Source organism: Rheinheimera sp. D18, from assembly GCF_004345025.1.
Taxonomy (GTDB): domain Bacteria; phylum Pseudomonadota; class Gammaproteobacteria; order Enterobacterales; family Alteromonadaceae; genus Alishewanella; species Alishewanella metallidurans.
In genome coordinates, this window is record NZ_CP037745.1 from 2650140 (window position 1) to 2880825 (window position 230686).

At 45.1% G+C, this 230686-nt stretch carries 196 protein-coding genes and 1 riboswitch (2 of these 197 only partly in view); of the genes, 68 read left to right on the forward strand and 128 right to left on the reverse strand.

Going from position 1 to position 230686, the window contains the following annotated elements:
* The 11 genes from E0Z06_RS12555 to guaB all read right to left on the reverse strand — a co-directional run.
* Window positions 1-156: the 5' portion of a hypothetical protein gene (locus E0Z06_RS12555; protein ID WP_000213809.1), read on the reverse strand. 93 nt of this gene lie to the left of the window's left edge; only the first 156 of its 249 coding nucleotides appear in the window; it begins with the start codon at window positions 154-156; its stop codon lies off the left edge, out of view.
* 4 nt (window positions 157-160) lie between these two features.
* The gene (gene trbL, locus E0Z06_RS12560) at window positions 161-1588 is read right to left on the reverse strand and encodes a P-type conjugative transfer protein TrbL (RefSeq protein ID WP_001405816.1); all 1428 of its coding nucleotides are present in this window, start codon (window positions 1586-1588) and stop codon (window positions 161-163) included.
* Between the two features lie 10 nt (window positions 1589-1598).
* Window positions 1599-1835 (reverse strand): entry exclusion lipoprotein TrbK, encoded by a 237-nt coding sequence (gene trbK, locus E0Z06_RS12565; RefSeq protein ID WP_000718002.1) that lies wholly within the window; start codon window positions 1833-1835, stop codon window positions 1599-1601.
* A 12-nt stretch (window positions 1836-1847) separates the two neighbouring features.
* Window positions 1848-2627: a P-type conjugative transfer protein TrbJ gene (gene trbJ / locus E0Z06_RS12570; protein WP_000836966.1), complete on the reverse strand. Its 780-nt coding sequence runs from the start codon at window positions 2625-2627 to the stop codon at window positions 1848-1850.
* A gap of 140 nt (window positions 2628-2767) precedes the next feature.
* On the reverse strand, window positions 2768-2956 hold the full coding sequence (locus E0Z06_RS12575) for a stabilization protein (RefSeq protein WP_000024442.1): 189 nt from the start codon (window positions 2954-2956) through the stop codon (window positions 2768-2770).
* A 1032-nt stretch (window positions 2957-3988) separates the two neighbouring features.
* Window positions 3989-4870, reverse strand: coding sequence for a replication protein C, IncQ-type (gene repC / locus E0Z06_RS12580; RefSeq protein WP_000743064.1), 882 nt, complete (start codon window positions 4868-4870; stop codon window positions 3989-3991).
* Entirely contained in the window at window positions 4857-5684 is an 828-nt protein-coding gene (locus E0Z06_RS12585) for a helicase RepA family protein (RefSeq protein WP_001162384.1), read from the reverse strand. Before E0Z06_RS12585 ends, repC begins: the two co-directional genes overlap by 14 nt.
* A 4-nt stretch (window positions 5685-5688) precedes the next feature.
* Window positions 5689-5910 (reverse strand): AlpA family phage regulatory protein, encoded by a 222-nt coding sequence (locus E0Z06_RS12590; protein WP_001179606.1) that lies wholly within the window; start codon window positions 5908-5910, stop codon window positions 5689-5691.
* 147 nt (window positions 5911-6057) lie between these two features.
* Complete coding sequence (locus E0Z06_RS12595) at window positions 6058-7260, reverse strand: site-specific integrase (RefSeq protein WP_000954590.1); 1203 nt, start codon at window positions 7258-7260, stop codon at window positions 6058-6060.
* A gap of 304 nt (window positions 7261-7564) precedes the next feature.
* Window positions 7565-9142 (reverse strand): glutamine-hydrolyzing GMP synthase, encoded by a 1578-nt coding sequence (gene guaA / locus E0Z06_RS12600; RefSeq protein WP_132585199.1) that lies wholly within the window; start codon window positions 9140-9142, stop codon window positions 7565-7567.
* A 58-nt stretch (window positions 9143-9200) separates the two neighbouring features.
* Complete coding sequence (gene guaB / locus E0Z06_RS12605; RefSeq protein WP_132585202.1) at window positions 9201-10670, reverse strand: IMP dehydrogenase; 1470 nt, start codon at window positions 10668-10670, stop codon at window positions 9201-9203.
* Between the two features lie 139 nt (window positions 10671-10809).
* Here guaB and xseA point away from each other — a divergent pair, with 139 nt between their 5' ends.
* Together xseA and E0Z06_RS12615 are read left to right on the forward strand one after the other, a co-directional pair.
* Window positions 10810-12147 carry an exodeoxyribonuclease VII large subunit gene (gene xseA / locus E0Z06_RS12610; RefSeq protein ID WP_132585205.1) on the forward strand — a complete coding sequence of 446 codons (1338 nt, stop codon included), beginning with the start codon at window positions 10810-10812 and terminating at the stop codon, window positions 12145-12147.
* A 13-nt stretch (window positions 12148-12160) separates the two neighbouring features.
* A complete protein-coding gene (locus tag E0Z06_RS12615) occupies window positions 12161-12724 on the forward strand; it encodes a gamma-glutamylcyclotransferase (protein ID WP_132585208.1) in 564 nt (187 codons plus the stop codon).
* 69 nt (window positions 12725-12793) lie between these two features.
* Here the strand turns inward: E0Z06_RS12615 and E0Z06_RS12620 are convergent, their stop codons facing one another.
* From E0Z06_RS12620 to trmJ, 22 genes are all read right to left on the reverse strand, one after another.
* Window positions 12794-13198 carry a hypothetical protein gene (locus E0Z06_RS12620; protein WP_132585211.1) on the reverse strand — a complete coding sequence of 135 codons (405 nt, stop codon included), beginning with the start codon at window positions 13196-13198 and terminating at the stop codon, window positions 12794-12796.
* 197 nt (window positions 13199-13395) lie between these two features.
* Window positions 13396-15654, reverse strand: a complete 2259-nt coding sequence (locus E0Z06_RS12625; RefSeq protein WP_132585214.1) for an arginine/lysine/ornithine decarboxylase — start codon at window positions 15652-15654, stop codon at window positions 13396-13398.
* 11 nt (window positions 15655-15665) lie between these two features.
* On the reverse strand, window positions 15666-17144 hold the full coding sequence (gene der, locus E0Z06_RS12630) for a ribosome biogenesis GTPase Der (protein ID WP_132585217.1): 1479 nt from the start codon (window positions 17142-17144) through the stop codon (window positions 15666-15668).
* A gap of 72 nt (window positions 17145-17216) precedes the next feature.
* Entirely contained in the window at window positions 17217-18398 is a 1182-nt protein-coding gene (gene bamB / locus E0Z06_RS12635) for an outer membrane protein assembly factor BamB (protein ID WP_132585220.1), read from the reverse strand.
* 10 nt (window positions 18399-18408) lie between these two features.
* The gene (locus E0Z06_RS12640) at window positions 18409-19044 is read right to left on the reverse strand and encodes a tetratricopeptide repeat protein (RefSeq protein WP_132585223.1); all 636 of its coding nucleotides are present in this window, start codon (window positions 19042-19044) and stop codon (window positions 18409-18411) included.
* 30 nt (window positions 19045-19074) lie between these two features.
* Window positions 19075-20349, reverse strand: a complete 1275-nt coding sequence (gene hisS / locus E0Z06_RS12645; protein WP_132585226.1) for a histidine--tRNA ligase — start codon at window positions 20347-20349, stop codon at window positions 19075-19077.
* A gap of 82 nt (window positions 20350-20431) precedes the next feature.
* Window positions 20432-21535 carry a flavodoxin-dependent (E)-4-hydroxy-3-methylbut-2-enyl-diphosphate synthase gene (ispG, locus tag E0Z06_RS12650; protein WP_132585229.1) on the reverse strand — a complete coding sequence of 368 codons (1104 nt, stop codon included), beginning with the start codon at window positions 21533-21535 and terminating at the stop codon, window positions 20432-20434.
* 2 nt (window positions 21536-21537) lie between these two features.
* Entirely contained in the window at window positions 21538-22374 is an 837-nt protein-coding gene (locus E0Z06_RS12655; RefSeq protein ID WP_132585232.1) for a RodZ domain-containing protein, read from the reverse strand.
* A complete protein-coding gene (gene pilW / locus E0Z06_RS12660) occupies window positions 22371-24143 on the reverse strand; it encodes a type IV pilus biogenesis/stability protein PilW (protein WP_132585235.1) in 1773 nt (590 codons plus the stop codon). Before pilW ends, E0Z06_RS12655 begins: the two co-directional genes overlap by 4 nt.
* A 24-nt stretch (window positions 24144-24167) precedes the next feature.
* Complete coding sequence (locus tag E0Z06_RS12665; protein WP_132585238.1) at window positions 24168-25292, reverse strand: bifunctional tRNA (adenosine(37)-C2)-methyltransferase TrmG/ribosomal RNA large subunit methyltransferase RlmN; 1125 nt, start codon at window positions 25290-25292, stop codon at window positions 24168-24170.
* Between the two features lie 104 nt (window positions 25293-25396).
* Window positions 25397-25828, reverse strand: coding sequence for a nucleoside-diphosphate kinase (gene ndk, locus E0Z06_RS12670; protein ID WP_132585241.1), 432 nt, complete (start codon window positions 25826-25828; stop codon window positions 25397-25399).
* Window positions 25829-25977: 149 nt separating this feature from the next.
* Window positions 25978-26391: a phosphate ABC transporter substrate-binding protein gene (locus E0Z06_RS12675; RefSeq protein ID WP_132585244.1), complete on the reverse strand. Its 414-nt coding sequence runs from the start codon at window positions 26389-26391 to the stop codon at window positions 25978-25980.
* 9 nt (window positions 26392-26400) lie between these two features.
* On the reverse strand, window positions 26401-27555 hold the full coding sequence (locus E0Z06_RS12680; protein WP_132585247.1) for a porin: 1155 nt from the start codon (window positions 27553-27555) through the stop codon (window positions 26401-26403).
* Window positions 27556-27706: 151 nt separating this feature from the next.
* Window positions 27707-28045 carry an ISC system 2Fe-2S type ferredoxin gene (gene fdx / locus E0Z06_RS12685; RefSeq protein ID WP_132585250.1) on the reverse strand — a complete coding sequence of 113 codons (339 nt, stop codon included), beginning with the start codon at window positions 28043-28045 and terminating at the stop codon, window positions 27707-27709.
* A 3-nt stretch (window positions 28046-28048) separates the two neighbouring features.
* Window positions 28049-29899 carry a Fe-S protein assembly chaperone HscA gene (gene hscA / locus E0Z06_RS12690; RefSeq protein WP_132585253.1) on the reverse strand — a complete coding sequence of 617 codons (1851 nt, stop codon included), beginning with the start codon at window positions 29897-29899 and terminating at the stop codon, window positions 28049-28051.
* 8 nt (window positions 29900-29907) lie between these two features.
* Complete coding sequence (gene hscB, locus E0Z06_RS12695; RefSeq protein ID WP_132585255.1) at window positions 29908-30432, reverse strand: co-chaperone HscB; 525 nt, start codon at window positions 30430-30432, stop codon at window positions 29908-29910.
* Window positions 30433-30447: 15 nt separating this feature from the next.
* Window positions 30448-30771, reverse strand: coding sequence for an iron-sulfur cluster assembly protein IscA (gene iscA, locus E0Z06_RS12700; protein ID WP_132585258.1), 324 nt, complete (start codon window positions 30769-30771; stop codon window positions 30448-30450).
* A gap of 5 nt (window positions 30772-30776) precedes the next feature.
* The gene (iscU, locus tag E0Z06_RS12705) at window positions 30777-31160 is read right to left on the reverse strand and encodes a Fe-S cluster assembly scaffold IscU (RefSeq protein ID WP_132585261.1); all 384 of its coding nucleotides are present in this window, start codon (window positions 31158-31160) and stop codon (window positions 30777-30779) included.
* Window positions 31161-31189: 29 nt separating this feature from the next.
* Window positions 31190-32404, reverse strand: coding sequence for an IscS subfamily cysteine desulfurase (locus E0Z06_RS12710; protein ID WP_132585264.1), 1215 nt, complete (start codon window positions 32402-32404; stop codon window positions 31190-31192).
* A 17-nt stretch (window positions 32405-32421) separates the two neighbouring features.
* Window positions 32422-32904 (reverse strand): Fe-S cluster assembly transcriptional regulator IscR, encoded by a 483-nt coding sequence (iscR, locus tag E0Z06_RS12715; protein ID WP_132585267.1) that lies wholly within the window; start codon window positions 32902-32904, stop codon window positions 32422-32424.
* 104 nt (window positions 32905-33008) lie between these two features.
* Window positions 33009-33818 (reverse strand): serine O-acetyltransferase, encoded by an 810-nt coding sequence (gene cysE, locus E0Z06_RS12720; protein WP_132585270.1) that lies wholly within the window; start codon window positions 33816-33818, stop codon window positions 33009-33011.
* Window positions 33819-33821: 3 nt separating this feature from the next.
* Window positions 33822-34562, reverse strand: coding sequence for a tRNA (cytosine(32)/uridine(32)-2'-O)-methyltransferase TrmJ (gene trmJ / locus E0Z06_RS12725; protein ID WP_132585273.1), 741 nt, complete (start codon window positions 34560-34562; stop codon window positions 33822-33824).
* 160 nt (window positions 34563-34722) lie between these two features.
* Between trmJ and E0Z06_RS12730 the strand changes: the two genes are divergently transcribed.
* From E0Z06_RS12730 to E0Z06_RS12765, 8 genes are all read left to right on the forward strand, one after another.
* Window positions 34723-35547, forward strand: coding sequence for a class I SAM-dependent methyltransferase (locus E0Z06_RS12730; RefSeq protein ID WP_132585276.1), 825 nt, complete (start codon window positions 34723-34725; stop codon window positions 35545-35547).
* Between the two features lie 26 nt (window positions 35548-35573).
* Entirely contained in the window at window positions 35574-36860 is a 1287-nt protein-coding gene (purD, locus tag E0Z06_RS12735; protein WP_132585279.1) for a phosphoribosylamine--glycine ligase, read from the forward strand.
* Window positions 36861-37010: 150 nt separating this feature from the next.
* Window positions 37011-38780, forward strand: coding sequence for an ExeM/NucH family extracellular endonuclease (locus tag E0Z06_RS12740; protein ID WP_132585282.1), 1770 nt, complete (start codon window positions 37011-37013; stop codon window positions 38778-38780).
* A gap of 131 nt (window positions 38781-38911) precedes the next feature.
* The gene (locus E0Z06_RS12745; protein ID WP_132585285.1) at window positions 38912-39808 is read left to right on the forward strand and encodes a phosphoribulokinase; all 897 of its coding nucleotides are present in this window, start codon (window positions 38912-38914) and stop codon (window positions 39806-39808) included.
* A gap of 276 nt (window positions 39809-40084) precedes the next feature.
* Window positions 40085-41056 (forward strand): tRNA dihydrouridine synthase DusB, encoded by a 972-nt coding sequence (gene dusB, locus E0Z06_RS12750; protein WP_132585288.1) that lies wholly within the window; start codon window positions 40085-40087, stop codon window positions 41054-41056.
* Between the two features lie 17 nt (window positions 41057-41073).
* A complete protein-coding gene (gene fis / locus E0Z06_RS12755) occupies window positions 41074-41364 on the forward strand; it encodes a DNA-binding transcriptional regulator Fis (protein WP_132585291.1) in 291 nt (96 codons plus the stop codon).
* A gap of 68 nt (window positions 41365-41432) precedes the next feature.
* Entirely contained in the window at window positions 41433-43016 is a 1584-nt protein-coding gene (gene purH, locus E0Z06_RS12760; protein WP_207903087.1) for a bifunctional phosphoribosylaminoimidazolecarboxamide formyltransferase/IMP cyclohydrolase, read from the forward strand.
* A gap of 201 nt (window positions 43017-43217) precedes the next feature.
* A complete protein-coding gene (locus E0Z06_RS12765) occupies window positions 43218-43961 on the forward strand; it encodes a ferredoxin--NADP reductase (RefSeq protein ID WP_132585297.1) in 744 nt (247 codons plus the stop codon).
* Between the two features lie 61 nt (window positions 43962-44022).
* Here the strand turns inward: E0Z06_RS12765 and E0Z06_RS12770 are convergent, their stop codons facing one another.
* The 3 genes from E0Z06_RS12770 to E0Z06_RS12780 form a co-directional block, all read right to left on the reverse strand.
* Window positions 44023-45762, reverse strand: a complete 1740-nt coding sequence (locus tag E0Z06_RS12770) for a potassium/proton antiporter (RefSeq protein WP_132585300.1) — start codon at window positions 45760-45762, stop codon at window positions 44023-44025.
* Window positions 45763-45881: 119 nt separating this feature from the next.
* Window positions 45882-46697, reverse strand: a complete 816-nt coding sequence (gene traT / locus E0Z06_RS12775; RefSeq protein ID WP_132585303.1) for a complement resistance protein TraT — start codon at window positions 46695-46697, stop codon at window positions 45882-45884.
* A 1-nt stretch (window position 46698) separates the two neighbouring features.
* Window positions 46699-47430 (reverse strand): complement resistance protein TraT, encoded by a 732-nt coding sequence (locus tag E0Z06_RS12780; RefSeq protein ID WP_132585306.1) that lies wholly within the window; start codon window positions 47428-47430, stop codon window positions 46699-46701.
* 266 nt (window positions 47431-47696) lie between these two features.
* Between E0Z06_RS12780 and suhB the strand changes: the two genes are divergently transcribed.
* Window positions 47697-48500: an inositol-1-monophosphatase gene (suhB, locus tag E0Z06_RS12785; RefSeq protein ID WP_132585309.1), complete on the forward strand. Its 804-nt coding sequence runs from the start codon at window positions 47697-47699 to the stop codon at window positions 48498-48500.
* Window positions 48501-48539: 39 nt separating this feature from the next.
* Here the strand turns inward: suhB and E0Z06_RS12790 are convergent, their stop codons facing one another.
* The 11 genes from E0Z06_RS12790 to phoU (E0Z06_RS12840) all read right to left on the reverse strand — a co-directional run bounded on the left by E0Z06_RS12790 (window position 48540) and on the right by phoU (E0Z06_RS12840) (window position 59352).
* On the reverse strand, window positions 48540-49409 hold the full coding sequence (locus E0Z06_RS12790; protein WP_132585312.1) for a TraB/GumN family protein: 870 nt from the start codon (window positions 49407-49409) through the stop codon (window positions 48540-48542).
* A 9-nt stretch (window positions 49410-49418) separates the two neighbouring features.
* Entirely contained in the window at window positions 49419-49799 is a 381-nt protein-coding gene (locus E0Z06_RS12795; RefSeq protein ID WP_132585315.1) for a rhodanese-like domain-containing protein, read from the reverse strand.
* Between the two features lie 80 nt (window positions 49800-49879).
* A complete protein-coding gene (gene secF, locus E0Z06_RS12800; RefSeq protein ID WP_132585318.1) occupies window positions 49880-50827 on the reverse strand; it encodes a protein translocase subunit SecF in 948 nt (315 codons plus the stop codon).
* A 10-nt stretch (window positions 50828-50837) separates the two neighbouring features.
* Entirely contained in the window at window positions 50838-52691 is a 1854-nt protein-coding gene (secD, locus tag E0Z06_RS12805) for a protein translocase subunit SecD (RefSeq protein WP_132585321.1), read from the reverse strand.
* Window positions 52692-52713: 22 nt separating this feature from the next.
* Window positions 52714-53055, reverse strand: a complete 342-nt coding sequence (gene yajC / locus E0Z06_RS12810; protein ID WP_132585324.1) for a preprotein translocase subunit YajC — start codon at window positions 53053-53055, stop codon at window positions 52714-52716.
* 10 nt (window positions 53056-53065) lie between these two features.
* Complete coding sequence (tgt, locus tag E0Z06_RS12815; protein ID WP_132585327.1) at window positions 53066-54217, reverse strand: tRNA guanosine(34) transglycosylase Tgt; 1152 nt, start codon at window positions 54215-54217, stop codon at window positions 53066-53068.
* A 145-nt stretch (window positions 54218-54362) separates the two neighbouring features.
* On the reverse strand, window positions 54363-55388 hold the full coding sequence (gene queA, locus E0Z06_RS12820) for a tRNA preQ1(34) S-adenosylmethionine ribosyltransferase-isomerase QueA (protein WP_132585330.1): 1026 nt from the start codon (window positions 55386-55388) through the stop codon (window positions 54363-54365).
* Window positions 55389-55455: 67 nt separating this feature from the next.
* Window positions 55456-56370, reverse strand: coding sequence for a hydrogen peroxide-inducible genes activator (locus E0Z06_RS12825; RefSeq protein ID WP_132585333.1), 915 nt, complete (start codon window positions 56368-56370; stop codon window positions 55456-55458).
* Window positions 56371-56524: 154 nt separating this feature from the next.
* On the reverse strand, window positions 56525-57793 hold the full coding sequence (locus E0Z06_RS12830) for an inorganic phosphate transporter (RefSeq protein ID WP_132585336.1): 1269 nt from the start codon (window positions 57791-57793) through the stop codon (window positions 56525-56527).
* An 18-nt stretch (window positions 57794-57811) separates the two neighbouring features.
* Complete coding sequence (locus E0Z06_RS12835; RefSeq protein ID WP_132585339.1) at window positions 57812-58489, reverse strand: TIGR00153 family protein; 678 nt, start codon at window positions 58487-58489, stop codon at window positions 57812-57814.
* A gap of 152 nt (window positions 58490-58641) precedes the next feature.
* Window positions 58642-59352, reverse strand: coding sequence for a phosphate signaling complex protein PhoU (phoU, locus tag E0Z06_RS12840; RefSeq protein WP_132585342.1), 711 nt, complete (start codon window positions 59350-59352; stop codon window positions 58642-58644).
* A gap of 306 nt (window positions 59353-59658) precedes the next feature.
* On the opposite strand from phoU (E0Z06_RS12840), the gene E0Z06_RS12845 reads away from it, so the two are divergent.
* From E0Z06_RS12845 to E0Z06_RS12865, 5 genes are all read left to right on the forward strand, one after another.
* Window positions 59659-60165 (forward strand): ACT domain-containing protein, encoded by a 507-nt coding sequence (locus tag E0Z06_RS12845; protein ID WP_132585345.1) that lies wholly within the window; start codon window positions 59659-59661, stop codon window positions 60163-60165.
* An 88-nt stretch (window positions 60166-60253) separates the two neighbouring features.
* Entirely contained in the window at window positions 60254-62377 is a 2124-nt protein-coding gene (gene ppk1, locus E0Z06_RS12850; RefSeq protein ID WP_132585348.1) for a polyphosphate kinase 1, read from the forward strand.
* Complete coding sequence (locus tag E0Z06_RS12855; protein WP_207903088.1) at window positions 62377-63915, forward strand: exopolyphosphatase; 1539 nt, start codon at window positions 62377-62379, stop codon at window positions 63913-63915. The genes ppk1 and E0Z06_RS12855 overlap by 1 nt, the downstream gene beginning before the upstream one ends.
* 77 nt (window positions 63916-63992) lie before the next feature.
* Window positions 63993-65315: an amidohydrolase gene (locus E0Z06_RS12860; RefSeq protein ID WP_132585351.1), complete on the forward strand. Its 1323-nt coding sequence runs from the start codon at window positions 63993-63995 to the stop codon at window positions 65313-65315.
* A 2-nt stretch (window positions 65316-65317) separates the two neighbouring features.
* Window positions 65318-65896 (forward strand): DNA-3-methyladenine glycosylase I, encoded by a 579-nt coding sequence (locus tag E0Z06_RS12865; RefSeq protein WP_132586825.1) that lies wholly within the window; start codon window positions 65318-65320, stop codon window positions 65894-65896.
* Window positions 65897-65902: 6 nt separating this feature from the next.
* Here the strand turns inward: E0Z06_RS12865 and phoR are convergent, their stop codons facing one another.
* Both phoR and phoB read right to left on the reverse strand, forming a co-directional pair.
* Window positions 65903-67198, reverse strand: a complete 1296-nt coding sequence (gene phoR / locus E0Z06_RS12870; RefSeq protein ID WP_132585354.1) for a phosphate regulon sensor histidine kinase PhoR — start codon at window positions 67196-67198, stop codon at window positions 65903-65905.
* Window positions 67199-67215: 17 nt separating this feature from the next.
* Complete coding sequence (phoB, locus tag E0Z06_RS12875) at window positions 67216-67902, reverse strand: phosphate regulon transcriptional regulator PhoB (RefSeq protein WP_132585357.1); 687 nt, start codon at window positions 67900-67902, stop codon at window positions 67216-67218.
* A 273-nt stretch (window positions 67903-68175) separates the two neighbouring features.
* On the opposite strand from phoB, the gene E0Z06_RS12880 reads away from it, so the two are divergent.
* Together E0Z06_RS12880 and E0Z06_RS12885 are read left to right on the forward strand one after the other, a co-directional pair.
* Window positions 68176-69588 (forward strand): hypothetical protein, encoded by a 1413-nt coding sequence (locus tag E0Z06_RS12880; protein ID WP_243695508.1) that lies wholly within the window; start codon window positions 68176-68178, stop codon window positions 69586-69588.
* A 99-nt stretch (window positions 69589-69687) separates the two neighbouring features.
* On the forward strand, window positions 69688-72348 hold the full coding sequence (locus tag E0Z06_RS12885) for a TonB-dependent receptor (protein ID WP_132585360.1): 2661 nt from the start codon (window positions 69688-69690) through the stop codon (window positions 72346-72348).
* A gap of 51 nt (window positions 72349-72399) precedes the next feature.
* Here E0Z06_RS12885 and E0Z06_RS12890 read toward each other — a convergent pair whose 3' ends face one another.
* The 11 genes from E0Z06_RS12890 to E0Z06_RS12940 form a co-directional block, all read right to left on the reverse strand.
* Window positions 72400-73338 carry a porin gene (locus E0Z06_RS12890; protein WP_243695509.1) on the reverse strand — a complete coding sequence of 313 codons (939 nt, stop codon included), beginning with the start codon at window positions 73336-73338 and terminating at the stop codon, window positions 72400-72402.
* Window positions 73339-73439: 101 nt separating this feature from the next.
* The gene (phoU, locus tag E0Z06_RS12895) at window positions 73440-74159 is read right to left on the reverse strand and encodes a phosphate signaling complex protein PhoU (protein ID WP_132585363.1); all 720 of its coding nucleotides are present in this window, start codon (window positions 74157-74159) and stop codon (window positions 73440-73442) included.
* A 42-nt stretch (window positions 74160-74201) separates the two neighbouring features.
* Window positions 74202-74972 carry a phosphate ABC transporter ATP-binding protein PstB gene (pstB, locus tag E0Z06_RS12900; RefSeq protein ID WP_132585366.1) on the reverse strand — a complete coding sequence of 257 codons (771 nt, stop codon included), beginning with the start codon at window positions 74970-74972 and terminating at the stop codon, window positions 74202-74204.
* Between the two features lie 59 nt (window positions 74973-75031).
* Window positions 75032-76402 (reverse strand): phosphate ABC transporter permease PstA, encoded by a 1371-nt coding sequence (gene pstA, locus E0Z06_RS12905; protein ID WP_132585369.1) that lies wholly within the window; start codon window positions 76400-76402, stop codon window positions 75032-75034.
* 3 nt (window positions 76403-76405) lie between these two features.
* Window positions 76406-77785: a phosphate ABC transporter permease subunit PstC gene (gene pstC / locus E0Z06_RS12910; protein WP_132585372.1), complete on the reverse strand. Its 1380-nt coding sequence runs from the start codon at window positions 77783-77785 to the stop codon at window positions 76406-76408.
* 141 nt (window positions 77786-77926) lie between these two features.
* The gene (locus E0Z06_RS12915; RefSeq protein WP_132585375.1) at window positions 77927-78958 is read right to left on the reverse strand and encodes a substrate-binding domain-containing protein; all 1032 of its coding nucleotides are present in this window, start codon (window positions 78956-78958) and stop codon (window positions 77927-77929) included.
* Window positions 78959-79131: 173 nt separating this feature from the next.
* Entirely contained in the window at window positions 79132-82233 is a 3102-nt protein-coding gene (locus E0Z06_RS15875) for a S8 family serine peptidase (RefSeq protein ID WP_132585378.1), read from the reverse strand.
* A 255-nt stretch (window positions 82234-82488) separates the two neighbouring features.
* Complete coding sequence (locus tag E0Z06_RS12925; RefSeq protein WP_132585381.1) at window positions 82489-82992, reverse strand: PEP-CTERM sorting domain-containing protein; 504 nt, start codon at window positions 82990-82992, stop codon at window positions 82489-82491.
* Between the two features lie 214 nt (window positions 82993-83206).
* Entirely contained in the window at window positions 83207-84232 is a 1026-nt protein-coding gene (gene tdh / locus E0Z06_RS12930; RefSeq protein ID WP_132585384.1) for an L-threonine 3-dehydrogenase, read from the reverse strand.
* Window positions 84233-84246: 14 nt separating this feature from the next.
* Window positions 84247-85443 (reverse strand): glycine C-acetyltransferase, encoded by a 1197-nt coding sequence (locus tag E0Z06_RS12935; protein ID WP_132585387.1) that lies wholly within the window; start codon window positions 85441-85443, stop codon window positions 84247-84249.
* 136 nt (window positions 85444-85579) lie between these two features.
* A complete protein-coding gene (locus E0Z06_RS12940) occupies window positions 85580-86227 on the reverse strand; it encodes a TetR/AcrR family transcriptional regulator (protein WP_132585390.1) in 648 nt (215 codons plus the stop codon).
* Window positions 86228-86344: 117 nt separating this feature from the next.
* Here E0Z06_RS12940 and coaD point away from each other — a divergent pair, with 117 nt between their 5' ends.
* Together coaD and E0Z06_RS12950 are read left to right on the forward strand one after the other, a co-directional pair.
* Window positions 86345-86827, forward strand: a complete 483-nt coding sequence (gene coaD, locus E0Z06_RS12945; protein WP_132585393.1) for a pantetheine-phosphate adenylyltransferase — start codon at window positions 86345-86347, stop codon at window positions 86825-86827.
* The gene (locus E0Z06_RS12950; protein WP_132585396.1) at window positions 86824-88221 is read left to right on the forward strand and encodes a capsule assembly Wzi family protein; all 1398 of its coding nucleotides are present in this window, start codon (window positions 86824-86826) and stop codon (window positions 88219-88221) included. The genes coaD and E0Z06_RS12950 overlap by 4 nt, the downstream gene beginning before the upstream one ends.
* 3 nt (window positions 88222-88224) lie before the next feature.
* Here E0Z06_RS12950 and E0Z06_RS12955 read toward each other — a convergent pair whose 3' ends face one another.
* From E0Z06_RS12955 to E0Z06_RS12970, 4 genes are read right to left on the reverse strand one after another with little or no spacing between them, the layout of a single operon-like run.
* Complete coding sequence (locus E0Z06_RS12955; RefSeq protein ID WP_207903089.1) at window positions 88225-89523, reverse strand: sugar MFS transporter; 1299 nt, start codon at window positions 89521-89523, stop codon at window positions 88225-88227.
* 26 nt (window positions 89524-89549) lie between these two features.
* Complete coding sequence (gene nagA / locus E0Z06_RS12960) at window positions 89550-90668, reverse strand: N-acetylglucosamine-6-phosphate deacetylase (protein WP_132585399.1); 1119 nt, start codon at window positions 90666-90668, stop codon at window positions 89550-89552.
* A gap of 23 nt (window positions 90669-90691) precedes the next feature.
* A complete protein-coding gene (locus tag E0Z06_RS12965; protein WP_132585402.1) occupies window positions 90692-91690 on the reverse strand; it encodes an SIS domain-containing protein in 999 nt (332 codons plus the stop codon).
* A gap of 54 nt (window positions 91691-91744) precedes the next feature.
* Entirely contained in the window at window positions 91745-92452 is a 708-nt protein-coding gene (locus E0Z06_RS12970; RefSeq protein WP_132585405.1) for a SapC family protein, read from the reverse strand.
* Window positions 92453-92686: 234 nt separating this feature from the next.
* Between E0Z06_RS12970 and E0Z06_RS12975 the strand changes: the two genes are divergently transcribed.
* The 12 genes from E0Z06_RS12975 (at window position 92687) to E0Z06_RS13020 (ending at window position 104784) form a co-directional block, all read left to right on the forward strand.
* Window positions 92687-93436 carry a 3-hydroxybutyrate dehydrogenase gene (locus E0Z06_RS12975; RefSeq protein ID WP_132585408.1) on the forward strand — a complete coding sequence of 250 codons (750 nt, stop codon included), beginning with the start codon at window positions 92687-92689 and terminating at the stop codon, window positions 93434-93436.
* A 41-nt stretch (window positions 93437-93477) separates the two neighbouring features.
* A complete protein-coding gene (locus tag E0Z06_RS12980) occupies window positions 93478-96936 on the forward strand; it encodes a PAS domain-containing hybrid sensor histidine kinase/response regulator (protein WP_243695510.1) in 3459 nt (1152 codons plus the stop codon).
* Window positions 96937-97186: 250 nt separating this feature from the next.
* Window positions 97187-98437: an HlyD family efflux transporter periplasmic adaptor subunit gene (locus E0Z06_RS12985; RefSeq protein ID WP_132585411.1), complete on the forward strand. Its 1251-nt coding sequence runs from the start codon at window positions 97187-97189 to the stop codon at window positions 98435-98437.
* 52 nt (window positions 98438-98489) lie between these two features.
* Window positions 98490-98753, forward strand: a complete 264-nt coding sequence (locus E0Z06_RS12990) for a hypothetical protein (protein ID WP_132585414.1) — start codon at window positions 98490-98492, stop codon at window positions 98751-98753.
* A 401-nt stretch (window positions 98754-99154) separates the two neighbouring features.
* Entirely contained in the window at window positions 99155-101245 is a 2091-nt protein-coding gene (locus E0Z06_RS12995; RefSeq protein ID WP_132585417.1) for a peptidase domain-containing ABC transporter, read from the forward strand.
* A gap of 17 nt (window positions 101246-101262) precedes the next feature.
* The gene (locus E0Z06_RS13000; RefSeq protein ID WP_243695511.1) at window positions 101263-101433 is read left to right on the forward strand and encodes a hypothetical protein; all 171 of its coding nucleotides are present in this window, start codon (window positions 101263-101265) and stop codon (window positions 101431-101433) included.
* 106 nt (window positions 101434-101539) lie between these two features.
* Entirely contained in the window at window positions 101540-101698 is a 159-nt protein-coding gene (locus E0Z06_RS15590; protein ID WP_165907401.1) for a hypothetical protein, read from the forward strand.
* Window positions 101699-101961: 263 nt separating this feature from the next.
* Window positions 101962-102522, forward strand: a complete 561-nt coding sequence (gene lepB / locus E0Z06_RS13005; RefSeq protein ID WP_165907402.1) for a signal peptidase I — start codon at window positions 101962-101964, stop codon at window positions 102520-102522.
* A 158-nt stretch (window positions 102523-102680) separates the two neighbouring features.
* Window positions 102681-102800, forward strand: coding sequence for a class IIb bacteriocin, lactobin A/cerein 7B family (locus E0Z06_RS13010; protein ID WP_132585423.1), 120 nt, complete (start codon window positions 102681-102683; stop codon window positions 102798-102800).
* Between the two features lie 69 nt (window positions 102801-102869).
* On the forward strand, window positions 102870-103037 hold the full coding sequence (locus tag E0Z06_RS15595; protein ID WP_165907403.1) for a hypothetical protein: 168 nt from the start codon (window positions 102870-102872) through the stop codon (window positions 103035-103037).
* 897 nt (window positions 103038-103934) lie between these two features.
* Window positions 103935-104132, forward strand: a complete 198-nt coding sequence (locus E0Z06_RS13015; protein ID WP_132585427.1) for a hypothetical protein — start codon at window positions 103935-103937, stop codon at window positions 104130-104132.
* A 67-nt stretch (window positions 104133-104199) separates the two neighbouring features.
* A complete protein-coding gene (locus E0Z06_RS13020; RefSeq protein ID WP_132585430.1) occupies window positions 104200-104784 on the forward strand; it encodes a CPBP family intramembrane glutamic endopeptidase in 585 nt (194 codons plus the stop codon).
* Between the two features lie 56 nt (window positions 104785-104840).
* Here E0Z06_RS13020 and E0Z06_RS13025 read toward each other — a convergent pair whose 3' ends face one another.
* Both E0Z06_RS13025 and E0Z06_RS13030 read right to left on the reverse strand, forming a co-directional pair.
* On the reverse strand, window positions 104841-105491 hold the full coding sequence (locus tag E0Z06_RS13025; protein ID WP_132585433.1) for a response regulator transcription factor: 651 nt from the start codon (window positions 105489-105491) through the stop codon (window positions 104841-104843).
* A gap of 67 nt (window positions 105492-105558) precedes the next feature.
* Window positions 105559-107805, reverse strand: coding sequence for a TonB-dependent receptor (locus E0Z06_RS13030; protein WP_132585436.1), 2247 nt, complete (start codon window positions 107803-107805; stop codon window positions 105559-105561).
* A gap of 156 nt (window positions 107806-107961) precedes the next feature.
* Here E0Z06_RS13030 and E0Z06_RS13035 point away from each other — a divergent pair, with 156 nt between their 5' ends.
* The 6 genes from E0Z06_RS13035 to E0Z06_RS15800 all read left to right on the forward strand — a co-directional run bounded on the left by E0Z06_RS13035 (window position 107962) and on the right by E0Z06_RS15800 (window position 113530).
* A complete protein-coding gene (locus E0Z06_RS13035) occupies window positions 107962-109263 on the forward strand; it encodes a GntP family permease (protein WP_132585439.1) in 1302 nt (433 codons plus the stop codon).
* A 9-nt stretch (window positions 109264-109272) separates the two neighbouring features.
* Entirely contained in the window at window positions 109273-110436 is a 1164-nt protein-coding gene (locus E0Z06_RS13040) for a homoserine O-acetyltransferase (protein ID WP_132585442.1), read from the forward strand.
* 179 nt (window positions 110437-110615) lie between these two features.
* Window positions 110616-112496, forward strand: coding sequence for a hypothetical protein (locus E0Z06_RS13045; protein WP_132585445.1), 1881 nt, complete (start codon window positions 110616-110618; stop codon window positions 112494-112496).
* A gap of 79 nt (window positions 112497-112575) precedes the next feature.
* Window positions 112576-112932, forward strand: coding sequence for a hypothetical protein (locus E0Z06_RS15790; protein WP_243695512.1), 357 nt, complete (start codon window positions 112576-112578; stop codon window positions 112930-112932).
* A gap of 12 nt (window positions 112933-112944) precedes the next feature.
* On the forward strand, window positions 112945-113118 hold the full coding sequence (locus E0Z06_RS15795; RefSeq protein ID WP_243695513.1) for a serine hydrolase: 174 nt from the start codon (window positions 112945-112947) through the stop codon (window positions 113116-113118).
* Entirely contained in the window at window positions 113108-113530 is a 423-nt protein-coding gene (locus E0Z06_RS15800; RefSeq protein WP_243695514.1) for a serine hydrolase, read from the forward strand. The genes E0Z06_RS15795 and E0Z06_RS15800 overlap by 11 nt, the downstream gene beginning before the upstream one ends.
* A gap of 9 nt (window positions 113531-113539) precedes the next feature.
* Here the strand turns inward: E0Z06_RS15800 and E0Z06_RS15805 are convergent, their stop codons facing one another.
* The 7 genes from E0Z06_RS15805 to bfr (E0Z06_RS13085) form a co-directional block, all read right to left on the reverse strand.
* The gene (locus E0Z06_RS15805) at window positions 113540-113857 is read right to left on the reverse strand and encodes a DUF6122 family protein (RefSeq protein ID WP_132585448.1); all 318 of its coding nucleotides are present in this window, start codon (window positions 113855-113857) and stop codon (window positions 113540-113542) included.
* Window positions 113858-113954: 97 nt separating this feature from the next.
* On the reverse strand, window positions 113955-114989 hold the full coding sequence (locus E0Z06_RS13060) for an ABC transporter ATP-binding protein (protein WP_132585451.1): 1035 nt from the start codon (window positions 114987-114989) through the stop codon (window positions 113955-113957).
* A complete protein-coding gene (locus E0Z06_RS13065; RefSeq protein WP_132585454.1) occupies window positions 114989-116617 on the reverse strand; it encodes an iron ABC transporter permease in 1629 nt (542 codons plus the stop codon). The genes E0Z06_RS13060 and E0Z06_RS13065 overlap by 1 nt, the downstream gene beginning before the upstream one ends.
* A gap of 41 nt (window positions 116618-116658) precedes the next feature.
* Window positions 116659-117621: a Fe(3+) ABC transporter substrate-binding protein gene (locus E0Z06_RS13070; RefSeq protein ID WP_243695608.1), complete on the reverse strand. Its 963-nt coding sequence runs from the start codon at window positions 117619-117621 to the stop codon at window positions 116659-116661.
* A gap of 230 nt (window positions 117622-117851) precedes the next feature.
* Complete coding sequence (locus E0Z06_RS13075) at window positions 117852-120731, reverse strand: insulinase family protein (RefSeq protein WP_132585460.1); 2880 nt, start codon at window positions 120729-120731, stop codon at window positions 117852-117854.
* A gap of 156 nt (window positions 120732-120887) precedes the next feature.
* Window positions 120888-121355 carry a bacterioferritin gene (gene bfr, locus E0Z06_RS13080; RefSeq protein WP_132585463.1) on the reverse strand — a complete coding sequence of 156 codons (468 nt, stop codon included), beginning with the start codon at window positions 121353-121355 and terminating at the stop codon, window positions 120888-120890.
* Entirely contained in the window at window positions 121356-121829 is a 474-nt protein-coding gene (gene bfr / locus E0Z06_RS13085) for a bacterioferritin (RefSeq protein WP_132585465.1), read from the reverse strand.
* Between the two features lie 259 nt (window positions 121830-122088).
* Between bfr (E0Z06_RS13085) and E0Z06_RS13090 the strand changes: the two genes are divergently transcribed.
* Both E0Z06_RS13090 and E0Z06_RS13095 read left to right on the forward strand, forming a co-directional pair.
* Window positions 122089-123591: a carboxypeptidase gene (locus E0Z06_RS13090; RefSeq protein WP_132585468.1), complete on the forward strand. Its 1503-nt coding sequence runs from the start codon at window positions 122089-122091 to the stop codon at window positions 123589-123591.
* 87 nt (window positions 123592-123678) lie between these two features.
* Window positions 123679-124341 carry a hypothetical protein gene (locus E0Z06_RS13095; protein WP_207903090.1) on the forward strand — a complete coding sequence of 221 codons (663 nt, stop codon included), beginning with the start codon at window positions 123679-123681 and terminating at the stop codon, window positions 124339-124341.
* 79 nt (window positions 124342-124420) lie between these two features.
* Here E0Z06_RS13095 and E0Z06_RS13100 read toward each other — a convergent pair whose 3' ends face one another.
* The gene (locus E0Z06_RS13100; protein ID WP_132585474.1) at window positions 124421-126541 is read right to left on the reverse strand and encodes a S9 family peptidase; all 2121 of its coding nucleotides are present in this window, start codon (window positions 126539-126541) and stop codon (window positions 124421-124423) included.
* 191 nt (window positions 126542-126732) lie between these two features.
* Between E0Z06_RS13100 and E0Z06_RS13105 the strand changes: the two genes are divergently transcribed.
* Window positions 126733-126915, forward strand: coding sequence for a helix-turn-helix domain-containing protein (locus E0Z06_RS13105; RefSeq protein WP_132585477.1), 183 nt, complete (start codon window positions 126733-126735; stop codon window positions 126913-126915).
* Between the two features lie 9 nt (window positions 126916-126924).
* Here E0Z06_RS13105 and E0Z06_RS13110 read toward each other — a convergent pair whose 3' ends face one another.
* From E0Z06_RS13110 to E0Z06_RS13125, 4 genes are read right to left on the reverse strand one after another with little or no spacing between them, the layout of a single operon-like run.
* Window positions 126925-127785: a phosphotransferase gene (locus E0Z06_RS13110; protein ID WP_132585480.1), complete on the reverse strand. Its 861-nt coding sequence runs from the start codon at window positions 127783-127785 to the stop codon at window positions 126925-126927.
* Window positions 127737-128366 (reverse strand): nicotinamide riboside transporter PnuC, encoded by a 630-nt coding sequence (gene pnuC, locus E0Z06_RS13115; RefSeq protein ID WP_132585483.1) that lies wholly within the window; start codon window positions 128364-128366, stop codon window positions 127737-127739. The genes E0Z06_RS13110 and pnuC overlap by 49 nt, the downstream gene beginning before the upstream one ends.
* A complete protein-coding gene (locus tag E0Z06_RS13120) occupies window positions 128363-128611 on the reverse strand; it encodes a YkoF family thiamine/hydroxymethylpyrimidine-binding protein (protein WP_132585486.1) in 249 nt (82 codons plus the stop codon). Before E0Z06_RS13120 ends, pnuC begins: the two co-directional genes overlap by 4 nt.
* 12 nt (window positions 128612-128623) lie before the next feature.
* On the reverse strand, window positions 128624-130708 hold the full coding sequence (locus E0Z06_RS13125; protein WP_132585489.1) for a TonB-dependent receptor: 2085 nt from the start codon (window positions 130706-130708) through the stop codon (window positions 128624-128626).
* 41 nt (window positions 130709-130749) lie between these two features.
* Window positions 130750-130846, reverse strand: a riboswitch (TPP riboswitch).
* Between the two features lie 172 nt (window positions 130847-131018).
* Between E0Z06_RS13125 and E0Z06_RS13130 the strand changes: the two genes are divergently transcribed.
* Together E0Z06_RS13130 and E0Z06_RS13135 are read left to right on the forward strand one after the other, a co-directional pair.
* A complete protein-coding gene (locus tag E0Z06_RS13130) occupies window positions 131019-131849 on the forward strand; it encodes a nidogen-like domain-containing protein (protein ID WP_132585492.1) in 831 nt (276 codons plus the stop codon).
* A 146-nt stretch (window positions 131850-131995) separates the two neighbouring features.
* Window positions 131996-132889 (forward strand): cation diffusion facilitator family transporter, encoded by an 894-nt coding sequence (locus tag E0Z06_RS13135; protein WP_132585495.1) that lies wholly within the window; start codon window positions 131996-131998, stop codon window positions 132887-132889.
* A 35-nt stretch (window positions 132890-132924) separates the two neighbouring features.
* Here the strand turns inward: E0Z06_RS13135 and mgtE are convergent, their stop codons facing one another.
* Window positions 132925-134268, reverse strand: a complete 1344-nt coding sequence (mgtE, locus tag E0Z06_RS13140; RefSeq protein ID WP_132585498.1) for a magnesium transporter — start codon at window positions 134266-134268, stop codon at window positions 132925-132927.
* Between the two features lie 160 nt (window positions 134269-134428).
* Between mgtE and E0Z06_RS13145 the strand changes: the two genes are divergently transcribed.
* From E0Z06_RS13145 to E0Z06_RS13155, 3 genes are all read left to right on the forward strand, one after another.
* Window positions 134429-135247, forward strand: coding sequence for a DUF432 domain-containing protein (locus tag E0Z06_RS13145; RefSeq protein WP_132585501.1), 819 nt, complete (start codon window positions 134429-134431; stop codon window positions 135245-135247).
* Entirely contained in the window at window positions 135240-136043 is an 804-nt protein-coding gene (locus E0Z06_RS13150) for a mechanosensitive ion channel family protein (RefSeq protein WP_132585504.1), read from the forward strand. Before E0Z06_RS13145 ends, E0Z06_RS13150 begins: the two co-directional genes overlap by 8 nt.
* A gap of 80 nt (window positions 136044-136123) precedes the next feature.
* Window positions 136124-137740 (forward strand): BamA/TamA family outer membrane protein, encoded by a 1617-nt coding sequence (locus tag E0Z06_RS13155; RefSeq protein ID WP_132585507.1) that lies wholly within the window; start codon window positions 136124-136126, stop codon window positions 137738-137740.
* A 1-nt stretch (window position 137741) separates the two neighbouring features.
* Here E0Z06_RS13155 and mutM read toward each other — a convergent pair whose 3' ends face one another.
* From mutM to radC, 5 genes are all read right to left on the reverse strand, one after another.
* Entirely contained in the window at window positions 137742-138551 is an 810-nt protein-coding gene (gene mutM, locus E0Z06_RS13160; protein ID WP_132585510.1) for a bifunctional DNA-formamidopyrimidine glycosylase/DNA-(apurinic or apyrimidinic site) lyase, read from the reverse strand.
* A 21-nt stretch (window positions 138552-138572) separates the two neighbouring features.
* Window positions 138573-139037 (reverse strand): hypothetical protein, encoded by a 465-nt coding sequence (locus tag E0Z06_RS13165; RefSeq protein WP_132585513.1) that lies wholly within the window; start codon window positions 139035-139037, stop codon window positions 138573-138575.
* A 95-nt stretch (window positions 139038-139132) separates the two neighbouring features.
* A complete protein-coding gene (gene rpmG / locus E0Z06_RS13170; RefSeq protein WP_008219722.1) occupies window positions 139133-139288 on the reverse strand; it encodes a 50S ribosomal protein L33 in 156 nt (51 codons plus the stop codon).
* 10 nt (window positions 139289-139298) lie between these two features.
* The gene (gene rpmB / locus E0Z06_RS13175) at window positions 139299-139535 is read right to left on the reverse strand and encodes a 50S ribosomal protein L28 (RefSeq protein ID WP_132585516.1); all 237 of its coding nucleotides are present in this window, start codon (window positions 139533-139535) and stop codon (window positions 139299-139301) included.
* Window positions 139536-139697: 162 nt separating this feature from the next.
* The gene (radC, locus tag E0Z06_RS13180; RefSeq protein ID WP_132585519.1) at window positions 139698-140372 is read right to left on the reverse strand and encodes a DNA repair protein RadC; all 675 of its coding nucleotides are present in this window, start codon (window positions 140370-140372) and stop codon (window positions 139698-139700) included.
* 83 nt (window positions 140373-140455) lie between these two features.
* Here radC and coaBC point away from each other — a divergent pair, with 83 nt between their 5' ends.
* The 3 genes from coaBC to slmA all read left to right on the forward strand — a co-directional run bounded on the left by coaBC (window position 140456) and on the right by slmA (window position 142921).
* Window positions 140456-141667, forward strand: coding sequence for a bifunctional phosphopantothenoylcysteine decarboxylase/phosphopantothenate--cysteine ligase CoaBC (gene coaBC, locus E0Z06_RS13185; RefSeq protein WP_132585522.1), 1212 nt, complete (start codon window positions 140456-140458; stop codon window positions 141665-141667).
* A 27-nt stretch (window positions 141668-141694) separates the two neighbouring features.
* Window positions 141695-142153 carry a dUTP diphosphatase gene (dut, locus tag E0Z06_RS13190; protein ID WP_132585525.1) on the forward strand — a complete coding sequence of 153 codons (459 nt, stop codon included), beginning with the start codon at window positions 141695-141697 and terminating at the stop codon, window positions 142151-142153.
* A 174-nt stretch (window positions 142154-142327) separates the two neighbouring features.
* The gene (gene slmA, locus E0Z06_RS13195; RefSeq protein ID WP_132585528.1) at window positions 142328-142921 is read left to right on the forward strand and encodes a nucleoid occlusion factor SlmA; all 594 of its coding nucleotides are present in this window, start codon (window positions 142328-142330) and stop codon (window positions 142919-142921) included.
* A gap of 7 nt (window positions 142922-142928) precedes the next feature.
* Here the strand turns inward: slmA and E0Z06_RS13200 are convergent, their stop codons facing one another.
* The 3 genes from E0Z06_RS13200 to rph all read right to left on the reverse strand — a co-directional run bounded on the left by E0Z06_RS13200 (window position 142929) and on the right by rph (window position 144896).
* Window positions 142929-143300, reverse strand: coding sequence for a diacylglycerol kinase (locus tag E0Z06_RS13200; protein WP_132585531.1), 372 nt, complete (start codon window positions 143298-143300; stop codon window positions 142929-142931).
* Window positions 143301-143499: 199 nt separating this feature from the next.
* Complete coding sequence (gene pyrE, locus E0Z06_RS13205) at window positions 143500-144147, reverse strand: orotate phosphoribosyltransferase (protein ID WP_132585534.1); 648 nt, start codon at window positions 144145-144147, stop codon at window positions 143500-143502.
* A gap of 35 nt (window positions 144148-144182) precedes the next feature.
* Window positions 144183-144896: a ribonuclease PH gene (gene rph / locus E0Z06_RS13210; RefSeq protein WP_132585537.1), complete on the reverse strand. Its 714-nt coding sequence runs from the start codon at window positions 144894-144896 to the stop codon at window positions 144183-144185.
* A 124-nt stretch (window positions 144897-145020) separates the two neighbouring features.
* Between rph and E0Z06_RS13215 the strand changes: the two genes are divergently transcribed.
* From E0Z06_RS13215 to E0Z06_RS13250, 8 genes are all read left to right on the forward strand, one after another.
* Window positions 145021-145881, forward strand: a complete 861-nt coding sequence (locus E0Z06_RS13215) for a YicC/YloC family endoribonuclease (RefSeq protein ID WP_132585540.1) — start codon at window positions 145021-145023, stop codon at window positions 145879-145881.
* A gap of 197 nt (window positions 145882-146078) precedes the next feature.
* Complete coding sequence (locus tag E0Z06_RS13220; protein ID WP_132585543.1) at window positions 146079-147314, forward strand: site-specific integrase; 1236 nt, start codon at window positions 146079-146081, stop codon at window positions 147312-147314.
* 97 nt (window positions 147315-147411) lie between these two features.
* Window positions 147412-151071, forward strand: a complete 3660-nt coding sequence (locus tag E0Z06_RS13225) for an AAA family ATPase (protein WP_132585546.1) — start codon at window positions 147412-147414, stop codon at window positions 151069-151071.
* Window positions 151072-151160: 89 nt separating this feature from the next.
* Window positions 151161-153314: a hypothetical protein gene (locus E0Z06_RS13230; RefSeq protein WP_132585549.1), complete on the forward strand. Its 2154-nt coding sequence runs from the start codon at window positions 151161-151163 to the stop codon at window positions 153312-153314.
* A gap of 269 nt (window positions 153315-153583) precedes the next feature.
* Window positions 153584-153925, forward strand: a complete 342-nt coding sequence (locus tag E0Z06_RS13235; RefSeq protein ID WP_132585552.1) for a hypothetical protein — start codon at window positions 153584-153586, stop codon at window positions 153923-153925.
* Between the two features lie 55 nt (window positions 153926-153980).
* Entirely contained in the window at window positions 153981-154715 is a 735-nt protein-coding gene (locus tag E0Z06_RS13240; RefSeq protein ID WP_132585555.1) for a hypothetical protein, read from the forward strand.
* A 120-nt stretch (window positions 154716-154835) separates the two neighbouring features.
* On the forward strand, window positions 154836-155690 hold the full coding sequence (locus E0Z06_RS13245) for a hypothetical protein (RefSeq protein WP_132585558.1): 855 nt from the start codon (window positions 154836-154838) through the stop codon (window positions 155688-155690).
* A gap of 17 nt (window positions 155691-155707) precedes the next feature.
* Window positions 155708-157117 carry a hypothetical protein gene (locus E0Z06_RS13250; protein ID WP_132585561.1) on the forward strand — a complete coding sequence of 470 codons (1410 nt, stop codon included), beginning with the start codon at window positions 155708-155710 and terminating at the stop codon, window positions 157115-157117.
* Window positions 157118-157205: 88 nt separating this feature from the next.
* On the opposite strand, the gene E0Z06_RS13255 is transcribed toward E0Z06_RS13250, so the two are convergent.
* The 5 genes from E0Z06_RS13255 to E0Z06_RS13275 all read right to left on the reverse strand — a co-directional run bounded on the left by E0Z06_RS13255 (window position 157206) and on the right by E0Z06_RS13275 (window position 165423).
* Entirely contained in the window at window positions 157206-158102 is an 897-nt protein-coding gene (locus tag E0Z06_RS13255) for a hypothetical protein (RefSeq protein WP_132585564.1), read from the reverse strand.
* Between the two features lie 104 nt (window positions 158103-158206).
* The gene (lepB, locus tag E0Z06_RS13260; protein WP_165907404.1) at window positions 158207-158935 is read right to left on the reverse strand and encodes a signal peptidase I; all 729 of its coding nucleotides are present in this window, start codon (window positions 158933-158935) and stop codon (window positions 158207-158209) included.
* Between the two features lie 165 nt (window positions 158936-159100).
* Window positions 159101-160837: a S8 family serine peptidase gene (locus E0Z06_RS13265; protein ID WP_132585570.1), complete on the reverse strand. Its 1737-nt coding sequence runs from the start codon at window positions 160835-160837 to the stop codon at window positions 159101-159103.
* 27 nt (window positions 160838-160864) lie between these two features.
* The gene (locus tag E0Z06_RS13270) at window positions 160865-161752 is read right to left on the reverse strand and encodes a hypothetical protein (protein WP_132585573.1); all 888 of its coding nucleotides are present in this window, start codon (window positions 161750-161752) and stop codon (window positions 160865-160867) included.
* Window positions 161753-162018: 266 nt separating this feature from the next.
* The gene (locus E0Z06_RS13275) at window positions 162019-165423 is read right to left on the reverse strand and encodes a TM0106 family RecB-like putative nuclease (protein WP_132585576.1); all 3405 of its coding nucleotides are present in this window, start codon (window positions 165421-165423) and stop codon (window positions 162019-162021) included.
* A gap of 375 nt (window positions 165424-165798) precedes the next feature.
* Between E0Z06_RS13275 and E0Z06_RS13280 the strand changes: the two genes are divergently transcribed.
* A complete protein-coding gene (locus E0Z06_RS13280; protein WP_132585579.1) occupies window positions 165799-166839 on the forward strand; it encodes an IS630 family transposase in 1041 nt (346 codons plus the stop codon).
* A 2-nt stretch (window positions 166840-166841) separates the two neighbouring features.
* Here the strand turns inward: E0Z06_RS13280 and E0Z06_RS13285 are convergent, their stop codons facing one another.
* The gene (locus E0Z06_RS13285) at window positions 166842-168905 is read right to left on the reverse strand and encodes a hypothetical protein (protein ID WP_132585582.1); all 2064 of its coding nucleotides are present in this window, start codon (window positions 168903-168905) and stop codon (window positions 166842-166844) included.
* Between the two features lies 1 nt (window position 168906).
* The gene (locus E0Z06_RS13290) at window positions 168907-172464 is read right to left on the reverse strand and encodes a hypothetical protein (RefSeq protein ID WP_132585585.1); all 3558 of its coding nucleotides are present in this window, start codon (window positions 172462-172464) and stop codon (window positions 168907-168909) included.
* Between the two features lie 201 nt (window positions 172465-172665).
* Between E0Z06_RS13290 and E0Z06_RS13295 the strand changes: the two genes are divergently transcribed.
* A complete protein-coding gene (locus E0Z06_RS13295; protein ID WP_207903091.1) occupies window positions 172666-173244 on the forward strand; it encodes a hypothetical protein in 579 nt (192 codons plus the stop codon).
* Window positions 173245-173565: 321 nt separating this feature from the next.
* On the opposite strand, the gene E0Z06_RS13300 is transcribed toward E0Z06_RS13295, so the two are convergent.
* The 6 genes from E0Z06_RS13300 to E0Z06_RS13325 form a co-directional block, all read right to left on the reverse strand.
* The gene (locus tag E0Z06_RS13300; protein WP_132585588.1) at window positions 173566-174459 is read right to left on the reverse strand and encodes a hypothetical protein; all 894 of its coding nucleotides are present in this window, start codon (window positions 174457-174459) and stop codon (window positions 173566-173568) included.
* Window positions 174460-174536: 77 nt separating this feature from the next.
* On the reverse strand, window positions 174537-175082 hold the full coding sequence (locus E0Z06_RS13305) for a YqiA/YcfP family alpha/beta fold hydrolase (RefSeq protein ID WP_132585591.1): 546 nt from the start codon (window positions 175080-175082) through the stop codon (window positions 174537-174539).
* 42 nt (window positions 175083-175124) lie between these two features.
* Window positions 175125-175433 carry a hypothetical protein gene (locus E0Z06_RS13310; protein ID WP_132585594.1) on the reverse strand — a complete coding sequence of 103 codons (309 nt, stop codon included), beginning with the start codon at window positions 175431-175433 and terminating at the stop codon, window positions 175125-175127.
* The gene (locus tag E0Z06_RS13315) at window positions 175423-175881 is read right to left on the reverse strand and encodes a hypothetical protein (protein WP_132585597.1); all 459 of its coding nucleotides are present in this window, start codon (window positions 175879-175881) and stop codon (window positions 175423-175425) included. The genes E0Z06_RS13310 and E0Z06_RS13315 overlap by 11 nt, the downstream gene beginning before the upstream one ends.
* A gap of 100 nt (window positions 175882-175981) precedes the next feature.
* Entirely contained in the window at window positions 175982-176977 is a 996-nt protein-coding gene (locus E0Z06_RS13320; RefSeq protein WP_132585600.1) for a WYL domain-containing protein, read from the reverse strand.
* 66 nt (window positions 176978-177043) lie between these two features.
* A complete protein-coding gene (locus E0Z06_RS13325; protein WP_132585603.1) occupies window positions 177044-179098 on the reverse strand; it encodes an ATP-binding protein in 2055 nt (684 codons plus the stop codon).
* Window positions 179099-179467: 369 nt separating this feature from the next.
* Here E0Z06_RS13325 and E0Z06_RS13330 point away from each other — a divergent pair, with 369 nt between their 5' ends.
* Entirely contained in the window at window positions 179468-183526 is a 4059-nt protein-coding gene (locus E0Z06_RS13330) for an AAA family ATPase (RefSeq protein WP_132585606.1), read from the forward strand.
* A gap of 54 nt (window positions 183527-183580) precedes the next feature.
* On the opposite strand, the gene E0Z06_RS13335 is transcribed toward E0Z06_RS13330, so the two are convergent.
* The 9 genes from E0Z06_RS13335 to E0Z06_RS13375 all read right to left on the reverse strand — a co-directional run bounded on the left by E0Z06_RS13335 (window position 183581) and on the right by E0Z06_RS13375 (window position 192927).
* Entirely contained in the window at window positions 183581-186286 is a 2706-nt protein-coding gene (locus E0Z06_RS13335; protein ID WP_165907405.1) for an AAA family ATPase, read from the reverse strand.
* Window positions 186287-186522: 236 nt separating this feature from the next.
* Window positions 186523-187728 (reverse strand): hypothetical protein, encoded by a 1206-nt coding sequence (locus tag E0Z06_RS13340; RefSeq protein WP_132585611.1) that lies wholly within the window; start codon window positions 187726-187728, stop codon window positions 186523-186525.
* Window positions 187729-187737: 9 nt separating this feature from the next.
* Entirely contained in the window at window positions 187738-188412 is a 675-nt protein-coding gene (locus tag E0Z06_RS13345) for a hypothetical protein (RefSeq protein WP_132585614.1), read from the reverse strand.
* Between the two features lie 13 nt (window positions 188413-188425).
* Window positions 188426-189055 carry a YbjN domain-containing protein gene (locus E0Z06_RS13350; RefSeq protein ID WP_165907406.1) on the reverse strand — a complete coding sequence of 210 codons (630 nt, stop codon included), beginning with the start codon at window positions 189053-189055 and terminating at the stop codon, window positions 188426-188428.
* Window positions 189056-189229: 174 nt separating this feature from the next.
* On the reverse strand, window positions 189230-189796 hold the full coding sequence (locus tag E0Z06_RS13355) for a hypothetical protein (RefSeq protein ID WP_132585618.1): 567 nt from the start codon (window positions 189794-189796) through the stop codon (window positions 189230-189232).
* Between the two features lie 42 nt (window positions 189797-189838).
* Complete coding sequence (locus E0Z06_RS13360) at window positions 189839-190075, reverse strand: hypothetical protein (RefSeq protein ID WP_132585621.1); 237 nt, start codon at window positions 190073-190075, stop codon at window positions 189839-189841.
* A gap of 204 nt (window positions 190076-190279) precedes the next feature.
* The gene (locus E0Z06_RS15660) at window positions 190280-190612 is read right to left on the reverse strand and encodes a hypothetical protein (RefSeq protein WP_207903092.1); all 333 of its coding nucleotides are present in this window, start codon (window positions 190610-190612) and stop codon (window positions 190280-190282) included.
* On the reverse strand, window positions 190613-191665 hold the full coding sequence (locus E0Z06_RS13370; RefSeq protein ID WP_132585624.1) for an XRE family transcriptional regulator: 1053 nt from the start codon (window positions 191663-191665) through the stop codon (window positions 190613-190615). It abuts the gene before it with no gap.
* Between the two features lie 143 nt (window positions 191666-191808).
* Window positions 191809-192927: a Fic family protein gene (locus tag E0Z06_RS13375; protein ID WP_132585627.1), complete on the reverse strand. Its 1119-nt coding sequence runs from the start codon at window positions 192925-192927 to the stop codon at window positions 191809-191811.
* A gap of 479 nt (window positions 192928-193406) precedes the next feature.
* Here E0Z06_RS13375 and E0Z06_RS15665 point away from each other — a divergent pair, with 479 nt between their 5' ends.
* The gene (locus tag E0Z06_RS15665) at window positions 193407-193634 is read left to right on the forward strand and encodes an Arm DNA-binding domain-containing protein (protein ID WP_207903093.1); all 228 of its coding nucleotides are present in this window, start codon (window positions 193407-193409) and stop codon (window positions 193632-193634) included.
* 367 nt (window positions 193635-194001) lie between these two features.
* Here E0Z06_RS15665 and E0Z06_RS13385 read toward each other — a convergent pair whose 3' ends face one another.
* The 3 genes from E0Z06_RS13385 to E0Z06_RS13395 form a co-directional block, all read right to left on the reverse strand.
* Window positions 194002-195153 carry a nuclease-related domain-containing protein gene (locus E0Z06_RS13385; RefSeq protein ID WP_132585630.1) on the reverse strand — a complete coding sequence of 384 codons (1152 nt, stop codon included), beginning with the start codon at window positions 195151-195153 and terminating at the stop codon, window positions 194002-194004.
* A 196-nt stretch (window positions 195154-195349) separates the two neighbouring features.
* A complete protein-coding gene (locus tag E0Z06_RS13390) occupies window positions 195350-195979 on the reverse strand; it encodes an amidohydrolase family protein (RefSeq protein WP_132585633.1) in 630 nt (209 codons plus the stop codon).
* Window positions 195980-196032: 53 nt separating this feature from the next.
* Window positions 196033-196827, reverse strand: coding sequence for a hypothetical protein (locus E0Z06_RS13395; protein ID WP_207903094.1), 795 nt, complete (start codon window positions 196825-196827; stop codon window positions 196033-196035).
* A 149-nt stretch (window positions 196828-196976) separates the two neighbouring features.
* Here E0Z06_RS13395 and dcm point away from each other — a divergent pair, with 149 nt between their 5' ends.
* Window positions 196977-198296, forward strand: a complete 1320-nt coding sequence (gene dcm / locus E0Z06_RS13400; RefSeq protein ID WP_132585636.1) for a DNA (cytosine-5-)-methyltransferase — start codon at window positions 196977-196979, stop codon at window positions 198294-198296.
* 4 nt (window positions 198297-198300) lie between these two features.
* On the opposite strand, the gene E0Z06_RS13405 is transcribed toward dcm, so the two are convergent.
* From E0Z06_RS13405 to recC, 7 genes are all read right to left on the reverse strand, one after another.
* Window positions 198301-198954 carry an NgoBV family restriction endonuclease gene (locus tag E0Z06_RS13405; RefSeq protein WP_132585639.1) on the reverse strand — a complete coding sequence of 218 codons (654 nt, stop codon included), beginning with the start codon at window positions 198952-198954 and terminating at the stop codon, window positions 198301-198303.
* 800 nt (window positions 198955-199754) lie between these two features.
* Window positions 199755-201005 (reverse strand): type II toxin-antitoxin system HipA family toxin, encoded by a 1251-nt coding sequence (locus E0Z06_RS13415; RefSeq protein WP_132585642.1) that lies wholly within the window; start codon window positions 201003-201005, stop codon window positions 199755-199757.
* Window positions 201002-201319 (reverse strand): helix-turn-helix domain-containing protein, encoded by a 318-nt coding sequence (locus tag E0Z06_RS13420; RefSeq protein WP_086904815.1) that lies wholly within the window; start codon window positions 201317-201319, stop codon window positions 201002-201004. The genes E0Z06_RS13415 and E0Z06_RS13420 overlap by 4 nt, the downstream gene beginning before the upstream one ends.
* 389 nt (window positions 201320-201708) lie before the next feature.
* Window positions 201709-203163 (reverse strand): NAD-dependent succinate-semialdehyde dehydrogenase, encoded by a 1455-nt coding sequence (locus tag E0Z06_RS13425; RefSeq protein WP_132585645.1) that lies wholly within the window; start codon window positions 203161-203163, stop codon window positions 201709-201711.
* 35 nt (window positions 203164-203198) lie between these two features.
* Window positions 203199-205139 (reverse strand): exodeoxyribonuclease V subunit alpha, encoded by a 1941-nt coding sequence (gene recD / locus E0Z06_RS13430; RefSeq protein WP_207903095.1) that lies wholly within the window; start codon window positions 205137-205139, stop codon window positions 203199-203201.
* Window positions 205129-208827, reverse strand: coding sequence for an exodeoxyribonuclease V subunit beta (gene recB, locus E0Z06_RS13435; protein WP_132585651.1), 3699 nt, complete (start codon window positions 208825-208827; stop codon window positions 205129-205131). Before recB ends, recD begins: the two co-directional genes overlap by 11 nt.
* Window positions 208824-212249: an exodeoxyribonuclease V subunit gamma gene (gene recC / locus E0Z06_RS13440; RefSeq protein ID WP_132585654.1), complete on the reverse strand. Its 3426-nt coding sequence runs from the start codon at window positions 212247-212249 to the stop codon at window positions 208824-208826. The genes recB and recC overlap by 4 nt, the downstream gene beginning before the upstream one ends.
* Window positions 212250-212575: 326 nt before the next feature.
* On the opposite strand from recC, the gene E0Z06_RS13445 reads away from it, so the two are divergent.
* A complete protein-coding gene (locus tag E0Z06_RS13445) occupies window positions 212576-214075 on the forward strand; it encodes an oligopeptide:H+ symporter (RefSeq protein ID WP_132585657.1) in 1500 nt (499 codons plus the stop codon).
* 95 nt (window positions 214076-214170) lie between these two features.
* On the opposite strand, the gene E0Z06_RS13450 is transcribed toward E0Z06_RS13445, so the two are convergent.
* The 3 genes from E0Z06_RS13450 to E0Z06_RS13460 are packed head-to-tail and all read right to left on the reverse strand — an operon-like array spanning window position 214171 to window position 219255.
* A complete protein-coding gene (locus tag E0Z06_RS13450; protein WP_132585660.1) occupies window positions 214171-215568 on the reverse strand; it encodes a YfcC family protein in 1398 nt (465 codons plus the stop codon).
* Entirely contained in the window at window positions 215568-216470 is a 903-nt protein-coding gene (locus tag E0Z06_RS13455; protein ID WP_132585663.1) for an N-formylglutamate amidohydrolase, read from the reverse strand. Before E0Z06_RS13455 ends, E0Z06_RS13450 begins: the two co-directional genes overlap by 1 nt.
* A gap of 49 nt (window positions 216471-216519) precedes the next feature.
* Window positions 216520-219255, reverse strand: coding sequence for a TonB-dependent receptor (locus E0Z06_RS13460; RefSeq protein WP_132585666.1), 2736 nt, complete (start codon window positions 219253-219255; stop codon window positions 216520-216522).
* Window positions 219256-219387: 132 nt separating this feature from the next.
* On the opposite strand from E0Z06_RS13460, the gene E0Z06_RS13465 reads away from it, so the two are divergent.
* Complete coding sequence (locus E0Z06_RS13465; RefSeq protein ID WP_132585669.1) at window positions 219388-220293, forward strand: LysR substrate-binding domain-containing protein; 906 nt, start codon at window positions 219388-219390, stop codon at window positions 220291-220293.
* An 86-nt stretch (window positions 220294-220379) separates the two neighbouring features.
* Window positions 220380-221303, forward strand: a complete 924-nt coding sequence (locus E0Z06_RS13470) for a M14 family metallocarboxypeptidase (RefSeq protein WP_132585672.1) — start codon at window positions 220380-220382, stop codon at window positions 221301-221303.
* 72 nt (window positions 221304-221375) lie between these two features.
* On the opposite strand, the gene E0Z06_RS13475 is transcribed toward E0Z06_RS13470, so the two are convergent.
* From E0Z06_RS13475 to E0Z06_RS13495, 5 genes are all read right to left on the reverse strand, one after another.
* The gene (locus tag E0Z06_RS13475; RefSeq protein ID WP_132585675.1) at window positions 221376-222095 is read right to left on the reverse strand and encodes a transglutaminase family protein; all 720 of its coding nucleotides are present in this window, start codon (window positions 222093-222095) and stop codon (window positions 221376-221378) included.
* A 63-nt stretch (window positions 222096-222158) separates the two neighbouring features.
* Window positions 222159-222875 carry a helix-turn-helix transcriptional regulator gene (locus E0Z06_RS13480; RefSeq protein ID WP_207903096.1) on the reverse strand — a complete coding sequence of 239 codons (717 nt, stop codon included), beginning with the start codon at window positions 222873-222875 and terminating at the stop codon, window positions 222159-222161.
* Window positions 222876-222961: 86 nt separating this feature from the next.
* Window positions 222962-224548 carry a serine hydrolase gene (locus tag E0Z06_RS13485; RefSeq protein ID WP_207903097.1) on the reverse strand — a complete coding sequence of 529 codons (1587 nt, stop codon included), beginning with the start codon at window positions 224546-224548 and terminating at the stop codon, window positions 222962-222964.
* A gap of 182 nt (window positions 224549-224730) precedes the next feature.
* On the reverse strand, window positions 224731-226053 hold the full coding sequence (locus E0Z06_RS13490; RefSeq protein WP_132585678.1) for a HAMP domain-containing sensor histidine kinase: 1323 nt from the start codon (window positions 226051-226053) through the stop codon (window positions 224731-224733).
* The gene (locus tag E0Z06_RS13495; RefSeq protein WP_132585681.1) at window positions 226050-226709 is read right to left on the reverse strand and encodes a response regulator transcription factor; all 660 of its coding nucleotides are present in this window, start codon (window positions 226707-226709) and stop codon (window positions 226050-226052) included. Before E0Z06_RS13495 ends, E0Z06_RS13490 begins: the two co-directional genes overlap by 4 nt.
* A gap of 119 nt (window positions 226710-226828) precedes the next feature.
* Between E0Z06_RS13495 and E0Z06_RS13500 the strand changes: the two genes are divergently transcribed.
* The 3 genes from E0Z06_RS13500 to E0Z06_RS13510 are packed head-to-tail and all read left to right on the forward strand — an operon-like array spanning window position 226829 to window position 229899.
* A complete protein-coding gene (locus E0Z06_RS13500) occupies window positions 226829-227179 on the forward strand; it encodes a PepSY domain-containing protein (RefSeq protein WP_132585684.1) in 351 nt (116 codons plus the stop codon).
* Window positions 227176-227652: a DUF2271 domain-containing protein gene (locus E0Z06_RS13505; RefSeq protein ID WP_132585687.1), complete on the forward strand. Its 477-nt coding sequence runs from the start codon at window positions 227176-227178 to the stop codon at window positions 227650-227652. Before E0Z06_RS13500 ends, E0Z06_RS13505 begins: the two co-directional genes overlap by 4 nt.
* 21 nt (window positions 227653-227673) lie before the next feature.
* Window positions 227674-229899, forward strand: a complete 2226-nt coding sequence (locus E0Z06_RS13510; protein ID WP_132585690.1) for a PepSY domain-containing protein — start codon at window positions 227674-227676, stop codon at window positions 229897-229899.
* 124 nt (window positions 229900-230023) lie between these two features.
* Here E0Z06_RS13510 and E0Z06_RS13515 read toward each other — a convergent pair whose 3' ends face one another.
* Window positions 230024-230686 carry the end of an aminoacyl-histidine dipeptidase gene (locus E0Z06_RS13515; RefSeq protein ID WP_132585692.1) on the reverse strand. Its footprint extends 798 nt past the window's final position, so the window shows 663 of its 1461 coding nt (coding positions 799-1461); the start codon falls outside the window, past its right edge — the gene reads right to left on this strand; it ends in the stop codon at window positions 230024-230026.

The window sequence follows — 230686 nt, forward strand, 5'->3', positions numbered from 1 at the left end:
CATAGGGTCTGGCCGTGATACAAAAGCGGCTGTTTCTGTCTCTGCATCGACCTCGGTCGATTGATCACCCAGCGGCGAAATAAATACCTGGCTGACTTCTTCCCTTGGCGCTTCATCCAGGGCCGCCAATGCGGCCATGTATGTTGATGTCGTCATCGTGCTAACTCCTGACTTCGTTACTATCTGGGCCAGAATCGGCGCCCAAGCTATTGCCCTCGAACTGGCCAGATTGGCTTGCTTCTTTCGGCTCCATGCTTTCGCGTATCGAAGCAGCCAGTTTTCCGCCTGTGGTTTCGCTCACTCGCTCCTGGAATCCCTGCTTCACTTGAGAGCCGACACCCTTGGCTAACTCGGAGGCCGTGCCTGTGGCCAGCTTCGCGGCCTTGGCAAAGCCGCCACCGCTTGAGCTACTGCCGCTGTCACCAAAGCCAGCCGCTTGGGCGAATGGGCTACTGCCAGCAGTACCCGCTTCACCACCACCGTTTCCGCCACTGCTGACAACTGACCCCATGCTGGACATGTCACCGCCGGTTTCCATACTCGCTGATGCTTTCTGAAAAGCCGCTTGGAGTGCACTTGCACCTCCGGCTGCACCGGCTGCGGCACCCATAACCGCTTTACCTGCCAGGGCAGCGCCGCCAGTTGCCATACTGGCCGCCGTCACCGCCGCCCCAACTGCCGCACCCGCACCGAAGTTTCCAATTCCACCGGCTGCGCCAATACCACCACCAGACACAAGACCAGAAATCATCGGCGGAACTTTGTTGACCAAGAAAAGCAAGATGACCGATATAACCAACATCACGGCCAGTTCCTGGGATGCCATGTTCTCGCTGATTTGCGTGTAGTAGTGATTGATGAACTCTTTGCCAATCGCAACCAGAAGCACCATTGCCATAAGCTGTGCGGCCAGGCCCAGCACGGTCTTGTAGTAATTGATCGCCATGTCGGAAGTCCAACGACTTCCACCAAAGCCAAGGAAGAACACACCGGCATACAACAGAATCCAGGCTGATGCGAGCAACAGCAACAGGTTGACCGCAATCAACGCCAGGACAAACAAAACAGCCAGGGCCATTAGCTCCATGACCAGAGCAGTTGCCATCTGCCGCCATCCCAGCTCCGAGGTGGCCTGTACTGTGCGGTTGTATAACTCGAAACCAAGATCAAGGATGCTGGAGGGCCCAAGATTGCTATTGGAAAGTCCCCCCGCCTGCGCGCCCAGAGTTTGCAATGACTGAACAATCGTACCGGCGATATTCATGCCCTGGTTCGCATTCGTCAGCAACCACCAGAAAAAGCCGGTGAAGATCGTGAAGCGAACGAACTCCGCGAAGAACTCGCCAATGTCGGCCTTGCGCAAAGCCATCATGCCGAATGTCCAGACCATCGAAATCACAACCAGCGTCCAGAACAAACGCGATGCAGCGGACTCAATAGCTGGCCCCCATGTTGCGGCAGCATCATGAAAACGCTTGAGCACATCATTCATAACACCGCTGCTACTTAGCTCCTGCGCCATTGCAGGTTCAGCCAGCACCATTGTGGCGACCATCATCAAGCCACCTAGAGCAATTTTCTTTCTCATGGCGACCACCTCAATAATCATCTTTAGGGCTGGGCTTGAACTCCCACTGACGCATCTGCTTGGCCTTCTGGAATGCTCTGCATTCCTCGGTAAAGGCCTCTCGGTTCGCTTCGCTGCGCATTTCATTCAGTGCTGCCTGGAACGCATCGGGGGCACACGTCGCCGCATTTGGTTCGGGCATCCTTTCCTGTTCACATCCAGCCAACAACAGCAACGTAGCCGCGGTAGTAAAAAAGATTTTTTTCATCTCACCGCCTCCCTAGTAGTTGTCTGCCGGACTCGGGCGAAACGTCCAGGTACGCATTTGCTCGGCCCTGGCATCACCTCGCGCCTCGGCATCGAGTTCTGCTGCAATCCGGGCTGCCTCCGCGTTGTGTTGGGCGGTCAACATGGTGCGAATCTGCAAGAGCTGATTGGCCTGCTGGCTGGCGAGCTGGTTGGCGTAGCCGATGGCCTGTAGCTGGCCAGTTGCACCCTGGGCCGCGCCTTGCAGCCGCTCCAGGGTACGGGCGTCATCCTTCAAAGCCTTTTGCTGGTCGGCAACGGTCTGGAACAGGGCATCGTTGGCCTTCTTTTGCGACTCTGACGCCAGGCGGCGGTTCTCTTCCATCGCTGCCTTTTCGGCCGGCGTGCATCCGCCGCTGCCGTTGAAGCATGGCGAGCTGCGGTAATAGGCCACGTCCTGAAACTTGGCCAGGTAACGATCCAGGCTGCCTAGCTGGTTCTCGTAATAGGCCAGCGTGTTTTGCGCGGCAATCAGCCGGTTGATCGTAGTCTGCGCCTGATCCCAGATATACGCGGCTGGGGCCATCGTGTTCTGGAGCTGATTTTCGTACTGCTGCAACTGGGTCTGGTACTGCTCAATCTGCTTGAGCGTCTGCGCCACCGACTCGATGGCCGTCATGATGTTCTGGGCCAGGTTGCCGCCGTCGATGACGGGGATACCAGCTTGCACAGGGGCGGTGGTAGTGGTGATAAAGCCGGTTGCGAGTGCAACGGCTAGAGCGGTTTTTTTAGCCGCTAAAATTTTGGACTTCATGGTCGTACTCCGTCGATGAAAAGAAGGCATTGCCTTGACCAAGCGTTGTGCTTGTTCTCGGCAACGTTTCATCGAAGAGCTACGCCACTAGCTGATCGGTATTGCCCTTGGCGCTGAGGCCCGGACTTACAAACGTAAAACTACTCTGTTTTTTTATCGCTTTCGGACAAGCCAACTTCCCGGCCAATCTCTTCAAGCTCTAGCGGCTGTACTGCCGCCGTCAGTATTTCGCGTATTTCCGCGTCGGTGCTCCTATCGTTGAGCGCTGCTCGAACTTTCAACGCACGGTGCACCTCGGCGGGTAAATTCCTGATAAGCACATTTGCCATATCAATACCCTTTTGGTGTACCCGACAACCATGCTATCAAAGATATTAAAAATAGCAAGACCTATACTCTTGCAACCGGCGGTAGCCGATCAGCCCCGCAGGGCAGGATTCCCGTTGAGTGCCCCCGGCGCGAATAAGGGACAGTGAAGATAGATAACCGGCTTGCCGGTTAGCTAACTTCACCCATCCTGCCCGCATTTCACCCACTATTGAAAATCTAGCGCATATCGAACGTAAAGCGTTTTATCGTCAAACAAACACCGATTCTTGGCAACATAACCGTAATCGTCACCAAATCGGCCTGCAATCGACATAGTCGCTTCAAAATCGCTGCTCAATCGGCTTTAAATCGGAACCTAAAATGCCAACAATCGACACAAACCATTCGCCCCGATGGGGCGAGTTGGACGCCAAAAAAGAAGGGCATAACCCGCCCCTCAAGTGTCAATGAACACAAGAAATTTGCCTCCCCTCCCGTCATACCACTAAGGCGACGTATTGATACTTGAGGGGCAACCTTTCCTGATGTTGACACCTTCACGCAGGTTACTGGTTATGGGCGTCCAACACACACGGCTCATTCCTGCTTGGTAATAATAAGAATAATAATCTTCTTATTATTCTTACCGAACGAATGGGCACTGCTTAGCCATTTCACGTTTCGAGCCAAGGTTTCAGTACAGATAACTACAAGTGCACACAGCGGCCCTCCAGCACCGTTAGACGCAGATTCTGCTTCAGCTCATGGAATAAGGGACTCCGGGTTGTTTTCCCCTCTCACAAGGCGTTTCAGCGGCCACTGAAGCCGCCTTCTCTTCTTGGCGTTAAACCATCGGCCTATGGCCGATTGATAAAGCCCGCCAGGGCTTTATTGGCAAGGTCAGAACGCGCCCTCAAGGCGCGAGCTGCACCGCGCATGATGGATTATCTTTAGATAATCTTGGATGGATTTCCCAAACTGCCCGCAAAGCAGCGCACCGTCTGGGTTTTCCAAATTGGGACGGGGAACGTTACGACGGCAGAAGGGGAGCGTTACGACGGTAACAAGGGAACGTTACGACGGTAAACGGGTGCAGTTGCCGTGGGGCCAGGCCTCTTGATCTCCCATTTTCCCTTGGCGTATTCGTTCACTACCCAACCCACGGCGGCAAGTTCGGCCAGTGCCTTCCGGGCAGTCTGACGGCGTTTTTTCATAGCTTCGGCATTGGCTTCATCTGGCCAGACATAGCCGCAAAGCGTGTCCAGTTCCACGCGCCCGGATTTGCCGGGGTCGATCCAGCCGCATAGCCGTTGGTGCATCAGCCGTGCCGGATCAGTCTGTAGCACCCGCACTTCCGCCATGTCGATACGGGCATATGGACGATGCCCCAGGATCGCTTCGGCAATACGCGGATTCAGGGCAACCCATAGCCTGCCGTCCGTCTCGTCAAAAGCATGACTCATCAGGTGGAACGCGGCTTGCCGCCGTCCCTTCGTCACAAGGATGGTGACGTTCGACATGCGCAGCAGGCTGGCTTTGAGCGCCTTGATGTTGTCGCCGCTATCCGTCATGCCCGTTTCTGAGAGCAGTTTGGTCAGGCTCTCACGAACCACCAAGCCGTCTTGCTCAATGGCTTCGAAACGGGGTTCAAGGAATAGCCGTAGCTGTCGCCCCGTCTCACTGGTCGGTTCCGGGGTTAGCAAGATGCCGTTCGGGCCGCCAAGGGCCACGATGCCTTGCAAAAGACGCATATCATCGGCCCCGAGAGGTTCGAATCCGACGAAACGCATGGATTCGTCCTCGCCAAAGGTGTAGGTCACGTCCAGCTTGCAGCGTTTGCGATCGCCACGCTTGAGGCTGCGGAACAGGCCAGGTGCCAAACAGTGCGCGGGATCATGTCGGACGTGGGTCAGGTCATGCTTAGGCTTCTTCACGCTGTCTCCTTTTCACCTTGCACTGCCGCTCCAGTACAGCAGGCTTCAACACGCCGCCGTCGTGCCGTCTAAACCAGAGTTCTTGAAAAGGTGCGCCATAGTTGGCCTTGCTGACGCCAAAGCGGACAAAATACCCACGCTGACAATCATCGACCCCCAGTATCTCGGCCTCGCCTTGCGTCATGCCGGATAGGTACGATTGCCAACGGATGTTATCAACCAGTACGGACGATCCACGACTGGCCTGCTGTTGATCGCCCGACCCCATCATGGCTGCGCTTTTACTCGCGTGGTGCAGAAACACAATGGAGCAGCCTGTATCAGCGGCTATGGCCTCCATGTGCCCAACAACCTGCGCCATCGGCCCGCTAGCGTTCTCCTCCTCAATGTGGAAGCGCCGCAAAGTGTCCAAGATCATCAAGCGACGACCTTCAGCGGCTCGTTTGAGAGCATCGAACCAGCTAGCAGCCATGATGTTTGGGCATTTACCGATCAAGGGTTCAATGAGCAAACCATCAGCCACGGCTTGCCGTTCCGCTGCGCTGAGGTGTGCCCCAAGGGCGTGCAGACGATGGTGAATAGCGGCCGGTGGATCTTCAGCAGGCAGATAGACCACTTGCCCGGTGGGAAACTCGCCTATTTCAAGTAAATCAGGCCCGCCTGCAATCTGTGCAGCCAATTGAAGGGCCAACATGGATTTACCAGCCCCACCAGGCGACACAAGAGCACCAACAGTGCCAGCAACCATATTAGGCAGAACATAATCAATGGGTGGCGGCAATTCCGTGAAAGCCGCCATAAGATCAAGAGCCATATAACTAGCCCTCTATAGGGCCAGGTCGCGCAGCTTGATCACCCGATGATTTACGTGCCTCAATCCACTCTTCGACCTCTGACAAATCCCAGGCGACATTTCTACTGGTTAACGCGATACGGCGTGGAAAATCCCCTCGCTGCTCCAGGTTATAAATTGTTCGTGTCGAAAGCGGGATCATCTCCAGGAGCTTCTTCCTGTTGATGAGGGTCTTTATATTTTGCATGGGTCAATACCTCTCAAATGAATAGTTGCTATTCATCGAGTAGCTGCGCGAAGCAGCTAATCGGTAATTGACCTGCCCGATGCCAATGGCGGCCTTATTTATAAATTCACGGCATCAACTTCAATGCTATCAAAGATAGCAAAAACATCAACCCTTACTGCCTCCCGAAGTCCACTCATCAATCATATCGGCCCAATCCTGCAACATCGCCGCCCGCTGCTCGCGGTACTCAGCCTTGTTGTAGACAGCCCTCACGCCCTTCTGCTCGTGCGCCAGGCACTTCTCGATCCAGTCGGTGTTGTAGCCGGCCTCATGCAACAGCGTGCTGGCTGTGCGCCGCAAATCATGCGGTCCGAACTTGGTAAGTGACTTCCCATCTTTCTGCGCCGCCTTGTAAGTCAGCGTCAGCACCTGGTTAAGTGTGGCAGCGCTCATCGGCGCATCCGAGTCGTACCGTGATGGCAAAACGAAGTCGGAACCACCGGCAAAGGTTTTCATGGCAATGAAAATATCCAGAGCCTGCTGGGACAGAAATACCAGGTGCGGGTTACGGCGTTTCATCCGCTCCTTTGGAATCGTCCACAACGCTTCGCTGAAATTGATCTCGCTCCAGGTCGCATTGGTCAGCTCGCTCTTGCGCACCATCGTCAGCAATAACAGCTTGGCCGCCGCACGGTTTGTTGGGCTTGTGCCCACTCGCTCCATGTACTGGTACATCAGCCCAATTTCTTCTGGCGTCAACGCTCGGTCACGTGGCTCGAATCGAGCGATGCTTGTTGGGCGCACCAGTTCTGCCGGGTTTTCGACCTTCTGCCCACGCTCGATGGCCCAGCGAAATACCTGCAACACGATTTCACGCACATGAACGGCGGTGGCCGGTGCGCCTCGCTCAACAATGGCATCAGCCAGCGCCCGCAAGTCTTCGTGGGTGATCTCCACCAGCTTCTGATTGCTGAATTTCGGCTTCAGCTCACGCTCATAAACCGAGCGGCGCATATCGCGGGTGGAGTCGGCCATCTGGTAGCCACGCAGCCACTTCTCCGCCCAGGCACCGAACGTCTCTGCATCTTTCACCCGCGCCTTGTCTCGGGCTTTCTCCTTGGCCGGCGACTTGCCCGCCGCAACCATCTTCTTGGCGTCACCCAACAGCTCGCGGGCTTCGGCCAGGGTGATGCCACCGACACCATAACGCCCAAAGGTGATGGTCTCCTGCCGACCGTTGATTGAGTAGTTGTAACGGAACGAGATGGAGCCGGCTGGAGTCACTGCCACATAGAGACCTTCCCGGTCATTCACTTTGTAGAGTTTGTCCCTGGGCTTGAGATTGCGCAGCTTGGTATCGGTCAGCATGTACCTTGTCCTTCTTCGTCTCCGATACCATGCTGAAAAAATCTCGAATTTATCGTATTTTTTCTTACGAAACAGTAACTTATAGAATATTAATACCATGAACACACAAAAGAACGCAGCATGGTATCGGCATCAATCATGGCATCGCCAAACCATAATACCAGCTTTAATGCCATGCTCAAACGGTGCTTGGCGCTTCCTCCCGTTGCCAGATCGTGCCAAACACAAACAAAAAAAAGCCCGCAATTACGCGGGCTTAGCGGCATTTCATGCCATCAGGTGCCTGGCTGTGCCAGACGCGGAATCATTCCCACTCAATTGTTGCTGGTGGTTTACCTGATATGTCGTACACCACACGCGAAATGCCGTTAATTTCGTTGATAATACGATTAGATACTTTGCCGAGTAAATCATACGGCAAGTGCGCCCAATGAGCGGTCATAAAATCGATAGTTTCTACCGCACGTAACGAGACTACCCAGTCGTATTTACGGGCATCGCCCATAACACCGACTGACTTCACCGGTAAAAACACCACAAAGGCTTGGCTCACTTTGTTATATAAATCGGCTTTATGCAGTTCTTCTATAAAAATGGCATCGGCACGACGCAATATATCGCAGTACTCTTTCTTAATTTCGCCAAGCACGCGCACACCAAGGCCTGGGCCTGGGAACGGATGACGGTATAGCATGTTATACGGTAGGCCAAGCTCTAGGCCTATTTTACGTACTTCGTCTTTAAACAATTCGCGCAGTGGTTCAACTAAACCTAACTTCATATGCTCTGGCAAGCCACCCACGTTGTGGTGCGACTTAATCACATGCGCTTTACCAGTAGCGGAGCCAGCCGATTCAATAACGTCAGGGTAAATAGTGCCTTGGGCTAACCACTTCGCATTTTCTAGCTTTTGTGATTGCTCATCAAAAACCTCAACAAATACCCGTCCTATGGTTTTACGTTTTACTTCAGGGTCGCTTTGCCCAGCCAGCGCTTCTAAAAAACGCTGTTCAGCTTCAACTTTGATAATGTTGAGACCAAAGTGGTCGCCAAACATATCCATAACCTGCTTGCCTTCGTTTAAACGCAGTAAACCGTTATCAACAAATACGCAGGTTAGGTTTTTACCAATAGCACGGTGTAGCAACATGGCAACTACTGAGCTATCTACACCACCTGATAAGCCTAGAATAACTTGATCATCACCAATTTGTTGCTTTAAGCGAATAACAGCATCTTCAATAATGCTGGCTGGGGTCCATAATTTGTCACAACCACAAATATCGCCCACGAAATGCTCTAGCATGCGCAAACCTTGACGAGTATGCGTTACTTCTGGGTGAAACTGCACGCCATAAAACTGGCGAGCTTCATCAACTATACCGGCATGTGGACAGGTTGTTGTAGTAGCACAAGTGATAAAACCTTCAGGAATATCAACAACTTTATCACCGTGACTCATCCACACGTCTAACAGCGCATTGCCATTAGCACTGATATGATCTTCAATTTTGGCAAATAAGGCGTTTGCTTTAACGACTTCAATCTGAGCGTAGCCAAACTCGCGCATATCTGAGCCTTGCACCTTGCCACCCAGTTGTTCAGCCATAGTTTGCATGCCGTAGCAAATGCCCAGCACTGGCACACCAGCTTCAAACACGTATTGTGGTGCCCTTGGTGAATTAGCCTCGTGCACGCTTTCTGGGCCACCAGATAAAATAATACCCGTTGGGTTAAACTCACGAATTTGTGCTTCAGTTACATCCCAAGCCCACAGTTCGCAATAGACGCCTATTTCACGCACGCGACGGGCGATAAGCTGAGTATATTGCGAGCCAAAATCGAGAATTAAAATGCGGTGGTGATGAATGTTTTTGTTCATAGCGACCTTTTAAAAGTAAAGCGGCTGGTATAAACCAGCCGATAACACCAAAATCAGTTTAGCTTACACGGTAATTAGGGGCTTCTTTGGTAATTTGCACATCGTGTACGTGCGACTCACCCATACCTGCAGAAGTAACACGCACAAACTCTGGTTTAGTGCGCAATTCGTCAATCGTTGCGCAACCGGTTAACCCCATAGCGCTGCGCAGGCCACCCATTTGCTGGTGAATAATGTTTTCCATTGGGCCTTTGTATGCGACGCGGCCCTCAATACCTTCTGGTACTAATTTTTCCGCGTTGTTACTACCTTGAAAATAACGGTCTGACGAACCATTACGCTGTGCCATCGCGCCTAATGAACCCATACCACGGTATGACTTATAGTAACGGCCTTGATATAACTCAACATCACCTGGTGCTTCTTCCGTACCAGCAAACATTGAACCGACCATCACACAATTTGCGCCAGCTACTAAGGCTTTGGCCACGTCACCAGAAAAGCGAATGCCGCCATCAGCAATAATAGTTACATCGGTACCCACTACACCCATAGCCGCTTCAGAAATTGCGGTAATTTGTGGTACGCCACAACCGGTAACAATACGCGTAGTACAAATAGAGCCTGGGCCAATGCCCACCTTTACGGCATTCGCGCCCGCTTCAGCTAAGGCTTTGGCACCGTCCGCAGTCGCAACGTTACCAGCGACAATTTGTAAATCTGGATACTGAGCGCGAGTTTGTTTTACCCGGTCAATTACACCTTGTGAATGGCCATGCGACGTATCAATAAGCAAAATATCAACGCCCGCGTCAACTAACGCCGCAATACGTTCGTCAGTACCAGGGCCAACACCCACGGCGGCGCCAACACGTAAACGACCTAGTTCATCTTTACAAGCATTAGGTTTACTAGCGGCTTTATAGTAATCGCGTACGGTAATTAAGCCTTTTAGCTTAAATTCGCTATCTACTACTAACACCTTTTCAATGCGGTGTTGGTGCATTTTTTTAAAGGCTTCTTCACGCGGCGCACTTTCAAGCACGGTAACTAAGCGCTCACGTGGCGTCATTAAACCGCTAACTATTTCGTTATTGTTCGCTTGAAAGCTCATATCACGGCTGGTTAACATACCAACTAAATTGTTGCTGGCATCGACCACCGGAAAACCAGAAAAACCGCACTGCTGTGCTAACTCAAGCACATCACGAATGCTCATATCTGGCCTAACGGTTACGGGATCTGACACTACACCACTTTCGAATTTTTTTACCCGGCGCACGTTAGCGGCCTGGTCTTCAATAGTCATGTTTTTATGAATAAAACCTAAACCGCCCTCTTGCGCTAAAGCAATAGCTAAACGCGCTTCAGTTACCGTGTCCATAGACGCAGAAACCATAGGAATATTCAGCGTGATGCTTTTAGTCAGTCGGGTACGTAGGTCGGCTGTATGAGGTAAAACATTTGAATGTGCCGGTACCAATAACACGTCGTCAAAGGTAAGAGCTTCTTGTTTGATCCTGAGCATTGCAACAATCTCGCTGTGGCTGAAAAGATAGGGAATGTTGCGGTACAATTTTAGCGGTTTTATCGTCGTATCACAAACGGTTTTTTGTTTTATGTTATTCTAACGCCAGTTTACCTATTAGTGTTGATACGAGCGTTGCATGCAAAACCCCGATATTTATACCGTTTCTCGCTTAAATAGCGAAGTGCGCTTAACTCTTGAGCTACAGTTTCAAACCCTGTGGTTGCAAGGTGAAATATCTAATTTTGTTGCTGCAGCTAGCGGCCATTGGTATTTTTCTTTAAAAGACAGCGCCGCACAAGTTAAATGCGCGATGTTTAAACAGGCTAACCGCAATAGCAGCTTTCGGCCGCAAAATGGCCAACAGGTATTAATTCGCGCCCGCATTAGTGTGTACGAGCCGCGTGGTGAATATCAGTTACTGGCTGAATTTATTGAAAGCGCCGGTGCCGGTTTACTAAAACAGCAGTTCGAGCAACTAAAAGCTAAGCTGCTTAGCGAAGGTTTGTTCGATCTGTCTGGCAAAAAAGCGCTTCCCGCCCACGTGCAGCGCGTGGGTGTTATTACCTCGCCGACGGGTGCCGCCATACGCGATATTGTTACGGTATTGCAGCGCCGCGCGCCGGGCATCGAAGTTATTATTTATCCATCTCAAGTACAAGGCGAAACCGCTGCAGCGCAGCTTAGGCAGATGCTAAGCACCGCCATACGGCGCAATGAAGTCGATGTACTTATTATTGGCCGCGGTGGTGGCTCGCTAGAAGACTTATGGTGCTTTAATGATGAAACGCTGTGCCGGGCTATCGCCGACTGCGCTATGCCAATAGTAAGCGCCGTAGGCCATGAAATAGATTTTGCCCTAACCGATTTTGTTGCCGACATGCGCGCAGCTACACCATCGGCAGCGGCGGAGTTAGTATCGCCAGATCAAAGCCATTTGTTAGAACGCGTACAGCGCTTACGTAATGCGCTTATTCAAGCCCAGCGCGCGCGTATGCAGCAGCTAACCCCCAAGTTAGTGAATTTAAGCGAGCGCTTATTAGCGCTGCATCCAAAACGCAGGCTACAACAACAACAGCAACGCTTAGATGAATTACAGCTACGGCTAACCAGCAATGTAAAACGCGTGCTGCAAAGCCAGTTACAACAACAGCAGTATCTTGATAAAAGCCTACGCCAACTATCACCATTAAAAGCCATAACAGCACAACAACAAAGCATTGCCGATTTAGCTCGGCGGCTCACTAGCGCGCAACAGTTACAACTAAAACAGCATAAACAGCAACTAGCCCAGCTAAGCCTACAACTAAATACCGTAAGTCCGCTAGCTACACTCGCGCGTGGTTACAGCATCACGTTTGACAACACCAAACAGGTACTTACCTCAACCGACAGCTTAACAATAGGCGACAGCGTGTCGGTGCGGCTGGCCAAGGGTGAATTTGCCGCTAAAGTAACCAAGCTTACAACGGGTTAAAATCTGAGGGCCTATGTCACACAATACCATTGCTATTAACCAGCAGCGACAACCGCTGAATCATTTAAAATCAGTGTGGTTATTTGGTTATGGCTCATTAATATATAAAGCTGACTTTGCTTACCTTAACCGCAGGCCGGCCTGCATTTACGGCTGGCAACGCCGGTTTTGGCAAGGCTCACATGATCATCGCGGCACACCTGAAGCCCCTGGGCGAGTATTAACGCTGGTTGAAACTGCTACTGCTCGCTGCGCTGGTATGGCTTATGAAGTTACGCCAGATACCTTTGAGTATTTAGACCACCGTGAGAAAAACGGCTACCTGCGCGTGTTTACTACCTTACACTGGCTTGATACACCGGGCCAAACCGAAGGCGTGTTGTACTTAGCTAGCGCAGATAATGCCGCTTATTTGGGGCCAGAATCAGACACCGCCATAGCTGCACATATTGCCCGCAGCCAAGGCCCAAGTGGCGAAAACAGTGAGTATTTACTGAAACTAGCCGCAGCACTGCGAGAAATGAACGAGCACGACGAGCATGTGTTTGCGATTGAACAAGCGCTGTTAAAATTGTAGGGAACGAACTATAGAACTATATAGAACTATAGGGGGTCAGATCCAATTGTTAATTTTGGATCTGACCCTCTAAATGTGGATCGGACCCTCTAAATGTTCTGCAGCACCAATTAACACTACCCAACCTGCTGGCGAAAGCACTAATGTTCCTATACCAGCACTAGTAACAAACCCAGAGTATTGCACAACACCTTCACGCCAAGAGTTTTGTGCGTGGTAGACCTTTTCTGTACGCATGGCAAAATCTAACACTAATACGCCACGACCCACCATGTTAGTACCACTAACAAAACGCTGCACTGTTGCCACTTGTTGGCTATTGGCAAAGCGCAATGTTTGACCGGTACGTTGGTTATTACGGCCACTGCGGGCGACATTAACACCTCGCTCGGCTGATAATAACGCAGAGCGATTAGCACTCGTTCCAAGGTTAGCGCGATAACGGTGCAACTGCTGCTGAAAACGTTGTTCCATTACCGCATGCATTTGTCTGGCATGGCCTTCTTTAGCGGCAATAATGCCGTTGTGATTGGTTAATGCTAATAGCTAAGCTAATTTAGCGAGAAAGGGATCATTGAATACAATATTTAAATAATGTAACGACTAATAAAAAAGGCCAACATATATGTCAGCCTTCCTAAACAGCGAATTTATTCTTAAACAGCTTAGCGTTAAGCTTCTTTGACTACGTCAATAAAGTACTTCAGCTCGCCATCAACAACTTCACGCACTAAACCGTGCACATCGGTTTCGAAGCCGGGAAAGGCACCATTAAAAGCGCGGGTAAATTGCAGGTAGCTAATAATAATTTTATTAAAGCGCTCGCCTGGCACCATTAACGGAATACCTGGTGGGTAAGGCGTAACTAGCATAGCGGTAACTCGGCCTTCGATATCATCAATAGCCACCCGCTCTATATCGCGATGGGCCATTTTTGCCCAGGCATCTGCTGGTGTCATGGCGGTTTCAATATGCGACAGATACATTTCTGTGGTGACTTTAGCCACATTATACTGGCGATATATATTATGAATTTGCTGACATAGGTCGCGCAGGCCTACTTTTTCATAGCGTGGATGCTTTTTGGCAAATTCAGGCATAATGCGCCACATCGGCAGATTTTGATCGTAGTCATCTTTAAACTGCTGTAACTCGGTTACCATTGAGTTCCAGCGACCTTTGGTAATACCAATGGTAAACATGATAAAGAATGAGTACAAACCGGTTTTTTCAATAATAATACCGTGCTCGGCTAAGTACTTACTGACAATTGCCGCGGGTATACCTTGCTCATCAAACTGGCCGTGCAGGTTTAAACCTGGAGTAATAATGGTCGCTTTTATTGGGTCAAGAATATTAAACCCTGATTCTATTGCACCAAAACCATGCCAGCTATCTTTTGCGTGCAGCGTCCAGTTATCGCGAGTGCCTAAGCCTTCTTCTGGCAGCTCATCTGGGCCCCATACTTTAAACCACCATTCGTCATCACCAAATTCAGCGTCAACTTTGCGCATGGCGCGGCGAAAATCTATCGCTTCAAATAATGACTCTTCTACCAAAGCGGTGCCGCCAGGTGCTTCCATCATGGCAGCGGCAACGTCACAACTAGCAATAATAGCGTACTGAGGGCTGGTAGAGCTGTGCATTAAATAAGATTCATTAAACCGATGGGTATCTAAACTGCGATTTTCGGCGTTTTGCACTAAAATTTGCGATGCTTGCGATAACCCAGCTAACAACTTATGCGTTGACTGAGTAGCAAACACTAAGGTGTCTTTCGAGCGCGGCCGGTCTTTACCTATAGCATGCATATTTTCATAAAAACTATGGAAACTGGCATGCGGCAACCAAGCCTCATCAAAGTGTAAGGTATCTATTGTTGAACCTAACTCTTGTTTGATTTCTTCTACGTTATACAAGATACCGTCGTAGGTGCTTTGCGTAATAGTTAAAATGCGTGGCTTTTTGTTTTTTGCATTACGGGCAAATGGGTTGGCTTCAATTTTTTTCGCGATGGCTTCAGCGGAAAACTCACTTTTCGGGATCGGACCAATAATGCCGTAATGGTTACGTGTTGGCATTAAAAATACGGGAATGGCGCCAGTCATAATAATGGAGTGCAAAATAGACTTGTGGCAATTGCGGTCGACGACCACGATATCACCTGGTGCCACCACGGAGTGCCAGACCATTTTATTCGAAGTCGAAGTGCCGTTGGTAACAAAAAACAAATGGTCACTACCGAAAATACGCGCAGCATTTTGCTCGCTTTGCGCCACTGGGCCGGTGTGATCAAGCAGCTGGCCTAATTCGTCTACCGCGTTACACACATCGGCGCGCAGCATATTTTCGCCAAAAAATTGGTGAAACATTTGCCCTACTGGGCTTTTTAAGAACGCGACACCACCAGAGTGACCTGGACAATGCCATGAGTATGAGCCGTCTGAGGCGTAATCCATTAGTGCATTGAAAAACGGTGGCGCTAAGGCATCAAGGTATTTTTTTGCTTCGCGGATAATATGTTTGGCCACAAATTCTGGGGTGTCTTCAAACATATGAATAAAACCATGTAGTTCACGTAGTACGTCGTTAGGTACATGGCGTGTGGTACGGGTTTCACCATAAAGAAAAATAGGAATATCGGCATTACGCTTGCGTACTTCTTTAATAAAAGTTCGTAGTTCACGTAATGCTTTGGCCACTTCTTCTGCACTACCGGTGCCAAACTCTTCATCGTCGATAGATAAAATAAAACATGACGCTCGGCTGGCTTGCTGGGCAAATGCGCTTAAGTCGACATAACTGGTGTAGCCAACCACTTCAAAACCATGACTGCTGATAGCTTGCGCTAGATCACGGATACCAGAGCCAGAGATATTCTCTGAGCGAAAATCTTCATCTATAACAATTACCGGGAAGCGAAATTTCATTGCAGCTGTCCTTATTGGTCCAGTTTTTTACGTGCTTTCATTAAACGTTCACGCTTATATTTTTGCAGTGGCGTTTCGGTATTCTTTTTCGTTGGCGCAAATGGGTTTTCACCTTCACGGAACTCAACACGTATTGGCGTGCCCATCATTTTCAGGGTTTTACGGTAGTAGTTCATTAGGTAACGCTTATACGAGTCAGGTAAGTCTTTCACTTGGTTGCCGTGAATAACAATAAGCGGTGGGTTATAACCACCAGCGTGGGCATATTTTAATTTCACCCGACGACCATGCACCAAAGGTGGCTCGTGATCTTCTTGCGCCATTTTCATGATGCGAGTTAATAACGCGGTACTGTGGCGTTTAGTTGCCGAATCAAAGGCTTCTTCTACCGACTCGAACAAGTTACCTACGCCAGAACCGTGCAGTGCAGAGATAAAATGCAAACGGGAAAAATCAAGAAAGCCTAAACGACGGTCTAGCTCGCGTTTAACTTCATCTTTTATGCTATCGTTTAAGCCATCCCATTTATTCACAGCGATAACTAATGAGCGGCCAGCGTTTAACACAAAACCCAAAATGCTTAAGTCTTGATCAGAAATACCTAAACGCGCATCTAATACCAAAATAACGACGTTGGCGTCTTCAATAGCCTGCAAGGTTTTAATAACGGAGAACTTTTCTACTACGTCATCAATTTTGCCGCGACGACGCACGCCAGCGGTATCAATTAAAGTGTAGTCGCGCTCGTTACGCTGCATAGGAATATAAATTGAGTCTCGCGTGGTGCCCGGCATATCAAATACCACTACCCGCTCTTCGCCTAAAATGCGGTTGGTTAACGTAGATTTACCCACGTTCGGCCGGCCAACGATGGCTAACTTAATGTGCTCGTTACGTAAGCGCGTAGCTTCGGCTTCTGCCTCTTCATCGGTTAACGTTTCAAGCGCTGGGCCTTCTTCTAACTCGGCATCACCAGCTAACGCTTGCTGTTGTTCGGCACTTAATAACGGTATTAGCGCATGGTTTAATAATGCAGATACACCTCGACCATGTGCAGCCGCAATAGCATAAACTTCACCTAAGCCTAAACCATAAAAGTCAGCAATGGCGGTGTCGGCGTCTAAGCCGTCAGTTTTGTTAGCGACCACAAATACTTTCTTTTGTACTTTACGAATATGCGCAGCTATGGCTTCATCACCTACGGTGGCGCCGACTCGGGCGTCAACCATAAATAGCACCACATCGGCTTCGTCAATCGCCTTTAGCGACTGCTCAGCCATTTCTACTTCTATGCCCTGCTCGTTGCCATCGATACCGCCGGTATCTACCACAATAAACTCTAGCCCCTCAACATTGGCAGAGCCATATTTGCGATCTCGGGTTAAACCAGGGAAGTCCGCAACCAGCGCGTCGCGGGTGCGGGTTAAACGGTTGAACAACGTCGATTTACCGACATTAGCTCGGCCTACTAAGGCAACGACAGGCAACATTATGTGAACCTCAAAAATGACAAAACAGGCCTAGTTTAGGCCTGTCTAAAAACTTTAACCGCTAAGCTCGGTTTAAGGTGTTTGTAATAAGACTAGCTCACCGTTACGGCTTTGCACTAACAGATAAGTACCGTTAGTTACCGCTTCGGTATAAAACCCCGAGCTATCCATGCTTTGGCGGGCGACAAAATCGCCAGTTTCACGATTTAACCAATGTAAATTGCCTTTGCTATCGCCAATTACTAAGTAATCTTTATATACAGTAGCGCCGGTTACATTATGCTTATTCAAGCCAAACTGGGCCCACTGTTCAGTGCCGCTACGGCTATCTATTGCGTAAATTCGGCCAACGGAATCAACCAGGTAGATAGTGTCACCTGACATGGCCATATTCCGGAAACTTGAATAGTCGCGTTTCCACAGTTGACGGCCAGTGCGCAATTCAAGGGCAACTAAAGAACCGTTATAAGCAGTGCTAAATACCGTACCGCCGCGCACTAAAGGTTTGGCATCAACGTCAGCTAATCGCGATAAATCGGTAGTACCCGATGGCACGCCAACCGCTTCTTCCCATGCCTGATAACCACGCTCAGAAATTAATACACCAACTTGCCCGCTACCAGAGCCGTATATTATACCACCGGCTTCAACTACTGGCTCACTAATACCGCGCAACGTTAACGACGGCTGCTCGTTCTCGAACTGCCAACGTTGCTCGCCGGTATCAGGGTGTAACGCAATAATTTTACCTGCACCGGTTGCTACCACAACTAAGCCTTCGCCTATGGCTGGCTTGACTAATACTTCACCGCTAACTTCAGTGCGCCAAACCAACTCACCGTCGGCTGATAGTGCAACAACGTCGCCATTTTCAGTACCAAAATAGAGTTTGTCATAACCAAAGCTTAGACCGCCCGATATGCGCGCATTGTCACCAGACCAAACATCGCCAATACCCTGCCAAAATGAACTGCCAGCAGGTTTACGTAAATCAAACTGCCACTTACGCTTACCGGTTTCTAAATCAAATGCGGTCACTAAGCCCGCACGGCTTGCTGCATATACGGTGTCTTTAACAATAATAGGCGTTAAGTTAGATTCAAAGTGCCCAACACCTGAGCCAATGCTTGTTTCCCACACTACACTAGGGTAGATGCTGGTATTAACCTGAGGTAGCACCAGTTTTTCTTTACTGGAACAGCCTGCCAACACTAAGGTAGCCAGCAATAATGCCTGTTTAACCTGTAATTTCACGCTTACCTCTTTACACTGCAGTGACGTGTGCTAATTCATCCAGCTTAACTTGTATCAGCTGACTATTTTGACCTGCGTTAGTTAATGCTTGCTGGTAAGCAGCTTTAGCTTCAACTAACTTGTCCGCTTGCACTAAAATGTCACCTTTAAGTTCGGCTTGCATCGCAGCAAAGCTTTCTGGCATGGTTTTATTTAATGTTACCAAGGCCTCATCTAACTTGCCTTGCTCGCGCTGTAAGCGGGCTAAACGCAATTGGGCAATAGCGACGACACCTGGCTCTTTAGCATGAGCTAACGCCCAGTTAAGTTGCTCCGCTGCTTTATCATATTGCTGCAGTGCTACCGCGTCTTTAGCGGCAAGCAAGGCCGCTAGTACTGCGTAGTTATCTACTTTAGACGCCGCAATAAAGCCTTGCGCTTGCACTAGCCAATCTTCACTGGCATTAGCGGTATCGCGCTGTTCAACTAACTGACTGTACTTAGTTGATGCTTCTTCAGCTGTTGAGCGCTGATCAGCCTGATAAAAACGAAAACCATATAATACGGCCAAGCCTAATACCACACCACCGACAATAGCTTTGCCGTACTGTTGCCAAAACCGTTTAATCGCTTCTACTTGTTGTTCTTCGCTGCTGTAAATTTCCACTGCGTTACTCCGTTATACGTCAAAGGCCTGTTATGCACTAAAGGCCAGTGTTTTCGCCAGTTCAGTTAATAAAATAGTTTGCTGTGGTTTATCTTCACGTAACCACTTAACCGTAATCTCACCGCGTGCTAATTCGTCTTCACCAACAATTAAACCTATTGCTGCACCAGATTTATCAGCCCGCTTAATTTGTTTTTTTAAATTGCCGCCACCACAATGCACCATGATACGCGCGCTAGGCAAGTCGGCTCGCAGCCTTTCGGCAACAGAAAGCGCCGCAAGTTCAGCCTGCTCGCCAAGCGCCATTAGATAGATGTCTGCGATGGCTGGTAGCTCTGGTAACAACTGCAAACTTTGTAATAATAAGACTAAGCGCTCAAGACCTAAGGCAAAGCCTACTGCTGGTGTTGCTTTGCCACCTAATTGCTCCACCAAGCCATCATAACGACCACCAGCACAGACTGTGCCTTGTGAACCTAATTCAGTAGTTACCCACTCAAACACGGTTTTATTGTAATAATCTAAACCACGCACTAAACGTGGGTTTACGCTAAATTCAATACCGGCCAAGGTGAGTAATTGCTGCAAGCGCGCAAAATGTGTAGCAGAGTCTTCATCTAGGTAATCGGCTAACTTAGGTGCGTTAGCTAAAATCTCAGTCAATGCCGGATTCTTGCTATCTAATACGCGCAGCGGATTACTGTGCATACGTCTTAAGCTGTCTTCATCAAGCATGCCTTTATGCTGTTCTAAATAGCTAACTAAGGCATCGCGGTAGGCCGCACGCGCCTCGGTAGAACCCAGCGAGTTTAGCTCTAGTTTGACATAAGGTGTTAAACCCAGCTGTTGCCATAAACGCGCAGTTAACATAATAACTTCGGCATCAATATCCGGCGTGCCTATACCAAAAGCTTCTAAGCCAAACTGATGAAACTGGCGATAACGCCCTTTTTGTGGCCGCTCATGGCGAAACATCGGCCCGGTATACCATAAGCGTTGCTCTTGGTTATACAGTAAGCCATGTTCGTTACCGGCTCGCACGCAGCAGGCTGTACCTTCCGGACGCAAGGTTAAGCTATCACCGTTACGATCAGTAAAGGTGTACATTTCTTTTTCGACAATATCGGTAACTTCACCAATAGAGCGTTTAAACAGCTCGGTCATCTCAACAATAGGAAAGCGTATTTCGCTATATCCATAACTCGCCGCGGTTTGACGCAATATCTGTTCTACATGTTGCCATGCTGGCGTATCTGTTGGCAGACAATCGTTCATGCCTCGAATGGCCTGAATTTGTTTCGACAAAATTAAACTTCCATCAGTGTGAGTTAAAAAACTGCGGCGATTATAGGCGCAACAGCGCTAAACACCAAGTAGCTTACTTAGGTTAGTCTTGTTGTCGTATCGCTATTTTCTGCTGCAAATAGTCGCGAATTTGCTGTTCTAGCTGATCCGCAACATTATCATTATCTAGCCGTAACTTTTGTCGTTGGCCATTGATGTAAAAACCGCTTTTCTTACTGGCGCCTGCGACGCCTAAATCAGAGACTAATGCTTCACCTGGGCCATTTACCACGCAACCAATTACAGATACGGTCAGTGGATCAATAATATCCTCTAAACGCTGCTCTAGCTGATTCATGGTTTTAATTACGTCAAATTCTTGCCGAGAACAACTGGGGCAAGCAATAAAGTTGATACCGCGAGAACGAATACGTAACGATTTTAAAATATCGAAAGCTACCTTAACTTCTTCTACCGGATCGGCAGCTAAAGAAATACGTAAGGTATCGCCTATTCCTTCAGCCAATAACATGCCTAAGCCGATAGCCGACTTTACCGCACCTGCTCGTGCACCACCGGCCTCAGTAATACCTAAGTGCAATGGCTGCTTAATTTGTTTGGCCAGTAAACGATATGCCCCTACCGCTAAAAATACGTCAGATGCTTTAACGCTGACTTTAAATTGGTCAAAATTAAGTCGGTTTAAAATTTCAACGTGGCGCATTGCTGATTCTACTAAAGCCTCAGGCGTTGGCTCGGTATATTTCTCTTGAATGTCAGCTTCAAGCGAGCCTCCATTTACGCCAATGCGAATAGGGATATTGTGATCACGAGCGCAATCTACCACAGCGCGAATACGGTCTTCGCGACCAATATTACCGGGATTAATACGTAAACAGTCAACGCCGTATTCTGCTACTTTTAGCGCGATACGATAATCAAAGTGAATATCTGCCACTAGCGGGATCGGGGATTGTTGCTTTATAAGCTTAAAGGCTTCAGCTGCGTCCATGGTTGGCACTGACACTCGCACCAGATCCGCACCAGCTTTAGCAATAGCTTGAATTTGCGCCACAGTAGCAGCAACATCTAACGTGTTAGTGTTGGTCATTGATTGCACGGCTATGGGGGCATCGCCGCCAATTAATACATTGCCAACTCGAATTTGTGTGCTTTGACGACGTTTAATTAAATTTTGTGCAAACATGTTTAGTCTGACTCAGGGATAGTAAGTTTAGCCACTCGGCCAGCGGCAAGCGCCGACAGATCAATAGCTTGTTTATTAAAGTTTACTTTTACCACGCTAGGGTTACCTAACGTAACGACAAAAGGTGATTTACCCGTTAATTGCATTATATAGCCAGCTTGCTTGGTGCCAAAGGCTAAGCGGTTACCCTCAGCATCGACTACATCTACCCAGCAGTTTTCACTGAAGCGTAGCTCTAGCTGATCTCTTTCAGGTACCAGCGTAGTCACCTCTGGCTGCTCAATACTTGCCTCAGGCTCTAATTGCTCCAATAGCACACTTAATTGCTCAGGCGTTGGTTCTAATGGCTCAGGCTCGGGTTCAGTTATGGCTTTAGCAACTATTGGTGCTATTTGTTGGCTTTCGCTCACTGTCTCATTTTGTTCTGCGGCTGGGCTTAGCTTATCGGTTTGCCACCACCAGATAAACAACAGTATCACTAACAAAATAATGATACCGTAGGTTAACCACATAAAACGGCTTTCAGTTGCCTGCTTTGCTGTGCGATTAGAGAAGGTGCGCATAGGCTGCTTGGCAGTAGTTGGTACATTGCCAGTATTAACAGCTAACGCTGCGGCTAACTCCGCTGCAGATATTTTTAGTAACCGGCCATAGGCCCGGACATAACCGCGAGAATAGGTTTCAAACGCGCCTACCGGTTGATCTTGTTCTAATTGCTCTACTTGTGCTGGCTTTAAGTTTAGCTGTAACGCGACCTGCTGTACGCTAAGGTTGCGCTGTTCTCGCTTTTGCCGTAGTAGTTGCCCGGCACTTATCGGCTTAGTTAGCTCGTCGGTCATTGCGTTGCACTAGCAGGGTCAATAATATATACCTGCTGCCCGACTGTTAATTTACTATTCTCAGTAAAATTATTCCAACTCATAAAACTACTTAAGCGCAAGTTGTAACGATAAGAAATGCCAAACATCGTTTCACCTTTACTTACGGTATGAAAGGGTTCAGTAGCTGTAACCTGCTCACGTTTCGTTTCCACTTGCTGTATGCGCTCAGCGTCAGAAACTGGGCCTAGCCAAATTTTTTCACCGGTTTTAATCACCGAATCTGGTGTTAACTGGTTCCAATCCATTAGGCGCTGCAAGCGAATATTGTGCTGCAGTGAAATAGAGTACAACGATTCAGACGCTTGTACGATATGAAACAGTTGCTCACTTGACTCGGACTCCACAGCAGGTGTAGCCACATTCTCGCTAATTACCGACTCTACTTCAGCTGCTTGTTCGGCTTCTACCGCAACTAACTCAGCTTTAGCTAATTCAGCCGCCTGCTCGGCCTCTACCGCAACTAACTCAGCTTTAGCTAATTCGGCCGCCCGTTTAGCTTCTAAGGCTACTTGCTGCGTCTTAGCAAGTTCCGCCGCTGCGGCCGCGTCTAAAGCAACTTGCTGAGTTTTAGCTTGCGCATCGGCTTGCTGTTGTGCTTCCAATTTAGCCCGTGCTGCATCTTGCTGCTTTTTATAGTCAATATCAGCCTTGATGGTTTCTGCTGGCAATTGTGCATTATTTGGCAGACTGGCAACGACGGCGCCTGTCGTCGCACCCACCAAACTATTAGCGATGCCTGTGCCGCTATTTTGTGTTGCTGCAACACCCGAGGTTACAACCGCAGGCACGGCTGAACTGTCGTCGTTTTTGCGTTTAACCACTTTTAATTTTGGGTTAGCTACGGGTGCCGAAGGTAGTTCTGCTTTAGGTGCATTCTCATCTGGCAACACGATATTAGCCATTAGGCTATCTTTATAACGTTCACGCAGCTGCTCAAATTCACTGTCTTGTAACTTACCTTGTAAAAACATTCGCGTTTCTGGCGTTTCTATATATAGGGTTATTAGCAATTGCTCAGCGCTACGCATAATTTCACGGTCGCCACTTTTTTCAGCTAATAGATAACTCAGCAACACGGTACGCGCTGATACTCGGCCCAAACGTTGTATCCGATCAAGCTGCGTTTTGGCTTGTTTATTATCGCCCATCGCATAGGCCAAACCTGCCGCCATCGTAAGTGCGGTAATGCGGGTAGTATTATGGCTGATTGATAGATCTAGATAGTGTTTTACTTTACTAAAATTGTTTTGCTGTAACTGGCATAACGCGAGATTTTCGTAACTTTCTGCTACCCGAATATAACCCGGTCGACTTATTGCTTTAAGCAGTAGCTGTTCGGCTTCGTCATAGCGATGCAATTGGCAGAGAAACGCACCATAGTTATTATAAGCATCAGCATAGTTATTGTCTTTTTGAATCGCTAAACGAAAATACTCTTCGGCCTGTTTATCTTCAGCCACGCTTTGATAATAATAAGCCAGCGCGCTATACACCTCGGCAGAATTAGGCGCAAAACTGCGTGCTCGCTCTAGGTTATATTTGGCCTGTGAGGTATCGCCTCGACGTAAATAGTTTAAACCAAGAGAAATACGAGTGCGGGCAGCTTCGATATTGTCGAAAGTACGTTCTGACACGGGCTTATCACTACCAACATAGCTTTGCTCCGACACACAGCCGGTTAATATCAGCAAACTACAGAGTGAAACACCAATCAGAACTTTTTGCATCACCACACCCACATCCTTGATTTATTACAAGATTTTAATTTCTATCGGTTGACCTTTTTGCTGCTTTTTGATCTGCCGCTTGGTTCTATCTATTACATCACCCACCAACTGACCACAGGCGGCATCAATATCATCACCTCGGGTTTTACGTACAATAACAGTAAAGCCATATTCTTGTAAGACTTTGTTAAATCTGTCAATCCGTGAATTGCTTGAGCGCTTATATGGCGAACCAGGATACGGATTAAACGGTATTAGATTAATTTTTGATGGTGTATCTTTTAGCGCATGCGCTAACTCATGGGCCTGTTCCATACTGTCATTAATGCCGTCCAGCATGACATACTCTACTGTGACCTTATCATTAGCCTTAGAGTTCTCAACGTAACGTCGCGAAGCCGCTAAAAACTCTTCCATCGGATATTTGCGGTTCACCGGCACTAGCTCGTTACGTAATTCATTATTAGGTGCATGTAACGAAATAGCTAAAGCAACATCAATTTTTTCGCGCAATAAATCTAAAGCAGGTACAACACCAGAGGTGCTTAGCGTAACGCGACGTTTTGACAAACCAAAGCCAAAATCTTCGAGCATCAGCTCCATCGCAGGCACGACATTATTTAAATTAAGCAAGGGCTCGCCCATACCCATCATCACGACGTTAGTTACAGGTTTGTCGCCAGTATCACCATAGCTGCCAATAATTTGTGCAACGCGCCATACCTGACCAATAATTTCAGATACGCTTAGATTACGGTTAAAACCTTGCTGTGCCGTAGAGCAAAATGAGCAATCTAAGGCACAACCAACTTGAGATGACACACATAGAGTACGACGTTCTTTCTCTGGGATCCAAACGGTCTCTACTTCTTGTCCACCGCTTAAACCCATCACAAACTTAATCGTGCCATCGCTACTATCTTGTCGCGTTACCACAACCGGGGCTTCAATAACGCAGCGAGCTTTTAGTTTTTCACGCAATACTTTATTGATATTGCTCATTTTATCGAAATCATCGATACAGAAGTGGTAAATCCATTTCATTACCTGATCAGCTCGAAATGGCTTTTCACCTAATTCGACAAAAAACGCCTGTATTTCAGCGCGGGTTAAATCAAGTAAATTAATTTTGTTATGTTGCTCAGTCATTTGCAGAGCACTCCTTACCACAATAAACAATAACCATAAAACACTGTACCAACATGCAATAAGGGGGCTGTTGCCCCCTTATCCGTTACCTTAGTAATTAAGGCTTAACGGGTGCGGGCGCATAACTCAGCGTCAGTGAAAAAATAGGCAATTTCACGTGCTGCAGATGCAGCAGCATCTGAACCATGTACTGCGTTTTCGTCAATGCTTGCGGCATAATCTGCACGTAACGTACCAGCAAACGCGTCTTTCGGGTTAGTGGCACCCATAATTTCACGGTTTTTACGCACAGCGTCTTCGCCTTCTAATACCTGAACCATTACTGGGCCAGACATCATAAATGACACTAATGCAGCAAAAAACGGGCGCTCTTTATGCTCAGCATAAAAGCCTTCAGCTTGCTCTTTGCTTAAGTGTAGCATTTTAGCGGCAACGATACGTAAACCAGCAGATTCAAAACGGTTGTAAATAGCACCAATAACGTTCTTTGCTACTGCATCCGGCTTGATAATTGAAAAAGTGCGTTCTAACGCCATAACAGGCTCCCTGACTAAGTGAGTAATTAAAAATATGATTAAAATTTAAGGCGGCAAATTATACGCTAGTTGTAAAAAAAAACCTATTTTTGCTGACAAAAAAGCCGCGGTACTAAGTTAGCAACGCGGCTTAATAAGTTTAGTTACAGCTAGAACGTAGCAACAACTTTAACGCTACCATCTACACTCGCGCTGCTAATATAGCCGATGGCTGAAGCATCGCTTGCTACAGCAGCTTTTACTGCAGCATCGTCAACCAGCTCTTTGGGTGGTGTGCCTTTACCGGTAAAAACCAACTTTGACCAATAAGCTTTAAGCTGCGACGCCGAACGACTTAATACTTTACTATCAAATTCATCTCGTGCTGGCAGACCTTCAGCTAGGTTAAGCGGTGTTGCTTTAGTGCCATCAGCAAAACTTGACGCACGGCCTAAAAATAAGCGGCTTAACTCATCAGCTGATACCGCATTAGCATTTGCCGGATTAACAACGACAGAAATATCTGCTATTGCCGCACCAGATAATAACGCGCTTAACAACAGTAATGTTTTTATGATGTTCATATCGGCCCCTTAAAATACTAAATCGACACCAAGTGCCAATACAGATTGGCGCACATCGGCAATGTTATTATCTTCAGAACTGTACTGTACTTTAAAGGCAGCAGAAGGATGGAAGTCATAGCGTAAACCAACGTTATAGGTATTAGCATCGCGATTTTGACTTTGTACTATGCCGACAACAGCGCCTAACGTTGGCTGAGGTAATGTTGTCGTATAAGGTGTATAGATCGCCGTTTTTACGTCGCGTTTTTCTTTTTCGTAAGATACATAAGGCGTTAGCTTATCAAAGCGATGTCCGACTGAACCGTAATAGCTTTCTTTATCGCCAACAAAGCTTTTTGATACTTTAACTGTGGTGTATTCCGCAACAACTAACCAATCATTTTTATCTAAGGTAAAACCTAAACCAAGGAAGGCACCATTTTCATCAGCCACGTCAATTTCGCTAACTAAGGCATCAAGACCTGCATTTGATAGCCCCGCTAAAACGCCACCAACAGTGGTAGTAGCATTAAGTTGAATGGAGTCAATACCAATAGTCACTTTCGCCGCGAGGTAGGCTGCGCGGACACTAAACCAGTCTTGACTTAGCTCCCAGGTTACGCCGACGATATCGTTAAACTTAACATTAAGGTCATTGCCGCTAATATAGCCTATGCCGTCATAGGTACCGGCCACGAACTGTAAGCTAGAGTCAAAACTACCCAGCTGCGTGGTATGATATAACGACACACCTTCAATATTGTCATAGCCTAAACCATACACACTTTGTGGCACCCTGAGCCAATCGTAGCTGTAACCAACATCACGAAAATCAGAGTATTTATAAAATGGCGTGCGTAATCGACCAGCATTAATGCGCCAGTCATCATTGATTTGATAGCTAATAAACGCCCATTCAAAACCGACATCAAAGTCATTTGAGCCCCGGCCCATCAATTGCGCGGTTACTGATAGCTTTTCGCCAAGGTCAGACATAATTTGTATCGCAAACAAACTCTCATTTTTAAAATCTAAGCTATCGTCATAACCGTACAAACTGTCATTTTTATCAAGTGCGATACCTGCATTAATTGATGCAAAACCATTAATAGTAACATCAGCATAAGCTGGTGCCGCGAGCAGACCAGCTAAGGACACTGCAAGCAGGGATTTTTTAAACATAATGACTCCGTTTATTGTCGTTGTTATTTACAGGTTAGACTAAACATCGCCAAGCGCTAGTCTTACGCTACTTTTTTATTGATTTGTATCAGTTAATTAGCATAAAAAAAGGCTTTTCAGCCTTTTATTAAACGATAACGCTGTAGTAAGCTTAATGCCCTTCACTCACCATATTAATAGTATATTTTGGGATCTCTACAACTAGGTCTTCGTCTGCGACCTTAGCCTGGCAACCTAAGCGTGATTCAGGCTCTAAGCCCCACGCTTTATCTAACATATCGTCTTCTAGCTCGTCGCTTTCATTTAACGAATAAAAACCTTCGCGCACAATAATGTGGCAGGTAGTGCAAGCACAAGACTTTTCACAAGCATGCTCAATGGCAATACCATTACGCAATGCCACATCTAATACCGTTTCACCGGCCTTTGCTTCTAATGCTGCTCCATCTGGGCATAGCTCTGCATGGGGTAAAAATACAATTTGTGGCATGTGTTATACCTCGTCCACGTTATGGCCGGTCAGCGCAGTACGGATCGATTGATCCATACGCCGTGCAGCAAAGTCATCAGTTAATGTGTTGGTGTGCTCAATAGCAGCCTTGATCGCGGCGGTATCTTCGCTCTGTTTTACTGTAGCTAGATTAGCAAGCGCAGCGCGAATAGCGGCTAACTCTGTTGGGCCTAACAAGGCCGCATCGGCTTTTAACGCCTGAGACACCGCTTCTAATACGCGCTCGGCTTCTACTTGTTGCTCACGTAATAAGCGTAGCTGCATATCTTGTCGCGCATATTGCATCGAGTTTTTTAGCATAGTTGCAACCTGATCGTCGCTTAAACCATACGACGGCTTCACTTGAATATTGGCCTGCACACCGGTTGATTTTTCTTGCGCAGTAACACTTAACAAACCATCTGCGTCAACCTGAAAGGTAACACGAATATGCGCACCACCCGCTGACATCGGCGGAATGCCACGTAGTTCAAACCGCGCCAGTGAGCGGCAATCGTCAACTAGCTCACGTTCGCCTTGCACTACATGCAGAGCCATCGCGGTTTGACCATCTTTAAAGGTGGTGAATTCTTGCGCGCGCGCTACCGGTATTACCGTATTGCGTGGAATAATTTTTTCGGTTAAACCGCCCATCGTTTCAAGGCCCAGCGATAGCGGTATTACGTCAAGCAACAAGGTATCGGTGTCCGCTTTGTTACCAACCAGCACATTCGCCTGAATTGCTGCACCTATGGCGACGACTTTGTCAGGATCAATTGACGTTAGAGGCTCTGTTGCAAAAAACTCGGCTACTTCGCTACGTACTAACGGTACACGAGTTGAACCGCCAACCATAACGACTTTAACAATGTCTGCTGTGGTTAAACTCGCGTCGCGCAATACCTGACGACAAGCGCGGATAGTTTTTTTCACCAATGGCGCCATTAACTGCTCAACTTCGCTGCGAGTTAATGTTGCTGACTTATCGCTGCCGGGTAAAATAAAGCTTAGGCTGTCACTATCGGTTAACTGCTCTTTAATATCACGTGCTAGCGTTAAATATTGGCGCATAGCTTGATGTGACAAGCTACTATGACCAGTTAACTGCTGCAGATGGTTCACGATAGCGTGATCAAAATCATCACCACCGAGCGCTGAATTGCCGCCGGTAGATAGCACTTCAAATACTCCACGACGCAGCCGTAATATAGAGATATCAAAGGTACCACCGCCGAGATCATACACGGCAATAACGCCTTCTTGTCCAGAATCCAAACCGTAGGCTAACGCGGCTGCTGTGGGTTCATTTAACAGGCGTAACACATTTAAACCAGCCAATTTAGCCGCATCTTTGGTAGCTTGGCGCTGAGAGTCATCAAAATAGGCTGGCACAGTAATAACTACGCCATTTAATTCCCCGCCAAGGGTTTCACTTGCAGTATTAGCCAGTGTAGCTAAAATTTCTGCCGATATTTCCACCGGATTTTTTACACCTTGAACGGTGTTAATTGCTACCAAGCCTTGTTGATCAACCAGTTGGTAAGGCACTTTATCGTTTAACGCCAAGGTTTCGCTGTAGCCTTTTCCCATCAACCGCTTTACCGATAGAATGGTATTTTCTGCATCGTCTACTGCTGCTAACTTGGCCGCATTACCTACTATTACTGAGTCGCTAGTGTAACGCACAATAGAAGGCAGCATATCCATGCCTTCTTTATTTAACAGCGTTTTAGCTTCGCCACTACGTACAGTAGCAACCAGTGAGTTTGTTGTCCCAAGGTCAATGCCGGCCGCCAACTTGTGCTGATGCGGCGCAGCGCTTTGTCCAGGCTCTGCGATCTGTAATAACGCCATAGTGTCGTTTAGTCTTGTAGTTGTTGTTCTATTAGTTCCAGCTCTGACTGAAGCTTAAAGAAAAATTTTAGTTTACGAATAAGGTCTGCTGCGAGTTGATCTTGCTCGGCACTTTTGGTTTCTAATGCATTTGCTAATTGTTGCAACAGCTGATTTTTTTGCTGCTGTAATTCACGCTCTATGCTGTTGATGATGGCATCTGGATCAGCACTTTGGCTTATTTCAGCCAATTGCTCACGCAGTTCCATCTGTTGCATTAAAAATACCGGATCGGTGAAGCTGCGTTGTTCGTGGCTTATTTTTAAACCGCGAAGCGCCAGCAAATGTTCAGCACGCAATAGTGGCTGCTTTAAACTGTAATAGGCATCGTTAATATTCGCCGTTTGTTGCACAGCCAACAGCCGGTCGCGCTCTGATCCTGCACTGTGCTGATCAGGATGAAACCGACGTTGTAGTTGCAAATAGCGCGATCCGAGCTCGGTTAAATCGAGCTCGAATGTTGCCGGTAGATTAAACAACTGAAAATAATTCATCCGGCCCTTACACGCTTATACTGTAAAACTTTCGCCACAACCACATTCGCCGTTAACGTTGGGGTTGTTAAATTGAAAACCTTCGTTCAGGCCATCTTTGACAAAGTCTAACTGGGTGCCATCGATGTAGACTAAGCTTTTGCCATCGACTATCAGCTTCAAGTTATCTTGCTCAAACACTTCATCGTCTTCGTTCAAGGTATCAACAAACTCCAGCACATAAGCTAGGCCAGAGCAGCCAGTAGTTTTAATACCTACTCGCAAACCAATGCCTTTACCGCGGTTGTGCAGAAAACTGCGCACGCGATCGGCGGCAGCTGCTGTCATCGAAATAGCCATAGTTGTTAGCCTCCGTGCTTTTGCTTGTAGTCTGCAATAGCGGCTTTAATGGCATCTTCAGCCAAAATAGAACAGTGAATTTTCACTGGTGGCAATGCCAATTCTTGCGCAATGTCGGTATTTTTGATTTGCTGCGCTTCGTCTAAGCTTTTGCCTTTAACCCACTCAGTTACTAGCGAGCTAGATGCAATAGCGCTACCACAACCATAGGTTTTAAACTTAGCGTCTTCAATAATACCGGCAGCGTTAACTTTAATTTGCAGCTTCATTACGTCGCCGCACGCTGGTGCTCCTACCATACCGGTAGCAACAGTGGCGTCATCTTTGTCAAATGAACCAACGTTACGTGGGTTTTCGTAGTGATCAATTACTTTATTACTGTATGCCATGATAGTTACCTCTTATGCAGCTAGCGCGCTTAGTGCGCAACCCAAGCCACAGTGTTTAAATCGATACCGTCTTTATACATATCCCAAAGCGGCGACATATCTCGTAACTTTTCAATTGCTTGATGCACAATTTTAATGGTGTGATCAATTTGTTGTTCGGTAGTAAAGCGGCCAATACTGAAACGGATAGAACTGTGAGCCAATTCATCACTCATACCTAGCGCGCGCAGCACATAAGAAGGCTCTAAGCTAGCAGAAGTACAAGCAGAACCTGATGATACCGCAATATCTTTTAGCGCCATTATCAGTGACTCACCTTCAACATAGTTAAAACTAATGTTGGTAATATGCGGTACACGCTGTTCGCGGTGCCCGTTTAAAAACACCTGTTCAATATCTTTTACGCCATTTAATAAGCGGTCACGCAGTGTGGTAATGCGTTTTATTTCGTCGTGCATTTCTAACTTGGCAATTCGAAACGCTTCACCCATAGCCACAATTTGGTGAGTCGGTAACGTGCCTGAACGCATACCACGTTCATGGCCGCCACCGTGCATTTGCGCTTCTAAACGGATGCGTGGTTTACGACGCACAAATAATGCGCCAATGCCTTTAGGGCCGTATACTTTATGGCCTGAGAACGACATTAAATCTACTTTTAATGCTTGCAGGTCAATATCTACTTTGCCCGGCGCTTGCGCCGCATCAACGTGCAGTAAAATACCTTTGCTGCGGCAGAATTCACCAATAGCCGCAATATCTTGCACCACGCCAATTTCGTTATTAACGAACATCACGCTAAGTACCGTAGTGTCTTTACGTATTGCGGCTTCTAGCATAGCAATAGTAATTAGGCCGTCGGTTTGTGGTTCAAGGTAAGTTACTTCATACCCTTCGCGCTCTAGCTGACGCATGGTATCTAAAGTGGCTTTATGTTCGGTTTTAACCGTGATCAGATGTTTACCTTTTTTGTGGTAAAAATCAGCGGCGCCTTTAATCGCTAAATTAATAGACTCCGTGGCGCCTGAGGTAAATACAATTTCACGCGGGTCGGCATTAACCAAATCAGCAATCTGGCTGCGGGCAATTTCTACCGCTTCTTCAGCTTGCCAGCCAAAACGATGCGAACGTGATGCAGGGTTACCAAACTCGCCGTCCATAGTTAAAAACTGCATCATTTTTTCTGCTACCCGAGTGTCGACTGGGGTAGTTGCAGCGTAATCCAGATAAATAGGTAGCTTCATTCTTTGCTCCGTGTTGCCTACAGCTGGCAGCTAACTTTAATATCAGTTGCCGGGTTCTTTGCAATGCGGCCATTTTGCCGTTTTGCTAGGGTCTGTACATCTTGCTGGTTTACCAGCTCACCCAGCGTAATGCTGGTTAGGAAATCTTGTATGCGATGACTAAGGTCGCTCCACAAGGTATGCGTTAAACAGCGTGCACCACTTTGGCAGTCCGACTTACCCTGACACCGAGTTGCGTCAACAGACTCATCTACTGCAGCAATAACGTCTGACACCGATATAGCAATAGCTTCACGGCTTAATTGATAACCGCCACCTGGGCCGCGCACACTGTTTACTAAACCTTGCTTACGTAAGCGAGCAAACAATTGTTCAAGATACGATAAAGAAATACCTTGTCGTTCAGAAATATCGGCCAATGACACTGGCCCACTTGCTGTGTGTAAGGCCACATCTAACATGGCCGTTACCGCATAGCGGCCCTTCGACGTTAATCTCATGGTTTGCTCCCTGAAAACAGTGCCACTATTTTACTTTCTTGACTAATTTAGTCAAGTATTAATAACCTAGTAATTTAGTCAAGTATTCAGGGCTAAGGTTCAGTTTAAATATCTGGGTCAAATGCTTCAACATCGCGCTGTCGCGCTTGTGCTGCACGCACTTCGGCCAGTTTGAAGTCTTCTTCTTCAATATTAACAACGGGCATCTGATCACAAACATTGCCGCCAAGCTGATTTACGCTATGGCACAACTCACCCACTTTGTTATCCAGCAATTGGATATGATCGAGCATTCTACCGATGGCATTTGCTACCGGATCAGGATTATCTGCCGCAACCGCATAGGCATCGAAGCCAAACTTCTGGGCTAATTGTTTACGCTCGGCGCTAACAGGGGTGTCGGCTTTGGCGACTATGCGTCCGGGTATACCAATAACAGTAGCGCCTGCCGGTACATCTTTTACCACTACCGCGTTTGAGCCAATACGCGCGTTTTCGCCAACCATTAAAGGCCCCAGCACTTTAGCGCCAGCACCAATTACTACGCCATTACCTAATGTTGGATGGCGCTTACCTGGGTTCCAGCTGGTTCCGCCTAAGGTTACGCCATGATATAGCGTTACATCGTCACCAATTTCAGCGGTTTCGCCTATTACTACGCCCATACCATGGTCGATAAAAAACCGGCGGCCTATTTTTGCGCCAGGGTGAATTTCTACACCGGTAAACCAACGCGCTAATGTGCTTAAAAACCGTGCTAACCACTTCCAATTTGCTTGCCATAACTTATGGCTAATGCGATGCCACCAAATTGCGTGCAGCCCGGGGTAGTTGGTTAATACTTCAAAGCTGCTGCGCGCCGCTGGATCACGCTCAAACACACTTTTGATATCTTCTCTGATACCAGAAAACATCGGCTACTCCTTGCTATTTGGTGTATTGCGACCAAAACGCTGCACCGACGTTAGTATGCCGCGTAATATATTGTATTCCGGCTCTTCAGGCCGGGCTCGCGTAAACAAACGTTTTAGTTTTGTCATTACTACACCTGGATGCTGCTTAATAATAAAGCCGGTGTCATTTAAGGTGGTTTCTAAATGCTGATAAAAACTCTGCATTTGCTCACTCGTTGGATAGGCGACATCATCTTCAACAACAGGCTGTTGCTGGCTTGGTAAAAAGGCCATGCGTAGCTCATAGCACACTATCTGCACCGCCATTGCCAAATTTAACGAGCTATATTCTGGGTTTGCCGGTATGCACACATGATAATTACACAGCTGCAGCTCTTCGTTACTTAAACCGCTACTTTCGCGGCCAAATACAATGGCAACCGGATGTGTTAGCGCTTCTTTTACTGCTAATTCTGCACAGTCACGCGGCTCTAGCATTGGCCAGCTTAGGGTTCTCGATCTCGCACTACTGCCAACCACTAAGCCACAATCGGTAATGGCCGCTTGCAGCGTGTCATATACTTTGGCATTGGCCAAAATGTCACTGGCCCCAGCGGAAAGTGCATAGGCTTGGCCATCTGGTAGCTCTTTGGGCGCGACTAAGCATAACTGCGACAAGCCCATCGTTTTCATGGCGCGCGCGACTGAACCTATATTACCGGTATGGGTTGTACCTACAAGAATGATACGGATTTGATCTAACATAAGGTTTCCCGCATAAAAGGGTAGGTATTCTAACACAGCAGAATGCAATTGTTGATGAGAAAATAGCAGTCTGGCCATCTAATGAAGACGATTTATCTGCCTGCATTTTCCACTTTTTGTTGCTACACTAACGCCTCATTTACGACAGGGATTTACGACAATGAAAACTATAAAACTTGCCACCGTATTATCTGCCTTACTGTTAACGCCATTAGCGATGGCGAATAATTATGCCGACGATTTACAACAAGCCGTTAAACATTCAACGCGCAGCGCCAGCAGCATTAGCCGTGACCAATATCGCCACCCTATTGAAACACTTACCTTTTTCGGCATAACACCCACTAGCACTGTGGTAGAAATTTCACCTGGTGCTGGCTGGTATAGCGAAATTTTAGCGCCATTGCTGGCCGTAAGCGGTACTTACTACGCCGCACACTTTCCGGCAGCAACTACCTCTGATTACTACAAGCGTGGCCGAGCGGCCTTTGTGGAAAAGTTAGCTAGCGATCCGGCTTATAACCGCGTGCAATTAACCGAATTTGCGCCAAACAACCATAGCAACATTGCTCCAGAAGGCAGCGCCGACGTGGTATTAACCTTCCGCAATTTGCATAACTGGTATAGCAATGGCGGTGACGATGGCATGGTCGCTATTTTTAAGGACTTTTATAAAACCCTAAAACCAGGTGGCGTACTTGGCGTAGTAGAACATCGTTTACCCGCTGATAAAATGACGGGCGACTGGATAAAAACCGGCTATTTTCCACAGCAACTGGCTATTTCTTTGGCCGAACAAGCGGGCTTTATATTTGAAGCTAGTAGCGAAATTAATGCTAACGCCAATGATAAGGCCGACTATACCGGCGGTGTATGGACCTTGCCACCAACCTTGCAATTAAAAGAGCAAGACAAAGAAAAGTACCTCGCTATTGGTGAAAGCGATAGAATGACCCTAAAGTTTCGCAAGCCTGTAGCTAAATAATTGTTAAATAAAAGACGGGAAGTTAAATGAAAGTATTGGTAATCGGCGGCGGCGGCCGCGAGCATGCGTTAGCATGGAAAGCGGCGCAATCTCCTTTGGTAACCCAAGTATTTGTCGCGCCAGGTAATGCGGGTACAGCACGTGAACCCAACCTAAAAAATGTAGCCATTGCAGCTGATGATATTTCTGCACTGTTAGCCTTTGCTCAGCAAGAAGCTATCGATTTAACCATCGTTGGCCCAGAAGCCCCATTAGCTAAAGGCATAGTCGATGTATTTCGCGCTGCAGGGTTAGCCATTTTTGGCCCAACCAAAGCCGCTGCGCAATTAGAAAGCTCAAAAGCTTTTGCCAAAGATTTTCTTGCTCGGCATAACATCCCAACCGCTGCTTACCAAACCTTTACCGAAACCGCGCCAGCTAAAGCCTTTGTGCAGCGGCTGGGTTTACCTATTGTAATTAAAGCCGATGGTTTAGCCGCAGGTAAAGGCGTAATTATTGCCAATACTGAAGCCGAAGCTTTTGCAGCCATTGACGACATGCTATCTGGCAATAAGTTTGGCGACGCCGGCAGCCGAGTAGTCGTAGAAGAGTTTTTAACTGGTGAAGAGGCATCGTTTATTGTCATGGTTGATGGCAAAACAGCACTGCCTTTTGCCTCATCGCAAGATCATAAAGCCAGAGATAACGGCGATAAAGGCCCAAATACCGGCGGCATGGGTGCCTATTCACCCGCGCCAGTTGTTACGCCAACTGTTCATGACTGGGTAATGCAACAGGTTATTTACCCTACGGTAAATGGTATGGCGGAAGAAGGCATTGTATTTACAGGGTTTTTATATGCTGGCTTAATGATCGCCCCCGATGGCAGTGCTAAAGTTCTTGAATTTAATTGCCGGTTTGGCGACCCAGAAACTCAACCTATCATGATGCGTTTAGAGTCTGATTTAGTGGCGTTATGCTTAGCCGCCTGCAAAGCAGAGTTAGCGGATAAACAGATTCAGTTTAGCCGACATGCCGCAGTAGGCGTTGTATTGGCGGCGGGTGGCTATCCTGACGACTATGCTAAAGGCAAGGTTATTCACGGCTTAGACCACGCAGACAGTGCTAATGCTAAAGTGTTTCATGCTGGCACCGAGTTAAAAAACAGTGTTGTCGTTACCAATGGTGGGCGTGTACTTTGTGCCACCGCTTTGGGTGAAAATGTTACTGCAGCACAACAAGCCGCTTATCAACTTGCTGATAAAGTAAGTTGGGACGGCATGTTTTGCCGCACCGACATTGGCTACCGTGCCATAGCGCGCGAACACAAATAATGAATAATGCCAGTAATACCAACGTTGCTGGCAAACTTATTACCACAGTTACATTTGTCGCAAAACTAACTGTGACTAGCGAAACAACCTTGTCACAGTGCTTTAATCCTTTCAGCCTATACTGCTTTTTTATCTCGAGAACACAGCATCATGAATAACGCATTTGTCTCACTCTCTTTGCTAAGCACGGCAATATTCTCTGGTGCAACTTTTGCGCAGTGTAACGCCGACTTTACTAGTATTTATACGATTCAAGGCACAGCTAAAAGTAGCGCTTTGCAAGGCCAACAACTGAGTACCCGAGGCGTAGTTACTGCGCAAATATACTTAGGTAGTAAAGCGGCCGGCATAACACTGCGCGCTATTGAACAAGGTAATGCGCAAGCTTCTGCTAGCCTGTTTATTGCCGATACTAACGCCGCCACCGCATACCAACCGGGGCAGCTGTTACAAATTAGCGGCATAGTTACTGAGTTACATAGCCAGACTAGCCTAATTGATATCAGTGATATTACGGTTTGTGATACTGGACTTAGTGTTACCGCCCGTGAGGTGCAGCTACCGCTAACCAGTATGAATGAATGGGAAAAGTTAGAAGGTGAGCTAATACAGTTTAGCCAAACACTTACCGTTAACGATACCTATGATCTGGGGCGCTACGGTGAAGTTATCCTTGCCGATAAACGTTTAATGGTTGCCACTGAAATTATGCAACCGGGGAAAAATGCCGCGGCACTAACAGAGCAACAACGATTACATACTGTAGTAGTAGACGATGGTTTATATCAACAAAACCCTGATCCGCTGCAATTTGGTGGTAAGACTTTAACCGCGGAAAATACTTTGCGTGTAGGTGACACGGTGCAGAATGTGCAAGGTGTTGTAGTGCAAGATGACCGAGGCTACCGCGTAGTACCCACTCGTACTCCGGTTTATATAGCCAGCAACCCTCGGCCAGAAAACCCTGCAGCAAAGCCGGCTAAAGCACTACGTATCGCCAGCTTTAACGTATTAAACTTTTTTAATGGCACAGATCAAACACCTAGCTTTCCAACCCGCCGTGGTGCCGACACCTTAGCTGAATTTGAGCGTCAACAAGCTAAAACCGTCACCGCGCTGGCCGCGTTAGATGCTGATGTAATTGGCCTGTTAGAAGTAGAGAACAATGGCTATGGCGCCAAAAGCGCACTAGCTAGCTTAACCACTGCACTGAATAAAGTAGCCACTAAACCCTACCGTTTTATTATTACTAGCGAGCAACCAGGTAACGACGTTATTAAGGTAGCACTGCTGTATCGCCCGGCTACCGTAGGCGTTGAAGGCAAAGCGGCGATGCTATTTAATAAACCTTTTGACTGGGGCAGCCGTCCGCCGCTGGCACAAAGTTTCCGCCATCTAGCAAGTAATGAACTGGTTACAGTAAGCATTAACCATTTTAAATCTAAAGGCAGTTGCCCTAAAGATCGCAGCACAAAAAATGCCGACCAACACGATGGCCAAGGCTGTTGGAATGCGTTACGCACTACGTCAGCCCAAGCGTTAAGCGACTGGTTAAAAACACAACCGACCGGTGTAAAAACCAATAAACAAATTATTCTTGGTGATTTAAATGCCTATCGTATGGAAGATCCAGTACAAGCGCTGCGCGACGAAAACTGGCAGTATTTGCATAACAAAGATACCGAGCAATATTCATTTGTGTATCGCGGCCGCAGTGGCTCGTTAGATCATGCGTTAGCCAGCCCTGAATTAGCAAAACAGTTAAAAACACTGCAACACTGGACCATCAATGCTGATGAACCTACGGCCTTAGATTACAACCTTGAGTTTAAAAGCAATGACCAACAACAGCAGCTATACGCACCAAACCCGTATCGCTCGTCAGATCACGACCCGCTAATCGCAACCTTTGAGTTTTAATATATCTTTATAGCCAGCAAGCAGTTAGCACTGTTTACTGGCTAGTTATACCTGCTTAACCGAATAAAGAGTTGCACCCGGTTTGCCTGTTGCTTTAAGGTAAGGTTCAGTTAAAGCAGCAGGAAGGGTCTATGTCTCATAAAAATCCGATTATTGCCATTACCGGTTCGTCCGGTGCGGGCACCACCACTACCACCAATGCTTTTCAGCATATATTCCGCACTCTAGACATAGATGCAGCCTTTGTTGAAGGCGATTCTTTTCACCGCTTTAGCCGCCAAGAAATGGAAGTCGCCATTCGTAAAGCTAAAGAACAAGGCCGCCATATTAGCTACTTTGGTGCAGAGGCTAACGACTTTGGTGCATTAGAAAACTTCTTCGCTAGCTATGCAGAAACCGGCAGTAGCAAAATTCGTCACTATTTACACACCTTTGATGACGCCGTCCCCTTTAACCAACTCCCAGGCACCTTTACACCATGGCAAGATTTGCGCCCTAATACCGATCTATTGTTTTATGAAGGCTTACACGGTGGCGCAGTAACTGACGAACACGATGTTGCCCAGCATGTTGACTTACTGATTGGCATGGTGCCCATTGTTAATCTAGAGTGGATCCAGAAAATTATCCGTGACACCTCAGAGCGCGGCCATTCTCGCGAAGCCGTACAAGCCAGTATCGTGCGCAGTATGGATGATTATATAAACCATATTACGCCACAGTTTTCGCGCACTCATATCAATTTTCAGCGCGTGCCTACGGTAGATACCTCTAACCCCTTTAGTGCTAAAGACATTCCTTCATTGGATGAAAGCTTTGTGGTGATCCGCTTTCGCGGCATTAAGCATGTCGATTTCCCTTATTACCTGCAAATGATTAACGGCTCGTTTATGTCGCGGGTAAATACCTTGGTGGTGCCAGGTGGCAAAATGGGCTTAGCCATGGAGCTTATTTTAACGCCATTGGTAGAAGAACTGATGATAAAACGTCGGCAAGCGCGAGGCCAAGTTGACTGGCTGGGTACCTAATTCAGCAACATTAGTACTAACAGTAAGAGAGCCTAAAACACCTCATTTACTAACAATCACACTGGTTATAAAAGCATCAACCTATAAATTTTATTCGCACCAGTGTGCATGGCAGCACAGCCCTAAGTTTACAAAACTCCATTTTTCAGCCGTTTAGCGAATGTCAAGACGGCAAAGGCCAGTAAATTTATACTTTTGTTTAAATAATAACCTTTTCTTTAGTGGCAAAAATCCGTAAACTTGGCGCCCCTTAAGGGTAGAGCCTTGGATTCAGTGGTGCGCATAGGTCCATATCAGTTAGCGAACAAGGTAATTTGCGCCCCGATGGCTGGGGTAACCGATCATACTTTTCGCGAGCTTTGTCGGCGTTTTGGTGCAGCTTTGGCTGTGTCTGAAATGCTGTCGAGTAACCCACTGGTATGGCAAAGCGAAAAATCACAAAATCGCATGGGCCACCGGCAGGAGTCAGGTATTCGTTCAGTGCAAATTGCTGGAGCGGATCCACAACAAATGGCTGAAGCAGCCCAGTACAATGTCGATATCGGCGCCGATATTATTGACATTAACATGGGTTGTCCGGCAAAAAAAGTGAATAAAAAACTGGCGGGCTCAGCCCTATTGCAGTATCCCGATTTAGTGCAGCAGATCGTGCGCGCTGTGGTCGATGCGGTAAAAGTACCTGTTACTTTAAAAATTCGCACCGGCTGGGATACCGACAACAGAAATGGCATTCAGATCGCCCGTATTGCGCAAGACAACGGCATACAGGCACTGGCTGTACACGGCAGGACTCGTACCTGCATGTACAAGGGTGAAGCGGAATATGACACCATCCGCACCATAAAACAAAGTGTGTCTATACCGGTTATTGCCAATGGCGATATTACCGGACCGGAAAAAGCGCGCCAGGTGCTGGATTACACCGGTGCCGACGCCATCATGATTGGTCGCGCGGCACAAGGTCGGCCTTGGATTTTCCGTGAAGTGGTGCACTACTTGGCCACTGGCGACAAACTGGCGCCACCCGCAATCGCGGAAGTGCGTCAGATAATGCTGGAACATGTGCAGGGTTTACACCAGCTTTATGGTGAGCATGCCGGTTACCGCATTGCCCGCAAACATGTGGGCTGGTATTTAGCCGAGCACGATACGCTCGGTGTGTTTCGTAGTGAATTCAATGGTATTGAGTGTGCTAAACAGCAGCTTGACGCCTTAAATGACTATTTTTATCAACTAGCAGCAACCTAACGTAAAAGAGAAAAGCAATGTTTAATTCGAACGTTACTTCGCCATTTATTACTAACGCCCACGTACAAACGCAGGAAAAGCCGCAAGCGCTAAGCAATGCAGCACAGAAAGCCGTAGCAAATTACCTGCAGCAATTAAACGGTCAGGACGTTGACGACTTATATGAACTGGTATTATCTGAATTAGAGCGTCCGTTACTGGAAGAGGTGATGAAATATACTCGCGGTAATCAAACCCGCGCAGCCAACCTGATGGGCATTAACCGTGGTACGCTGCGTAAAAAGCTAAAACAGTACGGCATGAGTTAACCAATGCGCGGGACCACCCCGCGCCATCAAGCACCTTCGGGTGCTTTTTTTATGAGAGTTTAAGCATTATGACACGAAGACCAATCCGCCGCGCACTGCTAAGTGTGTCTGACAAAACCGGTATTGTAGAATTTGCTCGCGCCTTGGCCGCGCAGCAGGTAGAAATTCTGTCTACCGGTGGTACTGCTAAATTACTTGCTGAGCAAGGTATTAAGGTTATTGAAGTTTCTGACTATACCGGACACCCAGAAATTATGGATGGCCGCGTAAAAACATTACACCCGAAAATACATGGCGGCATACTAGCCCGTCGTGGCATAGACGAAGCAGTAATGGCAGACAATAGCATTGGCCCAATTGACTTAGTGGTAGTGAACTTATACCCGTTTGCTAGCACTGTAGCTAAAGCGGGTTGCACCCTTGAAGATGCCATTGAAAATATCGATATTGGTGGTCCAACTATGGTACGTGCTGCTGCGAAAAACCATAAAGATGTCACCATTATTGTTAACGCTAAAGACTACAGTGCAGTTATCGCTGAAATGCAAGCAAACGGTGGTGCAACTAGCCACACTACTCGCTTTAGCTTAGCCATAAGTGCATTTGAGCACACCGCCCAGTACGACGGCATGATTGCTAACTACTTTGGCGCTATGTTGCCGGCGTACGATGCACCGACAGATCCGGCCAATAAGTTTCCTCGCACCTTTAACAGCCAGTTTATGAAAAAGCAGGACTTACGCTACGGTGAAAATAGCCACCAAAGCGCCGCTTTTTATGTCCAAGACAATGCAACTGAAGCCTCAGTGTCTACCGCTAAACAGTTACAAGGCAAAGCACTGTCATACAATAACATTGCCGATACCGACGCTGCGCTTGAGTGCGTAAAAGAATTTGCTGAACCTGCCTGTGTTATCGTTAAACACGCGAACCCTTGTGGTGTCGCCATTGGCGATTCTATATTAGCCGCGTATAACCGTGCCTACCAAACCGACCCTACCTCAGCGTTTGGTGGCATTATCGCCTTTAACCGCGAGCTAGACGAAACCACGGCGCAAGAGATTGTTAACCGGCAGTTTGTCGAAGTAATTATTGCCCCTAGCGCCACCGATGCTGCGGTAGCCGTGATTAGCACTAAGCCAAACGTACGCTTATTAGTGTGTGGCGAATTTAGTGCTGCCGCGCCAACGGTAGACATTAAGCAGGTTAACGGTGGCATCTTATTGCAAGACCGTGATCAAGCTAGCGTTACCGCTGCTGATTTAAAAGTTGTAACCAAGCGCCAACCCACCGAACAAGAGTTAACCGACTTACTGTTTTGCTGGAAAGTGGCTAAGTTTGTTAAGTCCAATGCCATTGTCTATGTAAAAGACAGCATGACTATTGGTGTTGGTGCTGGCCAGATGAGCCGCGTATACAGTGCTAAAATAGCCGGAATTAAAGCCGCAGACGAGCAGCTAGAGGTTAAAGGTTCAGTTATGGCCTCTGACGCCTTCTTTCCGTTTCGCGACGGTATCGACGCTGCTGCAGCTGCAGGCATTACTGCCGTTATTCAGCCCGGCGGTTCAATGCGCGACGCTGAAGTTGTTGCCGCAGCCGACGAGCACAATATGGCTATGGTATTTACTGGCATTCGTCATTTTCGCCATTAAGTTCATTGCGTTATTGCTAAAAGGCCGCATTGCGGCCTTTTTTCTGCCTTAGCACTTGAAACACACCAAACGCACCTCATAGTATTTATATAGTACTAACGCTAGCTATTCATAATGCTTATACCCACTAACACGGGTTAGAGCTTGAGTATCAGGCCAGCTTTGCTAGGCTTTAGCCTTAGCAGAAAAAGGAAATTAAATATGGCGCAATGGCTTAGCTGCACAGTTACAGATAATCATCACTGGCACGCCAATTTATTCAGCCTCAAAGTAAAGGCGCCGCACTTTGACTTTATTGCAGGTCAATTTGTGCGTTTAGCCCTAGATACCCCTAGCGGCAGAGTGCAGCGTGCTTATTCGCTGGTAAATAGCCCAGGCCAGAATGAGCTCGAGTTTTTAGTTAGCACCGTGGCAGACGGCAACCTATCCCCGCTGTTACAGCAGCTTAAAATGGGCGACAACATTGAGGTAAGCCAACCGGCTTCAGGCTTCTTCATTTTAGACGAAGTGCCAGACGGTAATAATTTATGGCTTATTTCTAGCGGCACCGGCATAGGCCCCTATTTATCGATGTTAGGCACCCATGGCATATGGCAGCGCTTTAAACATATAGTGTTAGTGCATACCGTGCGCACCGTCGCTGATTTAGCCTATCGCGAGTATATTCACAACTGTCAGCGACAATACCCAGGCCAGTTGTATTATCAACCAATAGTTACCCGTGAAGCGCATTCTGGAGCTTTAGATAAGCGCATACCTGAGCTAATACAAACTAATGAATTACAACATGCATGCGCTCAAACACTAGACGAGCAGTCACAGATTATGTTGTGTGGTAATCCGCAAATGATTACCGAAACCAGAACGCTATTGGAAACGATGGGGCTGAAGAAAAATTTACGCCGAGCACCTGGCAATATTACTGTTGAGCAATATTGGAAGTAGCGGAAGTAATGGAAGTAATGGAAGTAACGTAACGCTAGCGCTTAAACGGCGCTAGCTTCTGCTAGGTATCAGCATTATCGTACTCATCGTCAGATAACAATAAAACGCCGACAGTAATAATGCGTTGCCCTACCATATCGCGGACATATAATTGCATATCGGTAAAGTTAGCAACCGCATCAAGTTCTGGTGCCGATGTTAGAGTTTTCTTTAGCACTTGCTCTAAGCTATCATCATCGTCGGCCGCTAATTTAATACCATAAGAATGCTCTAAATCGGCAACCCTAGTACTGCCTTTAATTGTTAGCTCGCGTGCCGGTAACTCATTGCTTTCATCATCACCTATAGTGGCAGAAAATACGCAATCGACAAAGCTACGGGTGCCGGGTTTTAACACAATAAATAAATGATCATCTGCACACAACAGCGTTGAGCCTCTTGGTGCGATCACGGTATTGTTCCGAGTAATCATGGCCACTACCGTATTATCTGGGAGCGCCATTTGCGATAGTCTACGTCCTACCGCTCGCGATGTTGTTCCTAAGGTATATTCAACAATATCAGCGTCAACTTCACCTAAGGCGGTAATTTCTAAAGTGGCGGCAGGCGTAGCTGGCGGCGGTATGGTTAATTTTAGTTTTCTAGCCGCCCAAGGCAAAGTTGAGCCTTGTACCGTGGCTGAAATTAACACGACAAAAAATACTACGTTAAAAATCAGCGCCGCGCCGGGTAACTCATACAGTAGTGGAAATATCGCGAGAATAATTGGCACAGAACCGCGCAAACCAACCCAAGAGACTAAAGTGATCTCGCGACGGTTAAAGCCAAATAGTGCTAAGAACGGCACCACGGCCAAAGGCCGCGCAATAAAAATTAATACTAAGGCAATAATTAACCCTTCAAACCAGACATCTAATAAAGATGATGGGTTAATTAATAAACCTAGCACCACGAACATGGTTATTTGGCTTAACCAAGCCAAACCGTCGTGGAATAAAAAGGTACTACGCTGAAAGACAAACCGGCTGTTACCTATTACCACACCAGTAATAAAAATTGCTAAAAAGCCACTACCGCCAATATTAGCCGCAATACCAAACGACAATAAACCGCAAGCTGCAACCATTACCGGATATAAACCCGAAGCAACCAACTGAATTTTATTAATCATTTTAACCGATAGCCAACCCACCGCCAGACCTACGATGGCACCTAAACCCATTTGCGATAAAAACATTAGCAATAAGCCTGTACCAGGCTGCATATCGTGCATTAAAATTTCTAACATACCCACGGTCAAAAAAATCGCCATAGGGTCGTTAGACGCACTTTCTATTTCTAAGGTTGCTTTAAGCTTTTTATTTAAATTAATACCCGCATTGCGCAATAGTGCAAACACTGCCGCGGCATCCGTAGAGCCAACAATGGCACCCAGCAATAAGCCATTTAATAAGGGAATATCCAAAACGTAAGCTGCGGCAACTCCAGTTACTGCCGCGGTAATAAGCACGCCCAAAGTGGCTAAGGTTGCCGCGGGGCGCCAAACTTTTTTAATGGCTCGTAAGGGTGTTTGTAAACCACCATCAAATAATATCATGGCTAAGGCTAAGGTACCCAACGCATGTGCCGCACCAGCATTGTCAAAAACAATACCGCCGGGGCCATCTTCACCGGCTAGCATACCCACCAATAAAAACAGCACTAACACCGGCAAGCCTAACCGAGCGGATAACTTACTCGACATGATGCCAAATAAGATCAGTACCGCCGCCAACAATATAATATGGTCAATCACAAACATTCAGGGTTCTCATTCTTAGCTAAGACTAGCCGATTTTTGTTAGAGATAGGAATAATATAGCAGGTATATATGGGCTTACTACTTGAATTTCAAGTTAATTATGAGAGCCAGTTTAGCAGTTAAAATATCCCGGCCAGTGATCTGAGTAAACCGTTATGCAAAGGTAGCTCAGCGTCTTTCCACTCTAAGTTAGCTTTATTAGCAAAACTGACGACTTTAATCTGGTACTTACGCATGTCAGTATCACGCTGCCATAACTGAGTAAAAGCGCCGCTGCTGCCTTGTAATAACCGGTGTTCAGTATACTCTTTTACTTTTTGTTCTGAATCTGGCGATATACGTTCGGCTATTTGCACATCAGTAAGCATGGTGTAGTACTTGTCTTTAACTAACTGATTACCTATATATTCCGCTCCAGCAAAAGCCGCTAGTACCACCAAGGCTCGGGCAATATCTTTACCATCTAAATTTGTACCGACCGAGGTATCAACAAATACGGCTGCACCTTGGTTGTAGCGGTTATCACTTTGCTGCGAGGTTTCGCGCGGTGGTGGTGCCATGCCCGGCTGCAACAACGCGTGAGTCTCTTCTGGGGTCATACCATACTCGGCTGCCAATACGATGTCAGGGCGCTCTTTTAGTACAGTGCGTACATTTACTTGCAGCCAATATTGCGCGCTAAGCGGTGAATCAACAATCAAATAACCACGCTGCAACATAAAGCCACGTACGTCGTCAGCTAACGGTAAGGTATATTCGGCGGTGGTATTTTTAATATCGAGATAAATAGTACGCTGTTCTGGCTCAACCGGGTCTAAGTATACCGTTTGGCTCATACGTGTTTGCACGTCTAACCGACGCTTGGCAACTGACGTATGCACTGCGGTGCAGGCGGTTAATACCTGCACCAGTAACAATAAAAAAACCACGCGCATTTTAGAATAATCCAGCCAATGCCCGTACCATGCCCTGTGTTAATTCAGGCTCAGCGTCCGGCCATTTTAAATTACTTTGATTGGCAAAACTAACAACCCGACTTTGATATTTACGCATGTCCGTAGTGCGGTTATAGCTTGAGGTCGTGCTGCCACTATCGCCTTGAATTAACTGGTGTTCAGATTTTTCTCTTACCGCACCATCAAAACGTTCCATAATTTGAATATCGGTAATCACGCTGTAATACACATCTTCTACCATGGCATCAACCACCGTGCCAACAACTGCACCGCCTACAACCGCGCCCACCATAGCACCGCCCGATGCACCACCAGTAGCTCGGTGAATGGCATAACCACTGACAGCGCCAGCAGCAATACCTGGGCCGGCTGCTAATGCTGAATTAGTGTCGCGTGCATTGCTACGACCAACTTGTAAAATGTTCGCTTGTAACCAGTAATGCGCTTGTTTTGGGCTATCAATAACGCGATAACCGCGAGCTTGTAAACTTTGAATCACTTGCTGCTTTAAATCAAATTCTGGTTTATCTGAGGTATTACGTATATCAACAAAAATACTACGTTGTTCCGGTTCTACTGGGTCGAGAAATATTGAGCTACTCATTTTGGTTTGTACATCTAAATTCCGCTTAGCCACCGCCGTATGTAAGGCGCCACAACCGGCTAGGCTTAATGTCGTCATGACTACCGCAGACATTAATAGGGTTTTCATTATTGCTCCTTAACTGAGATAGTATTTTAATTTCTAATAAAAATTTTGTTATCTTTAGCGATTATAGCTGAATCGTATCTGAATATTTGTGCAGAAACTATACGTACGAGCATAATGCATACGCTGAGGTTTGCACTGACTCAATTAACGCAGTGAAATATATAGTGCTATACGTTTTACCTTTACATTTTGCGCTTAGCCGTTACAATATGCGCCGCTGTTTTGAACGAAATTTATACTGCTCTTTTTAAAATAAGGTAATTGCTATGCATCCGATGTTAAACATCGCGGTTCGCGCTGCTCGTAGCGCGGGTAACGTGATCGCTCGTGCCTGTGGCCAGCTTGATATGGTTCAAAAATTCCAAAAAGGTACGAATGACTTTGTTACCAACGTGGATAAAGAAGCTGAACAAGCTATTGTTCAGGTGTTACAAAAGTCTTTTCCTACCCACGGTATTGTTGGAGAAGAGCATGGCGATTACGGTAACAACGACAGTGAGTTCCAATGGATCATTGACCCATTGGACGGCACCGCAAACTTTATTAAAGGCATTCCGCATTTCGCGGTGTCTATCGCACTAAAACACCAAGGTAAATTAGACCAAGCAGTGATCTTTGATCCTCTGCGTGGTGAGCTATTTACTGCATCACGTGGTCGTGGCGCACAGCTAAACGGTACACGTATTCGTGTAAACAACCTAGCTGACATGAGCGGCACGATAATAGCCACAGGTTTTCCGTTTAAAAACAAAACCCATTTACCGGCTCATAGCGCAATGCTAGCTAGCTTATTAGCTGAAGCTGCTGATGTGCGTCGTACGGGTTCAGCCGCATTAGATTTAGCCTATGTCGCTGCAGGCCGTTTTGATGGCTTCTTTGAAATTGGTTTAAAACCTTGGGATATCGCTGCTGGCGAGTTAATTGTGCGTGAAGCCGGTGGTTTAGTTTGCGACTTTGTTGGTGGTAATAACCAATTACGTAGTGGCAACATTGTAGCCGCACCACCAAAAGTGTTAGCGGCTATGTTAAAAGGTATTCGGCCACATTTGACCGAAACGCTATCGCGCTAATTGCTCATCTATATCCGATATAACACAGCTATAACCTAACTATAGCTGTGTTAGCTTGTACCCTTTCTGTTGTAATAGTTGCAGCAAATTATTTTCTCCCGCTAAATGTAGTGCACCCACCAATACCAATTCCACTTCGGGTGTAGCCAGCATTTTTTCTATTTGTGGCAACCAACTTTTATTACGCTGCACTAACAAGATATCGTAAAACTGCTGGCCTTGTGGCGTATCAGTGAACGCCATAGCTAACTTACTTAGTGAGGCAATGTTACCGGCACGCCACGCACTAATGATCTCGGTTAGCTGCGCTTCGAGCTCAGATAGTTGCTCTAAGTTTTGCTGCACAAATACGTTTTCATTAGTATCAGAAATATTCAGTAGCATGCTTAATTGCTGCTCTACGGTTTCTAAAAACAGTAATGGCTTGGCATCAGCGATTGCCCGTTGTAAAAAATGACTGTCAACACCTTCGCCGGCCATACCGGCTTTTTGCAACGCTACTTGCATTAATGTCAGCATAACAAAATCTGGTTTAAAGCTATTTAACGGTGCAAGATCAACGCCTTGGCTTTTAGCAAACTGTGCAAGTTGTTGATAGGTTGCAGCCGACAGCACATTATTTAAACTGCGACCATCTTGATAACGTGCATGCTGCATCAGTAATTGCATACCCTCTGCGGTTTCTAACTCTCGTATATCCGTTTCAAACGCCAAAACCGCTGCAGCTTGATAGGCAGTAGCAAATTCATCTGGCAGTGGAAATTGCTCTGGCGGTAATAAGTGCACCGTACCGGCAATGTATAAATGCTGTTCGCCGTTAGTTAGCTGCCACACCGAGGTTTCGGCTTGCGCCGATGCAACACAAAATACTGTCGAAGCTACACCAAGCCATTGTTTAAACCTTAACATGCACGCTCCTTATTGTTGTGCGGTTGGTACATCCAGCGGTAATTTACGTTCACACCATTCACGATAGCCGCCAATTAGACTATACACATTGCTATAACCCATTTGTTGTAATGTGTGCGCTGACAGTGCGGAGCGATAACCGCCACCACAATACAGCACTATTTTCTGCTTTGTATCGGCAACGGTTTGTTCAATATCACGCTCAATAATGCCTTTACCTAAGTGCATAGCTTCGGGTAAATGTCCGTTAGCCCATTCGTGATCTTCGCGAATATCTAATAATACATAAGGCTGATTATGCTCGAGTAACTCGGAAATACTAATTTCTTTAATCTGCGCCCTAGCCTGTTCAACCAAGGCAACAAAGCCTGCTGCATGTTGTTTGCTCATTGCTGTATCCTTATGCGTTTGAATTACGCCATAAAAAATGCCAGTATCGAACTGGCATTTTTAGCATCTTTAGCGACAAATTACATTAACGCGTCAGTATTTTCGCCTTCTTTCTCTACCGGCGGCGGTGGCAGCATATCTTCACGGCTAATGCCTAAAGTTTCTGCAATTGCGCTGGCAACATAAATAGACGAGTAAGTACCAATAACGATACCAAACAGCAATGCGGTAGCAAAACCGTGAATTAACGCGCCGCCCATATAAAACAGTACCACTAACACTAGCACCGTTGTTAACGAGGTAATAACAGTACGGTTTAACGTAGAGGTAATAGCATCATTAATCGTCTCTGATACCGAGGTATCGCGAAGCTTACGGAAGCTTTCACGAATACGGTCAAATACCACTATAGTGTCGTTTATCGAGTAGCCTATTAACGCCAATATTGCTGCTAACACCGTTAGATCAAATTCAAGCTGCAGTATAGAAAACAGCCCCATGGTTATGATTACGTCATGGAACAGTGATAACACTGCACCGATAGACAAACGCCACTCAAAGCGCATGCTCACGTAAAGCAAAATACCTATTAGCGCCACTAACATGGCTAGGCCGCCATCTTGTTTTAGCTCTTCACCAACACTTGGCCCAACAAACTCGATACGACGCATAGTTACCGCATCAGCTTGCATTGAGTTCAGCGCTTTAATAACGCTGTCACCCAATGTTGATTGATCAACATCTGTGCGCAGCGGTATGCGAATAAGCACGTCACGGCTGGTGCCAAATAACTGCACTACCGCATCGCCATAGCCGACATCAGTTAAGGTTTGGCGCACTGCCGGTAAGTCTGCAGGTTTAGCGAAGCCAACCTCAATAACCGTACCGCCAGTAAAATCTAAACCCCAGTTAATGCCCTTAGTAGCAATAGACACAAACGAACCTAAAACTAGAATGGCCGACAGTATTATTGCTACCCATTTATAACGCATAAAATTGAGTGGCTGAGTAAAATTAAACACTTGCATGCCGTACTCCTTATATTGGCAGTGACTGCACGCGGCGGCCACCCCAGAATAAATTAACCAATAAGCGAGTACCCACAACGGCGGTAAATATCGACGTTAAAATACCTATTGCCAGTGTTACGGCAAAGCCTTTAATTGGGCCAGTGCCAACGCCAAACAAAATAAGCGCAACTAATAAGGTGGTGATATTTGAGTCAGCAATAGTAGCAAAGGCACGGTCATAACCATGATGAATAGCTTGTTGCACGGAACGGCCTTCGGTCATTTCTTCACGAATACGCTCAAATATTAGTACGTTAGCATCCACGGCCATACCTACGGTTAGTACAATACCAGCCATACCCGGTAAGGTCAGTGTTGCACCTGGGATCATGGACATAACACCAACAATTAGCACTAAGTTAGCGACCAAGGCGATGTTGGCAATCATACCGAAGGCTTTATAGTAAATAACCATAAAGATCAGTACGGCAACCATACCCCATTGAATAGCTTTAACACCCAGCTCGATATTTTCTTTACCCAAGCTTGGGCCAATGGTGCGCTCTTCAATAATCTGAATAGGTGCGATAAGTGCACCAGCACGCAGTAAGGTTGCTAAGTTTTGCGCTTCACCGGGTGAACTAATACCGGTAATACGGAAATCACGACCTAAACGCGCTTGAATAGTCGCGTCGTTAATCACTTCCTGCTGTTTAATCAGCACCGGCGTACCATCGGCAGCGATTTCGGTACCAGGTTTATATTCAATAAACACCGATGCCATGCGCCGGCCTATTGCATCTTTGGTTGCCGTAGATAATAAACTACCGCCTTTAGCGTCCAGTTTAATGCTCACTTGCGGCCGACTGTATTCATCATACGCAGAGCTTGCGCCGGTAATATGTTCGCCGGTTAGCATAACGCGTTTTTCTAACAACACCGGGCGTCCATCACGGGTATAGTAAAGTTCTGCACCTGGTGGCACACGGCCGTCTAACGCTGCGCCTATATCACCGTCTTCATCTACTAAACGAAACTCTAACGATGCCGTAGCGCCCAATATTTCTTTGGCTTGCGCGGTATCTTGCACACCTGGCAGCTGCACTACAATGCGGTCAGAACCTTGGCGCTGCACTAATGGCTCAGCAACACCAATTTCATTTACCCGATTACGAATAATAGTAATATTTTGCTCAAGTGCATATTCACGAATTTCTTTTAGACGAATCTCACTAATAGTGACAAATACAGTAAGCTCATCGTTGCCCGGTGCAAACACTAATTCGCGGTCACGCTTTTTCAGGGCAGCTTCAGCCAATGCCACGTCTTCCACATTACGTAAGGTTAACTGCACCTGTCCTCGGTCTAAATCAACCTTGGTACTGCGATAGCGAATTTTTTCGGCTTGTAAATCTAGCCGAAATGTTTGCGCCATATCATTTAGGTTTTTGTCTAATGCCGCTTTCATATCAACGGCCATTAAAAAGTGCACACCGCCGCGTAAGTCTAAGCCTAATTTCATTGGCGAGGCGCCAATGCTGTTTAGCCAATCTGGCGTAGCAGGCGCAAGATTTAATGCATTAATGTAGCCGCTACCTAGCAACTGAGTGGCAATTTCACGGGCTTGCAGCTGTTCTTCTGTGCTGTTAAAGCGGGCTAATACTTGGCCATTCTCTAACTCGACAGATTTTGCAGCAATACCAGCAGCGGCAAACGCTTGCTCTAATTCAGAGCGCACATCTTCGGCAACTGTGCCACCACGGGTAGCGCTAATATTTAGCGCGGGATCTTCTGGGTATAAGTTTGGTAATGCATACACGAATGCTAGCAATAATATGCCAACAACTAAAAAGTAGCGCCAAACGGGGTTTTGATTTAACACCTGTTTATCCTTAAAATCTGGCTTACAGTGACTTCAGTGTACCCTTTGGTAACACCGCGCTGATGGCAGCTTTTTGCACCGTGACTTCAGTGCTATCGTTTAACGCAACAACAACATAATCTTTGTCTTCAGAAATTTTACTAATACGGCCAACTAAACCACCCTGCGTTAAAACCTCGTCACCCTTACCCAGTGCCGACATTAAATTGCGGTGGTCTTTAACACGCTTAGCTTGCGGGCGGTAAATTAAAAAGTAAAAAATCAAACCGAAAGCCGCTAACATAATAATTAGATCAAAGCCGCCACCTGCCGCCGGTGCTGCCGGAGTCGCCTGCGCGTATGCATTACTAATAAATAAGCTCATAAATGTTCCCTTAATTGTGATTAATATTGTTATTTTTGCTATCTACAGCGTCAAGTGCCGGTATCGGCAAGCCACGCTTAGTATAAAACTGTTCAACAAACTGCACCAAAGTACCAGCGGCTATAGCGCTGCGCAATCCTTGCATTAGTTTCTGATAATGATGCAAGTTATGCATGGTATTTAAACGTGCACCTTGTATTTCATTACAACGATCGAGATGGTGCAAGTAAGCTCGAGAGTAATTTTTACAGGTGTAACAATCACACTCGGCATCTAAAGGCCCAATGTCATCTTTGTATTTCGCGTTGCGAATTTTTATCACGCCATCGCTAACAAATAAATGCCCATTGCGCGCATTACGGGTTGGCATTACACAGTCAAACATATCGATACCACGGCGCACCGCTTCAACGATATCTTCCGGCTTACCCACGCCCATTAAATAACGTGGTTTATGCGTAGGCATTTTATCAGTGGTATGGTTCAGAATATTAATCATGTCCGCTTTTGGCTCGCCTACTGATAAGCCGCCAATGGCATAACCGTCAAAGCCAATCTCTTCTAAACCATTTAATGATACATCACGCAGGTTTGGGTACATACCGCCTTGAATTATACCAAATAGCGCAGCTGGGTTATCACCATGTGCATCTTTACTGCGTTTGGCCCAACGTAATGACAATTCCATCGATTTTTTTGCTTGCTGTTCGGTAGCAGGATACGGCGTGCATTCGTCAAAAATCATCACAATGTCAGAGCCCAGATCGCGCTGCACTTCCATTGAGCGTTCCGGCGTTAACATAATGCGCTCGCCATTAAGCGGTGAACGAAACTTAACACCTTCTTCCGTAATTTTACGCAGTTCACCCAAGCTAAATACCTGAAAACCACCCGAGTCAGTTAAAATAGGTTTTTGCCAGTGCATGAAATTATGCAAGTCACCGTGTTTTTTTATAATTTCGGTGCCGGGACGCAACATTAAGTGAAAGGTATTGCCTAAACAAATTTGTGCACCAGTAGCATCTAGCTCTTCCGGTGTCATGCCTTTTACCGTGCCGTACGTGCCTACAGGCATGAATGCTGGCGTTTCTACTACACCACGTTCAAAGATCAGTCTGCCGCGGCGGGCTTTGCCATCGGTGGTATCTAATTCAAATTTCATCGTTATCCTTTTATGCCAGAAAAACAGTCCGGCTTTTTTGCGTCGCGATTATAACAGCTAAACTGCCAGAAACTAAACTGAACTCGTTAACCTTACTTAGCCAACTGCAGATTGCCACCACGTTAGTGATAAGCGCGTCGACTTATTAGCTAATAAACATGGCATCGCCATACGAATAAAAGCGGTACTGCTCAGCAATCGCGGTTTTATAGGCCTGCATCACATATTCACGGCGGCTAAACGCCGATACCAACATAATTAACGTTGATTCTGGCAAATGAAAATTGGTGACTAAAGCATCAACCACTTTAAAGCGGTAGCCGGGATAAATAAAAATTTGTGTATCGCCATTATAGGCCACAAGGGTGCCATTACCCTGCTGTACGGCAGACTCTAGTGAGCGTACCGATGTGGTACCTACCGCTATCACTCGATTACCACGCGCTTTACAGGCAGCTACTGCATCTACTACTTGCTGCGACACCTCAATATATTCGGCATGCATCTTATGCTCTAGCACGTTATCTACCCGCACCGGTTGAAACGTACCCGCGCCAACATGTAGCGTAACATAAGCAAACTCAACGCCTTTTGCGCTGAGTTTATCTAGCAACGGCTGGTCAAAATGCAACCCCGCTGTTGGCGCAGCAACCGCGCCAGGCTTTGCGTTATACACCGTTTGGTAACGCGCTTTATCTTCGTCGTTGTCTGGTCGGTCAATGTACGGTGGCAATGGCATATGCCCTAAGCGTTCAAGCATAGTGAGCACGGGTTCGTCACTTAGCACTTCTAATTCAAATAATTCTTCGTGCCGTTGGTTCATCCGTACTTCGGCTGAATTTTCTAACAATAATATGGCGCCAGCTTTAGGCGCTTTACTGGCGCGAACATGGGCTAAAAACCGCTTGTTATCTAACATGCGCTCTACTAGCACTTCAACTTTGCCGCCGGATAATTTTTGGCCAAATAAACGTGCAGGAATAACTTTAGTATTATTAAAGACTAACAGATCACCCGCTTGCAGTTGATCGGCAAGATCTTTAAAAATATGATGTTGCAGCTCGCCATTGTGTTTATTCATCACCAGTAAGCGGCTAGATGAACGCTCCGCTTTGGGAAAACGGGCAATAAGCTGCTCTGGCAGCTCGAATGAGAAGTCTTTAACGTGCATTTTAATTCCTTGGCTTTACCGACCAGAGGGCGCGGCTATAAAAAAACAGCCGTATTTTAGCAGAAGCTTAGGCGGATTGGCATTTGTTCAATAACACTTCGGTAATTAAATCAGCCATAATGCGATAACTCCGCGCCTTGCTTGACGTAGGTCGCCAAGCAACACCAATATCACGATACGCATTACCTGCACCCGGTTGTTGCGCAATTAATTCAGTACCGTCAAGTACACCGCTATTAATCGCCATTTGCGGCATAAAAGTAACGCCTAGCTTGTTATTTACCATCTGGATCAGCGTATGTAGGCTAGTAGCAAAAAACGGGTTTACCTTACGGCTATCCTCCAACTCACAAGCTTTAACAGCATGATTAGTTAAACAATGTTCGCGCTCTAATAAAAATATACTTTCATCAGGCCATTGATTAATGTCATTGCTAAAACCACGGTCTAGCCAGTCTTGATGCAATACTAGCTTAAATCCGTCTTGCGCTAACACTTCTGCATGAAAGGTACCGGTTTCATAAGGCAACGCCAGTAATACCATATCTAGTCTACCTTCGCCCAGTGCATGCAACGAGTTGTCTGAGGTGTCTTCACGCAGTAGCAATTGTAAATCGGGGTAACGCTCGCGACATAACGCCATTACTTCGCTTAACACAAAAGGCGCGATAGTAGGTATACAACCCAAACGAAACGGTCCGGCCATCGGCTTACCTTGGCTTTTGGCAAAGTCGGTTAACTCTTCGCACTGCTCAATAATATAACGCGCCTGGCGCACAATATCCTCGCCTAGCGGCGTAAAAATAAAAGATTTGTGATCACGCTCTAACAGCTGCACCGCCATAGTTTCTTCTAAATTGGCAATAGCAGCGCTAAGTGTAGATTGGCCGATATAACAGGCGTCTGCTGCTCGACCAAAGTGTTGATATTCGTGCAACGCCAGCAAATACTGCAATTGTTTAATACTTGGCAAACGCTTCATTATTAATTCCGATTAAAAAAATACTTTATAATTGATATAAGTGTTTAAACTTTACGCCTGATAGCTCCAAGCTGCAACCGTATTAGCTGTTATCGTTTTATTAACGCCAATAAAAAAGCCCTCTACGTTGAGGGCTTTTGCATATTTAGCGAAATTACACGCTAAATATGGCTCTTAAAATAAAGAAAAATACGATGGCTAACCCCGCGCCAACTGGCAGGGTAATAATCCAAGAGATAAAGATATTGCGCACCACGCCTAAATTGAGGGCTGCAATACCGCGAGCTAAACCCACTCCTAATACTGCACCGACCAAGGTTTGCGTAGTTGAGATAGGTAAACCCGTACCTGAAGCAATAACTACTGTAGATGCTGCAGATAACTCAGCGGCAAAACCACGGCTTGGCGTTAAATGTGTTATCGCCGTACCTACGGTTTTAATGACTCGTGCACCTAGCGTTGCCAAACCCAGCACAATACCGACTGCGCCTAACGGTAAGATCCACCATGCTAAACTAGCGGTACTAGAAATTTCGCCACCAGAGCTAACTACACTTACTACTGCAGCTAAAGGGCCGATAGCATTAGCAACGTCATTTGAACCGTGCGCAAATGCCATACAACAGGCGGTAGTAATCATTAACACGCCAAAAATACGTTCAACATTACTAAACTGGGTTTTTCTATCTGCTGCAGGGTCAAACTTCAAGCGCGAAATAACCACTTTACCTATTATTCCTACCACTGCGGCTATCGCTAACGCAATAACATAGCCATTCATAGTGCTTAGATGCAAGCCAACATGCTTTAAGCCTTTTTGTACTGTCACTAACGACATAACAAAGGCAGCAAAACCCATATAAAACGGCACATATTTTTTCGCATTCGCTAACGGGTTATCGGTATCAAAAATAAGTCGCTGCGCACTCATAAAAAACATGTACGCCAGCACACCCGCCAGTAATGGCGTGATGATCCAGCTACCAACTATGCCGCCTACTTTGCCCCAATGTACGGCGTCTACGCCAACACCTACTGCCGCAAAACCGATAATAGCACCGACAATAGAATGGGTAGTTGATACCGGCCAACCAAAGTAAGACGCGGCAATTAACCAAGTCGCAGCAGCCAATAATGAGGCAATCATGCCATAAGCCATTAACTCTGGTGCATCGACAAAGAATGCGGCGTCGGTAATACCGCCACGAATAGTTGAAGTAACAGAACCGCCAGCTAAATATGCACCAGCAAACTCAAAAATGGCAGCTATAACAATAGCTTGTTTAATTGTTAGTGCTTTAGAACCAACTGAAGTACCCATGGCATTGGCAACGTCATTGGCACCAACGCCATAAGCCATAAAGAAACCAAACACCGCGGCAATAATCACCAGGATTAAACCGTATGATTGTATAATATCCATCAGAAAAACCTTTTAAAATTAACGAGCTAACATAATTTCGAGACGAGAACCCACTTTAAGTGCAACATCAGCTAAGTCGCCAACCCATTCCAAAGTACGATATAAAAACATCACATCTATTGGATTAAGTTCTTGCTCTGTCACACGCAAATCTCTACGCAACTTAATTTGCATTGCGTCGGTATCAGCTTCAATTCTATCTAATCGCTCAACCATCTTGATAACCAGGTCAACTTCACGACCACGAAAACCGGTTTGTAGCAATTCTTCTAACTCGTTAATCACTTCACATGCCAGCGTAGTAGCATCGATACAACGCTGTAAATATAACTTAAAGCCTTCTTGTAAACTGACAGGGATTAGTAGCTCTCGGCCAAGTACCCTACCTGATATATCCTTCGTTTTGTTCGCAATTTTATCTTGCTGCGACACCAATTCTAAAATATCGGTTCGCTCAACCGGCAGAAACAGACCACGTGGTAAATTCACTCGAATTTCCCGCTTTAATATGTCGGCTTCCTTTTCCAACATTACGATTTTTTTGCGTACATCCGCCGCGAGCTGCCAATCTTGCTGATACACAGCATCAAAGAAAGGTAACAGCAATTCACTTGCCTCATGCACCTTGCGAATATGTTCTTCTATCGGCTTAATAGGTGACTTGGCAAACATGGATAAAAAAGTACTAGCTGGCATAGCCTGGCCTCGTAAGTTAATTTTGACTGTCGTCGGCGCGCATTGTAACGACATTCAAAGCGCAATAAAAATGGAAAATGAATGCAGTATGAAAATGTTCTAAGTCTAGGCCAATTTAAGGCATAGCCTAAACCAGTAAAACACAATAAAAATCAAATGCGTATTTCTTGCTCAAGCTGCTCTGCGCTGCTATGGCGCACCACTTTGCCCTTAACGAAAAAAATAATATATTCCGCCAAATTTTTGCAGCGATCACCAATACGCTCTATTGAGCGCGCCGACCAGAGTACATTCATAACTTTAGGAATGGAGTGTGGTTCCTCTGCCATATAGGTCATTAACTGACGGGTGATAACTTCATATTCACGGTCAATTTTTTTGTCTTCCTTGTGCACTAATAACGCGGTTTCAACATCCATTCGCGCAAACGCGTCTAGTACATCATGCAACATTTGGCCGACATGACGACCTAAATTATCGAGATTAAGCAATAACTCTTGTTGTTCGCTATTAAAGGACTCTAATGCCGCCCGCGCAATACGACGCGTTTCATCGCCAATACGTTCCAAATCAGTAATGGCTTTCATTATGGCAAGCACTAAGCGTAAATCACTGGCAGCAGGTTGACGCTTAACAATAATACTGGTGCATTCTTTATCAATTTGCAGCTGCCAATCGTTTACCTTTAAGTCGGTATCGATAACCGCTTTTGCTAACTGGGCATCGGCGTTAATAATCGCCTTTAATGCATTGTTTAACTGCTGCTCTAGTAAGCCACCCATTGCCATCACATGACTGCGTATTTCGGCGATCTCTTCATTAAAAGAGCTAGAAATATGTTTATTTAAGCTTAGCTTATCCACTGTGCTCTCCAGTAAAGCGATTGAGCCTTATCGCCCAACAATTTTTACCGGCGTAGTATAGGCAAAAATAGCATGCTGATACCATATCAGGCAGCAACATAACTAAAATGTCATATGCGGCAACCTTAATTGCTGCAACTATTCATACAGAAATTATGGCTAAGCCAATAAATTTGCCTATATTATTGGTGATACATTTGAAAATTTTAAGTCTACGGCTACACTCTGAGCGAATTAAACTTTAGCTACATTGCGGTTACGCGCTGACGCTGTAATATTTCTTCACGTATGATAGGACAATATCGAATGAAGCAGTTAGTACTGACATTAATTGGTAAAGATAAAGCAGGGTTAGTCGAGAAGCTGGCCACGGTTGTTAGCACACATAATGGCAACTGGATGGCGAGCAACTTAAGCCATTTAGCGGGTTATTTTGCAGGTATTTTACAAGTTGAAGTTGCTGAACAAGACTTACCGGCGTTAACTGCTGCGTTAGAACAAATTAGCGAGCTAGATATTAAAATTCAGCAAGGTGTTGCCAGTACCTTACGTACAGAGCAGCAACTGCAATTTGTTATTACTGGTAACGACCGCCCCGGCATAGTGCGAGAATTGTCGTCAGTGCTTAAACACAAAGGCAGCAACATTATTCACTTTGAGAGCAGCAAGCAAAGTGCACCAAACTGGGGCGTACCACTATTTAATGCTATTGCCACCGTTGAGTTATCTGCTGGTATTAGCCGCGACGAAGTGGTGAGAGCGCTCGAGGCTATTGCTACCGACATCGTAGTTGATATTGAAACCGAAGCCTAAATTCATGCCGCAGCCGAGGTTTGGCTGCCTTTATCTTGTTGCATAAACTTACCATTGCTTAACCCAGTCGTAGTTAGGGAGCTGGACCATGGAATACACCGATGCCGTCAGCGAGAGTGAGTATCCTACTTATTCGCGTGAATTAAGCTGGCTGGCTTTTAATGACCGAGTACTGCAAGAAGCGGCCGACGAGCGCAACCCACCGATAGAGCGCCTACGCTTTTTAGGTATTTACTCAAACAATATGGATGAGTTTTTTCGCGTTAGAGTAGCCGATGTAAAGCGCCGTATCTTGCTAAAAAAATACCAAAATACTGAGCAAGAAGATGCCGAAGCATTAATGCAGGCGATTCAACAACAAGTATTAAAACTTGGTGCGCGTTTTAATGCTATTTATCTTGATATTCAGCTAGAGCTGCGCAAGCACAATATAGAATTAATTGACCACCATAAGTTAACTGATTTGCAATCATTATGGGTACGCCGATATTTTCGCGACGAAGTGTTAAAGCATATATCACCGATGATTTTATCTGGTGACGAATTCAGTTTACCCAAAGCGCTAGAAGATAACGCTACCTATTTAATGGTCGAAATGACCGGCGCTAGTAAGCCAGAATACGCCATAGTGCAAGTGCCAACTAATGAGCTGTCACGATTTATTGAGTTACCGCTGCAACTGAATACGCGAAAAAAGAACGGTAATTATCGGCGGCAAATTTTGCTACTAGACGACGTTATCGTGCACTGTATTGCCGATTTGTTTTCTGGCTTTTTTGAGTTTGACGCCATCGAAGCTTACTCATTAAAACTCACCCGCGATGCCGATTACAATATTAGCGACACACTAGATCAGAGCCTGATTGATAAAATGTCTAAAGGCATTCGTCAGCGTTTAAAATCAGACCCTGTGCGGCTGGTATACGACAATGCGATGCCTGAGCAAATGCTAAAAGTTTTAAGTAAACAGCTTGGCACTAGCAGTAGCGCTGAGTCATTAATTCCTGGCAGCCGCTATCGCAATTTTAAAGATTTTATCGGCTTTCCCAACATTGGCCATCAAAGCTTAGCCTTTCCAATACAGCCAGCATTAAAAAGCCCGGAATTTGAGCAGCATGCCACCAGCTTCGACGCCATTAAAGCCGGCGATATTTTACTTTATTACCCGTATCACAGCTTTGGTTACTTTACAGAATGGGTACGCCAGGCTTCATTTGACCCCAAAGTTAGCCAAATTAAACTCACCATGTACCGAGTGGCCAAGCAGTCGCGCGTTATTAACTCATTAATTGATGCTGCGCGTAATGGTAAAAAAGTAACGGTAGTAGTAGAGCTAACTGCCCGTTTTGATGAAGAAAACAACATCAACTGGGCACGTAAAATGACTGAAGCCGGTATTCAAGTGGTATTTGGCTTAACGACATTAAAAGTGCATTCTAAGTTGTGCCTAATTAGCCGTATAGAACGCGGTAAAACCATTAGCTATGGCCACATTAGTACCGGTAACTTTAATGAGAAAACCGCCCGTATTTATACCGACATCAGCCTATTTACCTGTCATTCAGAAATTACCGCTGAAATTGATCAAGTTTTTGAGTTTGTTGAATACAGTTACCGTCAATATGAGTTTAAGCACCTTATTGTGTCGCCCACGTGGAGTCGGTCACGCTTAATTCAGCTGATCCAGCGTGAAATAGATTTTGCTAACAGTGGCGATAAGGCTGAGATTTTTCTCAAACTAAACAATCTTGCTGATCCAGAAATTGTCGAACTACTGTACCGCGCAAGCCAAGCAGGAGTAAAAATTCGTATTATTGTTCGCGGTATGTGTGCACTGGTTCCCGGCATTAGCGGTATTAGCCAAAATATAAAAATTATTTCTGTGCTCGATCGCTTTTTAGAACATGCCCGGGTTTATGTGTTCCATAATGGCGGCGACACTAATGTTTACTTATCATCAGCCGACTGGATGACTCGAAACATAGACCAGCGAGTTGAAGTTGGCGTACCCATTTATGATCCGCGCCTTAAACAGCAAGTATTAGATACGTTAGACATTCAATGGCACGATAACGTAAAGGCGCGTATTATTGACGCCCAACAAAGCAATGGCTACGTGAAGCGCGGCAACAAGCGTAGCATACGTTCACAACAAGAAATTTATGATTATTTTGCCCGCATAACCTGGCAAAACAGCGACCAAAGCCATTAATGAATGACATTACTGCTAACGTAACACGCCCAGAAAACCAAGCCTATATGGCCGCGGTTGATTTGGGTTCAAACTCTTTTCATATGGTTATTGCTCGCGTGGTCGATGGCGACATTCAGCCATTACATCGTGAAAAGCAAAAACTTCAACTAGCACAAGGTTTAAACGACCAGTTTGTGCTAAGTGAAGAGGCCATTGACCGCGGTTTATCCGTCCTAGCGCAATTTGCTGATACCTTAAAGCCCTTTGCGCCACAATCGGTGCGGGTTATTGCTACCTACACCTTACGCCGAGCAAAAAATGCCGCAACGTTTTTACGCCGTGCTAAATCGGTATTTCCGTTTCCAATAGAAATTATTTCTGGCCAAGAAGAAGCGCGCTTTATATACAGTGGTGTGGCTAATTTTGAATATTTTAGCGGTCACCGCTTAGTAATCGATATCGGTGGCGGCAGCACTGAACTCGCCCTTGGGGTGGGTTTGCAACCGTTAAAACTAGGCAGCAGAAACATGGGCTGTATTAGCTATGGTTTGCAGCACTTTGCCCAAGGTCGTATTAGTGAAAAACGCTTTGCCCGTGCAATTTTACAGGCCGAACAAGAGCTAGAACCTATTGTCACTAGCTTTAGAGCGTTAGGCTGGCAACAAGTAGTGGGCACCTCGGGTACGGTCAAAATTATTCGCGATATTATTGTTGGTTTAGGCTTAAGTAACAACGCTCTAGAATTGTCGCATCTGTTGGCGCTTAAAGCCCTATTATTAGCGTACAACAATAGCGCGCAATTAAATTTACCCGGCCTAACAGATGATAGAAAACCACTGATTTGCTCGGGTTTAGCCATACTAATTGCCGCATTTAATCTATTGCAAATCGACCAGCTAACCTATATCGACGCGGCACTGCGCGAAGGTGTGTTATATGAAATGAGCGATCGTTTGCAACATGTGGATATTCGTGAGCATACCGTTACTAGCTTGCAGCGCCGTTACGACGTCGATATGGCTCAAGCCAAGCGCGTTCGTAATACCGCATTAGTGCTATTTCAGCAGGTACGCCAGTTATGGCAGCTAAATGACGAAGATGCCACATTATTAGGCTGGGCCGCAACCTTATATGAAGTTGGTCTGCACATTAATTCATCAGGTGTACAAAAACATTCAGCCTACATTTTAGAAAATGCCAACCTACCCGGCTTTAACCAAGAAGAACAACTGCTTATCTCCACCTTAGTACGTTTCCATCGGCATAAAATCCGCTTAGATGACATGCCTACTTTTAGCCTGTATCAGCTATCACAGGCGGTATATTTAACGGTACTACTGCGTTTGGCCGTTTTGTTAAACCAAAAACGACGCGATGATATACTGCCACAACTAACCGTTAGTGCAAAAGTACAGCAGCTACAGCTACATTTAAGCCCAGACTGGCTGGCACAACAACGCTTGCTTGCCGCCGATTTAGTCGCAGAGCAAAAAGTATTAAAGAAAATTGGTTTTACGCTTGATTGCTTCAACTTAACCACAGTAAAAGCCAGCTAGATATCAAACAATATCATTGCTTGGCTTTTTCACTATTAGCGCTTAAGGTAGAAACAGACTAAAAACTTGGAGCGGTTATGCGTTTATCATTGTTAAGTTTGGCATTATTACCACTGCTGCTTTCTGCACCCGCAATGGCCGATAGCTCAGTTGACAGTAAAACTAAACTGAGTAAACACATTGAGCAGGTTATGCCTAAAGTGATTAGCTGGCGGCGTGATCTACACCAACACCCTGAATTATCTAACCGTGAAGTGCGAACTGCCGCAAAAGTAGCTGCACACCTAGAATCGCTAGGCTTAGAGGTTCGCACCGGCATTGCTCATACCGGTGTAGTTGGCATTCTTAAAGGCGGTAAAGCCGGCCCTGTGGTTGCGCTACGTGCTGATATGGATGCGTTACCAGTAGCCGAACAAACAGGCTTACCCTTTGCGTCAACAGTAATGGCTGAATTTAACGGCCAACAAACCGGTGTAATGCACGCTTGTGGCCATGATGCGCACGTTGCGATGTTAATGGGTGTGGCTGAAGTACTAAGCAAACAAAAGGCCGATATTAGCGGCACTATTATGTTTGTGTTTCAACCAGCGGAAGAAGGCCCGCCAAACGGCGAAGACGGCGGCGCTAAAATGATGCTCGCTGAAGGCCTATTTGCTAACCCTTCGCCGTCGGCTATCTTCGGCCTTCACGTTTGGCCTGGCAACCCTGGGCAAATACAGGTAAAAACCGAAGGTATTATGGCGGCGGCTGACAGCTTTCAAATTACGGTAAAAGGTAAACAAGTACATGGCTCATCGCCATGGCTGGGTATTGACCCTATCAACGTTACTGGCCAGCTAATTAATGCGATTAATCTTATTCCGGCACGGCAAATTGATGTGACCAAAGCGCCAGCCGTAGTGTCTTTTGGTCAGGTACATGGTGGTATTCGTTGGAATATTATTCCTGATGACGTAAAGCTAGAAGGTACTATTCGCACCTTTGACAGCGCTATGCGTGAAGACTTAATTGCTCGCATGACCACCACCAGTGAACACATTGCCAAAGCCAGCGGCGCCATAGCAGAACTGCATGTGCACAACTTTGCTGCCGTTACTTGGAATGACCCAGCGCTTACCGATTGGGCTATGCCCAGCTTAAAATGGGCGGCTGGTGATAAAGGTGTTGCCGGCGTTAAACCTATTACTGGTGCCGAAGACTTCTCGTTTTATCAACAAAAAATTCCTGGGGTGTTTTTCTTTTTAGGTATCTCGCCAGAAGGCAAAACTAACAGCGAGGTTGCCCCTAACCACTCGCCGATGTTTGACGTAAATGAAGATGCACTAATTAACGGCGTGCGCGCATTAAGTTCGCTAGCGCTAGATTATTTAGACCAAGCGCCAACGCTTAAGCCGCAATAATGATGCCAGTACCAGAGCGCTGCCACTGGGCAGATTTAAGCAAACCCGATTACGTGGCCTACCACGACACCGAGTGGGGTGTGCCGGTGTATGACGATAATAAACTGTTTGAGTTTTTAGTGCTTGAAGCCGCTCAGGCTGGGCTTAGCTGGTATACCGTATTAAAAAAGCGTGACAACTACCGCACTGCCTTTGCTAACTTCGACCCGGTAAAGGTGGCGGCATTTGACGAAGCTAAGGTCAGTGAGCTACTGCTAAACCCAGGTATTATTCGTAATCGGCTAAAAATTGCTGCAGCTATTAATAACGCGTCACGGTTTATTGAAGTGCAGCAAGAGTTTGGTAGCTTTAGCCAATATCAATGGCGCTTTGTTAATGGTTCACCGCAAGTGAATAACATTGCCAGCGCTGCCGACATTCGTGCTACCAGCCCAGAATCTGATGCTTTTAGTAAAGACTTAAAAAAACGCGGCTTTACCTTTATTGGTTCAACCATTATGTATGCCTACATGCAGGCCTGCGGCATGGTAAATGACCATCATAATCAGTGCTTTTGTAAACATGGGGTAAGCACAATATAAGTCAGCTTAAAGCACTAGCTCTGGCGGTAGCGTAAAGGAAAAACAGCTGCCTTTGCCGGGCTCACTATTAATGACCAACTTGCTATTATGCCACGACAACACATGCTTCACTATAGCCAAGCCAAGACCGCTGCCACCGGTATTGCGAGCGCGCGCTTCATCTACTCGGTAAAAACGTTCTGTTAAACGCTTTACATGCTGCAGTGCTATACCCGGCCCATTATCCGTTATCGTAAACACGGCACCATTAGGCTGTCGCTGCCAGCTAAGCTGAATAATGCCGTTACTAGGCGTGTATTTAATGGCGTTGGTGAGCAAATTAGAAAATACACTACGTAGCTCTTCACTAACGCCGGTTACTTTAAGCTTGCTATCAACAGCAAAGCTGATTTGATGCTGTTTATCATGGTTCAGCGCCTGCGCTTCTTGCTCTAAGGTCGCAAGCAAGCTTGGTACATCGACTTCATTATCAAACGGTACTTTAGTAGCAGCTTCTATTCGCGATAGCGTGAGTAATTGCTGCACTAACAGCTCCATACGTTTGGTCTGATCTAGCATTACGTTATGCGCTTTTTTCCACATCGCTTTATCGGGTAAATGCTCATCATCCATAACTTCAAGATAACCTTGCAGCACAGTAAGCGGTGTACGCAATTCGTGCGATACGTTGGCAACAAAGTCTTTACGAACTTGCTCAAGCTGCTTTAAGTGCGAGATATCGCGGACGATCAACAAGTATTGTTCAATATCGTAGGGCACCAGATGAAGCTCAAGTGTTCGCTGCGCGCTCACCGGTGATGGCAGCTCAATCGGCTGGGTAAAGTTTGTTGCCGCTAAGTATTGCTGAAAATCAGGATGGCGAATAAGGTTATCTAACCGAATGCCTTCATCCGACGGCCAATGTAGGCCAATTAAGGTTTGTGCTAACTGGTTACTCCAAACAATAGTCCAGTCATCACGCAGTACTACTACGGCTTCTGGCAATGCTTCTACACCATCGCGAAAGCGCCGTACCATATTTCTAAGTTCACGGCGCTTACGCCGATCTTTGCGCTGCTGGTAATATATACCTTCAAATAAATGTGCCCAAATGCCGTCAGCCATCGGCGGTGATAGCTTACGATCTTGCCACAGCCATTTATCCATAAGAAACAAGTGATGATAGTGCCATAGCAGTAAGGCGATGGTGAAAATAAGTAGCGCCAGCACTAAGCTGTTAGAAATAAAGCCGACCAAGGCCATAAAGCAATATAAAAGAACGAGCTTGGTATACACCTTATTTTTTGACAGTAGCTGACGCATAACGGCAGTAATTAACCTTACTTAGCGGAGAAACGGTAACCAGCACCACGCACGGTTTGCACTAATCTATCATGCCCGGCTACAGAAATCGCCATACGTAAACGTCGAATATGCACATCCACCGTGCGATCTTCCACATACACATTGGTGCCCCACACGTGATCAAGCAACTGTTCGCGGCTGTATACTCGCTCGGGATGGGTCATAAAAAAATGCAGTAGGCGAAACTCGGTAGGGCCAATATCCAGGGTGTGCTCTTGTGCCGTTACCCGATGCGATACAGGGTCAAGTTTTAAACCTTGCACGTCCAACACTTCGTCTAGGCTAGTGGGTGCTACGCGACGGATAACGGCTTTAATGCGCGCCATTAATTCTTTAGGTGAAAATGGTTTAGTCACATAATCATCAGCGCCCACTTCTAAGCCACGCACCTTGTCTTCTTCTTCGCCTCGAGCAGTAATCATAATAATCGGGATATTACGCATTAGCTCATGCTGCTTCATTTTTTTGGCTATCTGAATACCACTGCCGCCGGGTAACATCCAGTCTAGTAATACTAAATCAGGATAAGGTTCTACTAGCGCATTAAGTGCCGAGTTATAGTCTTCAGCCGTTGTCGCTTGGTAACCGTGTTGCTCCAAAACAAAACACAGCATATCGCGTATTGGCGCTTCGTCTTCTACTACTAAAATTTTTCTTGTCATTAAACCCACCACACTCGATTTATTGTCGGGCTTTTTAGCCGCGCGGCGCTAATTATTACTTAACAATTATTTGCTTAACCTAGTATTACCGCAGTTTATGACACTTTTATGAAAACCAAAGAATAATCTTTAACTACAGCCTGTTTTGATGCTTTGCGTGGCGTTATTACCCTTTTGTGACAACGACTTTATTGTAATAAAACCGTCATTTTTCTGTTGTAGGGTGCATACGACTTATTTGCAGCACCTAAAAAACCAAATGGAGAGATGGCAATGGCTTTATGCAAACTATTAAAACTAAGCGCACTAGCATCCGCAATAGCACTGGCTGGCTGTGGTGGTGACCTAGTGGTAAATGCTGGAAATGGCGGCAGTAATACTGGCGGCACCACACCACCAGCCACTGGCCCCTGCCCTAGCTTTGCTAGCGAAGATAAAAGCTTAGCCAGCATAAATAAAACCGTGTGTGGTATTTCCGGCACTATTACTAACGATATCCGCCTAACCGCAAATATTATTTGGTCGTTAAGCGGTAAGGTAACTGTAGGTAACGATAACGCCAACAGCACTACGCTAACGATTGAACCAGGTGTTACGCTGTTTGGTAAAAGCGGTGCTGACTACTTAGTAGTGGCGCGCGGCTCAAAAATTCAAGCGGTGGGCACCGCTGCAGCGCCCATCATCATGACGTCTATAAATGACATGCTGGGCTTGTCTAATAACGATTCTGCAGCAGAATGGGGCGGCTTGGTGTTGTTAGGTAAGGCGCCAACCAACAAATGTAACCAAGCTGATTTAGCAAATTGCCAAGTAGAAGCCGAAGGCGAAGCTGGCCCTTACGGTGGCGCTGATGCCGACGACAGCAGCGGCGCATTAAAATACCTGCAAGTACGCTATGCCGGTTACGAAGTTATTCCTGACAACGAATTAAACGGTATTACCTTTGCAGGTGTCGGCCGAGGCACTCGCGTTGAATATATTCAAGTACACAACAACCTTGATGACGGTGTTGAGTTTTTTGGCGGCACCGTTGACGCCAAATACGTGGTGCTAACCGGTAATCGCGACGACTCGTTAGACTGGGCCGATGGCTGGTCTGGCCGTATGCAGCATGTACTGGTGCGCCACAACCCCAATAATTCTAAAGCTAACCGTGGTATTGAAGCGGACAACCAATCAGGTAACTTTACTGCACAACCGCTATCCAAACCGCGCATTGCCAACATGACCATTATTGGCAACAACTTTGATGGTGAAGACGACTCTGAAGGCATTTTATTGCGTGCTGGCACCGCAGCTGAGTTGTACAACATCATAGTGACCGGTCCTGAAGGTATGGGTGAATGCTTTGAAATAAATAGCGATGAGTCGATAACCAATGCCAACAACGGCGAAATTGTGTTTCGAAACTCCATTATTGATTGCACCGAACCCTTTAAAAATAGCGTTGATAGCAATGGCAACGTTACGTTAGACACCGGCGCTTGGTTTCGCGCACAACCGGGCAACCTAGTTGGCAGTGCCTTGTTAGCCGGTTTTATACCCGCAGCTAACTCACCCGCCTTAACTAATGGCTATAACGTGGCTAACTATGTTGATAACTGGTTTGACAACGTAACGCATATTGGTGCCTTTGATGGCAAAACCAATTGGACCCAGGGTTGGACCATAGGTTTAACCGACTAAGTAAAACACACACTGCCGGTTTAATACTGGCAGTGTTTTTTATGCCGTCGCGTTACTCAACTAAACAGCGACAACCTTAAACCAATAGGAAAAGTTTAAATGAGCAGTATGCCAAAGTTTACTTTTAGCCGTATTGGGCGCGGTGTAGTTTTAGCCCTACACACCGCCGCTGCTGCCGTGTCGCTAAATGCGGCAGCTCAAGACCCAGCCGAGCCATTAACACCAGATAGCGCAAGTGTTGAACGTATTTCAGTATCGGGCCGCTTGCTAAGTTCAGCGGCAGCCGCAGCAGCCGAACGCCGTGAGCTGCCTTATGTAGCAGAGCTATTGGGTGCCGAACAAATTAGCCGAGCCGGCGATAGCAATGCCGCTACAGCTCTGCGCCGAGTAACCGGCCTTACACTAGTAAAAGATAAATTTATTTATGTGCGCGGCTTAGGCGAGCGTTATTCTAGTACGCTATTAAATGGCGCTATGGTGCCAAGCCCTGATCCAACCCGTAATGTTATTCCGCTAGATATGTTCCCCGCCGGCATTATTGAAAGCCTAGTCGTGCAAAAGGCCTATTCGCCAGAATTACCTGCCGCCTTTGGTGGTGGTAACGTTAATATTCGCACCACGTCAATTCCGCTACAACGCAGCTTTAATGTTGCCTTAGGCACCGGGTACAACAGCCTAAACAATGAACGTGGCGTTAGCTATGCCGGTGGCAGTAACGATTGGCAAGGTAAAGATAACGGCGTACGCGCTATACCAGCCGAACTTGCCATCGCGCAGCAGCAATATGGTGTGCTAACACCGATTAATATTGCCGAAAACCTTGGTGGGGTTAATGCTGATAATTTAGCGCAGGCAGAAAATACGTTACGCCATTTAGGTACGGCTTTTAACCGCAATATCGATATCAATGCTACCAGCATAAAACCGGATGTTGACGGCAGTATCTCGTTCGGTGACCGTTTTGCTCTAACCTCAGATAGCGTATTTGGCGTAATGACCGGTCTAAGTTACGACCGTTCAACACATAATATTCAAGAGCAAGAGCGTTACTACTCAGTATCGGGCAAAAACTTAACACCGCTAAACCGTTATGACGATATTAGCGGTACTGAGCATCAGGTTAAGTTATCTGGCATGCTAAGTTTTGGCCTAGATTTAGGTGTTAATCATCACCTTGAAACGGCAACAATCTATCTGCGTGATACCAAAGACGAAGTTAAAATTAAACGTGGCGACAGTATTGAAACCATTAACGAGAATAACCGTTCGAACACCGATACCAATATTAACTATGAACAGCGAACACTGCTAAGTAATCAAATCAGCGGCAAGCACAATTTTACGCCACTAAACGATTTAGCCCTTAACTGGCAATACACCAAAGCTAAAGTGCGCCGCTATGCTCCGGGCCAAATTGAATACCGTTACCTAAACGAAAGCCAAGCTGATGGTTCAGTATTTTCATTTTTGCGCCGTAACCAAAACGCCGTAAATTATAGTTTCAGTGATATGCAAGACAACACTGAAAACCTAAGTTGGGATACTAAACTGCCACTAACACTGGGTAAGGTTGAAATGATGTTAAGCACTGGCTATGCGCATTTCGAACGCAGCCGTAACGCCCAAACCGACCGCTTTAACTTTGATACGGTAGGCTTTAACCTTAACCAACTATCAGGCCGTTTTTTTGAGATTTTTTCTGATGACAATATTTTAAACCCGAGTAATGGCTTTAAAATCTCAAATGTGACCACGCAAGCTGACGACTATTTAGCCGCACAAATGATCGATGCCGGCTACCTAGCACTAGAGCTTAACTACAATTACACAGTTCGCCTAAATTTAGGTGTGCGCTATGAAGACTTTAAACAAATTTCTATCCCGCTAACTGCCAATAACAGCATCAGTGGCTCAATTACTGACTCAATATTGCAAGCCGATGACTTTTACCCCGCACTAGCGTTAACCTGGTTTGTTAATGATGATTTACAAGCCCGCTTAGGTTACAGCCAAACCACAGTAAGGCCAGATTTACGTGAAGTAACACCCGTATTGTATATCGACCCACTTACCGACTTTAACGTTACTGGCTTTGCTAACTTGCAAAGTACCGATATCAACAGCCTAGATGCGCGCTTAGAATGGTATGCAGATAGCAGCAACTATAGCTTAGGCGTATTTTACAAAGCGTTAAAAAACCCAATAGAAGCAATTGAATTATCAGCGTCAGACGGCAACTTACTCATGTCATTTCGTAATGCACAAAGCGGAAAGCTGTATGGTATTGAAGCCGACTTTTTACAACCGTTAGGTTTTTTTAGTGACAGCATTGGCCAGTTTGCAGATAATTTTTTTGTAGCGGGCAATATTACCGTTAGCAATTCCGCCATTACTATTCAACGCTTTCCGGGCGCTAACCTTACCAACCTAACACGTAGTTTAAATGGTCATTCTAAGTATATCGCTAACCTGCAGTTGGGTTTTGACTCCGATAATAACCAGCATAACGCTACCCTAACCTATAACGTGTTTGGTAAACGCATTGCCTTTGCCGGTGTAAATGAAAAGGGTGACGCCTTTGAGCAACCCTTTCACTCGCTAGATCTGACTTATAGTTATGCACCAAGCGACAGCATGACGGTAAAATTAGGCTTAAAAAACTTATTAGATAACGACGTAGAAATTTTGCAGCAAAATGAAATTTTGCAAAAACGTATTGAGGGCCAAAGCTACAGTTTAAGCTTTGCCTATAAATACTAATCGCCAACATAAAAAACGCCGGTATATAACCGGCGTTTTTTACTAATCAGCTTAAAACTTATGCTCTAACCCTAGGGCAACATAGTTTTTGTCTACCGCGTTATAAAAATCAAAACTAGAATACCACGCAAAGGCTTTGGTATTTTTACCTAACTTATAATCGGCGCCAACGCTAAAGCCCTTATCATCTTCCAGAGCTTGATACTGGGCCTTTAATTCAAACTTTTCTAGTGGATACGCCACGCTGAATAAATAGCCGTCTTGTTCTAGGCCACTAATTACCGCTTCTTGTGTTTGGTACATAGCACCAAGTTTAAACTCGGCTACTTTAACTTGCGCACTGGCGCGCACGGTATCAAAGCCCGCTACCTTTGAGTCATAAGCTAAACCAAAATACACATTGCTGCTTTTTAAGCTCTCATCACCATAGAGTAAGGCCGCAGATATACCGTCGTCAGCATCCGCTGAACCTTCAGCAATATAACTAAACTGGGCGTAAAAACCGGAAAATGATGGCGTAAAATAACTAATAGAATTTGTTAGCCGGTTTTCGCCTTGCCATAAGGTTTGTACGTCCGCTTCGTAGTTATTAAACTGATCAATTTTACCCTGTGATAACTTTAGCGCTGTGTCGTGACGACCTAAACGAATTTCACCGAAACTGCCGGCTAAACCTAAATATTGATCACGGGCTTTAATATTCTTATCACTAGCTCCGTTGGTTGTCTCTACGCCGAATTCTAACTGATACACTACTTTTAAGCCGTCTTCGAGTGCATATTCGCCTTTAACACCAAAGTTTGACGAGTTGCTTTTCAATTCAGTAAAACGTCCGTCGCCTTCATCGCTAGATTGCGCAGAGATGTTAATTTTACCGTACACTTCCAATTCTTTGGCTTGTAAAGATAAAGAACTGGCCAACATCATAGCTAATACTATTGTCGTTTTTTTCATATGTGCACCTAAGTTAATGCAGAATAAATCTGCCATTAGTCTAACCGACTTGGCGATTTTTTGTATTTTACGCTTATAGAAAATAACATAAAAAAAGAGGCCATAGCCTCTTTAATATTGTATTTACTTACTTTTAGCTACCCTTCATCTACCACTTGTTGCAACTCGGTATCACTTAAGTGAGCAACATTACGGCTGGTGCGCAAAAATATAGTGTGCTCACAAATATTTCGCGCATGATCACCAACCCGCTCTAACGCTTTAGCAACCTGCATAATTTGTAAGCTGGTGGTAATTTGTTCGGCATTTTGACGCATATCCTGCAAACACTGCTGGGTAATGCCGGCATAATCCGCATCAATGGCACTATCTGCTCGCAGTACTGTTAATGCTTCACTGACATCAACACGTTCAAATGCCACTAAGGCACGGCTTAGCATCTGTAACACCTTTGTGCCCATTAGCGTTAACTGCCCTAGCTGTGCCGGCTGTGGACGATTACTATCAGGCTCTTTTAGCAGTACTTTAGCAATTCGCTTAGCTAAGTCGCCAATGCGTTCAATATCATTAACCGCTTTTAGCACTGATAGCACTAAACGCAGGTCACTCGCTGCTGGCTGGCGCCTAGCTAAAATAAGTAAACAATGCTCACTTATCTCTACTTCAAAAGTATTTACCTTGCGGTCAAACGCTTTTACTTGCTGCGCTAAGGTTAAATTAGCGGTGGTAAACGCTGCCATAGCATCGGTTAGCTGCTGTTGTGCTAGTGTAGCCATTTGCAATAAGCAGACTACGGCTTGGTGTAATTCTGCATCATAAGCCTGCGAATAATGGCTGCCGAGCTTACTGTTTGGCATAACATTCGTCTCCTAAAATTGTGATAGCGCTGGCCATAACATTTAACCGTAACGTCCAGTAATATAGTCCTCTGTGCGTTTTAACTTTGGGTTAGTAAAAAGATCATTGGTGTTACCCAATTCAATTAAATTACCCAAATGAAAAAATGCTGTACGATCAGATATTCTCGCAGCCTGCTGCATATTGTGTGTCACCATCACAATAGTGAAATTTTGCTTTAGCTCATCAATAAGCTCTTCAATAATCAAGGTAGCGATAGGGTCAAGCGCTGAACACGGCTCGTCCATTAGAATAACTTCTGGGCTTACCGCGATGGTTCTGGCAATACATAAACGTTGCTGCTGGCCACCAGACAAACCGGTGCCGGGTTGGTCTAAACGATCTTTTACTTCATTCCATAACCCCGCACGGCGTAGGCTCGACTCAACAATGTCGTCTAAATCGGCTTTGCGCGCCGCTAAACCATGCAATTTCGGGCCATAGGCAATATTTTCATAAATGGACTTAGGAAAGGGGTTCGGCTTTTGAAACACCATGCCCACCTGTGCGCGCAACTGCACGACGTCTAGCTCCGGCTGATGAATATCCTGATTATCAAGCAAAATGCTGCCTGTAACTCGACAGTGCTCAATGGTATCGTTCATCCGGTTCATACAGCGTAAAAATGTTGATTTACCGCAGCCTGAAGGGCCTATAAACGCGATAACTTCATTTTGGTATACGTCCATACTGATGCCATGCAGCGCCTGATTATTGCCATAGAACACCGCTACATCTTTTGCGCTAATTTTTATCGGGGCTGAGTTAGTCATGCGTTTATCCGTTACCTTAAAATCGAAAATTCTTTTGTTACCGCAGCTGCTTCGCTCGCTTACCAGTGCCGCTGATATTTTCTCCGCAGCCATATCGCTACGCCATTTAAACTTAGCATCATCATTAGCAATACAATAATAGCGGCAGAGGTACGGGCTTCAAAAAAGTTACGCAACTCATTACCCTGCCATAAATAAATTTGTACTGGTAAAGCACTGGCCTGCTCCAAGGGTGACGCCGGTACTGATGCGACAAAGGACTTCATGCCGATAAGCAATAGCGGTGCCGTTTCACCCAAGGCTTGAGCGACACCTAAAATGGCACCGGTTAAAATACCCGGTATGGCTAGCGGCAACACATGGTGAAAAATAGACTGCATTTTTGAAGCACCAAGCCCCAGTGCTGCCTGACGAATAGATGGCGGTATTGCCTTTAACGTTGAGCGGGTCGCAATAATAACGGTTGGTAACGTCATTAACGACAACACTAAACCACCAACAATAGGTGCCGACATGGGTAAATTAAACCAGCCAATTAGCACCGACGCTCCGAGTAAACCAAACACAATAGAAGGCACTGCTGCCAAGTTATTAATATTTACTTCAACTAAGTCAGTCAGTTTATTGCGTGGTGCAAACTCTTCTAAATAAATGGCCGCGCCAACTGCCATTGGCACGGCTAAAAAGATCACCACCAACATCATATAAAAAGAGCCCATAAAGGCACCAGCCAAACCGGCTGATGCTAGCGAACTACGTGAATCTGCATTCATAAATAGGGCTAGGCTAAAACGATTTTTGATCACCCCATTTGCCGCTAATGCATCTACCCAGTCGCGCATGTTGGCACTAAGTTGCTGTTGCTCGTCGGGTAAACTGCGGTCAATATTACCTTTTAACCAAACATCAATATTGGCGTCGGTTAACAGGTTTAAACGGCGGGTTTGGCCAATAATACTCGGCTCAGCTACAACCATATCTCGCAAAGCAAAGCGCTCACCCGATGTTACCAAGCGTGCGAGGTCGCGTTTATGTTTGGTGCCATCTGGCACCAATTTTTGCAAGCTATCGGTTATTAAGCGATTAAAGTTAATAAAACCGACTTCCGTTTGCCAGGCCAGAAAACGCTGTTGATAATCAGCGGTCAATTCATCAGCGCGACGCTCTGGCTTAGCTGAAATAGCAATAATTTGTGGGTCAAAATAAATATCTAAAGTAATAGCAGACTGCCAAAATGCGGGTAACCCTTTAGAAAATATATTGGCAAATAAAATAGCCACTAACGCCAAGCTAATAAGCACCGCGCTATAACCCAAGCGGCGAAACCAAGTTTCTTTACGCTGACGGTGGCGCAATGAAGCAATCACCTTTTGCTGCACTAAGCTTAACGTTGCAGTATGCGGTATAGATTTATCGGTAATTATCTTCATAGCTTACTCGTATTGCTCACGGTATTTACGCACTATCACCAGTGCCATAACGTTTAATAGCAAGGTAATAACAAATAGGGTTAAGCCTAGGGCAAATGCGACTAGCGATTGCGGGCTGGAAAAGTCGTTATCACCGGTTAGCTGGTTCACTATAGTTACCGTAACCGTAGACACCGCTTCAAACGGGTTAGCAGTAAGCGCTGGGCTATTACCGGCTGCGAGTACCACAATCATAGTTTCACCAATAGCGCGACTGGCGGCTAGTAATACCGCGCCAACAATACCGGGCAAGGCAGCAGGTAATACTACTTTTAAAATAGTTTCTGATTTTGTTGCGCCAAGGCCTAAAGAGCCATCACGCATGGCTTTGGGTACCTGAGTAAGAATGTCGTCTGACAACGATGAAATAAACGGAATAATCATAATACCCATCACTACGCCGGCCGTTAACGCTGAGGTAGCGTTAATATTAAGGCCAAGCGCTGCACCTAAATCACGTAAAAAGGGGCCAACACTAACCAAGGCAAAAAAGCCATAAACAATAGTAGGAATGCCAGCGAGAACTTCAATTAATGGCTTCGCGATATTACGAAAACGCAATGATGCATATTCTGCCAAATAGACGGCTACCATCAGTCCCAGAGGTATCGCGACCAGCATGGCAATACCGGCAATTAGTGTGGTGCCCGCCAACAGGGGCAATAAGCCAAAACTGCCTTGCTGCTGGGTGCCGACTGTTGAAAATCGAGGGTTCCAACTGGTGCCGAAGAAAAACTCAGTAGGCGGAATATAACTAAAAAACTTTAGCGTTTCGCCCACCATTGATAACACGATGCCAATGGTCGTTAACACCGCAACGGCAGAGCACAGGATCAGCAAGACTTTAACTACGCGCTCTATTTGCTGCCGTGCTTTTAGTTTGGGTGTAATGCTATACAAGCTAACTAGCATACCAATAGCCACAATAACGGCCATTAGCGCACTAAGAACAATAGTGCTGTTGGCCTTAAGCTGCCGCAGGTGAACTGCTGCTGCGCGCTCCCAAGGCTCCGCATCAGCAACTACACCAAAGTTGCCGGCTAAATTACTAATGCGCTGTAGCATTACACGAAGCTCGTCCGCTTTTAAGCTAGTTACATCTATAGGTACTGCCGATAACAGCATGCTATTAATCACTGTTGGCGCTAACAACAACCACAGCAGTAAAATAATAAATGCTGGCAGTGCCGCCCATAACGCAACCAACATACCGTAATGATGTGAGCGAGAATGCATGGGCACATTAAGCTGCGACTTAGCAACGTTTCGGCTGCGAACCAGACCAAATTGGTAACCTAGCGCCATAACTAGCAATAGCACTAAAATTAACGAAAGGTTACTCATGGTTGCTCCATAAAAGTCGTTTTTTAGATAAGGTATTCTGGTGCGTAGTGTAAGTCAGTTATATTTCAGTTTTATGACAATAGCCGTAAGCAAAAAAGAGCTATATAACATAGCTCTTTTTTAACCGCACATCTGAGCTTACTAGAGTGACGCTTTAAGCTTAATATTCTGCTGCGTTTGCTCACGTTCAGCATTAGCAAGAGGTATTAAACCGGCACTTTCTAGCACACTGCCAAAGCCAGACATAGTGTCACTAATATGAAATAACGCATATTCTTGTAAGCCTGGCACTACACCGATATGAGCGCCTTTAATGTATATATACAGCGGGCGCGATACCGGATATTCACCAGCAATAATGGTATCTAAATTTGGCTCAACACCGGACATGGTGGCTACTTTAATGCGGTCGCGGTTAGCTTCATAAAAACTTAAACCAAATACGCCCAAGGTTTCTTTTTGCGCGGTTAAGCGCGCTAACGCTTCAGTGTAATCTCCAGCAATTTCAACTACTCGACCATCATTACGGGTGGCAGTGCAAATAGCTTTAGCTTCGCTTTGTTCTAGCGTATTAATTTCGGCCAAACTTTCACAGCCGGGGATCACCACTTTTTCTTCATACACTTCTCGCGTACCGTGATTAGAGCCCGGAATAGCCAGGAGTATGTCCTGATCTGGCAGGTTTTTATCAATTTGATTCCAGCGCGTATAGGGGTTTACTACTAGCTTTCCGGCCTGTGGCACCTTAGCCGCCTGCGCTAAAAATATATGCTGTGGCTCTAATTTAAACACTGCAGCATCGGTGCGCGACGCAAACACAATGCCATCGTAACCAATTTTTATTTCAATAATTTGTTTTACCCCATTAGCTTTGCAGGCTTCAACCTCATTGGGCCGAATTTTTCGCGAAGAATTGGCCACATCAATAGTGTTCTCACCGACGCCTTGGCAAAACTGACGTAAGCCACCTGACGAGCCACCTGAACCAACCACCGGCGTGCGAAACTGCGCAAAGTTATTACCAAACTCCTCGGCGACAATTGACGAAAAGGGCAGTACTGTAGAGGAACCGGCAATTTGAATGGTATCGCGACTTTTTGCCTCAGCCATCGCTGATAGCGCTAAAGCGGTTACAGAAATTAGCAACATAGTCGCTTTTTTATTCGGCTTCATATCTTTTCCTTGGCTGTCCAATGTAAATACAGCACTAGTTTGCTGCATATTTATTACAGTAGTATGACAACGAGGGGGGATTGTTCGATGAGCACTAATACCTTGCAGTTAAGCTGATAGCACAAATAAAAAAGCCCAGCTTATTGCTGGGCTTTTTGGTATTTACATAAAACTTAGTTAGCAGTTACTTCAACCAAAGTTGAAGCTTGCTTAACGCCGTTAGCATCTTTAAAAGAAACCACACCCAAATAAGGGAATGCGCTTGCAGTCAGGTTATTTGTCATCACAGCAACAATGTTTGGCCTACCAGCAATAGCACGCGTACTTGCCGACAGTTTTGTCGTCGTTTCTTGTGCGTCAACTACCCAAACTGGCATAGTATAGTTAGCTTTGGCTTGGCCCTTTAAATCATAACCATGCACAAAGGCTAAGTAGAAATCACCTGCAGCATCATTAGCTGCTGGCTGCGGATTAAGCACGGTAACTACCTCATTACCACCCGTATTCAGTGAAGTACCAACCCTAGTACATGAATAAGCAATACAGCGATAAACATGTAAGTCTAAATCGGCACCAGCTACATCAGATAAACCGTCGTATAAACTAAAACGTGCAACACTAGTACCCGCAGGCACCAGGAAAGCATGGAAACCTAAGCCTGCTTCATTAAAGGTAAAAGCTCCATCCGCATCTTGCGAAACCACACCGCTAGAACCAAATGGTGCACTAACACCGCTAACTTCGGCACTGGTTACACCGCTAAAGTTCATTTGTACGTCAAAGGCAACGCGGCCAGCTTTAGCTTTTACGAGACCTTTAACCACTTCAGGCGCAACAATTAACTTAGGTGATTCAACCTTTATCGCAATTGGGCTGCGAACAGTATGCACACCATCAGACCACGTAATTGCACCAAACGCCCACTTGCCAATTACGGCATTAGCTTTTGGCGTAAACTTGATACCGTAACCAACGGTTGCACCAGCAGCTACTGCCATGGTGTTGCCACCTTCGGTAGTAAGTACCTGAACATCAACACCAGCTGGAGCTTGAACGGTCGCAGTATAAACTGATGCGGCACCACTCACGTCAGTAACTACACGAGTTAAGGTTTGCGCCGCTGTTAACTCTGCAATAGCTATAGAAGGTAAGTTCAGCTGACTAGGATCAGTATCATAGTTTGCTGCCTCAAATTGCGCACAAGTATAACCACTCGCACTTTGCACAAAACTAGATTTACCTACACCACATAAGAAAGCGAAGTAATCTAAGCTAGTAATATCATAAGTTAAACCTGGATCAGTCGCTTTGTTTGGTACCGCATGACCTGCACCAAAATCAAACGGGTCCGCTGGGGTTGTGCCATTTTCTTTTTTCACATTTTGACGGGCAGTGGTCATTAACGCTGATTTAATCATCGCAGGAGACCAATTTGGATGCGCCTCTTTAACTAACGCTGCCATACCTGCAATATGCGGGCTAGACATAGACGTACCTTGCAGATAAATAAAGCTAACACCTGCTGGGCCAGACATGGGTTGTGATGAACCACCGGCTAAAATCTTAACACCCGGCGCTGTAATATCAGGCTTGATAACATCATAAGTTGCAATGTTAGGACCACGTGACGAGAAGCCAGCCATTAGGTTGCCTACTTCAGGCACGCCTTCAATAAAGATTGACGGGCTCATTTTTACATTTACTACACCACCAGCAGTAACTTCAGCATTAAACGCTGTACCTGCGGCTAAGGTTGTCATTACCGCTGGAATAGTGAAACTGTCAGTACCACCCATAGGGATCGGAGCAACTGCAGAATTGTTATAAACGATAACACCGGCAGCACCTGCGGCTTGCGCTTCAGCAATTTTTATATCAAACGAACAGTCGCCGCGCTGAATTAGCGCAAATTTTCCAGCAATATCCGCAGCATTAGTTAACGGCGTACAGGCTAATAATGGCGAAGCAACTACCACATCAGCACTAATATCACCGGTTGCACTTAGTGGCTTAGACGTAGCTCCTTCCACCGCAATATAAGTGCCTTGCAATGAACCTGCAGTTACTTCAATGCCGTTAGCAATACTAAGACCATCGTACGTTGATGCAGCAACGGTAGTTACCCAAGGTACTGGCGTACCAACGGTGCCAGCACCTGGACCACTGTTACCGGCAGACACCGCAACAAACACACCCGCCTGAGCGGCTCGTAATTTAGCTGCTGCTGCTATCGTAGTTAGGTCAGTTAAACTACCACCGATAGAATAGTTAATAACGTCTACGCCGTCAGCCACTGCAGCATCAATAGCGGCCATAGTATCACCGTAGAAACAACCGCGCTCTTGTGCGCCGGTTGGGCTAACATAATCGCTATTCCAACACGCCTTGTACATAGCAACGCGGGCACGTGGTGCAATACCCGACACAGTGGCGACTGGCGTGCCATTAAATACGGCTGTTACTCCAGCATTACCACCGGCAGTTGATGAGGTGTGTGTACCGTGGTTATCAGCATCGCGTGGTGAAATAAACTCACCTGGCTGAATAGCGTAAGTGCTGGCAAACGACTGATTAAAGTAGCGTGCACCAATCAATTTATTGTTACAGGTGAAAGCCGCGTCTTCGCCCGAGTCACAAGTACCATTCCAACCTTCTAATGGCGCATAAGAGCCATCATCAGCAAAACTTGGATGCTCTGGCCAAATACCACTATCAACAATACCAATTACAACATCTTCACCTTTCACACCCAGCGTATGTAAACCATTAGGCGTATCAGTAAGGCCAAGAAATGCGGGCGTGTTAGACGTGGTTAATTGTTGTAATTCATCACGCCATACACCGACCACGTTCGGATGATTACGTAAGGTTTCTGCCTGTGCAGCAGTCATTTTTGCCGAGAAACCGTTAAAAGTATGAGTATAAGAATGCAGTAAAGTATCAACACCGCTTTGCGCTGCTAAATTTTCTTGAAAGGCTTTTAAACTCGCGGTATAGCTTTGCATACGTGAAGAAGATGAATTATAACGGTTTAACGCTTTTGTTACCGATTGCTTTGCTGGCAATAACTCACCTAGCTCTTCTGCTTTTTCTACGCCTGTTTTACCTTTAAGTTGCACTATATAAGACACCGCATCAGTTGCATCAGCAGATTGCTGTAACTGTGCTGGGCTTATATTCACCTCGTACGGGCTATTCATTTGTTGAGCGTGAACCACTCCCACAGCCATTGCGACAGCAATTGCAGTACGAGACATAATTTTGTTCAGTTGCATGGATGTTCTCCGGTTATTTTTTTATTTAGCAACACACTTTTATTTTGTAATTTTGTCTAGATCATTATTTATTAATCGACAATTTAATTTTTTTAAAACTAATTTCACATAACTGTAAAATAATTGGACAGGTTGCAAACAAGTAGTGTTGCGCAACAACACCACTAGCTATGACCGCCCACTTTGAAACATTAAATTACATCTGTGATAAAAGTGATAAAAAATCTGACACTTAAAACATTTCTAACAAACAAATTAGGCACGACGACGTAACAACAAGCCGCCCATAACAGATAGCATTAAAAACAGCGTACCAGGCTCCGGCACAGTTACGCCGCTTACAACTGGTGCACCCATCAGCATATAATCGTCAATAAGGTAGTCACCGTCAGCTGTATAAATAGTAAAGAACCCTAAATCAAAATCTGCGAACCAGCTGCCCTGAAAGGCAAAGAAATCGGAAACGTCATTAGCGTCGAAGTTTAAAAACGTCAGGCCGGCAAATAAATTATCGATATCGAACGAAGCAGAAAAATCAAAAACTTCGCCTATTTCATAACCAAATAATTCAAAAGCATGCCACTGAGACACATTACCATCAGCATCAATATCGGCAGTGTCAATTGACAGGAAGCCAAAGCTGCTGCCGTCATCAAACAAAAACTCTTGAGTAATAATTGGTGAAGCTTGCGCAGTTTGGGTTGCAGCAAAACTGCTTAGTACCAAGGTTGCGACAGCAAACATTATGGATTTCAACATGGGTATTCCTCTGGATATTATTATTAGTTTTAGTAATTGCAATTACATGCAACATTAACTATGCACAAAGCAATCCAACCAAACACTAATCCTATATTCCAAAAAAATATAACATATATCCAAATCAACTTTAGAGACAAATGAGTGAATGAATTTTAGGCAATAAAAAAGCGAACCGAGGTTCGCTGTTTTATTGTTGATAGGTCGCTGGTGATTATGACCAGTTCAGAATTACTTTACCTGACTGACCAGAACACATAATCTCGAAACCTTCTTGGTAGTTTTCCATCGGCATTTCATGAGTAATCATTGGCGTTAAATCTAACCCCGACTGAATTAAACTGGCCATTTTGTACCAAGTTTCAAACATCTCGCGACCGTAAATACCTTTGATTACTAAGCCTTTAAAAATAACTTTATTCCAATCTACTGCCATATCAGACGGCGGAATACCTAGCATCGCAATTTTGCCACCGTGATTCATGGTATCAAGCATGCTACGAAACGCGGCTGGCACACCGGACATTTCCAGACCAACATCAAAACCTTCGGTCATACCCAGTTCGTTCATCACGTCTTTTAGGTTTTGTTTACTAACGTCTACGGCACGGGTAGCACCCATTTTAAGCGCTAAATCTAAGCGGTATTGGTTTACATCAGTTATAACCACATGCCGGGCGCCAACGTGTCGCGCTACGGCTGCTGCCATAATGCCGATTGGCCCAGCACCGGTAATAAGCACGTCTTCACCCACTAAATCGAACGACAGTGCGGTATGCACGGCATTACCGAACGGGTCAAAAATAGCCGCGATATTGTCAGGAATATTGTCAGCTAATTTAAACGCGTTATACGCTGGGATGACTAAGTACTCGGCAAAAGCACCCGGACGGTTAACACCAACACCTGTGGTGTTACGGCATAAATGTACTCGCCCAGCCCGACAGTTACGGCAATAACCACAGGTAATATGGCCTTCACCCGACACGCGGTCACCTACTTTAAAACCACGCACTTCTGAACCCATGCCTTCAATTACACCAACATACTCATGACCTACTACCATGCCATGTGGAATCGTGTTTTGTGCCCACTCATCCCATTTATAAATATGTACGTCGGTACCGCAAATAGCGGTTTTTTTAATACGTATTAATACATCATTCGGGCCGACTTCTGGCTTATCAACTTCAGTTTGCCAAATACCCGGTTCTGCTTTTAACTTTGCTAATGCTTTCATTTTACGTCCCGCCCTTATGCGATCACGCCCATGTCTTTACCAATACGGATAAAGGCATCTATAGCCTTATCCAATTGTGCTTTATTATGTGCTGCTGAAATTTGTGTCCGGATCCGCGCTTGGCCTTTTGGCACTACTGGAAATGAGAAGCCAACCACGTAAATACCTTCTTCTAACATCCGTTTTGCCATTTCTGAGGCAACTTTGGCATCACCTAACATCACCGGAATAATGGCATGATCTTTACCAGCTAACGTAAAACCAGCAGCTGACATTTTTTCCCGGAAATAATTAGCATTATCCCAAAGCTTGGCACGCAGTGCATCACCCTGCTGCAGCATCTGTAATACTTTAATTGACGCAGCAACAATAGATGGCGCTAATGAATTAGAGAACAGATACGGCCGTGAGCGCTGACGCAGCCATTCAATCACTTCCTTTTTACCTGAGGTGTAACCACCTGACGCGCCACCTAATGCTTTGCCTAAAGTACCCGTGATGATATCTACTCGCTCTGTCACACCACAATACTCTGGGGTGCCACGGCCATTTTCGCCAACAAAGCCCACAGCATGACTGTCATCAACCATCACCATCGCGCCGTATTTATCGGCCAGATCGCAGATAGATTTTAGATCGGCAATTACGCCGTCCATTGAAAATACACCGTCGGTGGCAATTAATTTAAAACGCGCGCCATCGGCATCGGCTTGCTTTAATTGCGCTTCTAACTCGGCCATGTTGTTATTGGCATAACGGTAACGCTTGGCTTTACATAAACGCACACCATCAATAATAGAGGCGTGATTTAGTGCATCAGAAATAATCGCATCGTCAGCGCCCAGTAGGGTTTCGAATAAACCGGTGTTGGCATCAAAACACGACGAATACAAAATGGTGTCTTCAGTGCCTAAAAAGCTACTGATATTTTGCTCTAAAGTTTTATGAATATCTTGAGTGCCACAAATAAAGCGCACTGAGGCTACGCCAAAGCCATGGCTGGTTAAACCTTGCTGAGCAGCAGCAATAAGATCAGGATGATTGGCTAAACCTAAATAGTTGTTAGCACAAAAATTTAGTACCTGCTTACCAGCAACACTAACGCTGGCCTGTTGCTGCGAGGTAATAATACGCTCTGCCTTGTATAAACCTTCTGCTTTAACATCATCGGTTTGCTGTTGTAAGTGTTGCAGAAAAGCACTGCTGCGCATAAAACCTCCAGTTACTGGCTAAGAACAGAAAAACGGCGCTATTGTATAGCGTATAAAGCAAGCCTGCAGCGCTTTTACATTATGTTGTGTGCTGCTCAGACCTGATAGTGTCAAGTTTACCCTACAACCGCGCTGTTTAATTGGCCAGTGCTTCATACTGTTGCTGTAAGCGCGCAATACGCGGCTTAGCTTGTTCAGTCGCGTAGGGTTTAAATAACAATAACACTTTGAGAACGCCTTGATACACACTCGCCTGATCAATGGCTTTGTCTGGCGCTTGGGTTTTTAAATAGCTAATCCAAAACGTTACTAACAGCTTAATACTGTGCGCTAAATCAATCACGTCTTCGTCATCAATGGCAATAATACCCGACTGCTTAAGCGAGCGTAACACGGCAGTAACGCGCGCCAAAACACCTTGTTGCACCAGTTGATAATCTTGCTGCAATGCGGCATCTCGCGCCAAAATATCGGGTAAGTTGGCGTAAAAAAAATGAAACCGCCACATCAGTTCAAACACGGCATCCAAATAACTGGCCAACGCATCCAGTGCTTCGGTTTTATCCGATGGTGGTTTAATGCGCGTTTCTAATAACTTGGCATATTCTTTGAAAATTTGCCGCACAATGTCTTCTTTATTACGAAAATGGTAATAAAGGTTACCGGGGCTAATGCCCAAATGTGCCGCAATATGATTAGTCGTAACCTGGCGTTCACCCACCTGGTTAAATAACTCTACACTGGCTTGCAGAATTTTATCTTTTGTTCTGAGCTTTTTTTCCATCTGCGAAACAGGCTTATTGTTTATTAAATTAATTTGCTATAGTAACGCCAAATTGACTAAAAACTCTAGTCGTTGCGAAATCTGCATTTTAACTTAGCATGGAATGCCTCTAACAATATGAAAATTAAAGCCATTTACCCAGGCACTTTCGACCCTCTTACTAACGGTCACGCCGATTTAGTGCAGCGCGCAGCCCGAATGTTTGACAGTGTTATTGTCGGCGTTGCAGCTAACCCAAGCAAGCAACCCTTGTTTAGCCTGCAAGAACGGGTTGCTTTAGCACAACGGGCTTTTGCCGGCATTGATAATGTTAGCGTAATAGGTTTTTCGGGTTTATTGGCTAAGTTTGCAGAAGATCAGCATGCGGCGGTGTTAATTCGCGGCGTGCGCGCCGTTGCCGATTTTGAATACGAGTTTCAATTAGCCAGTATGAACCGACAGTTGAACCCAGCGTTAGATAGTATTTTTATGACACCGTCGGAAAAAAACTCATTTATCTCATCGACTCTAGTCAAAGAGGTATGTCGGCACGGTGGTGACGTGTCCAGCTTTGTTCCCGCCGATGTTGAACTAGCCCTAAAAGCCAAATTTAAATTATGACATTAAAACCAACGATTATTGCCACACTGTTGTTGGCATTACCCGCCAGCGCTGCGCCCTGGGTAGACACCACAGATAATTATTTACGCCAATCGTTGCAAACACTGGCGCAGGCTGGCGTTATAACAGGCCCAGTAAACACCTACCCTTTAATGTGGAAAAACATTGTAGGCGATTTAGCGGCGGCGCAAGAACAACCAACAGAAGAATTACGCTTTGCACTAGCTCATGTTAGATCAGCGTTAAACGCTAACCAACAAGATTACATTGCCGGTATTAAGTTAAAAGCCAGCACGAACCCGTCGCTGTATCAAAGTTTCGGCGAAAGCTATTTTGAAAAAGCTGATGCCAGTATTTTTAAAGAATACCTTGGCGAAAACTGGGCGGCTAAAACGCAGGTTAATTATCGTAAGCTTGAAAATGGCAGCCATGAGCAAGATGTTACGCTAGATGGCAGTTATCTGGCATTTATTGCTGGCAACTGGGTGTTGGCTCTTGATCAACAGCCGCTATGGTGGGGGCCAGGGCAACAAACCTCACTGTTACTAAGCAATAACGCCAGACCAATACCTTCGTTGCGGTTAAGCCGTCATAGCTGGCAAGCGAGTGAAAATAGCTTATTTAGCTGGCTGGGGCCATGGAGCTTTACCAGTTTTATCGGTCAGGGTGAACACCATAGTATACCGCAACAAATTAAGCATTTTGGCGCACGCTTTAGTGCTAGGCCGTTACCTGAATTAGAGCTGGGTTTATCGCGCATTAGTCAGTGGGGTGGCGATACCTTAGACAACGGCCTTAGCGCATTTGGCCAGATGTTATTGTTAAATGATCAACATAATTCTGATAACTTGGTTGGGTTAGATGCCACCTTGCACCTTAATCTGTTTCATCAACCTCTGAGTATTTATGCTGAACTTGCCAACGACAGCGGTGGTCGCAACCTAAGCACACCTATGCAGCTTTATGGCGTACGTAGCTTTTTTGGTAGCAGCAGCACAATACACACCATTAATTTAGAATGGTCGAATACTTATATTCGTTGTGATAGCGCACTACAAACTGGTGATTGCGCATACGAAGGTGACATTTATCCGCAAGGTTACCGCCGCTATGGTCGAGTTATCGGTAGTGGCTATGGTAGCGATGCGCGAGTATTATCGGCGGGTTATCGTTTTCAAACTTTTGATGGCTATAGCTGGGCGGTTAGCCTACTGCACGGTGAGTTTTTAGCTGCCAACTCTAATTTAAAAAACTGGCAGTTACGACTTGAATATCGCCAGCCGTTGTTTAACGGCTTGCTAAGTATTGAAGGTCGAGTGTTTGATAAATCGCCGCAACCCGAGCTTAATATTAAACGTGGTAGTTTAGCCGCCACTTGGGAATATCGTTTCTAGCTATCACTGCCAACGGGTCATTTTATGGCCCTTCAGTGCATAAAACAGAATAAATGCATAACATGGCAACATCACAATATAAGCACCTTGTTGCCCCAACCCCGTGCCACTAGCTAAACCCCAAAATACTGGGCCAAAAGCACCACCGGCAATACCCATAATAAGTAATGCCGAACCGGTACTAGTTAACTCACCTAAACCTGACAACGCCAACGGCCACACTGCCGGCCAAACAATAGCATTAGCCAATCCAAGTACAGCTATACACAGCAGCGTATCGGGTAGCGCTGCGCCACCTAATGGCAGCAATACGTTATTAGCGATGATATAAGATGAGGTATCACTCAGTACAATTAAGCCGACTAACAACACACCTAAAATAGCAGAAGTTGCTAACGCAGCTTGTTGTGATAGCACTCGCGGGATCAATACTATTCCCAGTATATAACCCAGTACCATACAACCCATAGTATAAGAGGTCATTACCGTGTAACGCTCGACACCAAGCGATAAGGCAAATAAACCAATGGTATCACCAGCAATAACTTCAACCGCTACATAAACAAATAACGCTAATACGCCTAATACTAAACTAGGTTTTGCTAATACCGCTTTAATTAACTGCACACTATTGGTGTTATTCGATTCTTTTTCTAATTCAGGTAACGGCGCAAACTTTACAGCCAGTGCTAGCACGCCTAAAAATATAGCTAAACCAAGGTAAGGTAAAACTAAACTAGCGGCCATTTCATCAATTTGTATGCTTGTTAGCACAGTATCAGAAGTTGAGATAAAGCTATTGGCGATTAACGCGGTAAACACAACCGGTGCGGCAACTCCCGCGGTTTTATTTAAAATACCCATAACACTGATACGTACGGCAGCGGTTTTTTCTGGGCCAATTTTAACTACGTATGGGTTTACAGCGGTTTGCAATAACGTTTGCCCAGCGCCAATAACCAACTGCGCTAATAAAAATAAAGCGAACGTTTGTGTTTCTGCGGCAGGAATGTACAGCAAGCCGGCCAGCATCATGGTTGCCATGCCTAACGCCATGCCATTTTTGTAGCCGACTTTACGAATTAACCACGCCGAAGGTAAGGCTGTGAACGTTACGGCGATATAAAAAGAGAACACCACAAATGACGCCTGCAGTGGCGTTAAGTTAAGCATTTGTTTTAAGTAAGGCATTAACGAACCATTAAGCCAAGTAGCAAAGCCCAAAACAAAAAACAAGATTGCAACTATTGCCATTGGCACTAGGCTGCTGCGAGCTTTAACCGGTTCAGCTGTCATTTCCATACTTGTTCCCTGCTTTATTATAATTTTTATAAGGCGTTATAAATTGGCTGACCATTAATCCAACAAGCGAGCACCTGCCAGTTATCATTAATGAATACGAAATCTGCCGGCGCACCGACAACAATACGGCCAGCGTTACTGCGTGATAAAAACTGTGCAGGGTATAGCGACGCCATTCGTAGCGCTTCTGCAGGGCTAACGTCTAGCTGCTGCACGGCATATTGTACCGCACCGGCCATATCTAATACCGAGCCCGCTAAAGAGCCAGCTTCATTAGTTAATTTGCTTCCGTCACGCACTACTTTACCGCTAAAAAAATCAAACTCGGTATCATTAGTACCTACTGGCGACATCGCATCAGTTACCAGCATTAACTTACCTTGTGGCTTAGCGGCTAACGCCACCTTTGCCGCAACAGGGTGCAAATGATGGCCATCTAAAATAATACCGCACCAACTATTCGGGTCGCTAAGCGCCACACCAACCATGCCGGGTTCGCGTGACGTTAACGGCGACATCGCATTATATAAATGCGTAAAACCGCTCGCACCTGCTGCAAGTGCAGCCTGCACGGTTGCGGCATCGGCATTTGAGTGGCCAAGGCAAACAATGACGTTTAGTGCTACTAGCTGGCTAATTTGGGCTGGGCTTACATTTTCGGGGGCTACAGTAACTAACTTTACGCCTAAATCCGTACGCGCATAAATGGCTAACTCGGCAGCGCTTAATGGACGAATATAGTGCTCAGAATGCACACCTTTTTTTGCCACTGATAAATGCGGGCCTTCAAAATGCACACCAATAATTCCAGGCTCTTGCGCAGCAATAGCTGTTGCTATTGCATCAGCAGCTTGCTGCATAACGGCAACATTATCCGTAATAACTGTCGGCAGCATTGCCGTAGTACCAAACTGCGCATGCGCCCGCAGCATAGTGCGCAGTGACTGCAGGTTTGGTATCGCATTAAACAATGCCCCGCCACCACCATTTACCTGCACGTCAATAAAACCGGGCACTAACATGCCAGACTGAATATTGCCAACCGCGGGTACTACCGAGTGCACACTACAGTTATCAATATTGACACTCACATTATCGAACCACTGTTCACCGTCAAATAGCCGGCTGACACTCAACTGCTGCATGCGCTTAATACCACTATGTTAGATTAAACCGTTTTAGTTACTTTATTTAAGCCCGGTGGCGCATCAGGGTTAATTCCTCTGCTACGTGCAACCACTTCTACATCTAAATAAAACCGCTGTAAAATTACTAAAGGCAATACTCGGTTATACGCATCAACACCGTTATGATGCAGCGGAATTATAGTAGCGCCACGGCGGCGCACATCATCAATCTGGCTACGATGCGCACTCAAGCTTTCATCAGCCACCGTAACATCAACAATAGTAAAAGGATGTTTAACTAAGGTGACGGGGCCATGTAAAAACTCGGCACTAGAGAACGCTTCAGCATGAATACCGCAAACTTCTTTAAGTTTTAGTGCGATCTCCCGCGAAATGGCATAACCGAAACCGCGACCTAACACGACTAAATGCGCGACGTTTTCTAACGCTGCAGCAGTTAATTGCGGCGCTAACTCAATTGCTTTAGTCAACGTCTGTGGCAACTGTTGCACAGCTTGCTGTAACGCCTTGTTATCTGACCAAACCGATACCAAGTGTAAAATAGCGCTTAATGTTGCTAAATAACTTTTGGTGGCGGCTACTGCTTTTTCTGCACCAACGTATAATGGCAGCGCATAATGCGCCTGCTCTGCTAGCGGAGAGCTAGTATCATTTACCAAAGCCACTACCATGGCACCACTGCGCTTGGCCATATCAACTTGGGCAAGAATATCTGGGCTGCGGCCTGATTGAGAGATCACTAAAACCAACGCATCTTTAAGTTGCAGTGATTTATTATAAACACTAGCAATTGATGGCGCGGCGGCCGATACCGGCAAGCCAACTTCAATTTCAATTAAATATTTAGCAAACACACCAGCATGGTCAGACGACCCCCGACCAACCATATAGACGAATTTAGGCGCGCGCTCAGAAATAGCCGTCACAATCTGTTCTACCAGATTAGCATTGGCAGCTAACTGTTCAGCAATACGCTGAGGCGCTTCTCTAGCCTCTAACGCCATGATACTGTTACTCATTCATTCTTCCCTATAATGACAGCAGCAGCCGTTGCTGCTGCCTAAAGTACCAAACTAGCTGGCTTCTGCGGATTTTTTAACTAATTTTTGCGTATGCTGTAGCGACATAAGCTGAGCATAGATTGCAGTGAGGTAACCACTTTTACGTAGATCTAGAAAGGCCTCGTCATTTAATTCATTCAGCTTTTTCTCGTCGATAAGATAAATACCGTTAATACGGCGCTCTTCACCATTAATCGTTAATGTAAGCGTTTGCTCCTGAATTAAATCTAAGCTTTGTAATTTAGCCACAAAGTTACGGGTTACTACACCCATTTCAATGTAATCTGACATTTGTTGCTTACGATAAGTTAAAAACTCACTTTCGCTGCCATCTTCATTGAATAACGCATTACCTTCAGCCTGGCTAACACGCTCAGAGTTTTCATCTAATGCGATTAATAAGCGCTCACTGTCTTGTTGTTCTTGCACTAGCAGTAGCGGGTAATTACGAATTGCGCGTGGCACATACAGCGCTTGCCATTGGTTATCTTGCATAAACAAATTCTGTTTTGTTGCCAAACCCAACATAGCTACCGCTTGAAACGTATCTTCGCTTTTCACAAATACAATGGGAAACTCGGCGCCCGCTACCACAAACTCATGCACCACTACCGGCAATAAATGTTCGTTATCAATATGAGAAAAGGCATTATTGTTGTTAATTTTTGTTGTCGCGTGCTGCTCTTTATTTAGCGGCACAATCTTTTGCGCTGAAGTCATAAACTACTCTTTATTCTGATCATTAATTTGAGAAGTGCTGATGGTCGTAATGTAACGTTAAATGCTTACCCCTTATGCCATCAGCAGTGCGGACTTATCATGCTCTAAGTTAGCTATAGGATCAACAGGTCAAAACCAGTTTAATAACACAAGGTGCATAGCACTAAAGTAGCGTTGTTGTAACACATTAGCGCTTCTAACATAGGCGATATCATAGTTACGGGAGTTAACCGCATGCAAATTCTAATTACAGGTGGCACTGGAGGCATTGGTTTTGCTATTGCTAGCCATTTTGCTGAGCAACAGCACCAGGTCATTATTGCTGATTTACACCAAGCAAGTATCGACACTAAAGTCGCACAGCTAAAGCAGCTTGGTTATCACGCCGAAGGCATCTTGCTGGATGTTACTAATGCCGATTCTATCGCGCGCTGTGCCGCGCAATATAATATTGATGTGTTAGTTAATAATGCTGGTATTCAACATGTCGCACGCTTGGAAGATTTTCCACCAGAAAAATGGCAGATGCTATTAAACGTTATGCTAACCGGGCCTGCCATGCTCAGCCGCGCCTTACTGCCGGGTATGCGCGAGCGTAATTTTGGCCGTATTATTAATATAGGCTCTATTCATGCGTTAATAGCATCGCCGTTTAAATCGGCCTATGTAGCCGCCAAGCATGGTTTACTCGGTTTTAGTAAGGTGGTTGCGTTAGAAAACGCCGACAAAAATTTTACGATTAACACCGTTTGCCCTGCCTATGTTAAAACGCCGCTAGTAGAGCAACAAATAGCAGCGCAAGCAAAAGAGCACAACTTAACCGAGCAGCAAGTAATTGAACAAATTATGCTGGCCCCTATGCCACAAAAAGCCTTTATTGGCGTTGATGAAATTGCCGCTACTACGGCGTTTTTATGCAGTGACGCAGCTCGGCATATGACGGCACAAACGTTAGTACTAGATGGTGGCTGGACAGCGCGCTAGCTCAGCATTAAAAACTCAGGCACAATCGAGCAACAGAAAAAATGATCACAGCGCCTGAGTTTATGAATTTAACCGGTAGCAGCATAGGTATTGGCACCATTGCTGCGCTTTCGTTAATCTATTTGCTAATTTTATTTAGCGTTGGTCACTTTGGCCGGCGCATTAATAGCAAGCATCCGCTCGCACCTTGGGTATTTAGCTTTGCATTATCTATTTATTGCACCTCGTGGGCATTTTATGGTGTTACCGCCCAAGCCGCGGTTAACGGTTGGTGGATGCCGCCAACCTACATCGGCTCATTCATTCTGTTTTGGTTTGGTTTTAAGCTAGTAGCCCATATTGCTATTGCCTGTCGGCGTTATCGCATTACTTCTATCGCCGACTTTATCGCCACCCGCTTTGGCCACTCGCGCTTACTAGCGGTTATTACTACACTTATTTTGCTGATGTCGGTTATTCCCTACATTGCGCTGCAGCTACAAGCCGTTTCTACCAGTATTAATACATTAGTCGTTAGTGCGCCTAACGACGCTTGGTATGCTGATACTGGCCTGTATGTCAGTTTATGGATGGCCGTGTTTGCGCTACTATTTGTTAGCAAAGGCGCAAAAGCACATCAGCCCAACCCCGGCTTAATGACGGCCATCGCCTTTGAATCCTTAGTAAAACTATTAGCCCTGTTAGCCATTGCCTCTTTCGTGTTTTGGGGCATGTATGATGGCGTAGCACAAATTTTTCAGCTTGCCGGCCAAAGTAACGCGGTGCAACAAGTGCAACAACAGGCACTGCCCACGCACACTTACTGGCTGCACGTATTATTGGGTTTTGCCGCTACCTTATGCTTACCGCGCCAGTTTCACGTTACCTTTGTTGAAGGCCAACATCTTGGCCATTTGCGCAGTGCCCGCTGGATTTTTCCACTCTATTTACTGCTAATGGGCATGTTTACTCTACCGCTGGCGCTAGCCGGGGTAATGCTACTGGGTGCCGATGCCAATATTGATTTGGTATTGCTACAACTACCACTAGCTGCGCAGCGTACCGATATGGCATTGCTGGCCTACCTTGGTGGGTTTTCTGCCGCAACCAGTATGGTGGTGGTGGCAACCGTGGTATTGGGTATTATGATCACCAACGAATTACTGGCACCCGTTATTTATCGCACGCCAGCTAACCAACCAACACCCGCTAAACATATTAAAATTGCCACTCTGCGCCGCATTGCCATGCTTACGGTAATGGCGCTGGGCTATGTGTATTATCGCTGGATCGGCACCGCCACAGGCTTAGCTCAATTAGGCTTAATGGCGTTTGCACTGGTGGCGCAGCTGGCGCCGGTATTAATTCTGGGCCTACTTAGCCGCAATATCAACCGTCAGGGCGCTATTGCCGGCTTGTGTGGTGGCGCTATCGCTTGGGCCTACATTATTTTACTGCCCGAACTAAGCCGGGCCGGGTTAATTGGCCAAGCATGGTTAGAGCAAGGGCCATTTGGTATTAGCTATTTGGCACCGCACCATCTATTTGGCTTAGATGCCGATGTTATCAGCATAGGTACGCTAGTTAGCCTCAGCTTAAACTGTTTATTGGTTGTATTGGTTAGTCGTTTTAGTGTTACCCGCGTTGGCGAATGGCTAGAAAGTGGGCGGTTTTTACGCACTCAAGTGAGCAGCCAACCTACTCGACCACTCAATTTATCGGTGCAAGATTGTTATTTATTAGTAAAGCGTTTTGCGGGTGATAAAGAAGCACAGCGCTTATTACAGCGCAATTTAAAAGAGCCTCACGAGTTACAGCAGCTTGCTCCAGCTAACCTACTGCAAGCAGCCGAACGCAGCCTAGCGGCCGTAGTCGGTGGCGCTTCAATGCGCTTAATTATGGATGCCAGTGGCCGCCATGCGGCGTTACCGCTTGAATCCGTCGCACGTTTTGTTGACGAAGCCAGCCAAGTATTTCAGTTTAACCAAGCCCTGCTGCGCTCAACTATCGATAACATTAGCCAAGGTATTAGCGTAGTAGATGCTGATCTTCGCCTAATTGCCTGGAATCAGCGTTATATTGATATGTTTAGCTACCCCGCGGGTTTAGTTGAAGTTGGCAAACCGGTAGCCGATGTTATTCGTTACAACCTTGAACGTGGCCTCATTGATAGCGACAATATCGACGCTGAAATTCAAAAGCGTTTAAGTTATTTAAAACAAGGTAGTGCCTATAAATTTCAGCGCCGCCAGCAAAATGGCAGCGTACTAGAAATGCAAGGTAATCCATTACCTGGTGGCGGCTTTGTTACTACTTATAGCGACGTTAGTACCTTTATTGATACGCAGCAGCAACTAGAGCAACGCGTAACTGAACGCACCCAAGCATTGCAGCAATTAAACCAGCAGCTGCAATTAGCCCAACAAAAAATAGAGGAAAGCACCCAAGCTAAAACCCGTTTTTTTGCCGCAGCTAGCCATGATTTAATGCAGCCCTTTAATGCTTCGGCATTATTTGCCAGCCTACTACGCGACAAACAAACTACACCGGAGCTAAAGCAGCTCAGTCAAAATTTAATTAGCTCATTAAATTCGGCCGAAGAACTATTAGGCGCAATTTTAGAACTGACCAAGCTCGACTCTGGAGTAATAACCGCTAATGTGCAAAGCATTAGCTTGCATGCCTTATTAGATGATATTGCGCGTGATGCGGCAATACTGGCGGCAGAAAAAGGCTTAAAACTGCATTACATCCCGTCAAAACTAGCGGTTAGCACCGATAGAAAACTACTAAAGCGCGTAGTGCAAAACCTATTAGCCAATGCTATTCGTTACACCACCACCGGTAAGGTGTTGCTTGGCGTAAAACGCTGTGGTAGCGATATACGCATCTGTGTGCTTGATACCGGTATCGGCATAGCTGAAAACGAGCAACTGCGTATTTTTGATGAGTTTCAACAAGGTGAACAACAAGATCAACGTGGTTTAGGCTTAGGTTTAGCCATAGCCAACCGTATTACCGGTATTCTTGGTCACAACTTGAAATTACAGTCTGAAGTTGGTAAAGGCAGCTGCTTTAGCATTCAGTTACCGCTAGCCACCACTGCGCCTGCCGTTATCCGTAGCATACACCAGCCTAATATCGCCGCCAGCTTTGCTGGCAAAACCATTTTGTTATTAGACAATGAACCGCAACTACGCAGTGCAGTAAGTGAATTATTGCGTAGCTGGCAGGTAGAGGTTACCGCTGTTGGCTTGCCTACAGATGCCGAGCAAGCGCTAAAACAAGGTTTAAGGCCAGATTTACTGTTGTTTGACTATCATTTAGATAACAACGAAATGGGCGTAGAAGTGGCCAACAAGCTGGTTGCACAGTTTGAGTTAACCGCGCCGGTAATTATTCACTCGGCTGATCATAATGAAGCTATTCGCGAACATGCACTAAACGCCGGCTTTTACTTTTTACTTAAACCATTAAAGCCAGTGGCGTTAAAAAGGCTGTTTACTCGATTACTTCAATAGTTAATATCGCCTTGCTTGTCGCTCAAAAAATCAGCTATCGAACTGGCGTACTGTATTCCTTAATTTATTCCTACACTCAACTTTCATTGTTAATAGCTTGAGTAATTTCAGAATAAATTGTTCTTGGCAAAATAACGCACAATCTATAACAAAAAAGAATATAACAAGTCATTGCCATTAACGATTAACCACATTATGTTGCACACCGTTACAAATTACGTCGTATTGTAAATGAAAGTGTGGGGCTGTTGTGAAAGACAAAGGATTGTTTCGCGCTAATGCTGTAAAACAGCAAAGCGCGCGCTTAGATGGCGATGTTATTATTGCTCAGCCCGTTAGTAGTAGCTTATTAACCGGCATTTTATTGTGTGTCATTGTTGCCATTGTTGTATTTCTTGGCGCGACTTCATTTAATCGCAAAGAAACCGTTAGCGGCTATTTAAAGCCGGATATTGGCTTAGCCAAGGTAGCATCATCCCGCACTGGGGTTATTCAGCAGATTTATGTTGATGATGGCCAGCAGGTACAAGCCGGTGACCGACTGGCACTGGTGGCTATTCCGGAACACCTATCCGCAGGAGACAGCCTTACCGGCACCCTGTTTCAGGGCTTGCTGCAACAAACCGAACTGGTTAATGTGCGTAAGCAGCAAGTTATCAGCCAGCTTTCTCAGCAAGAAGTCGAGCTTACCACCCGGCTAACCTTAAGCCGCAACCTGCTAAGTGATATTGGCGCGCAACAGCAATTACTGCAACAACGCTTACAGCTCAATCAGCAGCGTTATCAGAATTACCAGAATTTAACTGACCGCGGTGCCATCTCTACTAATGAGCTGCAACAACAGCATGAGCTGGTACTGAATATTCAGCAGCAACTGGCCGAGTTAAATGCCAGCGAGCAAAGCCAAAAAGCCCAGATAGAACAACTTAGCGGCCAGTTACAGCGCCTGCCAAGTGAACAGCAACAACAACTGGCTGTGCTCGACAGTGATATTTCCCGCCTTAAGCAGCAACAAACCGAGCTTAATGCCCGTGGAGAGCTGTTAATCACCGCCCCGATAACCGGCCGGGTGACCAATCTGGTAGCAGAAATAGGCAACAATGTGCAAATGGGCTTACCACTGCTAACGATAATGCCGGATAACGCAGCATTGCAGGCCGTATTGTTGGTGCCCACCCGCGCTTATGGCTTTGTTATGCCAGGCCAGCGCACCCGCTTACGCTTTGACGCCTTTCCATATCAGCGTTTTGGCTTATATGAGGGCGAAGTAATAAAAACGGCGCAGGCTATCGTACTTCCGAATGAAGTAGATATGCCTGTCGCCGTACAGGAGCCAGTGTACCGGGTAGAGGTAGCCTTGGCTTCGCAACACATCCGCGCTTATGGCAACACAGTCCCGCTGCAATCGGGCATGCTGTTAAGCGCAGATATCGTGCTGGAACAACGCAGCCTGTTAGCATGGTTGTTCGAGCCGGTTTTAAGCCTGAAAGGGCGGTTATAACGCTCGTAACGAGCAAACCTTTAAACTTAAAAACGTCTCAAGGAGAGATAGTATGCAAGAGTTAACATTTGAGCAAGTGGAAGAAGTGAATGGTGCATTTGGTGTGCCTGGCATGGGCCTTGGCGCAGTTATAGGTGCAGCGGGCTATCTTGGCAGTGCTGCAACGTCAGGTAGTTTTAGCTGGGGTGGTTTAGCTGCAGCAACAGGAACTGGAGCAGCCTCAGGAGCTATTGGTGGTCCGATTGGATCTGCTGCCGCCAGATATTTGCTCCCACGTGTTGCCGCTCTTGGTGGGGCAGCAACTGGCGCCCAATAATTATTTAAATTGCGGGGCTTGCACATTGTGTTGTAAGCCCCATTGGAGGGAAAGTGAAACTTGCATATCTTAGTCTATTTATGTTTGCTGTGCTTTACGTAGCTCTAGCTTTTTTTGACTTAGAGCGCTTTGCAATATTATTTGCAATATCTGTGCTCCCTATCAATATTTTTCACGGAAACAGAGATATAAAAGATTTTCATATGGATGATAAGAAGTATAAAGGAGTCCTTTTTCTTACATACCCTCCAGTGACGTTCTTCCTCTTAGTATTGACTCATCACTGGTGGTTAAGTTGATTTTAATTGAGATTAAAAGACCGTCAAATAAATTAATAGAACCACACACGCTATTAAGCCTACAAATGCGCTTAAGGGTATAAAATTGCTTGAAACGTCAAAATGATCTACCAATCCGAAGCCGCTGAATGCGGCCTGGCCTGTATTGCTATGGTGGCCAATCACCATGGACATCAGCTGGACTTAACTACCCTACGCAACCGCTACAGCATGTCGCTTAAAGGCGCCAATTTACAACAGTTGATGCAGCTGGGTAACCAATTAGGTTTAACACCACGCGCATTAAAGCTGGATTTAGATGATTTAAAAAACCTTCGCACACCATGCATTTTGCACTGGGAAATGAACCACTTTGTGGTGCTGAAAAAAGTGCATCGCAATAGCATTACCATTTTAGACCCCGCAATGGGTGAGCGCCGTTTAACGCTGGATGAAGTGGATAAAGCCTTTACCGGCGTAGCACTGGAGCTAACGCCAGGCACTGAATTTAAAAAAGTTGATGAGCGAGTACGCTTAGGCTTAACTGCGTTTTGGACCAAAGTACAGGGCCTGCTACCGTCACTTAGCAAGTTATTCATTTTGTCGTTGTTGTTACAAGTATTTGTGCTGGCAGCGCCTTATTACACCCAATTAGTGGTGGATGAAGTATTGGTAAGCCAAGACCAACCTTTACTTGTGGTGTTAGCACTTGGCTTTGGTTTAATTATGCTACTGCAAGTGGTTACCCAAACGCTACGCGGCGGGGTGGTACTGCACTTAGGCTCGGTGATGAGTGTGCAAATGGCGGCAAATTTAATGCGGCATTTATTACATTTACCATTAAGTTATTTTGAAAAACGCCATATGGGCGATGTGGTTTCACGCTTTGGCTCACTTAATTCAGTGCGAGAGCTATTAACCAATAGCTTAGTTGAAGGCGTGATAGACGGCATTATGGCCATTACTGTGTTAGTGATGATGTATTTATACAGCCCACAGCTTAGTTTAGTGGTTGGCATAGCGGTATTAATTTATGGCTTATTACGCTGGGCGTTATATAAACCACTACATCAACTGACCGAAGCCAGCATCATTGCCTCGGCTAAAGAGCAAAGTAACTTTATGGAAACTGTACGCGGCATGCAAAGCATTAAGCTGTTTGGCCAACAAACCCAGCGCTTAAATATCTGGCAAAATTGTTTTGCGAATGCGGTAAACCAGAATTACCGTTTAGGTAAATGGCAAATCTCCTATGCCACTATTAACCAGTTGTTATTTGGGGTTGAAAACGTACTGGTAGTCTATTTGGCAGCTCATGCCGTGATGGCGAGCAACTTTAGTGTTGGTATGCTATTCGCTTTTATGGCGTATAAAAATCAGTTTACTAACCGCACCGCTGCGCTGATTGATAAATTGGTTGAGATAAAAATGACCCGGCTACATTTAGACCGCTTAGCCGATATTGCCTTAACCGAAAAAGAAGATGAAGGCAGTGCAAGCGATGGCCGCGATATTAGTGGTCAGCTTAGCCTAAGCAATATTGGCTTTCGTTATGCCAGTAATGACCCTTTACTATTCAATAGCCTGAATCTTGAAGTAAAAGCCGGTGAAAATATTGCCATTATTGGCCCTTCTGGCTGTGGAAAAACCAGCTTGATGAAAATTATGCTGGGCTTACTGCCAGCTGAGAACGGCAAAGTAGAAGTAGATGGTGTCGATATTCGTCATTTAGGGTTACGCCATTATCGCAGCCAGATAGCCGCAGTAATGCAGGATGATCAACTGATGTCGGGTACCTTAGCTGAAAACATCAGTTTCTTTGACAGCCAAATGAAGATGCACAGCGTAACTGAAGCCGCAAAGCTAGCCGGTATTCATCAAGATATTGCTGTGATGCAAATGGGCTATAACTCTTTGGTCGGCGATATGGGTAGTTCGTTATCCGGCGGCCAAAAGCAAAGGCTGTTATTGGCACGGGCACTATATCGAAAACCGAAAATTTTATTTATGGATGAAGCGACCAGTCATTTGGATGTACAACTAGAGCATTATGTGAATCAAGCAATTAAACAGTTAAATATGACCCGCATTATTATTGCCCACCGGCCAGAAACCATTATTAATGCCGAAAGGATTATGCAACTGCATAACGGCCAGCTGCAAGATGTAACAGCACCGTATAAGGCACAGTTTGGTATAAATACAGAAAAATAAAAACGGCGCAGGCCATCATGCTGCCAAATGAAGTTGATATGCCTGTCGCCGTACAGGAGCCGGTATACCAAGTAGAGGTAGCACTGGCTGCACAACACATCCGCGCTTATGGCAACAGAGTCCCGCAGCAATCGGGCATACTGTTAAGCGCAGATATCGTGCTAGAACAACGCAGCCCTATTTTTTAACAGAACAGGGCTTGGTTGTTTGAGCCGATTTTAAGCCTAAAAGGGCGACTATAGCTCTAAGTAAAGAGCAACCAATAAACTTAAAAACATCTCAAGGAGAGATAATATGCAAGAGTTAACGTTTGAGCAAGCTGAAGAAGTGAGTGGTGGTAATTTTTTGTGGAGATTTATCGCTAGAAATTTAATCACAAAGATGGGAAATGGCGAATTACCTCCTGGCTTTGGTGAGGACTTTCGTCCTAACCCTGACTTCCCTGCTCCTTAATATGACACTTATTCCTAACATTTAAAATATGCCTAGCGAGGCCACAAGCTTTGCTAGGCATATTCAGAGTGAACTATATGTGCTACATGTGCACCGGGTAACGGATAACCAAGATGTATTTAATTATTTTCCTATTTGTGGCATCACTTTTTTCTATACGAATTTTTGAAGTTTTCGATTCAGTATTGTTAGTGCAATTCTGGTTTCTAATTCATGCGCTGCTGATCCTCATTTCATTTTCATTCTTGTTATGGCGCAAAAAAATGATCAAATCAGTATTTGTTGTTTCATCATTTATTTTCATTTCATTTATTTACCTTAACAACCCCGAGCTTAATGGTTATTCTGTAGATGAAACAGGTGAAGATAGATTTACAGAATCCAATTATCCAACAATTCAACCGAATGACATTATCATTTCAAAGCACTTCAACTTCTCACTACAACTAGGTGTGATGGTTGCAGTAAAAGTAGATGATAATTTACTGCGTAAGCGCATACATGCTATGCCTGGTGACCAAGTGCACATTTGTAATTCAGAAGTTTACGTTAACGGTATGAGGTATATGTATAGCAATAATTGGGTTGGAGAGTTAATTGATGATAGACAAAAATGCATAAAAAGAAATAGTGTATTTTTCTTATTAAATGATGAATATTTTGTCATTGGTGATAATGAAAAAAACAGTTATGACTCTAGAAGTTTTGGGCCAGTAAAAAAGGCGGATATTATTGCTCAATCACTATATGTTGTTCGTTTTAATGATTATAATCAACAAGTTATTCCCCTAGCTGTTACTTTCTCAAAAAGCCTAATTAAATAGATTTTCTATCGCTCAGTGATATCGTGCTGGAACAACGCAGCCTACTCTTTATCAATACTGGGCCTGGTTGTTTGAGCTGGTTTTAAGCCTAAAAGGGTGACTATAGCTCTAAGTAAAGAGCAACCAATAAACTTAAAAACGTCTCAAGGAGAGATAATATGCAAGAGTTAACATTTGAGCAAGTGGAAGAAGTGAGTGGTGGAGTAGCTTGGCTTGCACCGGTTGCGGCCGTTCTAACAGTAATTGCTGCTGTTGATGCAGCAGTCGATGCATATTAATGGCTACAAGGCTGGCGTTGAGCAAGCAAAACATGAGAAAGCTAATAAGTAAGGTGGGAGATGTAAAACATGATTGAATTGGATCAAAATGAATTAACCTTTGTTCAAGGCGCAGGAATTGTATACGAGATAGCTAAATTTTTTGGATATGCGAATCAATCGTATTCAGATATAGACTGGGGTGCAGTTGGTGAAGCTGCAAAAATAACCCAAGAAAATTATAAATTAAGAGATTAACGTTTTGGCAGGCACCGCCTGCCCTTTATTTTTTGAGATTGTTATGTCTTATTTAATGGAATTTTTAGCACTAATTATTATCTTTTTTTTCTTTAGGAGGCATTGCGGTAAAAACGTTTTCATTCCTAAATGGTTGATTCTTTTAGCATGTATTTTATACATAGTTTTGCTTGTTATTAAGCATTGCTTTAGTGAGTATTTCTATTACTAATTAAATCTTCAATTGAAAAAAACAGTGAAGATGAATGCATGCAAACCAAGCTACTTTTTACAAAACAGCTTGCTAATAAAATTAGTAATTTCAGTTTGCGGCCATGGAAAAGTCAAGTCCGAAACAAAAGACGGATTTGAATGCAAGTAGCTCTGTTTAGTTAGTTTGGTTTTCCGAGGCTCACGCCCGTGATAGCTAACTAAGGCGGGTGTTATTTCAATTACTTTGGGGTTTTCATGTCAAATTTAAAGTTGTTTCTATTTTCTGTTAGCTTAGCTTTATTGTCAGCTTGCAGCTCGAAAATGCAGAGCACTAAAAGCTCCGCTGTTGACTCTGTTAAGGTGAATGCAGAATTGGCTTTAAAAGAGTGCGGACAGGGTAATGTAAAAAAAGTTACCTCGACGGGCTTCGAGTGCTTTGTCAACTAGATACGACTATCGCCTTACAGGAGCCAGTATACCGAGTACAGGTAGCACTGGATTCGCAACAAATCCGCGCTTATGGCAACACAGTCCCGCTGCAATCGGGACTGCTGTTAAGCGCAGATATCGTGCTAGAACAACGCAGCCCTATTTTTTAACAGAACAGGGCTTGGTTGTTTGAGCCGATTTTAAGCCTAAAAGGGCGACTATAGCTCTAAGTAAAGAGCAACCAATAAACTTAAAAACATCTCAAGGAGAGATAAGATGCAAGAGTTAACATTTGAGCACGTGGAAGAAGTGAGTGGTGGTAGTTTAATCAGAGGACTTTTAGATGCGGCTTCTTATACTACAATGTTTATGGAAGCAAAACAAATCGCACAATCGGCAGGTGTATACTTTTACGACAACGTCATGCTTTCTAACAATTGGATAGATGATATTAATTGGACTGCAAATAAGTAGATTTTAACCAATACCGATGTGATTTTATAAGCAAGCCCGTGCGGGCTTGCTTATTACGAGGCTTCGTATGACTTTGTATAGCTTGAGGGATGTTATCTTTGTATATTTTGGTGGTGGCGCGCTATTTTTAATATTTAGCTTTTTTCAATTTTCAGAATACATAGATGACTACACGATCATAATGATTTCTACCTTGAGCATTATTTTTTCTCTAGAATCAATTAGAGTTAAATCTGTCAATTCTATGAAAATTAACTTTACAGATGTTAATTTCAAGATTTTAAATGTTTTATTGATTATCACAATTTCTATTTTCATCATAGCGTCTGGACCAAGAGCAAGTGAAAATTTCCAATATAACTATTGGGATTTTTTTCGGGCAGTTTTTATTTCTCCTTTTTTTGAAGAGCTAATGTTCAGAGTAATTTTGCTAGGTTTCTTCGTAGGGCTAGTAAAAAATTTTTGGCTTTCTGCGCTTATCGTTTCAGCTGCCTTTGCTTTTGCTCATAACTCAGATATTTTCATTTATTCTTTTCTAATGTCTTTAGTTTTTTGTCTAATCAGACTATCGACAAAATCAGTGTTGCCATGCTTTAGTCTTCACGTTTTCCATAATTTGGCTATTTTCTTTTTCGATGGAGATCTTATCTAACGCAATAATTAGCTGAATTAAACTTGTAATTATTAAAAATAATAATGAACTCCTGCTTAACTAAAGCTGTCTTTTAGCTTTAGCTTTTCAAACAAGATACCCGCTAGCGTCCGGTTATTAACATCAAGCTTGCGTAATATCGCCGAAACATGCTGCTTTACTGTGGTTTCTTGCACGTTCATTTCATAGGCAATTTGCTTATTCAGCAAACCATCGGCGATCATTTTTAATACTCGAAACTGCTGTGGTGTTAATTGCTCTAGGCGCTGGGCAAAGTCCTCATCAATTAACGGTACCGCATTATTAACATCAGCCACTAACTCGGCCGGTAACCAGCTGTCACCATTTAATACTGCGGCTATAGCTTCAGACAGCATTTCAAGCGGTACAGATTTGGGTATATACGCTGCAGCGCCTAACGTAAGCGCTTGCTTAATAATAACCGGGTCTTCTTCTGCCGATACCATAATAACCGGCACATCGGGGTATTCTGTGCGCAGCGCAGTTAAGCCAGTAAAACCATCGCTACCGGGCATTTTCAAGTCAAGAAAGATAAAGTTAGTGTCGGGGTGAGCACGCAGTAGCGGCCATAGTTGTTGCATGCTTTGCGCTTGTAATAATAGCGCATCATTACCAAGAATATTGGCGCAGGCTTGAGCTAAAGCAACGCGAAATAGTGGGTGGTCGTCAGCAATTAAAGCAATCATAAATTCAGTTCTGAGCCTTTTGGCCCATAATGTACCGGGGCTTGCGCCCCGGCAAGGGTTTTCTTAATTAGAAACGGTAACCAACACTTAAGCTAATGGTGCGTGGGTCAATATAAAAACCCAATACCGAGTTATCAAGTGCCGGGCCAGCAAAGTTGTAGCCCGCGATACGCGCTTGTTTGTCACCTAAGTTTTTGCCCTGCAGAGCAACGTCCCAATGGCCATCATTTGAGTACCAATTTACACCGGCATTAAATACGCTGTAACCGCCGTAATCTAGCACCGATGGCACTTCAAAAATTTGCGTTTCACTGCGATGTGCCATATTCGCGGTAATAACAAATTCACCAATTTCAGTCGCAATGCTGTACTTACCCGCTAAGGTTGCAGTTAACTCCGGTGTGTTAGCAAAGGCCCACACGTTAGATACATCAACTACTTTTTGCTGAGTGGGGTCAAAAAACTCTACTTTATTGAAGCTGGCATCTAAGTAACCGACAATCATGCTAAGTTCAAAGTCGTTAGTAACGGCAAACTGAGCTTCTAATTCCACACCGTTAATATCAGCACTGGCCGCGTTTAGTACTTGTGATGCAACAGTAACAACACCCGGTGACGTTTCAACCGCACGCTGCACCGTTACCTGCATATCATCGTAAGATGACATAAACACCGACGCGTTAACACGTAATCGTTGGTCTAACCATTCACTCTTCATACCTAATTCAAAGGTATCAACCGTTTCTTCTTGGTAAGGCTTGCTTGCATCTGGGTTAATAGCTTGGTTGGCTCGCATATCAAAGCCACCTGATTTAAAGCCATCGGTATAGCTACCATACAGCATTAAGTCACGACTATACTGATACTCTGCGCCGATACGCGGCGAAAAGTGGCTAAAGCTTTCTTTACCAGTAAATTCAGTTTGCGTAGCTAAATAAACGCCGTTAGGATCACGTGGGAATTTATAACCGGCATAAACATAACGGTAAACATCGGCCTCTTTGTCATCTTTGGTATAACGACCACCAAAGGTTAAAGACCATTTATCATCTAGCTGATACGAACCCTGTGCATAAGCGGCAATACTATCGGTTTGCACACAGCCACCGTTTTCTGTAGTGCTAGCGCCATAAACTACCTGACCAAAGGCACCGCAGGCTTCGCCGTCGTAGTAATATAGCCCCGAAGCGACCTTCAGCTTGTCATCACTGTACATCAGCTGTAACTCTTGAGATACCTGCGTATCTTCATAAAATGCGGGGATATCCAGTGTAGGGAAGGTTGTTGAGTCAAAATCGATATTGGTATCGGTTTTACCTTCACGATGTGCAGTAACCGACTTAAGTGTCCAATTCTCTGACAAATCTAGCGTCATGGTAAGTGACTGGCCTTCAGTTTCTACCTTGTTTGTTACCGGCATACTAATATTAGCATCGTATACACTGGTTGGTTGCGTATCGGTAGGCGCTAATGCACTAGGGAATAAACGAAAACCGCCACGTGGATTAGATTCATCTACCGTTTTATCGGCATTTAACGCTAAACGGAAATTGTCTGCGACATTCCACTGTACGCTTACACGTCCAGTCATTAACTCTTTATTGTAGTTGTCATCGCCGGTGTTAAGAAACTTACCAAAACCATCACGATTAAAGTTAGCAAAAGCACCGCTAATAAACAGGTTATCTGCTAACGCCGTTTGACCAGAAATTTTCAAATCACGCTGACTTTTAGTACCTAAGGTGCCACGAACGGCGAATTCATTCTCGCCGGTAAGTTGCTTAGTGACATATTTTACTGCACCACCAATAGTGTTACGACCATACAAGGTACCTTGCGGGCCACGCAACACTTCTATGCGTTCCACGTCATATACGTCTAACGCCGCGCCCTGAGGTCGCGCCATGTAAACATCATCAATGTAGATACCCACGCCTGGTTCAAAACCCCATAGTGGATCTTGTTGGCCAATACCACGGATATAGGCCGTTAGCGTACTATTTGTGCCGCGCGATACTTGCAAGGTGGTATTGGGTGAAAACTGCGCGACAGCCGTAATATTGTCCATACCGCGCTGCGCTAATTCTTCTTCACCTAATGAGGTTACAGCAACCGGCACTTCTTGCAAATTTTCTACAGTACGACGAGCGGTTACTTCAATACGCTCTAACTTAACGTCATCGGCGCCTTTGGCAGTTTCTTGCGCTAGCACGGTGCCGGCAAAACAACCACTAATAGCTAAGGCAACTAAACTAGGCTTGAGTAAGGTACGGCTAAACTTGTGCGTTGCATTAATCTTATAATTATTGGCCATGTTGGCTCTCCTGCTGTTTGTGTTCGCATATCTTGTTTTTATTTATCTAGGGTTACTGTAGGCCTAAACGCAGAATTTTTAACCTGTACCTTAGTACTATGGTGATGTGAGCCTTCCTGTATCAGACTAAGCGAAAATGAGCACAAGGATAATAAGATGTTGAGTCTTCTTGGATTATTGGCCGGCCTTGGCCTACTTATCGTACTTACCATGCGTGGTTTCAACCTATTTATTACCGCACCTCTGTGCGCACTGCTAGTGGCCGTAACCAACGGCATTCCATTTTGGCATGTTAGCGACAAAATAGACTTTGTTAATGGCTATATGTCTGGTTTCTCTGGTTTTGTCGCCGCTTGGTTTTTAATGTTTTTACTCGGTTCACTATTTGGCAAGCTGATGGAGCACACCGGCGCTGCCGACTCGGTAGCTTTGATGATTGTGAACAAGCTAGGCCAGGGCAAAGCGGTACTCGCTGTGGTGCTGGCTTGTGCCGTACTTACTTACGGCGGTGTTAGTGTATTTGTCGTCGCATTTTCTGCCTACCCTATGGCGGTAAGTTTATTTAAAGGTGCCAACCTGCCCCGCCGCTTTATTCCTGCAGCACTAGCGCTGGGTTCAGTTACCTTTACGATGACCTCTGCTGGCTCGCCAGAAATTCAAAATTGGATCCCTATTCCCTATCTTAAAACCACGCCTTACGCTGGCTGGCAAGTTAGTATTATGGTGGCGATTTTTATGGCGGTTGTCGGCTATATGTTACTGATGTGGATGATAAAGCATGCAGTAAAACAAGGTGAACACTTTAGCCAACGTGCCGGCGACCCAGAAATTACTGACCGCGAATTACCACATCCAATTAAAGGTATCGCGCCTTTAGGTGTGGTGTTATTACTCGCGTTTTTACTACACGACAGCTTACAGCAAGCCGCGCTAATAGTGGCGCTTACCGGCGGTGTCGTGAGTTTATATTTACTTAACTTTCGTTTTTTACATAACCCTGCTGCTGCGACGAATGAAGGCGTATTAGGCGCGTTATTAGCCATTGGCAACACCGCTGCCGTAGTCGGCTTTGGTTCAGTGGCTAAACTAACCCCTGCTTTTGCCAGCGTAGTAAACTATATGACACACTTACCTGGCCCAGAGTTGGTGGGTGCCGCTGTTGCGGTTAGTGCGATTGCCGGCTTAACCGGCTCAGCATCGGGTGGCCAAGTGATTGCACTACCCGAGATTGCACCGCACTATTTAGACCGCGGCGTTAACCCAGAACAGCTACACCGTGTGGTGGCTATTTCGTCTGGTGCGCTAGACTCGCTGCCGCATAACGGCTACGTGGTTACCACTATTCGTGCTATTTGTGGTGAAAGCCACCACAATGCTTATTGGCCGGTAGCCGTAGTTAGTGTATTGGTCCCTGTGTTGGGCACGGCACTGGCTATCGTATTATTTCAGTGGTTTTAAGGACTTAACATGCGTATTTTTTTGACCATACTGCTACTTGCTGGGTTAAGTTTTAATGCCTGCAGTGACACACTCATTGTTCAAAAGCAGCGCTTTACGCTAGATCGTTTTACTACTGCAAGCGGTAGCACTATTGCCCCAGTTAATATTGGCTGGGAAGCCTATGGCAAGCTTAATGCTGACAAATCTAATGTTATTTTAATCACTCATTATTTTTCGGGTACTAGCCATGCTGCAGGTAAATACCATGCAGCAGACACTGCCGCTGGCTACTGGGACGCCATTGTTGGCCCGGGTAAAGCCATAGATACTAATAAGTTTTACGTGATTAGCAGTGATACGCTAGTTAACGCTAACGTATTTGATGCCAACGTAATAACTACCGGCCCTGCAACCATTAACCCCGCCACAGGTAAGCCGTATGGCTTAAGTTTTCCGGTAGTTACCATTGGCGATTTTGTTGAAGTACAAAAAGCCTTACTCGATAGTTTAGGTATTTCAACGTTACATGCGGTTGTCGGCCCATCAATGGGTTCATTTCAGGCTATTGAATGGGCAGTGCGCTACCCAGATAAAGTGCAGCGATTAATTCCAGTAATTGGTAGTGCTTACATGGATGCCTACAGCGCCGTTAAGTTAGAGCGTTGGTCTTATCCGATTAAAACAGATCCAGCATGGTTAAATGGTGACTATTACCAACAAGGCCAACCAATACAGGGCCTGACTACGGCACTGGCATATATTACGCAAGATGCACTGAATCCGGTTGGCTTTAACCTAAATTATCCAGCCCCTGAGCTTGATACTGCACCACAACATGATATTCGCGCTAGTTTTTCTGCATGGCAGCAGTTAATGCAGCAGGCAAAATTACGTGCTACCTATCAAGACGCTAATCATATTCTTTACCTAGTTCGCGCTTCCCAGTTGTGGCGCGCGGGCATGGGTGACAATTGGCGACAAGCCGTGGCTAAAATTACCGCGCCAACGCTGTTTTTACCCGCCACGGGTGACTTGTTGCTACCGCCAATGTTAAGCAAAAATAGTGCAGCAGCTATGGCGGCTGCAGGCAACACGCCACAATATGCTGAAATCCCTGGTAACTGGGGGCATTTAGACGGTGTTATCGGTATCGAGGCCGTTGCTAGCCAAATTGCCGGCTTTTTGAACTAAAAATTAGTCCCCTTCCCTGGTGGGTGCGGCAGGTATTGAGCACCCTTTTTCTTTATGTAATTAAATTCGCAATGTATAGCCTGTTCCGCTTAATATATCCCTCAGTATTTTGCACAACATATACTACCCAGGCAAATAGATGCCTTAGTTAACAAATTGATTTATAAAAGGACATAGCAATGGCCTATGATTATGGCAGTGAGTCGTTAGGGATCCGCAATCCATTTAAAGCGGAAGGTTTACTGCGAGCCGCACGCGGCTTGGTTGTAACGTTATTAGGTATATACCCGCTATTGCAGGTTGTTAGCTTGGTACAACAGGATAAAACCCTGGCCTGGATTTCTGCGGCAATTGGCTTTGTGTTATTAGCCGGCGGCTTACGGGCTTTGGGTGGTGGTATTTTTCAAATGTTACGCTTTTTTGTTGGTCGCAGCGTTCCAACCTCTTTGGCGCCTAACTACAGTAAATCCGAGCGTGAAACGGCGAAACTAGAAAAGCCACATTACAAAAGCATTGATTTAGAAGAAATGTTAATGGGCAGAAAAAACAAAACCTTTGTTGAACCGGTAGGTTTTATTTCACGCCTAGTACATACCCTGGTACCTAAACTGATCTTTTTGCCCTATCCGCTGCGTAATTTAGCTCAGCGTTTCTCTGGCGCGCTTATCGCCACTATTATCGCTTTAGTCGCCTACGCCCTTACTGCCTTTGTGTGTTTAACCGGTTTAGCCGGCGACACTGGCGATATTTTGTTACCATTTTTTTCTGCGGTATTAGTTATTTATTTAATTTTAAGCTGGCGCGGCGCCAGCACCGTGTATCGCCAAGCAGAGCGCAGCATTGAAACTCAAGGCAACCTAAAACTGGCAAAAATTATGGCCTTTGCTATTTTAGCGCCAGTAATAATGGGCTTAATCATCAATTTCTTACTGCAACAACCCGATATTGCCGAGCTTGTTGCTGAGCTACGGCAATCCGAGTTACACAGTTTTGCCATCGCACCACAATTGTTGTTAGTACTGCTATTTGCGGCAATCAGCGGAACCTTTATATTTTTGCTGTTAAAACAACGCACCGCACAGGTAAAGGCTCAAACTAAGGTGTCAGAATACCGCGCCAATTGGCAAGAAAATATCCATCCGCGCGAACTGTTCGTTAATATCGACAACATTGTTATGGCTAATCGTCGTTATAAAGAGATCCCAAACCGCGTATATCGCGAGCTAAACCCTAACTTGAATGAGCAATCAGAAAGCAAAGGTAATTTTAGCGGCGAAATCATGATAGAAACCCAGCCGGCATATGCACCGCTGGAGCACACCGCTTTATTTAAGCAGCTGCGTGTTTTCTCGACCATTGCTGGCCAAGTGCTATTGCTTATTGGTCCGTTTATTTTATTTTACTTGCTGTTTGAAGCCCGCTCTATCTTAGAACTAGTGCATCAATTTCAAGCTATTGCGCGCCCATCAGACGCGGCAACCCAAAGCTTTGTTATCAGCTTGTTCAACGAAAGCCAATTTATTCTTAGCTTGCTATTTAGTTGGTTAATTTGCCACAGCTTTGGCCGCTTACTGGAAAATTATAGCCATACGTTTTGGGCCGAACTTAATTTTAACTCGCTACTGGTATACCTAAAATGTGAAGGTACTTATACCGAAAGTAAATTAACCACAGGTAAAGGTATTTACGATTCTACCGCATCAGAAAACTACGTAATGCGCTCATCGTTAACGCCGTGGATTATTAGCTCGCGCATTATGAGTAGCACCTTTGCTGATAGCGGTGCGAAAAACGTAGAGCACCCGCGTCACATATTAGAAATGGAAGATAACCCACAAGAAATGCAGGCTATTTTGGATGATATTCAAAGTTTCATGTCAAACCGCGAAACCATTGCTAGTATTAAAAACGCGCAAGATTTATCTAACACAGAACAAATTTACCAAATTAACCAGCAATCGCGCGCGATGCCGGTAACTTCGGATCAAGCAACCTTATCTAGCCCGCAGCAAGACGCCGATGCCAGTGCGGCTCAAGCTATCGAGCAACCCAAAAGCTAGCTGCTTAGGTTAACTTAAAACAATAGCCACTCAGTTTAAGCAAAAGCTGAGTGGCTACGCCAAGCAAGAAGGGCAAAACATGCAGCGAATTAACGGTAGCAAAGTCTTAACTCTTAGTACTGCGGTAGCGTTAACTTTGCTGGTACTCCCAGTAACTGCGGCAAACCCGACTATGTCGGCACAAGACTCCGACCCGGTAAAAATGGGTTGGATGCAGGGTTTCCCGCCAGCGCAAAGCAAACGCATTACGCAACCTGACAGTAATTTTTTTAGCTTTCCTAAGCTGCGCTGGTCAGTATGTAACATGCGCCAACTGTTACCCACCACCAATATTAACCGCGCAATTAGCCATTATCAGCCACTGGTTTTTTCACCGTTAGCCAATATAGACGAGCTGCGTTTTACACCGCTGAATAGCAACCAAACTATGACCTAGCAGCAAAGCCTAATGGCAAACTATACCGATGGCATTATCGTGTTGCATCAAGGTAAAGTGGTGTATGAGCGCTATTTTGGTTGTCTGAATGAAACTGAATATCATGCCGCCATGTCAATGACGAAATCTTTAACCGGTTTATTAGCAGAAATGCTGATCGCTCAGGGCAAGTTAGATGACAATTGATAGCTTGGGTACGCCGTTTGCCGGCGGTGGCTTAAGTGCAACCTTACGTGACATGGCAAAATTAGGCCAAGCTATATTAAACAATGGCAAAGTTAATAATGTACAAGCTATTCCGCAGCAAGCCATCGACAGTATTCGCCAAGGCGGTAACCCTGAAGTTTTTGCCAAAGCAGATTACACTACCTTGCCAAAGGGTAGTTACAAAAGCATGTGGTGGATACTGCACAACAAACATCACGCTTTTGCAGCCCGCGGTGTGCACGGTCAAACGATGTATATTGACCCAACCGCGCAAATGGTGATTGTTCGCTTTGCCTCACATCCCATAGCAGCTAATGGCGTCAATGATCCAACATCATTACCCGCGTATCAAGCACTAGCAGAGTATTTGTTGCAACAGAAAAACTTTTAATTGTTTACGTTAGTGCTGCATCCAAACACCATTTGTTATTTGGCAATCTATCGAGTCAAGTGCCATATGAATGGATAAGCCGAGCCCAAGGAGCCTAGTTTTAGGCAAGAAACAAAGCAAAATATATACCGCAATAAGCCACAATTTATGCAACGGATGAAAGTTAATGCTACAACGGTTAGGATCATATATCGGCTGTGCAATAAGATGATCGATATCGACGAGCATAGTTGCCGCAAGTATTAGGTAAGCTGATTTCCAATTATGTCGAAAAAATAGCGCCACCAATATTGCGGGAATAATAAAGTGCAAACCTATATGCAGCATTACGTATTATTACCCCTTCGCGTTCGAGTCTGGTTAATCTAAAACAATAGCCACTCAGGTTAAAGATGAATGGCCAATTGGATAAAAGGGCCGCACGTTATTTGGGAAACAACACCACGTGATCTAAATCAAGGCGAATACCAATGTGTTCGCCTATTGCATGGTTATGATGACTCAGTGCTAAGCACTGCACTTGCTCACCACTGTTTAATGTTAACCGATATAAAATATGTGAACCACGAAACGCTTTTTCCACAACCAGTGCGGTAACATTACTAGTATCGTCGTGCACAATATCGTCGGGGCGAATAAGTATTTCAACCTTGTCACCGGCTTGCAACGCGCTGCTGTACCGCTGTACAAACCGACCCAAGTTAGTTTGCACCTGCTGGGCATCTAGCATAGTGCCTGGCAGCAATACGCCACGGCCAATAAAATCGGCAACAAAACGGTTAGCAGGTTTATGGTATAGCTCGTAAGGTGTCGCCCATTGCTGCAGTTGCCCTTGCTGCATTACGCCGACGATGTCAGCCATAGCAAAAGCTTCGTTTTGATCGTGCGTTACCATTACCGCAGTAATATTTAGCTGTTGTAAAATATGACGTATTTCGCGGGCTAGCCCTTCACGTAGCTCAGCGTCTAGGCTAGAAAACGGCTCGTCTAATAGCAGTACTTTAGGCTCAGGAGCTAAAGCTCGAGCTAAGGCGACACGTTGTTGCTGACCACCAGATAACTGATAGATATAGCGCTGCGCTAAGTCGGGTAAGCCGACTAACTGCAATAGTTGTTTAACCTTAGCCGCTTTATTAGCTTTAGTACTGTGCCGTAAGCCAAAACTAATGTTATCGGCAACATTAAGATGAGGAAATAAAGCAAAATCTTGAAACACCATGCCCACTTGCCTTTGCTCAGGCGCTAGCAGCATATCAGCCGCACTTACCGCCTGCCCAGCTAAACTAATGCTACCCGCTGTAATTGGCTCAAAACCGGCGATGGCACGCAATAAGGTTGTTTTGCCACACCCAGAGGGGCCAACTAAGCAACCAATTTGGCCTTGATCTAACGAAAAGCAGATATTGTTAACGACGTTATGCTTAGCATAAGCAATGCTAACCTTTTGTATGTTTAGCATTAATTCTTTCCTTTGCTGGCGACGTCTACCGATCGCGCTAACAAAATTACCGGCAATAAACTCACCAATACTATTGCCAGTGCCGGCAGTGCCGAGTCGGCTAAACGCTCGTCGGAGGCAAGCTCGTAGGTACGCACCGCTAGCGTATTAAAATTAAATGGCCGTAAAATTAACGTGGCGGGCAGTTCTTTTAACACATCAACAAAAACTAGCAATAAGGCACTAAACACACTGCCACTCAGTAATGGCACATGTACTTTCTTTAGTACCTGAAGTGGCGTGCAGCCTAATGAACGGGCAGCGTTGTCCATACTTGGCTTAATTCGCTCTAATCCTGCTTCAACACTGTGTAATGACACCGCTAAAAACCGCACACTGTAAGCCAGCAATAGCGCGAAAACGCTACCCGAAAATACTAAGCCGGTGCGAGTACCAAACCATTGCTCGGCCAGTAAATCGATGCGCCCATCTAGCCACGCTAGTGGCAACATAACGCCAATAGCAATTACGGTACCCGGTACCGCATAACCTAGAGCGGCAACACGCACCGGTGTTTGCACTACGGCATCTTGGCGTAAACGCTTAGCATAAGCGAACAACAGTGCCAGCATCACGGAAATGCCCGCAGCTATAGCTGCTAAGCTAAAGCTATTCCAGACCAACTGCGCAAACTGCTGATTAAGTGTTACTTGATAGTTAGACAACGCCCAGCTAATAAGCTGCGCAGCCGGTATGACAAAGCCCAAGCACACAGGTAACAAACATAACAGTAATAGGAGCAACTGCCGTGTTTTGCTAACCGTTCTCAGCATTGGCGCCTGGTGTTGCTGTCCTTGATGATAATAACGAATTTTACGGCGTGACCAGCGTTCTAACACCAACAGTAACAGCACGAAACTGGTAAGCATCGCAGCCAATTGTGCTGCCGCAACTTGGTTGCCCATACCAAACCAGGTACGAAAAATACCGGTAGTAAAGGTGGCAATACCAAAATATTGCACTGTGCCGTAATCGGCAAAGGCTTCCATCATTGCTAACGCTGTGCCGGTTAAAATAGCTGGCCGAGCTAACGGCAATGCGACCTGCCAAAAATGCCGCCTAGGGCTTAAACTTAAAGTACGGCTGGCTTCTAATAACGATGCCGACTGCTCACGAAACGCGGTACGTGCCAACATATAAACGTAGGGATACAACACCAGCGACAGCATAATAATGGCGCCGCCTAGTGAGCGTATTTCTGGAAACCAGTAATCGCCATAATGCCAGCCAAACTGACTGCGTAGCGCCGTTTGCAAAGGGCCAGAGAAGTCGAGCATGCCAGTGTAGGTGTAAGCAATAATGTAAGCTGGCACCGCCAGTGGCAGTAATAACATCCACTGCACATAACGCCGACCAATAAACTGATACTGGCTAATTAACCAAGCGCTAGACGTGCCAAGCAACAACGCGCCGATACCAGTGCCTGTAGCCAACAGTAACGAGTTAATAACGTAATCCGCTAGCACAGTTTGGCGTAAATGCAGCCAAATATCAGGCTGTGGCGTAAATAGGCTAGTAAAAACTACGAGCACTGGCATGGCCAGCAGCAGCGCAGGCATTAGCACCGACCAACGCCAGATATCACGCATTATCTGGCGCTTAGGTTATTAAAGAATATAGTGTTCAATTACTACTTCCAGCCAGTGCGATCCATCACTCGAATAGCATCGCTATTTAATTCGCCTAACTTTTCTAGCGATAACTGATCGGCTTTAAATTCACCAAAGCCTTGCAGGATATCACTTAGCTTGCCCGAGCTAATTACTGGGTATTCGTGGTTAGCTACCGCATACCACTGCTGCGCTTCTGCGGTAACCATATACTCAAGTAGCTGTATAGCAGCGGCTTTATTAGGCGAGTACTTCGCTATGCCGGCACCAGAGATATTAATGTGCGCACCACGATCGGCTTGATTTGGCCAAAATACCTTAACTTGCTGCGCCACGGCTTGTTCATTTTTATCGGCTAGCATGCCGCCTAAATAGTAGGTGTTAGCAATCGCAATATCACATACGCCGGCTACAGCGGCTTTAATTTGGTCTCTGTCGCCACCTTTAGGCGGGCGGGCAAAGTTTGCCACTAAGCCTTTAGCCCAGCTTTCGGCTGCGGTAACGCCGTCATGGGCAATAATGCTAGCGGTCATCGACTGATTATAAATATTGTCAGATGAGCGTACGCAAATACGGCCGCGCCATTTCGGGCTGGCTAAATCTTCATAGGTGGATAATTCTTCAGGTTTTACTTTACCTCCTACATATAAAATTGGCCGGGCACGCATGGTTAAACCATACCAGTGCCCTGCGGGATCACGTAGTGCAGCAGGTATCGCTTGTGTTAATGCTTCAGAGTTTATACTTTGCAGCACGTTTTGCTGCTGGGCACGATACAGCCGGCCTACGTCGGTACTAATAAGTATATCCGCTGGGCTGTTACGGCCTTCGCTTAGCATGCGGCTAATTAGCTCATCTGGCTTACCGGTAATTAAATTTACTTTAATACCGGTGTCGGCAGTAAATTTTTCTAATAGCGGTTTAATTAATTCTTCTTGGCGGCCAGAATAGATATTTACTTCTGCAGCGTGAGCAACTGACATATTAAACAGTACTGCAGTTATACCAGTACCGAGTAGGGTTAGCGCCGAACCTAATTTCATGCTGTAGCTCCTAAGTAATGCATACTAAAAAATACCCGCGCATCTAAACATAAATACGAACCGTTCTCAACTTGATAATGCCGAATTTGGCCAAAATACCTATTAAATGTTGATTAAACCCTAATAAAAAACGCAGCCAAAGCTGCGTTTTTAGTGAAGCCTAACGCTGATTATTGCTTTTTCATCTGTTGATGAAATTGTGCTACATCAGTAATTATTTTTTGGCCAGGTAAATTGGCAAACGGTTGATCACGGAATGATGTGCCGCGCATTTGTATGGATATACGTGGCGCCTTGCTATTTAACATGGTTTCATTATAAAACGCTTTTACGTCAGCTAAGGTTACTTGCTCAACCGCAGCAATAAGTTGTTGTTTACTGTCGAAGTTGAAGTTTTCACGATACCAGTCAGAAATAATAGGCCGCACTTCACCCTGCAGATTTTTTGCTGGCTCGTTTAAAGAGACTAAGGTGCTGGCTTTAAGTTGGGCAAACGCTTCCTCAGTTAACTCATTTAATGCCGTAACATATTCCTGCTTAAATTTGTCAAACCTTGCTTGTATATCAGCCACGCCTTTTACCGGTGTCTGAATAAACATAGCAAAACCAACATAGTCTTCTAACTGCATAGCGGTGCCACCCACCGCGTAAGCTAACTGCTCTTCAGTGCGTAGTTTATCAAAGGCCACATTACTAAAATGACTTTTTAAGATTGTAGCGCGAGCTAATTGGGTATAAGAGGGTTCAGGGTGCATATGCACATCAACTAATGCCACATCGGCAACGTCAATATCTTTTTGCACTACCAGTGTTTCACCCACTGTTGGTTGCCAGTATACCGTGCGGCTATACGGCTGCTCGGCGCGCTGTGCGGGTAACGCTTGTTTTATCTCAGCCGCTACCTGCTCAATCATTGCCTTATCGTAGTTACCAAAGGCAAAAATACGCAGTTGATTATTGCTTAACGTGTTGCTAATAAAGCGTTGTAAATCAGCTGCTGTTAGCTTATTTGCCGCGGCAATAAGCTGAGCGCGTTCGTAGTCACCATCAGTAACTAATGCGCTGAACGTGCCAAATGCTTGCGCGTATGGAAACTGCTTGCCCTGGTTTTGTAAACCACGAATATAACGGTCTTTAGCCTGGGCAAAGCTTTGCTGATCAGCACTAACCGTTAACCCAGCCAATGCTTGCTGTAATAACTGCGGCTGTTTATCAGTAAAACCGCCGATAGTTAATGCCATGCCGTTGCGAGGCGTTAAACCCATAGACATACCAGCAATACCTGCCTCTGTAGCTAGTGCACTTTGCTGTAAGTTGTATAGATCATACCATAGTGACTGCAGCACTTTGGCGTCAATGTCGTGCTGGGCAACATTTGTATTAAACAAAATTTCTAGCACACCACGTGGCTGGTTAGCAAACATTTGGCTTGGGTATAGCCACGCGCTAATACCGTCTTTTTGCAGTACTAACTCAGGTTTGCTTTGCGCTACTGGTGCAACTAAGTCGAACTTCTCAGGTAATAAGCGATTTACTGCCGGCAGGTTTAAGGCCAATTTAGGGCTTTGTTGCCAGCTTTGCTGCTCTTCAAGGCTAATATCTGCAATTTTATATTTACCATCGTAAAAATGCAGGCTGCTATCGTGCGGCTCTTGCTTACTAATATACCAAATGCGTAAGTGTTCAGGCGTTAGCTGCTGTAACACCTCGTTTATGGCTTTACCGTCAAAACGCTGATAATAGAAAGGCGCATTTACCGCATTGCGCGCTGGCACGTTTTGCATAGCGGCAGCTAAATTAGACACATAACCAAATTCATCGCCTTTTTCTAAGAAGCGAAAACGGTTATTTAAGCTAGTTTGAATTTCGCTAAAGTATTTATTATCAACACCCTGCTGCTTCACCAAATCTAGATATTGCATAATAGTCGCGACAATACCCTCGCGATTTTGCATGCCGGCGTCAGTTAAATCGATGTCGATGCTAAATGAACCATAATTGCCGTATAGCCCAGGATCAGCACTGGCATTTAAACCAGAAATTAAGCCCATCGCTTTTAGCTGTTGTGCTGGTGCACCCGGCATTTCAGAACCCAGTAAATAGGTTAAAAACTCATTCGGTTTTACCGCAAATTGTTCGCTATTATTAGTAATGGTAAAGTCTAAACGCAGCTGCTTAACATCTTCATTCGGTACGTAGTGAATGCGCTTCCCGCCTAGCTTGCTAACATCTAGTTTTGCCGTAACTTTAGGTGAGGCAATATTTTTGTTTTTAATGCTACTAAAATGCTTAACTGCAAGTTGTTCCATCTCGTTCAGTGGCAAGTTGCTTAACAGCGCCACCTTCATAATATTAGCCGAGTAATACTGATTATAAAAATCGACGGTTTGCGGGTGTAATTTACTATTTTCTTTGTCGCCTAATGTTTCTAAGTTACCAATTAAAAACCGGTTGGCAGGATGGCTGCCCATCATGCTACGCGATAAATTATATTGGCCAAAAAAGTCCATTTCCCGGCGCATCGACCATTCCGCATTAACTGCATTTTTCTCTTTATCGGTATACTCTGGGTACAGTTTTGGTGCTTTAAAAAAATCAGAAAAACGGTCTAGTGCTTCATCATAAGCACCATTGTTTACTTTAAACATGTAGTTGGTAATATCAAGCCAGGTATAAGCATTTTGTGCGCCGCCATTGGCGGTCATAAACTCGCTGTAGCCTTTAGTGTCTGGATAACGCTCAGTGCCCAAAAACAACATATGCTCTAAATAGTGCGCCATACCTTGTTGGCTCATGGGATCTTGCAGTAAACCAACACCAACACTTAACGCCGCAGCAGATTTTTTTGCTGCCGGATCTGATACTAAAATCACTTCCATTTTATTAGGTAAAGTTAGTATTTTATAGGCTCGAGTATCATTCGGGCTAACCAGCACTTGACCCTGCACTTGTTGCTGAACGCTTTGCACGTCTGTCGACGTTACACGTTCGCCAGCACAGCCGGTTAGTACTGCTAGCGCCACTGCAGTGATTATAAATATTTTTTTCATGTCTATACCCATATAACGAAAATGTTACAAAAAGAATTGCTAATGTAATGAAATCAGGTGCTATCTACCAGCACAGAGCGCAAAAGGATTGTAATAAAATGTGTCGACAGCAATAAAAAAGGCCCCGTTAGGAGCCTTAGTGTTCGATGCTAATAATTACATCTGTGATTGCAAATAATTTGGTAAGCCTAGCAATTTAATTAAGTTTAGCTGCTGTTCTAACCAGTGTGCATGATCAACTTCAGTATCGTCTAATAACTGTTGCAACATCGTACGGGTAACGTAATCTTGTTCTTGCTCACACAATGCCATGCTGTGCTTTAATAGCTTTTGCACTGCATATTCAACGTTTAAGTCGTTCTGCAGCATGCTAGGTACGTCGTGGCCAACATGAATTGGGTCGCGCGTAACCATATCTGGCACACCGCCTAAAAATAAAATACGCTCAATTAAGGCTGAAGCATGGCCTTTTTCATCATCAAATTCGTGATCAATACGGGCAAATAATTTTTGCAAACCCCAATCGTGATACATCCGCGAGTGAATAAAGTATTGGTCCATCGCGGTTAACTCATTAGATAAGAGTTGGTTTAACGCGTCGATAACTTGTTTGCTGCCTTTCATTTATTCGCCTCCCAGCTGTGCTTGTAAATAGTTTGCCAGCCCTAGGCTACCAATTTGATACTGCTGCGTTTCTAACCAGTCTAGATGCTCTTCTTCATATTCTAAAATGTCAGTAATAATGTCGCGGCTAACATAGTCTTGCTCTGCTTCGCAAAGTGCAATAACTTCACGCAATAGCGGTAACTGCTCAATTTGAAACTCGCTATCGCACTGCAGCATTTCTGGCGTGTCTTCACCAATTCGTAATTTACCTAATGCTTGTAAATTCGGTAAGCCTTCAAGCATTAAAATACGCTCTATCAGCTGATCAGCCTGCTTCATATCTTTAATCGACTTTTTATAACAGATGTCATTTAGCGCTTTTAAGCCCCAGTTTTTATAAATACGGGCATGCAAAAAGTATTGATTAATAGACGTTAACTCTGCTGTCAGCACTTCGTTTAATTTTGACAGTATCCGTGGATGACCTTTCATTACACCAACCTTCTTATCTGGCGTTAAAACATGCGACTAAGTGTAGTACAAAAGCCACCACTAGGCAAAATTATGTTTATTTTCAACAACATATTACTGATAATAGTTCGTATTACTAACACGTTTCGTTTCTCGTTTTAAATAAGCGTACATGACGGCATATTTTCGTATATTGGTCTCAAGCACTTTGAATTATTTGTGTTTTTACGTTACACAGAGTAAGTGAAAATTATAATAACCAGTAATATCAGAGGAACTTATGCAACTATTCAAACCTTTTGCCCTAGTGCTACTGCTGTGCAGCAGTGCATTAATGGCAACAGAGCGCCAAATAGAAATAGACAGTAAAGTGGTTACCGAACATAAAACCGAAGTAAACGGTAAACGTTTTGGTTATAGCGCCACTACCGGCACACAACCAGTGTGGGATGAAGAAGGCAACCCGACAGCCACCTTGTTTTATACCTATTATCAGCGTAGCGATATTAAAGATCGCAGCACACGCCCACTACTAATTTCATTTAACGGTGGCCCAGGTTCAGCGTCAGTATGGATGCATATTGCTTATACTGGCCCTAAATCATTACTTATTGATGACGAAGGCTATCCAGTACAACCTTACGGCGTGCAAACCAATACACATTCGGTATTAGACGTTGCCGATATTGTATTTGTTAACCCGGTAAACACCGGCTACTCGCGCGTATTACCCAATAAAGAAGGCAAAATGCCGTCTAAAGATCAGCAGCAAAAAATGTTTTTTGGTGTAAACGCTGATATCAAATATTTAGCCGAATGGGTAAATACCTTTGTTACTCGTAATGAGCGTTGGCAGTCACCTAAGTTTTTAATTGGCGAAAGCTATGGCACTACGCGAGTATCGGGTTTAGCACTTGCATTACAAAACCAGCAGTGGATGTACTTAAATGGCGTAGTGCTAGTATCCCCAACTGAGCTTGGCATTAAGCGTGAAGGACCGGTTGATGCCGCTAATCGCCTGCCGTATTTTGCCGCCACAGCTTGGTATCACAAAAAACTGGGTACTGACTTACAGCAAAAAGATTTATACGACATTTTACCGGCAGTAGAGGACTTTACACTTAATCAATACTTACCTGCTTTAGCCAAAGGCAATGCGATAAGTGCCGAAGAAAAGCAGCGCGTAGCCCAGCAGGTAGCCGCATATTCAGGTTTATCGTTACAAGCTGTACTGCAAAATAACCTAGATATTGACCCGAGTTTCTTTTGGAAAGAACTACTTCGTGACCGTAGCCAAACTATTGGCCGTTTAGACTCGCGCTATTTAGGTATTGATAAAAGCGATGCTGGCGACCGTCCTGATTACAATGCCGAACTAACCTCATGGCTGCACTCATTTACCCCAGCGATGAATTACTACGTGCGTGCGGAGTTAAAATACAATACTGACATAAAATACAATATGTTTGGCCCTGTGCACCCGTGGGATAGAAGTGGTGATAACACCGGCGAAAACTTGCGCCAAGCTATGGCACAAAACCCCTATTTAAAAGTAATGACCCAATCAGGCTATTTCGACGGCGCCACTAACTACTTTGATGCTAAGTATAATATGTGGCAGTTAGACCCAAGCGGTAAAATGAAAGATCGCCTTAGCTTTAAAGGCTACCGTAGCGGTCATATGATGTATCTGCGTAAAGAAGACTTAAAAAAATCTAATGATGATTTACGTGAGTTTATTTTAGGCGCACTACCAGCCCCTGGCGTTGCCGCAAAATACTAAAGTCTATTTAGCATAAATGCGTACTGACCTTTTTTGGCGGTCAGTACGTAAACCGCTATACTAGGTTAGCTTAGCGCTATTTTTGAGGTGGTGATTATTCGTTCGATATTAATTTTCTTACTATTTTCGGCCCACACACTTAGTGCTAATACTCTTGTAATTGGTGCGCCGCTTAACCCTACGCCAATGAGCCTGCAGCTGGAGCAGCTACTTAAAACGGCCTACTTACAACTGGGTTATCGTACAGAATTTATTGCTTTACCATCAGAGCGTAGGTTGCGCTTACTGCAACATGGCGATCTTGATGCAGACTTATTTCGTTCTTGTGAGCTTGACGAAGCACACCCAGAATTTATTGTCGTACCGGTAACTATAGGTGCATTACACTTGCGAGCTTATAGTCTTGACCCACAAAAACTCACTAATTGGCAACAGCGACCTGAACTCATTATTAGCCATATTCGCGGCTTTAAAATGGCAGAGCAACAACAGTTTTTAGGTAAACGAATAACGGTTAGTAGTGACCAACAAGCTTTTGGTTTAATGTTACAAGGTCGAGTTGATATTTTATTAGAAGATAGTCACACGGCTAAAAAGTTTTTATATCAGAAAAAAGACTTACCCACTATTGCCGAGCAAAACGTCGCCGATTTTGCCGTATGTCATGTACTAAGTAATAAGCAACAATCGTTATTAAATTCACTCACGTTAAAGTTGCGGCTAAGTATGGCTAAGACGGTATTATTATAAATAAGCCAATCTTGAAGCAGCCGTGAAAACAAAAAAGCCGAGCATTAATGCTCGGCTTTTTTTGCTTATACTTTATATTTTATTTTGTTTGGCCTAACAGGTTAAGAATAAACGCGTATTCTTGGGCATTTTCTGCCAGCCTTGAGAACCGACCCGACTTACCGCCGTGGCCTGCTTCCATATTGGTTTTAAACATTAACGGCTGATTATTAGTTTTATGGGTACGCAGCTTTGCCACCCATTTTGCTGGCTCAAAGTATTGCACCTGTGAATCATGCAAACCGGTAGTAACCAACATGGCTGGGTAAGCTTGTTTTGCTACCTGATCATAAGGCGAGTAAGACAACATATAATCGTAATAGGCTTTTTGTTTTGGGTTACCCCACTCGTCAAACTCGTTGGTAGTTAGCGGAATACCTTCGTCTAACATAGTGGTAACCACATCAACAAAGGGTACATGTGCCACTAAGCCACGGTATTTTTCTGGTGCCATGTTAGCCACTGCGCCCATTAGCAAGCCACCAGCACTGCCGCCCATACCAAACACTTTGTCTTTCGCCGCATATTGGTTAGCAACTAAATAATCAGTTACTGCTATATAGTCAGTAAAGGTATTAATTTTATGCAGTAACTTACCATCTTCGTACCATTGCCGGCCCATTTCTTGGCCACCACGAATATGCGCGATAGCATAAACAAAGCCGCGATCTACCAGCGACAAGGCTACAGAGCGGAATGACGGATCTGACGAATTCCCGTAAGAACCGTATGCGTATTGATATAGCGGCGCACTGCCGTCACGTTTAAAATCTTTACGGTATAGCAGTGAAATAGGCACTTTTACGCCATCAGTCGCCGTAGCCCACACCCGCTCGGTTTTATAGTTGTCTTTATCAAAGCCACCTAGTATTTCAGTTTGCTTTAACAACTGCTTTTCACCGGTTTTCATATTCAGTTGATAAGTGCTAGCAGGTGTAGTCAGTGACGTGTAAACATAGCGTACGTAGTCAGTATTAGGTTCAACGTTGGTCTCAAACGCCATAACATAAGCCGATTCATCAGATGCGACATAGAAGGCCTTATTTGGTGCATCCCATGGCATTATTTTTAACCGACGTAAGCCATCGCTGCGCTCGTTAATCGCTAAGTAATTATTAAATAACTCAAAGTCTTCAATAAATACCTTGTCGTCGTGCTTAACCAACGGCTGCCAGTTATTACGATCACCAATTTTGTCATCAGTTACACTCATTAAACGAAAATTAGGTGCATCCCAATCGGTGCTTATTACCCAGCGGTCGTTAATATGGCTAGCCGAGTACTGAAAGTCGCGCTGCCGAGGTGCCAGCACTTTAAATTCACTATCAGGTTTACTGGCGTCTTGTACGCGCATTTCGGTCGATACCGTGCTGCCAAGATAAATAACGACATAGTTATTATCACCGGTATTACCTATACCCATGTAAAAACTATTATCTTTTTCCTCATAGACTTGACGAGCACTGGCAACATCGTTGCCTAGTGTATGCTGTAATACCTGGGTACTAAGTAAGGTAGCAGGGTCATTTTTAACCACATATAACGTTTTGCTATCTTTAGCCCAAGCAATGCTGCTAGATAAGCCAGTTAACTGATCGGGTAAATCTTTTCCGGTGCGTAAGTCACGTATTTTCAAGGTGTATTGACGTCTGCCATTAGTGTCGTCGACATAGGCCAGTAAATTTTGGTCAGGACTAACACGCATATTCGCCACCTGATAAAAATCTTTACCAGCGGCCAATACGTTTACATCTAGCATTACCTGCTCGGTGCCGTCTTTTAACGATTTACGCAGATATATTGGATACTCTTTGCCGGTATCAAAACGGGTGTAATAGCTATAATCGCCTTTATTGTAGGGCACTGAGCTATCGTCCTGTTTAATCCGGCCAATAATCTCATCGGTAAGCTTGTCAGTTAACGCTTGATAACCCGCACTATATTGTGCGAAATAATCATTTTCACGCTGCAAATAATCTAATACCGTTGGCGAGGTTCGGCTGTCGTCACGTAGCCAATAATAAGGATCTGGTCGGTCACCATTGGCTGAGGTTACAGTGTAAGGTTGTTGTACGGCAATCGGCGCGGTTAGTTCTACTGCGCTTAGCCAGAAGCTACTAATACTACTTAGGCATAGCAGAGCTATTGTATGTTTACGCATTAGTTCTCTCTGTGAAGTTCAGGCAAACAGAAAAACTAACATAACAATTGCAGTAAACCAAATTTGCACAGCGTAAAAAGTGTAACGGAGTATATTTATACATAGATATTATACGCCGCTTTATTTAATCTATTCACAAATGGCTGGTTTTAAGCTATTACTTTAAACTTATTATAAACAGGGAAAATGACATGGCGTTAATGACGGTTGAGCAGGTAGCAGAATTTTTAGGTGTACAAGCAATAAGAGTTGAACGTTTAGCAAGGGAAAACTTGCTTGTACCCGCAGAGAAAGATACCGCAGGTAAACCATTATTCAATGCCGATGACGTAAAGCGATATAAAACACTAGCAGAGCGCTTAGGCGGATTATAACGCTAGCAATTATTCTACGTGTTGCAAGCGCTGCTGCCAGCGCTTGGCCTGCGCTTCATAACCGGGAACCGCTAAGTACCATAACCAGCAAAAGCCGCAGTAAAGTTGTTTTGCTAAAAATAACTTGCTACGCAGTGGCTCTAACAATTCAGCTAAACCGCGATAGCCCACATATTCCGCTAACATTAACTGTTCTTGCTGCTCGGTCAAATTAAAATGTAAACTTACCGCCGCTAGATCAAGACTACTATCAGCTAATTGGCTGTATTCAAAATCAAGTAGCCAGAGCTTGTCTGCTGCGAACAACAAATTACCCGCATGTAAATCTAAATGACATAACACAATGTCAGCCGACAATAGCTGTAGTTTTGTGGCGGCACGCTGCAACGCTGCCAATAACAACGGCTCTATAACGAATGTGGTTGGCACGGCCTTAATTAGCTGCTGTAAATATCTGGGGTATTCAAGTTGCGGTGTTTGTACCGACAATTGATGAAAGGCAGCAAGTGCAGTTAATAGTAAGGTTGAACCGTGCTGGGTATAATCAAAAGCCACACCGTTTGGAATATACTCGCTTAACATAACTTGATAATGATTATTTAAACAAAGCGGTGCAGGTGCTAACCCCTTTGCCGCAGCTGCGTGCTGACAGCGTAGTTCTTGATGTCGACAGATATCAGAGCCGACCGGATAACTACGCAGCACATATTCATCGTGCGCAGTGCTTACATAAAAACTTTGGTTACTTTCGCCCTGAGATAAAGCACGGACTTTTAACGGCGGTTGGCTAACAAAAAATTCTAGCCGCTGACATAAGCGCGTTACATGCTCAATTTCATGGTCGGCTGCTGTTGATAATGACTGCGCCATATAAAGTACCCTGCAATTGCAATAACCGTATACAGCATAAACAAGCCAGTAAGAAAATACAGGTGTTTTTGTGCATAAATATAAATTGATACGGCGTCTATCACCACCCAATACAACCAATTAGATACCAGCTTACGTGCTACTAATAAGGTTGCCATTACACTAAAAGCGGTGGTTTGAGCATCAATATAAGCAAAGTCGGCCTGGGTATAGTTGTGCATTACCACGCCTAGCACCCAGCCTGCTATTGCTGTAATAACAATTAAGCCCAAATGCCTTTGCCAATGCCATTCATACACCGGCCCGCGAGTATCCGGCGCTGCTTGGCGTAACTGTTGCCAACGCCACCAGCCATAAAGTGCCATACCGGCATAGTACAACTGCAAAATGGCATCCGACAACAATGCCGATTGCCACATAACATGAGTAAATAGCACAGTGCTTAGTAACGCCGCTGGCCAGCACCATAAACTTTGTTTTAGTGCCAGTATCACGTAGGCTAACGCCAATAGCGTTGCTATCAGCTCAATGCTGTGCATAAGTTGCCATTGCTCGATAGCCTGCGAGATAAGCTGGTTCATGGCCGTAAGTCACCGTGTAAAAATTTACAAACAAAAATCACTTTACCGTACTTTTCATATGACCATTTAATACATGCCTGTAAGGCATGCATAACGTCATCATATTCGCCAAATAACTGCGTGCTTAACGTGTTGGTTAACACTAAAATTGACGGATACTGATTTAACTGATCAATAAAATCTTTAATTGGAGTGAGATAATCATCCGCTAATGGATAGCTACTTATTTCTACAGTTAATTTCATGCTTATCTCCAATTAAAATTGATAGCTAGCGCTAACGCCAATGCGGCGGGGTTCAGCAAATTGCTCGTAAGTATGCGCCTCGTAGCCATCGCGGGGGTCATTGCCAAAGTAAAAACCACGTACACCAATGTCTTTATCTAGCGCGTTGCGGCTCCACAGGGCTAAATTCCATTGCTCTAACTGATAACTTAAGCGCAGATTAACTAACTCGTAACGTGACGAGCGCGCGCTATGGCCGTCAGAATAAAAGAACTCATCTTTACCTTGCAGGCTAATATTAAAGGTTAGTGGCTCAGTGATATACCAATCAGCAGCAACGCTGTATTGAAACCGTGGTGCTTGCGCTTGCTCGCGCCCGGTAAAATCGTCGCCAGCAATGGTCGTGTAATTACCTAGCTTAGTTTTAAGCCAACTTGCACTAATAAACACAGCTAAGTGTGAATTTACCTGGATACGGTTTTCCATTTCAATACCGTAGTTACGGCCACTACCCGCGTTATCAATAAAACCGGAAAACTCTGGGCCGCTATTCGGGTTTAGCCAGCCTTTAACTTGCATATCATCACGCCACATATAAAACGCAGCTACACGCGCAACCACGCTTTGATCTAAAGCACTGCCTTTTACACCAAACTCGGCGTTGTATAGCGTTTCAGGGGCAAAACTGGCTTTGGTTTGTAGTGCAGCTAAATCGTTATCTTTCGCTTTAGACAAGGCTTCGCCGTTAACACCACCAACCTTATAACCGCGCGATGCTAATAAATAAATTAAGGCTTGTTGATTAACTTGATAGTTTAAACTGAGTTTTGCGCCCCACATAGTATCGTGGTTCTGGATCTGATTACCGCTGGTATCGGCATAGTCATCATCATAACGTTCAGCGCGTAAACCTGTAATTACACTCCAGCCTGGGTTTAACGGTGTAGTTAATTCAGCATAGGCAGCTAAATTCCGCCGTATTAGTTCGTTATCAAACTGACGATTTTTGTGAAAAACAATACGCGTTAAATCAAACTGTTTATTAGCTGCGTAAATACCAAACACCCAATCGCTATTACCAAGCTTACCTTCGGGTGTAGATACCAGACGATAATCAACGCTTAGCTGCTCACGATCACGTAAATAGCGATCAGTTGATATATATTCATCTGGATGAATACCCGCATAAGCCCAGTCTTCGTCAAAACCATAATCGCTATTTGCACCTAACCAACTAATTTGACCAAACGCGGTAAAATATTCAGCACCGGTATATTCAGCTTGCAGCGCTAAGGCTTTACTACGAATTATATCTTGGCCTGGTTCATCTGATAGCGTAGTGCGATTATTGTCTAACGAGAACGCATCGAAGCCATTATCTTGATCAACTAAATGCGTAATTAATTGCAGCATTAAATGCTGATTAACCTGATAGCGTAATTTAAAGCGTGCCGTAAATTCGTCAATATTGTTGGTGTCATTACGGTTTAAGTAGCCATTTTCAATAAAGCCGTCTGAGGTTTGCTGTTCTAACGCTAGGCTAAAACCTAGGCTGTCGTTGATGGCATTACTAAACAAGCCGGCTAATTGGTAACTATCATAGTTCGCCAACGTAGCACTAAACTTACCTTCAGGCGCTATGGATGGCCCTTTGGTTGTTAAATTTAGCATACCGGCCAACGCATTAGCACCAAAACGGGTTGCTTCAGGGCCACGAAAAACCTCTATTTGCGCAATATCATGTATTGCGCTAATGCCCATACCTGAGTAATCAATGCCATCAATTAACACCCCAACTGACGGGTTAATAGTATCGGAGTATTCGCTACGCTCACCCACGCCACGTACTTGCAAATAACGACCGCGAGACGCGCCGGACGTATAGTTAACATTGGCAAACTGGTGTAGTAAATCATCAAGGTGCTGTGCTGAAGTTCGTTTAACGTCATCGTCAGTAAGCACGGCAATACTACCCGAAAGTTGCTGAACGGAATGACGACGAAAGTCACCTTGCACTTCAATGCGTTCTAGCGACGCAGCATCAAGGTTGATTTGCTCCGCAGTAGCTACTACAGGAATAGCCATTGTCAGCGTGATTAAACTAGGTATAAAACGCATTTTTGTATGAGTCTCCAAAACAACATAGAGATCACACCAGCATGAGGAGTTAGCACCATCCCTCCGCCGGTATAATCCGGATCAGGTTCATAGGGTTCGCCTTTCGGCATCTCAGCAATTGCACCCCTTGGTTGCGCGGCAAGTGTAGAGCTTTTCTAGATTAACTGCAATCGTAGGAAAAACTGACAGCTAATTTTACATATCTTGTTGTTAACAATTAATATCCAACTGAAAAACATAGAGTAATTTATTGGCATACTTCATGCCTTAGTAAAATAACAATTAAAATGGTTAAGTGTTGGAGATTAAAATGTTAAAAAAATTACTTTCAACTGGAATTCTCGCTTTGTCATTAAGCGCCCCAGCATTTGCTGGCGCCATTATTACTGGTTTTAACGATAATACATTACCGGGTAACGATGACGGCTCTACTGGGCTAGTGTCTATTGGTTTTAACGTAAACTTTTTCGGTTTAGTATTCAGTGATTTGTATGTAAACAACAACGGTAACGTGACGTTTGATAGCCCAATCTCTGCTTACACCCCTTTTGACTTAACCTCAACTGGACAGCAAATTATTGCGCCTTTTTTCGCAGACGTAGATACTCGCAATGCTGGTGAGCTAGTCACTTACGGCCAAGGCCAGCTTAACGGCTTTAACGCTTTTGCCGTAAACTGGCTTGATGTTGATTACTATTTCAGCGATTCAACGCATACTAACTTTAATAGCTTTCAGTTAATTTTAGTCGACAGAAGTGATATTGCTGCAGGTGATTTTGACATCATTTTTAACTACGACAATATTATGTGGGAAGCCGGAACTGCCAGTGATTCAGATGAAAACGGTTTAGGTGGCTCATCTGCTCGTGCTGGCTTTTCCAACGGCACAAATAATCCAGGTACGTTTTATGAATTAGCGGGCTCTGCGGTCAACGGTGCCTTCTTAAACTCAGGTATAAATTCATTAATTAATAATCGTTACAATAGCGATATCGATGGTCGTTACGTTTTTACTGCGCGTAACGGTAACATTGTTGTTGACCCTACACCTAATCCAGTGCCAGAGTCTGGTTCTATCATTTTACTAGCCTCAGGTTTAATGCTTCTTGGCGGCAGAAAGTTACTTAAAAAAAGCGTATAGCAATACCCAAGCGCTGCTGACGGTGTCTTAACGCCTCAGCAGCGTTTTATTACCTTGTGTTTTTACCGCTTTTACTTCAACGCATGACATTGCGAAATAGCTACTCTACACTGCAACAATATACTGACTATTTGCGACTCATCTCTATGCTAAACCTGCGCCCTCGCCAACTATTATTACTGTCTTTATTAGCTGCCTTTGTCACCATGGCGCTAAAAACCTTAGCTTGGTACATTACCGGTTCAGTTGGCTTTTTATCTGATGCTATTGAATCAGTGGTTAATGTCGCCGGCGCTGGTTTTGCGCTCTTTATGGTTACACTAGCAAGACGCCCCGCTGATGACAGCCACCCTTATGGTCACAGTAAAGCGGAATACTTATCAGCAGCTTTTGAAGGCGGCATGATACTGCTTGCTGCATTTGCTATTTGTATTACTGCCATTGAGCGCTTAATAAACCCGCAACCTATTTCTACTCTGGGCATAGGTACCGCATTTACGGTATTGGCGAGTTTAATTAACTTAGCTATAGCGCTTTTATTACTGCGGGGTGGCAAACAGCATAACTCACCAGCATTAGAGGGCGACGGTAAACATTTAATGACCGACGTATGGACTACTGTAGGTGTTATAGTTGGTGTGTCAGTGGCCGCAATAAGCGGTTATAGCTGGCTTGACCCTTTAGTGGCTATTGCTGTTGCTTTGCATATTGTGCATGAAGGGTATGGCATTTTGTATCGTGCAGCTAATGGCTTAATGGATAAAGCCCTGCCTGATGAGGATATTACTAAAATTGAACAGGCTTTAGCCACAATCGGCGGCTCGGAAGTAAGCTTTATTCATCTACGTACTCGAGCTGCAGCCACACTACAATTTGCCCAAACCGATATGCAGGTTCCAGCACACTGGACGGTAGAAAAAGCCCATAAGTTAGCAGACGAAGCTGAAATTGCGTTGCTACAGCTTGGTATTGAGTTAGTTGTCCACGTTGAACCCAAAGAGCTTGCTAACGGCGTCACTGCTTATAATGTACCAACATAGCGGCTATTATTTTAGCCGCTATGTCGGCATTATAATTACAACCCCAGATACCAAGTAGCAATAGAGAAGTACAGCACTACCCCCGCCACGTCGGCGATAGAGGTAATAAGTGGCCCACTTGCTGTTGCTGGGTCAAGGTTAAACCGGCTTAGTAAAAATGGCAGTGATAAACCAATTAAACTACCTACCATCACGACAAACATCATGGTTATCGCCACCACTATCGCAATATCATAACCACCGCGCCACCAGCCTAAGCCGACAACGGCTGCGGCCATAGTAAAACCCAGCAAGCCTGCAACTAAACATTCTTTGCCCAGCAGTGCACCCCAGTCACGCATTTTAATATCGCCGGTAGCTAATGCCCGTACCATTAACGTGCCCGATTGTGCCCCCGCATTACCGCTACTACCAATTAGCAGTGGCAAGAAAAATAACAATGCTAAATGAGCAGAAATTGTGCCTTCAAAATAAGCGATACCCGCACCAGAGAAAATATTACCAAATACCAATATGACTAGCCACAGTACGCGCTTGCGATACAACAGCATAATGCTGGCATCTTTTACACTACTTTCTAACTTGCCGATGGTCGCGTTTTTGTGAAAGTCTTCCGTAGCCTCTTCTTCGGCAACGTCCATCGCGTCATCGTAGGTAACAATACCTACCATTTGCTCTTGGTTATTAATAATGGGCAGTGCTAATAAGTCGTACTTCGCAATAAGCGCCGCAACCTCTTCTTGCGGCATATCGACGCTGGCGCAAATAGGATCTTGGTTCATCAATTCGATAATTGGCATCGATACTGGCGCAAGAATAAGATCGCGCAACGACACCACACCAATAAGCTTACGATGATGATCTACTACATAAGCAAAATAGATGGTTTCTTTGTCCGGTGCTTCACGACGTAACGATTCAAGCGATTGCGCAACCGTTAAATCCGTCGCTAAAATAGCGTAGTCCGATGTCATAATCGAACCGGCCGTACCTTGCTCATGAGCGGTTAAACGCAGTAGGTCTTCACGCTCAGCTTGCGCCAAGGCTGGCAGTAACGTTTCACGTTGCTCGTCACTTAACCGGTGAAACAGCGCCGCCCGTTCATCCGGCGGCATTTGCCGAATAATCGGCGCTAATTTACGCCTACTGATACGAATAGATAAATTAACCTGCTCTTCTGGTGGCAGGTAGCCAAACACCTTGGCCTGTTCAGCACGGGGAAATACCGTTAATAGCGTCCATAAATCGCTGGTCTCAAACTCAACCAAAGCAGACGCTAAATCAGCTGGATGCACATCAATAAGCTGCTCTCTAAGCAGAGGTACGGTGTCTGATTCCAGCGCACTGCGCAGCGTGGTGATTAATGCTGGTAGTTCCATAGCAGTGTCACCTCCGCGTTAATAAATTAACGTATTGCTAAATAAGAAAAATTCACGCTATTTTATAATAGCATAGCAGTGAATCACAACTGAATATCGCATTGGGCGTTAGCTCAGGTTCTTTGCTAATATGGCAAAAAGCGTAGTTATAGGTATATAAATGTTAAGCACAACAACAAACCTCCACTCTTGGTGGCAACCACAGGAGCTGACTATAAACACTTGTTGGCACTATCGCATAGGGCCACTGCATGTTTATGTACAACGCCAAGCCCAGCAATGGTTGTTAGCGTATGAATATAACACAGAAGAAAAAGCAAACCCGCGGTTTAACAACGCAGTAAACATGATCCCAGTGCATCTAACTTGCCAGCGCTATTTATTCAAACAAAGCCCAGCAATTTACCAGTTATTGCCCCAACTGTTAGATCGTCCTATCGTAGTAAAAACATTTCAACCGGTTAACTTACCGCCCAATGAGCAAACTACATTTTACATTAGTTCGCCGGTATCAGTAAGGTTAATGTTAAAACAGCCAGACATTGTGCTGCAAGATATTATCGTACAACGCTTGTCCGACACTTGGTTTGGCCCATCTACCCAAGTGGGTGAGCTTTGCTATGCTGATAAAAGCAATGCTCGCCATACCAAAGCGGAGTTACCTCAGCGCTCATATCGCGCCATTACTCCGGTAACTATTCATAATAATTCCAGCAAAATGCTCAGTATCGACAAAATTAGTGTGCCAGTACCCTATTTATCTTTATATGCGCTGCCAGATGGCAACCTGTGGACTAACCCGATAACCCTTAAACATGAAGAACTTGAGCCACTAACACATTTTCGTACCGGTAAGCTATCAGCTAGCGATGCCGCTGGTGCAACCTTGCTATCAGAACCAATGCTAAAATCAGAGAAGCACAACTTATTTCGTGCTTTTGCCGATATATTAACCACTAGACGAGGTGAACATGACTGAACAACTAATACAGTGGTTACAATCCGAACAAATTGGCAGCATGATTAAAGCCGGTGTATTACTACTTGCTGGTTTTCTTGTTGCCGGTATCGCGTCGCGCGCAGTCAGTCGGTTTTTTAGCAAAAACTTTTCGCAGCACCATATAGTGCTATTTAAACGGCTGGTTTATTGGCTAGTTCTAGCATTATTTTTTGCCTCAGCATTACAACAACTGGGGTTTTCACTTAGCGTTTTATTAGGCGCTGCTGGCGTATTATCGGTTGCTATTGGTTTTGCCTCACAAACTTCAGCGTCTAATCTAATTAGTGGTTTATTTCTTATTGGCGAACAATCCTTTCGCCTAGGCGACACGATAAAAATAGGTAACACCACCGGCGAAGTGTTGTCGATAGATTTACTGTCAGTTAAGTTGCGTACTTTTGATAACTTATTTGTGCGCATACCCAATGAAACGCTAATAAAAAGTGAGGTCACCAACCTGACACGCTTTCCAATACGTCGTTTTGATTTACAAATGGGCGTTGCATATAAGGAGCAAATTTCGTTAGTACGGCGTATTTTAACTGAAGTGGCTGATAAAAATCCGTTATGCCTTGATGAACCCAAACCTATATTTTTGTTTGTTGGCTTTGGCGACTCGGCGCTTAATATTCAATTTTCAGTATGGGCTAAACGAGAAAACTTTCGTGATTTACGTAATAGCTTGCAGGAAGAAATAAAAATTGCGTTTGATAATGCAGGTATTGATATACCCTTTCCGCAGCGTACGGTATACCTTCACCAACAAAAAAATTAATATCTCCCTGAAGTTAAACGTTAATGTTACCTTAAGGCAACATAACTACAGTCGACTGATAACGGCTTATGGAGTAACCAATGAAAAACCTTGTCGCTACAGCAGTCATGCTACTTTTAGCCGGCCAAGCCCAAGCTGAATGCCAAGCTGTTGCTGACAATAACTTTCTGGTTGATGAGCAAAACGTTACGATAAAAAGTATTACTTACACAGCAAACAACGTATTTGACTTAACTGACAAACATTCTTTTTGGCTACATGAATTTGCTAACTATACCCATACCATCACTAAAGAATCGGTATTAGAAGATGATTTGTTATTTCAGCCCTCAGACACTCTGCGGTTAAAAGACTTAGCTGAAACCGAGCGCTTATTACGTAGTCGACGTTACATTCGTGAAGCAGAAGTACGCATTACCCATTATTGTACCGAGAGCAACAGCGTGATTGTTAATGTGTCGACTTGGGATAATTGGTCGTTACTACCAACGCTCGATTTTTCTAGTGAAGGTGGGCGCAGTAAAAGTGCCATAGGCATTGATGAAGATAACTTACTAGGTACGGGCAACCGCCTAAACTTAGAATATAAGCATGACAGTGAACGCAGCGGAGCAGGTTTTGTATTTTTATCACCTAATATGTTTGGTAGTTTTTGGAATAGCGCCGTAGCCTACAGTAAAAATAGTGATGGTAATAACTATCGACTGGGAATTAATCGCCCATTTTACCGGCTATCCTCACCTTGGGCTTTAGGCTTTGATATTGAACGTATATCTGAAGACGTTAACGAATATGATGCCGGCGAGGAATACAACAGCTATGAGCGCCAACACAACAAATTTAAGGCTGAACTTGGTTACAAACTTAATCTTAATAGTAAGCATGTGCACCGCTTAAAGTTTGCTTTTGAGGCAAATAGCCACAAATTTTACGAAAATGACCGTACTCTATTTGGCTTCGCCGAAGATAGAAACCTAACTGGCTACTGGGCAGAGTACGAATATATTCAAGCCAAATATAAAAAACTGTACAACATCAACTCATTTAACCGCACGGAAGACTTCAACTTAGGCTGGCAATTTAATGCAAAACTTGGCCAGTATAATGAAATGCTGGGAGCAGACGTTAATGCGTTATTTTGGTCGATTAGCGCAACTAAAAACTGGCAGCTAGCAACAGATTTATGGTTATTATCCGACGCTAGCTATACTCAGCGTCAGTTTGAACAAACGCAGTTTCTGTTTAACTCTCACTGGCAACTGGTTAAGCAACTTAACGACTACAACACTATTGTTGGCAAGCTAACGCTTGATAAGGGACAAAACCCATTTCGTGATGAGCCCTTGTATATTGGCGGCGAAGATCAGCTACGCGCCTACCCCGCTTACTTTCGTAGCGGCAAGTCTCGGGCCGTTATTACCGCAGAATATCGGCATTATACCGGCTGGTCATTGTGGCAATTACTAGACGTGGCTTTTGCAGGCTATCTTGATGCTGGAAAAATATGGCAAACAAAAGAGCAAGATGCCAATACCTCGACCGGCGGCACTTTAGTAGGTATTGGTGCGGGTGTGCGCTTGCTGTCTAGTCACTCTAGCCGCGGCACCATGATCCATATCGATTTAACCAAAGCATTAAGCGACAACAATAACCTAAGCTCGACAGAAATTAGGATCACCGCCAACCAAAGCTTCTAATTTAGCGCTGGCACTGCGCGCAAAATACCGTGCTACGCTGGCCAAGACGAATTTCATTTAATACTGTGCTGCAGGTTATACAAGGCTTTGCGCCCCGGCCATAAACTAATAACTGTTGGGCAAAATAGCCTGGTTTACCATCAGCTTGGCTAAAATCTTTTAACGTAGTACCCCCCTGTTTAATCGCCTCTGCTAACGTAGTTTTAATTACCGGCACTAAGGCTTCTAGTTGTTGCAGGCTTACTTCTTTCGCAGGTTTTGTCGGCAGTATACCGGCTTTAAATAAGGCTTCATTGGCGTAAATATTACCCACACCCACCACCACATGGTTATCCATTAATACTTGTTTTACTGCTGTGCTACGTTTAGCAAAAGCGTCCGCTAATTGCTCAATATTAAAACTATCGCTTAATGGCTCAGGCCCAAGTTTAGCCAACAGCGGATGCACTTCACCTTTAGGTTGCCATAAAACCGCACCAAAGCGACGCGTATCATTTAATCTAAGCGTCATTCCGCTGGATAGCACTAAATCCACATGATCATGCTTAGTAGCTGGCGTACCTTTTGGCAGCACCTTTAAATGGCCCGACATACCCAAATGCAAAACAATGTCACCTAATGGCAGTTGAATAAGTAAGTATTTAGCCCGACGAGTAACAGATAGTATAGGTTGATTAAGCTGTGCCAGCACCTCATCAGGTATCCACCAGCGTAGTTGACGTTGCCGAGCAATAACTTGTACTAAGTGATGATCTTCAAGGTAGGGACTAATGCCCTGACGCGATACTTCTACTTCTGGCAATTCCGGCACGGGTTACTCCAACTCGCTTTTTTACAACAAAAATAATAATGCTGCCTGGGCGGCGGTTATTTGGTAAAACTGACTTTGCCCTGCCTCTTGCAATAAAAACAGCTCAGCATCGCTATCTGGATACAACAACCAAATCAGTGGAGCCCTTTGCCCTACCAGCTGCACACTGGCCTGCGCTATTGGTATACGGCTTTTATTAGCCGGAACACTTACTGGAGTTAATACACTGTGTTGCCACGCTAACGCGAGCTGGCTGGCATCTCTATTTTTCATATTAATTGGTTGCAACTGCCAAACTGGGCCGGCTTTGATTAACCGCTGCTGGGCAAAGGCAACCATTAATAGCTCTGTGTCAGCGGGGATTAACCGCTGCTCAGACGCGTTTAACTGCTGTAAACGCTGCGGAATACCGTACAGTACAAACATTAATACCAGTACGACTAAAATCAGTACATTATTCCAGTTACGGCGAGACAGTTTTAACATACAAAAAGCCGCTCAGTAGGCAAAGACAGCAGCATAATAACGTAGGCAGGGCGTAGAAAGCAAAAACCCGGCGTTAGCCGGGCTTCTGTGTTTGATTATTTGATTTTCGCTTCTTTGAAAATCACGTGCTTGCGCACTTTAGGATCAAACTTTTTTATTTCCATTTTTTCTGGCATGGTACGTTTGTTCTTCGTAGTTGTATAGAAGAAACCAGTACCGGCAGAAGAAACTAAACGAATTTTATCGCGCATTTTCTATTCCTTACACCTTGTGACCGTTAGCACGTACATCAACTAAAACGGCATCAATGCCTTTTTTATCGATAATACGCATACCACGGGTAGAAGTACGTAATGTAACAAAACGGTTTTCACTTTCAACCCAGAAACGGTGCGTTTGCAGGTTAGGCAGGAAACGGCGCTTGGTAGCATTGTTAGCGTGTGAACGACGGTTACCTACCATCGGACCCTTGCCAGTTACTTGGCACACTTTAGACATGTCAATAATTCTCCAATATTTTATCAGCTCGAGCTGTCATCACCCTTCCGGCCAAGAAGGTCGCCCCAAAAGAGAGGGCGCAATTTATACACGAATTAAGCCCGCTATTCAAGCAAAATCTTTGTTCGCGCGCAAGGATCTAAACGGGATCTCGCCCGTTTGTCACAGCCAGCCACGTTCAGCAAAGGAGATCACATCAGCATCGCCAACAACAAAATGATCTAATACTTTGATATCAACCAACATTAATGCTTGAACTAAGCGTTCAGTAATGGCTTTGTCGGCCCGACTGGGTTCGGCAACGCCTGAAGGATGATTGTGTGCCAGAATAACAGCGGCTGCATTATGCGCTAACGCTTGCTGAACTACAATACGCGGATACACCGGAGAAGCATCAATAGTGCCCGAAAATAATGGTTCTGCTTTTATTAACCGATGTTGGCTATCTAAATACAATAGCAAAAACACCTCGCGTTGCTCACCACTTATTATATGTTGCAAATAACGCTTTACTGCCGCCGGTTCATTAAACACGGTTTCACGCTGTATTTGTTGCTGAAAATAACGCTTACTTAGCTCTAACACTGCTTGCAACTGCACAAATTTTGCCTGCCCCAAACCTTTAGCTGAACAGAAATCTGCTTGGCTAGCACCCAATAAGCTGCGTAACGAGCCAAACTGACTTAGTAATTGACGTGCTAACGTTACCGCGTCAGTACCAGCGATCCCGGTGCGCAAAAATATTGCTAACAATTCGGCGTCTGATAACGCCACGGCGCCTTTTTCCAGTAATTTTTCGCGGGGACGCTCATTAGCTGGCCAGTTCCTTATGCTCATACAAATCCTCCCTGAATTGATGCTGAATTTGCGTTTCCATGTTATCTTAGCGCTAGTTTTTTTCCGGCTTTGGTTACTCTGTTATGCAACAAACGCTTGCACAAAAACGTATTTTACTTGGTATTACCGGCGGTATTGCTGCCTATAAAAGTGCCGATCTCGTTCGCCGCTTAAAAGAACGCGGTGCCGATGTGCGCGTAATATTAACCGACTCAGCGCAGCACTTTATTACCCCACTTACACTACAAGCGGTATCAGGCAACCCGGTTAGCACCAGCCTGCTAGACCCTGCCGCTGAAGCGGCCATGGGCCATATTGAGCTCGCTAAATGGGCCGATATGCTATTAATTGCCCCCGCTACAGCTGATGTTATTGCCCGTATTGCGCATGGTTTAGCCAACGACTTACTTACCACCTGCGTGCTTGCCACCGCAGCACCTGTTGCACTAGCGCCGGCAATGAACCAGCAGATGTATAAGAACATAGCCACTCAGCAAAATTTAGCAACATTAAAACTACGAAATAATTACATTTACGGCCCAGGTGCAGGCGAGCAAGCCTGTGGTGATATTGGCTTAGGCAGAATGCTTGAACCACTACAATTGGTTAGCGCGCTAGAAGCGCATTTTCAAACAACGTCAATATTAAAGAACGTTAAAATTACCATCACGGCGGGGCCAACTCGCGAAGCTATAGATCCAGTACGTTATATCTCAAACCATAGCTCTGGCAAAATGGGCTTTGCCTTAGCGCAAGCTGCCGCAGATATGGGTGCAGACGTTACGTTAATTGCGGGGCCAGTGCAGCTAGCGACGCCAGTCGGGGTTAATCGAATTGATGTCACCACCGCAGTGCAAATGCATGAAGCAGCACTGGCACAAGCGGTTTGTAGCGATGTTTTCATTGGTTGCGCGGCCGTAGCCGATTATCGGGTGGCGAATGTAGAACCTGAAAAAATGAAGAAACAAGGTGATACGCCGCTTGAACTTAAGCTAGTGCAAAACCCAGATATTGTTGCAACCGTTGCTGCACTAACCACAAACCGACCTTTCACCGTTGGCTTTGCCGCCGAAACGCAAAATGTGCTGCAGTATGCTAAAGATAAACTGAAACGAAAAAAACTAGACCTAATTTGCGCTAATGACGTATCTGACACCCGCTTAGGCTTTAATAGTGACAATAACGCCGTTACCTTGATATCGCTTAGCGGTGAACAGTCACTGCCATTGCAATCTAAAACCACGTTAGCCAGCGCCATATTGCAGTATATTCACGCACAAATTTCTACTAAATAATAGATCATTCAGAAGAGTTCGCAGTAAATGAAAAAAGCCATTAATTTAAAAATTCTTGATCCACGCATTGGTACTGAATTTCCGTTACCAGCCTACGCTACACCAGGCTCTGCCGGTTTAGACTTACGTGCTTGCCTTGATACTACAATGCAGTTAGCACCAGGCGAAACCAAGCTGATCCCAACTGGGTTATCTATCTTTATTGGCGACACTAACTTGTGCGCCGCCATTTTGCCTCGCTCAGGTTTAGGCCATAAACACGGCATAGTGTTAGGTAATTTAGTTGGCTTAATTGATTCGGATTACCAAGGCCCGCTGATGGTTTCTATGTGGAACCGCGGCAATGAAAGCTTTACCATCGAACCGGGTGATCGTATCGCTCAATTAGTGTTTATGCCGGTAGTGCAAGCTGAATTTAATTTGGTTGATAGCTTTGAGCAAACTGAGCGTGGCGAAGGTGGCTTTGGCCATTCGGGTAAAGCCTAATTAATACGCAGAACCTGATAAGCATCGCAAGCCGATGTACTTATGTCACAGCGGCAGGGATGCCGCGTAGCCGGAAAGGGCACAGGGATGTGCTCCTTGCAGGCGGTGAAATAAGTATTTTCGGCTGAAGATGCGTACAGCGAATTACACTGTTTATCTTTTGTAGGATCATCAATGCCAGCACCACGTCGCACTAACCGTAAAGAAGACATTTTGCAGGCTCTGGCTGCCATGCTGCAAAGCAACAACGGTCAGCGCATTACTACTGCAGCATTAGCCGAAAAAGTAGGCGTATCTGAAGCCGCACTCTACCGCCACTTTCCCAGTAAAGCGCGAATGTTCGAAGGCTTAATTGAATTTATTGAAGACACGCTACTATCGCGTATTAATGGCATTTTAGACGAACATAAAGACACCGCTAGCCGCACAGAGCTAATGCTACAACTAATTTTAGTGTTTGCCGAACGTAACCCCGGCATTTGTCGTATTCTTACCGGCGACGCGCTGCAAGGCGAGCAAGAACGCTTGCAAGAACGGGTAGCGCTATTATTTGAAAAGTTAGAAACCCAGCTCAAACAGTGCTTACGTGAACGCAAGCTGCGTGAAGGTAAAAGCTTTAGTATTGATGAAGGCGAGCTAGCTAATCTGTTATTAGCTACGGTAGAAGGTAAACTAAACCAGTTTGTTCGTTCAGGCTTTAAACGCCTGCCTACTAGCCAATGGCCACATCAGTGGCAGTTGTTGCAACAGGCGTTATTTGCCATATAAGCACTATTTAGACAAAGCGCTCATAGAGCGCACTGCCCCAGACTAACGCCACTATTACTAAACTCACAAACACTGCAGCAGACCCCATATCTTTAGCCCGGCCCGATAATTCGTGGCGTTCTAAACTAACTCGGTCGGTTAACGCCTCAATAGCCGAGTTAAGCAGTTCAGTTATTAAGACTAAACACCAAACACTCACTAACAACGCAAACTGGCTTAACGACGTAGCTAATAGCGCCGCTAACGGCACCGACATTAGCGTTAATACCATTTCTTGGCGAAAGGCCGACTCATGCTGCCAACTGGCGCTAAAGCCTTGCATCGAACATTTTGTTGCTTTAAACACACGCCTAATGCCGCTGCCATTTGGTTTTTGCATAGATAGTAGAACCCTTAGGAAAGATATTTTTAGTTAGCTGTTTATGGCTACAACACTATATTTAAGCCTAGTGTCAGGTATGCTTTCGCAACAGCGGCATGGATGCCGCGCAGGCTGAAAGGGCACAGGGACGTGCTCCTTGAAGCCGGAGTAGAAAGCATTTCCTGACACTGTGTCTTACTACCAAACCAGACTTGCTTTACGCCTTTACACCATATTGCGCACGATACGCCTTTACTGCGTCTAAGTGCTCAGCCATTTCAGGTTTATCAGCCAAATAATTAATTAAATCTGGCAGGCTAACAATTGAAATAACCTTGGTATTAAAATCACGCTCTACTTCTTGGATCGCTGACAATTCACCTTGGCCGCGCTCTTGCCTATCCAGCGCAATTAACACGCCTGTTAGCTCTGCGCCCTGCGCCTGAATTAACTGCATAGATTCGCGAATTGCCGTACCCGCAGTAATCACATCATCAACTAACATAATGCGTCCCTTTAGCGGTGCACCCACTAAATTACCGCCTTCACCATGCGCTTTCGCTTCTTTACGGTTAAAGCAGTACGGCACATCTAGGTTATGATGATCCGCCAACGCCACTGCCGTAGTTGTAGCAATAGGAATGCCTTTATACGCCGGGCCAAATAGCACATCAAAGGCTACACCGGCATCCGTTAATGCAGCAGCATAAAACCGGCCTAATTTGGCTAAATCGCTACCCGTATTAAATAAGCCCGCGTTAAAAAAGTACGGGCTAGTACGGCCCGACTTTAACGTAAAGCTACCAAACTTAAGCACCTGCCGCGACAGAGCAAACTCAATAAAATCAATTTGAAATTGTTTCATAGCGTAATTATTACCTTACTAACCTTAAATCAGCCTTAAGCCAGTACGCGCTTTTGCTCGTCAATAATTTCACGAATGGCGTGTTTGCCTAAATCGAGCATTTGCTGCATTTCTTCAAAGCTAAATGGCGCTTCTTCTGCGGTACCCTGAATTTCAATTACTTTACCGGTTTCGGTCATAACAAGGTTCATATCAGTTTCAGCGTTAGAATCTTCTAGGTAATCTAAATCGGCTACTGCAGTACCTTTATAAATACCGACAGACACCGCCGCTACCATAAAATTCAGCGGGTTAGTTTTAATCATGCCTTTGGCACGCATAAAGCTCAGCGCATCCACCAAGGCAACACAAGCACCGGTAATAGAGGCGGTGCGGGTGCCGCCATCGGCCTGAATTACGTCACAGTCAATGGTGATGGTGTTTTCGCCCAACAGTTTTAAATCGACTGCTGTGCGCAGTGCACGGCCAATCAGGCGCTGAATTTCCATGGTGCGGCCGCCTTGCTTTCCGCGAGCTGCTTCACGATCATTACGCGTATGTGTTGCCCGTGGCAGCATGCCGTATTCCGCCGTAATCCAACCTTTGCCTTGGCCTTTCATAAACCGAGGTACACCTTCAATTACGCTAGCGGTACAAATTACTTTGGTATTGCCAAACTCAACTAACACAGAGCCTTCAGCATGCGCAGTAAATTGACGGGTAAAGGTTAAAGGACGAATTTGACTGGCGGTTCTACCACTTGGACGCATAACTGCACTCCTAAAATTAACAATGGCGGGCATTATAAGGGCTAACGTACTCAAGGGCTATCAATTCGCCAAAATCCATTCAGCTCAGGTATACTTAGCCTTTATTTGTCGTTGAGAGCTTTTTATGATCCATAGCATGACCGCCTTTGCCCGTCACGAAACCAAAGCTAGCTGGGGCACCGCCCAGTGGGAAATTCGTTCAGTAAACCAACGTTATCTGGAGTCTTATTTCCGCCTACCTGAGCAATTTCGTGGCTTAGAAAGCATTCTGCGCGACAAACTACGCAACAACCTACAACGCGGAAAAATTGAAGTAAACTTACGCTTTCATGCAAACCAAGCCGCCGGTGAGCTAACCATGAATAACGTATTTGCCGAGCAGTTACTGCAAAAAGCCCAACAGCTATTATTAAAAGCACCGCAAGCACAATTAAATATTGCTGATATTTTACGCTGGCCCGGTGTTATGGAAGCGCAAAGCGAAGACATCGATGCGCTACAAGGCGAATTGTTGGCTGGGTTTGATGCCGCCTTGCAAGACTTTTTAGCCGGTCGTGGCCGAGAAGGCGACGCCATAGAGCAAATGATCCAGCAGCGCTTAACCGGTATTGCCGAGCAAGTAGCTTTTGTACGCAGCCACCTACCGCAAGCCATGCAATGGCAACGCGATCGCATTGTAAACCGTCTAAATGAAATTAAAGCCGACCTTGACCAAAGCCGTTTAGAGCAAGAAATGGCTTTTATTGCCTCAAAATCAGATGTGGCAGAAGAACTAGACCGCTTAGACGCGCACATTAAAGAAACCCAACATGCATTGAAAAAAGGCGGCGCCTGCGGCCGACGCTTAGATTTTATGATGCAAGAGTTTAACCGCGAAGCCAATACGCTATCGTCAAAAGCCATTACTACAGAAATCACTAATGCTGCGGTAGAGCTTAAAGTTCTGATTGAACAGATGAGAGAGCAGATCCAAAATATCGAATGATGTCTACCGGCATCCACCAAAATACATTAATCATATAATTTCAATGACTTAATAAAAAACCAAGTCTACCGAAATCCACCTTTATCCACCGAAAGCCACAAACAAGTGGTGGGTAAAGTGGTGGGAATGTTAGACTAACTCAGGTCGCAAGTGGTGGGTAACTCACCAAAAAGTAACTTACTGATTTGAGAGGGAATATGGGTAGCCTAACTACAAAGACTGTAGAATCCTTAATTAAAAAGGGTAAACCAGGAAGATTTGGCGATGGTGAGGGCCTATACCTAACTGTACCTAAATCAGGTAATTCTTTTTGGTTTTTACGCTATACCTCCAACGGCAAACGCCGCGAGATGACTTTAGGCCAGTACGCCAATATGACATTGGCCGAAGCGCGGGCTGAAGCTGTAATGCAGAAAAAACAGTTGCTGGTAGAAAAGGTTGATCCGCTGTTTTTAAAACAACGTGCCAAGCAGCAACAACTGCAAACCGTAGACGACTTATTTGCCGACTGGCATAAAGGCAATATCAAACGCCTTAAGCACCCGAATATTCCCGAGCGGGTTTACCGCAAAGATATCGCACCGCATATTGGTGCTGCTGCGCCAAACAAAGTAGTAGCGCGTGATATCCAGTTTATTATCGAAGCCATTACCGAATCTGGCCGCCCCACTACTGCCAACGACGCCCTGCTGTATTTAAAGCAGTTGTTTAACCACGGTATAAAGTTAGATGTAGTGGGTGCCAACCCGGCCAGTGCCTTTAACGTAAGCGATGCCGGCGGCGTAGAGCAAAGCAAAGATCGGGCACTCACCTTGGAAGAGCTTACCCAGGTATTTAAAGTGTTTCGGGAAAATACGGATAGTTTTGCCAGAGAGAATTACCTGGCCTGTGCGCTTTTAGTCACACTTGGCGTGCGTAAAAGCGAGCTAACAGAAGCCAGTTGGCAAGAGATCGATCTAAAGGCAGGAATTTGGGAGTTACCAAAGGCGCGTAGTAAATCTGGTGTAGGAATAACTATCCCCCTACCTGAGTTATGCGTAACCTGGTTTAAAGAATTGGAAATTCGTGCAGCAGGTTCGCCTTATGTATTCCCCAACCGTCGCAGCAGTAAAAACCCGTTTATGGGTGCAGATACCCTTAACCGAGCCATCACCAAGTTATTTGGCCACGAAGCCGGTAAGAAGAAACAGCCACCCAACAAAATGGGCGATATACAGCATTTCTCAGTGCACGACCTACGCCGCACCTGTCGCACCATGTTAGCCCAACTGGGCGTGCCAGGCCATGTGGCAGAGCGCTGCTTAAACCATAAGCTGAGAGGCGTTGAGGGGATTTATAACAAACATGATTATTTTGAAGAGCGGAAAGAAGCGCTAAGTAAACTCAGCGAAAAACTTAAGCCAATAATCGATGTAAAACCCCAATTAAAATAAAAATTAAAAAAACATATCTTCGCCATGCGTCAGATGCATAGCGTCTTTTTAAAGTACCCCCTAAGCACTATCGGTTTGAATATCCCCAGGGGGTTTTATGAGTCAGTCACGCAAAAATACCACTATCTCTGATAGCAGCATCGAGGCAATGCAGGAAGCATTCGATGAAATTAAGCGTTCTAACAAGGAGTGGGATGACATGTTTGACCAAACAGGCGCAGATGATCACTCCTCGCTGGATGCAGATCTCTTTGCAGATGCGCAGGACTCCGACACTGAAGAAGCAGACGATAAATGCTTCGAGCCAGATGACCTGGAAACGGTATATGCGCAGTATCCGTTTTTTGATAGCACTAAAACAGATGTTTTACCGGTAAGTGCAAAGGACATCGGTGCTTTTGAGCAAGACTGGCAAAAAATACGGCGGCATGAAGAACGCAAGGCGCTGTTTAAAGCTAATCACCTGACACAGAGTAAGCGTCGCAACAGCTTAACACTGCCTCCCCACCACATTCTGTACGAGACGCAAAACTACGAACTGCGTGAGTTTGCCAATCAGGTTATATATTTACTGGCCAGTAAAAGCCTGCAGTGCGGCATTCTCAAGCGTATTGAAATCAATAACAATGAGCTGGTGATGTGTGACGAGACCATACTGCTATCTGCATTATTCGGTTTAAGCAGTGTCATGCATAAAATTGCCGCAGCAGCCGGCAAGAGTCCGCTGGAGTTAAAATTCGCGCCAGCCGTCATTGAGCAGCGCAGACAGTTATTGGAGCAGCTTGAAAGACGCACCTATGCGCTTGACAGCAAAGCCGGCACCAAAAGCTGGTTTCACTATGCACAAAGCTTGAAAAACCAAATTAATCTCGAGCCTAACGCCTCGGCTCTACTGTATTTCATTATCCGCCAACCAGACCCATCTGTTATGGCATTCGAGTTTGACTACGAGAATCTTGCCGCATTGTTCCGTGGCAGGTTAATACTAGATTTTCCGTCAGAGCAGTTAGAGCAGCTGCTTCGTCTTAATGCCGCCAAGCCATCACTATTGGCACAGCACCGTAAAGTAAGTCAGCTGAAACAGTACTGTCAGCAACGTATCTTTGGTCAGGAAGAAGCCGTAGCGTCAATAGGTGAAATGGTAGCCGCCTCGCTAAGCGTTAAAAAAGCCGGCTGCATGGGTATTGCAACCTTTATGGGCGCTTCAGGTTCAGGCAAAACAGCACTGGCTGAGTCTCTAACTCAGGCGGTTAACACAGAATTCGGCGCTGGCTATCATACGTTGGTACTGAATATGGAAATGTTCAGCGAACAGAACTCTGTGATGAAGCTGTTTGGTTCAGGCTCACAGTATGTCGACTCCTCATTGGGTGATTTAACCACTGAGATTATCTGCTTTCCACGCACTGTTATTGTACTGGATGAAATTGAGAAAGCGCATACTAGTGTGATTCAGGCGATGCTAACGCTACTAGAAAAAGGCCAGATAAAAGATCAGACGACAAATAATCTGGTCGACTTCAGTCAGTGCTTTTTTATCTTTACCACTAACCTGGGCCAAAAAGCATCGGCTCAGGCACTGACAGACAGCAAAATGCTGGATTTAAAAGCCCTGCTGGCCGCTAAACCAGGCCAACCCGGGCTATCGCCAGAGTTAATCAGCCGTTTGGCTGGCGGCTACATTGCTTTATTTAAACCGCTGTCAGCGCAGAATTTACTGGCCGTGGCCGAACAAGCTGCTGATATTGCCTTAGCAGACCAAGGCTTTCAGTGGCCGCAGAATATGGCAGAGCTGATATTAGAAACACTGGGCGGCAACCTGGAACCCCGAAGCATTAAGGCGCAACCTGCCAAGCTGAAAAGTTTGATCATGCGCCATATTTGTCAGGCAGTAGAAGAAGCTGATACCGATCCGGCCATTTCAGTCACTATCACTGAAGACATCACTGATTTTCACTTCGCCGTGCTGACTCAGCAACCCAGGCTGAAACGGCTGTTTAAAGCTCATTTTAACCACTGTACCGTAGTGAGCAGCACCAGCAGGCTAAAAGCGCTGGCCAGTAACAGCAAACTATCCGCGCTACTGTTACCCTGCGACGCAACAGCAGAAACCCTTAGTGCAGCGCAAGCAACAAGGCTGCCCATCTACGGCTTTAACGCCAGTGCGGTAATTTACCCGCTTTACACACCCCCGGTATGCGTTGAAAAGGTGTATCAACTGGCCGAACTCAGCCAGGCTGCAATGACTCAGCTGGTACAGCAAATGGCCAAGCGCCAGCGCCTGCTTAACACAATGGTGCAATGGCGAGCTCGTAACATGACGGTCAGCTTCGATTACCAGCTGGATGTAAAGCCTGAGCGAATTGCGGTAACACTAACCGACCCGGTATACGAGCAGCGCTTTCGCCATGAAGATTTCGAACCTGGTTTTATGCAAACGCCCTGTGTGCCAGACACTAGCTTTAAAGATTTGATTGGGCTGGATGCGTTAAAACAACAAATGGGCTTTATTTTGCAAACCCTGCGCGGACATAACAATTTTGTGTTGGATATGCCTAAAGGCTATTTACTGGCAGGCTTGCCGGGTACCGGTAAAAGTTATTTCGCAAAAGCTGTGGCCGGCGAGTGTCAGGTGCCTTTTATACCGGTAAACGCCGCCGATATGATGTGCGGCAATGTGGTCGACAATATCAACCACCTGTTTGATGTCGCCGAGCGTTATGCGCCCTGTATTGTATTTTTTGACGAGTTTGACGCAGTGGCACTTAACCGGCAAACCAGCAGCACATTAGGCAGGCTGGCTGTAAATACCTTGCTGACTAGGCTGGATGGCTTTAACCAAAGCCAGAACCCGGTATTTGTGCTGGCGGCCACCAACTTTGCCCGCAGCCTGGACCCGGCCATTATGCGTCATGGCCGTTTTGACAAAGTGGTGAACATTCCCCTGCCAGACATTCAGGCCAGAACCCGCTTTATCAAAAACTGCGCCGCACAGTATCAGTTTGATATACCGGTAAAAGCATTGCAGCAGTTTGCGCGTAAAATCAGCGGTGCTACTTTTGGCTTTATTGCTAACCTGTTCCGCGATATGCAGCTGACGATTTTAACTGAGCAGAAGCCGTTTAATGTCGCTATGCTGGACGAACAACTGCTAACAGCCACCATCGGCAATAAAAAAGCTGTCAGTACTACCAGTGCAAAAACCCGGCTGATTATCGCGTACCATGAAACTGGCCATTATTTGCTGAATAAGCGCTGGTTCCCCAACGCGCGCTGTACCAGTTTGTCTATTCAGGAGCATGAGGGTGCAGGTGGCGTCACCGCTTTTGACTATGACGAGGAGGACACCACCAACACCCGGGCGACAATTAAAGCCCGCCTGCAAATACTATTGGCCGGCAGGGCGGCAGAAAAGCTGCTAAGTAAAGACAAGGACGACATTACCACCGGTGCCAGCCACGATATACAGCAGGCAACCAAACTGGCACGTATGGCCATATCCGACTGCGGCTTCTCTGACGTACTGGGCCTGGCAGATTTTAAACAGCTGCCTATGTTGCAACAAAATGTAGAGCAGGAAGTGCTGAAATGGTTAAATGAGGCTTATGCAGAAAGTGAAGCTTACCTGCAGCAAAACTGGGCGCTGGTAAAGTCTATTGCCGAAGAGTTGTTTGAGAAGGAAGTGCTTGATCAGGAAACTCTTGATTTAGTTCACACTAAGCACTTAACCAGACAAAACCTTAAATCTCTTGGTTAATATACACAGCAGAACGTGAAAACATTACTTGGCTCTAAACATGACATTTGCTAGTTTAGGGTCAAGATTATTTGTAAGTGCTTAACAAAATGACTAGTAAAAAGCAAAATACAAAAGAAGAGATTACATTTTATTACTTTTTGCTGGATCAATTAGAGAATAGTACTCGAGGAGTTTCAGTAGCAGCGCTAACATCTGCTTACAACACATCATTTAACGCAAACATATCTGCATCTACAACAAACAAAGCGTTAAAATATCTTAGCGATTCAGGAAAATCCAGCTTAAAAATAAGTACGGCAGGAGAAAAAGTATGGTTCAAAGGGATAAAAACCACAAAACACAGCGGTGAAATAGATATATTTCTATCCTATATACTTAAAAAGTTCAACCCCATCATATTAAACAGAGACGCAGAAAATCACATCCATGAAAACATAAATGAATACACTTCTTCCATAGTTAACAAACAGTTTAAATTTTCAAAAAAACTAAATGGCACAATAAAAAAACTTACTGAACTACCAAGGGTCAGCTTAAAGACTGGAACACAATACAGCCTTAATCTAACCGAAAGAGTGATAAAACTTAATCGCTGCCGCACTAGAGCTCTCGAGAACAGCCTTATTTCCTTTTGCACCAACCAGATAATATATTCACAACTAAAACTAATAAAAATAATTACTGAAGAAGAAAATAGAGAACTTACAAGTGCGTGGGTTAAAAATTCATCATCGAAGCACATATCAAACATGGTTTGTGGAGCATTCACAATATCTAAAATATTAGGAAATGACGCTCATCCATCTGAACAGGCATTGCTATTATTTCGAGAAATATCAATCCACCTAGATGCATCATTGAGCTACGACATAGAGCTGCTAAACTTAATACAAATTGAAAACTTGAGAAACCCATTAAAAAAGCACTGCGAAGAGCTCATTTATATTTTTCAAAAAAACATAATTGCAATAAACAAACTCAGGAAGGACTTAGGAAAAAAACTTAATTCTGAACCAGAAAAAATAAGACTCATGCTGGCCAGTATAGCCCGTAGTATAGCCCATATTACTCTAAACGATTTTTATTGGGGGAAAATATGCCAAGCAGAATTTAGTGAAGAATACCTTTATTTTGAAAGGTTTGAGGCGAACGATTTACTGGAAAAAATGCTTAAAGAAAGAGTATCAGCAAATCTAAATGAGTATCAAGCAAACGGACTCCATTCAATTAATCTCTTTAACACCCTAATAACTAATGACTTGCTTTTTGAAACTGATACCTACCTAGATGAGCTCTCTAGTTTAAACATTACCGAAATTGCTAACGACGAATCTTGGACCTTATTTGAACCATATTCTGCAGAACTAGTTTACAAGGACGAGTGGTCCACTATCTTTGGTATGGAGAAAGAGTTATTCTTAAATTTTATTACCACAGATAATGACAACTCAGAGTCAGATAAAGATAGGAACCAGAAAGCAATAGAAAGATTGAGCTTTTTAGAGGAGATAATTGTAACTTTTGGCATATGCCGAGAGAGAGTATTGCTCGCTGCAGCGTCAGATGCATTAAGCACCTCTAAAAAGACAATTACAGCAGACTTACTAAGACTAACTAATGTTAAAAAAGAGCTTATTAGTATTGAGGAGATTGGAGGTGAAAATTATTACATCTCCAAAACTGCACGAAGAAATACCATGCTATTGCTAGAAATGGCTAAAAAATTTACACCTTTCAAAAGTTTTGGCCCCTATCAAATTTTCTTCCAGATTTATGATGATATCGCACACAAAATAAATGCCACAGACAGAGAATGGTTAAATAAAGAGGTGGAAAACTCATCAGATTTACCTTTTATAGAGAAAGTATGGGATTTAGATTTCTGTTTATCTGTTACACCACCTGATTTTGTCAGCATGCCAAATAAGGCAAATCAAAAAGTTACTAATGGGAACGCAGCTTTATTGCTCCATTTTGATGCTATGGAAGCGTCTCATTTGAATGGGATGTTTGAGCGTTGGTTGAGCAGTAGGACCGAATTTGAAATCGGCGATGAAGTTATTGAAGTTCCGTTAGATCCTAATTTTGTCGATTACACTGAGGGCATTACTCTTTATTACGATGGTCGACTGCGTGACTCGTGGGGAGCGTCAGAAGATGTGAAAGAAAATTTCTACATTAACGCTCTATTGGATTCGTCACCTACATCGTTACTTTCTATGTATTTCTGTCCCCTCTAACGAGCAGGATCCCTCCTTCACCTTGCCAGAAGCCTTAGTTTCTTCGCAATCCGATAAAGCCTTCGCTTGCAGAATAATTCATTTGTTAACAAAATGAAAAACCCAAATCTGATGCAACGCAAAAGAGAAAGATAAAATTAAAAAAACATATTTATCAGCATCTTGAGTGATTTTGCCGTTTTTTATTTTCCTCGAGAAATAGGTGGCCTAGCTGTCAGATACTATTTGTTTTAACAAGAAACGGTATTGGTCTGAACGTGAGGTGCCACATGGCTACTAAGAAAACCCCAAAATTCTCCACAAGACAGCTTGAGCTGGATCTGTTTGATGATAAGTGTGTAGCTGTGCCTACAGAGGAGTGGCTTAGCCCTGCAGAGGTAACCGAGTACAACAACTCAATTCCGTTTGAGCGTTACAGGGCAGAAAACCTGAGAAAGGCAGCGCAGATCATCAGCCGCGCCTGTTACCAGCAAGAGTATGAAGTACAAAAAGTGCTGGAGGATTTGTTTCAGTATGGCAAAGGCTTTGCCACGCACTCAGTTGAAGATTTTATGTCGCTGTGGGATAGCTACCACTGTATCGAAGAGCTGGATACGGACGGCGCAGCCTGAACCTGGGCTGCCGGCTAAAGACTTATTTTGACTGTGTTATATAAGGGGTTTTACTATGTCAGATACCATTGAGCGCATCATGGTGACCTTTTTTGATGTTATTTACTCTGCCAACAAAGAGTGGACAGAAACAGAGATCCGCCAGCAGTTAATCGGCAAGGGATACAGTATCTCTCAGTCGCAACTGAACCGCGATTTGAACCGTTATCACCACCATTTTGGCGTAGAGCGGTTAGATCAGGATAACTCTTACTACACAAAACCAGTGTACCGGCGTAAACAAAACCGCATAAGTGAGGCCAGAATGTCTGAAGGTGAAGTACAGTTCCTAACTGCATTGCTGACAATTAGGGAGCATGTTGGCCAACACCTGCCACCAGAGGCAGAGCATTATCTGGATAACCGCATCCAGGCGCTAAGTTCGCAGCGCAGTATCTTGCAGCGCAATGTGCCACATCACCCAATGTTTGCTTTGGAGCAGAACCTGCAGTTACTGACCAAACACACCGCCGATGGCAGCATTGATGAGGCTATCGCCACGGCCCTTCGTATCGCTTTAACCAAGCAGCAGGACGTGTCGTTACAGAGCAGCGAGTATGGTGTTAACCAACACGATACCTTTAGCCCGATAAAGCTGTATGAACATCGCGGTGACCTTTATGTCAGCGGTATGTCTGCACTGGAAGGCGGCACTAACCGTGATTACTGCATCAGCAAATTACTTTCTGTGCAAAACGTCACAATAAAGCCTGCACAACCGACACCGCAGCTGGGCGGCCTGCGCCGCTAGCTTTATACCCGGCGGCTGTAGCCTACCGCCAGATCATTTTTTGCTCTTATTTTGCTTAGCAGCCTGCCTGACAACGGCACGCTGTATGGCGTGGTATTTACTTTTTTCGCAGGAGTTTATATGCGGATACATCGTCCAACCGCCCCGCGCTGGGGCATAACATCGGCTTTAGCCTCTGAATGGCAAATGTTTAAGCGGCACAAAAAATGGCTGATTGTGCTGGCACTGGGTTCTTTTTTGCTGGGCCTTTATGAGCAAAACCAGGTTGGCTGGACCAGCGAAGAGGTGGCCGGGTTTACCCTGAATGGCCATGTCAGCAAATTTTTCTATACCAATGCCTTAAACCTGCTGTTATGGCTGTATGTCACCTTAAAACTGCTAAGCAAATTTCCTGGCGCCAATCAAGTCGTGGCGGGTTGGGCCATTGTTAAAGGCTGCTTAACGTATTTTATCTGGTTAGCTTTAGTGGTCTGGGCAGCGGCCAAACTGGTTGCCATAACGATGCCCGACATTAACAACCCAGGGCACTTTATTGACTGGCTTACAACACAGCCGCCACTTTTGCTGTGGGCACTGTTCGCTATGCTGTTAGTACTGTTTGCTTATCTGCAGTCAGTTGCCAACATTACAATGGCTGGCACGGTTTTGCGCCGTCACTTCAATACTGCAGCCAAAGGCCTGCCGGCCATTATTGCCTCGCACTTACCTGTTAGCGCACTGTTTTTCAGCGTGCGTATGCCGTTTATCACTTTATGTTTGTTGGTTATTTTACTTTTTAAATTACTCACTGGCTGGCTTGGTGTACTTGGCCTGCCGTTTGTTCATCTTATTAGCGAGCCATTGGCGCAGCTAGCCCTGTTATTTACCGTACAACTGACCTATTCGTTGTGTGCCGACCCACACTACGACCCTGCATATCAGCGATACCGCCACACCGGGCTCACCATGGCTCCTGCCAGGTCTGAACGCGTCTAGTTACTGTCGAGGTTATTATGAGAAATACCACCCTATGCTATTTGTTTTTAGAAACGCTGGCGCTATTGATGGTGTTACAGATTTTTTTCGGTAACCCACACTTTAGCCTGTTAAGTAGCTACGAGCGCTTTGGCTATGCCACTGCCGCCCTGGGTATGTCACTGGGTATCAGCATGTATTTGCAACGGCGCTTTAATCTGGAGCGTGGTATTCAGCCGCTGATTGCCATTTTTTGTTATGTATTGCTGGTCAATGCCGTATCCGCTGCCGTTGAAAACAGCCCTAAACTGTTGCCGCTGCAACACCGGGCTTATGCTCTGCAGCAAGGCGTTAAAGTATTAGCCCGTGATGAACAGAAAACCGCTACTTTTGCTGAGCAGTTTAACAGTGTTAGCGAAAACTACCCGCTAAAAGACGAGCTTATCCGGCAAATCCATCTGGATACCATTCGTGGTATTGCAGGCTTTATCCGCCAACAACCAGCATGGTCTGCAGCCCTTGATGAAAGCCGCTTTGATGGCGTTGAACGCGCCGCTGCTTACCAATACGGTGACAATTACGACATGCACAGAGATCTTCAAGACGCCGCCTCTTTCAGCGGACTGTTTGCCCTGCTTTCACCTTTTACCACCCGTACAGCAGGCCAGCTGGGGCTTATGCACCAAAAAGACGACCGCATCTGGGCTTCACTGGCGGACATTTTAGTTGACAAAAAAACATCCCCTAAGGAACATTCCAAACGCTGGCAATATCTGGGAGAGAAGCGCTTACTGCAAGCGTTAGCGTTAAAGCTAGACTCTGTAAAAATGCTGCCACACCAATTAGGAACGCCATGGAAAGACACCTTGCAGCAAAGCCTGACAGCACATATTCTGGCCAAAGCAGATTTACCTGTTGCCGATCAGCATGGCTATTTCAGCCTGCCCTGGCGCCAGGGCAAAAGGACTTATAACGCCGTTCAGGAAATCAGCCGGATTATCCGCTGGGTGGCGCCTTTTTTAGTCACTACTAATGGCCAATTGTTAATTCCACTGGCTGATTTCTCCAATCCCAAGCGGGTTAAACAATTTGAACAGCATTTCCTTAACGGTTTGCACGACACCTTTCGCAATAATTTTAACCATTATTACCAGCGCACAGCACAGGCGCTGATTAGCCAACCAGAGCTTTGGCGCTCACCACTGGCCGAGCCACTGTATAATCACTTTTTGCGTATCGGTGTGGTTATGCCGCTGCTATTGGTGCTGTCCGTTATCTTACTGGCGGTAAACTACTGGCGGGTAGCGCGCCAGGGTAAAGAGGCTGCGGTTTTGGGGCTGGTCAGTATAGGCCTTGCCGTTGCGGTATTTAACAGTTCCATACTGTATTGGGTAATGCAGCCTGTGCTGCTGTTCTCAACCCGCGAGCCATTGTTGTTTGTAAACTAACGTGATTTATGCTGGCATAGAGTGTCTATGCCAGCAGGTTATCTGTTCAAAAGAAGTGACAAACTCCAACTTATTTAACAACAGCAGGTCATATCAAAGTCGTGTACTTCTGAGGATCTGCAAGGAAATCTCTAACATTTTTCGGAGAAAACGCTTTGGTATTGTATTTTATGTCCACCAAGTCTTCTTCAAGAGTGGGGCTTTTGAAGTCAAGTGGTAAGACAACACCAACGTTATCTTCTAAGCTCAAACGAATACGCCATGCATTTGGTAAAGCCCTTCCCTTCTCACCAAACTCGGCAAAAGTGAGCATCCTTTTGCCATTCATTTTAAGAGGTTGCCCTGTGTAACCTCCAATTACTTTTTGCGACAAATGTTTTGTTGCATTCAAATCTAAAACCCAAGTAAGAAGTCTGCTAAAGAGTTCCTTATCCTCTATAGCAAGCGAGTCCAAGAAGGCTTCAACTTCATCATGATGTGGCAGATAATCCAGTGAAATTTCCTGAACTTTAACACCCAATGGTATCGCTGAATTTTTATAATTACTTGTGTTCCTTGCCCTATTAAGCCAAGGTGACAATCTTTCAATTAGTGCCTCTTCTTCTGTCGAATACAGAGAAACGTCAACATCGAATAATTTAATAATTTCAGCAACTCGAGAGAACACATATATGCGACACCCACTTTCCATCAGCTTGCTAAGCTCTTCCAGATTTTTCTTTCCTGTTCCACTATTTACAAAACCGCCCTCATGTTGAGTTAGCCTGGTTGCAACACCGCCTCCGGCCTTACCGACATATACAATTTCTCCTGCTTGGTTTTCTCTCTCTGCCCCCCAGATATAAACACACGATTTATTCTTAAAACCCAAAGAATCAAGCTCTTCATGTGGAATTAATGGGAGAAACTTAAACCTACCATTTTGAAGCTTTAGCTCATGCGTTTTGATAAAACCAAGTTTAGTTATTGCAGACCAGTTTTTCATTTAAAAAACCTTTTGATAATTTATCTTATTGATAATAAGTAAATTATCAACTATCCATAAAAAAGGCCAGCTGATCTGGCCTTGGTAACAACATCAAAACAACCTTACTTTTCTACTGGTTTCCGCTTCGATACAAAGTAGTACTTAAACACATGCTCAGGCAGTGGGCCAAAGAAGCGGCTATCAAGATTGCCCCCCCAGTTATCAGACAGTACAAAATAATGCCCGGCCGGTACGGTAACCTTAGTAAGGCCATTCGCTGCCGCCCGTTGCTGTATGAAGGGGTATGTCAGTGCCGTTTTATAAAAACGCTGCTGACTGGCGCTATGTAAAGGTTGGTCAGGTAGCAAATGGTACATTGGTAATTGCATTAACTGATTAAACGCCGGTACCAGCGATAACACAGCCCCTTTACTGTCAGCCTCCTCACTGTGCATTTTATAGCGCGGTAAATCACTTTGTTCATTAATGACAACTGCCTGCCCGTTATAAGACAGCCACTCACCGCTATGTGCATTGAATTCCAGCACATCACCGGGGCCAGCAATCACGCGTTTTACCAGCCCCATCTCAGGGTTGGCATAGGTAGCACCGGCAGCAATCGAATAGACCTTACCTACTTTAGGCTTGAGAAAAAAACTCGACATTAACAAACGATCACCATTGTGAATAAACGGCATCATCGAATTGCCTTGAATATTCACTCGTATAACCGAATTCCACATGATGATGAACAGCACGATCCAGCATGCCAGAATCGATAAAGCTATCTTCAGCAGAACTGACAGAACACGGCGAATAGTCGCTTGAGTGGTAGTAGATAAATACATCATAGGGCCTCCCGGGCAAGTTAATCTGTGGATTACCAGCTGGCTCAACCTAATGATTAAGCCGTCTGTTAAGCAGAATATCCGGGCACTATTCATCTGATGCATAACCACAAAACAAAGAGAAAAAATGTATAAAAAAGGCCTGTAAAGACAGGCCTGATAAGACACTTACTGACAAACCGCCGGGATATCAGCCAGCGCACTGGTGTTTATCCTCACCGGGGCAGAACATTCAGCCATATCCGCTCGGCAAAGCTGTGCATATAGCGTTTTGCCCAGCACATCGGCTTTTTGCACCACAAAACGCTTAGTAGGGTAATCGCCAATCCAGCTGCGAGTTGCAGACTGCGATAGTGCATTAGCTTCTGCCGAAGATAAACGGATAAACTGCTGCCCGCTTTGCTCAACAAAGGTGTTCACTTCAATACTCACCTGATCGCACAGGCTGGCACCTTGTGGCAAGTGCTGCAGCATCCAGCCGTGTCGGCAGGCGGGTACAGCGTTTAATAAAAAGCTGGCCACATTTAACTCGCCGTTTTCGAAGCGCTGTGCATTTCGATATAACGTTGTCGCATCAAGAATACCGGCACCGCAGCCTACGCTGTCGCAGCGGTTATTGCTGGTCCAACGCGACACACCGGATAATTGCACCAACATTTGCCAATCCTGTGCCGAGAAACTGAAGTCTTTTTGTACAGCGCTTAAGACCCCCGCCACGATGGGTGCAGAAAAGCTGGTACCATCCCAAAACGCAACGTTATTATCCCTGTATAGCCCGGGCACACTTTGCCCCATAGCCATAATGTCGATGTGCTCACCGTAGTTACTAAAATTAGCAATATCGGCAGGGTTGTAGTCATCACCCTCGTTAGCGGCACCTACCGTAATTACGTTATTGCATTTTGCCGGTATGTAATTCACCGCTTCATCTGCATCGTTTCCGGCTGCCACCACCACGGTAAAACCTTTGGCCGTCACCTTATCAATGGCGTTTTGCAGATAGAACGGGCAGCTTGACTCTCCTACTTTGCCCGCCAGGCTCATATTAATCACCCCGGGCTGGCCGGTAAAATCGGGCAGTTCTTCAAAACTATCACCCGACAGCCACTCCAGTGCGGCCGCAGCGTCAGACATGATGCCCGAGCCACAATTCATTACCCTAAGCGGTACCAAGTTAACGCTGCCGTTAATGCCCGCGATGTTAAGGCCATTATTCACTGTGGCGCCAATGACACTGGCTACCCCAAGCCCATGCACATTATGGCAACTGCTCTTAACGAACTCTTGCTCCAAAAAGCCCGGGCCGCGCACATCGCCGTCGTTTAAGGTGACAAAGTTAAAACCGTCCATGTAGCTAATGTCATCATGCAAAGTAAAGCCGGTATCCAGCACATAAACATCACTGACAAGCTGTGGCGCCTTTAGCTGCCGCCACATGCTCAGCACTGACGAGGCAGTCGGCGTCTGCTCGCTATTGTCGGCAAAAAAAGTCTGCAGTTCAAAGCTCTCGTCATCAGGGTTGGTTTCATTCCACTGCGCCTGGGCGCTACTTATCATTACATCCTGCTCGACATGTGAATAAAAGCCCGTTTGCTTTAGCATTTGTTGAGCTTGTGCAACCGGCAGACCAGCTGGCACACTAATAGCCAGGCTTTTATAGCGGCTTTTTTTCAGCCGGTTGCGCTGGCTGAGCATTTTGCCGGCACCCGCAGGCTTGGGTACACACCAGCTTTGCTGCTCTGGTAGCGTAAAACAGTGCTGCTGTGATACGGCAGGCAAAGCGGATGCAGACATCACGCTTATATCAGACGCTGGATAACTGACCACAAGGCGCTGCTGCGCCATTGCCGCGCCCGATGCCAGCGTTAAACTCAGTGCAACCAGTTTCAGGGTGTAAGATTTCATAGGTAGTACTCCTTAATCAGGTAATAGTTACAGGCTGCAAGATGTGGCTGACAACAGATCCGCCAGATAGCGGTATTCATCATGGAATTGCCATTGGCCGTCTTTCACTTTGCCAAACTGTGGGTTCCCCACAAACCAGGACACAGTGCCAAGCTGTTCATCCAGATAAAACTGCCCGCTTAACTCTGTGGCAGTCCCTACAATGGTGATTTGCTGCAACAGACGGTTAATCTCTTGCTGATAAGGCGAGTAGTAACTAAACAGCTCTGCCATCAGTTGCTGATAGCCGTTGATAAGAATGGAGTCAGCTAAATTACCCGCCTCGTAAGCTGCAATATCCAGCGCATTAAAACGCTGCTCAGTCAGGTCACGCTGCGCTTCATATGTAGCTGGCAATTGCCACCCAGGTAATGGCGCCCCCTCATTTAAAATAATGGCGGCATCCTGTAAGGCAGGCAGCAACTGCAAAGGCTCCTCCAGCGCCATCAAACGTGCTTGCTGTGCTTTTACCAACTTAATCTCTGGCAGCATTGCAGCAAAAGAGCTGTTAGGGAGGTTAAATTGTAAGTTCCGGCTAATTACCCGGCTTGGATCAGTGCCATCTTTAACTGTCAGCAGCAAAGACACTTTGCGGTCACGGTCGGTTTCGCTCACCTGCAGCTCAAAGCGGGTTGGGCTTAGCTGATTAACCGATACATAGCCCGCACCATTAAAGCTGTCATCCAGCAGCTCAGTACTTAAGCTGTTTTTAACATTAGCCACGTTAAGTTCGATTACCGCAGTACTGTTCTCGTCCAAAACTTCAGGTGCAGAAATATTGAGCGATAACGCCGGCACTGGCGGCTCGCTGTCACTACCACCGCCACACCCCGTTAATAACCCTGCCATTATCGCTGCTGATAAATAACGCTTCATATTCAACCCTCATCTCAGTGATACCAATTAGCACCAGGCAAAAAACCGCCTGACGGCTGCTGTTGGAACCACTTTAAGAGGGGGCTATGCATCTGATGCATAGCTGGAAAAAGAATTAAAAATATTTAGGAAATATGCAAAGGTCTGGCACAGTTATCGTTGCTTGGGTGGGTTACAGTCTTGATTGTCAGGGAAATTTACCAGGCCGCATCATCATGTACGGCCTGGTTGGTACATATAGATAAAACCGCTTTACGCCACAACAACTAGCTTGCAAATTGCACAAGCTGGCAGAAGGTATTTACCCTGGCTTGCTGTTGAGTATTCGCGGCATAGCTGTTAACCAGTTTAGGGTTGCAAACAACGATGGCAAGTGCCTGGGCTCTGGAGATAGCAACATTTATTCTGTTTTTATCAAACAGGAAATCCATACCTCTTGGCGAATCATTTGCATCGCTTGAGCACAGGCTAAAAAACACAACCGGCGCCTCCTGCCCCTGAAATTTATCGACACTACCAACTTTAGCGTTGGGGCCCAGCGCTTGTTTAAGTTTATTCACCTGAAAATTATAAGGTGTAATAAAAAGCATATCATCCCAGCTTATCGGTCTTGTTTTGCCATCTTTACCAGTAAATGAGCGCCCTAAGAGCTCAGTTGCTGCAGTGACAATCGCCGCAACTTCTTCATCGCTTGCTTGGGTATTACCCTCGTGCTCCACGGGAACATAAACTACCCCAGCTTCTTTATTAAGTCGCCCGGTGTAGCCCTCGGGTACTGATACTTTTTGCTGATCATTTTCAGGAGCCGACTTTAACCGCCCCTGATAAATGGCCTGACTTATAAATTCATTAACTGCCGAATGCATCCTGTAGGTCGTGTCGAGGAAAATACCTCTGTCGTCAGAAATCGTTGGTGTGTTGTGCAGTAAATAGTCAAGTATTGATAATCCACTCTCGGCTGGGTGCGTGCCCTGCACAGGTTGACCTAACTGCATTTGATCGCCCATCAGAACAAGGTTATTAGTCGCCCGACTCATCCCTATCAGGTTTGCTAGTGAAACCTGACCAGCTTCATCGATAAAAAGATAATCAAATTGTCCCTGCAAATCATCTCTTGAGAAACCCCAAGCTGTTGTGCCAATAACACAAGGTTGCTGTACGTGTGCCGCAATGTCTTTATTTTGCAGCACGGCAACACCTAACTCATGGATTTCGTTATCGGTCTCCTTGGTGCAACCGAAAAAAGCATCGATATTATGCTCACGGCAATAACGCGCAGTGCCTAACAACAAGTTGTTAATCGCTTTATGTGAGTTTGAACTAATACCCACTTTCTTACCCCGACGTAATAACTCTGCAATTACGTGCTTTCCGGTATAGGTTTTTCCTGCACCCGGCGGCCCTTGTATTGGAATATATGAATTATCCAGGTTAACGATCGCTGCAATAATCTGCTGAAGTCGCTCCTCGGGGTTGTCGCTAGAAGCAATTGGTTTACCAGGCTCAATACCTTTGATGCGCGGCGAACGTCTGCTTAAAAAATCAAAAATGGCGCATTCGGCATCCGGGTTTGCATCAAATTGTTTAACCACTTGCTCTACAGCGCTTGGAATAGGCTCAGGCTGCACATACTCATCTGGCACCAGAGTTATTATTGATGGCGGCTCGTCTTTTGACTGAACAGTAATAATGCCTTCGGCTAAGTTCGTATATTCAGGTACTAGTGTAACCTTAACTCTTTCGCCATTAGCATTTTCGGCGCCGAGTATGTAAAAAGACTGTGCATTGGCCAGTTTAAACTCTTGGTCTGGGTTGAACTGATATTCATATGCTAAATTTCGTGCTTTTGGCTTTGGTTTAAAGGGTTCGGTACTTGTTCGTTGACATGCAGCCAGACAGTCAAGATCATCTAGTAATTCCATTTCCGTAAGACCAAGGCGGTCAAACAATCGCCAAAACACCGGTTTGGCTTCCCGTCGATGAAACTCTAACGACCAGGCCAGATTTTCTGTAACCGCTGCTTTTGATTTGTCATCGCCTTTGTCAGACGCAGCCTGCTCCAGCAAACTATCCCGCAGCTTAATTCGTGCAGAAACCTCTTCAGAAATTTCAGGCTCAGTAATGTCTGTCTTCCCTAGATAGGGAATGCTATGTTCAGCTTGTCTCTCTCGCAGCCAATCGACTAGTTCCTGAGTACTATTGCAGTCGTCAATGTTGTAGTTTCTAATGTCACTTAATATTTTGGACGTTTGCCAATCAGTACCATCCGGGTTCTGTCGCCAGTTGTCATACACAACAACCGAATCACCACCCGTGCCAACTTCTGTTTGACGCTTGCCACGATACAAGTGTTCGACATTTTTTATCGAATACCGGGGTTCGCCAATTAATAAACCGCTTTTTACTATTTTGTACAAATCTACAAACACTTCATTGCGTAGCAGCTGATCAACCTCGTGCTCACAAACACCGTAACGGCTCATCAGTTTACGACAGGCGGCAATTTCATAGTTGGCATAGTGGTAAATATGCATAGATGGATCTTGCTGCCATCTTGCATACACCCATTCAATAAAATTTTTAAAAGCCTGTTTTTCCTGTTCAGGTGTGTGTGCCCAAAAATCGATAAACTGTCTATTGTTGTCGTCATCAAAATAAGTACTACCCCATAAGTACTCCAGCCCTCCTTCGACCAGCGGGAAGCCTTCAATATCGAAAAACACATCTTGCGAGGAGTGCGGCGGCAATAATGACAGCCCCTTTTTCTCTCCATCAGCAGGTGCTATTACTTTGTACAGCGGTGTTTCGCGTCCTTCACTGGCTTTTTGAATTGCAGCCTGCGCTTTCAAGCGCTCAAACACCGCATCATTCATGCCTGAGATACGCTTGATATTCGTTGTTGCCAGAGCTTCCATAGTGCTGATGCCGGCTAACATTAGCTTTTTTATCTGTGACCGCGTAATGGTAGCGACCAGAGATAAATGATCCGCTTGCTTTAGCAGGCTTTTTGCAAAACTGTCCCAACTACCGAAGGAGTTAGAATCAGCTGGATCAGGCATTCTGGACAGGTCAAAATTTAGATGAACCTCAAGAAAAGATTTTTTGACAGACTCATAGTAGTAAAAGTAGTCATCTGTCCTGAGTCGCTGAATATTGCCGTCACCAAGCACAACGACAAACTCCTGTGAACGGCGACCCTGGATATCAGCAAGCATGTCCTGATAACAACATAGCTGGACGGTAAAATAAGGCTTTAACGTTTTAGATAATTTTGTATCCCACACTTCGTAATGATAATCACCAAGCGCACTCGCGCCCTCTACTTTTACCAGAAAGTCTGCAAAGCCAGAAAAAGGCGTTTTGTTTAATGCTGCCTGATATATGACATCGGCCCCGGCTTTCATCTCCAAGACCGTTGCCAGTACTTTATCCGCCTCATTACTAAGATCAGCAATGGTCAAGCCGCGCTGTTGGAACTGCGTTAAAGCAGCAACTTCATGCTCGCCGCCTTTTTCCTGCAGCATATTCATCATGGCATCTACAGGATCTCGCAGAGCTGCCTTATCAGGCATCAGAACAGCACTGTGATCCATCCAGGAGGCAAACGGGCTATCAATAAAGAGAGTTAAGTCTGAGGGTGAAAACACTACCGAACCGTCACGTTGATACATCGACTATTCCTTATTTACTTATACGTTTACGTATCATATTAGGAAACAGTAACAGACGAACGGATTCTGGTATAGTTTTTAAGTTTTAGGTAACCACTAAAAACTCACTGAGTTCAACTCACTAACAGCTCCATAAAGTGGTGCCCTGAAGGCCTACTTATTCTCTCTGTTAATTTAGTATGAGCCTCTATTTCAAATAACCAATAATCTTTTGTCGATGTAGAAGACTGAGACTGGAGCGCACCCGTTTGTAATTGTGTCAGCTCATTTCTAAATAACTGTTCCAAACAGTAGATCACTAAAAAGAAGGAACTCAACGCGGTTTACGCGATCAGATCGGTCGCCAAACTAATAAGTCACAAAACCGCATTGAGTATGAACAAGATAGCATTTTTGTACGGCGCAGAAACCCGCCGTTTGAAGAAAATTATCCATAAAACCCGTGATAAAGACCTTTGCCGCAGAGCAACTGCGGTGTTATTGGTTCTAAAAGGTAAGGCTAAAGCTGAAGTGGCCAGACTGCTGCAAGCTGGACGTTCATCGGTGAATCGCTGGATGACGTGGTACAAAGCAGCAGGGATTGATGGCTTAACAAATCAGCGCACAGGCCGACCGCCAACACAGCCCAAGGCTTTAATTATTTATGTGCTTAAGTTACTGATTGAGCACAAGCCCAGGGATCTTGGCTATCAACGGTCACGCTGGAGTACGGAGCTGTTAAGTCTGGTGTTGAAGCGCGTTCTTGGCTTGATTGTGCACAGCTCAACGATACGCCGCTTGCTGCCTAAAGCCGGCATAGTCTGGCGCAGAGCAGCGCCAACGCTGCGGATAAAAGACCCAGCTAAAGCCGAGAAAATGGCGGCAATATATGAGGCGCTGAATAATTGTAGCGCTGAGCATCCGGTATTTTATGAAGATGAAGTTGATATCCACCTTAACCCAAAAATCGGTGCAGACTGGGGCTATAAAGGTAAACAACGTCTGGTGGTAACGCCGGGCAAAAACAGAAAACACTACCTGGCTGGTGCACTGCATAGCAAAACAGGCCAGATAACCTATGTTGGCTCAACAAGCAAAAGCTCAGAACTGTTTATCAGCCTGATGGAAAAGCTGAAGCGGCAATACCGGCGAGCCAAAACCATTACGCTGGTGCTGGACAACTACATTATCCACAAGAGCAAAAAAACAGAGAAGTGGCTGCGTAATAACCCGAAGTTTGTGCTGTTGTTCCAGCCGGTATACAGCCCCTGGGTTAACAAGATAGAAAAGCTGTGGCATGCGTTGCACGAGACCATCACGCGCAATCACTGTTGCAAAACGATGGATGATTTATTGGAGCAGGTTGAGCATTTTATGGATACCGCAGCTCCGTTTCCGGGAGGTGGTCATGGTTTACAGCGGGTGTATCAGAGTTAGGATCAGTTATTAAGCTTCCGCATTTCGACTGATTCTCTAAGATACTTAAACGGATAAGGCAACACCGAATACTGTTTATGCCGAATATGCGAGGGAGTGAGCATATCGTAAAAATTTGTTGGAACATTCGAGACATTACCGCACAGTCTGTATAAACGGCTGAAGTTGCTATAGCTGGCTTTCACCGCTTGCACATTTGCTGAAAAATACAGACGGTGTTCTGCAAAAACCCTTAGCCCCCAATGCGCTTGTAAAAAGCCGTCCTGGCGTTTTTTCACTGATTGCCATAAGGTAATACCATAGTTTTGCAGCCATTGGTTTAACTGCTCTTTGGCAGTGCTACGCTGCAGGCTTTTGTCTTTAAGCAACGCTTTTGCGTCCGATACCTTAATGCCATTTACTGCGCTGCTTTTAGTAAGATGCTGCTGCAATAACCTGGCTGCGGCATTATCAGGATATTGCTGGCAGAACTGCTCAAGTAACTCTGTCGGTATTAGCTTACCCTTGCTCTGCTCTACGCTAAGTAAAATGGGCATAATACCGTGAATATCCGCCAGAGGTACTGCTGGTGTATCGGTAATAAAAAGGTACTCTTGTCGCTCTGGCCAATACATAAGTGGTTTAACTTGCCCCTTACTGCCACTGAGCATTTTGCTATGCTGTGGGCTAATTAACTGCTTTAAATTGGCAATTTCTGAGTGAGACAAAAGGCCAAACTGTAATTTTGCATTGTTTAATGTAAGCGAATGATATCTGATTTCTGCATCTTTGTTGACATGCTCAGCCAGAATGTAGGTTGCACCCAACGTATCAGGCATGTCATGCAGCAAAATCCGCTTTGTGTTTAGCTCTAACTTAACAAACAACTCTTTTAACAGTACCTCATAGACATGCAGAGACAACTTGCCGCTGGTATCAAGCAGGTTTTCCAGGGTGCAGTTTTGAATAATTTCTGCTGGGTTAGCCTGCTTAAGCTGTTGATAAGGATCTTGCCCTTTCGCATAAGTGTCTTTGTGGTATGTAAGCAGTAAATTCAGGCTTCCCTGCTGTGGCACTTTTGCACACCTTGCCGGGTACCCATCTGTATTTAACTGCTGCAACAACAGCTGTTCGGCATGTTCATTATTAGTGGTATTTATCAGCACTAAGTCGTGTTGCAACAATTGCTGGTGAATAGCCGCATAGTGTTTTTTTATCTCACTGCCTTTAGGTAGCAACTCCAAATGTGTTGGAAAAGATGCCAAGGTTAGTGTAAACCTATCGCCGTAAACCGTTTTTATGTCTTCCAGGCACTGGTTAATAACGCCAGTTTTCGTGCGTTCAAATAGCTCTAAATCAAGATCGGTTAAATCAATAGCCGCAACGCGGTTTTTAAACTTGCTGGCTGCTGCTTTAATGTAGTCGCCTTTAACACTTTTACTGACTATCGCCGACGTTAAATCGAGTGCATACCTCTGCTCACTAGCATACTCAGGGTAAAGCTTACCTGAGGCATCTTGTAGCTCCTCTACCGGTGTAAAGGTAACTACTTTGGCGATTAGTGCACGAGGTACTTCGCCCTTGCCTGTATTGCCTGACCAATCAGTGTCTATATCAATCTCTACTGCAACGAGTTTCTTATTGGTCGTTTTAGCCTTTCGGGGTTTCTTAAAATCTACCAGGTAGTACAGTCCATTTTGCTCAAACCGGCTTACGGCACCATTAGCATGTGTTAAGTTTCGCGCCAGGGCGCGAAGCAATAGCTTGTCTAATACGTAAGGCGGCGTATAGTCAAAATGCGCTTTTTTGACCGCTACTCTTGGGTCATCAAATTTGAAATTATATTGCTGCGCTACCAGTACGTAATAGTGTTTACTGAAGTCATCTACCAACGACACTATAGCGCCTGTCTTATACAGCAGGCCTGGAATGGCCTTCTTAACGTCTGCTCTTTCTTGTTTATCCGTGACATGCTGGTAGCTAATAATGTAAATGTCATACAGCTTCGCTAATGCAGGCCTATCGAACTGCGTATCTGCAATATACGTTGTGAGCACAGGAATGCTCGAAGGGGTCATTTTCGCCATATTAGCTCTCCGTGCACTCGCGATTTACACACCAAAGTGCCAATGCTGTTAATGCCTTAGTGCAAACCTCTGCAGTTGTGCTATCGATCAGACCTGAGATCTCTAGAATCTTGGCTTGCCGGCTGGAGCATTGTCTAAAATCAAGATCCAAATAGCCTATTCTGGTTTCGCCTTTGGCAAAAAGGTTAATATAAACAAAGCGCTCGCAAAGCCCGTGCAGATATAACTGATGTAATTTGTCTACCGTATTGGGTGTTGCCTCATGCTCTACTGCCCAAAATTTAACATCCAAGCCAAAGCTAATGCCATTTTTTTCTAGCAAGGCGTCCAAGCACTCATAATAAGCAGCCGGTAGCTCTTGCCAATTGAAACCTGCCCCCTTAAGTACGGCCTTAACCGCTTGTTCCGCGATTGCTGGCAAGTAAACATTAGTGAACAAATAAGGCACCATTACCCAGCTGTTCTCTGGCCAGGCGAGCTGGTACCCCTGTGCTAGAAAGCCTTGTTGGATATGCGTATTCAGACTCAGTACCGGCAATGGCGTATTTTCATAACTGACGACGTGTCCTGAACTTACCTCATCAAAAAATTGGTAATTTTCTATATTACCATCAGGATCGCCATCGTATCTGTACTGTGGAAGAACAGAGTTATCTGGCAGCTTCAGGTATAAGGTAGGCCATGTTGCATCTGCGGCCGGCAAAGTAGGATGCTTCAATAACTGCTCGCGAATGGCTTGCCAGGCGCTAATATCTGAGGGCATTACTGGGTCAGATTTGAACAAACGTACCAACAAGCCCGATATCATTTTTGCCGCATCAATATTGTTATTACGGGCTATATTTAACGCTCGTTGTTCAGCAAAACGTTGAGAAGCCCGCTGTAAATGCTGCTGAGCATTTTTAACCAATGCCACATACTCGTGAGATAGTAGCTCGTGCTGGCGGGGATCATCAGCCAGTACCTGCAAAAGGTCTGCATCAGCAAAAATGCGAATAGATGCCTGCTTGTACTCCGTTCTCGCCATTCGGCCTACTGCTTGCTCAATATATTTTCTGATGGACCACTGGTAATCTTCCAGCTGATAATACTCCTTCAGTAACTTTGGATCCCGCTCGCCCCTGAGCACTGCGTGGCAGAGTTTTCTGGTTGCGTTGTGAGACAAATCACCGGCCGACTTTAACGACATAAATTGATGTAAAAGCTTTAGCTGCCTCAACTTAAAGTCCTGATCAGACTCGAGCAGGCGGGTGGGTTTTTCCAGAAAAAGAGTATCAATATCTGATTTGACTTTAGTATCGTTAAACCGTTGTACACCGGTATATTTGAGTTTTGCGGCAAGCTGTTCGTTTTCTACTATGTAATCTGGGTTCTTGCCTGCTCCCATCGACCGATATGTCGAAATAACCAAAATTTTATCTGTTGTTTTGCTAAGTGCGGCTAAAACTTCGTCATAACGTCCTTTATGCATAGCGGCCGCATTTACACCAAAAAACACTTGTATTTTAGTGCCTTTCTCCTTCGCGAATTTGCTGACACTGTGTTGAATAAAATTCACCAGGGCGGGGTAGGTATTGTCATCTAGTGTCCGATTTAGCAAAGCGAGCATGTAGCGATTATCGGGCAGCTCAATAAACTGATGGATAGCGCCCAGCAGCTTTGCCACCCAACTTCTGAAGTAAGCATTCCCTTCATCTGGATCCGGCATAAGGTTATCTAAAAACAGCGACTTGGCCCTGACGTTTCTACCCTCTGCCTGACTTAGCAAAAAATTATCGTCAGCATAATTAAAGCTAACATCAACCGTGACACTCTCTCGTTGGTAATTACGCCGGCTTTGGTAGTATTCTCCAATCACTTTTCGGTGCCGTAGCTCTAAATCAATAAAATTGCGCTTTAAACGTGCTCTCAGATACTCCATATCAAAGTTATGGACTACGGTTCTTGCCGTTGCTGTGGCACTAATGCCCAGAATAACGGCCCCCTCTTCCACCATCATGGCCAAAAGTCCGGTTGGTGTAATGCTCAAACCGTTTAAATAGCAACTTACTGTATCGCGAACACCTGCGTTTTGACTGATGTCGATACTTTTAAAGCCTTTAGTGTGATAACTGCGGCCAGATGCCAGCTTTTGTTTGTTTTTCATATTTAAGCGATGAGTGTCAAAAGCATTAAAAACCGCATCACTAAATTGGCTTAGGTTGTAATGTTCCAGAATGGATAAAACGGCATCTTGCAACAGAGCGTTCTTGGTCGGGTTGTCCTTTGTGAGAGCACCAAGGTTTTGCTGATAGCGCGAAACCGCGTGCATCATGCTTTGTAAAAAGCGTTGATAGATATGGTCTGCATCATTTAAAAACTGCAACAAATCACTTGAAATGTCATCGTTTAAATCTGCCTTTGGTACGACAGATATAAGATTTTTCTGCAATACCTCATTACGCTCCAACGCCAGAGTGTCAGTCATGTTACTGGCTAAAGCTTCGTATTCCTGCGCCTTACGATGAAATATGGAGTGCACTGTCAGTCGGTCGGAAAACAGCCGCACCGGTGAATCAGCCAAGGTTTTGCCTGAGGTATTGAACGCAAACTCCATTCGCCATTTTTTTTGAAATTCGTTAAGTTTTTGTCTGACTTCGTCAAAAACGTCATCAACCCCATAGTACCTTTCCGAGTTTTCCAATTTAAACACCTGAAAATTGGACAACAGAGTACGAATAACTTGCAACAAGTCCTCTGCTTTGTTGTTAAGTAACTCGGAGAGAATTTCTGAGTTTTGTTTATCGACCTCATCAACGATTAGCCATTGCTGATTTAACTCCCTTAATGGTCGATACTTGCCCTTTAGCGTGTCGATGCCTTTCAGATACTTTTTTGTCGTCATAAACATGACATGAGCTTTACCTGACAAGACTCTTTCGCCAGGTATCAACCGCTCCAATAAACCCTGCTGGCTGTCACTAAGCCGTAATGGTGCATCAGACTGCTGCACAGTCTGAATATAACGCACTAGTTTTGAATAAAACTGCTGTGCGTATTTACTTATACTGCCGTTTATCGCTTCGTTGGGATGGTGGCTTGCCAATTCCCGTAAAGCATAGAGCTCTTTCCAATCGCTATATAACTCGGAGTTTTGCAAATCAAATAACTGGATTATTTTCTCAATGTCAGACGGTGCGGTGTCCAGAAGCTGATTATTCTGGCTAGGTAGGTAAACGATACGTTCTCGAAGAATACTCTTTTCATCGGCAGATAAACTGCTTTCAGCATCAATATGCTTATTAATTTCAGTAAATGCACTTTTGACATTATCTATAGAGTCAGTAATGAAAATTATCGGCCGTTTTTCTGTCGTCTGATTATCCTGCCAGACCATATCCCAGAGTATCAGCTTCAACGTTGAATATGTCTTTCCAACACCCGTCTGAAAAGGTAACGGGAAAAATGCACCTTGGTCGCACTGTTGCTCATGCAGATAAGGTGACAACAAAAGCTCATTGACCAGAGTGCATAGTGGATTTTGATCACACAGTGAGGCTTTTATAGCCTTGATGTCCATATCTAGCTCCTGTAATCGGTAAAGTTTCTTACTTACTGCAGAATACGCTGTTTAATGAGCCCTACCAGACTGTATAACTAAACAGTGTACGATTAACATACACATATTCACACTCAGAATTACCACTAAATACTAAGCAGCTGAAAGAAATAACTTTTTAATGCTAAACTTTTACCAAGTGCCTTGAAAGTATCAACTTACATGATTGCAAACAATACAGGTATTATTATACCGAAACAGAATGGCAACCTTGGCTGGCCGATCCGTTGGGAGCTGTTAATGCGCTACCGGCTGATTGAGATAGTGGCGCTATGGGAAGGCCGTTTAACCACTAACCATTTATGCAACAGCTTTGGCATCGCCCGCCAGCAAGCATCGAAAGATATAAATGCCTATTTACGCGAGGTAGCACCGGGTAACTTGGTGTACGACAGCAAGCTAAAAGGCTATAAGCCTTCGGATACCTTTACACCCAAAGTCACCAGTGGTCTCGCTGACGAGTACCTGCATGCGCTGGCCAGCACCAAAGATTTCGCCCACACCTTTAGCCAGTTGGATTTAGGCTTCGCCCATACCGAAATGCTGACGCCGCCGCTTCGGCAGGTGAACCCGGACATTTTGCGCACCCTGGTGCAGGCCGCACGGGACGGTAAAAAGATTGATATGGGCTATGTGTCACTTACCAGCCCGGATGAAGAAAGCCGCATTATTGCGCCGCATACGCTGGTATGTACGCGCTTACTGCGAGAAAAACCGCGATTTTCGCGATTTTGTGCTTAGTCGGTTTCGCGGCATAAATGGCATCGAAGGCGATGCCGATATGACCAAACTTCAGGATGAACGTTGAAATACTAAAATAGACATCGTGCTAATGCCGGATTACAGATTAAGCGACTACCAAAAAGCCATCATTGCTGAAGACTACAATATGCAGGATGGTAAACGCGTGACCAGTGCGCTCAGCGCTGGTACCCTACGCCGTGCAGGCGCTAAACTTGGATCTCGCCAAAATAGAAGCGCGCCCGGAAGCGCAGCAGATAATGGTGGCAAATTTAGATGAGGTTAAGCGGCATGCGTTTTGAATCATACACTTATGAGTGTTCATATTTTGTACCCAACCATGAAAAGAGCGGCTTCAAAAGCTCTACATGGATCACTAGTTTTTGAAAAATCAGGAGATTTTTTCAAGTCCAACGAGCCAATTAGCCAGTTTGCTTTTATGTTATTGCTAGTGTGGGATGCGGCGTGATTCGACAATGCTCTGAAGACATAAGCGCCAGCCGAGGGGTCTCTATTAACTTTTGTGTTCTTAGCCTTTCCATAATAGAAACTGAGCCCTTCAGGAACTTTATGATATGAGCTATTTTCCGATTCAATGAAATGTCTAACAAGTAGTCCAAGTGATGCCCCAACACGGCTGTCATAGATAATAAATTCATCACATAGGAGGGAGTAAATTTTAGTAAAGCCCGAATTCATTCTAATTTCTTCAACACGATTTCCCAGCTCAACCGTGTAATTCTTCTCAAGCTTGCAAGTTGATTCAAAGTAACGCTTTACCGCAGACAAGTATTCTGCGAGATAACTTTTCATTGCAATGAGCTTCTGCTTATTTCCATGCGTCTCACTCCCCAGAACCCCTCCCCATTTCAAAATCATGCAACATACATGAAAGCATTTTTCATTATCTCCTTGATCAGCTGCAACTTTTAACAAATCACGCAGGTATTTAAGTGAAGCTTCACTTTCAGCATATGTCTTACCTTTTACAGTTGAGTTTGTAAAACAATCAAAGTAAGAGAATGACCATTCATAGTTTCTATAGGCATCAAACAGGCTGTTGCAGCTCCATTTTTTCTTAATGGTAGATTTGCCTTTAGGCTCTATGAGGTATTCGTGATGAAACCCGGATGGGCTTAGGTCGTGAATCATGTGTTTAAGCCACATAGCAAATCGAGCAACTTCAGGTTTTGCTAAGTACTGCTCTCTGTTCATTTTATTTCTCCATCTCATCAGCAAAAATACTGAATAATTCCAATTTAGCGAAAAAATGGTAAACCCTTTTTATTTTTTCATAACACAACATCACTCAAGTACCGCTCAAAGCCCTCAAACCCATGATTGCCCCCCTGCTCTATCACATGCTTTGCGTCGGGTAGTTTGTCTACTGCCAGTTTGTAGTCCAGCACGTCATCACCTGTTTGTACCAATAATAAACAACGCTGTCCACTGAAAGAGCACTGATACTTTTCAAGGCTTTGCACGTGAGTCTCATTCCATTCATAGCTGGAAAAATCATGGAAGTTAACGGCCTCACCTATTCTTTTTTGCAAAGTAAAGGCTGGTGCCATCGAGGGGTTAATCAGCACGACTGGCGGCTTATACTTGTCTGCCAGGTACATGGCATAAAAGCCACCCAGCGACGAGCCTACTAGCTTCACCTCTTCATAACGTTGCCACTGCAGAATGAGCTCTTCTAAGGTGGATATCGCCAGGTCGGGTATGGTCGATAATGATGGCGCGATAAATGCGATATTGTGCTGGGCGCAATATTGTCGAAGCAGCGTGGCTTTGCTGCCAAAGCCGTCTGAGCCGAAACCGTGGATAAATATAATCATAGGTCACCTGTTGGTAAAATTAAGACGTTTTAGCGTGTTATCTCAGTCGCTGACTTCATTCTCACAATCAACGATAAACTGGTTAAAATGTTTGATAAAAAATAGCCGGGTAATCACATGGGCAGCACCAAAACACCAGGTAATGGCCACGGCCAGTTCGCTTTCAAAGCCAAGCCCCATAAAAATGGAAAACATTAACCAGCCAAACCCGATACAGGCGGTTTCAAACAGGCTGTAAAGTGCTGCCGGCATCGACATGTCCCGCAACCTTTTGGGCTGTGCCGCTTCATTGGTAATGTCAGCCAGCAAATGGATAAGCGCGGTTGAAATATAACGATCATTAAATTTCATGATTTTTCCCTCCGTTATGTTCGCTTTGGCAGACTGTAACCACCAGCACATCTTGTTGGCGTAGCAATTGGCGCCGTAGCAGGTAACCAAAGTAGATTTGATGAAACTCGGCTTTAATAGGCACCGGCAAACCAACGGCTTGATGACGTGATAAACGCAACAGTTCGCCGTTAGCTTCACTGGTAAATACAATCTCCGCGCTATTGTGGTCATAATACACGCCGTAAAAAGCCACGTTTTGGGCGATATATCGGGCGCTGTCGTCAAAGTCTTCCTCCACCTGTAAATCAGCAGCCAGGCATGCACTTATAATTAACCGGGCCTCTTCAGATAACGGCGTATATTGGGTTAACTCACGCACTATAGGTAATAACGGGCGTTCGGAGTGAAAGCCCAGTTGTTTTAGCGGCATTACCAGTTTTTTAAATACGGCGACAGTGTCATGCATACATACCTCCGGAGTGTTGGCGGGTGGTGTAACCCCGTGTTGGAGGTAATGCTAGCAATAGCTGGCTTCAATTAATGAAGCTATCTTTTGACTAAACAAATTATTTTGTTTGGTAACGTGTTAACCAAGCATGTAATTCTGCCACCATTTGTTGGCGGAGCTCTGACGGAGCAATAACCTCGGCTTGTTCACCAAAGCCCCGCAGGTATTTTCTCAGTTCTACCGAGTTATACACTGTTGCCCTAACCTCACGACAATCGTTGCTAAGCTCCTGCACCTGCATATCGTTACTTAACGGGGTTTCTTTTATGTTACGCCCGGCATTACCATAAAAGCGCACTACTAATGTAATTTGCTTTGCCTCTGCGGCAAAAGAGCCAATATTGTGGGCTTCACAATACGTGCGTAAATCCGTATCAGGCGGCAAGCCTTCCAGTAAGGTTTGACGATCACCCAGCTCAGCGTTGCGGATACTCATCAGCGCGTAAGTTATCGGGGCTGGCTTGGTACTACCGCGTCTAATCGCCAGCACATAGACCTTTTCGGCTTTGGTCATCAACCCCCAGGGCACTAACGTTTGACGCCGGGTAATACCGTTTAATGTGGTGTAGTCACAACTAAAGACCTTATTTTCTTCTATCGCTTGATACACCACAGACGTAACAGCAGGATCGAGTTTAGGTGGCTGCCAGACACTGGATGGCGCAATATAAATTTTACGCAGCCAATTGGTTTTGTTGCCAGGCAGGTTTTGCATCACATCAGCAAGTTGCTGCTGTTGTGATGCAGGTAAGCGCTGTTTTATCACATCCTGAAACAAGGATAATTGCGTTAACAAATAATGCAGTTGCTGCTCTGGCTCACATCGTTTCCAGTAAAGGTTCTCTTTACCCTGGGGCTGCACAAAGATTTTGCCCGCTTTGTCGGCCTCTAACTTATCAAGTAGCCGCTTAACTTTCTGGTACCTGGTTTTCTTGTTAGTACACTCAAGTAACTCATGATGATTTTCCAGCTTGTCACGCAGCAAGCTGGCACTTAACGCGGCTTCAGCCTTGGTAGGTAATAGACGATAAATGGCATCAATTAACGGTTCCATAGTGTGCCCTGTGAAAATAAATTAGCTTTGTTATACAACAACTTTAACTTTTTTGTTAGCCATAACTTAATGCACAAAGCCAATGGCATTGGTTACCGGCTGGCGTAAGTCGGCTTCTGCCCGCAGCGCCGCAATAACAGTATCGCTGCTAATTGCTTCACGGGGTTGCAAACGCATTTGTCGTTTAACAATGGCTAAGTCTGCTGGCGTGAGTTTAAGTGCTGTAAGCTGCTGCTGAGCCTTTGTTAATGGCGGCGGCATACCAAGCACCTGTTGCAGCCCACAAAAAAGTTGCCAGGCTTGCGCGGCTGTTAAGTAATCCAGCTGAATTTTCAAATCAAAACGGCGCACTGCTGCCGGATCTAACAGCTCAATAAAGTTAGTGGTGCACACCAAAGCGCCTTGATATTGGTCGAGTTGCGCCAGCAGTTCGTTGGTCATGGTTTTCTGCCAGTGCCGCTCAGCCTGCTGCCGCTTGCCAAGAAAGCTGTCTACCTCATCCAGCAACAAAATTGCGCCGCTGTGCTGCGCCTCGGCAAAGGCTTCGGCGATGGCTTTTTCGGTTTCACCAACGAAGCTACCGAGTAATTCACTGGCATTTTTTTTCAGCAAAGGTCTTTGCGCTTGCAGGGCCAAAAAAGCGGCATAACTGGTTTTACCGGTGCCCGGTGGCCCATAAAGACATAAGCGTATATCGGGCGTGTGTTTGAACTGCCTGGCTAACTCCGCCATACACACAGAGGAATTGTAATAGGCTGGGTTAATGTCAGCCTGGCCACTATCTTTGCGACGTCGGCCTAAGCGCGCTTGTAATAATGGGTTTAGCAGTAAATCAAAGTCACGTTCTTTGTCTGGCAGCGAGCTATTACTCAGTGCTGCATGACCTTTGGCAAGCTGCGCTAACAGCGCCGGGCTGATTTGCTCATCGCAAGCCAGCGCTGAAATATAAGCTTTACTAACGCCGGTATCAGCCAAATATCGCTCTGCGATATTTTGCCGCACGGCTTGCGGCGGGGTTTCAACGTGAATGATCTGACTAAACCGTCGCAGCTGAGCCGAGTCGAAATGACGAATGCTGTTACAAATCCAGATGCACGGTGTGGCATTAGTTTCAAGCAACTGGTTAATCGCCATTTTCAACGCATCGGTATTACCCACAGCAATACCGACCTGACTGGGTAGTACGTCATCAGCTTCATCAAATATCAGCACTCTGTCGCCACTGGCCGCATATAACCGTTGGCACATCAACAATGCATTAAGCCGCGATTTTGCACCGTGCACATCAACACCAGAAAAGGCGCTGACGCCCATTACATGGCGGCCAACCTGATGACCAAGCCACTTCGCCAGCTCGGTTTTACCGGTACCGGGCGGGCCATAAAGCAAGAAATTCACTCCGGTTTGACGATTACTAAGCGCGTATGATAACAAACGCTGCATTAATTGCACGGCATCAGCAAGATGCGGAAAGTCTGAGGCATTAAGTTCCGGCGCTTCAGCGGTATGGCTGAACTTCTGCAATAAATCGTTTGGATTACAGTCGTTAGCAAACAACTTATCAAACACCCGAAGTGATCTAAAATGGTCTGCTAAATCACTGCCACGCTCCATGGTGACTAGATTGCATAAAGCCAAAGTAGAGCTTGGCATCAGTGCCATTTCCACATCATCCGCATTAGCGTTAATGCAATGTGCCACCAGCTCAAACACATCATTGCTGGTAGCGTAATACCTTGATGCGCGCACATCACTGAACACCAGGCGCCAGCTGCGGGCGATGAGCACAAAACGGAAAATACTCACTTCCAGCACCGTTAACCCAATTAACTTACCAAACTGCTGAATATTGATATCGAGTGATAAGGCAGGTTGTGAAGTAATATACTCATCAAGGGTACTGATAAGCTGGTTATAGCTTACATCTGACTCATCTGTGATTAGACGTTCGGCGAAGTCTTCTTTAAAACCAAGCAACTCCAGTGCCTTGGCACAACGATAGCGGTAATATCGCTGTTGTATCTGCAACACCCAGCGCACGGCAATGGCTAAATCTGCCGATACCGTTGGATTGACATGATAAGTGGTGGCAGAAATTGGTTTTAAAAAGACTTGTTCCATAGGCTGACCTCTTATTAGTAAGTTCAGCACTCTAGCAAAGGCTGGCTTCAAAAAGTGAAGCCAAGCTATCTGAAATCGTTTAATAATTTCTCTTAATTATTTTTCAAATAATAGATCACCTTGCCACGTTGCAAACTCAGATACTGATGGGTCACACCCCATCAACCACAGGTTGAGAAAACCGCGATAACATAAGACAGCAATATGTTTAACACACCGTAATCGCAATTAGTCCGTATAAAGAACATAATCAAGCATTAAATTTAATCTGGTCGTATTTATCTGAAACAGCACTACATGCTGGTCGAGTTAAAAGTTTCTGTTGCTCATCAGAGGCAAACATAATTTAATGTCAAATAGTTACCCCTAATGAATACTGGATTTTATTACGTGATTTATTATCCATTTTCTCGCGTTAAAGACAGAGTAAAGTTTTTTAACACTGTGCTTGGCTTTGATGCTTACAAACTTGTTGATATCAAGTTTAGCGCTGAAAAGTTGGTTGAATTAAATGTTTTTGACCCGCTGCTCCGACTGGTTTGTTTAGATTGCATAGCTCAAAATGGCAAAAAAGATTATTCAACGGCTTATTTGGAATTGTCTGGTAATCCCAAGCAAGCACTGGGTTTTAATGCAGAAATCTATGCAGAGAATCTCGCTTTTAACGCACTGGGAGCTGACGCTGAAACTGAAAGTTTAATACGTGTTCATCCACTATGGGAAAAATTAAAACCATGGCAAACACTGCTTGATAAGAATAATGTCGCTGATATTTCAGTATTAATTACTGCACTGCGTGTGTTCTTTTTAAACTTGCATCCGCAGCCCCGCTTCGATTTTTCTCCCCCACCGTGGCAGATTTCGTTACCGGAATTGATGCGCAATCTACTCGATTTTTTGGATTCTGAGCCCCAAATTTTTATTGAAGACATAGAGCATAAAAAATTCCTGCAACAGGTAGATCCTTTTTTTGGTTTTAAATCAGTATACGATTTTGACCAATTCGCTGAAAAACTACAGCCGTTAACTACAGACTCAAAAACAAAGGCCACTATGAATTTTTTAGATGACGAACTTGACGAAAACCTGCTGGAAGAAAGCATGAGCAATGAATCCGAAAACAAAAAGGACGCCATGCTTAATCAATTCCAAAAACCTACTGATGAACTATTTGATGTGTTGATTGAGCAATTATGTCTGACGTTTTTTGGTCGGCAACTGCTTATAGGCAGCGTTGACAAACAGCTATCGAACTACAAAGGTAATGACGCGATATCTCATCAGGACATACTTGCTGCTGTTTTTTCCAGCTCAACGCTAAGTGAGCTATGGGCAAAACACGTTAAACGCACAGCCAGCTCAATGCTTTTCCCGGCAAAAATTTACCAGCTATTTAACGAGCTACCCACTGTTGTATCAATCAGATCCTATGAAAAACAAGACACCAGCAGCTCAATACATTTTTTCCGGCATATCATAGATTTTAAAAGTGATATTACATCAAAACTTGTTAAATACATTGAGGATTTACCAGTTGAAAGGCCGCTGATAGAGAACACACCGCAGTTGATGGCTTACTTATGGTCTGCACTTGGGCAGATTAAAGATTCGGCCATATTAAAAGACTTCTTTACGCTCAATACCATACAAACACTTGACGATGTCCGCAGTACTAGCTTGCAATTAACAACCTACCTTAAAGACAACGTAAAAGGCCAGCCAGAAGCATTAAGGCAGATTGTTAATGCAGATATGTGGTCTAAATTTAAGTCACGAAAAGGTTTAAAAAGTATATTTACCTTTGTTGGACCAAGCGGTGTAGGTAAGACACATTTAGCCCTGCAGTACTCAAATGCCTTGCGTGATATTGAAAAAACCGGATACAAGTTTTTTGTCTACAACATGGAAAACTTCAGTGATGAACGCGCCGGTTTGTCACTTGTTGGTCCGGGTATTCAGTATACTGACACTTCTGCCGGAACCTTAACCTACAATATAGCCCTGGCACCCCGAAGTGTTATCCTGTTCGATGAAATAGAAAAAGCCCATCCAAATGTGCTGCAAACGCTGTTAACCTTAATTGATACCGGCAGACTTAAAGACGAATCTACGCAACGGTTTATCGACTTCTCTCAATGCATAGTCATTTTCACCTCTAACTTAGGCCACACCACTTTTGACAAAGCTGAAGATTTAGGTGAACTGGATGTGTTTGAGGTGCTACGCCAGGCAAAGTTACCGAACTCAAACCATGTGGCAATGTCCCCTGAGTTTGTAAACCGGTTAAGCGCAGGCGCAGCAATCAGATTTAAACATCTTAACGCTGCAAATTTACTAGCTATTGCTTCAGCGCAGGTAGAGGAATTAGATGCCGACGACGAAGGCATTCTTGATTATCAACTCGACCCTACTTTTGCAGCAGCAATGCTGTTAAGACAGCTACCCTCCCCGTCTGTGCGGGGCTTTAAAGCGCAGATAACATCACTTCTTTCAGAAGCTAAACAAAAACTTTTCGAGCTACCGGAATCGAGTTGTAATTTAGCCAACATAAATAAGCTAAAAATTACTGCAAGCCCAAGTTGTTTCTCTAGTGGCGAACAAAAAGGCCTGATAGTGCATATTGGGCAGCAGGATGAATCAACGGCACTACTACAAGATGAACTTGCGGGTTATGAATTTAACTTCGAAACAGCACTCACCTTTGATTCAAGACCTATTTTTGCCAGTAAAGTCGATGCCGTGGTATTAAATGAGGCTGATTTGGCGCAAAATGATATTGGCACACAGTTAACACTGGCCCAGCGTTATTTTAAAACCGTACCGTTAATTGTTATCTCAAATAATAGTTGCCATGAAAACCAGTATGATGCCATAGCACAGCATGTCAGGCCAGACGAACTGCAAAAGACACTGCCCTATTTAGCTTTATTAATAGGAACAGACCGGATTGTCAGACGAGCAAAACAAAAACAGCTGGCGTTTAATTACCAGTTAAATGTTACTGAACTGAGTGAAGATGCCGTTACCCTCACCCTGGAACACCCGGTATTTAAACCATTGATATCTGCCAGCAGAGCAGAAGACGGTGTAGTTGGGCTTTTGCGAGAACGTCCTGATATTCGTTTAAGCGATGTCGTTGGCCTGCAACGGGCAAAAATTCAGCTTGAGAGAGTAATTGGCTGGTTAAAAAACCCTGATTTATTATCCAGCCAAAATGTAGCCTTTCCTGCTGGCATGTTACTGGCCGGGCCTCCTGGCACAGGGAAAACCATGCTGGCTAAGGCCTTAGCGGGAGAATGTGATCTACCCTTTATCAGCTTAAGCGTCGGCGACTTAATTAGCAGCTTACATAATGGCACAGCAAATAAAATCGACCAGGCCTTCAAAGAAGCCGCTGACATTGCGCCGTGCATTGTTTTCATAGACGAAATCGATACCATTGCTTCAGCCAGAAAAGCCGGCGATACCAGTGGCAACAATGCGGTTAATGCGTTACTGACTCATTTAGACGGCATTCAAAAACGGGCTGAGCCAGTGTTTGTATTGGCAGCAACAAACTTTCCTGAAGCCTTAGATCCTGCGTTATTGCGTGCAGGCAGATTAGATGAAGTGGTGTACTGCGATTTACCCGATAAAGCTGCCAGACGTGATTTTTTACAGATACTGGCAAAAAAATATAATTTGCAGATCAATCAAAGTGAAATAACCAGCTTTGCCGACATGACTATGGGTATGAGTGGCGCGCAAATGGATAAAATATTTCGTGATTATCTTTATTGCGCCTCCACAGAGCAGCATAAAGACAGCCGGTTTATTGACTTCAAGCTAATGCGCCAGGCAATTGCAAATGTGCTGTATGGCAGCGCCAAACCCACCAGCAGTTATTCAGAACAGTCAAAAATACAAACTGCCTGGCATGAAGCTGGCCATTTATTGCTATCTAAGCTTCTATTACCCAATCACGCCATTAATTTTGCCACTATAGAACCGCGTAACAAAAGCCTAGGCTTTGTATCACTAATGCGTGATGAAACGCAAGGCTCGATGACCGCCAGTGAAATTAAAGCCCAAATCGCCGTGGCCATGGCAGGGCGCGAGGCTGAGCGCCTGCAAAGCAGTAACTATGATGTTTCAGCGGGTGCATCGGGTGATATACGAACTGCCACCCGCTATGCGCTATATGCAGTGTGTGAACTGGGTTTGGATGACGAGTACGGTCAACTTAATGTAAATGAGTTAGATGGCCGCACTATTTCCCCTGATTTGCAGCACCTGGGTGAACGACGCATTCGTCATTGGCTAAATGAAGGGCAACTCACCGCCATGCAGTTACTGGACGAGCACAGAGAATTACTGGAAAAGATTGCAAATATGCTGATTGAGCGTGAGTCGTTATACGCAGACGAAATAAAGCAGCTTTTTAGTTAAACAACGTTTTACCCCCGGCAGCATGGCCGGGGTTCAACTTAACTGTATTGGTTATTAATGAATTTCTTCGGGTTTTGGTATAAGTGTATCGAGTATTGCGCCATCCAGAACGTCTTGCTCAAGCAGCAGTTCAACCAACTTTTCAATTACAGGCCAATGAGCATTTAGCGTATTGAAACATAATACCTCGGCTTGCTTTAACCAATCCTGCACCCGTTCGATAATGTTACCGTTAATAGCTTGCTGTAGCTCATTACTTAACCCGTTAACCGACAATAATCCCAATTCTTTGTCCAGGCCAAACTGGGTTATTGCTCTTAACGCTATGGCTGACGCTTTAGATAAATCGCTACTGGCCCCAGCACACATGCCATCTTGTCCAAATTTAACGATCTCTGCACAGCGCCCCGCCAATAGCACGGCAATCTCTTCAAGAATCTCTGTCGCCGTAATTCTTTTGTAGTGCTCCGGATCACGGTTAAAGGCAACAAACCCTGCCATATTGCCACGTGAAGCAATACTTATTTGCTCGATGCTGGTTTCAGGATTTAACACCCGCGAAACAATAGCATGCCCTGCTTCGTGGTAAGCCGTCGCGGTTAAATCGTCCAGCGTGCGCTTTACAGTTGCGCGATGGCCATATTTACGTTGGTTAATAAATTCCAGCAGCATGTGCTGGTTTATCGTTGAAACGCCCTGGCGTATCATTTCCAGCACCACTTCACGCCGGGTTTGCTCTAAATCTGCTCCACTCATACCCGAAGTTAAGTTAAGCAGCGCCTCTTCGTTAAGTGAACCATCATGCGGTAACGCCAAATAGCGCTGAACGAAGAACCGTCTGGCATCGCGGTCTAGCGTAGGCACATTCAGATGAATATCTATGCGCCCTGCCCTAACTAAGGCCGGGTCGAGATCTTGTGGTCTGTTGGTGGCAGCAATAATAAATACCGGCGGTGAAAGCTCGCTATTAAAGCCGTCAATTTCGGTTAGCAGCTGGTTAATAATAACCTTGTAGCCTTTCTCTTCGCGCGAGCCCAGCACATCAATTTCGTCAATAAATAAAATAGCCGGCGCATATTTGCGCGCCCGGGCAAATAGCGCCTTAACAAAATTCAGGTCAAGTAAATCCGTACCACTGACACTGATAAAAGGTAAATCGGCTTCGTTGGCAAAAGCCTTTGCCAACATGGTTTTACCTGTACCCGGCGGGCCATACATCAGTAAACCTTTCGGCATGGATACATTATGAGCTCTGATTTGCTCCGGGCGCTTTAACAGGTTTATCGTTTGCTGCAAACGGCTTTTTACCAGGTTATGGCCTGCGATATCGGCCAGCCTGACATTTGGTACTTCAACACTGATAGAGCCCAAACCATTAAGATCAGCATGTTGGATCACTTTCTCCCAGCTAAGCTGGTCAAATACAACACGAAGTGAGCCACCTTCAGATACCGCCTGACTTTGCAGATTAAGCACCAACCCTTTGCGGTTCATCCAGTGAATAACATCTTCATCGCCCGCCATGGCAACAAAATCAGCAAAGGCTGCTTTAACTTCTTCAGTTAGCTGCCAATAGGCTTGTTGTGGCATCTTATCAGATGTGCAGGCCTGCGTTACCTGTCGTGCAAAACGGTCGGCTATTTGGCGGGCAACCTGCCGCGCATCAATATCCGGCGCCAGGCTTAAAATAAGCAGTCGCAACAAAGCGTCCGTCTCTTCTAGCTGCAACTCACAGCCCAAACCAGTACTGAAACGGCGACGCAGCTTATGAAACGCACTCTTGGCAATGTCTATTAAATGCACCAGCTCAAGTGGCTTAAAGCGCACTAACGCATCACTACCCATCAGGTTAAGTAAGCCAGAATTAAATACCTTGCCATCAGCAATACCGGAACCCAGCTCGTTTAACGCATCTAATAAGGTAGCATTAGCTTTGCCCGGATTTTGCTCGGCAATTTTCTGAAAACTGGCCGAACTATAGACATCTTCTAAGGCATTACTGGTAAAAATAACAATAGTTTGCCGAAAATCGACCTCCGGCGGGGCTATTTGCGTATTGCTGGTATCATTGTTTTTATAAAAGCCAAACTGATCCCGCATCGCCCCCTGATTAAACAGGCTGTTAAGCTTGCTGATCACCGCCGGATGCGCTTTTTCAATATCGTCAAACACCACGACGGTTTTCGGATGCTGGCGCACAAAGTCGGTAAGAACACCAGGGCGGGCATTAGTATAGCTGGCCTCATTACCATCAAGCATGGTGCTTTGGTTATAGTTAACCATCGACGACATTGGAATAGTTAATAGCTTCCAGTCATCGCCCAGCCGCGCAGCTAAGCGTTCGGCTAACAAAGTTTTGCCGGTGGCAGAGCTGCCAATAAAAAAGAAGCTGGCCAAGGGCTTAGGCTGCGCCGGTGCAAACAGGCTTTTTAGCAAACCATCACACACAGCTGTAATGGCAGCGTCTTGGCCAAATACGTCTTGCTGCAACTGGTGTTGCAACGCACTAACTAACTGAGGTGTAATTGCAGAAGTTGTCACAGCATCAGCTTCCTGTTCTGGGTTTGGCGCGGGGTTATTCGTTGGTGTAGATTGCCCGGCTTTTGTAGGTGCGCCTCTAGCTCTGGTAGGTCTGGCGTATTGTGCTTCAACCTTTGCCAGCCAGGGGCCAAGCAACTCTTCGTATTCGGGTTTTAATGTGGCGATGTTTTTGTGAATTCCACCTAAAGATAAAACTAATTTTTTTAAATCTTCCGACACAGGAAATCTTAAATCTTTTGCAGTTCCTAAAGCTTGAGTAAGCTGATTTATACTTATTGAAGTCGCCTGAGCCTCAGAACACATAACACGATCTTTGAGCAGGTCATCATGCACATCAAAGTAAAACAATCCATTGTAGAAATCTTCCAGCCCAAGCGAATTTTTTCCTTTTATTTGGATAATGCATTTACTAATAATTAAAACGCTATAAATCAATTTTAGTCTCGGTACCGAATTCAATTAAAGGATAAAGTTGCATTACATACGAAAGCATCAAACTCCGAAAGATCATCTTTTACATTTTTATTTGTTTTTACCTTTTCAGTTATAACAGCTTTGAATTTCTTAAAATCTTTAATTTTTTTCTTTTCATCTGAACTCAATTTGATTGTCGCTACAGAATTTTCAAAAGACAACGACTTAAGTTGCAAAATAGTCTCATCTTTTGAATGGTCTATAAACTCAATACTATACTCTCCATTAGTTACGATGCCTCCCTCCTCAAATTGAATCTTAAGAAAATCATCACTACCAATGGAAAGCATTCCAAGTTGATCTTGACTAGGAGATTTAGCACCAGGCAAATTAGCAAGTTTAATTTGAAGGTTGTCTTGTGCGGCTTGTTGCGCAACGAGCAGCTTTTCTTGGGCATTAATTTTATTTTCTAACGACTTAACTTCTTTATCCAGGTTTGCTGTTGATTCTTTGATCGCTTTATCAATCAACTCATTTGAAGTTAATTTAAACTCATCAATCTTATCTTTTATATCTTGCTTAGCGGTTTCAACTAGTTCCTTTTTTTGACTTGTGAATTCTATATATTGCTTATTAAACTCACCTAAACTTTTCTTTATGTCTTCGGTTTCTTTCACTATATTTCTGAAACGCATTAGAATTTTTTCAGTTGCATCTAATTTTAACTGTATTGCTTCTTTACCACTAATTGAAAAATATATTACTAATACGGTCATTAACACGCCAAAAAAACCAGTCATAACGGCTATAGTGCTATAGCTGTTTCCTAGATCTGAATAACGGTCTTCTAATGACTTTATCTTTATAAAAAGCTCATTATTTAGGTAATCTTCAGTACAGAAACTATTTTTTGTTAAAGGATCTTTAGCAGAAAAACACTCTTTTCGATAATCGTCTAAAGCACTTCTAAAACTTTCAAGTTGTGTTATGTCGCTTGAATTCGACTTAATTCCGAACACCTCAATACTACCCTTACCGAGAGTGATTATTGCGATGATTAAAAAAACAAACAACGGTGCATAGACCATGAAAAGATGAGTTAAAAATATCCAAATTCCTTGTATCAATTCTTTCCGATCTGAAACAGAAGTTGACTCATGCTCTGTAATTTTCTTTTCAGATTTATCTGGTTCGCCACTAGACTCAGTATTTTCATTATTGTTCACTTTACCTTCAGCACGTGACATTTGAACCCCTTATAAAGTTCTAACGATTTTTTCAACTTCGTTAAAATCATTTTTATCTACCAGCAATTTTATTTTTCTTAAAGTATCAGGCTGGTCAATTAAGCTAGGTTTAATCATAACAAAATTTGCCAAAATATGTGGGGCCTTTGTCGCAAGTGAAATTAATAATTCATCGAATATTGAATTGCTATTTAATATTTCCTGCTCTGGATCACCCGACTGTTTAATTCTACGGAGAACAACATAGCCTTTTTTAACTTCTGTCACCATGATCCTGATTGCCCTTTCAAGTTGGTCTTGAGCTAAAGAATCTTTTTCAAGAATAATCGGGTGGTCAACTACAATTTCGCCGTCATCTTGATCAAACCCCCAACGACCAACTTTTATGGTGCTATTTCTATCCACCATATATTTAAACAGCGCAAACTGCTTGTCTTGCTCTGCCTCATGAAAGTTTAGATCTTTCTCAAGGCCTTTGCTTCTTATCATCATAAATTCAAAGCCATTCTTAGAAGGTTCTGTAAGTGTTAGCAGAATATCTACATCGTATTCTCCCACTTCAGGGTCTTTGTCAATGCTCCAGCTTAATAGCAGCACTGCATGGTCTTCTTCATTGCGTAGCTGGTTATACTTTAAGCCAATGCTGTCGAGAATTTTTTTGGTGTCTTCCAGCGTCATTGCCATGTTAATTTACCTCTTAGAATTCAGTGGGTGCCAGTTCATCAAGCTTGGCGGCAATTATACCTAAATCGCGCTGCAGCAGTGCATTAAATGGCTCAGGGAAACCTGCCGCTAAAAAGCCTTCAAATACTGCCTTAATTTCGGATAGCTGTATGGTGTCGACATCGTCGCTTTGCAAGGTCAACTTGTGGCTACGGTACACAGACTGTAACGCCTCAGGAACGACGTCATTTGATGCTAATTCAGAAACTTCTTTGCGGATAACTACACTGGTAGCAATAATGGCGCGGAATATATAGTCAAACTGTTCGCCACTAATAACGCCATCGTTAGTGCAAAGCGAATACTCGAAGCGAACTTCACCATCGGAATCTAACTGAATACCACCAATTTTTACGTTCCAGTTAAACCGTAATAAGAAATGATACAAGGTCTCGGACTCAACCAAGCCGATATAGTCATTGGTATTTAACACTTCCAAAGAGGTAAACGTAACTCGGTTATCGTTATCATCGACCGAGAGTAACACTACGACTTTTTGCTCTTCGCCCAGGCTCATTGGCACTATAAGGTTACCGCGCTCGTCAACTTTATACTTAAGTTCTCTGGCGTCGCATAGTTGCTGCAATTGGTTTTGTAATGACATATCACCTCTCCTGTATTGGCCCATTCCCTAGAATGTTGACAAAGGGGCTATGAACATATGTATGTTTTTATAAGCTAATCTGATATTACCCAACACAGTTACATTAGGCCAGAAAAACTATTGGCGAATTTAAGCAGCTGAATTAACATTAAAAATGTTAGCTAGTGACTCTGGCTATTTGCTGTATATCACCGATTTTGCATGACACGCATAGTTAACCCTGTCAACGTGCACATCGACTTCAGCTGTCGCTTTACATGACTGTAGTGGTAGGCGCTCAACTGCGGGTATATTGATAAAGGCAGCCATATCTTTTACGTCTGCTTCTCCCTGATAAAGAATTTTTGCGTCAGAAGATTTTACTGTTAACTGATAAGTGGCGACTCGTATCAGCGTGCCATATTCACTAACCGGTATATCGTTGCAAAACAAAAATTTATCTGAAAGCTGGCCAGTGGCGTCAAACTTAGTGTCATAGGCATCAACAAAACTAAAAAACAGTTGCTGTCCGGGTTCTGAATCAATTTTTGTCCAGTCTGACAAGAGCACTTTATTGCTTTCATTAAGAAAAAATACTGGCTGTAACCCGCTATAGCCTTTTAATAACTGATACTGAGCTATAGTGGTACATGGCTGTTCAGCACGCTTATATTGCTCATTCGCTGGGAAATTTTGACCTGAATCAGCCAGCGATTCTGAAGGCTCGCAATACTTAAACTGTTGTTTAATATTATCTTTCATTTGCAGCTCCTGGCTCCTACGATGACACGGCGGGAGACTTAATCACTCTAAAATCAGGCTTAAAACCACTATCAACAAAAGAAGTATACATAGTGAAATAGCTACCCGCCAAAATGTAATAAAATTAATGAGTACCAGTGCTATTGCAAACGCATCTACTGAGCGCAAATAAATTGCAATGTCAGAGCCTGTTAAAACTATAAAATCAGTTAGAAGTAAGCCGGCAATCCAGAAGCGGTTTTGTAAAAAATGATCTATTGAATTCCAATACTCGCGCATTCATTTTCCTTTATGTTGGCATGTGGTTAGCTCGCCGATTCCCAAACCTATTTGAAGTGTCGTTTGGATTCCCGCTTACGTTAAGCCAAACTTAGGACTTCCCATACTTTGCTAGACACTTTAACCAGTTACAATCAAACTTAAAAAAGTTTATACCTCAATTTGCGACGTCCAACCACAACTTAATACCGGCCAATATTGTGGTTATTTACTCTTAAGCATATCCAACCAACCCTGGTAAATCATCACCATCGCCAAGGTATCCAATTCACAGTACTTCAGCAATGCGGCTTCCAGTTCTGCCCGTTCGTAATCTGACATTTGGGTAAATTGCAGCTTGCCGTAGGCACTTAGAGCCATAGCGCCGTTATTCAGCTCATCTGCTTCACTAAGTAACTCAATATCATGCTCACTAAGCTCCTCATGAAATAACACATCAGGCACTTTGAATTGGTAGGGTAAATTGAAAAAGATCTCCAGTAACTGGCCTTCCTCGAGATCAATGAGAATATTGGCATCACTGATCAACAAGTACATCTATACAGCCTCAGCTAACATTCGGCGTTGCTTATGCAGTGCCATAACCGATATTTGTAACAATTCAGCGGCTTTCGACTCGCTAAGGATCCCCTCAGCTAAGGCGCGATAGACTAGTTGCTCAAACAGCAGTGTTTGCTCTTGCGGGTAAGGCTTCCCTGGCTCTTGCTTACGCCAGCCATTTTGAGAAAACTGGATAAAAATTTGGCGCTTTTTCTCTTGAGTTATAACACCAAGATCAGCACTACGATACAAACAGGCCGCCATGCTTAAACCGTATTCATGCTTCAAAAAGTAAAGTTCTTTAGCATCAATGTTCGAGCGCTGCTCACCTAAGTGTTGATAAAGCCCAATGTCTGGCAATAAAAATGCTGACGCAAAACGATTACATGCCATTTCTTCGTCAACAGAATCATCTAGCAGGCCATGCAAAATCAGGTGACCAAGTTCGTGTGCCAACGTGAATCGCTGACGACATCCTGGCCAGTGCGCAGATACCACAACGATAGGCTGCCCTGAAATCTTGGCTTGTAAGCCATCAAATTTATCTGCTTGGGGTACGTTGCTGACAATGACCAAGATACCTTTAGACTCAAGCAAATCAATTAAATCAGGTAGCGGATTCATCCCCAGTTGCCAGTCACTACGTACCTTAGCAGCAACCTGCTCTACCGCAGCTAATGAACTCACCACTGGAATATCAGGATGATAGTCAAAGTCTGAAATTGGGAAGTTAGGCCACACATTTTTGAGCGCCAGCCAGCGTTCAGCTTGGTCGATCACATCAGATTCTATTTTTTTCAGTAGCTTAGCTGGAGCTGACGCTTTCTTGCGATACTCCACCTCACCTAACGTCACTTGTGCTGGGCGAAAAAAGTATTCAGAACGAACCGACAATGCAGCCGCCAATTTGAGTAAAACACCCGAGGACGGCATACTCTGGTTATGCTCGTATTTTTTAACCATGTTGGCACTTATACCAACAATATCACCCAAGGCCTGCATAGACAGGCCAGCAGCAGTACGGGCTCGTTTTATGCGCTCTCCAATCACACTGACCTCCGGTTTATAAATATAAATATTTTTGGGTAATTATAAACCAACTGGGTGATTCTGTCGATTGACATCACGGAGTAAAAAAGATGGCGATCTTGGAATTGTTTAGATACTTTGCATTATAAGGCTGTAAACGCCCGCTAATGCGAGATCATATATCTTGTACTTCTTCCCCCAGCAGCAGTTTTCTCCAGACATCCCATTTCTACCAACTGCGCCAAATGCCGGCTTGCAGTTGCCGGGCTAACCTTGGCCACTTTGCCGTACTGGCTATTACTGATGCCATCGCTGAAATCGCCATCCAGTAACCGGTTTAGTACTTTTACTTGCTCTTTGCTCAGTTGGGTTTGGTCTACCCGTTGCAAGAAGCGAGTTTTTAGCAGCGTTTGTTCGATATCAGCCAGCGCCTGCTTTAGGCTAGCGGCTAGCGTGTCGAGAAACCAAACCAACCAAGCAGTGATATCAGTATCGCCTTTCTGGCTTTGCTCAAGAATGTCGTAATAGCTGCTTCGCTTTTCCAGGATAGCAACCGACATGGCATAAAAGCGGATAGACTGATGTTCGGCCTGCGCCAGCGCCAGATCAGTCAGCAGCCTGGCCAAGCGGCCATTGCCATCTTCCAGTGGATGAATCGTGATAAACCAGAAATGCGCAATACCTGCGCGTAGCAGCGGGTCTAAATTGGCATCATGTTGCGAGCGGTTAAACCAATCGATAAAGCAATTAAGCTCGCCTTCCAAAACTTCACGTGGTGGTGCTTCGAAATGCACTTTAGGCCGGTCGATTCTACCTGAGATAACCTGCATTGGCTCGTTACCGCGAAGCTGCCCGCCCTGCACCCTTTGCATCAATGAGCTGTCAGGCGGAAACAGCCAGGCATGCCACTGTAACAAGCGCTCTAACGTTAATGGCTGCAGCCAGTTACCAATGGCGTCTGTCACCATCGCAGCAAGGCCATCTGACTGTGCTGTCGTTGCAACGCTTTGCAGTTCAGCAATACCCAGCTTACGGGCTAATGATGAACGCACCACACTATGATTAAGGCGCTCACCTTCGATAGCACTGGATGTAAGGATATTGGCAAGCATGGTATCCAGCGCAGCCTGCTGATTGTTCTGCACACCCATTTTACCCAGCAGTATGCCTTGCAAAAAGTGCAGCTCACGTAACTTAGGCGTCAGTGCCGCATGATCATAACGAAAAACTTGCGGTGAATTTTGCTGACGGCCGGGCCAATCGGGTTGTTGCCAGATCCACATAGGCAAGGCTCCTACTGATTGAGGTGAATACGTTGCACAATCTACTCACATACTGAGGTGAATAGCAAGTATATTCACCTCATAAACAAATCTAGAAGCAATATGAGTTAACTGCAGCATTCATACCTGCCTTAACATCCGACCATGCAGTTTGCAGATAGATCGTTCGGCTTCGGTGCGTTAAGCATGCGAAAAATGGTGGGTAAAGTGGCGGGTAAAACCGCATAACAATCACCGAAAATAAAGCTATCTACATGATTTAAAATCAAATTAATTTAACAATCTACAAGTATCCAGAACGTCGAATGATTTATTCTTAGTTTCCCTTCTTTCCATTCTTCATCAAAGCCCTGTTTTAAAAGGGCTTTTAAATTTCACAGTGTTCTACTTCGTTTCACATTGTTTCATCTTTCTGGTGAGTTAACTGGTGAGTAATAGCTCTGTATACTCAAGTCAAATGGTGAGTATTAGGAGGCCCAATGGCATCAATGACCGCAAAGCAGGTGGCGTCACTTGCAAAATTAGGAGAGCCGACAAGAAAATCCGACGGAAAAGGACTCTACTTTGTTGTACCAGACTCTGGTGCTCCGTACTGGGCACTTCGATATAGTGGCAACAGCAAGCGTAAGCAAATGACTCAAGAACGATTTGGCTCCAAGGCTAAAACATCCAAACATTCCAGCTCGAATATATCGGAGAGATATTAAACCCGTCATTGGAGAGCTAAAAATTCAAGATGTAACAGCTTTGGATGTTAGAGAGATCATCCAAAGGGCTAGGGATAGTGGCCGTCCAACCATAGCGAATGACACGCTTGGTTATATGAAGCAGTTATTCAAGCACGCGCTAAAGCTAGAGTTAACCGCAAATAATCCTGCTGCTCCTTTTACAATAAATGATGCCGGCGGGTTAGAAAAGTCCCGTAAACGTGCATTGGAACTGAGTGAACTAGACAATGTTTTTAGAGTATTTCGTAGTCATCTGAATAGCTTTAGTGGCTCAATGAGTTAAAAGTAAGATCTATTGGCTCTGAGTACGTTTTCCCTGCTAGACGCCGCAGTCACTTGCGTGTTTTTAGAGATCCGTACTTGCTTGGCTAAGCAGCGCAGCAAAACGGTTTTGTTGCTCGTTGGTCAAACAAGGCTCGCTAAACTGTTTAATATAATTTGAAACTGTATCAACATAAGTAATATTAGCTGAGATTGCGGTTTCAAATTTTGCTACTCGGCTAAATGCAGCTATTGAGTGGACTAACTTAGTGCCATCAACCTCTTTTAGGTGCAAAAAATGTTTTACCGCGGCAACATTTTTAAAGTTTTGATGTAATGGGTTCATTAAGTGTTTAGTGCTACCAAGGTAGGTTCGCGTCCAGTTGGCTTGGGTTTCAGTGCCTGAAATGTGCCCGCGCTCACCCTTTACGGTTATAACAAAAATACCATAAGGGCAAAGCACTAAGTGATCGACTATGACTTGTTCATCACTGGCTGTAAATAATTTTAATTTGCGAAAATGCTGATACTCATCCGACAAACGCCAGCGCAGTAGTCTATTTAATTTATATTCTGCAAATACACCTTTAAAACCTGGCAAATTAAGCCCAAGCCAAGATGTTACTAGAAACACGGTTAGCAATACCGCAAACAAGAGAGCCGCTATTATCGGTATATTATTCAATAACGGCATAAGCAGGTCTGAAGAAAATTCGGCTTCCTGATGCACAACCGCGCTATCAGGCAGCACGGCAACTAACGGTTCGGCTTTAACTGCTTCAACCAACACAACTTGGTCGATAACTTTAGGCCCAGAGCTTATTGCTGGGGCGATAGGTATTACTGTGGCAGTATTATCTGGCGGCTTTTTATCAACCTCGGTAGCAACCGTCGCAGTGTCTTTCTGCGACAACGACGATGTTTCAGGCTGGTTTAGTTCACTTTTCTCAGGAATATCACTAACGCTTGCAACTTCTGTAGCTTTAGAGGAATCGTCTTTAGCCACTGCAGTATCATCGCTGCTTTTTATCTGACGCGGTATATAACGCACCGGCTTGCGACAAAACTTTTCGTATTCGCGCGTCGCGCTAACAAAATTACTATTTTGTTTCTGATGACTAAAACGGTCTATTTGCTGTTGCAGCATAATGCAGGCGCCTTCGGTATATTGCTGTTGGCTATACACCTGTGGCGAGACAAAAATTAGCAGCGATAAGGCAAGTAACAAATAACGCATAAATCATCTCTGAATAAGTCGATACTTATGCTAGCAGTAACAAAAACAATTAACATCTTTTAATCTGCGACTACTTAGTAGTTATTATATTTACCGTTGAAATTACCCTCAATTTTATACTGTCGGCAACTTAAGTTTTTTAATTCAGTTGATTACTTTTCCGTTGCTCAGTTAGCTCTATTTTTCGTGCTGCGGCCTAGTTTAACATTTCATCTAACGCCTTGCGGTTATACACTTTGCCGCCATAGATCAGCGTATCAATATTTTTTACCGCATTAATATCTTGTAATGGGTTTGCTGGCAGTAATAGTAAATCGGCCTGTTTTGTTGTCGCTATGCTGCCATAGTCGGCCTGAACTCCCATAAAGGTCGCGCCATTAATGGTGGCGGTACGCAGTATTTGCGCGGGTGTTAAACCTGCTTGCTGAAATAAAGCTAATTCATCATGTAGCGCTTGCGCTGGGTAAACATAGGTATTTAGTGCCGCAGAATCGCTACCCGCCAGCAATAAAACACCTGATTGCGCTAAGTAAGGTAACTGCTTAGCTATTAATTGATATTGTTGTTTGCGCTCTGCGGTTTGTGCTGCCGTTTCACCGGCCATTCTGCCAATGCGCCACTTGGTGTTGCCCAAATTTTCGTTGCGAAATTTGAAAGGTAAAAGTTCAAAAAGCGCTTTTTCGTCACCTGTTACAGCGTATTGGATGGCTTTAGAAATTGTGCTTTTACCGGTTCCATTCGGGGCAAACTTAATATTCAACTTACTTGGCACGATAGCCACTTTGGCCATCGTGATGTTGTTACAGTTTTTAATTTCAATGTCCATATCGCCATCCTTTGATTATTTAATCTTCTTCATAATTGATAGAACGCACTTACTCACACCATTGCCTCTTCATACACTTTTTCGACCTCAGCAAACTTAGTTACGCTCTCTAGCCGAGTTAAAGTTGTGAGTTTCATCGAGTGACTAAAGTTTCGTAGTGGAACATGAGTCACTGCTGTTTGAAGAATCAACGGTCTACCTAATTGAAAAAGATAATAGAGCTCAGGTGAGTCTATGGCTTTGCCTGCCTGCTCGGCAGTGATGGAGGAGCGCGGTAATATCAAAACCTGCTTCACTGGCCATATCCGCTCTATTGCCTTAGTACCAGCATAATGATTGGATGGCATTGCTAACGCTAAATAGCGAATTTCATCGGCAATATGATAAGAACCAACTTTATCCTCTAGCTGCTGAATCGCTGTGACTTTTATGTGATACCACTGTGCAACGCCATTTTCGAAGTTTTGAAGATAGCTTTTATCTCGGCCTTTTTGAGGACCTAACGCGGCTGTAAGAGTTAGATCTGGGTACAACACTTGACGCATACCATAATAAGGGATGCGCGCCGCCTCCTGCACATAGAGCCTTTCTGCCATGCCAGCCACAGCGTACATGACATCATCTGTTTGCTCTGCTTGCGCGCTTGGAACGATGCCAATTTGCGCCTGTAAAAATTCCAACAACCATTGATGCCCGCAATAATTGCTTTCGGTTTGGCTTGGTAATAACGCAAATGCGCCAATACCCACTTCTTCTATCGCGGCTGCGTAGGGGTTGGCTGTTGTGGCTTGATCAAAAAAACCTGGATATAAAGCAAACGCACCAAAAACAGGGCGGCTTTTAACCATATATTTAGTGTTGTTAATTTTAATAAATTGAATCGCTTTTTTTATAATTCATGATAAACTGTAAAAATATACAGTGTTTTTTTGTAAGATAGTTCTGGAACCTGTGCTGCATTTTTATTATAATAGATAAAAAATTGATAGAGGCAATCATGATTAAATATATTGACTTATTTGCGGGTATGGGCGGAACAAGGATTGGCTTTGAGCAGGCTTGTGAACAACTAGGCTTAAAAGCAAAATGTGTATTTACATCAGAAATAAAGTCTTACGCTGTAGAATTATATAAACACAATTTTCCAAATGAACAAGTTTTCGGTGATATTACAGAAATAAATGAAAATGACCTCCCTGATTTTGAATTTTTACTTGGAGGCTTCCCTTGCCAAGCGTTTTCTTCAGCGGGTAAGAGACACGGATTCAATGATACAAGAGGGACATTATTTTTTGATATCGCACGCATATTAAAACATAAAAAGCCTAAAGGCTTCTTACTTGAAAATGTAGAAGGCTTAGTTACTCATGATCGTAAAAATACAAAAGATAAAACAGGCAATACGCTAGATACAATTATCGATGTATTGAATGAAATAGGGTACAAAGTATCATGGAAAGTCCTAAATTCTAGTGATTTTGGCATACCTCAAAAAAGAAAAAGAATTTACATTACTGGTACATTAATTGATCAACCTGATTTAAATGATTTTTTACCTATAAAAAGTAAACTCTATTCGGTATTAGAGCAGGGTATTGAATGTAACAACACTGATTTCACAAATAAGTTATTGGAGCTTTATACTCCAGAATTTTTAGCTGGAAAAGCAATAAAAGATAAAAGAGGTGGTATTAATAATATTCATAGCTGGGATTTAGAACTTAAGGGGCCACTTAATAAACTTCAAAAAAAATTGATGAGTCAATTGCTTAAAGAAAGAAGAAGAAAAGTTTGGGCTGAAGAAATAGGTATTGAATGGATGGATGGAATGCCTTTAACCCTAGAACAAATAAGTACATTTTTTAATATCATAGACCTAAATGAGCTACAAAATCTTCTGACAGACTTAACAGAAAAAAATTATATCAAATTTGAACACCCTAAAGCTCTTGTTACTAATGAGCAAGGTATTAAAGTTAGAGTTTCAGATGTCAATAAACCTAAAGGATATAATATCGTTACTGGAAAATTAAGTTTTGAATTCAACAAAATTTTAGACCCTAATGATGAAGTCAACACAATTGTAGCAACTGAAACATCTAAACTAGGCGTATTAGATCAAGGTGGAATCAGAACCCTAACCGATAGAGAGTGTTTAAGACTATTTGGTTTTCCTGAATGGTACAAAGTAAATATCAGCCAAAAAGACCTATATGATCTTATCGGTAACACTGTCGTCGTACCTGTTATCAGGTCAGTGGCCTATAGAACACTCAAGGCAGCTAATTATCAAGTATCGCCCAATTCTGCTGCTTAAAATTTCAATCTATTTTTGAAGCCCTATAACGAATTTCTTCAAGGCTTTCAGATAAACTTAAATACTTCTTCTGTGTTGAATAAAGTGCATCTACAAATTGTTCTTTATTAGAAAATGGTAAAAACTGTGCTCTATTTGAATACCAAGCCGCAGGTCTGATATTATATATCTGATCTCGCTTGGTTTGAGTCTTTAATGGCCACCTAGCACTTGGGCAAGTTATTTCCCATATTTTTTTTAACCAAATTTCTTTAATAGTTAAAACATTTCCTGTCATTGAGTACCCAAATATTAAATAATCAGAGTCTATTCTAGCTGGGTTAAATGACAGAGACTCACAGTATGACTCAAAGTTTGCAATATCAAAATTTGCTGACGCGTCAATATCAAATGATTTAATTTCTAATAATCCTTCTTGGTTATCGCCTACGTAGTAGTCAGGAAATGTTTGACTATTGCCTAACGCTTTAGGATTATAAACCGCCAAACCTTTAGCATGTGACCATAACCCAAACCACTCTTCAATCAACCCACCCAGGCCATCCTTTCCTTCCACATCAATTTCAATGTTTGCTATTTTGAACTTTGTTCCACCCACTAAAAGTGGTTTCTCGGACAAGAGTAACTCAAAAGCTAGTTGGCTTATTTTATGGTACATATAAAACCCCAGTTTTCATTATTAAATAATAAAACTTTTATTTTTTATTTTTTATTTTTTATTTTTTATTTTTATTTTTTATTTTTTATTTTTATTTTTTATTTTTTATTTTTTATTTTTTATTTTTATTTTTTATTTTTTATTTTTTATTTTTTATTTTTATAAAACCATTAATATAATTTTTAATTATATTAATGTACTAGTCACTTTAAGTCTATGATAACTATATTATCTATTACAGACAATGAATTATCGTCCAATATGCTGCCTTTAACACAATACATTCTTGGACGGGTGTTGTCGGGCAGGCTGGCTTTTCGCTGTGGTCGGTTGCTATCGGGGACTAGGTAGCCTGCGGCCAAAGCCTGTTTTGGCCTTTACCTCGGGCAAGCGCAAAATCCGCGGCTGACGCGCTGGGTGTACTGAGTTTGTGGGTAATTGTGTGGTTAGGTTCATCGTTTGCTTCCTCACTGATCTGTTAAGTTCTCTTAGGAGTTTGTCCCCACTAGTATTAAAGAGTTAATCGGACGCAGTAGGCAGATAAATGCCCAGATCGTGCAGCTTTCTGAGGGTACAAGTAGCTAGCTGCCCCAGAATTGGCATAATGCCCCAAGTCATAAATAGCCTGTGGGCAGGGTTAGAGTTTGGCTAAGTAGCGTGAATTAAGGCTTTGCCCAAACTGCCTCAGAAGCCCAAGGGATGAGCGAAGTGTTAAAACACATGGAGTATGAGGCAAAGCATAAAGTGAAACTAAAACTTCTTTATCTGCTGAAAAATAAAAATATAGTTTCACTGACTCATTAAACGTTAAACGCCGATTGTTTCATGGTTTGCTCGGCTCGGCTGATCCCTAGCTGCTTAGCAACGGTTTGCCATTGCTTAACCGCAATTAATACTTCATCGTAAATTTGCGTGGCTTGGGTTTGCGAAAGTCGGAAGAAGTCTTTTACGTCAAACGCTAATTGGTAGTCTAAAGCGTTGTCTGCATCGGTAATATTCAGATGCAGGCCATGCTTACCCACTATCGGGTTTAAATCATAAGCGGGTGATAACTTCCAACCCTTCTTTGTTAATAAAAACCCATGGTTACGCAGGTGATCATCGGTGTTGGACACCGCAATATTAAACACGATACGTCGCCATAACTGTGCTAAATCAGCTTCGGTTTGTGCACCAGAATTGGAAATAAATTCAGCAATTTCTAAGTAGCTGGCACCTTGAGATTGTTCACCATCATAGTGTTGCAGTTGTGTCATGGCCGATGAAAAATGCAGCCGCTTTTCACCGTCGCGGTCAAACCGTTTTGTTAAAAAGGTATGATGCCCAGAGGAAATTCGTTTAATCTCACTTGGAAACATGTCAACACCTGCCGCCAACGCCAATTCATAACAAACCATCTCCCACGCCCCCACGTCATGGGTATCATTTAAGTTGGGAAACTTGGCAATCCACAAGTGGCCTTGCTCATCTGTCACACAAGCCTTGGGCCTTGCACCACCTAATGATGAGCCTGGAGAAATCAGCATTTTCAACCAGCGGTAATACTCGTCACTGTCGATGTTATCGTCTTGTTCAATCTGCATTGCTGCGTGCTCTAGCTCTCGCAGAGAAGTCATTGGCGGCGCAGCAAATTCAGAATTGTCGTCCAAAAATGCATCCAATCCTGCTCGCTTAAATCGAATACCACCCATCCGGTAAGAGTCATGCACGCCAAGCAGGTAATCCAGCTCGTTTAATCGACTTGTTGCACGAATACCCTTGCGCACTTCAATGGCCGCACGCCGCTGCATTAAAATACGCCCCCATCTATCAGGCGATGAATCGAGAAATGCACGAAAGTTTTTATCGGCTTCATCGTTGTAGAGTTCACCGGAGTGAAGCGTCAGAATTGGATCAATTTGCAAGCGATAAGCTGAGGTTAAAAATGCTTTATCGTAGGCAAAACTAAACACGCCACCTCGGCTTGAATCGCTGTAAGCAAGCTGTCCTATTAGCAAAGGCGCTTCAATTGGCTGCCAGTCGGCATAGACTTCAACGATTTCACGGCTCATCTTGAACCTTCCAGTAATTTTATATTTTGCAGCTTGATACCCACTTCATCATGGGCGGCCATTTCTGCAAAATTACTCTCCATGCCAAGAACGGCCATCACCTTTAAGTAAGTGCCTATGGCAACGCCCGGATCACCTGCGAAGACTTTGTTCACGGTTTTATGGTCAAAGCCAGTACGTTCACACAGCAGCTTTTTTGTAAAACCACGTCGTTTCATCGCCAACAGCAAGTCTTCACCAAAATGCGTCAGGATTTTGCGCTGCTTTGGAAACAGTACATTGTGCAAATCACGCTTAGCCACATCACCAACCAAAGGGACTATATTCCCATTATTAAACCGTTAATGGGAATATAGTCCAACTTTGAATCCCAAGCAACTCCAATAGGCGATAGACGGGACTATATTCCTACTTTAATTAATATTATTGGATTAATATCCTACTTTTAGGTTTGACTTGCGCGTTGGCCAAGCTATGTTGGCAGAAATCGCGCTCGATAAAGCGGTAACTCAGCAGGTTCATTTAACGAGGGGTTACAAAAAAATTACTACCAGTAGCAAGTGCATGCAACCATTGGTCAACAACGGCCTCAACTTCTGTACCCTCTGGCACGCAGGGCTCTACCGCGTTAGAGCAAACCAATATAGTGATGCCTTTATATTTCACTCAGTATTTGCCAACAAAGTGCTAACTAAAAAAAGTCTCAGGCCAATCCACCTAAACACAGGTATTTAATATCGGTGTAATCGTCTAGGCCGTATTTAGAGCCTTCGCGACCGTAGCCTGATTGCTTTACCCCGCCAAAAGGGGCGGCGGCGTTAGATATTATGCCTTCGTTAATGCCTACCATGCCGTATTGCAGTGCTTGTGCTACGCGAAATACGCGGCCGATGTCGCGGCTATAAAAATAAGCGGCTAAACCGTATTCGGTGTTATTGGCTTGCGTTATAGCCTGTTGCTCAGTATCAAATTGTTGAATGGCGGCAATAGGGCCAAATATTTCTTGCTGAGTTATAGCCATATCGGCGTTGATATTGCCCAGCACTGTCGGCTGATAAAATAGCTCGCCTGCGCTATCGCGCTTACCACCTAGCAATAAAGTGGCGCCAGCATCTAGTGCTTGTTGCTGCAGTGTTTCGGCTTTTTCTATCGCTTTTTTGTCAATTAAGGGGCCAATTTGGCTGTTGCTGCTTAGGCCATCGGCAACCGTTAACTTAGCGACGGCAGGTAGCAACTTATCGATAAAGGCTTGATACACACTGCTTTGCACTAAAATACGATTGGCGCAAACGCAGGTTTGGCCCGCATTGCGAAATTTAGACGCTAATAAACCTTGCACAGCGGCGTCTAAATCAGCGTCGTCAAATACAATAAAGGGTGCGTTACCGCCTAGCTCCATTGATACCCGCTTTACGCCATTGGCGCATTGTTTTAGTAATTGTTTGCCCACTGCGGTAGAGCCGGTAAAGCTAAATTTGGCTACTTTAGGGTGCTGTGTCAACACCTCGCCGATGGCTTTTGCATCAGTGCCAACCACCACGTTAAACACGCCAGCGGGCACACCGGCTTGCTGGGCAAGTTCGGCTAACGCCAGTGCTGATAACGGCGTTTGCTGCGCCGGTTTAACCACAAAAGTACAGCCGGCGGCTAAGGCTGCGGCGGCCTTGCGTGCCAACATTGCATTAGGGAAATTCCATGGTGTTATTGCCGCCACTACGCCAACAGGTTGGCGCTGCACAATAATACGCTTGTCGGCCGATGCCGCTGGAATAGTATCGCCATATAGCCGCTTGGCTTCTTCAGCAAACCACTGCATATAAGATGCACCATAGGCAATTTCGCCTTTAGCTTCGGCCAATGGCTTGCCTTGCTCTAGGGTTAATAGCCGAGCTAAATCATCTTGATGTTGCATAACTAATTGATACCAGCGCTGCAAAATTTCAGCACGTTTACTGGCCGGTTGTGCTGACCAGCTAGCAAAAGCCTGATCAGCGGCTAGCACAGCTTGCTCGGCTTCTGCTGCACCGGCATCAGCAATGTTAGCTAATAGCTGCTGATTAGACGGGTTATGCACACTAAACTGCGTGTTATTAGTGAGCCAGTTTCCATTAATAAAACTGGCATTTTTTACCAATACGCCTACTTTTAGCTGTTGCATACAATGTCCTCTTAAAATGTGAGATGCGTGCGCGATTAAAGCCCGCTGCTGCGAGTAACTCGCTTAGCGATAGTTTGTTGAAAAATATGCGTATTCGCACACAACAAGGTAAGTTGCTGTTTAGCGCGAGTAATGCCGGTGTACAGCAGTTCGCGCGTTAAAATTGGGCTAAGCTCAGGCGGCAAAACTAAACAACAGTGAGTAAATTCAGAACCTTGCGATTTATGTACTGTCATCGCAAATGCGGTTTCTATGTCAGTTAATCGGCTGGGTAACACCCACTTTATACTGCCATCAGCAAGCTGAAATACGACACGTAATTTGCCGGTTAGCGGATCGAACAAGGTGATACCAATATCGCCATTCATTAAGCCTAAGCTATAGTTATTGCGCTGCATCATAACGGGGCGCCCGGCGTACCATTGCTGATTAGCATTAATTAGCCCCGCGGCCGTTAACCACTTGCCGATCAAGATATTTAAGCCTTCAACTCCCCAGTCACCGCTGCGTAAAGCGCTAAGTAACTGAAATTGACTATAGCAGCCAAGAATAGCTTTTGCCCAAACATCTCGCTGGCTGTTATCGGCAGCCAATACGCTTAAATACTGACGATAACCGGCTACCACCGTATCTTTTAACGCGGCTAATTTTGTCTCAGCCAATAGCTGAATATCAGTAAATTGCGCAAATAACGCTATGGCCTTGGTATCGCCGCGATTAACCGCGAAGGCCAGTTGGCCGATACCTGATTTTGCATCAAACCTATGGCTGTGCCGCAGCATTACCGTAGCTTGATTAAGCACTGAGCCCGCACCGGCCCACTCCGCTAATGGCTGCTCAGAGTAAGGTTGCAATAAAGCTAAGCTGCCGGCTTGATAGCCGCCGAGCTCAGCACCTCGGCATAAATCGCCCAGCACTGAGCCGGCCTCTACCGAAGATAACTGATCTTTATCACCAAGTAATATCAACCTAGCCTGTGCCGGTAACGCATTGAGTAATGCAGCCATCATTTCTAAGTCAACCATTGAGGCTTCATCTACCACCAACACGTCTAGGCTTAGCGGTGCATCTGCATGATGTTTAAAACTGCGTCGATTAGGTAAAGCGCCAAGCAAACGATGCAAGGTACTTACTTCGGTAGGAATAGCATGGCGTAAATGTTCGGGTAATTTGGCTAAAGCACCACTGATAGACTCCGTTAAACGTACCGCAGCCTTGCCCGTTGGCGCGGCTAATTTTATGTTTAACGGTTGCGCTGCCCCTTGCTGTAATAAGGCTAGTAGTTTTACTACCGTAGTGGTTTTACCCGTGCCCGGCCCACCAGTAATAATGGCAAAACGCCGCTGCAATGCCATAGCACAAGCTAGCTTTTGCCAGTCAGGTTCGGTTGCAGAACTAGGTGTCGCAGCGGTAAATAAGCTTGCTAAGCTTTGCGCCACCTTGGCCGCTATCGGCAACACTGCTTCTACTCTTGCGGCAATACCTTGTTTTACTTGCTGTTCGGCTTGATACAAGCGGTTTAAATATAACCGATTGTCCAGCCAAACCAAGGGGGCAGCGGGTTCACCTTGTAACCAAGGGCTAGCAGCTAACGCTTGCTGATAATCTTGCCGTGTTAAACCCATTAGTAGGTTAGACGGCCGGTCGGTGAAGCGCTGCAAAAACTGATTTTGCGGCGGTAAACTCAATAACGCATCCGGATCAGAGATAAGATCGCTGAGTAAAATACAGCTATGGCCCCGACCATACTGATGACAGAGTAATGCCGTGAGCAACCAGATTAAAGGTTGTGGCTCCGTTGCGAGTTGATTAAGCGTTTGCGGCAGCTGCATATCTAAGGCTCTTAGCCAGCGTCGGTCTACCCAGCGCTGCAACAAGGCTTGCATCTGTTTCAGTTCAGTTAAGGTGCTAGTACTAGGCTGGCTAACCGCAGGCGCGGCTAATGGCGCGCCGTCATTAAATAAATTAATTTGCATTGGCATCGTCCGTTACCGGCTGGCCGGAAAAGAGTTTATCTAATTGCTGTAGCAGGGCAAAAGGCGCCGTAAGTTGCAGCTGGCCTTGCTCTGGCGCACGCACAAACCAATAAAAAGCACCACCGAAAGAACGTTCTGGCGCGGCTAAATAGCCAGGTTGACGCAACTTTAATAACCTATGTAGCGCCAGCATATATAGCGCGGCTTGCACGTCATAGCGCCGTGCTAGCAGCGCCTGTTGCATGTTCTCTAGGTTATAGTCGCTGTTATTTGTACCTAACCAATTTGATTTATAATCCAGTACCCAATAGCGTTGGTCTTTAGCTTGTAAGGTCAAGTCAATAAAGCCTTTTAACATGCCATTTAAGGTATCGGGTAACAACGCTGGCCTTGGCACGCCGGGCAAAATAGCTTGGCTAATATAATGATCAAGCTTGCGTACATTAACTTGCTCGGTTTGCAACCAAAACTCTAGCTCCGCGCGCACCGTTTGTAACTGCGCTAGGCTTTGGTTAATGCCGGTTAATGGTACTTGCAGCATTTGTACTAACCAAGGCTGTAATACCGGCTGCCATGGTTGCCAGTTGTAGCGCGTTAGGTGCTGCTGCAATAAGCCGCTAATAAAGGTCGCGTCACAATGCGCAAAACCCTGCTGCTGTGCATCTTCAAGTAATTGGTGTAAAAACGTACCCGGCACAGCGCCGCGAGGGAAATCATGCATACTTTGCTGTTGCTCGCTATGCAGTAATGGCTCGGTAGATTCTTCCTGTAATAGGTTATCTAGCGCCGTATCTGCGGCCAGTGCCGAGGGCATATCAGTAGTGCTGGCCATGGCGCCTTCGGTGCGCAGTGCAGAATAACTGGCTATCCACCAACGCTCACGTCGCAGCGGCGTGCTTAGCCGCAGCGCTGGCGTAAGTTGCTGCAGTGGTGCGCTCACTAGCCCAGCGTGTGCCGCTGGCATAACTTGTTGTTGCCAAGGCAGGCCCGCCAAAGCGGCCGTTAAATCGGCATTAGTGCAATCTGGCGGTAAATTTAATAAATAGCCCAACGCGCTTTGTGCCAGTTTAGATTTTTTGCTATTACCTTCGCTAAATACCGCTAAGCCTAGCCAGCAGGCATAAACCGGCCGAGTTAGTGCCACGTATAATAAACGAATATCTTCCAGTAACCTGCCACGCTCAGCTTGTTCAAGTGCCGCATCGTCGGGCGTGAGATCGAGTATCATTTTTTCGCCATCAAAATAGCGCTGCGGTCGATCTTTTTTCGCCGCCTTAAAACCACAAATAAAGGGTAGAAACACTAGGTTATATTGCAGACCCTTACTTTTATGAATGGTCACCACCTGCACTAATTGCTGATCGCTTTCTAGTCGCAGTTGTTGCTCGTCATTGGCCGAGCCTTTGTCTAGCTGCTCGTTTAGCCAGCGAATTAAACCGGTTTCACCGTCACGTTGCGCACTTTCGCTTTGCAGTAATTCGGCTAAATGTAATACGTTAGTTAGGCAGCGCTCGCCGTAATCTTGCGCTAGCCATTTTGCTGGCAGGGCAAAATAATGCAGCCAAGCACTGATCATCGCTAGCACGCCTTTTTGCCGCCAAATTTGTCGAAAATCTCGAATTTGCTCGGTAAGTTGCTCCCACGCTAACTCGTCATTAAGCCAGTGTTGCAGCTGACCATCGGTATTAGCACAGAGTGGCAGCGCTAAGGCCGCGCGCAGTAAATTGTCATCTTCTAACTGATGACAGGCTCGTAACCAATACAGCACAGCGCTGGCCTCAGCACTTTGAAAAATAGACTCGTTATCTGATAAATATACCGAACGCACATTGCGCAGGCTAAGCTGTTGCCGCACTAATGCGGCTTCGTGGCGGTCACGCACTAAGATGGCAATATCAGACGGTTGCAATGCACTAAGCTTACCGCTTTCGTTAACAAAGCCGGTGTTACCGGCAGCAGCTTGTTGCAGTAGTAAGGTAATTTGGTTGGCGCAAGCTTCGGCCATTTGCGTTTGGTAGCCGCCTTTTTTTAACTCGCCCTCGTTAGCTTCAATTCGCCAGTAATTAAGTGCAGGCACACTTTGCCCTGCTTGTTGTAACTGCGTGTTTTTGCCCTGTGCGGCAACATTAATAAACGGCAATGGGGTGGTGTCGGCCAAACCAAAACCAAAGGCCCCGCGCGCTAGCTCCGCTTGGTTAAATAGCTGATTAACCGCATCGACTAGCGGTTTAGTTGAGCGAAAGTTTTTACTTAAACTGTAATGCCGCCCTGCCGTTAGGCTGCGCGCCTGTAAATAAGTATATAAATCGGCACCACGAAAGCTATAAATAGCTTGTTTGGGATCGCCAACCATAATTAACGCATTGGTTTGGCTACTAACATCTGGATAAATGGCGCGAAAAATCGCGAACTGTATCGGATCGGTATCTTGAAACTCATCTACCATTGCCACCGGATACTGGCTACGAATTCTGGCGGCCAATACCGCACCGCCTTCGCCTTTAAGTGCTTGATGCAACTGCAGTAACAGATCATTAAAATCGAGCTCGGCGCGCTGCTTTTTTCGCTGTCTAAATTCAGCCGCTAACCACAGCGCCGCATGCTGGCGCACATTAATCGCTAACTGTGGCTTGGCATTAAGTAATTCAAGCACCGCATCTAGTTGGTTAAATAACGCATGGCTAACTAGCGGTTGACCTTTTTTTTGTGCCGCCGCTAAGTTAGTAGCGCTGTACTTAAGCACCATTTTGGCAAACTCGGCTTGATGAGCATTAAACTGCGCAGGCTCGGCTAACTGCGCTTGCCACCATTGCCGCTCTGCTTGCCAGCTTGGCGCTTTAAATTTATTGCCATTGAGCCAACTATTAGCAAAGGCATCGTCGAGTAACTGCAAAACATCGGCTTGCAACAAGGGTTGTATCTGCTGGCATAGCTGCTGCATTTGCTGTTGCCACTGCGCTAGTGGCGCGGCAACTTGTTCGGGGCTAAGCGGCGCAGGCAAGGGTTTACCGTTAGCATTAAACTGCATATTTACCGCATCGGCCTGCAACCAAGGCTGAATATCCGCTAGTAGCGCTTCTGGCGACTTGGCAATATTACCTAACTCACCAAGTAATTGGCCGTCGGTTAATGGATATAAAAACCGCCGCCAATAGTCACAGGCTAGTGTGTGCAACAACTGCTGGTTGTCGTCGCTAAGCTGCTCGCCAAAGGCCATACCGGAATCGAACGCATGTTCCGCCAACATGCGCTGACACCAGCCATGAATGGTAAAAATAGCGGCTTCGTCCATCCACTGTGCGGCACGCTCTAGTACACCAGCGCAAGACGGATATTGCGCTGTGTTATAGCTTTGCAATAAGCCATTAAGAATTACGTCGGTGCTGCTGCCAACACGAAATGCGTCAGCGGCTTCGACTAAGCGCGCCCGTATCCGATCACGTAGCTCTGCGGTTGCAGCGCGGGTAAAGGTAACCACTAAAATATCTGGCGGCGTTAAGGCATGGCTAAACGCTGTGGCATTGTTTGGCTCTGCCGCATCAGCGGGCGCAGTTTGACCATGGCCAAGCACTAAACGTAAATAAAGTGCCGCCAAGGTATAGGTTTTACCCGTACCGGCACTGGCTTCAATTAGCCGGTTGCCGTGCAGTGGAAAAGTTAACGCATCTAACTGCTGCACACGACTCATGGCTTACCTCTGTGGTTAGTATTGCTGGCTGTTGCCTCTTCACCCGCAATATTGCTTTGCAACAGTGGGCCATAAACTTGCTGCGCCCAATCGGTAAAACCTGCGGCCATTAGGCTAGCAAAATCGGGGTAATAGCGGGTAAGTTCTGGCGCATTGTCACGTTCGCCTGCACGCTTATAACCGCCTTCAAATACTTCACGGCTTTTGTTTTCATCTTGAGTTTGTAAATAACACAGCGCAGTTTTTGGCATCAGTGGTAAGGGCTGTAACAAACCGCTTTGCCAGCTTTGTACTAGGTTAATAAGTTGCTGTTGAGCCGCGCCAGTAGTTTGCGGTAATAGTTGTACGGCGTCGTCTAAGCCATACTGATAAATGGATACGGCTTCGCCTTGAGCATTAGCCACCAGCTGCTGCAACCAGGCACCACGCAGTGTGTGCCAACGCAAAGCGCCGTTATCGCGCACTGCCGTTGGCCGCAGTAAAATAAGCGCCTGCTGGCCAGCATCACCTTGATATAGGTTAGCTAACGTATCGTTTAGCGCTATGCCCGCGGGTTGCAATTGCAGTGTTAATGCCTGTTCGCGGCGTTGCCAAGTAATGCCGCTGGCACGATAGCGGGCAAAAACCACTTGTGCTTCACGAACAATTTGTGCCCCAGCTATTTGACCAAACAATGCCAATGGTAACTGCGCTTGGCGGGCCAGTTGGGCAATAGCCTGTTCAAGGTTAAACTCAGGTTGTATTAGCAGCTGATCGAGCAGCTGCATTTTTAATTGATACAACTGCAAGGTATTAAGCACAAAGGGTTCGGTATCTTCGCCGCTCAGTTCTGAGCGATAAAACCGTGTTTTAAAACGTTGGCTTAAATAGTGCCGACAGGGGTTAGCTAAAAAATCATCGAGTAAGCGCACACTGAGTAACGGTAAGGGTTCGCTGCCTTCTGCAAACACACCTTCTGACAAGCTGCTTTGTAGCACGCTACCTTGATGCGCCGCCTGCCATTCATGGGCATAGGTTGCATAGCTGCCATTAAAGTACTGCGCCGAAAACGGCTGTAATGGATAAGTATGGCTTAGGCTATCGGCGACGCTTTGCTCAGTGCCGGTTTGCCAGCCGCTGTTAAGTAAATCGCGCAGCTGGTTTACTAATACACTGGGCGGCAGCTCGCTGTTATTGCGTATATTGCGCCCTACCCAGCTGATATAAACCGCTTCGCGGGCGCTTAGTAGTGCTTCTAAAAACAAATAGCGGTCATCATCGCGCCGTGAACGATCGCCGGGCCGATAATCATAGGCCATTAAATCAAAGTCGTCGCGCATGCGGGTACGAGGGTAGTCACCATCATTTAAACCCAATAAATAAATACGTTTAAACGGAATGGCCCGCATTGGCATCAGCGTAGAAAACGTTAGGCTGCCCGCTAAAAAGCGCTGGCTTAAGCCACTTTGGCTAGCTTGCTCTAACCACGCTTCGCGCAGTACCGGCAAACTAATATCGCCGCTAAAGTCACCACTTTCGGCCGCGCTAACTAACTGCGCTAGCGCGTCACTTAAGCGGCTATAGATTAGCTGGTCTTGTTCATCGGCAAAATCAAACAGGCTTAGCAACAGCCCGTGCTCTGATAACATTAGCTGCTGCCAGCTGAGTAAACTTTGGGCTTTAGCCTGACTAATAATGCTAAACCAATGCTTTAGCTGTTGAATAAATTGCAGCACTGCGCCAAGTTCAGCCGCCGCTAAACCTGCCACTTCTGCGTAGGGTGCACAATTTTGCCACGGGGTTTCATCACCCATTGCAAAACCTAACAACATACGTTCAATACCAAACATCCAGCTATAGTTGCTATCTAGCTCGCCTAACGCTAAACCGGCGCGTTGCTCTGCATCTAGCCCCCAGCGCACGCCCGCTTCACTAAGCCATAGCCGTAACTGCGGCAAGGCTTCGGGGTTAATATTAAAACGCCGTTGTATGGCTGGCACATCGAGTAGATCGCTCATTTCACTTAACGCAAAGCGCTGTGTGGGCAAATCAAGCAGATATTCCAGTGCGACTAACAAAGGTTGGCTGCCGCGCAGACTTTGATCAGCTAAGGTATAGGGTAAAAAGCGTGGGTCGTCTTGCGCTAAACGGCCAAACACGGCATGCACATGGCTTTGGTACTGGCTAATATCAGGCGTCATAATAATAATATCGCGCGGTTGCAAGCTGGGGTTAGCAGCAAAGGCGGCAATCAAATTATCTTGTAAAATTTCCACTTCGCGCTGGCGACTATGGGCAATATGAAAGCTAATACTCTGATCTGACGCCGCTAACAGTCTCGCTGGGTTAGGCATGGCTTCTAGCTCTAACATACCTTGTTGCAGCTGAGCTAGTAACCCCAGGCTGGCAACGTTAGCACTAGGCTCAGAAAATAAGTCGATACGGCCATTAAACCAATGCTGGTATTGCTCGGGTTGATCAAATTGGTCAAGCAAGCTTACATAATCTCGGCCTTGCTTACCTAAGCTAGCCAGTAACACTGGGGCATGTAAATATAACGCATCGGCATCGAGCTGTGCCGGTAAACCTGGTTTACGTTGATGGCGTTTTTGCGCACCACGCATTTCATCTTTAACGTTGCTAATGTCGCCCCAAAAATGCCGGCATGGGTTAAGTACGGTTAATAGCACCTGACGCTGCGCACCTAATGCGGCCAGTAGCTCTACTGTTTGCTGTGGTAATGACGACACACCAAACACAATAATGCGCTCTGGCAGTAAATCTGGCCGAGCTAATTGGCCTAAGCGTAGCGCACTAAGCGCGGTACTATGAATGTCGGCACGGCTAGAATAGGCATTGTCCGCGCTATGGCTGGCGAGTTGTTGCTGCAACAGCCGCCATAATGCCGGTTGCCATAACTGATCGACCGGTACGTGTTGTTGCTTGCTGTTTGGCAGTAAATCGTGGCCGTCGCGCCAGCTTTGCAGCCAGTCGGCACGATACACCTGATATTGATCGAGTAAATCGGCTAAGCGCAGTGCCAGCTGATAGCTTTTTCTGCCATCGTTGTCATCCTGCAAATAACGTTGCAGCGGCGCAAAAACCTCAGCGCTAAGCTCGGGTAACAAGCCCAGAATACGCCAACTTAAGTTGTTTTTATCATAGGGTAAGCTTTTTGGAATGCTATCACCCAACACGGCGCGATAAAGCTGCCAGACAAACTGGTTAGGCAGCTCTACTTGCAAACCGGCAGCAATGCCAGGATGGTTATTGGCGGTTTCGGCTAAGGCCATTTTTAGCCACTGTGCAATACCATTACTTTGCACCAATATTTCTTCAGTGCCTAACACCGATATCGGATGGCTGCTGATCCACTGCACTAAAAGTTCGCGCAGTGTTTCAAGTTGATTACTATGGATCACCACAAAACCGGACTGTAGCATGCTATTTCTCGGGTAAAACATGATGCAGCCAGATTAGCACAGCCAGCAACAAATCAGCTACCTTAGGCTTATGATTACTTAGGGAAAATGGCGCAACAACCTAACCAGCTAGCCCGCAGCAACGCTCAACTATGCGGATATTTTTCTTGTTTTGTTAGCTAACAATTATGGTATTGCGCGTTAAACGCGTTTATTCTTCGCCAGCCGTGTTAATTACAATTGTGTTTTGTGTCATAAATTCAGTACGACATAACAACGAAAACGTGCGTTCTTTTCGGTTAGCTGACAACAACAATAAGCAGCGCCGACTTAATAGGGAGGGTTTTATGAGTACAACCACCACAACGACAAGTTTTACTGATCTATGGGGGCACCCCAAGCCACTATGGATGCTTTTTATGGCAGAATTTTGGGAGCGTTTCGCCTTTTATGGTATTCGCTGGGCATTAACGCTTTATATTGTGGCACAATTTTTTGCTGGTGACGCCTCAGGTGAAGCCTACGCCTCAAAAACCTATGGTGCTTATTTAGCCTTGGTTTATGCCACGGCCATTTTTGGTGGCTATGTTGCCGACCGAATAATTGGTTATCAGCGCTCTATTTTACTTGGCGCGGTGGTGATGTCGGCTGGCCTATTTATGATTATGCTGCCAAACCAGCAACTATTCTTGCTAGGTTTAGCGGTTATTATTGTTGGTAATGGCTTGTTTAAGCCAAACATATCATCGTTAGTGGGCCAACTTTATGCGCCACAAGACGAACGCCGTGACCGTGGTTTTACCATATTTTATATGGGTATTAACATGGGCGGTTTTTTAGCCCCACTATTAACCGGCTGGTTAGCCAGTGAAGTGTTCGGCACACCGCAATATCAAAACTACAAAGTGGTGTTTGCTGCAGCCGGCATTGGTATGTTGTTAAGCACCTTCTGGTTTTTCTTAGGCCGTAGACAACTAATGGGCTTGGGTAAAGTACCTGCGGATAAGCCAGCGACTAAAATGATGGCCTATGTTATTGCCGGTATTTTGGTGGCTATTCCCGTGGTGTACGCGTTGATGGCGTATGTCGGTGCCGAAGCATTGGCGTGGTTATTAGGCATCATGTTTATTATTGTGGCGCTAATGCTATTAATGGAAGGTAAAACCGAAGGCAAGGTGCAAATGCACCGCGTACTGGCGTTACTTATTTTATTTGGTTTTAACGTAACATTTTGGATGTTTTTTGAACAAGCCGGTTCGTCGTTTAACTTTTTAGCGCAAAACTTGGTAAACCGAGATCTGTTTGGCGAGGGCGGCTTTGTGTTTCCTACCGGTTGGTTTCAGTCGGTTAACTCATTGGCTATTTTAGCCTTTGCGCCTGTTATTAGTTACATTTGGTATCTAACCGCGAAAAAAGGCATTGAGCCGTCTATCCCACGTAAGTTTGGTTTTGGCTTATTAGGTAATGCGGCGGGTTTTTTAGTATTAATGTATGCGTTAACGTCACTAGTTGATAGCAACGGTATGATCCCATTTTGGCCTTTAGCTGCCTGTTACGTGTTTCAAACCATAGGTGAGTTATGTTTATCGCCAATTGGTTTATCTATGGTAACTAAGCTAGCGCCAGTGCGTTATGTTGGCTTAGCTATGGGCGCGTGGTTCTTAAGTATTGCGACAGGTAACAACTTATCGGGTTTATTAGCCGGTGAAATATCGGGTGAAACGGGTATGACTGTTGAGTCAGCATTATCGGGCTTTAGCTTTAGTTTTTATTTGTTAGTGGGCGCAGGTATTTTACTGTTACTTATTGCGCCATTAATTAACAAACTAATGCACGGCATTAAGTAACCCACTACACCTACGATATGGCTGGCACTGCTGCTCAATTATAAGAACAGCAGTGCCATGTTACTACTTACAAGTTGCAAGACTTAGGCTTTATCTTAAAAGCCAATGTACACAGCAAACATCAACATTATGCAGGCCATTAATGCAAAGATGGCGACCAAAGGTGCAACAAAGCGCGCCCATTGGGTCCAACCCACTTGTGCAGTGGCTAAATAGGCCAGCAAGGTACCAGAGGTTGGTGTAATCATATTGGTAATACCATTACCGAATAAAAACGCTAACACGGTATTTTGCCCAGATACACCAGCTAGCTGCCCCATTGGCCCTAAAATAGGCATACTAACAGCAGCTTGACCTGAGGTTGATGGGATCATCACGTCTAGCAGCAACTGTGAAAAGAACATGCCCATGGCCGCAAAATAGGGGTTATCTTTACCTACTAACGACACTAAACCATGCACTACGCTATCCAGTACTTGGCCATTCTCTAAGGTAATAGCAATAGCCATGGCTAAGCCAATTAAAATGGCTGCCAACAAGATTTTTTTCATGCCGGAAACAAAGGCATCGGCCGCAGCACTAGCACCCATGCCGCTGATCAGGCTAAGTAACATGCTTAGCCCTAAATAATAGGCGGTTAACTGCGGGTTATGCCATTGCCATGTTGTTGATGCATACACTAACCCCGCCACACCCACACTTAAGGTGAGTAACATTAGTACATGACGTAGGCTAAGTTTCGCGCTATTAAAAACCAGATCCTCTTGCTGTTTAAACCCAGTTTTACGAATAGCATAGAGTACAAAGAGCACACCAACGACTAAAAAGCAGACAAAAAACACCGCGCGCATACCGGCGCCGCTAAACACCGGCAAGCCTAGTAGTGGCTGAGCAATAGTTAACGGCAGTGGGTTAGTTACTGAGGATAAATAACCCACCTTTACCGCTACGGTAACAATAGCCAAACCAATTAACGGCGGCATATCGAGCCGCCTAACTAGCTCTACCATTAACGGAATAATTAATAGATATTCAGAGGCTAAACCTAAAAACGTGCTACCTAAGGCAAAAATGGTCATCAAAAAAATGACGAGGCCATATACATTACCTCTTACCATGCTAAGCACTCGCTCAAGCCCCGCATCTACCGCGCCAGAGGCGTTTAAAATGCCAAACATGCCGCCAATGACTAGCACCATAAAAATAAGGCCGCCACCACGCTGCAAGCCTTGCGGAATAGCCATCAGTATATCTACCGCCCCTACTGGCCTTGCTTGTTGTGCTGGTGCGTTTTTAACGCTGCCTAAAATATGCAACACCGAGCGGTCTTTATCGATAGTTTGATAGCTATCTGGCACCACTAAGCCATTAGCACGCTGATAACTACCTGAGTCGAGCACATAGGTTAAGGCTGCGGCAATAAGCAGAATAAACAACAATACCACTATTGGGTTGCGCGGTTTAGCTTGGCTAGCAGCTGGCAAAGAAGGCATTATTCGTCCTTAGTATTTACGGCAAGATAAGACTGAATATACGCAGTCGCCTGCGCAGTAATATGCTGCAAGTGTTGCTGCAGCTCAGTAAAGCCTTGATGCGGGCTAAATGCCGCTTCATCCATATACAGTTTACGATTAATTTCAATTTGTAAACTATGCCGCTGTTGGGCAGGGTTAGCATAACACTGGGTTAAATAACCGCCTTTATACGGATAATTTAAACTGACGTTATAGCCCAGCTGGCTAAAAGCTTCGACAATTACCGCGGTAAATTCAGCACTTGCCGACTGGCCATCACGATTACCAATAACAATATCGGCTCGGGGTGTGCCAGCGTCGATATTCATCGCATTGCCATAAGATTTCATTGAGTGGCAATCAATATGCCACACGGCACCAAACTGTTGGTAATACTGATCTAACAGCTGCTTTAACCGCTGATGATAAGGTTGATAGTATCGCGCAAGGCGTTGCTGTACCTGTGTTACGGTTAACGCGGTTTTATACATGGCTTGCCCAGGTAACGCCCATTGCCGCAGCAAGCCCATACCACGGCTACTATAGGCAGTAGGGTTAAGTGCGCTTGGCCAACTACCCTCTAGCATATCGGGGCTAATATCGTCAGGGGCGCGGTTCAAATCTATGTACATTCTTGATACTTGCGCCGCTAATAGGCTAGCGCCCTGCTCGGCGGCAGGTAGCCACAGTTCATCAATAAACGCATCCCAGCCGCTTTGTAACTGCGCCACACTGGCTAGCGTATTAAAGTCTGTTGGCAATTGCATACCGCTGTGCGGCGAATCAAATACCAGTGGTAATGGCTGTTGTTGCGGCAAATACAGCTGATAGCTTTCACTGCTTTCTGCCGGTGCAGTGCTAATGGTTGTGTGTAACGTCATGGCGTAGGTCCAACGCCGAGCGGCTAATAGCCGCTCGAACGGGTTAATATTAGAACTCGTAACTTAGCTGCAGATATAAGAAGCGGCCCACGGCATTGTACGTTTGCTGGTCAAAGTTAATATTTACGTTAACTAGTGACACCGGTGGCTGCTTATCAAACAGGTTATTCACCCCGACACGCAGCGCCAAACCCGGCTCAAACTTATAGCCAGCCGAAACACCGTGATAAGCGATGGAGCCAATATGGCGTGGCGCATTAGCGAAGGTTTCAGTACTGTCGCCAATGTAGCGTACGTTATAGGCTGCCGACCAAGCGTCATACTGCCACTGTGCCGATAAAGTACCACGCCATTCTGGGTAGGCCTCGCGTACGCCAGCGCTACCTGCTTTATCTAGCACCACTTCGCTGCCGTCATTTAACGTAGATACTTCAAGCAGTTCGTTTAACTTACTAACGCTGGCAGTAAAATCCCAACGGCCAATTTCGCTGTTAAGCCTATACCGCGCTACCGCATCTACACCGGTTACTTCGGTACGGTTTAAGTTAACTGGGCCATCGGTTACGTTACTAATTTTACCGTTAGCTTCGCGACTAATAACGTTACAGTTACGGCCGGTAAAGGCACATAAATCAAGTAAGTTTTGCGTACCAAAGGTACTGATAGTGTTTTCAATCTGAATATTGTACCAATCTAGCGTAATGCTAAAGTTTTCTAGCTGCGCTGGCGTATACACAATACCGGCTGAACGATTTACTGAGGTTTCTGGTGTTAACTGTAAGTTGCCTCCTACGGTAATAGGCACGTTAGCTTCGTCTTGCACATAGCCGGCTGGCACACCACTACAGCCTACTAAGGTTTTATTGGCCGAGCAGGGATCGGTTACTGGCGAGAATGATTCACGCTCACCTTCATATAATTCTAACAACGATGGCGCACGGAAACCTTGTGCCCAAGTAGCACGCAACATCACGTCGGTTATGGGTCGATAAACCAGACCAACCTTGCTATTAGTGGTGCTGCCAAAGGTGCTGTAATCCGAATAGCGGCTGGCAAGATTTAGCTCTAAGTATTCGGCGAATGCCACATCAGCCAGCAGGGGAATATTAAATTCAGCATAGGCTTCGTATAAATCGTACTGGCCTTCGGTGCCGGTGCGTGGTGATGAGGATGTGGTGTTATAATTGGTTACCCGCGCGGCTGAGTTAATAATTTGGTCAGGCGTATCAGTGCCCTTCTCTTTTCGATATTCACCACCTGCGGCCATTAATAAATCACCAGCAGGTAAGCTGGCAATAGCGTTGGTTAGGTTAAAACGACCATGCAACTGTTCAGTTTTATTTTCATCATGGCCAGTAAAGTTAATGTAATCGACCATTTGTGCGGTTAACGGGTTAAACATATTTACCGGTACACAACCTGCTTGTAAATCACTAATATCAGCGGTAATGCCGGTTGCATCACAGGCACGCAGGCCTAGGGCTAACTTGTCAAAATGCATCTGGTTATAAGAGGTAAAGCTGCCTTTGTTTTGCGCCCAAGAGGCAAACGCATCCCAGCGCCAATCGCCGGGCAAATAGCCTTCAATACCTAAACCAACGCGATCGGTTTTCACCTTTTGTTCATTACGACGCAGGCCGTTATCAACAAAAAAGTTAGTTAATACAAAATCGTTGCCGGAAAATTCCACACCAAACGGGTTAACTCTGGGGTCATTGGCAATAATAAAACCACGACTGCCGTTTACTGTTGGAATAACAGAAGAAAACTGCTGATCTGAAGTGCGCTCGTTATGTAAGGCTTCAACCCGCACTACGGTGTCAGTAAACACGCCCATATCACCAAGTTGAAATACGCCCTGACCGTACAAACTTAAGCGCTCACTAGGTCCAACCACGTAGTTGTCGTAGTAGCGATTAAAACGATCGTTGGTGGTAGCTGCACGCCAGTTAGCAATATTATTACCATCAGCATTAGGATCACGGGTAATCCCCTGCGCTGGAATAGTAAAGCCAAGCACATTGCTTAAATTATTTTCACGAAACAAACCTTCTGCGCTACCGAGCGGCAAACCGTTTAGAGGCAAAGCAGTTAGTGCGCGATCTTGAGTCATTATCGGCTTTTGCTTGGAATAGCTAGCCGAGAACATCAGATTATGTGCGCCAATATCGGTGCCGACTACGCCATCAAGATTAATGGTTTCGCGATCACTTTTGCTGGTCTGGCCAATATAGGCTTTAACTTTAGCGCCCGAGTAATCTTTTAAAGTTTGAATATTAACCACACCGGCAATAGCGTCAGCGCCATAAATAGCAGTAGCACCATCTTGCAACACTTCAACGCTATCAATAATGGCATAAGGAATGGTATTTAAGTCGACAAAGTCACGAAAGCCACGGCTACCCGCACCATTAACCCAGCGGTTACCATTCACTAAAATTAACGAGCGGTTTTCGCCTAAATTACGCAAATTAACACTGGCCGTACCATGGCTAGTACCCGCGCTGCCGTTGTCATTTAAACTGCCACCCACTGCAGGCATATCTTGCAGCACGTCGCCTAACGATAACGCGCCCTTAACTTCCATATCTGCTTTAGTTAAGGTTTGTATTGGGCTGCCTTCGGTTTCATCACGGCGAGAAATGCGCGACCCGGTTACCGAAATTACCTCTACTTTAGCTTCTTGTTCGCTATTAGCGTCCGTTTGCTGCGCCTGCGCTGGCAATGCCGCCATACCGTACATAGCAAGCATTAGCACTGATAAGTTGTAGCCTTGTCGTTTCATTTAATCACCCTGCTGCAATTGAGTTATAGTTATTTTGTTTAAATGAAAGCTAGCAAAGCCGTTTTACCTATGCAATATTATGATTAATAGTTATAGATGCATAATAATTTGCTATAACAAAGAGCACAACCTATGTTAAACCTAAGAAGCCTAGAAAGCTTTCGCGCGATAATGCAAACCGGCTCAGCCACTGCTGCCGCCAAGCAAATGGGCCTAACTCAGCCCGGTGTTAGCCGTTTACTCGCTTCGCTAGAAGAGCTGGTGGGCTTTCAGTTATTTTATCGCGAACACAGCCGCTTGCTGCCTACCGATGAAGCTCGGCTTTTAAGCACTGAAATTGACGTATTACTTAATAACGCAGACCGCTTTCTTGCCTTAGCACAAAGCATGCGTCGAATTGACAGCGGCTCGTTAACCATAGTGGCACCCGCCAGCTTTAGCTCAGGCCCATTAGCAGATGCTATTGCCAGTTTTATTACTCATTATCCGTCTATTTCTATTAGCATTGATTCACACAGCCCGCAGCAAGCACGAGACTTAGTGGCCCAGCGCTCAATCGACTGCGGCTTTATTCAGTTACCTGAACAACACCCAGGCTTAATTAGCTACCCTATACTTAGCAGCCCTATGGTATGCGCAGTGCCAGCCCAACATAAACTAGCCACGCAAAGCCGCATTGATCTTGCGCAGTTGGCCAGCGAGCCATTAATTATGCTGGGTCAAGGTAGGCCGTCTAGGCTGAACTTAGAGCAGTTATTTCGTCATGCTGGCATTAGCATGCAAATAAAACTTGAAACGCATAACGTGGCAACTGCCTGCGCCTTTGTAAAACGTCAATTGGGCATTGCCATTATTAATCAGGTATTAGCCACTCAATATCTTGATAGTTCGATAAAATTGGTACCCCTTAGCGACACGGTTTCGCATCAATATGGCTTTATTCATTCAGCGCACGCGCCCATGCCGCGGCTAGTAAAAGCGTTTTATCAGCATTGCTTGGTGTTTTTTAACGGGCCCACGTCAGAGAACTTAGGTTAACTGCATTTCATAGCAGCAACCTAGCCGCGGGCAAAAACACAATGTTATAGTGGACGCACGTAGCAAGCTGTAATATAGGATCACAGATGAACAAAATTTATCATATTGGCACCGTGGGCCAGCCGTGGGGCGACGCTGAAAAAGTGCAATGGCTTAAAGAACAAACGGTTAAACGTAGCTTTTTTGACGAAGTATTACCCAGCATTAATGCCCTAAAAGCCGAGTTCGATATTGAGCAATATGGCGAGCTAAATTATCAACAGATTAGCGGCAAAACCTACCCTTTGTATGCGGTAAAAAGTCGTAACTGGCAAAGCAATAAACCCACTATTTTAGTCACCGGCGGCGTGCACGGCTATGAAACCAGTGGTGTGCACGGCGCGCTTCGGTTTTTACAAACTAAAGCTAAAGCTTACAGCACAACAGTTAATATTCTGGTATTACCTTGCATTAGCCCTTGGGGTTACGAAACCATTAACCGTTGGAACCCAGAAGCGATAGATCCAAACCGTAGTTTTGGTGCAAACGGTAAAGCGACCGAAGCACTGCAAGCTAAAGCCTATTTAACCGGTTTAAAACTGTCTTTTGCACTACATATCGATTTGCATGAAACCACCGATAGCGACAACAGTGAGTTTCGTCCAGCCAAAGCCGCGCAAGATGGCAGCGTAAATAAAAACTGGAATATTCCTGACGGCTATTACACCGTAGACGACAGCGAACACCCAAGCCCAGCATTACAAAAAGCCATTATTGATGCGGTAAGCAAAATTACCCATATTGCTGAGGCCGACGAAAACGGCAAACTGATTGGCGAACCCATTCAGCAGCTGGGTGTAATTAATTATGCTAAAGCCAGTTTGGGTTTATGTGGCAGCGTTACCGATGCACCTTTAGTAAGCACTACTGAGGTTTATCCAGATAGCGCAACAGCAACCCCCGAGCAATGCATACAAGCGCAAGTAGCCGCAGTGTGTGGTGCGCTGGATTATTTGTTAAGCCAAAATTAATATTCCCTAGTCAGTTAGCAGACACACTGCTAACTGACTAGTATTAGATTTGTGTAGGCTAATTATGAGGCTTTATTTACTATTAGCAGTTAAACCATATTGCCGAATACGTTTAACGTTGTAATTAATTAAGTGCCGAAACACATAGCGATACAGCCACTTTTTTATACCACGCAAATTACTACCATGCTTGGCATAAAACTGATCTGGGCTAGCAAAAACGCCAAAGTCATCAGCAATACCCTCAGCCTGAATATAAGTACTGTTATTATTAAATTCGTTATTTGGTTTTTGTAAACAAGGTACGGCAATGCCATAACCACTAAAGTTTTTACAGTCACCAAAAGCACTTTGCACCTGACTTAAAAATGCCTGATCAATAATAAAGCCTTCAATATTAAGCCAGGTGTCATCAAGCAACACTTCAACCCAGCTATGCAAAATACGCTTTGGTGCTAATAGCATTAAAAACCGAGGAATAGCACCACGCTGCAATGCGTTGTAAATAGTAAACCCATGTAAGCGACAGGGTATATCTAGTGCACGTAATAACGCCATAAATAACGAACTTTTAGTATTACACTGGCCGTAACCGTTTGCCAATACTTCACTGGCCGCAATATTGTCATCATGGTTATAGCCGAACTTTATCTCATCTCGCACAAAGTAATAAACCTGCTGCACGGCTTGCTGTTGGTTTAGCTTACGCCAACCTTTTTGCTGAATAAGCTGCTGAATACTGGCATCTTGGTAATTAAGAATAAGCGTTGTTGTGGTAAGTGGCTTGGTCATACTAACCTCCTGAGTAAAGAGGCAGTTTAATTAGTGCTGCGGTTTAAAAATTGAATAAACTGGCTATCGTGCGACAAAACTGTTTAACAGTTGTTTACTGGTCATGCCAAAAGTAGTTTTAATGGTGCGGCTTAAGTGTGCGCTATCGCTAAAACCCGCCTTGTAGGCAGCATCTGTCGCACTGGCGCCATGTTTTATCGCTTGTACTGCACAAACAAGCCGGCGCCATAATAAATATGGCCGCCACGCTATACCTAACTCGGCTTTAACTAAATGTAAAAATCGACTTTCAGACAACCCTAACGTTGCTGCAATGTCTTTTGCGCGCCACTGCTCTGGCTTTACACATTCACCGTTAAGGCAACTATCTAGCTTTGCTAACAATGCCAACAAACGGCGATCTTGGCATTGATAAGGGTTATATTTTAAGGCTGTTATTAGTGATTGAAAACCGCTTAGCTGTTGCTGCAGCGCTTCTAGTTGCGCATCAGGTGCTACCCTTGTTAACTGACTAGGTAACTCGCTGATGGCCTCACCTAAGCGGCTTTCTGGCTCAGCCAAAATTATCCAACCACTGGGCATAACAAGCTGATGCATATCATTTGGCTTAATAACCACACCAGTTAGCAGTGGCAACCCGTTTAACAAGCTGTCTTGGCTTGGCAAACAAAGCTGCCATAGCTTATGTTGGTGCGGGCGTGTATCAATTGACTGGCCATACGCAATCACCATTCCAGGTGAAAAATAAGACACACTTTGCACTGTGCTTACGTTAACCACTCTAAACGTCCTTATCTTTACTCATCAACAGCTACCCGCGTTGGCTTATATAGCCCTTTAATTCACACCGCTGGCGGTAACCCTGTTTAAGGCTGCTTGTTCAGTTTTAAATTATGAAAGTCAAAACTAAAGTCGGTAAAGTCGGCAATAGCTTCCATCGTGGCGCTATTAATATTGCCTTGGTTATCACGGCTAAAACGGATATAAGCATCAGCTTCTAATAACGGCTCGTTCCAACGCACAATAAAGGTATCGCCGTCATAATGCTCTAACACACCCTTTAGCATTTCGGTGTGAGCAAAACTAATATGCAACTGTTCGGCTTGCTGGCTAATGGTAACGTTGCCATACCAGCTGTCTTGATATTCTCCAGCATAATGCGCCTGTGTTAAGGCTGGTGTTTTATTCGCTACAGGTTTAAGTTTAAAATTGGTTTTTTCTTGCATAAATGCTTGGTACTGTTTTGTTTGCAAAGCCAGCCAGTCGGTGTCTGGTAGGTTAAGTACGTCTTCTAGCGCCTCTTCGGTTATGGTGGTTAGGCCTTGAAACGCTTGCTGGTTAGACAGCACCGTAATGGCGAAATTTTTCTCTGGTATCAAAGTGGTTAATGACAGCATGCCCAGGATACCACCGCTGTGCGAAACGTGTTTTACACCATGATAATCTTTAACAAACCAGCCCATGCCATAACCCCTAAAGTGGGTAGCTTGCGGCCCCGGTTTGGCCGCCACCGGCAGCGGCGTTGTTAGTTGCCACATTTGCGCTAACTGCGCGGGTGCAATAATTTGTTTACCATCAGCGGTTTTGCCTTCATTCAGCAATGTCAGTAGCCAGTTGCCCATATCATTGACACTAGATAAGGTGGCACCAGCTGCGGCAAAGTCTTGCAGATAATCTAGCGCAAAGCGCTGCACTTCGCCTGCGTATTCAATATTACCAATGGCAATATTGGTAATATTCGGCGTTAGGTTATCAAAACCGATTACGCTATTGTCCATTTGCAGCGGTTGGAAGAAATTCTCAGCGATATATTGCGCATAAGGCATGCCTGATACCCGCTCAATCAGCAGGCCTGCGCTAACAAACATAAGATTATTGTAAGCAAAGCGCTGCCGCAGATCGGCGGCTATCGGTAATTGTGCTACGCCAGCTAATATTTGCTCTGAGGTTTTATCGGTATTTGGCCAGATCATTAAATCACCTGCACCTAAGCCTAAGCCGGTGCGATGGCTTAACAAATCGCGGATGGTTACCGTTTGGGTTAAATGCGTATCGGCTAAGCGAAACTGGGGCAAATGCTGAATAACCTTGTCATCCCAATCTAGCTTTTTTTGTTCAACCAATTGTGCGATCGCTGCTGCGGTAAAAGCTTTAGTATGAGAAGCAATACCAAACAGCGTATCCGCCGTTACCGGCTGCAAGCTGGCCACATCGCGCACACCAAAACCTTCGGCCAGTATCACCTTGCCATCCTGAACCGCAACTACCGCAATACCCGGAATATTAAATGCTTGCAAACTAGCCTGCGCAGTTTGTCGTATTTTTGTATCTAGCGCAGTACTTGTTACCGCTGGCGTAGTACTTGCTGCCTCTGGCGTAACGACGGTGCTGCTGCAGGCAGACATCAATGCGCTTAGTAAGGCGACACTCAGCCCTTTAGTTATTCTTTGCATGCGGTTTTTCCTAGTGTAAGTGGTAGCATTGCTAATGTTATTTCAGCCTAAACTGCAGGCAGAGTATTTATCTACCCTGCCATTATTAGTAGCAAGCTCAGCGCGTTAGCAATAGTATTTTTAATTGTGATATCAATTTGCGATATCAATAACCCAGCCAAAGATTACGCTAGGTAATGAAGTTATGGCAACTTTATACTTACCTCAAAACCCTGTTCGCGGCCGGTAGCGGGTGATGTCAGCACTAAAGTTGTTCCTGCGCCGTTAGCTATGGCTTGCGCAATAGCTAATCCAAGGCCAGAGCCACTAGCGCGGGTTGTTGAGCGAACAAACCGTTCCGTTAAGTGTACTAACTCTTCTGCTGGCACTATAGGCCCAGCATTTACTATCCGTAGCGTGCCATCTGCGGTCAGTTCGACATCGACCACTTGCTCTGCTGCACCATGCTTTAAGGCATTTTCAATTAAGTTACGCGTTAAAATTGCTAGCGCATCGCTATCAATAATAGAAAGCACTGCGCTCGCTTCTGGTAGTGACAGCCGCAAACGTAGGCCGACAGTACGGCGAAACTCGTCAACCACATGGTGCAAAATGTGAGTTATGTCTTGTGATTTTCCGATCAATACGCCGCTGCCCTCAGCTTTAGCTAATTGCATCAGCTTTTCCGATAATAAAGACAGTTCGCGTAATGCCTGCTCAATACGGCCAGCTCGTTGCGCTAACGGCCCAGGCCCGGCTTCATGACGTAAACGTTGCACTTGCGCTAAAGCCGCCGCTAAAGGGGTGCGTAATTCATGGGCACTGTTAGCGGTAAAGCTGCGCTCTGCAGCTAACGCTCGGTGCAGTCGCTCTAACAGATGATTCACCGCCTCGGCAATGGGCACAATTTCTGCTGGTAAGCTTGCGCCTTTCACCAACGACAAGTCTCCGGCACCCCGCGTTTCAATCGCATTACTAAAAGCTAATACGCCATTTAAGCTATGTTTTACGAACCACCAGATCCCAATTAAACTAAGTGGAATAAGTATAATTAAAGGTAATTGTAACAACATAACAGCCTGCCATTGCGCCTTGCTTCTTGCCGCTAACGGCTCAGCTACTTCGATAAAAATTGTATCGCGAATTGCGCTAGTGCCATAAAGACGATGTGTAGCTGAGCTACGCAAGCCCAGCTGTGGCGTTTTGGGAAATACCGACAAATCGACATCGTGCGACTTAAGCAAAGGAGTGCCGTTGGCACTGCGAACCAAATAGGTAATATATTCATCATGTGGCTGTAACGACACGACTTGCTGCAATCGGTCTGGCGTTTCGCGATTGAGAATTTCAACGGCCGCTAATGAAAGAATACGTTGGGCAACTTCGGCTAAAGAGCTATCCAACGTTTTATTTAACGCATAATTAACGATAAAAGAGGTTGCGGTTGCCACCACTAACCAAAGTAACACCACGCCAAGGGTTAGGCCGATACTAAGACGTCGCTGCAAGCTCATGGTCGGTTTCATGTTCGCACTATCCGATAACCCATGCCTCGAACCGTGTCGATAACATCATGCCCAAGTTTTTTGCGCAGTCGGCTAATATGAACCTCAATCGTATTACTTTCAATTTCAGTACCAAAAGCATAAAGATGATCTTCAAGCTGCGCACGCGACAACAATAGGCCTGGATGCTGCAGTAGCGCTTCGAACAGCGCCCATTCTTTTGCTGTTAGCTCAATTAGGCTATCGGCTTGTTTAACGGTATGGCTTATCAGATCGATCGCAAGACCTTTTACTTGTAACAACGGATTAGGGTTACCGCTATAACGCCGTGCAACAGCCGCAATACGTGCTGATAATTCGGCTAAATCAAAGGGCTTTACTAGATAGTCATCGGCACCCGCATTTAGGCCGGCTATGCGGTCGGATAATTGATCTCGCGCGGTAAGAATAATGACCGGCGTATTATCCTTGGCTTTACGCCGATGTTTAAGAAAGTCGAGCCCCTTGCCATCGGGAAGCATTAAATCTAGCAGTATTAAATCGTATTGCATCAACTTAATACTGGCTTGTGCATGCGCAAGATCTTGCACCCAGTCTACCGCGTAACCATCGTCGTTAATTTGGTCGCGTATGCACTCACCTAATGACAGTGAATCCTCTACTAATAAAATACGCACCCGCACGTCCTTTTGGTAGTCAATACAAGTTGAGTTTAACAGAACCTCGTTAAGCTGGCTTAAGGTTGTTGTCAGGTAACCAACTTAAACTAATAACGTATCCATTATAGGAGAGCGCTATGAACACACGACTACTGATGACAACACTGTTAACGGCCTCGTTGCTATCGAGCCCCAGCTTTGCAGATGATGACTGTAACGACCCCGTAGCCCAATGGCAGCCCAAAAAAGTACTACGTGAGAAGCTAGAAGCGGAAGGCTGGAAAGTTCAGCGTATTAAAGTGGATGACGGCTGCTATGAAGTGAAAGGTTATGACCAGAACGGTAATAAGGTTAAGGCTGAATATTTTCCCGCTTCGCTACGCTTGCGAAAACTGGAAATCAAATTCGACAAAGACGCTGTAAACACAGAAGAACTTTACGGAACCGAGCAAAAACGAAACCTAACGAATAACGGAGACCAGCCATGAAAAAACTTACTTTTAGTCTTGTCATCGCAGCATTAGTCGCACTGCCATCGCTTACCTACGCACGCGAGGTTACCTTTAGCACTGTCATGAAAAACTACCGTGGTGAAGGTGCCTATGTTGCGCTTTATCTCGTTGACGCCAATGGCAACTATCAACAAACACTCTGGGTTGCAGGCGAAAAAACAAAATACTATAAACACTTATCAGGTTGGGCAATGGGTAGTAAATTGACGGCCGCCGAATATGATGGACACACGGGAGCAAGCGTACTGAGCAGCAAAACGTTAACTGTCACTGTTGATATTGCTGATGAGATGATTGATGCAGGATACGAAGTGCGAGTGGATACCGCCGTTGAAGATCAGCGCGACAACCGTTCTGACGCTGCGGTAAAGCTAACAACTGATGGCGTGGGTAAAACCGTTGCAGGACGCGGCTATGTTCAGTCGCTTAGCTACATGTTCAAACCTTAAGCCGACGAGGAGTATACCTAGATGCTACGCCAACTCCATTCGTTGTCTGGGCTAATTGCTGGGATGTTTCTTATCATTCTTAGCATCACCGCCGTTATCTTGTCACTTAACCCCGCTCTGGAGCGAGCGGGTGCGGTGCCTCACGCCACTGGACAAATCAGTGTTGCCGAACTTGCCGGCAAGGTAGCGCAGCATTTTCAAGGTGTGGAGCAAATTGAACGCAAAGCGTCAGGCCGCATTCTGGTGTATTACACCCACGATAACCAAGTCGGGATAGATTTCGTTGATCCGCGTACAGGTCAGGCTATTGCTCCTTATCAGCAATCGGCTTCTGTTCGTTGGATAAAAAGCCTGCACCGCTCACTATTGCTTGATACTACTGGCAGAGCCATTGTCGGCATTATTGCATTGATAATGGTTATATTAACCCTTTCTGGCGTCATGTTGCTGGCTACTCGGTTGGGTGGCTACAGCAAGCTGTTACTTCCGGTACGAGGCACGCTAAGCCAGCGCTTACATCTCGAACTTAGCCGAATTGCAGTTGTGGGCTTATTTATATCTGCGCTAACCGGAACTTACCTTTGTGCGACTACTTTTGGCTTAATAACCGCAAATCAACAAAGCGACCCCGAGCTACCAGCAGTGCTAGCCGCAGGCTTACCCAGCGCTATTAATACCCTTTGGGCGCTACAAGCAACCGATATAAATAACTTACGTGAGTTGGTCTATCCCTATCCAGATGACAGCGCGGGTATGTATTCGTTGACCACTGATCAAGGCACAGGTTATGTCGACCAAGTAAGCGGGGCATGGTTATCTTATCAAGCGAATAACGTCAGCCACACAATTTATGAATTTATTTATATGCTGCATACTGGTGAGGGCCTTTGGTGGCTGGGTATACTGCTTGGCTTAACGGTGCTGACTGTGCCTATTATAGCAATAACCGGCGTTATAATATGGTGGACACGTTTAGCGGCTAAACCGAAATTAACCGTTAATAGCAGCCCAAATAGCGCAGATAGCGTTATTCTGGTTGGCAGTGAAAGCAATTCTACCTGGGGCTTTGCCAAAGCACTACATGACAGCTTAGTTAAAACTGGGCATTGCGTGCATACCGCGCCAATGAACCAACTAGCCAAGCAATACCCTAGTGCTAAACGCCTATTCATGCTCACGTCAACCTACGGTGATGGCGATGCGCCAGCTTCCGCTAATCAGTTTTTAAGTCGTCTTACAAAAGTAAGTCAACAACCTACGTTTGCTTATGCGGTGCTAGGTTTTGGTGATCGACAGTACCCTCACTTTTGTGGTTTTGCCAAAAACGTCGAAGATGCATGCATTGCAAAAGGCTGGAAACAACTATTGCCACTAGAAACTATCGATCGTCAATCACCACAAGAATTTGCGCGCTGGGGTGCGATGCTAAGCAAAGCTATAGCAGTTGAACTTACATTGGTTTATACACCAGTACGGCCAAAAACCACTCAGCTAGAACTTGTAGAGCGCATAAATTATGGGACAGAGGTGCAGTCACCAACCGCGGTTTTACGCTTTAAAACACCTGAAAATGCTAGAAAGCTCAATATTGCTAGCCGCTTGTTACACCGTAATAGCCTGCCACATTTTGAAGCCGGTGATCTAGTCGGTATTTTTCCACCGAACAGTGACGTGCCACGTTTTTACTCATTAGCATCCGCCTCTAAAGATGGCATTCTAGAAATTTGTGTACGCTTACAGCACAACGGTTTGTGTTCAAACTTCCTACATAAACTACCGATCGGCAATGCTATTGAGGCATTTATTCAGGCCAACCCCAGCTTTCGGCCGTCATCTGGTAAAAAACCAGTCGTACTAATTGGTGCGGGCTCCGGAATTGGGCCTCTGGTCGGCTTTATTCGCAATAACAAAGGGCATCACCCTATGCACCTATATTGGGGCGGCCGTTGTCCACAATCTGATTTTCTTTACGAGACCGAACTGAATACTTATCTTAAAGATAAGCGACTGACAGAGCTAAACGCGGTGTTCTCGCACGACGAGAAGCATTCTTATGTACAAGATAAAATTAGCTTAGACGCCGACGAACTGCGTAAGTTGATTGAAAATGGCGCTCAAATTTTAGTTTGCGGCGGTCGAAACATGGCAAGCAGCGTAATGACTGCGCTAAACGATATTATTGCACCGTTGGGCATGGACGTAGCAACACTAAAAGCACAGGGTCGCTATCGAGAGGATGTTTACTAAGACTCTGGTTATAAATCTTTTCTGGCGCAGCACCTATAGCAAACACGCTGGTTTTAACTGTTGCAACCTTAAGCTATAACAACAAGCCGGCAATTAAACGCCAGCTTGTTGTTTTACTCGATACTTAGGTTTTTACTGGAATACGCTCTAATACCGCTAATAACAACTCCCAGTATTGGCCAACAGTTTTAATGTTTACCATTTCATCAGGCCCATGCGGGTAGCGAATCGTGGGGCCAATTGAAACCATGTCCATCTCTGGGTAAGGTTTTTTAAATAAACCACATTCTAAACCGGCATGAATTACCATTATTACCGGCTCTTTGTGATAAATATCCTGGTAAGTTTGGTTAACAATAGCCATAACTGGCGACTCTGGGTTTGGCTTCCAGCCTGGGTAGGCACCGCTAAATTTCACCTTAACACCCGCTAACTGCGCTAGTGAGCTAAGCATGTTTTCAATTTGCGTGCGGCCAGAGTCGATTAACGAACGAATTAAACACAGTATTTGAATACTGTTTTCTTTAGTGGTTACTACACCAACATTAAGTGAAGTTTCAGTTACACCTGCCACTTCGTCGCTCATGCGCATTACGCCGTTAGGACAAACATTTAAGATATTGATTAACTGTTGTGCCGCCGCTGATGTTAAAACCTGTGTTGGCGCATTAACCTTAGTAAGGCTCAATTTAATGGCCGGCTCTACCACACTAAGTTCTTGCTTAAGAATGGCTTCAAACTCCACCACTTTTTGCTGTAATTCTGTCAGTTGTGTTTCTGGTAGCGT

Coding starts and splice junctions, on each gene's coding strand:
- trbL (WP_001405816.1), bottom strand. CDS start 1,588: ATGAGAAAGAAAATTGCTCTAGGTGGCTTGATGATGGTCGCCACAATG.
- trbK (WP_000718002.1), bottom strand. CDS start 1,835: ATGAAAAAAATCTTTTTTACTACCGCGGCTACGTTGCTGTTGTTGGCT.
- trbJ (WP_000836966.1), bottom strand. CDS start 2,627: ATGAAGTCCAAAATTTTAGCGGCTAAAAAAACCGCTCTAGCCGTTGCA.
- E0Z06_RS12575 (WP_000024442.1), bottom strand. CDS start 2,956: ATGGCAAATGTGCTTATCAGGAATTTACCCGCCGAGGTGCACCGTGCG.
- E0Z06_RS12585 (WP_001162384.1), bottom strand. CDS start 5,684: ATGGCTCTTGATCTTATGGCGGCTTTCACGGAATTGCCGCCACCCATT.
- E0Z06_RS12590 (WP_001179606.1), bottom strand. CDS start 5,910: ATGCAAAATATAAAGACCCTCATCAACAGGAAGAAGCTCCTGGAGATG.
- E0Z06_RS12595 (WP_000954590.1), bottom strand. CDS start 7,260: ATGCTGACCGATACCAAGCTGCGCAATCTCAAGCCCAGGGACAAACTC.
- guaA (WP_132585199.1), bottom strand. CDS start 9,142: ATGAACAAAAACATTCATCACCACCGCATTTTAATTCTCGATTTTGGC.
- guaB (WP_132585202.1), bottom strand. CDS start 10,670: ATGCTCAGGATCAAACAAGAAGCTCTTACCTTTGACGACGTGTTATTG.
- xseA (WP_132585205.1), top strand. CDS start 10,810: ATGCAAAACCCCGATATTTATACCGTTTCTCGCTTAAATAGCGAAGTG.
- E0Z06_RS12615 (WP_132585208.1), top strand. CDS start 12,161: ATGTCACACAATACCATTGCTATTAACCAGCAGCGACAACCGCTGAAT.
- E0Z06_RS12620 (WP_132585211.1), bottom strand. CDS start 13,198: ATGGAACAACGTTTTCAGCAGCAGTTGCACCGTTATCGCGCTAACCTT.
- E0Z06_RS12625 (WP_132585214.1), bottom strand. CDS start 15,654: ATGAAATTTCGCTTCCCGGTAATTGTTATAGATGAAGATTTTCGCTCA.
- der (WP_132585217.1), bottom strand. CDS start 17,144: ATGTTGCCTGTCGTTGCCTTAGTAGGCCGAGCTAATGTCGGTAAATCG.
- ispG (WP_132585229.1), bottom strand. CDS start 21,535: ATGTTTGCACAAAATTTAATTAAACGTCGTCAAAGCACACAAATTCGA.
- E0Z06_RS12655 (WP_132585232.1), bottom strand. CDS start 22,374: ATGACCGACGAGCTAACTAAGCCGATAAGTGCCGGGCAACTACTACGG.
- pilW (WP_132585235.1), bottom strand. CDS start 24,143: ATGCAAAAAGTTCTGATTGGTGTTTCACTCTGTAGTTTGCTGATATTA.
- E0Z06_RS12665 (WP_132585238.1), bottom strand. CDS start 25,292: ATGACTGAGCAACATAACAAAATTAATTTACTTGATTTAACCCGCGCT.
- ndk (WP_132585241.1), bottom strand. CDS start 25,828: ATGGCGTTAGAACGCACTTTTTCAATTATCAAGCCGGATGCAGTAGCA.
- E0Z06_RS12675 (WP_132585244.1), bottom strand. CDS start 26,391: ATGAACATCATAAAAACATTACTGTTGTTAAGCGCGTTATTATCTGGT.
- E0Z06_RS12680 (WP_132585247.1), bottom strand. CDS start 27,555: ATGTTTAAAAAATCCCTGCTTGCAGTGTCCTTAGCTGGTCTGCTCGCG.
- fdx (WP_132585250.1), bottom strand. CDS start 28,045: ATGCCACAAATTGTATTTTTACCCCATGCAGAGCTATGCCCAGATGGA.
- hscA (WP_132585253.1), bottom strand. CDS start 29,899: ATGGCGTTATTACAGATCGCAGAGCCTGGACAAAGCGCTGCGCCGCAT.
- hscB (WP_132585255.1), bottom strand. CDS start 30,432: ATGAATTATTTTCAGTTGTTTAATCTACCGGCAACATTCGAGCTCGAT.
- iscA (WP_132585258.1), bottom strand. CDS start 30,771: ATGGCTATTTCGATGACAGCAGCTGCCGCCGATCGCGTGCGCAGTTTT.
- iscU (WP_132585261.1), bottom strand. CDS start 31,160: ATGGCATACAGTAATAAAGTAATTGATCACTACGAAAACCCACGTAAC.
- E0Z06_RS12710 (WP_132585264.1), bottom strand. CDS start 32,404: ATGAAGCTACCTATTTATCTGGATTACGCTGCAACTACCCCAGTCGAC.
- iscR (WP_132585267.1), bottom strand. CDS start 32,904: ATGAGATTAACGTCGAAGGGCCGCTATGCGGTAACGGCCATGTTAGAT.
- cysE (WP_132585270.1), bottom strand. CDS start 33,818: ATGTTTTCTGGTATCAGAGAAGATATCAAAAGTGTGTTTGAGCGTGAT.
- trmJ (WP_132585273.1), bottom strand. CDS start 34,562: ATGTTAGATCAAATCCGTATCATTCTTGTAGGTACAACCCATACCGGT.
- E0Z06_RS12730 (WP_132585276.1), top strand. CDS start 34,723: ATGAAAACTATAAAACTTGCCACCGTATTATCTGCCTTACTGTTAACG.
- purD (WP_132585279.1), top strand. CDS start 35,574: ATGAAAGTATTGGTAATCGGCGGCGGCGGCCGCGAGCATGCGTTAGCA.
- E0Z06_RS12740 (WP_132585282.1), top strand. CDS start 37,011: ATGAATAACGCATTTGTCTCACTCTCTTTGCTAAGCACGGCAATATTC.
- E0Z06_RS12745 (WP_132585285.1), top strand. CDS start 38,912: ATGTCTCATAAAAATCCGATTATTGCCATTACCGGTTCGTCCGGTGCG.
- fis (WP_132585291.1), top strand. CDS start 41,074: ATGTTTAATTCGAACGTTACTTCGCCATTTATTACTAACGCCCACGTA.
- purH (WP_207903087.1), top strand. CDS start 41,433: ATGACACGAAGACCAATCCGCCGCGCACTGCTAAGTGTGTCTGACAAA.
- E0Z06_RS12765 (WP_132585297.1), top strand. CDS start 43,218: ATGGCGCAATGGCTTAGCTGCACAGTTACAGATAATCATCACTGGCAC.
- E0Z06_RS12770 (WP_132585300.1), bottom strand. CDS start 45,762: ATGTTTGTGATTGACCATATTATATTGTTGGCGGCGGTACTGATCTTA.
- traT (WP_132585303.1), bottom strand. CDS start 46,697: ATGCGCGTGGTTTTTTTATTGTTACTGGTGCAGGTATTAACCGCCTGC.
- E0Z06_RS12780 (WP_132585306.1), bottom strand. CDS start 47,430: ATGAAAACCCTATTAATGTCTGCGGTAGTCATGACGACATTAAGCCTA.
- suhB (WP_132585309.1), top strand. CDS start 47,697: ATGCATCCGATGTTAAACATCGCGGTTCGCGCTGCTCGTAGCGCGGGT.
- E0Z06_RS12790 (WP_132585312.1), bottom strand. CDS start 49,409: ATGTTAAGGTTTAAACAATGGCTTGGTGTAGCTTCGACAGTATTTTGT.
- E0Z06_RS12795 (WP_132585315.1), bottom strand. CDS start 49,799: ATGAGCAAACAACATGCAGCAGGCTTTGTTGCCTTGGTTGAACAGGCT.
- secF (WP_132585318.1), bottom strand. CDS start 50,827: ATGCAAGTGTTTAATTTTACTCAGCCACTCAATTTTATGCGTTATAAA.
- yajC (WP_132585324.1), bottom strand. CDS start 53,055: ATGAGCTTATTTATTAGTAATGCATACGCGCAGGCGACTCCGGCAGCA.
- tgt (WP_132585327.1), bottom strand. CDS start 54,217: ATGAAATTTGAATTAGATACCACCGATGGCAAAGCCCGCCGCGGCAGA.
- queA (WP_132585330.1), bottom strand. CDS start 55,388: ATGCACGTTAAAGACTTCTCATTCGAGCTGCCAGAGCAGCTTATTGCC.
- E0Z06_RS12825 (WP_132585333.1), bottom strand. CDS start 56,370: ATGAAGCGTTTGCCAAGTATTAAACAATTGCAGTATTTGCTGGCGTTG.
- E0Z06_RS12830 (WP_132585336.1), bottom strand. CDS start 57,793: ATGGATATTATACAATCATACGGTTTAATCCTGGTGATTATTGCCGCG.
- E0Z06_RS12835 (WP_132585339.1), bottom strand. CDS start 58,489: ATGCCAGCTAGTACTTTTTTATCCATGTTTGCCAAGTCACCTATTAAG.
- E0Z06_RS12845 (WP_132585345.1), top strand. CDS start 59,659: ATGAAGCAGTTAGTACTGACATTAATTGGTAAAGATAAAGCAGGGTTA.
- ppk1 (WP_132585348.1), top strand. CDS start 60,254: ATGGAATACACCGATGCCGTCAGCGAGAGTGAGTATCCTACTTATTCG.
- E0Z06_RS12855 (WP_207903088.1), top strand. CDS start 62,377: ATGAATGACATTACTGCTAACGTAACACGCCCAGAAAACCAAGCCTAT.
- E0Z06_RS12860 (WP_132585351.1), top strand. CDS start 63,993: ATGCGTTTATCATTGTTAAGTTTGGCATTATTACCACTGCTGCTTTCT.
- E0Z06_RS12865 (WP_132586825.1), top strand. CDS start 65,318: ATGCCAGTACCAGAGCGCTGCCACTGGGCAGATTTAAGCAAACCCGAT.
- phoR (WP_132585354.1), bottom strand. CDS start 67,198: ATGCGTCAGCTACTGTCAAAAAATAAGGTGTATACCAAGCTCGTTCTT.
- phoB (WP_132585357.1), bottom strand. CDS start 67,902: ATGACAAGAAAAATTTTAGTAGTAGAAGACGAAGCGCCAATACGCGAT.
- E0Z06_RS12880 (WP_243695508.1), top strand. CDS start 68,176: ATGGCTTTATGCAAACTATTAAAACTAAGCGCACTAGCATCCGCAATA.
- E0Z06_RS12885 (WP_132585360.1), top strand. CDS start 69,688: ATGAGCAGTATGCCAAAGTTTACTTTTAGCCGTATTGGGCGCGGTGTA.
- E0Z06_RS12890 (WP_243695509.1), bottom strand. CDS start 73,338: ATGGCAGATTTATTCTGCATTAACTTAGGTGCACATATGAAAAAAACG.
- phoU (WP_132585363.1), bottom strand. CDS start 74,159: ATGCCAAACAGTAAGCTCGGCAGCCATTATTCGCAGGCTTATGATGCA.
- pstB (WP_132585366.1), bottom strand. CDS start 74,972: ATGACTAACTCAGCCCCGATAAAAATTAGCGCAAAAGATGTAGCGGTG.
- pstA (WP_132585369.1), bottom strand. CDS start 76,402: ATGAAGATAATTACCGATAAATCTATACCGCATACTGCAACGTTAAGC.
- pstC (WP_132585372.1), bottom strand. CDS start 77,785: ATGAGTAACCTTTCGTTAATTTTAGTGCTATTGCTAGTTATGGCGCTA.
- E0Z06_RS12915 (WP_132585375.1), bottom strand. CDS start 78,958: ATGAAGCCGAATAAAAAAGCGACTATGTTGCTAATTTCTGTAACCGCT.
- E0Z06_RS15875 (WP_132585378.1), bottom strand. CDS start 82,233: ATGCAACTGAACAAAATTATGTCTCGTACTGCAATTGCTGTCGCAATG.
- E0Z06_RS12925 (WP_132585381.1), bottom strand. CDS start 82,992: ATGTTGAAATCCATAATGTTTGCTGTCGCAACCTTGGTACTAAGCAGT.
- tdh (WP_132585384.1), bottom strand. CDS start 84,232: ATGAAAGCATTAGCAAAGTTAAAAGCAGAACCGGGTATTTGGCAAACT.
- E0Z06_RS12935 (WP_132585387.1), bottom strand. CDS start 85,443: ATGCGCAGCAGTGCTTTTCTGCAACACTTACAACAGCAAACCGATGAT.
- E0Z06_RS12940 (WP_132585390.1), bottom strand. CDS start 86,227: ATGGAAAAAAAGCTCAGAACAAAAGATAAAATTCTGCAAGCCAGTGTA.
- coaD (WP_132585393.1), top strand. CDS start 86,345: ATGAAAATTAAAGCCATTTACCCAGGCACTTTCGACCCTCTTACTAAC.
- E0Z06_RS12950 (WP_132585396.1), top strand. CDS start 86,824: ATGACATTAAAACCAACGATTATTGCCACACTGTTGTTGGCATTACCC.
- E0Z06_RS12955 (WP_207903089.1), bottom strand. CDS start 89,523: ATGGAAATGACAGCTGAACCGGTTAAAGCTCGCAGCAGCCTAGTGCCA.
- nagA (WP_132585399.1), bottom strand. CDS start 90,668: ATGCAGCAGTTGAGTGTCAGCCGGCTATTTGACGGTGAACAGTGGTTC.
- E0Z06_RS12965 (WP_132585402.1), bottom strand. CDS start 91,690: ATGAGTAACAGTATCATGGCGTTAGAGGCTAGAGAAGCGCCTCAGCGT.
- E0Z06_RS12970 (WP_132585405.1), bottom strand. CDS start 92,452: ATGACTTCAGCGCAAAAGATTGTGCCGCTAAATAAAGAGCAGCACGCG.
- E0Z06_RS12975 (WP_132585408.1), top strand. CDS start 92,687: ATGCAAATTCTAATTACAGGTGGCACTGGAGGCATTGGTTTTGCTATT.
- E0Z06_RS12980 (WP_243695510.1), top strand. CDS start 93,478: ATGATCACAGCGCCTGAGTTTATGAATTTAACCGGTAGCAGCATAGGT.
- E0Z06_RS12990 (WP_132585414.1), top strand. CDS start 98,490: ATGCAAGAGTTAACATTTGAGCAAGTGGAAGAAGTGAATGGTGCATTT.
- E0Z06_RS12995 (WP_132585417.1), top strand. CDS start 99,155: ATGATCTACCAATCCGAAGCCGCTGAATGCGGCCTGGCCTGTATTGCT.
- E0Z06_RS13000 (WP_243695511.1), top strand. CDS start 101,263: ATGCTGCCAAATGAAGTTGATATGCCTGTCGCCGTACAGGAGCCGGTA.
- E0Z06_RS15590 (WP_165907401.1), top strand. CDS start 101,540: ATGCAAGAGTTAACGTTTGAGCAAGCTGAAGAAGTGAGTGGTGGTAAT.
- lepB (WP_165907402.1), top strand. CDS start 101,962: ATGATCAAATCAGTATTTGTTGTTTCATCATTTATTTTCATTTCATTT.
- E0Z06_RS13010 (WP_132585423.1), top strand. CDS start 102,681: ATGCAAGAGTTAACATTTGAGCAAGTGGAAGAAGTGAGTGGTGGAGTA.
- E0Z06_RS15595 (WP_165907403.1), top strand. CDS start 102,870: ATGATTGAATTGGATCAAAATGAATTAACCTTTGTTCAAGGCGCAGGA.
- E0Z06_RS13015 (WP_132585427.1), top strand. CDS start 103,935: ATGCAAGAGTTAACATTTGAGCACGTGGAAGAAGTGAGTGGTGGTAGT.
- E0Z06_RS13020 (WP_132585430.1), top strand. CDS start 104,200: ATGACTTTGTATAGCTTGAGGGATGTTATCTTTGTATATTTTGGTGGT.
- E0Z06_RS13025 (WP_132585433.1), bottom strand. CDS start 105,491: ATGATTGCTTTAATTGCTGACGACCACCCACTATTTCGCGTTGCTTTA.
- E0Z06_RS13030 (WP_132585436.1), bottom strand. CDS start 107,805: ATGGCCAATAATTATAAGATTAATGCAACGCACAAGTTTAGCCGTACC.
- E0Z06_RS13035 (WP_132585439.1), top strand. CDS start 107,962: ATGTTGAGTCTTCTTGGATTATTGGCCGGCCTTGGCCTACTTATCGTA.
- E0Z06_RS13040 (WP_132585442.1), top strand. CDS start 109,273: ATGCGTATTTTTTTGACCATACTGCTACTTGCTGGGTTAAGTTTTAAT.
- E0Z06_RS13045 (WP_132585445.1), top strand. CDS start 110,616: ATGGCCTATGATTATGGCAGTGAGTCGTTAGGGATCCGCAATCCATTT.
- E0Z06_RS15790 (WP_243695512.1), top strand. CDS start 112,576: ATGCAGCGAATTAACGGTAGCAAAGTCTTAACTCTTAGTACTGCGGTA.
- E0Z06_RS15795 (WP_243695513.1), top strand. CDS start 112,945: ATGGCAAACTATACCGATGGCATTATCGTGTTGCATCAAGGTAAAGTG.
- E0Z06_RS15800 (WP_243695514.1), top strand. CDS start 113,108: ATGACAATTGATAGCTTGGGTACGCCGTTTGCCGGCGGTGGCTTAAGT.
- E0Z06_RS15805 (WP_132585448.1), bottom strand. CDS start 113,857: ATGCTGCATATAGGTTTGCACTTTATTATTCCCGCAATATTGGTGGCG.
- E0Z06_RS13060 (WP_132585451.1), bottom strand. CDS start 114,989: ATGCTAAACATACAAAAGGTTAGCATTGCTTATGCTAAGCATAACGTC.
- E0Z06_RS13065 (WP_132585454.1), bottom strand. CDS start 116,617: ATGCGTGATATCTGGCGTTGGTCGGTGCTAATGCCTGCGCTGCTGCTG.
- E0Z06_RS13070 (WP_243695608.1), bottom strand. CDS start 117,621: ATGTCAGTTGCTCACGCTGCAGAAGTAAATATCTATTCTGGCCGCCAA.
- E0Z06_RS13075 (WP_132585460.1), bottom strand. CDS start 120,731: ATGAAAAAAATATTTATAATCACTGCAGTGGCGCTAGCAGTACTAACC.
- bfr (WP_132585463.1), bottom strand. CDS start 121,355: ATGAAAGGCAGCAAACAAGTTATCGACGCGTTAAACCAACTCTTATCT.
- bfr (WP_132585465.1), bottom strand. CDS start 121,829: ATGAAAGGTCATCCACGGATACTGTCAAAATTAAACGAAGTGCTGACA.
- E0Z06_RS13090 (WP_132585468.1), top strand. CDS start 122,089: ATGCAACTATTCAAACCTTTTGCCCTAGTGCTACTGCTGTGCAGCAGT.
- E0Z06_RS13100 (WP_132585474.1), bottom strand. CDS start 126,541: ATGCGTAAACATACAATAGCTCTGCTATGCCTAAGTAGTATTAGTAGC.
- E0Z06_RS13105 (WP_132585477.1), top strand. CDS start 126,733: ATGGCGTTAATGACGGTTGAGCAGGTAGCAGAATTTTTAGGTGTACAA.
- E0Z06_RS13110 (WP_132585480.1), bottom strand. CDS start 127,785: ATGGCGCAGTCATTATCAACAGCAGCCGACCATGAAATTGAGCATGTA.
- pnuC (WP_132585483.1), bottom strand. CDS start 128,366: ATGAACCAGCTTATCTCGCAGGCTATCGAGCAATGGCAACTTATGCAC.
- E0Z06_RS13120 (WP_132585486.1), bottom strand. CDS start 128,611: ATGAAATTAACTGTAGAAATAAGTAGCTATCCATTAGCGGATGATTAT.
- E0Z06_RS13125 (WP_132585489.1), bottom strand. CDS start 130,708: ATGCGTTTTATACCTAGTTTAATCACGCTGACAATGGCTATTCCTGTA.
- E0Z06_RS13130 (WP_132585492.1), top strand. CDS start 131,019: ATGTTAAAAAAATTACTTTCAACTGGAATTCTCGCTTTGTCATTAAGC.
- E0Z06_RS13135 (WP_132585495.1), top strand. CDS start 131,996: ATGCTAAACCTGCGCCCTCGCCAACTATTATTACTGTCTTTATTAGCT.
- mgtE (WP_132585498.1), bottom strand. CDS start 134,268: ATGGAACTACCAGCATTAATCACCACGCTGCGCAGTGCGCTGGAATCA.
- E0Z06_RS13145 (WP_132585501.1), top strand. CDS start 134,429: ATGTTAAGCACAACAACAAACCTCCACTCTTGGTGGCAACCACAGGAG.
- E0Z06_RS13150 (WP_132585504.1), top strand. CDS start 135,240: ATGACTGAACAACTAATACAGTGGTTACAATCCGAACAAATTGGCAGC.
- E0Z06_RS13155 (WP_132585507.1), top strand. CDS start 136,124: ATGAAAAACCTTGTCGCTACAGCAGTCATGCTACTTTTAGCCGGCCAA.
- E0Z06_RS13165 (WP_132585513.1), bottom strand. CDS start 139,037: ATGTTAAAACTGTCTCGCCGTAACTGGAATAATGTACTGATTTTAGTC.
- rpmG (WP_008219722.1), bottom strand. CDS start 139,288: ATGCGCGATAAAATTCGTTTAGTTTCTTCTGCCGGTACTGGTTTCTTC.
- rpmB (WP_132585516.1), bottom strand. CDS start 139,535: ATGTCTAAAGTGTGCCAAGTAACTGGCAAGGGTCCGATGGTAGGTAAC.
- radC (WP_132585519.1), bottom strand. CDS start 140,372: ATGAGCATAAGGAACTGGCCAGCTAATGAGCGTCCCCGCGAAAAATTA.
- coaBC (WP_132585522.1), top strand. CDS start 140,456: ATGCAACAAACGCTTGCACAAAAACGTATTTTACTTGGTATTACCGGC.
- dut (WP_132585525.1), top strand. CDS start 141,695: ATGAAAAAAGCCATTAATTTAAAAATTCTTGATCCACGCATTGGTACT.
- slmA (WP_132585528.1), top strand. CDS start 142,328: ATGCCAGCACCACGTCGCACTAACCGTAAAGAAGACATTTTGCAGGCT.
- E0Z06_RS13200 (WP_132585531.1), bottom strand. CDS start 143,300: ATGCAAAAACCAAATGGCAGCGGCATTAGGCGTGTGTTTAAAGCAACA.
- pyrE (WP_132585534.1), bottom strand. CDS start 144,147: ATGAAACAATTTCAAATTGATTTTATTGAGTTTGCTCTGTCGCGGCAG.
- rph (WP_132585537.1), bottom strand. CDS start 144,896: ATGCGTCCAAGTGGTAGAACCGCCAGTCAAATTCGTCCTTTAACCTTT.
- E0Z06_RS13215 (WP_132585540.1), top strand. CDS start 145,021: ATGATCCATAGCATGACCGCCTTTGCCCGTCACGAAACCAAAGCTAGC.
- E0Z06_RS13220 (WP_132585543.1), top strand. CDS start 146,079: ATGGGTAGCCTAACTACAAAGACTGTAGAATCCTTAATTAAAAAGGGT.
- E0Z06_RS13225 (WP_132585546.1), top strand. CDS start 147,412: ATGAGTCAGTCACGCAAAAATACCACTATCTCTGATAGCAGCATCGAG.
- E0Z06_RS13230 (WP_132585549.1), top strand. CDS start 151,161: ATGACTAGTAAAAAGCAAAATACAAAAGAAGAGATTACATTTTATTAC.
- E0Z06_RS13235 (WP_132585552.1), top strand. CDS start 153,584: ATGGCTACTAAGAAAACCCCAAAATTCTCCACAAGACAGCTTGAGCTG.
- E0Z06_RS13240 (WP_132585555.1), top strand. CDS start 153,981: ATGTCAGATACCATTGAGCGCATCATGGTGACCTTTTTTGATGTTATT.
- E0Z06_RS13245 (WP_132585558.1), top strand. CDS start 154,836: ATGCGGATACATCGTCCAACCGCCCCGCGCTGGGGCATAACATCGGCT.
- E0Z06_RS13250 (WP_132585561.1), top strand. CDS start 155,708: ATGAGAAATACCACCCTATGCTATTTGTTTTTAGAAACGCTGGCGCTA.
- E0Z06_RS13255 (WP_132585564.1), bottom strand. CDS start 158,102: ATGAAAAACTGGTCTGCAATAACTAAACTTGGTTTTATCAAAACGCAT.
- lepB (WP_165907404.1), bottom strand. CDS start 158,935: ATGATGTATTTATCTACTACCACTCAAGCGACTATTCGCCGTGTTCTG.
- E0Z06_RS13265 (WP_132585570.1), bottom strand. CDS start 160,837: ATGAAATCTTACACCCTGAAACTGGTTGCACTGAGTTTAACGCTGGCA.
- E0Z06_RS13270 (WP_132585573.1), bottom strand. CDS start 161,752: ATGAAGCGTTATTTATCAGCAGCGATAATGGCAGGGTTATTAACGGGG.
- E0Z06_RS13275 (WP_132585576.1), bottom strand. CDS start 165,423: ATGTATCAACGTGACGGTTCGGTAGTGTTTTCACCCTCAGACTTAACT.
- E0Z06_RS13280 (WP_132585579.1), top strand. CDS start 165,799: ATGAACAAGATAGCATTTTTGTACGGCGCAGAAACCCGCCGTTTGAAG.
- E0Z06_RS13285 (WP_132585582.1), bottom strand. CDS start 168,905: ATGGCGAAAATGACCCCTTCGAGCATTCCTGTGCTCACAACGTATATT.
- E0Z06_RS13290 (WP_132585585.1), bottom strand. CDS start 172,464: ATGGACATCAAGGCTATAAAAGCCTCACTGTGTGATCAAAATCCACTA.
- E0Z06_RS13295 (WP_207903091.1), top strand. CDS start 172,666: ATGATTGCAAACAATACAGGTATTATTATACCGAAACAGAATGGCAAC.
- E0Z06_RS13300 (WP_132585588.1), bottom strand. CDS start 174,459: ATGAACAGAGAGCAGTACTTAGCAAAACCTGAAGTTGCTCGATTTGCT.
- E0Z06_RS13305 (WP_132585591.1), bottom strand. CDS start 175,082: ATGATTATATTTATCCACGGTTTCGGCTCAGACGGCTTTGGCAGCAAA.
- E0Z06_RS13310 (WP_132585594.1), bottom strand. CDS start 175,433: ATGAAATTTAATGATCGTTATATTTCAACCGCGCTTATCCATTTGCTG.
- E0Z06_RS13315 (WP_132585597.1), bottom strand. CDS start 175,881: ATGCATGACACTGTCGCCGTATTTAAAAAACTGGTAATGCCGCTAAAA.
- E0Z06_RS13320 (WP_132585600.1), bottom strand. CDS start 176,977: ATGGAACCGTTAATTGATGCCATTTATCGTCTATTACCTACCAAGGCT.
- E0Z06_RS13325 (WP_132585603.1), bottom strand. CDS start 179,098: ATGGAACAAGTCTTTTTAAAACCAATTTCTGCCACCACTTATCATGTC.
- E0Z06_RS13330 (WP_132585606.1), top strand. CDS start 179,468: ATGAATACTGGATTTTATTACGTGATTTATTATCCATTTTCTCGCGTT.
- E0Z06_RS13340 (WP_132585611.1), bottom strand. CDS start 187,728: ATGTCACGTGCTGAAGGTAAAGTGAACAATAATGAAAATACTGAGTCT.
- E0Z06_RS13345 (WP_132585614.1), bottom strand. CDS start 188,412: ATGGCAATGACGCTGGAAGACACCAAAAAAATTCTCGACAGCATTGGC.
- E0Z06_RS13350 (WP_165907406.1), bottom strand. CDS start 189,055: ATGTCATTACAAAACCAATTGCAGCAACTATGCGACGCCAGAGAACTT.
- E0Z06_RS13355 (WP_132585618.1), bottom strand. CDS start 189,796: ATGAAAGATAATATTAAACAACAGTTTAAGTATTGCGAGCCTTCAGAA.
- E0Z06_RS13360 (WP_132585621.1), bottom strand. CDS start 190,075: ATGCGCGAGTATTGGAATTCAATAGATCATTTTTTACAAAACCGCTTC.
- E0Z06_RS15660 (WP_207903092.1), bottom strand. CDS start 190,612: ATGTACTTGTTGATCAGTGATGCCAATATTCTCATTGATCTCGAGGAA.
- E0Z06_RS13375 (WP_132585627.1), bottom strand. CDS start 192,927: ATGTGGATCTGGCAACAACCCGATTGGCCCGGCCGTCAGCAAAATTCA.
- E0Z06_RS15665 (WP_207903093.1), top strand. CDS start 193,407: ATGGCATCAATGACCGCAAAGCAGGTGGCGTCACTTGCAAAATTAGGA.
- E0Z06_RS13385 (WP_132585630.1), bottom strand. CDS start 195,153: ATGCGTTATTTGTTACTTGCCTTATCGCTGCTAATTTTTGTCTCGCCA.
- E0Z06_RS13390 (WP_132585633.1), bottom strand. CDS start 195,979: ATGGACATTGAAATTAAAAACTGTAACAACATCACGATGGCCAAAGTG.
- E0Z06_RS13395 (WP_207903094.1), bottom strand. CDS start 196,827: ATGGTTAAAAGCCGCCCTGTTTTTGGTGCGTTTGCTTTATATCCAGGT.
- dcm (WP_132585636.1), top strand. CDS start 196,977: ATGATTAAATATATTGACTTATTTGCGGGTATGGGCGGAACAAGGATT.
- E0Z06_RS13405 (WP_132585639.1), bottom strand. CDS start 198,954: ATGTACCATAAAATAAGCCAACTAGCTTTTGAGTTACTCTTGTCCGAG.
- E0Z06_RS13415 (WP_132585642.1), bottom strand. CDS start 201,005: ATGAGCCGTGAAATCGTTGAAGTCTATGCCGACTGGCAGCCAATTGAA.
- E0Z06_RS13425 (WP_132585645.1), bottom strand. CDS start 203,163: ATGCAACAGCTAAAAGTAGGCGTATTGGTAAAAAATGCCAGTTTTATT.
- recD (WP_207903095.1), bottom strand. CDS start 205,139: ATGCAAATTAATTTATTTAATGACGGCGCGCCATTAGCCGCGCCTGCG.
- recB (WP_132585651.1), bottom strand. CDS start 208,827: ATGAGTCGTGTGCAGCAGTTAGATGCGTTAACTTTTCCACTGCACGGC.
- recC (WP_132585654.1), bottom strand. CDS start 212,249: ATGCTACAGTCCGGTTTTGTGGTGATCCATAGTAATCAACTTGAAACA.
- E0Z06_RS13445 (WP_132585657.1), top strand. CDS start 212,576: ATGAGTACAACCACCACAACGACAAGTTTTACTGATCTATGGGGGCAC.
- E0Z06_RS13450 (WP_132585660.1), bottom strand. CDS start 215,568: ATGCCTTCTTTGCCAGCTGCTAGCCAAGCTAAACCGCGCAACCCAATA.
- E0Z06_RS13455 (WP_132585663.1), bottom strand. CDS start 216,470: ATGACGTTACACACAACCATTAGCACTGCACCGGCAGAAAGCAGTGAA.
- E0Z06_RS13460 (WP_132585666.1), bottom strand. CDS start 219,255: ATGAAACGACAAGGCTACAACTTATCAGTGCTAATGCTTGCTATGTAC.
- E0Z06_RS13465 (WP_132585669.1), top strand. CDS start 219,388: ATGTTAAACCTAAGAAGCCTAGAAAGCTTTCGCGCGATAATGCAAACC.
- E0Z06_RS13470 (WP_132585672.1), top strand. CDS start 220,380: ATGAACAAAATTTATCATATTGGCACCGTGGGCCAGCCGTGGGGCGAC.
- E0Z06_RS13475 (WP_132585675.1), bottom strand. CDS start 222,095: ATGACCAAGCCACTTACCACAACAACGCTTATTCTTAATTACCAAGAT.
- E0Z06_RS13485 (WP_207903097.1), bottom strand. CDS start 224,548: ATGCAAAGAATAACTAAAGGGCTGAGTGTCGCCTTACTAAGCGCATTG.
- E0Z06_RS13490 (WP_132585678.1), bottom strand. CDS start 226,053: ATGAAACCGACCATGAGCTTGCAGCGACGTCTTAGTATCGGCCTAACC.
- E0Z06_RS13500 (WP_132585684.1), top strand. CDS start 226,829: ATGAACACACGACTACTGATGACAACACTGTTAACGGCCTCGTTGCTA.
- E0Z06_RS13505 (WP_132585687.1), top strand. CDS start 227,176: ATGAAAAAACTTACTTTTAGTCTTGTCATCGCAGCATTAGTCGCACTG.
- E0Z06_RS13510 (WP_132585690.1), top strand. CDS start 227,674: ATGCTACGCCAACTCCATTCGTTGTCTGGGCTAATTGCTGGGATGTTT.